Origin of the sequence: Vibrio maritimus, from assembly GCF_021441885.1 — a bacterium.
Lineage (GTDB): Bacteria > Pseudomonadota > Gammaproteobacteria > Enterobacterales > Vibrionaceae > Vibrio > Vibrio maritimus_B.
In genome coordinates, this window is record NZ_CP090438.1 from 1,844,416 (window position 1) to 2,075,101 (window position 230,686).

Sequence of the window (230,686 nt, forward strand, 5' to 3'; positions counted from 1 at the left end):
TAAATTCACGATCTAACAAAGCCCTGGCCATTTCATCAAAAGTTACTTCAAAAAGAACAGAAATGCTCTTTTGGTCTAAGTCGTACTTAGTTGAAATTCTTGAGATTAATTCAGTTTTGTTCATTGTGGCTTACCTCATTCACATAAGAATAACTACAATACCACACCGTCATAACTTAATGCGCATTATCGAAATTATGTTACGGGCTAACCTTGTAAAACGATTCTCCCTCCTAGCATGCACGGCCTTGACAGACCGACATTGAGCAAGTCTATCGCCCACTTTTTACTGCTGTTAGGCAAAGCAAACCCTCAACATAATTCCATGCAGATAATACGCACTAAAGGCATTAAATGTTAATAGTCAAAGAGCTAGATTTGAAACCGCCAAATCTGCAACCCACCAGACAAAAAAAGCCAGCAACATCATGGCTGGCTTGTTCCTTCAATTTCAGCGGTTTTGTTATTCGGCTTTCATGAACAAATCTTTTGAATAGATTCGTCCTTCAACGTTATTCATTGGAAAGCCTCCAACAGTTGGCCTCACTAAACGCGCTTGCATGTAATAATAAATCGGTGCGATTGGCATATCTTCTGCCAACAAAGTTTCAGCTTGGTCATAGAACTTGGCGCGCTCCTCGTCACTGGTTGCTCCAAGCGCATTCACGATGATTTTATCGTACGCGTCGCTCTTGTAGAACGCTCGGTTGCCGGCGTTGTCTGATGTCATTAGGCTCAAGAATGTTGATGCTTCATTATAGTCACCACACCATGATGTTCTTAACACATCAAAGTTGCCTTCACGACGCGCGACCAAATACGATTTCCATTCTTGATTCTCCAACTCGACTTTCGCTCCTAAGTTCTTACCAAGCATTGACGCTATTGCCACCGCAATAGCCTTATTGCTTTCACTAGTGTTATACAGCAGTTTAATATCTAATGGATTCTCTTCGCTGTAGCCGGCCTCAGAGAGTAACTTTTTAGCTTCCTCATCACGTTGTTTCTGACTCATCGCACTGTAATTTGGTTGGCTTGCTTCAAACCCTGCAACGTATTTGTGTGCAAAAGTATATGCAGGTAGATTACCTACCTGAGTAACACCGTTTGTAATAACATCCCGCATTATCGTATAAGACACCGCCTTGCGAACACGCGGATCGTTAAATGGTGCCTTTGTCGTATTAAATGCATAGTAATACGTGCACAGTAATGGAACTACGGTGTAAGACTCTGGTCGTTCTTTCTTTAGCTTCGGTGCCATCGCTGTCGGCACATCGGAAGTAATATCCACTTCGCCCGTTGCAAAACGGTTCATTGCAGCCGTTTGGCTTTCAAAAGGAATGTAAGTGACTTGGTTTAATACGGTATTATCGTTATCCCAATATTGCTGGTTTCTAATAAGCTCAATCCGCTCATTAATAACCCAATTTTCTAATGTAAACGCGCCGTTTGATACCATATTGCCTGGTCGAGTCCACTTGTCTCCATATTCCGCTAGGGCCTCTTTATGAACAGGCATCATAGATGAATGAGCAGTCATCGCAACAAAGTACGGAACCTGACTCTCTAGTTCATACTGTAAAGTATGATCATCAAGTGCCCTAACCCCAAGTGAATCTAGAGAAGCCTTCCCATCTATAATAGATTGAATATTTTTAATTTTGGTGAGTTTCAAATACCAACCGTTCGCTGATGCAAAATTAGGATCGGCAGCTCTTTTTAGACTGTAGACGAAATCATTAGCGGTAACCGGGTCTCCATTTGACCATTTCGCATCCTCTCTTAAATAGAACGTAAAAGTTTTGTTGTCTTCTGTACTCCAAGATTTTGCAACGCCTGGTATCACATTGCCGTCTTTGTCTTGGATAACTAATCCTTCAAACAAATCCCTGAGCACGTGCATCTCTGGGAGACCTTCTGCATTTGCTGGATCCAAGGTTGCTACTTCTGCATCGTTACCGCGTACCAGTTTCTGAACCTCAGCTAAACGTGCATCTTCTGGTACCACTGCAGCTGATACAGAGAACGCCGCAGAGACCATCGCTGTAAGTAGCGAGACTTTCCATGAAATATGTTGCTTCATCCTAAACCGCCTGATTGGTATAAAGTAATAAATGCCCTACTGTATTCTTAACAAGCAAACACTCTTCAAGAATACGAGAGCTGTTAGATATTAATACTGTTTTAGTTATGGCATATATGCATCTAGAATGCCGTGAGGAAAGACAAGAAGTTGAGAGTGAGCTATGAATAATGCTAATCAAAACAGGCCTATATTGCGTCCAAGACCCGAAAGAGCAGAGTTTCAACAAACACCCTTCACTTACGGGCATTCGGTCTTAGGTGCACCTCTACTCTACTTTGAAGGTTGTTCACCCAGGAAAAAGCGTGGCCTTATCCTCGCTGGAACGCATGGAGACGAAACAGCATCGATCGTCGCTTTATCTTGTGCGCTACGTTCGCTTCCTTCCGAGTATCTTAAACACGATGTCATACTTTCCATGAACCCTGACGCTAACCAACTGGGAACTCGTGCCAATGCCAACCAAGTCGATCTTAATCGAGCGTTTCCGACTCAAACTTGGACCGATAAAGAGACTGTGTATAGATGGAGTTCTTCTGCGCGTGAGCGAGATGTAAAAGTAAAAACGGGAAACGCAGGTTCTTTGGAACCGGAGGTTGCTGCTCTAATTGAACTAATCGAAACCCGAAAGCCACGCTTTATTGTGTCACTGCATGAACCCCTAGCCTGCGTCGACGACCCGGAGGACTCAAAACTTGGGAACTGGCTATCACAACAATTTTCGCTGCCGCTAGTGAAACAGATCGGTTATGAAACACCCGGTTCATTTGGGAGTTGGTGTAACGAGAAGGAGTTAATTTGCATCACTCTTGAACTTCCCGCGATTTCTGCTGATGCCGCCATTGATAAATACCTCGGTGCGCTCATCGATTTATTAAGGCTAGACTACAACAACACAATATATTAACACCACTTATTAGATTTTAGATAAATATTGACTATCAATCTAGATCAGAGAATTTAATAAAAGCAACATAATGCATTCACACGAATTCTCGATAGGAATAATACGCTACGTAACAGTTACCAAACTTGAAAGCACTACCGCTACAATTATTAAGAGCTCAACACAAAAGCATTCAGCGAAATCAACTACAGCCTCACGTTGCATTGGTGCATTGTATGTCATGTAATTATCCATATCCTTGAACTTAGTTGTCACCCATACGCGCATCATTTTTCAACCAAATAACTTCCACAAAACCAATAAGCAAAAAGCCAGCCTGAGCGATATAAATCACACCCATAAATTCACAATAAAAATACTAAATTACTTTTATAAATTTTTATTGTGTTTATTTCATTTTTAACTTTACACGATAAAGAAAATATTCAATCCTTATCCCAACGCAAAGACACGATGTCTTTTAATTAAATACTAATTAAGCTTGTAGAAAAGGAGATTTCTATGACTCTACCAATTGAATGGTTCAAAAATAGCTACGTACGTGTGCAGAAGTGGGATGCGGAAGGACTTTCATTAATTGAAGCAGAATCAGCACTGGAGACCTACTTAACGGATAACAACCCTATTTCCCTAGAAATGGCTGATTACATTGCTGAGAATTGGACATGTCGTCGTATTCAAATGCTAGACTCAGAATCCCGTAGGACACTAATGAAGATTTGGGATGAGCGGGAAATTGCCGCTAAAGCATAGTCATTTTTTGATCACGCCTGCTTTAGTTATAGTGCATTAGATAATCTAAAAAAAAAAGGGCATAAATGCCCTTTCTTTTTCTATGCTAACGGCTCTTTTTTCGACCTTTAGATTTGAAGCTTTGGTGAGGGAATATGTTTCTAATTCTTTGCTGTATGTTCTTGGAAATCGTTTTACTGAACTTGAGTTTCATCCCGCTTCGAGTCTGGTATACCTTCAACTCTCCGCTTGTTTTATCTCTTTCTACGATCTCTTTTAAATTGTGCTTAAACGTTGGCGGTAAGTGCCCTTTCGTATGGGTGATCTCACCTTGGTCCATCTTTACGACTAAAGATGGTCTATCTATGGCAACAAGCCAAAAGACTAATATGGCACCAACTAAAACGACATACAGCATCCTTAACCCCTATTTTAATCACCGAGTAACTTACTCAAGTCCTCTTTCAAACTACTAACCTTTTGCGTCGCCTTTTCACTTCTAGATGCTTCGCTCAGCAAGTATTCGATCGCTTCTGATAGTGTACATCCCAGATCATTGGCACGATGAGAAAGCTTTTCCCATACACGAAAATCCAAATCGATGGATTTCTTTTTGGTATGTACTTGTTCGGCATTGTAGTGACGCTTTCGCTTCGCCCGAATAGCTTGCTTTAGCTTGTTATCTAACTCAACCGACATGTGTTCATTGATCCAATCAAGGACCAGAGTAGGTTCATGCTCAAGTTGCTTAAGCTTCGATACTGCGTGTTCAATTTCGCTTGTATCTACATAACGAGTGATGTTCTCACCTTCACGCCACTTTTTTGTTAAATACTGCCACTTCCAACCACATTCTAAGTTTTCAAGTTGTTGGTATTTCATTGGTTTGCATCCCTACTCTGTTTACAGTGACAGCGTAACCCAAGTTACTAAACTTCTCAATAATAAAGGTTGTTTTATGAGATTTTGCTCGCTTTACGTCGGCTCGAAAAACTAACGTTACAGCCCTATTCATTGTATACTTCGTGCAAATCTAAATTAAGTAAAGACATAATGAATCAAGTCTCTTGGCAAGAAGTTTGCCCCCTGTACAACGATTTTAGCGATCTCCTAGACACTGCTTCCACTCTCCCTCCGATTGAGCCTATTGAGTTACAACCGCGTCTCAAAGCTGCGCTGTCCTACTTCGTTTCAGACAATTGCCCTTCGAAAGTGCTAGTGATTAAAGATGGAGATAGCTTAGCTTATCGACAACTGGTTAGCGATTCGATCGAAAAGCTTGGTCACAGTACAATTATTGGCGTTGAAGCGAACCCAGACCTACTTTTGGACCGCTATAAAAATGTGCAAGGTGAAAACCAAATTTCTAGGGGCCTTGTCTCGCAAGCTAATAAAGGTGTTTTAGTATGTTCCGCTCAGAGCGCACTGGCAAACCTTGGTGTATGGACCAATCTAAAGTCTCTGTTGCAAGGTGCTAAGCTTGAGTGCCTAGCAGTGGACTCAGAGAATGTGTCGGTACAACCACCAACATTTAGCTCAGATTTCAAGCTGGTGATTATCGGTGATCGTGAACAACTTTCAGATTTAGACCTGATAGATAGCGATTACCGTTCTGGATTTATGCAGTACACCGAAGTCGAAAGCGATTTAAAAGTCACCCAAACGAGCGCAGAGCAATACCTGTCGTTCGTAAACTATGTGGTTCGCACTTGTCTCGGGGAAAAGCAACTCGACCGTTCAGCTTATCTCAAACTCCTGCAAGCCGGTGCGCGTGAGACCGAGGATAAGCAATACTGGCCACTGTCACTTGATTGGCACAAAGCGTTGTTATGCGAAGCATCATCCTATAGTCACACTTCTGTGATATCTTGCGAGCATATCGAGTCAGCAATCGATGCAAAGCGAAATCGTGAGTCGTATTTACCTGAGCGTGCTATCGATGACATTTTAGAAGGTCAAGTCGTTATCGAAACCCAAGGAAAGCAAGTGGGTCAAGTCAATGGATTGACCGTCATTGATATCCCAGGCCACCCTATTTCTTATGGTGAGCCGGCACGTATTTCATGTGTCGTTCACTTTGGCGATGGTGACATTTCGGACGTAGAACGCAAAGTAGACCTTGGTGGCAATATCCATGCAAAAGGCATGATGATCATGCAAGCATTTGTCTCATCTGAGCTCGACTTGGATGCACCTCTGCCTTATTCAGCTTCAATTGTATTTGAGCAATCATATTGTGAAGTTGACGGAGACAGCGCCTCACTTGCTGAGCTTTGCTCTTTAGTTAGTGCCTTGTCAGGTTATCCTATCGACCAGCAAATCGCTGTAACCGGAGCAGTCGATCAGTTTGGTCGCGTCCAAGCCGTAGGTGGCCTCAATGAGAAAGTCGAAGGCTTTTACAATGTGTGTAAGCACCAAGGCCTTACTGGCAAACAAGGTGTCATCTTGCCCAAGACAAATGTACAGCACTTGGCATTGAACAAAGAGCTTGTTGAAAGCATCAAGAACGGAGAATTTCACATCTGGTCAGCGACACACGTTGATGAAGTCATCCCACTTTTACTTGGTAAACCTTTCAATAGTGAAAGTGAAGAAAGTGTGATTGGCAAGATTGCTGAACGTATTGAAAACTTTGAAAAACATGAGATGCCAGAATCAATTGTGACAAGGATTAAAAACTGGTTTGTCTAGTCGTGGTCGGACTTGTCTAGCGTACACCTGTTCACTAAGATGGCCTAACGAAAATTTGGAGTAATTATATAATGCAAAACAGACGTGATTCTTATAGCCGTGAAGACCTTCTAGCCTCTAGCCGTGGAGAACTATTCGGCGAGGGCTACCCTCAACTACCAGCACCTAACATGCTGATGATGGACCGTGTGACAAAAATGTCGGAAACTGAAGGTGACTTTGGCAAAGGTCTGATCGTTGCGGAACTCGATATTACTCCTGACCTATGGTTCTTCGATTGTCACTTCATCGGTGATCCAGTAATGCCAGGATGTCTTGGCCTTGATGCAATGTGGCAACTTGTTGGCTTCTACCTAGGTTGGATTGGCGGTGAAGGCAAAGGTCGTGCACTAGGTGTTGGTGAGCTTAAGTTTACTGGTCAAGTACTACCCACTGCTAAGAAAGTAACGTACGAACTGCACATGAAGCGTGTGGTAAATCGTAAGCTGGTTATGGGTATTGCTGACGGTCGAGTACTTGTTGATGGTAAAGAAATCTACGTAGCAAAAGATTTGAAAGTCGGTCTGTTTAAAGACACTTCTGCTTTCTGAGATAGAATTTCAATAAGCGACTCTTCGGAGTCGTTTATTTTTAGTTAAAATTATTAGTTATAGTGCGTTAGAGGCTTCATTAAAAGGCCTCTTTTGAGGCCCTTTGTTACTTCAATTTCGCTCCCGACTACTTGAAGAGTCCTGATTGTTTATCATCTCTCGCGTCACGCCAACCGCCAAGCCAATATGACTTTGCATCCATTTGTTGATAGGGACAGGCTTCCATCGATCGCCCATTCAATCCAGCTTTGTAACCCTGTGATTGAGCTCGTTCTAGACGATCACGCTTTTGTCTCTTCATAGTACGGTCCTCGCTATACAAAATCGGTTTCCCGACTTTCTATCATTAAAGATTTGTGGAGCTTTTGTGACTCCTCTTTAATAATTACGCATTTTTCCGCTGATCTCAAGATACAAAAAATCCCAGATTCAGAACTGTGAACCTGGGATTTTCGTCACTTGTGACTACTTGTTACGACGTAACCCGAAGAATCCAAGAAGAATCAATGCCATCCAACCCAGGCTTCCGCCACTACGTGTAACTGGTGGAGCTTCAATACCGCGAGTCTGAATTGAACGATCTGCCTCATTTGCGATCGGGATCAACTTAACAGCAACAACGCGTTCTTTCTTCTGGCCATTACCACAATATGAGTTGTGACCAGTGGTGTCGTAGCCCCCCTCACATTTCAATGCAGTGGCTGCAATAACACCATCATCATTGATATCAGCAGCGTCGATAATGCGATACTGGTTATTTTGGCTATTGTATGTACCACCGTTAGTAAGGTCATCGAGTAGCCAAGGTTTACCTTGGAAGATATTTATTCGATCCAGGTTAGAACCAGTCGTATTGTAAGGATAGATAAAGCCACGACGACGGCGTTGCTTACCAAAATATTCCGTTGACTGCTCCGCATCAACCGTTCCAACAATTTCGTTGAAATTGTTAATCGCACCTGGCTCACCGCCTACACCACGGAAAAAGATCCCAGTATTATTATTCAACTCGTCGAAGTACTGAGCTCTTGAGATTGAATAGGTTCCGTCTGTGTTGTTATTGAGCGTGATTTGACCCAAAAACATTCGATTCGCAGCCGCACCATTTTCACGTTTGTCACCACGACGCTTAGATGCTCCTAAGAAAACTAAGTTACTATTGATGTCAGATGCGTAGGTGTTGCTATAAATAAAGTCATCACCTGACTTTATCCTAGCGTTCTCCACTGTAATTGGTGACCACTGTGGCGTAGTGTTAATAGCGTCAACATCAAATGTCGTATTCGGTACAAAAACGGTTGCCTGCAAAAAGCTATTTGAACCGTCGCCAGTTGTATTTAACCCGACAAGGAAAGGCAGCGTACTTCTTGGGTTATCAGATACACTTGCCGCTAACTCGGAAGACATTATTGAAGCGCCTCTAGCGCTACCTTGAGAAGCCTTTTTATCATTATTGGTAGGAACATTATTTTGCCAAGCCGAAACTACACTGGCTCCTCTCTCCCAATCGTTGGAATCCCAAACTGCAGTTTGAGTGGCGAAGGCAAAGTTCTGGCAATCCGATCTTGACGCTGGATCATCTATCAAGCAATTGTTTAGGTCGCCGTTCCAGTTTTTGTTATCGTCATTGTAGTCAAACGGAGCAACAGCAGCGCTACCTACGATAAACTCTCTATCCCCGTAAAAAAAGCTACTCCAACCCATGGTTCTACCCATATTGTTGGTGATTTTTTGATCCTGGTTACTGCCTTCGGTAAGCACGGGTAGCAACATGTTCGTCTCATTATCTGCAGTTTGAACATAACCTCTATGTCGGTATGCTGTAGCTAGGTTACCAACCGCCGAACCACCAGAAGTATTGATTCTGTAATATCCAGAACTCGTGTTACCGATAGCATAACCATTCTTAGAAGTTAGGCTATTAATAACTACGTTTTCAGAGTTAGTTTCTGGTGACTGTACGCCTCCAGGTTTGTAGTCTGAGGTTGGTTGAACTTGCACCCTGTTAGCTAGGGACTTCTCATCTGGATTTGATGCTGGAGTAGCTTCACTAAACGCAAGAGCATTAGAAAAGTAGTCATCCTCACCCGGTCGGCTGTTCGCGCCGATTTGGGACGAGTTCAAGAAAGCGTCACGCTCTCTTCTTAGACCACCAACTTCGCTAAAACTGTACCACATTTTATCGGTCCAACCTGGATCACAAGTTTGGTAGCCTAACTCATTTCGACAGTAATCTTTGTTCCGGACCCAGTCTGTATAAAAGAATGACATGTCCCAGTTGAAAGGAATCTCTTGACGGTATGAGTGTCCTTCTGACCCGTTTCGAGAATCACCGAACAGTTGATACTCTGCGCAATTGGCACCTTCAGCAAAACACCCTAAAGGGTCAACCGTACCAGATGTTTTTTGGATTGCAGAACCGTAAAACTCGGTGACGTTATCGACATAAATACCTGTCGAAGTAATACTGTCAGTAGGATCAACTTCCACTACTTTATACAAAGCAGCGTGCCCTGAAGTCGCAGCAAGTACACTTGCTGCAATCAATGAAATTTTAAAATTATTACGACTCATCAAAACTAACTTTCCTGTTGCATTGCTTCTAGCTCTTCCCATCGCTCAAAAGCAACGTCTAGCTCCTGCTCTTTTGCAGACAAACTATCTAAAATGGGTTGTGTCTCATCCACAGGTTTGGCGAAAAACGCCGGGTCATTGACCGTTTCCTGTAGTTGTTCAATCTCTTGCTCCAGCTGTTCCAACAACGCTGGTAACGCCTCTAACTCCCTTTGTAGCTTATAGGACAGCTTCTTAGGCTTAGAGTTCACAGTAGTTGCTTTCTTATCTTGTTCAACTGGCTGTTTTTTATTCTCTTTTACTGGTTCATAGGCTTTACGTGCATCGAGCACCTGTTGCCTTTGCTGCTGAGCATCATGATACCCACCAACGAACTCTTCGATAACCCCATTTCCTTCAAAAATCCAGCTAGCCGTCACAGTATTATCAACAAACTGGCGGTCGTGACTCACTAGAAGCAAAGTTCCTTGGTAGTTGCCTAAAAGTTCTTCTAATAATTCTAGCGTTTCAATATCAAGATCGTTAGTTGGTTCATCGAGAACCAACAAGTTGTTTGGCTTAAGGAAGATTCGCGCTAACAACAAACGGTTCTTTTCACCACCAGATAGAGCTTTCACTGGTGTACGAGCGCGTTTGGGAGCAAATAAGAAATCTTGTAGATAGCTAAGTGCGTGACGCTCTCGGCCGCCAACCATGACTTCTTGCTTACCGTCAGCCAAGTTATCAATAACACTTTTCTCTGGGTCCAAAGCTTCACGGTATTGGTCGAAATACGCTACCTCTAGCTTAGTACCACACTTTAGCTTACCTGAGCTTGGTGTTAGTTGGTCTAGCAACAACTTGATGAGCGTACTCTTACCGCAACCATTAGGACCGATAAGCGCAATGCGATCTCCACGCTGAATGTTGAACGAGAAGTTATTGATGATGGTCTTTCCTTCAATCTGATAACTGAGATCGGTAGCTTCAAACACTATCTTTCCAGAGCGGCTTGTATCATCAAGTTTAAGGTTCACTTTGCCTTGTACTTCACGGCGCCCTTTACGTTCTTCTCTCAATTTCTTGAGTGCGCGAACGCGACCTTCGTTACGAGTACGGCGAGCTTTGATGCCCTGTCTAATCCAGACTTCTTCTTGGGCAAGCTTTTTGTCGAATTCCGCATTTTGCATCTCTTCAACACGTAATGCTTCTTCTTTCTCAACTAAATACTTCTCATAGTCACCCGGGAATGACACTAACTGGCCACGATCAAGATCTACGATACGTGTTGCCATTGAACGAATGAAAGCACGGTCGTGTGAAATAAAGATGATAGAACCGCGGAAATCCTTTAAGAACGTTTCCAACCATTCGATAGTGGTCACATCTAAATGGTTAGTTGGCTCATCGAGCAACAAGACATCAGGGTCACACACGAGTGCACGAGCTAACGCAGCTTTGCGTTGCCACCCACCAGAAAGGTCAGTTAACAATGTGTTTCCATCAAGCTTGAGTGCGCCGAGAATGTTCTTTATACGATCCTCAAAACGCCATGCACCCGACACCTCAAGGCTCTCTTGTACTTTTGCTAGACGATTAATATGGGATTCACTTGGGTCTTGTGCCACCAGCTCAAGTAACGAGTGATACTGCTTAAGTTGCTCTCCGACTTCAGCAAGACCTTCGGCAACATAGTCAGCAACCGTACCTGCTTGATCACGCGGTGGATCTTGCTCCAAACGCGAAACAACCACATCTTGAGTAATTTGCAGCTTGCCGTCATCCATGATGATGTCGCCAGCGAGCACCTTCATTAAGGTCGATTTGCCTGCACCGTTGCGTCCGACAAGACACACACGTTCATTTTCTTGCAAAGCAAAGTCGGTTTTATCGAGTAGCGGGTGATCGCCAAACGCTAGTTGCCCATTATGGATGGTAAGTAATGCCATTGACTGTTAACCATTGTTGAAGTTGAGAGAGATCGAAGGGCCAGTTGATTTCTGATTGATCAACTTTAATGACGGGAATAGTGACACCGTAACGAGAAAACAAAGCATCGTCGAAAGCGATATCAACGATACTAACCTTTTCTTCCAGCCCAACCTGTTGTAGGAGTTCAAGAGCCATCTCGCAGAGATGGCATCCTTCTGTGCTATATAAAATCAGTTCCTTTGCCATAGTCCATCTTTAGCTTTTGTGAGAGATAACCCAGCAGTTGTGAATATGCTTATTACGCGAGAAGTCTAACGGTAGCGTTTTATCTGAGATGTTCTTAGCCGTTAATCCGATTTCTTCTAGCGCCGCCATATCCATCTTGAAATGGCGTTTGTTATTAGAGAATACGATTGTGCCATCGGCACTCAATAGTCGTTTTAGATCGCGCATTAACGTGACGTGGTCACGTTGAACATCGAAGGACTGCTCCATTCTCTTAGAGTTAGAGAACGTCGGTGGATCAATAAAGATAAGGTCGTAGCTACCCGTTGCTTTAGCCAACCACTGAAGACAATCCGCTTGAATATATTGATGCTGACGACCCACTTGGCCGTTAAGCTTCATATTATCTTTTGCCCACTCTAGGTAAGTGTTCGACATGTCTACAGTCGTCGTAGATTTGGCACCACCAAGCGCCGCGTGCACTGTCGCCGAACCTGTATAAGCAAATAGGTTTAAGAAGTCTCTACCCTGTGCCATCTCGCCTAACTTTCGACGAGTAATTTTATGATCTAGGAATAAACCAGTATCTAGGTAGTCATGGAGGTTTACGATTAACTGTGCACCATACTCATTTACCGTCATAGTCGATGACTTTTGAGCAAGCTTATTGTACTGAGATGACCCTTTCTTCCTCTCGCGCACTTTAAGGACGACATTATTCGTATCGACGCCTGTTACTTTAATCGACGCACGAATAATATCCGTTAGACGTCGTTTGGCAGTCTCTTCCGGAATGCTCTTCGGTGCAGCGTACTCTTGAATAACCAATGAGTCTTGGTAAACGTCTACTGCAACGTTGTACTCCGGAAGGTCGGCATCATAGATACGGTAGCAATCAAGGCCTTCTTTCTTGGCCCATTTACCGATCTTAGCAATGTTCTTTTTCAATCGATTTGAGAAATCTGGCGCGATAACTTGCAGATCATTGTTACCAGAAATCTGTTCCGCACTACGTTGAGAAATCGAATAATTTTTCTGGTGACACTGTAACGCACCATTATTCAATTTGAATTGTTTGTCTGCACGCATGCGTAGACAGCTAAGTAAATCGTCAGAACTTGAGAAAATAGATGCTTGGCAACCGCCAAATTCTGTTTTTAGCTGATTACCAAACTCAGTGTATAAAGCAATAAGCCCAGGCTCGGTACCCAATCGTTCACCGTAAGGTGGGTTACATACGATAACACCTTCCCCAAACTCTACCGGTTTAGTTACTTTACTCGCATCACCTAACTCAAACGTAATCAGGTCATCGACACCCGCTCGTTTCGCATTTTCTCTTGCTGTGCGAAGAACTTTAGGGTCATTATCAAAGCCCCAAAACCTGCTGTCAGTCTTTTTGACACCGCGTCGAGCTTGTACGTTCGCTTCTGATTTCACTTCAGCCCAAACTTCAGGTTCAAAGTCTTCAAGCGCTTCAAAGCACCAAGATTTACGTTTAACACCCGGCGCCATATTCGCAGCAAGCATAGCCGCTTCAATCAGTAATGTGCCTGAGCCACACATAGGGTCGAGCATGTTCTTACCTTGCTCCCACCCACTACGAGAAACGATAGCTGCAGCCAATGTTTCACGCAAAGGCGCACGTCCCGACTCCGTACGATAACCACGTTGATGAAGGCCTGAGCCAACCATATCAAGGCCAATTAACGCTTTATCTCTGTGCAGCCTAACGTGAACTCGCACATCGGCACGATCTTTACTGATATTTGGTCGAGGCAAGCTCTTCTTAGTAAAGACGTCTACAACAGCGTCCTTCACTTTCATTGCGCCATATTGGCTATTGCGGATTTCTCGGTTAGTACCATTAAAATCAACAATGAACTTCTTCGAACTGTGGAAGTGGTTCACCCAATTGATAGATGAAGCAGCCAGATAGAGATCCATATCATCTTGGCAAGTGAACTCCGACAGTACTTTCACAAAGCGAGAAGCGTATCGGCTCCATAAACAAGCGCGATAAATCTGCTCGTTGCTCGCTTTAAATTTAACTCCTGCTTGAACTGGCTTTACAGAAGTTAAACCCATTTGCTCAAGCTCTTGAGCAAGAAGGTTTTCAAGACCGTTGGAAGTGACGGCAAGATATTGGTTCATAGTGTTCATCTAGCTGTGAAAAATGGTGTTGATTATACCTGACAATCCCTGTTGTCACTAAATAAACCTGCACAATCTTCGTCTCCACTTGTTTGTTCGAACAAGGTTTAACCGTCATAAACCTTCTACATCTTTCCAATCAATACATAAGCAGTAGCTAATTTAAATAACCTAAACTTGGGCACTATAGCGATAGTGAATACTTATTCGCTACAGTTTTGGTATATACCAACGCACATTTTCATTTGTAATTTATTTACAAAATGCAGTGAAAGGAGGAATTTTGGAGTGAATACCCCCTTAATTTGGGGAACAAATACGTCACTTTCTGGTGATAAAAAAAGCAAATTATTTGCACTGCAACAGAGATGTAGTAGCAAACATGTCAGTTAATGGGGTGACTATTGAGGATTGGGTTTGGCTATTTGGGATATTTGAGACAAAAAAAATCGGCCACAAGGACCGATAAATTCTACGAGAAATGGAAGTAAGAACTTCTTATTGTAATTGCTAAGCTGCCACTGCTTTTTCTTATAAGGCGCGTTATCGCGCTCTATGCCACGCTCTTAACCAACTAGAGCAATAGGCTGGTTTAATGCCATAAATTGATGTGCGCAGGCCATCCTGTCGTGCATAACCTTAATACTTTGACCAAACACCACTTCTTTGTTTGAAGACAAACTGAATGACTCTAGGTCTACCAACGCACACAAACTCGCACTTTCCCCTACTTCCAACACGATAAAGAAACCCTCAGAGTGTTGGTTGATTAAGCGAACTAAGTCACCCTCTTGAGGCTGGTACGTGCCATCTTGATGGTCGAAGAACCAGCTCTTAGGCTGGACAGGCTTGTGGAAACGTTTTGCGGCTACACAATAGAGCGTAAGCTCTGCTTGTCTTGGTTCAGAAAGCCCCAATAGGCTTATTTGGTCTTTAAAGGTTTGAAACGCGGATGCGTCATCGACTGTGAAGTTGTTCTGACCCATCGCGCATTCAACAAGGAGTTTTCGGGAAAGATTGGTTTTGAAAACCATATCATCTCCCAAATCCAGCATAAGAGAGTTCTCACTCTCGTCCATATACCAGATCCATGTATCGCTGGGTTTAAGCATCGTTCCGTCTCTATATTTGAAGAATAATCAGACTGTTAGGTAAAACGCTTAATTACCTTTTTGGTCAGTTGTTACTAATTCTACAAACGAATAAACAAAAAAAAAGGGGAAAACTATTTCCCCCTTTCATGATTCAAACCTAGTCACTTTGACAGAATTTGCTTAAAGATTTTTGACGATGTCTTTTACAAGTTTAGGACCGTGATAAATGAAGCCAGAGTATACTTGAACCAGAGAAGCGCCAGCCATGAGTTTCTCTTTTGCAGAAACAAAAGAGTCGATCCCACCTACGCCAATGATTGGAAGCTTACCATCAAGGTTTTTAGCAAGTAAACGAACAACTTCAGTACTACGGGACTGTACAGGTCGGCCGCTTAGGCCACCAGCTTCGTTTGCATGCTTCATACCTTCAACAATAGAACGATCCAGCGTCGTATTCGTCGCGATCACACCGTCGATCTTATTCTTGATCAATGAGTCACAAATCTGGCCTATCTCATCATCACTCAGATCCGGAGCGATCTTCAGTGCTAATGGCACATATTTACCATGTTTTTCAGCAAGTTCTGCTTGTTTCGCCTTCAGTTCAGAAAGAAGTTCATCCAGTGCTTCTCCGTACTGGAGTGAACGTAACCCTGGAGTGTTTGGCGAAGAGATATTTACAGCGATATATCCCGCATGCTCATACACCTTCTCCATACAGATAATGTAATCTTCAGCACCCTTTTCAATCGGCGTATCTTTGTTCTTACCTATGTTGATACCGATAATGCCGTCAAAGTTCGCTTTCTTTACATTTTCAACGAGATTATCTACACCGAGGTTGTTAAAGCCCATTCGGTTGATGATGCCCTCTGCTTCCACTAGACGGAATAGACGTGGTTTGTCGTTCCCTGGTTGAGGACGAGGTGTTACCGTACCAACTTCTACAAAACCGAAGCCCATCGCACCGAATGCTTCAATACACTCACCATTTTTATCAAGGCCAGCAGCCAAGCCAACAGGGTTCTTGAAGGTTAAACCCATACATTCTACAGGTCGATTAGGTAGTTGTTGGCGATAAGCGAGATCAAATGGTGTGCCGGTGAAGCGTTTGAAGTTTTGAATAGCGAGATCGTGAGCCTTTTCGGCATCAAGTTGGAAAAAGCCAGTTCTGGCAAGACGGTAAAGCATTGTGCCTCCGATAGAAAACCCGTGTAAACGGGGTGGTATTATTTACTGATTCCCCCAAACATGCAACGAAGATTTTCGTTTATCTAACAAAACGCAAACGTTTTGCAGAATAATGCACCGATTTAGTGTTACACCGTCACTAAAGCAGTCTTTTAAGATTAAAAAAGCGCTCCGAAGAGCGCTTAACTGTTAACATTGTGCGGTAACAATCTAAAGATTATTTGCACAGTTCAGATTAAGTAGACTTAGCTCGCGAAGTGCAACTGAGAACTTAGCAAACTCATGGACATTACCCACCTTAAACTCGTTAAGAATATTTTCCCAACGTTGGAGGCTGTTTTCATTTGTCGCCATCCAGTTATCAAGTGACAGGATCACGTCTTCACTGTCTCCCCCACAACCACATTTCAGTACTTGTGCCGTCAACAAACGCTGCTGCCAATCAAGATCTTCACGGAACGCCGCTCTCGCAAGTGCTTGCCAGTTGTTGTCTACCGCTTGACCGTTAATTTGGTTCAAGAACCAATGAAGTGATAAGCGATCACCTAAGTGGAAGTAAAGTTTGGATGCTCTCTCGACATCAAAGCTTGCTTCGGTTGCAATCTCAGAGATGTCGACAGCAGAAAGTAGGCTTGATAGACGAGCAACGTAATTCGCCAAATCACTTTCAACACCTTGCCCTACCCAGATATCGGCTTGAGCGTTGTGTTCGGATACCTCTTCAGCAACTAGACACTTCTCAAGCGTTTGCTCTACCTTGATTACGTCATCACGATAGCGAGCAACTAACTGTTCTACCGATTGTTTGCCAGGACGATTACGAAGAATCCAACGAGCTAGTCTACGAAGTGTTCGGCGAACAATGAACAACAACTCATACTGAGCTTCTGAGCTCGCCACATTATCAAGCTTTCTGATTTGCTCAAATGTGTAAGCAAAACCGTAAATCTCACGAGATGCCGCATAAGCATTAGCAATATCAACCACAGTTGCGCCGGTTTCTTCTTGCAAACGAGTCACAAAGTTACAACCCATCTCGTTAACCATCTGATTTGCAAGCATAGTAGAGATAATTTCTGCTCGCAGTGGATGGTTTGGCATACTTTCCATATAGTTACGGCGTAACTCAGATGGGAAGTATTGGGTGAGTTGTTGCTGATGATAAGGGTCATTCGCGATCTCATCAGTCACTAACTCTTCTTTTAGTACCATCTTACCGTAAGCAACTAATACCGAGAGCTCTGGACGTGTCATTCCGATGCCCTGCTTTTCACGCTCAAGTAGATCTTCATCCGAAGGAATGTACTCTAGAGCGCGATCAAGGTGACCTGCTTTCTCTAAGGTGTGAATAAAGCGAATCTGTTCTTTGACCAAAGAGACACCCTGGAATTCGGTCACTGAAATTGACTCAGACTGACAGTAAGCGTCGTCCAATACAATCTCACCCACTTCGTCTTCCATAGACTCTAGGATCTGGTTGCGCTGTTTTACCGTCAGATCGCCATTAGATACTAGACCATTAAGGAAGATCTTAATGTTTACTTCGTTATCAGAGCAATCTACACCACCTACGTTATCAACAAAGTCGGTATTTACCCGTCCACCAGCGAGCGCGTATTCAATACGACCAAGCTGAGTCATACCCAGGTTGCCGCCTTCACCAACAACTTTGGCTTTTAACTCGCTACCATTGATTCGCAACACATCATTGGCTCGGTCTCCAACATCTGTGTGTGTTTCAGAGCTCGATTTCACATACGTACCGATACCACCATTCCAAAGGAGATCGACTTCCATCGACAAAATCATCTTAATAAGATCATTTGGCGCCATTGATGCTTTTTTAGTGCCAAGCATCTTTTGGATCTCTGGAGTCAATGTGATCGATTTTGCTCGGCGTGCAAACACACCACCGCCTTTAGAGATCAACTTAGGATCGTAATCCTCCCAACTTGAACGCGGAAGATCGAATAGGCGTTTACGTTCCTCCCAGCTTTTCGCTGATGACTCTGGATTTGGATCAATAAAGATGTGCATATGGTTAAACGCAGCTTGGAGCCTAATATGCTTAGAAAGTAGCATACCGTTACCAAATACATCCCCTGCCATGTCACCTACACCGATAGCGGTGAAGTCTTCGTTTTGACAATCTATCCCCATCTCACGGAAGTGACGTTTAACTGACTCCCAGCCACCTTTGGCTGTAATACCCATAGCCTTATGGTCATAACCATTGGAGCCACCCGATGCAAATGCATCACCAAGCCAGAAGTTGTATTCGTCAGACACTGAGTTTGCTAAGTCAGAAAACGTTGCCGTCCCCTTATCTGCAGCAACCACCAAGTATGGATCATCTTCGTCATGTCTCACGACACTTTTCGGCGGAATAACTTCCCCTTCGATGATGTTGTCAGAGACATCTAATAGCGCACGGATAAATTGCTTATAGCAACGTTGGCCCTCTGCAAAGATCTCATCACGACTCGATAGCTGAGGTTGACGCTTACAGACAAATCCACCCTTTGCTCCCACAGGAACGATAACGGTGTTTTTAACCTGCTGCGCTTTTACCAAACCTAAGATCTCGGTTCGGAAATCCTCTTGTCGATCCGACCAACGCAAACCACCACGCGCGACTTTACCGCCTCGTAGGTGAACACCCTCAATGTCCGGAGCATAGACAAAAATCTCAAACGCTGGAACAGGAGCTGGGATCTCTGGAATATTCTTAGGTTCAAGCTTTAATGATAGCCATGGCTTATTGTCTCCGGCTTTATCTTTCTGATAATAGTTAGTACGAAGCGTCGCAGAGATCATTTCCACGTAACGGCGAATGATACGGTCATCATCCAGGCTATCCACTTTATCCAGCTGCTTGTGAATCTTTTCAATGACGCGTTGCTGTCCCTTCTTACTGCCTTTAAGAGACGGCATAAAGCGCTGAGTAAACAACTCAACCAAGTCTTTAGCAAGGTCTGGGTAGTGATTAAGCGTGTCTTCAATATAGTGTTGGCTGAACGGGAAGCCGACTTGGCGCATATAGCGTGCATAAGCACGAAGGATGGAGACCTCACGCCCTGTCAAACCTGAACCCAGTACCAGTCTGTTAAAGCCGTCGCTTTCTAGATCACCTGACCAAATCGCAGCGAACGCTTGTTGGAATCGATCGCGTGCCTCACGAAGATCCACAACCGTTTCACTCTTATGCAGCATAGCAAAATCAAGGATCCAGTAGGTGCCGCCATCACTTTTAACGATCTCGTATGGTGACTCACCAATAACTCTAAGACCTAGGTTTTCCAACATAGGCATTACGTCAGATAAGTGAATAGGCTCATCACGATGATAGAGCTTTAGTTTCACCTCTTTGGAATCTGCAGCCGCTTCTTGAGGACGATAGAACAGCATTCCAAGCTTGTTGTCTTCATCCAATGCTTCAAGACGCTCAATGTCAGCAACCGCAGAAGTCGGCATCATGTCTTCTTTATAAGAACGTGGGAATACTCTCGAGTAGACTTTAGACAGTGGAAGACCTTTACTTTCACCAAAGTTAGCCACTATGGCTTCAGACAGGCGGTCATCCCACGATGCTGATACTTCCATTAGATTACGTTCAATCGCCTTCACATCTACATCCATGTTGTTATTGTCTACCCTCACAATGTAGTGAGTTCGTGCTAATGGGCTTTCTGAGAAATAGGTTGTGAATTCAACCTCTTGGTCAATGCCGAAGTAATTTTGAAGAATCCGTTGGGTATCTTTTCTAAGCTGAGTGTTATAACGATCTTTACTTACGTACACCATACAACTGAAGAAACGGCCGAACGGATCTTTGCGAATGAATAAACGGATCAAATCACGATCTTGCATTTGAACCACACCCATACCTACTTCAAGCAGTTCTTCTTCTTTCGCTTGAAGCAGTTCATCACGTGGGTAGTTTTCAAGAATGTTTCTTAACGCTTTATAAGAATATGAACCATCACGATAACCGCTCGATGCCAATATACGTTCAACTTTCTCGCGGATCAGAGGAATCGTTGATACGCTTTGGTTGTACACAGCCGATGTGTACAGACCGGTAAAGCGGTGCTCGCCGATCACCTTACCCTTAGAGTCAAATTTCTTAATTCCAACATAGTCGGTATAAGCTGGGCGGTGAATTCGGCTCGCCTTGTTGCCTTTAGTCAGAATCAGTAGGAAAGGTTTCTTTGCTTCGAGACGAGCAGAGTCTGAGAATTCAGAGATTTTTACTGAGCGAACTCTTTCTTCTTTTGAGAACAGACCAAGTCCAGGCTCTTTGGTTGGTTTGAGAACCGAATCCCCTTCTTCACTGATTAGATCAAACTCTTTATATCCCATGAAGGTAAAGTTGTGATCACCCAACCACTCAAGATAAGCAATAGTCTCATCAAAGCGATCGTCTTCCATTGGAAGCTTAGCTTTGTTTTTTACTAAATCTTTCGTGATCTTTTTGAGCTTGTCGGACATTGCCTCCCACTCATTGACCACTAAACCCGTATCTTCGAAGATGGTAACAAGCTCATTTTTAAGCTCGTTCATCTCTTCTTTCGCGCTCAGTCTGTCTACCTCAATATGGAAAACAGATTGAAGATGCCCTTTGCCTTCGTTAACAGAAGTAATTTGCCCTTGCTCGTTTCTTTCGAACTGAGTTGGGCCATGAAGCATAATATGGCAAGTAAGATCGATTCGATTCAACGCCATTTTGACTGAATCAACTAAGAACGGGGAATCAGGAACAGCAATCTCGACGATAGTATGTGTCGACTGCCAACCATGACGGCTCACCGTCGGGTTGAACACTCGGACCGAAATTTCATCGTATCTCTTCTCATTTAAATGATGCCATAAGCTAACAACAGCACCATACAGGTCGGATTCATTTCTTTGCAGCAAATCGTCGGGGGAAACGTTGCTTAAAATATGTTTGGCAAGTTTAGTCACTAGAGGCTGATTGGCTCCTTCTACTTTGGATTCAATCAACTTATAAACTTTCTCCAGTAGAACCGGAACAACAGGTTCGCGCGTGGTCATAGTAACGCTCCACTTTTTTGTTTTTATGAGGGATGTAGGCTTGTCTTTATTGTAAAAGTTTTATTGAAAAAGGGTTAATGAAAATTGGAGGAAGTTTCAGGGAAATGTTTGATTGTGTGACTAATGCACTTATTCATATCACTAGATATGGGCCAAGTTACAGTGATTCTAACCGTAAAAACTTGTTGTTTTGGTCAGTTGTTAATCGATAGCGCCCTTTTAAGCCTAATTGTGTTAAAAATGGGCGAAATCGTGTCGCAGGTAGCTGAATTCTTAGTCCCTGTTCGGTACACACCAAAATACTGGATGCATGACCAGTATAGTGCGTAAGGTAATCGTTATAACTGATATTCAGAGAGAAATAGTACTGTTTCATTGAGTGATTGGTGTGTTTGTGTCCAGTAATTGAAAGAGTGAATTGTGGTAAGAAGAAAACCACTACTGTATAAATAAACAGTAGTGGTTTTAACATTAAGACTCTAGTGCTTTAGTCACCTTTTCAAACAGGTCTTTGGCCAAGTTATCTAATGCTTTTAGCTTCTCAAGTTCATGTTTGATAAGCGATTGACGCTCGCTATCGTATTTTTTCAGTTTCAACAACGGATCGATTAAACGAGACGCAACCTGAGGGTTTGACTCATTAAGCTGAGTAAGAATTTCACCCGCAAACTCATAGCCTTTGCCTGATTTATCATGGAATCGGCGCGGGTTCATGTTGAGGAATGAACCAATCAAACTTCTTGTTCGGTTTGGGTTACTCAAGCTAAATGCTTTATGCGACATACACGCTTTCACATTCTCTAGTGCGTTCACTGACGGGTTACTACCTTGTAGCGCGAACCATTTGTCCATGACCAAACCATCATGGCTCCATTTTTCACTGTAATCAGCCATAATCTCTTCACGAACAGTAAGAGATGCACTGTTTGCTGCACTCATTGCTGCCATTGTATCGGTCATGTTGTTCGCTGATTCATACTGCTCTTTTACAAGATGCGCATGAGCTTCAACATTGGCTAGGTATTGCAGACACAAGTTTCTTAATGAACGTTTACCAATAGCATCATGCTCAATCGTATATTCTACTTGTGCTAATGTATGGTAAAGCGCCGACAGTTCATCTTGCAAAGCATCAGCAAGTCCAAGTTTGATCCCTTTCAGCACATCACATACGGCGTCTACATCTACGGTTTCATACCAACCAGCTACTTCATTAAAGCTTGGCAATGACAGTGCTTCGGCAATGAATGCAGGCTCAAGCTCATTGTTTAACAGCACACCGCGGAAAGCATCAACAACCAAATCAGGTAGCGCAACCTTCAAACCCTTTTGTACCGCTTCTACATTCGACTTGATGTATTTCGCAAGAAGCATTTGTCCTGCATCCCACTTGGCAAAATCATTACGCGCCTGGACCATCAAAAATGCCAGCTGCTCATCACTGTATTCGAAGTTCAAACGAACAGGTGCAGAGAACTCGCGAAGCATGGACGGAACTGGCTTGCTTTCAACATTTTCAAACACAAAGCTCTGCTCAGATTCCGTTACATTCAATACATTTGAAGACGGCATGCCGTTACGGCGTAACTCGACAACTTTTCCTTGCTCGTCATACAGTTCCACGTCAAATGGAATGTGTAACGCCTGCTTTTCAGTTTGATCTTGAGTCGATGGTGTGTGTTGTTTGACCGTCAGCGTGTATGTCTTATTGACTTCGTCATAAGTGTCGGTAACTGTCAGACTTGGTGTGCCGGACTGGCTGTACCAAAGTCGGAACTGTTTAAGATCAATACCAGAAGCATCTTCCATTGCTGCGACAAAATCTTCACACGTCGCAGCGGTACCATCGTGACGCTCAAAGTATAACTTCATGCCCGCTTGGAACTTATCTTCGCCAAGTAGCGTGTGCATCATGCGGATGACTTCGCTGCCCTTTTCGTACACTGTGAGCGTGTAGAAGTTATTCATTTCAATAACTTTCTCTGGGCGAATCGGGTGAGACATAGGGCTTGCATCTTCAGCAAACTGAGGACCACGGATAATTCGCACGTTGTTAATACGATTAACTGAACGTGAACCTAAATCAGACGAGAACTCTTGATCACGGAAAACCGTCAAGCCTTCTTTCAAACTTAACTGGAACCAGTCGCGACAAGTCACGCGGTTACCGGTCCAGTTATGAAAATATTCGTGTCCAATTACCGCTTCAATGCCAAGATAATCGGTGTCGGTTGCAGTTTGATCATTCGCGAGAACAAACTTAGAGTTAAAGACGTTCAGCCCTTTGTTCTCCATCGCACCCATGTTAAAGAAATCAACGGCCACGATCATGTAGATATCGAGGTCGTACTCCAAACCAAAGCGCTCTTCGTCCCACTTCATTGAGTTAATCAAAGAAACCATCGCATGGTTCGCGCGATCTAGATTGCCTTTGTCGACAAAAATCTCCAGTGCGACATCACGTCCAGAGCGCGTAATGTAACTATCGCGAAGCACATCAAAATCACCAGCAACAAGAGCAAACAAATAGGATGGTTTTGGATGTGGATCTTCCCAAGACACAAAATGCTTACCGCCTTCTAACTCTCCTTCGTCAACTTTATTACCGTTACTTAGTAAAAACGGAAAGCTCGCTTTGTCGGCAATAACTTTGGTCGTGTACTTTGCCAGAACATCAGGTCGGTCCAGGAAGTACGTGATACGACGAAAACCTTCTGCTTCACATTGTGTGCAGTACGCGCCATCTGAAATATACAGACCTTCCAATGCCGTGTTCGTTGAAGGGGAAATAATATTTTCGATTTTCAGTTCACATTCTGATGGAAGGTTGTGAATCTCGAGACCGGTTTCGGTCTGTGTATAGTCCGTCCAACCTTCTCCATTGATTGTAATCTGAACGAGCTCAATGCCTTCACCATCCAAAGAGATAGTGGTTACACTGCCTTGTTGTTTAACCTGAGAAATGGCAGTAACAAGAGTCTTCGTCTCATGAAGATCGAAAGTGAGGTTTACATCTGTAATAGTGTGCGAAGGTGATTGATAATCACTTCGGTATTTGGCTTTAGGTGCTGACTCCGTCATCCTTTAGTCCTTGTCTTTATTATTGTTAGCAGAATATACCTGCAACTATAGTCGGGTATACGCTTAATCGGAAATGATTATAACCTTATGGGACAAAGGATTGCAGAGAATGACATAAAAAAAGCGCCAACTTGGGTTGGCGCTCAAAGCTTTGATGGATGATTTGCTTAGCGGATTCGGTTTAGTACCGCGAACATGTCGCCATCTTCGACCTCTAGAGTCAGTTCATCTTTATCAAGCGTGTATGTCGCATCATGTTCACCATCTTGATAGAGCAATACGATATGATCGTCTTCGGTGTAGTAAACACCGCTGTGGATCGCTTCTTCACCTTCACTGGAGCTCACGCGAAAAGTGAACACAAAGTCTGGTTGGAGAATTAAATCCATTCGCGCAATTTCTTGGGCATGTTTGTCATCTCCAGATACACTCACTGACGACCAAATCCCAGCGAGCGCATTGGGCAACGCTTTGGTAAACACGACACCATTGAGATTGAGCATATTGTGGTTTCCACTATATGCATAAACCTGGGGTTCGTCTGAGTTCAAACCGAGGATGATGGTATCGTCATTAGCAGTAAACAAACCCTCCCAATGCTCGATACTGTAGTCCTGTTTCTGTATGTCGATACTAAAAGAATAGTTAGATTGCAGCGTCAGTTTTATCGCGAGAAAAGCGTCCGGAGCTTCACCTGGACTTGGGTTGACTAAGTACCAATCACCAAGCAGAAACGGCTGATCAAACTGGGTTAAATCATTATTGTCTTTGCGCGTTTCCGACATCACTCCAAACGAAAAAACACATAGAATTAGCGTTATCCATCTCATATGTATCCCCCTCACAATTAATTAAAGCTTAGGTGGGTTAATACGAGATTGCGAAATATTTTGATCTAAATCACGGTTTTTAATTTTAAGTATCAGAATTGAGGCAGGTTTCATCAGAATGAAAAAAACGAGCGTTACCGCTCGTTTTTTGTTAGTTGCATCGAAAAATATTAACCTTTCGAGTTGACCATATCCACTGTGATGGCAACCGCTTCATCTAAGTAAGCGTCCGGCACTTCATAGTCTTTCGGGATATCATCCAAAGCCTCAAATGGTTCTTCGCCCGCCGCCTTTTGACGCTGATTCACGCGATCAAGTCGACGAGTATCATTATCATCACTTTCCTGCTTACGAGCAGCTTCGCTCAGTGATAATGTCTTATCGTCTTTTTCAGCTTTGTACTTGGCGATGTCTTCAGCAATGAAGCCGAATTCCATATCCGTCGCAATGCGTTTTTCATGTGCTTCTGTCAACTTGGCAATGAGCTCATCGTTACGTTGTAACACAGAGTACTTCGCTTTATCGATGCTATCCCATGGCAACGCGTTGTCTTCAACACTCTCACCTGTTTCAGCAGGATCGACCGCCGTTGGGAATGCAATATCAGGTACTACACCCTTGTTCTGCGTACTACCACCGTCAATTCGGTAGAACTTCTGAATCGTATATTGAACGTAGCCCAACTCTTTATCAAACAAGTCATAGATATGATTCAAAGAGCGGTGCTGCTGAACGGTACCTTTACCAAATGAGTTTTCACCAAGAACAATGGCACGACCATAATCTTGCATCGCTGCGGCAAAAATCTCAGAGGCAGACGCACTGTATCGGTTAACCAACACAGTCAATGGACCTTGATAGCTGATCTTACCGTCAGTATCACTGTTCACATTAACTCGACCATAGCTGTCACGAACCTGTACAACGGGTCCGCTTTCAATAAAGAGGCCAGACATAGCGGTTGCTTCTGTTAATGCACCACCACCATTGTTGCGAAGATCGACGATAATACCATCAACGCCTTTCTCTTTTAGCTCAGTAATGAGTTTATCCGTATCCTTAGAAAGACCGACATAGAAACTTGGTACCTCAAGTACACCAATCTTCTTACCGTCTTTTTCAAAGACTTCAGATTTCACAGCACGATCTTCGAGTCTGATCTTATCGCGAACAATCTCAACCACTGTGGCTTTCGCATCTTTACCGTCCGGCAAGATTTGAAGCTTAACTTTGGTACCTTTTGGCCCTTTTATAAGCTGGACAACATCATCAAGGCGCCAACCAATAACGTCGACAATATCTTCGCCATCTTGACCAACACCGATGATCTTATCGCCTTCGCCAAGCTGTTTGCTCTTAGATGCCGGTCCGCCAGCAACTAATGAACGAATAACGGTATAGTCGTCAGTCAATTGCAGCACAGCACCGATTCCCTCTAGCGAGAGGTTCATTTCTGATTGGAATTGTTCTGCTGATCGAGGTGATAAATAGCTGGTATGTGGATCCACTTCTCGAGCGAAAGCGTTCATGTAAATTTGAAACGCGTCTTCGTTGTGAGACTGGGTGAGCCGTTTGATAGCGTTGTTGTAACGCTTGCCAAGTGTCTCTTTAATTTCATCCCAGTCTTTACCCGTAAGCTTTAGGTTCAAAGCATCGTATTTAACGCGTTTGCGCCAAAGCTCATCGAGCTCCGCCTCGTCTTTCGGCCATGCAGCTTCAGAACGATCAAGCGTGATAGCCTCATCCACATCGAATTTCATCTCTTTGTCTAACAACGACAGCGCATAAGCAAAACGGTCGTAACGCTTTTGCATAGAGAGGTTGTAAACATCAAATGCGATTTGGTTGTTGCCCGCTTTTAGTTGGTCATCGAGTTTTGTTGACCAAGCTTCGAACTTATCAATGTCTGCTTGCGTGAAAATATTGCGATTGTAGTCGAGCATCTCCAAGTAGCGCGTGAATATCGCTTTTGAAAACTCATCGTCTAGGGTGAAATGTTTATAGTGAGAACGAGTGAATCGAGAGGTCACACGCTTGCTGGCAGTCTCATGCTGGACTTCAGGAGCCAAAGTAGGAATTTCTGACTTTTCATACTTTGCTTCGAGGGCGTGAGCCGAAGAAGCTGCTAGCCAGAGGCTAGCAGCAATTACAGATACTTTTGAACGGCACTTCATGCGTAGGAATTTCTCCTTTATGCGCGCAGGTGCTCCGCTTTAACAACCATTTGTAGGCCATTTACTAGCTGAACGCGCACATCTTCCTTATTGATTTCAACAATGGTCGCAGCCATGTTCCCTTTGCCCATGTTTACGTTTACTTGCTTACCGATGATCATTTCATCTGCATTCAAAGCGCGCGTCTCAACTGGCTTATTTACTTTCGTTGTTTTCTTTGTAGTCTGTGGCTTACGTGCACCTTGAGGCTTCTTAGCCTTAGGTTTCGCTTTGCCCTCTTCACGAGCTTTTTGAGCTTGTTCTTTACGGCGCTCAGCAACTTTTGCTTTGCTTTCTGCCAGTGTCGCTTTTGCGTGTTCTACGTGTTCTTCTTCTAGTACACCACAATCGTTGCCATCTAGGTCAACACGTACTGCACCAGGTTTAACGCCGTGTAGGTAACGCCAAGAAGAAGTGTATTGTCTTAACGCTGCACGTAGCTGAGTCTTGCTAACTTTCTCGTCATCTTTTAGACGTTCAGCAAGATCTTGAAAGATACCAATTTTAAGTGGTTTCGCTTCACCTTCTACAGTAAAGCATTTAGGGAAACATTCAGCAATATACGCGATAATTTCTTTGCTGTTCTTCAACTTCTCAGTGTTTTCCATGTGGGTTCCTGGTTAATGCGGTTATCCGCGAAGCATTAAGAAAAATATTCTTGGTATTATAGTGACCTGCAATAGAAAAACCACAGGCAAATGTGATTTTAGACCACGTTTGTATGGGAATTGAGCAGCTTTTCCACGGATTCCATGAACTTTGTTAGGCCAGTTTCATCAATTTCGCTGAAACGACCGACACTTGGACTATCGATGTCTAAAACACCAGCAATCTCACCATTAATGGAAAAAGGAATCACAATCTCAGAATTGCTCGCAGCATCGCACGCAATATGACCTTCAAAGGCATGAACATCGTATACACGTTGTACCGTATTCGTCGCAGCAGCAGTGCCACAAACACCGCGACCTACTGGGATACGCACACAAGCTGGTTTACCTTGAAATGGACCAAGAACTAACTCGCCTTGTTTCATCAAGTAAAAACCAGCCCAATTGAGGTCTTGTAACTCCATGAAAAGAAGTGCACTAATATTAGATAGGTTAGCGATCAAATCTGTTTCGGATTCAATGAGTGCGACAGCTTGCTTGGTTAAGCGCTCATAGTTCTCTAAATTCATGATATTTCCATTAATAACTTTAAAATTCTAACGATACACGTACAATGCCAGCCAATCGTAATAGGAATTATTCTCACAAGCATGACGTATAGTAAAGACACTATTAGCCGTTCCTGGTTGATAACACAAGTAAAAAATCACAAGTCTCGGTTGATCGTTGCCAATATCATCGCAATCATCGCAACACTCATTAGCGTCCCTATCCCACTATTAATGCCGGTGATGGTAGATGAAGTGTTGCTAAACCAACCCGCTGGTGGTCTCGAAGCAATGAACACCATCATGTTTGACAGTTGGCAAACACCGATTGGTTATATCGCGATGACTCTGCTTCTGGTTGTCCTGATGAGAACCTTTAGCCAAGGGCTTAATATCCTGCAAGGGCGACAGTTTACCCTCGTCTCTAAAACGATTACCTATCAAATTCGATGCAAAATGATCGACAAGCTTGGTCGTATCAGTATCCAGCAGTATGAAACTCGCGGTAGTGGAGGAATCAATGCCCACCTAATTACCGACATTGAAACCATTGATCAGTTTGTGGGTTCTACGCTTAGCAAGTTCATTATCAGCTTTCTTACCGTTTTGGGGACTGCCGTCGTTTTACTATGGATCGACTGGCGTTTGGGGCTATTCATTTTGTTGGTCAACCCCATCGTCGTCTACTTCTCCAAAAAGCTTGGCGGCATGGTCAAACACCTAAAGAAAAGAGAAAACCAAGCCTTTGAAAAGTTCCAAAACCGATTGGTCGAGACTCTAGATGGCATTTATCAGCTTCGCGCCGCTAACCGCGAAAGAGATTTTCTGGCACAACTTAAAGAGCAAGCCAATGAAGTGCGAACCAATGCTGACAAGTACGCTTGGCAGTCCGAAGCTGCAGGACGCCTCTCCTTCTTACTTTTTCTAATCGGGTTTGAACTCTTTCGTGCCATCGCAATGGTGATGGTTTTATTCAGTGATCTCACCATTGGACAGATATTCGCAGTGTTTGGTTACCTTTGGTTCATGCTCGGTCCAGTTCAAGAGCTTCTGAGCATTCAGTTTTCTTGGTACAGTGCCAAAGCAGCCCTAGGACGCATCAACACCCTACTCGATTTAGAGGAAGAGCCTCAGGTCGTGAGCAAAACCAACCCGTTTAGCATCAACAAGCAAGTTGATGTCTCTATTGAAGATGTCGGTTTCTCCTATGACTCTGACAAAGATGTATTGAACAAACTGAACCTAGAAATACCCGCTGGTAAGAAGGTTGCGCTCGTAGGCGCTAGCGGTGGCGGCAAGTCGACACTGATTCAATTGCTTATCGGCGTGTATAAACAACGTGATGGCATTATCAAATTCAATGGAGTTGACACTAATGACATAGGTTTTGACATTATTAGAGATAAAATTGCCGTTGTTTTACAGCAACCTATACTCTTTAATGACAGCTTAAGGCATAATTTGACCCTTGGAAAAGAGTACGATGACTTCTCTATTTGGAATGCACTGAAAGTCGCTCAGCTACAAGATGTGACTGACAAGCTCGTTGACGGTCTAGAAACGCAAATCGGTAAGAACGGCATTCGGTTGTCTGGCGGCCAAAGGCAGCGCCTCGCAATCGCTCGTATGATTCTAAGCGATCCACAGTTCGTGATCCTAGATGAAGCGACCTCGGCATTAGATACAGCAACTGAGGCTGCGCTGCACACCGCACTGGGTGAGTTTCTTAAAGGCAGAACCACGCTCATCGTCGCGCATCGCCTTTCTGCGGTGAAACAAGCTGACCTTATCTACGTGCTCGAAGATGGACAAGTAACACAATCAGGAACCCATATTGAACTGGTCGAGAAAGAAGGACTGTACCAAACGCTTTACGGTACGGTGCAATCTGCAAGTTAGTTTTGTGACAATATCACTGAGTACCGAGAGGTCTCAGTGATGAAGGCTTGCGCTCATTCTTCGCCATCATCGCTAGTTCGTCTTTGTGAAAACTGCGAACTGCCCGTCGATCGTGTTAAGTTACTACCTGGTCAGACAGCAAATTGCCCTCGCTGCGGCACGACTCTTTACCGCAGCGATAATGCATCCCTTAATGGCAACCTCGCTCTCGCGATTACCTGCTTGCTGCTCTTTATTCCTTCCCACTATTTTGACTTCATTACCATTCGCCTGGTTGGAGTCATGATCGAAGGTACTCTCATTGAAGGCGTACAAGCCCTAATAAAAGAGGGGTATCCCGGACTCGCATTGCTAACACTGTTTTGCCACACCGTAGCGCCGCTCGCAATGTGTATCGCCATTCTCACCGCTCACCTCTCGGTGAAGCACAGATGGTTCTATCCTCTCAAAGGATCGCTTTGGATACTGGAACATAGCAAGCACTGGGTGATGTTGGACGTATTCCTTATCAGTGTTGCAATATCTTGCTTCAAGCTACAAGACTACTCGGATATTTTTGTTGGTAACGCGCTATACAGCCTTGTGATTCTGCAAGTTATCACTATTTTGCTTATCAGTCGCGTGAGCACTCGACGCTATTGGGAGCTTTGGCGCCCAGAAAACAGCCTTTCTATTACTGACAAACACATACACTGCCACAGTTGTCATCTATCACAACAAGAAGCCGCTCAGTGCATTCGCTGCGAAAGTCCTCTGCATCATAGGAAGCCCAACTCGATGCAAAAAACCTGGGCGCTACTCATTGCAGCAACCATCGCTATCTTCCCAGCGAACTTAATTCCAATTTCGATATTGATAACCAATGGTCAGTTGCTAGAAGACACCATATTTTCCGGGGTTGCGTCGCTGATTAACAACGACATGCTCGGTATCGCTATTATTATATTTGTTGCCAGTATCGTTGTCCCTGTGGCAAAGATACTGGGATTAGCCTATCTACTAATCTGCATTCAATTCAACATGGTAAGAAACCATCGTCATGCTTTAATGATATATCGAGCCATTAAGTGGATAGGAAAATGGTCAATGACCGACTTGTTTGTTATTTCAATCATGTTGACTTTAGTTGACCGTGGCCAGATCTTGAACTTTACACCAGGATTTGGCGCCGTAGCATTTGGCATTGTCGTGGTATTAACCATGTTAGCTGCCGAATCAATCGATCCGAGGTTGTTGTGGGATAAGCACGCATCACTACAACAAGCAGAATCAGCAAAACCAGTGAGTAGTAGCATTAATGAGTAATGACAATCAGCCACAACCCTCTTATGCACCAGAGATTAAAAAATCCAGGCGTATCTCTCCGCTCTGGATCCTGCCTATATTAACCATCGCACTTGCTGGTTGGTTGCTCGCAAAGGCTGTTCATGATGCTGGACAGCGTGTTCAAATTTACTTCTCTGATGCTCAGGGCCTTATCGCTGGCAGAACGACAATCAGATATCAAGGACTCGAAGTTGGTATGGTTCGAGATATCAACTTGTCTGACGACCTGTCTAATATCTACGTCGACGCAGATATCTACCCAGAAGCGGCAAAACTGCTCGGCGAAGACACCAAGTTCTGGTTAGTTAAACCCTCTGCCTCTCTGTCTGGAATTTCGGGTCTTGATGCACTGGTCTCGGGTAACTATATCGCCATTCATCCAGCCTCCAAGTCCAGCAGTTCTAGCACTAAGTTCAATGCGCTAGCCTCAGTTCCCACTGAACTTGCTATCAATGAAGGACTAACCGTCACCTTACGCGCAAAAGACCTTGGCGGTATTTCCGTTGGCTCTAAGATTGTTTACAAGAAAATCCCTATCGGTGAAGTCTATAACTTCAAATTGGATGAAGATGCAGAGACCGTCGTGATTCAAGCTTCGATTCAAGAAGAGTTTCGACACATCATTACCAATAAAAGCCGCTTTTGGAATGTGAGTGGCATTGGTGCTAGCGTTGGCTTCCAAGGCGTGGATATACGGCTTGAAAGTCTGGCTGCTATTTTAGCAGGCGCGATTGCTGTAGATTCCCCGGATGGTGGCGCACCCGTCGAAGATGGTTCGGATTTTACGCTCTACAAAGATCTCAAAACAGCAGGTCGAGGTATTCCCGTTAAGATCACCTTGCCTGATAACAGTAACCTAAAGGCCAACGGTTCCCCAATTGTTTATCGAGGCCTCGAAATTGGTCGAATCAACAACCTCGCGCTTAACGATGAACGAGATTCTATCGTCGCATCGGCTTCTATTGAACCGGCTTTTAGTGACATGCTCACTCAAGGTACGTTATTCCTATTGGAAGAAGCAAAGGTATCCCTCTCCGGTGTTGAAAACCTATCTAACCTGATTACAGGTAACTTTCTTACTTTAGTACCGGGTAATGGCCCACAGACTCGTGAATTTGTCGCTATCCAACAAGAAGAGCTAGACCGAGTTCAAGCAAAATCGGTCTCATTACGTCTATTAGCAAACAACTCATTTGGCTTAGAGCCCGGCGTCAACGTGCTTTATCGAGGGATCCCAGTGGGTAGCGTGTTAAGTGTTGAACTGGTTGACGATCAAGTCGCAATGGACATCGCTATTGACGTTGAATATAAAAACCTCATTCGTTCCCAAAACCGTTTCTTTGTGACCGGTAGTGCTACTGCAGAACTCACTGAAGCAGGCCTCAACGTCACTGTTCCACCGGCTAAACAGCTTTTAACGGGCTCAATTAGTTTTGTTAGTGAAGGTAAGGCGACGGAACGTGCTGAGTTCCCTCTTTTCCAAACAAAAGCACTGGCAGAGCTTGCGCAGCACAACCAGTCTGGCGCAATGACATTACGATTGTTCGCCAACGAACTTCCTCCTGTAAAAGAAGGTAGTCCACTGCTTTATCGAAACATGCAAGTCGGCAGTGTTTCTAATTACGAACTCACTGATGGCGGGGTTTACATCAATGTCACTATCGACAACAAATACAAATATCTCGTCACTAATCAGACTGTATTTTGGAACCGTTCTGGCGTAGAAGTGGAAGCGTCTCTTTCTGGCGTCAGTGTGAAGGCCGCACCGCTGAAAACCCTCATTGATGGTGGTATCGCCTTTGACAGTCTGCCTGGGATTGAAAACAAAACCGGTAAAAACTGGAAGCTATACGAAGACTTCGGCTCCGCCCGAAAATTCGGACAATCAATCACCCTTTATACAACGACAGCAGACCAAGAAGTTTCTAAAGGTATGCCAATCAAGTATCAGGGTGTGAAAGTTGGCGAAGTTATGCTGACACTGCCAGACTTCGACAAACAACGAGTTGAAATTGTTGCTCGAATTCTTCCTGAGTATGTCAAACAGTTGACGAATGACGGTGCCTACTTCTGGATTGTAAAGCCAAAAATTGGACTCAATGGTGTTAAAAACCTTAATGCTCTGGTCTCTCAATATATTGCCGTGGAGCCTGGTGTAGGTAAAGCTACCAAAGCGTTTGAGCTGCATGATTTTGCCAAGGTAGATAACGGTGTTGAGTTTATTCTACAAAGCGAAAACCGTGGCTCCATTAAGCCAGGCACACCGATTCTGTATCGTGATATTGAAGTCGGCAGTGTCACTATGGTCGAACTGGGTCCTTTTGCAGATCGCGTTATCTCTACTATCGAAATCGATCCTGATTATGCCTATCTTGTCAGAGCAAACAGTGTGTTCTGGAATGTTTCTGGTGTTAACGTGCAGTTTGGCCTTTCAGGGGCGAACATCAAAGCGGGCACAGTCGATAGCTTAATTCGAGGTGGAATCACCTTCTCTACACCAGAAGGATCACAGCTGCAACCTAAGGCAGAAGAGGGACAAACCTTTTACCTTAATAAAGAAGCAGATGCTAGTTGGACGCAGTGGCGAACCGCAATCCCAGCGCCCTAGCCTGTTATTTAGAACGCTTTCTAATAGCCCGCTTAGCGGGCTATTTTTTATGGCAACACCTAAGCAGCTTTGTTTCATTACCAATGAGGTACGTATATAATTCAACGCAATCCACAAACGCATAAATAGGCTTCACTTTGCATTCTAACGTCTACCTTCCTGAAGATTTCCTTAGCCACGTCGAAACTTTTCTTCCTGAGAATCTGTCAATGACACATTTTGTCGAAGCTTGTCGTAAGCCACTACGCAAAAGCATTCGTGTCAACACACTAAAGACGACCGTTGATGCCTTTAAAATCAATGCGCAAAAGAAAGGCTGGACACTTAATCCAATTCCTTGGTGCCAAGAAGGATTCTGGATCGAGGCTGATGAATCCGAGGTACCGCTAGGTAACACCGCAGAACACATGGCGGGTTTATTTTATATTCAAGAAGCGAGTTCTATGTTGCCACCGAGCGCACTCTACGCAGGTGAAGATAATGATTATGAAGCTGTGTTAGATATGGCCGCAGCACCTGGCTCTAAGACCACTCAATTAGCAGCGCTAATGGAGAACTCAGGTGTTTTGGTGGCAAACGAATTTGCCGCAAGCCGAGTGAAAGTGTTACACGCTAATATTGAACGTTGCGGCGTTCGAAACGCAGCCCTTAGTAATTACGACGCTCGTGTTTTTGGCGGCTGGCTACCTGAACAGTTTGATGCGATTTTGCTTGATGCACCATGCTCAGGTGAAGGTACGGTTAGGAAAGATCCTGATGCGATGAAGAACTGGAGTCTCAACTCGACCGCTGAAATCGCCGCTACCCAAAAAGACCTCATTGAGAGCGCCTTCCACGCACTAAAAGTTGGTGGCAACCTTGTTTATTCAACCTGCGCGTTGAGCCCAGAGGAGAATCAGCAGGTCGCGGAGTATCTACTAGAGACATTTGGTGATGCCGTACAAGTACAAAGCTTACAGACCCTTTTTGAAGGTGCGGAGAAAGCAACGACTCCAGAAGGCTATTTACACGTTTTCCCCCAAACTTATGATAGCGAAGGCTTTTTCATTGCCAAGTTTACAAAGCTCGCTCCAGTGACCGCACCTACTGTTAAGAAAAAGCTCGGTAAATTTCCTTTTAGTAGACTCACCAACAAGGAGTCAAGTGACGTTGTCACTGCCCTTGAGCAATCATTTTCGATCGAACTCCCCTCAGACGGCGTGTTATGGAAGCGTGATAATGATATTTGGCTGTTCCCTAGCGCCTTAGAGCCAATGCTTGGTGAGTTTCGTTTCTCTCGCATGGGCATCAAAATCGCTGAGCAACATAAGAAAGGCTACAAATGGCAACATCAAGTGGCGACAACACTCGCCAACCGCAATGCGGACACCATAGCACTTGAAACTGTAGATGCTCGAGAATGGTTTATGGGACGCGATGTGAGACCAGAGGGTCTATCTGGCAAGGGAGAAGTGCTCGTCAGCTACAACGGGTTTATTATTGGGCTGGGTAAATGGGTAGGAAACCGAGTGAAAAATGGCCTGCCAAGAGAGCTTGTACGCGACAAAAACCTGTTTTAACCCAAATGGATAGCGAATTGGGCTAGTAAAAACCGCACCCAACATCGCTTTTTTGCTGTTCTGTACTACACTTTATAGGTTATCGAGACATAGGCAATTCAGCAATATCCGTTTAAATGGCGAACACCAATGGCTGTTCGCAAAAGGTGTGAAGCTTGATTTTCTCCAACAAGCTTGTTTAAAACAGTTAGCGTAGGCTCTCCATGAGCCATTCCCCTAGGCCCAAATCAGGATCAGTTTTGGGCCTCTTTTTGTACCTGACATTTATGTCTGAGTTTTCTGTGTCACAACTTTTCTCTAACTAGGGAACGTCTTTTGACTAAGAGAAAACTTTTATTCGGATTTTAGGTGAATACCGTCTTTCTCGATGGAGATCTTGCCTTGCTTGTAAAGACCACCAATGCTCTTCTTGAACGTACCTTTGCTGGTTTTGAAAGCGGCAAAAATCGCTTCAGGCGTAGACTTGTCGCTCAACGGTAAAAAGCCCCCTTTCTTCTCAAGCAGGCTTAAGATTTTTTCACTCAAATCATCCATCTTAGCAACGCCTACTTTTTGCAATGACAAATCAATCTTGCCATCTTCACGAATCTGTTTGATGAACCCTTTGAGCTTTTTACCTACGAATAGCTTGCCGATGACATCTGATGGGAAAATCATGCCCCAGTGCTGACCATTTACAATAGCCTTGTAACCTAGGTCACTGCGCTCTGCAATAAGCAGGTCTACCTGCTCATTTCTTTGATAGCGAGCTGGCTTTTTATCAAGCAGCTTGTTGAATTTTGTCGTACCAACGATTCGACCAGAGGCTTTATCTGTGTAGACATACACTAAAATTGTCTTGCCTTCAGATAGACGACCACGCTGCTCACTAAACGGAATAAGCAGGTCTTTTTCTTTAATACCCCAATTGGCAAAGGCGCCGACACTGTTAATGCCTTCCACCTTCATCAAACCCCACTCGCCTACTTGTGCAATAGGAGTATCGGTCGTGGCCACAACCTGGTTATCAGCATCGAAATAAATAAACACATCAACCTTGTCACCAATCGCCACACCTTCAGGCGCATGCTTTTTGGAAAGTAAGATAGAGCCATAGTCCTCTCCGTCCAAGAACCAGCCAAAGTCTGCTTCTTTAATTACTTCCAATTGGTTAGTACGACCTATGTTAATCATGTTTTTTATCTCTAATGTAGTAGTTGGCGCGATTATACCTAACTCCCTTTAAGATGCTAGTTTACCTTGGTTCTGATATGCTTAGAGCAATCTCAGCACACGGAGAGAGTTGGTTGATCACCGTAGACAAACAAGATGCCATTACCTTAAAAATAGCGCATGTAATGGCCAATACTAAAAAACTCGACTTGGACGTATTCTTATTTATTCCTAATGAACTAGGAATGAAGTCTCATCTCATTTCCGAGTCAGATTTCTATCACGAGTCTATTTCGCAAAAGCGCGCTTACTATAGTAACGAAACACTACTTCCATTGGTCCACTCTCGTCTCGCCAAACGAGGCAGGCTCTCAAATACTCAGTATCGAGTCAGCTTAAGTCTTTTCGCGTATCAATATGTGATAGCACTAGACAAAGCAGTAGCAACATTCAAAGAAACAGCGCAAGACGAAATCACCGCTGATGAGGTCGACGAGGTTATAGAACTCGCGCTAGATATACTTCGTAAGATGCGCCGCTCGGTACCTTACGACGACAGCCTTAAGCGTCACTATGCAAATATCGATAACTATCTTTCTTGGTACACAGGACAGAAGCTTCTCGAATTGGTTGTGTATATTCCGAATAGCAAAGCATACACGCCTCTTAAAGAACGTTTGATTACCATTGTGGAAAAGGAGCAAGCACATCGTAATCTAAACAATTACAACTCCGATAAGGTTAAGAGTGACCCGACGCGACTGGCGAACAAGATGCGACTTTTGCGCCGCTTGATTGAACACCCTATTGTACTTCAATCAAAATCTACCAGTATGGGTAACAACACAAAACGGATGATCAAAGGATCCGCAACGGGCTTAGTTATGCTATTCGTTACCTCAGCCGTAATTCTCGCTCGTGACTATCTTGGCGAAATCACCGCGTCGTTTATCCTCGTGTTATCTGTCATTTATGCACTGAGAGAGGTTTTTAAAGACGACCTACGTGACATCATGTGGCGCTGGATACAAAGGGGAAAGCCTAAATGGCGTCGCCGATTTATCGATGCCACGACCAAAAAAGAGGTCGGCAAGAAAATTGAGTGGCTTGACTACAGCTCATTTGACCAACTGCCAGACCGCATTAAGAGCATCCGTAAAAAACGATCTGTCCAGCGCGAAGAAGAAGTATTGCACTATCGTGCACATACCGAGATGGCGACATCTCGATTTACCAGTGGATACGAGCAAACACGCGAAATACTGAACATTAATTTTCGTGCTTTGACTCGATTGATGGATAAATCCAGCAACCGAATCTATAAGCTTCAAGAGGGACAAGTCGTTAAAGAATCACTCGAAAAACGACACCTTTTGAACCTAATTGTTAAAGAAAACAATCAGGGTGAAGAGCCGACCTACTATCGATGGAAGATAGTCCTCAATCGCTCCAAGATAGTCGATATTGAAAGAATACCAGTCTAGCACTATCTAGCTTTTAACGATAACACGAGCGAGAACTCAGCCATGGGTTCATCGCCGTGTAAACTTGGACACGTAGCAATAATGCGGACAGGTTGGTTGACTCGCTCACCTGAACGCAGCGTTTCATCCAGCATGTCATCAATCAATTGGCCATCTTTGCAGATAAAATGGACGTCCGCTTCTGGGCGTTTAAGAAACTTCCCTTCCACCTCTTTGAAAGCAAGAGAAACACGCTTGCCGCGTTGCTGTGCTTTACTCATGGCCATAAATCCACCCGCTACATCAGCACCCACCGCTAAAACGCCAAAGTACATACTGTTAAGGTGGTTCTTAGTTCTGCGTTTCAATGGAATTCTGAGCTCTACTTCATTTTCATCCAGCTTGAGTAGTTTTGGACGGCAGAGCCAAATCAAAGGCACCTTAAAAAAACCAAACGTTCCTAGATAAAAATTCGCCTTTTGTAATGCGCTAAACATGTGAGATTCCTTTAAAAAACTCCTCTGACCAGTAGGCCAAAAATCATTCCACTTGTCAAAATAATGTTACTAAAACGTATCTTTATTTGATCAAAGCCACAAACTATACGGTGAGGTCTCTATTGTTAGAACGCTTTAAATAGAAATGAAAAGGCCTGCTCATTAAAAGTGAGCAGGCCGTGGTTACAGCGTCACATTAAATTCTATTTTAACTAACCGGAAAAACCGTCACGCCACTCTCATCTTGAAGTAGCTCAGCAAGTAGAGGCAATTCTGCCAAGTTATCCAGCAGCACTGCAGCTGGCTTGTTTACATCTTTACATGCGTTTACGGCTTGCTTTACTAGCGCTAACACAGCTTCATTTTGTGGGTCATACAAATGCGCCAGCTCTTCGTGCATGAGATCTACGCCCAAAGTTAGCTGAGTTAAGCTCTCAAGCTTGATCACAAGTCCATCAAAGTAATGAAGTAAACGCTCTGAAAGCAGCACGGCTGAAGGTGTATCACATGCAAACATCACTTTGAGTCCATTCAGGCCACGTGGTAGTCCGCGCTCAGCTAAACGATCAATGATTTTAGCAGCGTCACTCAGTGCTCGAACACATGGGACTACAATCTCAACGTTGTAGCCTTCGCTGCGCAGCGCCTTAATGACTTCACACTCCAACGCAAAGCTCGCTTGATAAGCTTCGGAAGTAAGACGCGAGACACCTCTTAATCCCAGTTGAGGATTAATTTCATCACTCTCAACCTTGCCACCAAGTAATGCACTCATTTCGTAACTGGTCGCGTCATTTAACTCAACGGAAATAACCTTGTGTTCCGGAGTAACCGCTGCTTTGATTTCATTGACTAAAGTAGAGACAAAGAATTCGTCGCTCGATTGCTCACCTAGCAATGCTTGAATCGCATCTTTTTCAACAGCGTCAAGCTCTTGCTCAGACGCTGGAAACCCTGGGTGAAAAAACACCTTCTCCATGATGAGTTCTGAAATACACACATAAAGTGATGACGACGATGCTTGTTCTGAAAAACTAGGCAACACATTTCCGACATTCAGGCCCGATACGGCTTTCGTTTGATCTGATTGTTGTTGATGACTCATTGCTGCTCCGTGCTCTAATAATTGCTTCTTCAGGCAAAATACCGACTCCCTACATGGAATACAAGAGCATCAGAGCATTTTCTGATTATTCCGCTTGCTTCAGTAGTTTACCATCGACAAATGATGCAATTTTAGTCAGTAATCTGGTGTTCAAATAAGTGAAATGGCAAATGATTGCGTTGCGGCTATATTAGTGGTTTATTCTACTGGCTATTTCCGTTATCTTAACCGCTTCGAAATTATTTGCAGGCTGCACCATCATGCCATTAAAGACCGATGAACTAAGAACACAGGCATTAGGTCCAATGCCGACTCCATCAGAACTGAGTGCTAATCACCCTATTACTGATGACGTAGCAGAGCGCATTGCTCATTCTCGCCGACAAATCGAAAGCATTCTTACGGGAGACGATGACCGTCTACTGTGTATCGTAGGACCATGCTCGGTACACGACACCGACGCAGCGCTGGACTACGCAAAACGTCTTGCAGACATTCAAGAGCAGTATAAAGATCAGCTGTTTATCGTAATGCGCACTTACTTTGAAAAGCCACGTACGGTCGTAGGTTGGAAAGGTCTCATTACCGACCCTAACCTAGACGGTTCGTACGCGTTAGAGGCTGGACTAAACAAAGCACGTGGTCTGCTCCTTGACATCAACAAGCTTGGTCTTGCGACAGCAACTGAGTTTCTCGATATGATCACTGGTCAATACATTGCTGACCTGATTACTTGGGGCGCGATTGGTGCGCGTACTACTGAGTCTCAGATTCACCGTGAAATGGCTTCAGCGCTGTCATGCCCTGTCGGCTTTAAAAACGGTACCAACGGTAGCGTGAAAATTGCTATTGATGCAGTTCGCGCGTCGCAAGCTTCTCACTACTTTTACTCGCCGGATAAGCACGGCCGTATGACGGTTTATCGCACTAGTGGTAACCCTTATGGTCACGTAATCCTTCGAGGTGGTGATACTGGGCCTAACTTCGATGAAGCTTCTATTGATGCAGCATGCGAGCAACTAGCTTCATTCGACCTACCAACAAGATTGGTCGTCGATTTTAGCCACGCTAACTGCCAAAAACAGCATCGTAAGCAGATTGATGTAGCAAAAGAGATCGCTCGTCAAATTATCGCTGGTTCACACAAAGTGTCAGGCATCATGGCAGAAAGTTTTATCGAAGAAGGTAATCAGAGCATGGAGGATATCCATAACCTGACCTACGGTAAATCGATCACGGACCCTTGTTTGAGCTGGAATGATACGGTTCACATGCTCGACATTCTTGCTGACGCTGTTAAACAACGCAACGAAAAGGAAAGCTAACATGCCATCATTTGATATCGTTTCTGAAATCGATACGGTTGAACTTCGCAATGCCGTAGACAACGCTAACCGTGAAATCTCAACACGTTTCGACTTCCGCAATGTTGAGGCTACTTTCACACTAAACGATGAGACTGTGAAGCTATCGTGCGAAGGTGACTTCCAGCTTAAGCAAATGCGTGACATTCTGCGCGGCAATTTGACTAAACGCGGTGTTGATGTGAATGCGATGGAATCTCAAACTCCAGAGCAATCTGGCAAGCTTTGGAACCAAACGGTTTTGTTTAAGCAAGGCATTGAAACACCCATTGCCAAGAAAATCGTTAAGCTCGTCAAAGACTCTAAGATCAAAGTTCAAGTTTCTATCCAGGGTGACAAAGTTCGCGTAACTGGCAAGAAACGCGACGACCTACAAGCGACAATGCAACTGGTTAAGAATGGCGAACTTGGTCAGCCATTCCAGTTCAACAACTTCAGAGATTAACCTCTCAAGTTTGGAGCAAAATAAAAGGGCGATTCGCCCTTTTATTTTATCTTAGCTAACTCAATCACTTCGTCGCCTTCTTTCAAAAGCTTGTAGGAAGAAGATTCCGGCTCCACAAATACAACGATTCGTTGTCGATCTGCTTTGCGAGCCATGATATCGGATGAAACATCTGCTACATCATCATACGCGATTCGCTCTGCATCTCTTCGCACAAGATCAACAAACCCAAATGGACAGTTCTTGTCATAAAAAACAATCTCTGCTTCCTGCATAATCCGCATTGCTTTAATCGGCAGTAATTCTGGATCCGTTCCATACTCTATCCATGTACACGAATCTGTAAACTCTGAATCATCATTAATCAATGTTTGATATGCCCTTTCAAGCTCTTGATTATCTTTACAATTAATCACCATAGGCTGTTTAAAAAAGAGCTCCCAAAACTTTCTTCTTTCATCAACGGAAGAAAAGTGACGCTTAATATCAGAGCGCTTACTTGCTGCAAAATCTGCAAGTTGGGCGGTATTCATCGGAAGCACTGATTCGAGCTTTTCACGAATTCCGCGAATAAGAACCGGTGAAGAACCACCACTTGAAATCGCTATCTGAACGCGACCTCTATTAATTATCGATGGGGTAATGAAGTCACAATATGGCGTATCGTCAACAACATTGACTAAAATACCTTTATTTTTTGCATCTTTATGCACCTGATGATTCAGGTCTGGGTTGTCTGTTGTCGCCCAAACTTGGACAAAGTCCTTGGTCATTAACTCTTTTTCATAGAAGCGTGGCACCCAAGTACATTTTCCGCTCTCGCTTAACTCGCTAAGATAAGGCTCTACTTTAGGTGACACCACTGTTACGCGAGCACCTGCTCGTACCAGTGTCTCTACTTTACGACAAGCAACTTCTCCGCCGCCAACAACTAAAACAGGTCTTTCTAGCAGGTCCATAAACAGTGGAAAGTAACGCATAATTTTCCTTATTTAAACGATATAACTATTCATTCATAATCACCATATTGGTGCAAAATTGTCACCGAGACATTGATCACAAAACTATTTATTACCAAATTTCTACATTTCTTAAGAGAAATATGCTGCATAAATTTCCGTCGACAACGATTTGTTTCGAGTTAACGAATATTTAACATACCACTCTCTAATTCCCTTTTTTAGTGCTTAGTTGCACTATTTACAAAGTCATCACACTTGGCCATTCTAACAATTGTTTAGCGTCGCGTGGCAACTCAAAAAACCATTTAAATTAATAATTTGAGAAATCACGGTTCATTATCTACGCTTTAAACGGCTGTGACAACTTGCACCAAATCGGTTCAAAAACAACAGCTCAGAATGCAACACAACAACAATTAGCACATTGTATTCAGGCAGGACCTGACTTACACGGATCTAACAGGAAGGATACACAATGGCAAAGAAACTCACTCTTATCGCTTCTTTAGTGGCGGCATCTGCTGCGATGATGAGCACATCAGCGTCTGCTGCTGACTCTACACTAGACAAGGTCACTAAAGCAGGTGTTTTATCATGTGGCGTTAGTACTGGTCTACCAGGTTTCTCTAACCCTAACTCAAAAGGTGAGTGGGAAGGTATTGACGTAGAATACTGTCAAGCTCTTGCTGCTGCGGTACTTGGCGATAAATCTAAAGTTAAATACGTTCCATTAACGGCGAAAGAACGTTTTACTGCGCTTCAATCTGGTGAGATTGACGTACTTTCTCGAAACACAACTTGGACTCTACACCGAGATTCAGCTCTGGGTCTTAACTTCGTAGGTGTTAACTACTACGACGGTCAAGGCTTCATGGTTAAGAAAGAGCTTGGTCTAACAAGCGCGAAAGAGCTTGATGGCGCTTCTGTTTGCGTTCAGTCAGGTACAACAACTGAGCTTAACCTTGCAGACTACTTCCGTAACAACGGTATGGAATACAAGCCAGTTGTATTCGATACAGCAGCACAAACCTCAAAAGGTTTCGATTCTGGTCGCTGTGACGTACTGACTACTGACCAATCTGGTCTATACGCACTAAGACTAAACCTAGCAGACCCTAAATCAGCTGAAGTACTACCAGAGATCATCTCTAAAGAGCCTCTAGGCCCTGTAGTTCGTCAAGGTGATGACCAGTGGTTTAACATCGCTAAATGGACTCTAGCTGCAATGGTGAATGCTGAAGAGTACGGTATCACATCGAAAAATGCAGACGAAATGCTTAAGTCTACCGATCCAAACATCAAGCGTATCCTAGGTGTTGATGGTCCTAAAGGTAAAGGTCTAGGCATTGCTGATGACTGGGGCTACCAAGTTATCAAACAAGTAGGTAACTACGGCGAAAGCTTCGAGCGTACTGTAGGTGAAGGTTCTCCTCTACAAATCTCTCGTGGTGTTAACGCACTTTGGAATGCAGGTGGCTTCATGTACGCGCCACCAATTCGCTAATCGCGATTTCATGCTCCAACAAGGGCGGTTTTACCGCCCTTTTTCAAAGGATTTGAGGTTATAGCTGTATGAAACCTACTACGACTCAAGTCGCGTCGCAGGAAAAACCTGCGAAAAGCGCAAATCTACTATACAACCCCACCTTCCGCTCCGTTGTATTTCAGGCACTTGCCCTACTGGCTCTTGGACTATTCTTCTACACCATAGTCGACAACGCACTTAATAACCTAGCTGCACGCGGTATAGCCACAGGTTTTGACTTCCTGAATCAAGAAGCAGGATTCGGCATCGGTCTCACATTGATCGAGTACGATGAAACCTTCTCTTATGGACGCACCTTTTATGTGGGGCTTTTAAACACGGCTCTGGTATCAGTACTAGGCATTGTGTTTGCTACCATTCTTGGTTTCGCTATGGGTATCGCAAGACTGTCATCAAACTGGCTGGTTAGCCGTTTTGCCGCAGTCTATATTGAGATATTCCGAAACGTTCCCCTCTTGCTACAAATTTTCTTCTGGTACTTTGCCGTCCTTCAAGCGCTCCCATCCGCTCGTCAGAGTATAAGTTTAGGTGAAGCGATTTTCTTGAACGTTCGAGGCCTCTACTTACCTGCTCCTGTATTTGGGGAAGGCAGTAGCGTCGTCGTTGGCGCACTCATTGTTGGTGTTATTGCGACTATTGTTGTTAATATTTGGGCAAACAATCGTCAGAAGCTAACTGGTCAACAGACTCCGATGTTCCGCATCGCCGCAGGTCTTATTGTCGGTTTGCCGCTCGTTGCGTACTTCATCATGGGCATGCCTATCTCTGCAGAATACCCAGTACTAAAAGGGTTTAACTTCCGCGGCGGTATCACCATTATCCCAGAACTAGCAGCGCTTACACTTGCGCTGAGTATCTACACGGCGTCGTTCATTGCTGAAATCGTTCGCTCGGGTATTAACGCGGTGAACCATGGTCAGACAGAAGCGGCAATGTCATTAGGCCTGCCTAGGTCCAGAACGCTCAAACTTGTCGTTATTCCGCAGGCACTGCGAATCATCATCCCGCCATTAACAAGTCAATACTTAAACTTGACTAAGAACTCCTCTCTCGCAATGGCGATTGGTTACCCAGACTTGGTATCAGTGTTCGCCGGAACCACTCTAAACCAGGTGGGGCAAGCGATCGAGATTATTGCAATGACGATGGGCGTTTACCTGACACTGAGCCTTCTCACGTCAGCGTTGATGAACATATACAACAAGAAAGTAGCTTTGGTGGAGAGGTAATATGGAACAGCATCAATTTCAACCAGACCTTCCACCTCCAGCAAATACCGTTGGTGTTGTTGGCTGGCTGCGAAAAAACTTGTTTAACGGCCCTGTTAACTCTGTCGTTACTCTTGTACTGGGTTATTTCGCAATTTCACTAATCTGGTACGTGTTTGATTGGGCAATTTTGAAGGCCGACTGGGTTGGTACGACTCGCGAAGCATGTACACGTGAAGGTGCTTGTTGGGTCTTCATCAGTGTTCGTTGGGAACAGTTCATGTACGGGTTCTACCCACAAGCTGAACTATGGCGTCCTCGCCTGTTCTATGCAACGCTAGCGATTTTCGTGGCACTTCTTGCATACGAACGCACACCAAAGCGTCTTTGGATCTGGCTATTCTTCGTGAATATCTATCCTTTCATTGCAGCGGCGCTACTTTACGGTGGTGTGTTTGGTCTTGAAGTCGTCGAGACTCACCGTTGGGGTGGACTACTTGTTACCCTGATTATCGCACTAGTAGGTATCATCGTATCACTTCCAATCGGCGTAGCACTGGCTCTAGGTCGCCGTTCTGAGATGCCAATCATCAGAAGTATCTGTACGGTTTACATTGAAGTGTGGCGTGGTGTTCCACTAATTACCGTCCTATTTATGGCTTCTGTTATGCTTCCTCTCTTCTTCTCAGAGGGTGTGGAGACTGATAAGCTAATTCGTGCGCTTATTGGTGTTGTCATGTTTAGTGCAGCCTATATGGCAGAGGTAATTCGTGGTGGTTTACAAGCGATCCCTAAGGGTCAATATGAAGCCGCAGACGCACTTGGACTGAGTTATTGGAAAAAGATGGGATTAATCGTGCTTCCACAGGCACTAAAAATCACTATCCCATCGATTGTTAACACCTTTATCGGTCTATTTAAAGATACCAGTCTGGTACTCATCATCGGTATGTTCGATGTATTGGGTATTGGTCAAGCTGCGAACACTGACCCCGAGTGGTTAGGTTTTGCTACGGAAAGTTATGTATTTGTCGCGTTAGTGTTCTGGGTGTTCTGTTTTGGCATGTCGAGATACTCGATCTGGCTAGAGAACAAACTGCATACCGGTCACAAACGATAAACGGAAATTCGAGGACGTATTATGACGCAACAAGAAGATTACATGATCCAACTTAAGGACATGAATAAATGGTACGGCGAGTTTCACGTACTTAAGAATATCAACCTAGACGTTAAGAAAGGCGAAAAAATCGTAATCTGTGGCCCATCTGGCTCTGGTAAATCAACGATGATTCGCTGTATTAACCGTCTTGAAGAACACCAAGCGGGACATATCTTTGTCTCTGGTACAGAGCTTACCGAAGATCTAAAGAATATCGAGGCTGTACGACGTGAAGTCGGCATGTGCTTCCAGCACTTTAACCTCTTCCCTCACCTAACGGTTCTGGAGAACTGTACGCTTGCTCCTATCTGGGTAAAGAAAATGCCTAAAGAGGAAGCGGAAGCCATCGCTATGAAGTATCTAGAGCGCGTTAAGATCCCAGATCAAGCCGACAAGTATCCAGGTCAGCTATCTGGTGGTCAGCAACAACGTGTAGCGATTGCTCGTTCACTGTGTATGAACCCACAAGTCATGCTGTTTGATGAACCTACATCAGCGCTCGATCCAGAAATGGTTCGCGAAGTACTGGACGTAATGGTAGAGCTTGCAGAAGAAGGTATGACCATGCTGTGTGTAACGCACGAGATGGGCTTCGCTAAGGAAGTTGCAGATAGAGTTATCTTTATGGATGCTGGTGAAATTATTGAAGAAAACAACCCTGTCGATTTCTTCGAGAATCCGCAGTCTGACCGTACTCAGAACTTCCTGAGTCAGATTTTGCATCACTAATGACATCAAATGTAACAAAGGCGACGATTATGTCGCCTTTTTCTTTGTAGGTATCTGATGTACACTGGAAATATTGTGTTACATCTTGATATACCCTTAACCAGTTATTTTTATTATGATTTTGTTCAATGACTTTTATAACGGGACTTGATCTTTTGAACATTCAACCCCATAAATAGTCATATAAATAAGTAAATCATCTATGAGGAAGATTATGAACGATCCTATGGTATCTCGCAGTTCTGCTCAAGCGAGTGTACTGCAAACAAACAAAGTATTGCGAAATACTTACGCGCTGCTATCTATGACGCTACTTTGGTCTGCGGTCGTTGCAGCATTCTCAATGGCAATGAACCTACCTCGTCCAGGTCTTATCCTGATGTTGGTTGGTTTCTACGGCCTATTGTTCCTTACAGAGAAAAACCGTAACAACAGCATGGGTCTCGTATTCACATTCTTGTTCACTGGTTTCCTTGGTTATACAACAGGTCCAATCCTAAACGCCTATGTTGGCGCGGGTATGGGCGATGTTATCGTTACTGCTCTTGGTGGTACTGCCCTAGCCTTCTTAGGCGCATCGGCGTACGCTCTAACAACTAAGCGTGACCTATCATTCCTAGGTGGCGTACTAATGGCTGGTTTCGTTGTCCTACTTATCGGTATGGTAGCGAACATCTTCCTGCAGATGCCAATGATTCACCTAGCGATGAGCGGCATGTTTGTTCTGTTCTCTACTGGTGTGATTCTGTTGACGACTCAACAAATCGTGCGCGGTGGTGAAACAAACTACATCTCTGCAACAGTTAGCCTATATGTGTCTATCTACAACCTGTTCATCAGCCTACTTTCTATCCTAGGTATCATGAACAACGACTAATAGGTCGAGTTGTTAAACGAATAGGTAAAGCCCGAGACAACGTCTCGGGCTTTTTGCATTTAAATCAGCAAGAGAGCCTTGAAAGTTAGGACGGACCTGAGCTAACCTTCTGACGATTATCCGCCATAAGAATGACTATGATGTTTAAATACAACGGAAAAACCATCGAAACCGATGCTGAAGGATACCTTCTCAATCACCAAGATTGGGAACAAGGAATGATCGAAGTACTCGCCGCTGAAGAAGGTATAGAGCTGACGGACGCTCATATTGAAGTCGTGATGTTTGTGAGAGACTTCTACGAAGAATTTAACACTTCCCCTGCCGTACGCATGCTTGTGAAAGCGATGGAAAAGGCGCACGGCCCAGAGAAAGGCAACAGCAAGTATTTATTTAAGCTGTTTAAGAAAGGCCCTGCTAAGCAGGCAACTAAGCTCGCGGGTCTTCCAAAACCAGCTAAGTGCTTGTAGGCCTCTAAAGGATCTTGAAACCTGAATAAACGTTTGTTTGTTCGCAAGGCTCCCTGACTACCGACTCTACCGATGCAGTTCTGGGACCTTGCAAAAGCCAATCACACAGTGCTTCGACTCTCGCCTCATCACCACATGCGACGACCTCTACCGACCCATCATACAAATTTTTTGCATAACCGGTTAGACCCAGCTTTAGTCCTTCATGACATGTGTGGTAGCGAAAACCCACGCCTTGTACGTGTCCAGTTACGATCACTTTCTGGCAATATTGACTCATCATTCAACTCCTAACCAACAACGTCTGCATAGCTGATTCTAGCTTAGTTCGTGTTGATTTCGCTCCAATGCTCATGCTCAATTTGCATTTGTTTGAAACTTCACACAAAATACCCCACCTTTTCTTTCCAAAACTTCGTAAGGCATACCATGGCAGCAGCTATTCACCTTGTTAAAGGCCGCGACAAATCACTTAGACGTAAACACCCTTGGGTTTTTTCAAGAGGTATCTCTCGTGTCGATGGGACGCCTGAGCTTGGTGAAACCGTCGATGTATATGCTCACAACGGCGAATGGTTGGCGAAAGCGGCTTACTCACCTAACTCTCAAATTCGCGCTCGCGTGTGGAGCTTTAAAAAGCAAGACATTGATGTTGAGTTTTTCATCCAACAAATCCAGCAAGCACAACTTCTTCGCGAAGATATTATCGAACGAGACGGCTTAACTGGCTATCGTTTAATCGCGGCTGAGTCAGATGGACTACCAGGGGTGACCATTGACCGCTACGGCAATTTCTTGGTGTGTCAGCTCTTAAGTGCCGGTGCAGAATACCAAAAAGAAGCACTGGTACAGGCTCTTATCCATTGCTTCCCCGAATGCTCTATCTACGAGCGCTCAGATGTATCGGTACGTAAAAAAGAAGGCTTAGAAGAGCGCACAGGCGTAATTCACGGTGAATCTCCTGACAAGCCAGTCGTAATCGAAGAAAACGGCGTCAAAATCAGCGTCGATATTATCAACGGTCACAAAACTGGTTTTTATCTCGACCAACGCGATAGCCGCTTCCAAGCACAAAAATATGTGAAAGATAAAGAAGTGCTTAACTGCTTTAGCTACACGGGTGGCTTTGGACTTTACGCACTTAAAGGCGGTGCTAAGCGCGTTATCAACGCGGACGTTTCACAACTCGCACTCGATACAGCAAAACACAATGCCGAGCTCAACGGCTTCACAGAGAAGAAAAAAGCCGTGTTCCTGAACGCTGACGTGTTCAAACTGTTACGTGAGTATCGCGATCAAGGGACGAAGTTTGACGTCGTCATTATGGATCCGCCAAAATTTGCTGAATCAAAAGCACAGCTAAATGGCGCTTGCCGTGGCTATAAAGACATCAACATGCTTGCGATGCAGATTCTAAAACCAGGCGGCACACTGCTAACCTACTCTTGTTCAGGATTAATGGACGGCAATCTGTTCCAGAAAATCATCGCAGACGCTGCGGTCGATGCTAACCGCTCGGTTAAGTTTGTTGAGCGTTTTGAACAAGCAGCAGACCACCCAACCGACACAGCTTACCCAGAAGGGTTCTATTTGAAGGGTTTTGCCTGTAAGGTCCTATAACTATTAGGTTTACCTCTCGAAGCTTCATTATCAAGCCAACTTGACGACTGTTAGGTTGGCTTTTTTACATCTGCTGTCTCAAAAATAAGATTCTATTTCACTCCATTCATTGATTTCATAGTTTTCTCTACTATTTTCAATAGTATGTACAAATTCGTTGCTAACCTATAAATGTAAATGTAGCGAGTCTTAAATCAGATACATAATCAAGACAAATCCAGATTGAAAAGAGACTTATGCTCGCTATATTTAAAGCTACAGTTATTAACTTTTTGACTTGGTTAGTCTTATTGAAACCAAGTCAGTGGAGGCTATTATGCCGTTTCACAAACCTGAGCGAAGGGAGCGCACGTGTCATGCACGCCGCTCGCTCATTACAGGACCAAGGAGAAAGACTTTGAATAAGCTCACCCTGACCACCACAGCTTGTTTTATGGCTCTTAGCCTTCCTGTTAACAGCCAAACCCTTGAACAAGCCGTTGCTTTCACACTCAAAACCAACCCAGACATTAAAGCTGCTTATAATGAGTACGTGAGTAAACGTTACGATGCTGACGCAGCAGTCGGTGCATACCGTCCTAAAATCGATTTAGATGGCGGTATCGGTTACGAAAGAACCGACTACGACCGTGAAAACATTATTAACAGCAGAAATGAGAGCCTGACAAGAAAGGAAATCGGGATAACGCTGACTCAGCTAATTTGGGACGGTAACGAAACACTGAACGATATCGACAGAACGGCTGCCGATGCCGAATCGGTTCGATATCAACTCCTTGCTGACGCTTCCGATATCGCTTTAGAAGTTGCTCAGATCTATCTTGACGCCACCAAGGCTTATGAAGTTCTCGCCCTATCTGAGGCCAATCTAGAAGTTCACAAGAAAATCTATTCTGATATCAAAAAACGTGTTGATTCCGGTATCGGCTCCACCGCAGATTTGTCACAGGTTGAAGCGCGTATCGCAAAAGCACATGGTAATCTTCTGGCGGCTCAAAATAACCTTTTTGATACACACACTCAGTTTAAACGCCTTGTCGGACAAGCTCCTCTAGGGCTTAAATATCCGCGAGCGGATGAAGTGGCCATCCCGTTAACTGTCGATGACGCTCTTCAAATGGCGATAGAGACTCACCCAGTGATTAAAATTTCGCAAGTAGACGTTGATTCGGCTCGATTCCAATATCAACAGACCAAAGGCGTAAACTACCCGACGTTTTACATTGATGCTGGCCACAATTGGCGAGATGACGCAAGCGGCAACATTGGTACAGACAACGAAACGCGTGCCATGCTGCGTATGCGCTATAACCTCTACAACGGCGGTTCCGATTCAGATCGTACAGAGTCAGCAGCCTATCAGCTCAATAAAGCAAAAGACTTCCGAGACCGTACCTATCGAATGGTTGAAGAAGGGTTGAAGTTATCATGGACGGGCCTCGAGTATACGGTACAACAGAAAGATTTCTTGTCAGACCATGTTGACTCAGCATCAGACACCGTTGTTGCCTATCAAAAGCAATACAAAATCGGTAAACGTACCCTACTCGATGTACTTAACACTGAAAATGAGCTGTTTGAGGCACGTAAAGGTTACTTGGATGCAAAATATGCTGAGCAGTTCGCGCGCTACAGGGTGATGAACGCGACTGGCGGTCTATTAGATGCGCTTCGTGTGGATACACCTGAAGAATGGAACGAGAGAGTGGAGTATTAATCATGAAACTACAGAGTAAACTGATAATCTGTGGCCTGATGGTTGCGCCACTGGTCGCGGTTGCAACGACACCGGAAGAAGACAAGTACGACTATCGCCCTACTCCGGTCGCAGATCAAAAAGCCGACCTGCTCGATGACGATGGAGATGGTGTTATTAATGCGCGAGATCTGTGTATTACAACGCCTCAGGGAGCGGAGCTGGATAACGACGGCTGTGAGCAATATATCGATGTGTCGAACTCATTAGCATTGCGTATCCTGTTCGACAATAACTCAACCTTCATTAAGCCCGTGTTTCAAAACCAGATCTCCGAAATGGCAGCGTTTCTTAACGAGTATCCAGAGACAAGCATCGAGATACAAGGTTTTGCGAGTATTGTAGGCGACGAAGATAAAAACATGGTGCTTTCTCAAAACCGCGCAGAAGTCGTTAGACAAGCCATTATAAGCAATGGCGTAGACGCTAACCGTCTTACCATTATTGGTTTTGGCGAAACCAAGCCCGAGGAACTCGGTAATACTGAGTTTGCTCACGCCATGAACCGTAAAGTGGTCGCATCCGTTGTCGGATACAAAGGCGAAGTGGATATGGAGTGGACTATTTTCACTAAAATTGGAAAATAGATTATTTAAGCATCATCCACATCTAAAGCGCTCTGAATGAGCGCTTTTTTGTTGCGATTTCATTTAGATATTAGCTATCTCATGCTAGTCTTGTAAGCAGTTCTTACTGCGAGTATAAAACAATGAGTAAATTAACGTCTGATATCGAACAGAACCTAAAGCTGTTTATTGAAGAAACAAGCAAAACCCAACTTGTTTGGGGTCTTCGCAACGACGAAGGTTGGTTGGCGGTTGACTCGACTGAGTTCGAAAACAGCGAAGTAATGCCTTTTTGGTCATCTGAAGAAGATGCTAAAACGCATAATGTAGAAGAATGGGCTGACTTCGAAGTGCTGCACATTCCACTCGATATCTTTGTTGAAGACTGGTTGCTAACACTGGATGAAGATGGCGTACTAATCGGAACTAACTGGAACGATAAATTAGAAGGTAAAGAAATGGAGCCTTCTGACGTTGCTAAGCTTTATCTAAAAGCAGATTAATAAAGAAAGAGGCGCTTAAAGCGCCTCTTTTTAGTTGGACTTGTCTTCTAAGGACTTCATTACCGTTTCTTTATTGTCTAGGTACTGATTCAGTCCATTGGCTCTTAGCTCACATGATGGGCAGTCGCCACAACCATCACCAATCACACCGTTATAACAAGTCAGCGTCTCGTTTCTAACTAGCTCAAGTGCATCGTATTTGTCTGCTAACGCCCACGTTTCCGCTTTGTCTAGCCACATTAGTGGCGTCACAATATCGAGCTCTCTGTCCATGCCTTGCACCAAAGCGCTGTTCATCGCTTTGATGAAGTCATTACGGCAGTCTGGGTAACCAGAAAAATCGGTTTCACAAACACCAGTAATCACTGCTTGTGCACCAATCTGATACGCATAGATACCAGCAAGCGTCAGAAAGAGAATATTACGACCAGGCACAAAAGAATTCGGCAAACCGTTCTCTTGCAGCTCATGGGAAACAGGAATATCGTCTCGAGTCAGCGAGCTGATAGCGAGTTCGTTAAGAAGACCCACGTCCATCACTTTATGAGCTTTCACGCCTAGCTTTTTCGCTACCGCTTCTGCTACTTCAATTTCCAGCTTGTGTCGTTGTCCATAATCAAACGTGATCGCATGGACTTCATCGTACTGCTCCAGAGCCTGCACCAAACAGGTTGTGGAATCTTGACCACCACTGAAAACAACTACTGCCTTTTTCATTACTTTCTCCATTTGCGGAATTCTGCGCTATCCAACTAAGCAATATTCAAATATTTGTGGGTCTGAACCGACAAGCGCCAGTTACGAGCAATACAGGTCGACATACACAATTCTGTCGCTCGTGGTTTTTGACTGATCGGTTGAAGTGCGATTACTACGTCATCTTTAAGTACAACGCCATCTAGCAGTTCATCTAGCTGTTCGATGTTTTTATCTGTCGCTACTGGATGTTTAATCTCGTTCGCACGCTCTAACGCCGATTCTAATACTTCACGTTTACCTTTCATTGCGACTTTAGGTGACACTGTCACCCATGTAGCATCGGTAACTTTGACTTCAGACGTACCGCTGGTCTCAATTTGACATCGAGCACCTATTGCCTCAAATGCTTCACAAAGCGGCGTCAGATCGTACTCACACGGCTCCCCACCCGTGATAACAATATGCTTAGCATTAAAACCCTGCGCGTTATACATATCAACGATGTCTTGAGCACTTACATCGCTCCACGTTGGACTATCGCCTTGCTTCGTGATGATTTCTCCAAACGCTCGCTCATCCTCTGCTTTTGCTTCCCAAGTTTGCTTGGTATCACACCATGCACAACCAACGTTGCAAATCTGAAGCCGGACGAACACCGCGGGAACGCCTGTAAATACGCCTTCACCTTGGATGGTTTCGAACATTTCGTTGATCTTGAATTGTTTACCGCTCATTGAATATTGCCAATTATATAAGATGAGCAGACCTTAAAGGATGCGCATTAGAAATTCAATACAAACCCACCGACAAAATTGCTGGTAGTTCACGACACTTTTCCCTATTCTGGAATCGTTTTGTTTTATTTCTTTTTTTAGGTAAGTCACGTGTACAAACTCATAGCTATCGATATGGATGGCACCCTACTCACATCCGAAAAAACCATCTCTCAAAGAACCAAAGAAGCGATTGCCGCGGCCAAAGCGAAAGGCGTCACTGTGGTTCTAGCATCGGGCCGTCCACTTAACGGCATGAAGGATGCGCTTGCTGAGCTTGAACTAATACAGCAAGACGATTTCGTCATTCACTTTAACGGTACCTATGTGGAGAAAGTAGCGAGCGGTGAACGTTTGCACGAGCAAACACTAACAGGTAAAGATGCCAAAGAGGTTGCGCGTCTGGCTCAAAAGCTCGGTCTCGACTGCCACGCCTTCAGTACTGAAATTGGGTTGATTACACCAAGAGCCAACGCATATACCGATCACGAAGCTGAAATCAATAAGCTCGATATCAATATTTATGATTTTGAAAAGCTAGAAGATGATCATCAGATTATTAAAGCTATGATCGTAGGCGAACCTTCCAAGTTAACCGAGCAGATCGCCAACATCGATGCTGATTACCATAGCCGCTACACCGTTGTGCAAAGCGCACCTTTCTTTTTAGAGTTCCTTAACCCTCTAAGTAACAAAGGTGAAGGGGTCAAGGTCATTGCAGACCATTTAGGTATCCCATACGAGCAAACCATGTGCTTTGGCGATGCTGAAAACGACCATCATATGATCAAATTTGCAGGTAAAGGTGTCGCCATGGCGAATGCGATGGAAGAGACCAAAACCATTGCCGATTACATTACCGACAGCAACAACGAAGATGGCGTTGCGAAAGCTATTGAAAAGTTTGTGCTATAGTTTCAGCTAACTCTCTGTTTTAAGGAAGAAACATGACTACTCGCCTACTACTTAATGGAAAGAAAGCGTCACAAGAAGATATTCGTGAGGCGGTCTATCAACTTAGGGAACAGGGGCACGAGCTGGAAGTTCGTGTCACTTGGGAAGGCGGAGACTTTGAGAGACTAGTAAAAGAAGCCGGAGAGCAAGGTGTCACTCGCCTGATTGCTGGTGGTGGAGACGGAACGGTGAACGAAGTCGTTGATGCCTTAATCAGGTATCAACTGCAGCACATTGAGTTAGCCGTTCTACCTTTAGGCACGGCTAACGACTTCGCTACGGCCTCCGCGATCCCCACAACGTCATCCTACGACGCCCTTCTTCTCGCATTGACCGGCGACGCTACACCTATCGATGCAGCGTCAGCGAATGAACGACATTTCATCAATATTGCAACCGCAGGCTTTGGCGCGCAAGTGACGGCTAATACGCCCGTAGCTCTCAAGAACTTTCTGGGCGGCGGCGCCTACACGCTTGCAGGTGTTGTTCAAGCAATCAACTTTCAACCATTTAGCGGCACTGTACTGTTTGATGGCGAGGTGGTCGAAAGTAACGTCGTCGTAGGGGCGGTATGCAATGGCAGAATGGCAGGTGGTGGTCAGCCGCTATCTCCTAACGCTCTGCTGAATGACGGCTTATTAAATGTCGTGTCTCTAGAAGAGTTCTCGCCTACCGATATTCCTGCGGTTGTAGACGAGTTGCTTCAGGATTCTGATTTCAGTGGTAAATATGTCAAACGTAACCAAGTCAAAACGCTTGAGTGGGTCTCGGACAGTATCATGCCCGTAAACTTAGATGGTGAGCCGCTGATGGCAAAACATATAAAGTTCAGCGTCTTGCCCAACGAAATCAAACTTGTGCTACCTTCATGTTCGCCCGTGCTCGTCAACGGCTCAAACGGTGGTCAGGGTTAAACGCAAGTTTAACTACCTCTAGCTCCTCTAAGTTGAAAGCTGCGTGTTGTAAGTTGAGTAAACAATTAAACTCTCTAGGCACTATTGTCGAAGGGATTTTTAAGCACAAGCTCATCTCGCTCTCAAGCCACTCATCACCAATCTGAGCAGTGGAAGATGGCGCAGGGTCTTCTTGCCAATCGTCTGGTAGATAGCCCTGGTCGAGTTCTATGATCAAAGCTTCATCGATATCTATGCGATAAAGATCGTAGTCGTTAAGTAATTCGGTATCATTCAAATGAACCAGGACTTCGAGAATCGCAAGTGATTCTGAGGTAGCGAGATAAACACAACGGTTACCCGCTGAATTCCAGCGCCCACCGTATCGCCTCGCTCCTTCACCATCGAATACTTGCTCGATATTAGTAGCAAATTTCTTTTTGACGATACGATATAAGAACATCAGTTGAATACACCGTGTTCAAGGCGACCGATTACGCTCAATACCTCTTCGGTCTCAGCACTGGTTTTCAACATATCGCTTGGCGCAACGTACCCGAGAGCTTTAACTGGATTGTGCATCCATTGAAACGCTTTCAACTTATCATCTTCAAATAGTCGCAAAGACGCGTTATACACTTCAGCGTAGCGATAAAGTCTATCACTCTCTTCAGAAGAGAACTTACCGTCCTTCGCTCGTCGACTCAGAGTCGCACTTTTAATGTTGGTGATACGTGCTAGCTCTTTTTTCTCAATGCCTGTAACGTTGGCGAGTTTTTGATAGGTCGCATAATCAAAGCCAGCCTCGATCGCCTCATGCAGTTTGCGACCTCTTGGTGGCACACCAATTTGCGACCAAAATCCGGCAGTCGATTGAGAAGGAACAAATTTTGTTGAGGCAGTCATAAAACCTCCATTTGATAGCCTTTAAACATATCAAATGATATACCAGTTTGATCGTTTTCTCAAAACAGACTCCAGAAACAACAAAGGCGACCACTGCGGTCGCCTTTAACAAATTCAAGCGTCTTATTTGATGTTCAAGAATGCTGCACCACGAACACCACCTGAATCACCGTGCTTCGCTTTAACAATCTTAGGACACTTAGCCACAGACATTAGGTATTTAGGCACGCGCTTTGGCATCTCTTCGTAGATAAGCTCAAAGTTTGACAGACCACCACCTAGCGTAACGACATGTGGGTCGTTCGCGGTGAAGATATTTGCAAAGCAGATTGCCAATAGCTCCATGAACATATCAACAAATTCAATCGCATCCGCATCGCCTGCTTCGCGAGCTTTAATGATGTCGATCGCTTTTTTGCTCTCGCCGTAGTAGTTAGCGTAAAGCAACTCGAAACCGCGACCTGAAAGGTAGTTATCTAGACAGCCTTTTTTGCCACAGCCACAATCAAGCAACGGTGCTTTGTCACCAAGGTGGAACCATGCATCGATAGGTAGACGCATGTGGCCCAACTCACCCGCAACGTTGTTGCGACCAGAGAACACTTTACCTTCGTAAATTAGACCGCCACCAAAGCCAGTGCCTAGAATTAGACCCATAACTGATGGGGCATCTTGTAGCTCATCATCCCACGCTTCAGAAAGCGCGAAGCAGTTTGCATCGTTCTCTAGCTTAACTTCGCGACCGATCTTTGCTTCTAGATCGCGACGAAGCGGTTTACCCTTTGCACAACCAATGTTAACGGTCAGTACCGTGCCATCGTCTGCATCTTCCATACCCGGAAGACCAAGACCAACCTTACCCTCTGTACCCAACTCTGCATCGTACTTTGCTACTAGACCAGCAAGTGTATCTAGTAGTACTTGGTAATCATCAACAGGTGTTGGAACGCGCTCAGTTGCCACACGTTCTAGTTTTTCGTTGAAAGCACCAAACTCAATTTTTGTGCCACCGACGTCAAAGCCGTAATACATGAAACTCTCCTTGAAACCTCAAACCGAGGCAAAAAAATAGATAATTGATGGCATTATCCATATCCCTACCCCCTCAAACTGTGATGGAGCCCCAATTTATACCTTTGCTTGCACTGCTTGGCTAACAAGTCGTCACCTAACTGAACACAATTAGAGTCAGGTCTCGTTTTTTATTAGACCTATGAAATTATTCAGTGCTGGACGAGACATATCGGAAGAAAAGCGTGTCTTGCTCAACATATAACTTTCACGGAAAACCGCAAACCACTCAGACAAAATCATCGCGTTTCTTGAAGCGCCAAATTGCTCAAACACCAAACTCGCGACTTCGGCAGTCGCTAGGTGGTCTTCTTTCTCTGATTTTCGCATCATGTAGTTAGATACAGCTTCTGGTTTGATCGAGCAGACTGGAAAACCATCTAAGTATGGAGACTTGCGAAACATTCGTCTCGCCTCGCGCCAACTGCCATCAAGCAAAATGAATAGCGGCTTTTTACCTTCCAATGAAACTAATTTCGTCTCAGACAACACGCGCTTTTTGTCGTCTACATACTCTTCTGGAAAGACAATGATAGGTTGTAGGGTCTCATCTTTGAGCAGTGCCAACATCTCAGAATTAGGCACAGTACGATGCCAAGGAAACGCATAGCCCTGTTCCACCGTATCAAGTATCAAGCGACCTGTGTTACTCGGCTTTAGGATTTCAGCATCAGAGACAAGAAGCATCACCGCAACATCTGAGCTCGGCTCTGGCTGGTGCTCACAGATACAATATTGCTGTGCAATTTGGCATGTTTTACAGCGCACCACTTTTGCTCCGCGAGCATTAAATGGTTTGGTTGCAGCGGCAAGGCGCTCGTCGTACATTGTATGGAAGGCGTGGCGTCTCATGTTGGTGTTGCTCTGATAAAAGGTGGCGGGATTCTACTTCGCCCGTCACAGATAGTAAAAGGAAACTCATCATTAATGGAAAACAGTGACTCAATTCGATTAGCGATTTTTCTGTCCGTACTAATAATCTGTGCAGTATGGGAATGGTGTGCGCCTCGAAAAAACCGCACTCGCAGTCGCTGGCTGCGTTGGACGAATAATCTGGGCTTGGTTGGTTTTAACTCACTGACACTGGCCTTGGTGATGCCTTTACTCGCCATAGAGTCTGCAATGATCGCCGCCGAGAACAATATTGGTTTATTCCATTGGCTTGAGCTTCCTTTATGGCTCACTATACCTTTATCGGTCGTACTCCTGGATGCCGCTATCTACTTTCAGCACCTCGTTTTTCACCGAGTTCCTCTATTGTGGCGTTTACACCGCATGCACCATGCGGATCGCGACATCGATGTCACCACCGGAGCTCGATTCCACCCTATCGAAATAGTACTCTCAATGTGGATAAAAGTGGCTATCGTTATGCTATTGGGCGCACCGGCCCTAGGCGTCTTGGTATTTGAGGTCGTATTAAATGCCAGTGCTATGTTTAACCACAGCAATGCTAAGCTCCCGCTTGGGGTTGATAGATGGCTAAGAAGGGTCGTAGTCACTCCAGATTTTCATCGTGTTCACCACTCTGTCATTCCAAAGGAAACTCATTCCAACTTCGGCTTCTTCTTATCAGTTTGGGATCGTTGGTTTGGTACCTACCGCGCGCAACCTGAACTCGGTCACGATAAAGTGGAGATCGGCATACCTGAGTTCTCAGCGCCAAACGAACAAAGGCTGGATAAACTACTTACCCAGCCTTTTAGAAACGATTCAAGCCTTGATTAGATTCGGTTCAGTTCGTATTTGTGCAACATTGCTTGCTGGTGCCCGGCAATCTCAGCGACCTGTTCGGCGCTTTCAACCATAGATTCAAGCTGCATGTTTGAATGCTGACCCTGGTCTGTTACGTGAACAATAGCGCGCCCTACTTCAGCGGTTGCTCTTTCTTGCTCTTCTGTCGCCACAGAGACCTGCTCAGCGCGTTCACGAATGTGGTTCACCGATAAGGCGATATCGGCAAACGATGCTTTAACTCGTTCACTTGATTCTAGTGCGTGATTCATTTCACCTCGTGACTCAGTCACAGATTGTCGAGAATCTTGAGCGGCATGCATTAAATCTGACATCATTTGACGGATGTTCGTGGTTTGCTCCGAGGTATCGCTTGCAAGCTTGCGAACTTCGTCAGCAACAACCGCAAAGCCACGCCCCATCTCACCCGCTCTTGCAGCCTCTATCGCAGCATTAAGCGCAAGTAAGTTGGTGTTATCGGCAATGCCACTGATCATATCGACCATCTCTTGGATCTGTTTTACTTTACCGTCCAACTCGTTCATCGACGCTTCGTTGTTGCCAAGCGTTGTCTCAAGAGAATGCAATCGCTCTTGGTTGTCTTCCACGGCTTTAAGACCCAGCGCAGCGAACTCTTCAGCTTCTTTAGAGTCGGCAAATGACGCCGTTGTCACCGTGGCGATCTCTTTAATCGAAGCTTCTAATTGAGTCACAGTTGCCACCATGCTGTCTAGCGACTCATTTTGAGCAAGTAGGCTATTGCGAGTCTCTTCAGCAGCACCATGGCTAATTTCTGCTGTTTGATACAGGGTCTCGCAGTTCCTTGTCACCACTTCAATAGAGTCATGAGTCGAAGCGATGACTTGGTTGAGTTTGCGTGCAATATCGCGCATCTCCGATGGACCGGACATGACCACATCCCCCGTCAAGTCATGCTCTACTAGTCGCTTCAACTGGCGAGTAATATTCTTGAGAGCGCGATTTACCCAGCGTCGCAACCCAAAGAATACTGAAAGCACAACAACGACGAGAATCGTTGTCGTGATGACAAGAGTGACAATATTGGTTTGAATCGTGTCATTAACCACTGACTGGCTCTCATCAATCAGAATCGCTGCCGTATCAGATATGTCGGAGAGAAGTTGAGTTGTTTCATTCGCCAACACTGCTGCATTCGCTAACTCCTCTCTCTGAGTCGTCACAAGCTCTAAACGTTCAATGATCTGGCGTACCACACCTGTTGGCTTGAAGCCTTCTGTAACCATCTCATAAGGTGCTGTAAAGCTTGGGAACTCGCTAATCTCTGGGTGCCACTCTTCAAACTGATCGTAGGCTAAGTTGATGCTCGCATAGCGATTTCGCATTTGACGATACTCAGCATTCGCTTTCTTAAGGTCGGTTTGCATCATTAGCATGAGGAACGCACTTTCCATGGAACTTGCCGCTGTGACAACTCGCGTCGCAGCATCCGCTGAGGATGGATTATTCTGAGTAAACAGCAAACTAATGCGGTTCATTTCTTGCCCGAGTGTGCTAATTGCATAACGAAAGCCTGACACCTCTTTATCGATGTTGGCATCCATCGCCAAGATGTCTGACTGGTAAGCAAGAATCGCTTGAGTTGCCTCTTGGAGTTCGAGAATTTTATGAGCTAATAGATCGCGTTGTTCTGGCGTTACCGCGTTGCCCATTTCAGCAGCGATGGAGAAAAGATTTTGGACTTTGCTATCACTTTGCTCGACAAGTTCGATAATGCGCAATCTGGTTTCTTCTAACTCTTGTGTTGAGTCAAGCTGTGTACCGTAATTGAGAAGCTTGACCTGCTCTAATACATCTTGCGTCAACGCGGCATTATTTAACGAAAGCGGTAGAGCGTTCTCTGACAAATTATCAAATTGCTGCTTTACTTGATTTAGACCGTTAGTACTTAGCAAACTAACGCCAATAAATGTGAGGATAATAGTTAGGAAAATGGCACTTAAAGCGTGCACGAGCGAAATGGAGCGTGTTCCCTTGTCTGGGGGTGTCATAATCAGTCCGTTGTCTTGATCAATTAAACTGTAACCAAATCGGTCACTCATTCGTACAAGTTAATGATTTGGTATAGAATTATCGGAAATACTAGAGAGCCTTAATGACGTTTTTATTACATTTAAATGTAAGCAGTGTGACAAATGAAAGTTGTTAAATTATTGATTTCATACAGTATGGTAGCTTTATTGGCAGCGTGTTCTAGCCAACCGCAGCGCGCGCAACACACTCAGCAAAGCTACAACACTCAAGAAAATGCCGCTTTCTTAGCGGAATATAAAAAGTGGCAAGGTGTGCCCTACCGACTCGGTGGAACTAATTATTCTGGCGTAGATTGCTCGGCTTTTGTGCAGGCGGTATATAAAGATGCTTATGCGTTGTCATTACCAAGAACCACAGCGCAACAAGTAAAAGTTGGCGAGAAAGTCTCTTACAATAATGCACAAAGCGGTGATTTAGTCTTTTTCAAAACGGGAAGAAAGACTCGGCATGTCGGTATTTATTTGGGGGGAAATACCTTCATGCATGCATCAACATCGAAAGGTGTGGTGCTTTCTAGATTAGATAACCCATACTGGGCGTCTACTTTTTGGCATTTTAGAAGTGTGCAATAACCTTTCTCCTATCACCATTATCGACAAGAGAAAGGTCAATATCATTTAATCGTACTTTGCGACAGCGGTATCAAATAAATTTTTAACCAACGCAATGTATTCATCTAGAAAAGCGATTTGCTCGTTCGTCGCTTTTTTATTCCAGACTCCCGCCAATACCTCTTCCAGGTCTTGAATAACCAAGTCGACTTCTTTTAGCAACTTGAAGCGTACGCTTGAGTGAAGCTCTGGATTCTGCTCAAAGACAGCCATGATATTAGATGCCACCATATCGGTTGATACATCCTCAATCGTTTCTTCGCCGGTATCCCCGACTTCTGAGGTGAACACACTTAAATTGAGTGCAAGGTGTTCGATGAGTGCTTGATAGCCGTCAGTATCTACAACCACGACTGCTCTCCTAGCAATTACTTAAATATGACAAGGTGTTAACCATAGCAAACCTAGGTCACGTTTGTAAGAACACAAGTGGAAATTCGGGTGGCATGTCAATGAATCTGTGCGCTGACAGTATGTTATGTAAGCAATATTGTTCTACACTAGCGATAGTGTTGGCAGGCGGGGGTAATCTATGTGGCAAGCAATTTCAGATCAGCTTTCGGAAACGCTCATGTTCGAGTTCAATATTACCGAGCGAATAAAAATGAGCGGCGGAGACATTAATCAGTGCTACATGATTAGTGATGGCGACCAACGCTACTTTGTTAAACTCAACGACAAAGACTTCATAGCGAAATTCGAAATCGAAGCCGACAACCTCACAGCGTTGCGTGAGACCAATACTGTGCACGTCCCTGAGTTGGTATTGATCGGCAAAACCAAAGAATCTGCATTCATCATCCTTAACTATATCCCCGTTAAGCCTCTTGATACCGGTCCGGCAAGCTACCAGTTTGGAGAAGAACTTGCCAAGCTCCACAAATGGGGCGAACAGAAAGAATTTGGATTCGACCAAGACAATTACATTGGTGCAACGCTCCAACCTAATCAATGGCATAAGAAATGGTCACGCTTTTTCTCAGAGCAGCGCATTGGTTGGCAACTGCAACTACTTAAAGAAAAGCAAATCACCTTTACCGACATTGATGACTTCGTTGAGTTGGTCAACGAGCAACTCTCGGGACACAACCCAAAACCTTCTCTGTTACACGGTGATTTATGGTACGGAAATGCCGCCAATACGGCATTTGGTCCAATTTGCTATGATCCTGCTAGCTACTGGGGAGACAGAGAATGCGACCTAGCCATGACTGAATTGTTTGGTGGGTTTAGACAAGAGTTCTATGACGGGTATGAGAGTATTCTCGCGATAGAGCCAATGTACGAATACAGAAAGCACATTTACAACCTTTATCATGTTCTCAACCACTGTAACCTGTTTGGTGGTGAATACTTAGACCAAGCAGAAAAGCTTATCACCACCATCCAATCATCTTAACGGCTTGTTACAACAATCAATCGGCTTTGCTCAGCTTGGAGAATATCCTCTAGTCTAGCAAAGCCGTTTTCATTGTTGCCCTCATCAGACAAACCACTAGGATTAAACCAGTTTGCTCTTAATCCAGCCCGCAATGCGGGTTCAATGTCCCTTTGAGTTTGGTCACCCGTCATCACCAATCGCTCTGGTGAGACGTTTAGCCTACTCGCGATAGTTGGGAAGAATTCGGCGTCATCTTTCGTCACGCCCAGATTGCTATAACAAAAATATCCAGATAAATACTGAGCTAACCCAACTCGCTCAAACGCTTTATGAATATCTCTTTCAGTCGAATCCTTTGCATTAGTGGCAACGTAAACCGGACAAAGAGCGGATAGACCTTTTAATAAATCAGCCGCACCCTCAACCGCCCGAACTTCAGTCCAATCGCACATTTTTCCTTGTTGCGAAGGGTCGTCAAACATCAAGGTATCTCCCCAGTCGAAAAGATAAATGTGGTTTTGCAGACGCCATTGCACTTCTAGTACCTTCCATTCCTCGCGTAGCACACCATACTTAACCGAATCGTAGTACTCTCCTCGGTAGTACCGAACTTTACGAAGACGCGCCTCTTGTTGCATCCCCAGTTTTTCTGCGCAGCGCATCATACGAGGATTTCCAGACCAGGTCGTTAACCCTACACGTGCAATGTCTAGCGTATTGAATAGATGGCTTACCCAGGACACTAACGCTTTCTTGCCGATACTTCTGCCCCACAAAGTAGAGTCATAGACTAATACACCGACTTCAAGCCACCGAGTTGCCTTATCTTCCCAATAATAACTGACGGTACCAATCGCTCGTCCCAAATACTCGATGACCAATGCATCTTGACCTTGTTTCAGTCGCGAAAAGTAGTTGTCCGCAAACTGCGCTTGGGTCGGCCTTTCATAACCAAAGTAAGGTCCGTTGAGTTGAGTCCAGTTTTCATCACCCGTCATAAGATCGTAGATTGCCGGTAGGTCTGCATCGATTGCTTGGCGAAGAATGACATCTTGAAAGCTTAACTTAATCATACCTTTCTTACCTCGCACTCATCGAGTGTCTGCCAAGAATCTGCACCATCAAAGTATCGAACATGCAAATTGGCCAAGTTGTCCGCAAGTCTGAAATTAATCGCTGTTCGCGAACTGTCGGCTTTGCTACTAGAGGTATAATGAGTAACGCATCCACAAATAGAGCAATGTTGGAAATCGATGTAACCATCTCCCCATCGATACGCTTTGGTCTCAATTTTTTTGGTTGTCACCAACACATCTTCTGGTGAAAAGTACCCCCAAAGCGCTGCATAACGTCGACAGATAGAACAATTGCAGCTAGTGACGGACTCTGGCATGGACTCAAAGGAGAGTTGAACATTTCCGCAGTGACAACTTAGTGTGTGCTTTTCTTGATGAGTAGCTTTATGCATGATGATTCCCCTATTTACCGCCTGATACATCAATAAAAGTGCCGGTGACAAAAGACGCATCATCGGAAAGAAGCCATGCGATAGCTTGAGCGACTTCCTCTGCCTCACCACCTCGTCCTAATGGGATCTGAACAGCAAGACGATTAACTCGCTCTGGCTCTCCACCATCGGCATGCATCTCTGTGTGAATCAGTCCTGGCCTTACTCCGTTTACACGGATATTGCGCGAAGCGAGTTCCAACGATAGCCCCTTGGTTATCGTATCCAAAGCACCTTTACTAGCCGCATAATCGACATACTCAAATGGCGAGCCGGTAACTGCCGCACGTGAGGATACGTTAACGATACTTCCTCTATCTGAACTCATGTATTTCACTGCCTCGCGACAGCAAATTAGCGCACCTGTCACGTTGGTCATCAAAATCTTGTTGATTCTCTCACTTGTCAGAGCCTCTAAAGTGCACTGCTTACTCAATATGCCGGCATTGTTGACCAGTCCGTCTATCTCGCCGTGCTTTTTATAAACCTGACTAAACATGGTGACAACTTCATCTTCATTCGCAATATCAGCTTGATAACACCAAGCTTGACCACCTTCTTTTCTAATAGACTCAACTGTCTCTTCTGCTCGTGTCTTATTCGCTAGGTAGTTCACGATTACGCGGTGTCCCTGCTCTGCCAATAACTTTGCCGTCTCACTGCCAATCCCTCGGCTACCGCCTGTAACAACAATTAAGCGCCCCATAAGTACTCCTAAAATCCAATCAGTGAAATGGCAATTGCCAACATAATGCAGCCGACAAGGGCTTCAAGGATCTTCCATGAAATCGGTTTATGAAAAATGGGTGTAAGTAGCCGAGCACCGTAGCCTAAAGAGAAGAAAAACACGAATGATGCCGTCACAGCGCCCAAACCAAAAGAAAGTTGCTCTGGCGCATATTGAGTCGATATCGATCCTAAAAGAACGACAGTATCGAGGTAAACATGAGGGTTAAGCCAAGTTAGCGCTAAGCAGGTAAGCACGGTTTTCATTAGGCTAGAGTTCGCATCTCCTTCTGGATCAAGTTGATGTGAGCTGGAAATAGCCGACCGAAAACTCTGGAAGCTATAGACAAAAAGAAAAGCAGCACCCGCGTAACGGGCGACCTGTTCAACTTTAGGGTATTTTTCAATCACCACACCGAAGCCACTGACTCCAGCGGTAATCAAAGCGGCGTCAGATATTGCACAAACTGCACACACAACAAAGACGTAATGGCGTTTGAGCCCCTGCTTAAGGACAAATGCGTTTTGAGCCCCAATGGCGAGAATCAAAGAAAGACCGAGCGAAAAACCAGTAAAAAAGACGGCGATATCCAAACTAACTCCAGTTTACATCCATATAACAAGCTAGTTTGTAACGTGTAATTAGTTGAATTTCAATCTAAACATCATTTTCATGGCACACGGTAACAAAGACATCATCACTATCTAGAGTCACTTCGAACAAAATAGGACGGCAGCAAACATAGCAATCTTCTATGTATTCCTGACTATCGACCGTGCAATCGATAGAGGTCTCGAAAGCCTCTCCACAGTAAGGACAATTTACTCGCCACGCTCTGATTGCTTCCATGTTCAATCCCTTTTGCTTTTTTCATAAGTTTAGAATTGCTATAAGGCATTAACAAATGTTGCGTCGTATTCCACATACGGAGCTTTAAAAAGCTCCTGTAGATACTCTAGACTGAAGGATCAGATTCAATTGTCACGAAGTTACAGAGTTTTCGTCATAAACGTACTATTGGGGTCGAGCACATAATCAGCAAACGGCTCGCATTCAACGAAGCCATGACTCAAATAAAGAGCTCTTGCTGCGGTAAAATAGTCTTCTGTGCCAGTTTCTAGGCTTAAACGAGCGTAACCGTGCTGCTCAGCCTCCTTTTCCAAGTGGGCTAACAACGACTTCGCAACACCCTTGCCCCTAGCTTGATGCGATGTACGCATTGATTTTATTTCAGCATGTTTGGCATCTAGTGCTTTAAGCGCGATACAGCCTAATAGGTCCTCGCCACGCCAAGCCGTCCAAAACTCAATATTTGACTGACGTAACGCCTCTATATCGAGAGCATGAACACTCTCTGCTGGAGATGTGGCATACATATCGTCCAAGTGCTCTTGAAGAAGAGCCTTAATCTGAGAACCCTTTAAGTCATCCTTGATAATATCCAATTCTTTTTCCTCGATTTAATTTGTTGAGTTTTTGGCAGACTCTATACTCTATTGCACTTTCCCTCGCAGCGCTTTGGTTTGACTCTTGCGCTTCTTGTTATCCACCCGTCGTTTCTGAGATGCTCTTGTAGGCTTGGTCGCCCTGCGTGCTTTTTGAACGACGGTCGCAGAGAGTATGATCTGCTTGAGCCTCTCTAGGGCGTCTTCACGATTTTGCTCCTGAGTCCGGAACTGTTGAGCTTTTATGATGATGACGCCTTCTTTGGTGATTCTTGAGTCAGTTAAAGCTAGGAGTCGCTCTTTGCAGAAATCGGGTAATGTGGAGCGCTTGATATCAAAACGCAAGTGAATAGCTGAGCTCGTCTTATTGACTTTCTGACCACCAGCTCCCATCGAGCGAATAGCGGTCAGTTCTATTTCCCAATCGGCGAGCGTTACTGTATTTGAGATCTTTAACATAGCTATCTAGAGCGAATAATCAAAGACGACAATGTCTTCTAGAATTGGACGAAACACTGCCTTTAATGCGTCATGCTCTGGATGCGGAAGGTAATTTTGGCGCCCGGTTTCGTCACGGAAGGTCATCAACACAGTATGTGTATAGTGTTTATTCTTACCTTCAGGGCTATCGTTTACGCCCCACTCTACAGCGTCTACTCCTTCCACTTTCGAAGGCATAGCCTCAAACAGTGCCTTTAGCTCACTGATGTTTTGTTCCGTTGCGGTTGGTTTAAACTGAATGAGGAGTATATGGCGTATCATGCTCATCACCTTCTGCGTGCTGTTGGCGCGTTAACTTATTGAATTTAAGTGATGGTACAGAATATATCGTCAAGACTCTAGCATGTTGAGACTAAGTTCAAACTAAATGAACAGGGAAAGATGCTCCTTGCTCTGTCCATTAAAATATTACGAGTTATCAGATGCGGCGTCTTTTACCATATGCAAATGCACATCTTGTTGTGGGAATGGGATCGAGATGCCCTCGCGATCAAATCTAAGTTTGACCTCTTTAGTGATGTCCCAATACACATCCCAATAGTCATCTGTTTTAACCCAAGGTCTGACGATAAAATCGACCGACGAAGTATTCAAGGTATGTACTTTAATATTGGGCTCTGGGGATTTCAGAACGGCTGGATGAGCATGAACGATATCAGTTAAGACCTGCTCTGCTTTAAGTAAGTCATCGCCGTAGCCAATACCAAATATCATGTCTACGCGTCGAGTACGTTCGTGTGTGACATTCTTGATGACGTCACCCCAAATCTTGCTATTTGGAACGATGATAATCTGGTTGTCGAAGGTTCGTATAGTCGTGTTTACTAGACTCATATGGCTCACCTTGCCATCTACGCCACCCGCAAATACAAAATCCCCCACATCGAAAGGACGGTAAATTAGAAGCATCATACCAGCTGCAAAGTTCGACAACGTGTCTTGGAGTGCGAAACCAATAATGACACCCGCAATACCGAAACCGGTTAGGATTGGTGCAAGATTCAGACCGATCTGCGACAGCCCCACCATAATACCGATAACCCAAACGATGTTACCTGACATCGAAACAAAGAAGTTTTGCATCAGATGGGACAGTTTGAGGTTTTTATTGATTACCGCCTTCGAGACAACTTTTCGTACAAGCCTTACTATCGCTCGGGTTACGAACAAGATGAGTAGAAAGATAAGTACCTGGAACAACTGCTGTGGAGCATTATCTGCGAGCCAATCAACAGCTTGACTCCACCAATGGCTTAATAGGGAAAACAATACTTTGGCATCGAGGATATCTTGTGTAATGTTGCCAGTAATGGAGAAAACCTGACGCTTATACTCAGACGTATCTAGTCCAACTTCATCACCCAACACAATGAGGTTTCTTAAGCTTTTTGTCTCGATGCTTAGGCGCTGTTTAAGAATCAGCTGGCTCGTTTGCAGCCCTGCTTTATCACCTTCTGGAGCTGATGCTATTTGCGTGCTGATTGCACTTGCTTGCTGTCCAAAATACTCAATAGACGCTGACGTTAAACGAAGGTTTTTACCAATAAGGACTTCAAACTCCGCTTCTGCTTCCTTGTCTTGTACATCCAGCTTTTCGAGCCATACTAGGTTTTGCCAGCTAGCGTCATAGGCTGAGTTCAAGTATTCCTGTAGCTCACTATAAGTGTTGAGAATGGACAACTTGCTCTCGTCTTTAGCAGCGTTAAACTGCTCTGTCACCTCTTCAATCTTCTTCTCGAGGTAAACTTTTGCTCCCGTCGTATATTTCTGTTGGACTCGAACCTGTTCGATCAGCATGTCTTTCGGCAATGAATCAGCGTCAATGGCATTACCAATCACTTCTCGAAGTTCATTGTTCTTGTTGAATAAGCGAAACTGAATCGCGTCTTTTTGATCACCACTCGTCACTTTTAAAGATTCGGATAAATCACGAATTTCGCCATTCACACGTGCCAACGCAGCTTCCGCTTTAGAGGTTGCAGGCGATGCTGTTTGAGCAGGTTCACTTTCTGCGTATAACAATCCGCTGAAACAAGTCAATGACAGTGAAAAAAGTAGCGCAGCCCATATACGTCGGGATGGAAAAGAAGAAGGAACACTCATTCAAAACTCCTTGAAGGTGCTAGTTTTTTTATTAGTTACCTAATAATAGAACACTATTGCTCACTGCCTACCATCTCTAAATTGAGATTGTCTATATGATCACCGTCTATCACCAATAGCCTACCTTTAAAAATCTAACCATCGACTATGCTTAAGAAGATTCTCACTTCAAAGGAGTTACACATGGGCATTATCTCATGGATTGTTCTAGGACTGATTGCAGGCGCCTTAGCAAAATGGTTGATGCCGGGGAATGATGGTGGTGGCTGGATTGCGACTATGCTTCTCGGAATTGCTGGCGCTTTTGTTGGTGGTTTTATCGGTGGTTTCTTAGGTTTTGGCGGAGCTAGCGGAGTGAATATTGGCAGTATCATCACAGCAACGCTTGGTGCTTTCATACTGCTGTTCGTATATAACCGCTTCCTTAAGAACTGAGCAACGAGAACTTTTATTGGATGCTAACAAGAGAGCCAACGCTAGCGTTGGCTCTCTTTTACATGTTGGTTAAAGCTTCTTGGTGTTCTTAGGACACGTAGTAAGATTAGTGGTTATTACCTGTCCAGATTCCAACTGACAAATTGTGCCAGGTGCTCCACCATTTTCCGCTAAGCTGGAAAATGTTACCAACATCAGACCTACAGCGATAAGTAGTGACTTCATTCTTCCTCTCCTTGATTAACAGAATGAATTACGGAAACACCGCTTTATTAGATCCCGCTTACATAAACTAGGAAATGGATTGTCACTATCAAACATTTTTATCAATGAGAGGAATGCTCTTTGATGTATGCATACATCCGGTGAATGCATGAGTTCCCATAGATACAGTCTGGTTCTTTTGTAAAATCTATATATTCGGGGATAACGGAGCCTAATTGAGTACTCGATGAAAACACTCAAGGGGCTGATATCACATTAAATATCCAAATTTGCGGAAGAGTTAAACGAATACATCTTCACTTCCTGACGCACCTCCCACCCCATAGACTTATAAAACATCTGAGCCTGTTCATTCTCAGTATTCACGAATAGATGGGTTTTACTGATCCCAATGTGGGCGAAGGCGTTGGTTACTTTTTCAACCAAGGATTTTCCGATGCGTTTGCCACGATAATCTGCCCCAACCGCAAGATGCTGAAGGTATCCACGCCGACCATCAGTACCCGCAAGCACTGCACCCACAATCTTGCCATGGACAATGGCGACAAAACTCATGTTCGGGTTTTTATCGAGATACGAGGTGACGTTTTCTCGACTGTCAGCCTCACGAATCAACATATGTTCAGTCTCTTGCCACAGCGCCATCACAGCATCATAGTCGGCGACTTGCATTTCACGATACGACACGTTCACTTGAGTAACTCCTTTTTACCTCAACGACTTCAACGGTGTAATTTACATACCACTTATCTTTACCTAAGTGCTGAGCCTTTCTATGTAATGGGTCATCACGCCATCGCGCGATATCTTGCTCACTAACCCAGTAAGATATGGCTAACTCTTGATTACCCTCACTGCTGCTGACAAAGTCTATACATCCGTATTTTGACATGGCGAGATCACGCAGTTGATTGGCGTAAAGAGAATACTCCTTATCCAGAGTTCGAATAGTAGCTTTAAAGATGACGGCAAACAAATCTAGCTCCTTGCTCTGTTTGTCGATATTAGACGGGGTTCAGTATTGAGCTGTATCAGGTGCAGTCGTACCTAGCTTCCATGTCTGATACCACTTTCATGAGAAGATCCTCTAGTGCTGAACGATCAATTTTTTCCAAATTCGTGATGTAAAGGCATGACTTAGCAGTTTTTACTTTGCCCAACGCGGCTAACTCTTTCTGAAATTTTTCAAAGCCTTGCATTATATAGATAGTCGTGTTGCTCTTTCTCGGAGAGAAACCCGTCATCAACCAAGAATACGTTCCGCGCGTGTTAGTGTATCGGTATTCTCCAAATCCGATAATACTCTCTCCCCACATAACTGGCTTGCGGCCTGTGATTTGAGTGAACATTGTGAGTAATGTCTCAGCATCCGCACGGCGCTGCTTATGTTCTACACTTTGGATAAATTCGACAGGGCTTGCGTCTGACGGTCGAGTTTTTAGCGATGACATACATGACTCCCAATTAGCTCACCTCATCAAAGCTTAAACGTTTTTGTATCTATGGTCATAGAAATTGAAGATATGTTTAAGAGTCCAATCTCGGTAACGGTCAGCCTCAATTAGAATATCATGGCGTGCATGAGGAACAGTTAACATTCGAGAGCTTACACAGCGCTCATTAAACAGATCCTGTGCTTGGTTAGCTACAACGTTGTCAGCTTCTGGCTGGATGATGAGTATTGGCGTCGTGATAGACTTTGCATAGTGCAAACACTGCTTCCCCGCCGCCATCGCTTCAGTAATCCATTTTGGACTGACTCCGCCAAGTCGCAAATGAGGATTTTGGATTAACAGATCACTGTACGCTTGAAATCGCGCCTTACTAGTCGTGTGATCATTGTTTTCAAACGACTTAGCGACAAATGCCGTTTGTGTCGGTGCGTAGTGAGGCGTTTTCTGTAGCTGACTGATGACTTTAATGGTTGCTGAGTGAAGTCCGCCCACAACTTTAGGCAGTTTTAAACCAAACATGGGACTAGTAAGTACACATGATTTTACCTTATTACGCTTGGTTGCTAGATATTGTGTAGCTACAGCTCCGCCCATTGAATGCGCCAACATTTCGATGTCACCATGACCACCTTGCTCGTGAACAACGGTCTCGATAAAAGTCGCCAAGTCTTCCACATAACGGCTAAAATCATCGATATGCCCTAGCTCTGACTCCTCAGCCAGGCGTTCAGACTCCCCTTGACCTCGGTGATCGTAAGTGTAAATACTAAAATACTGACTGAGCTCATGAATCAGCTCTTGATACTTCCAAAACGTTTCATTTCGTCCTTGCACCAACACTATCGCTCTCTGAAGGTGGTTGGGATTAACGTTGATCCACTCAATGTTCACGCCAGCTTCACCCACAAACTGTCCACTCGTGCGAGATGCCCACGTAGTCTCTATCTGTTCACCATGAAATGTCTTTGAAGAAAACTCCGAGGTTTGTATCTTGTAGCGCTTATAAGGCTTATACGGAATGTCGAGTTTTCTTCCCACACTCTCAACGAAAAGACGTCCCAGGCGCACACCATGCATATAGTCAGAGTCCAATTGTTTCTTAGTGCTACCTATAACAGACGAGTGCAATGTTCTGTCGGGAGAAATCTCGTAGATTTCGACATCGTCTGGTGGTGAAGCTAGAAAACGTTGTGTCTGGCGATAGCTCTCTTCATGCTTAATCAACATGGTCGACAGCTCTGTTAGCGCTTTCGATGGCGCGCGTTTCAGAAATGCTTCAAGCATCGGATGGTGCTCTTCAAAATCTATTGGCATAGTTCTGATGACGACAATATGTTTATAGCCTCGTCGGTAAGCCTCTTCCACGGGAATGGGCGCAGCGATACCGCCATCAAACCAACGGGTGTCATCAAATACTACCGGGCGTTTATGAAGTGCTGGGATCGCACAAGAAGCGCTTAGTACATGCTTCCAGTTCTCCCGAGTGACATCAAAACAAGTGCTGGTCAACTCGGTGCCATGGGTTGCCACTGCAACAACCTGCTTGGTCTTCAAAAAGTCTGCACCTTTGTCCCAATTAAGTGGAATTCTCGACTCGGCACTATTAACAAGAAAATCCAGGTCTAGCCCTTCACCACTTAGCAGATACTTCGCCAAGGTGAAGAACTCCGGATGACGAGTCGCTTCTGCAATCACCTTGTAGGCATGACCTTGGTGACCACAGATATAGGAAGCGAGATTGAGTGAGCCGGCCGATGTGCCAATGAGTAGATCGAAAGGATTAAACTCCGCACGTAAAAAAGCATCAAGTACGCCAGCGGTGAATATCCCTCGCTGCCCACCACCTTCTGTCACCAGAGCGATCTTTTCAACGTGACGTTGCTCTAGCATGAAGTTGTCATGGTGCTTATTGCTTATTACGTATCGCTTACCCATTCTTTTTCCACTTTATTGATTTCATCGAGCTAAGACGCTTTCCCCATAAGTCTAAGGATAATATGGGGATAGTCGGGAAATAAATTCAAGAAAATTTAGGGCGCGTTAATTAACGTAAAACACTCACGTGATCGCAGCCACAGCTACCTTCTTACCAAGACGGCTACTTTCCATAGCAAGCTCAATCAATCGAATAACTTGCAGCGCTTCTTCTGGTTTTACGGGAGGTTCAAGACCATCCTGAATCGACGTAGCGAGTTGCTTAAAGTAGTCCTGATAAGCCCCAAGTTCAGTTTTTACTGCCTCTGAACCACCCTCTTGGTACAACGTGCCGTAGCTCTCATGTGTCTCTTCTGACCAATTTAGCGTATTGGGAAGCACGCCAGAGATTAGCTGCGCTTCTTGGGGATCAAAGCCACACTTCTCATAGTTTCCTAGCGTTCCTTTGACGGTGAAACGCCGATTAGGTCCAGCATCAAACATATCACCATGCAAAATCGCCAGATGCTCTGGATAATGTAGAATCACATGAAAATAATCGACATTAGTCGAGTTTTCGCGTCGCATTTTGCACTCAGCGCTGACATAGTCCGGGACACCAAACAGCTCAACCGCTTGGTCAATAAGATGGGAACCGAGATCGAATAAGATCCCACCACCATCGGTCGTTTGCTCGCGCCAGCGTTGACGAACTTGTGGTCGGAAACGGTCATAGTGGGATTCAAAATGTTTGATATCCCCAAGCTTCTCTTCTTCAATCAACTTTTTGACTGTAAGAAAGTCACCATCCCAACGCCGGTTATGATAGATGCTCAAAACTCGATTCTGCTTTTTCGCGATTTCAATTAAGGCTTCTCCGTCTTCAATACGGGTCACAAACGGTTTCTCAATCACCACATGTTTACCACTTTCCAGCGCTAGCTTCGCCAACTCAAAATGAACATGGTTAGGGGCGGTAATGATGACTAACTCTGCATCCGTATCCTCGATCATCGAGATTGCGCTGGCGTAATGTGTAACATCTGAAAATGCACTATTGACTTCATCCGCTTGACTGGTGCTGATGGCAGTCAGTTCAAATTCAGGCAAGGTGGTGATGAATGGGATCTGGAACGTTTTGGCCGAAAATCCATATCCGATGATGGCTGTTTTAATTCTATTTTGTGTCATTGAACACTCTCTTTATTGATTAGTGACTGCGGCATCATCAGCATTTCACTTAAGCGAAAGCCTTCATTTTTCAATTAAAGTAACTTAAAAAATGCAAATTAACTTACAAAACCGCATAAACACGAACCATATTGCACATTAACTTACGTAATTTCAAGTTCAATCACGAACAAAGTGCTAGTTCGGGCTTTTAACAACGAGTTAGCAAGTCAAGATAAGTGGTTTTACGCACATATAAGTATTTATTGATATTCACTTACGCTACAATGACAAGCAGATACAGCAAAGGATCAGACAATGACTCAAGAAGAACGATTGATAGCGATCGAAGAGCAGATAAAAAACCACGGAAAAGTCACCATCGAAGAGATCTGCCAAACCTATGAAATCTCTTACGATTCAGCTCGGAGAGATTTGGTAAAACTTTCAGAGCGCCCGGGAGTATTGAGAATCCGAGGTGGCGCAATCTTAGATGAGAAAACCGTTAGTCTCTCATTTCATCAAAGGTCTGGTACGGATCCAATCAAGCTGCAGCTTGCCAAGTTTGCCGCTTCCCTCGTAGAAGAGGACGATATTGTTTTCCTCGACGCAGGCACGACGTGTACTGCCCTCGCTCAAAACCTCACAGTCAAATCAACAGTCATTACCAACTCAATTGAGAGCTTGAGTGCATTGAGTCATAAGCCCAATATTCGAAAAAGTGTGCTTGGTGGCGCATTCGATGACTTCTCACACGCCATCTTGGGCGATATGACCATTGAGCAGATAAAAAAATATCAGGCAAGCAAGGCGTTTATAGGCATTGGTGCGATATCAGAATCTGGCATCACTACCGATTTAGAGACCGATGCCAACCTGAAACTGGCGATGGCAAAGCAGTCTAAACAAGTAATTTGTGTGGTGGATAGTACTAAGTTCAACACGCAACTGATGTACCAGTCTTGCACATGGGCGGATATTGATATTGTCGTCACGAATCAACGACCACCAGAGAACATCGTAAAGCAGATCGAGCTTCATGGCGTGGAGTTAATTGAGGTCTTTTCTGAGTAAGTTATGACAGATTTTTCCTACATATGATTACCATTTGGTACAAGGCGTTACAAAAATAACGCTCACATAATAACCATAAATGTAATCTTAGTTTTCATAATGCTGACAAATGTATCATTTACCCCTGACTCTGTGCAGGGGTTTTTTGTGTGTAATTCGCTCGTCCTCAAGGGGGATTAACAAGACATTTTAATGCAAATGAGATTTGCACCCGCCCAAGGGTTTAGCAAGGACGCATCTTTTTTTATTTAAAGTTGTTAGACAGGGTTAAGAAAAATGAAAAAGAGTTTAACTGCAGTATCCGTAGCTGCATTAATGGCAACAAGCGTACAAGCGGCAGATAATAGCGGCACGGTTGAAGCGTACGTAGACCAAGATTCTAATGCAGGTCTTTACTCTGCAGTAGATGTGACAGAAGACGCTTATGTAGAAGCAGAGGTAGCCAAGACGGGCTACGGCTACATTGGTGCAGGTTACATGTTTACTGCAGACACGGGGGTAGCAGCAGGTTACGCAACAGAAGGTGACAACGACGAAGCACGTATTCAAGCCTTTACAGGTCATAGTTTCGGTAACTTCACACTACGCGGTGGTGCCGAATACCGTCACGGCTTCAAGGGCTTTGTATCTGGCGGTAACGTAACTGGTGATGGTTTCGGTAGCGGTAGCGATGTTAACGGTGACTTTGGTCATGGTGGACTGCCTACGCCATACAAAAACTCTGACGTTACACTACCTGCACCACACAACCACGATGGTATATTGCCTTTACCTGTACCTGATAGCCAGAACGGTAATTACACGCTAGACGTTCACCGTGACAATAGCCGTATTGTGAAACTTAACGTAGGCGCAGACTACAACATTGCTGACCAAGTAACGCTTTCTTATGACTACGATTATTACAAGCAACTAGGCGATTTCTACACAGCAGACGATGCACAGGCTCATACCTTTAAAGCTACCTACACTGGCTTTGATGCTGCACAGCCATACGTTAAACACGCAATTGACGGCGACTTTGACAACAACTTTACAACGGTTGGTATTGCGATTCCATTCTAAGCCAATGGACCAGTTTAAGTTTGAGAGGGTTTACCGCCCTCTCATCTAAATGCTTCACAACGTCTATTAGGAGAGACAATGACAACATCATACGCCGTTCAATCACAACGAAGGCGTCCAACATGAACTCAATCATGAGCGCTCTATACGAGCAAATTAAGGTATTACGAGAGACCAACTCTCCCTACAACTTAATTCGAGCCAGTGAGCTCACCGATATGGTAAAAAGGCTGCGAAGCGGCAAGTATTGTGTTTACCAACTTCAAGAAAGTTTAAGGACAGGAAAACAAACAATACATATATCAAGTTTGAGTCGAGACAGTGTTCGAGCGCAATATCATCATGAGCTAGACGCTGCGAAAGAAGAGATAAAGAAGCTCAATAAAACAACCGATAAGGAGTACTGGATTTACGATTGGGGAGCTCACGAAAAGTTCGAAGTTTACGAAATTGTCCCAACAGGAGGAGACATCCTAATCAGGACCGTAGAGCTAGTAGAACGCCCCTTAAATTAAACTTAAAAACGCTTTAAAGGCTAGTCGCCATTAACATCCCATAACTATTTCAAGACTAGCACGACAATCCCGTTCCAAAGAATCCATTAGCAGTGGTTTCTTCTCACAAAGACCCGCAACGTCATTCAACGCTGCAGGTAGATTCTTCGCGCTGTCACTCTGAGCTATCGCTCACCCAACACTTCAAACTCATCATAAGTCAAACGAGATAATCCATCTTCTTGTATCTCCCACAACTCTTTGTGTACCACACCGAACGCTTTGTTCATGGTCCAATCGGCACTTAAAATGTAGCCAGTGTCATTCTCTTTTACCCACTTCACATTTGTGTAGTCAACGTCGGCAAATCCCTGGTCCAAAATTCCTTGCCAAAACGCTTCAATGGCCTCACGCCCCTCAAAAGTACCAAATGGTTTAGCGACCATTACCGCATCCTCAGCGTATCGTGCTGCACAGCCTGCTGCGTCTTGGCTATTGAACGCCGATTGCCAACCTGAAATACCTGCTTTTGACTGTTCTAAAACGGATTCACTCATTACTATTTCCTACTGTTCCCGTTGTTGATAAGCCAATATTAGGCGTACAATTAACAAAGAAAAACAAAGTAATCAGAAATAACTATTCTGTAAAACAGAACAATAATGAATGAGTTAACGAAGGTACTTATGAATAAGCTACGTTTGATGTCGGTATTTGTTCAGGTAGTCGAAAGCGGTTCTATTACCAAAGCGGCAGATAAACTGGATGTGTCCAAGTCAGTAGTCAGTACTGCTCTCAAACAACTTGAGGAGGAACTGGATACCACACTACTTAAACGCACGACCAGAAAACAGACCCTCACCTCCGCAGGCGAACGCTTCTATGCAAAGTGCGCACAGATGAGCGCAATTGCCGAAAGTGCTTGGATTGAGGCCTCCGCCTCTCTTCAAGAGCCCAAAGGTAGGCTGACCGTTACCGCGCCCCACGCACTAATGAAATCGATTGTCTTGCCAAGCCTCACTGCCAAATTCAAAGATCATCCACAAGTAAGCTTAAACCTGATCGCTGACGACAAACATGTTGATCTTATTCAAGACGACATCGATCTTGCCATTCGTATAGGAAGCTCAAAAAATTCCAATCTAAAGCAACGTAAACTCGGAGAGTTCGTCGACCGGCTTTGTACTGCTAACACCAACAGTATCGATGTTCTAGCATCACCATACATCGCGCAGCATTGGCAGTCGGAGCCAATTAAGCATGAGTTAGAAGTCAATGGGCAAAGTGAGACTATTCGCTTCCCTATCTCACATAGAGCCAATACGGTTTTTGATGTAGTTAGTTTGATAGAAACAGGGTTAGGTATTGGATTGGTTCCCGACTTTATTCTTAAAGAACACAAGAGCCTAAGCGCTATCTCAGACGCGCGACCAACTAAAGTGAATCCGATTTATGTACTGCATCCGTATCAAGCACATGTGCCGCTGGTGGTTACCATGGCCATCGAAGCCATTGAAAAAACCATCGATGACAGGTTCTCAAGGAGCTAACTTAAGTCTCACAATGTTATGTTTTACTGCTAGGTTAAAAGCGACACTTTTGCAAAATTTCCAAAGACAATATTTGCTGCCAGTATTAAAAAAACGGCATGGAGAAAAATCTACACGCCGTCAAATCATTGAAGAACTGTCGCCAGACCAATAATTGGCAGTTTCAGAACTTCACTTTAGCAACGTCGAAACCGCATTTTGGTGATGCATCTCTTTAGGCGCGATCTCATGCTCTTGATGTCTACCTTCAATGAGCATACAGCCTAAAAGTGCTAAAGCCATTAAGAATATCCAAACCATCAATTTCATAGCTTTTCCGTATTCAAACACAGACATCAAAACCCGTTCCTTTGAGTCTGCGTATGCTTTTAATTGATAGATTGGACAATGGCTCTTGCCATAGACTCTTCTTGGTCTTGACCATCACCGGTAGAGAACCAAGCCACTACTGTATTTGTCGAAGGCGAAACATACAGTCCTTGACCACCTACGCCCGATTTGTACATATCACCTTCTGAAGTTACTGCATCCCACTGGTAGCGATTGCTTATTTTGCCAGCATCATCAGCAAAGGAAGTGGTAAACTTCTCGCCAATAAAACCATCTGGGTACTGATTGATGTATTCACGGTCATGGAGTGTGTTCATGATGTTTTTTGATAATATAGCTTCACCCGCGAGCTGTTCTGCGCTCGGTGTAAAGACCATGCCAAATCTTGCAAGATCTCGAAGTGTTGAGTTGACGCCCATAAATCCAAGCGTGTTTCCAGATGGACTCGTTAGGTAGTAAGCATCATGCTCCATGCCCAATTTACTCCAAATGCGCTCGGCAAATACTTGATAGAGAGGTTGACCTGTTACACGCTCTACAATGCGATTTACAACAAAGGTATTAATCGAGTTGTATTCAAACTTTTGGTGACCTGGTTTCGTTCTTTCCATAGCTCGAAGTACAGCGTCCCAACTTTCATTACGTTCGCGAACATCTGCTACAAGACCGACTTCTTGAGTTGCAGCCCAGCGATACCAGATTTGATCTGGGTTAGTTCTAGCATCTGGATTTGGCTCGTCATGTTCGGTACCGTTCAATCCTGTGGCCATGTCCAACGCTTCTTCGACTTTAACCGTATCCCAAACCGATCCTTTTAGCTCTTCTAGGTAGTGACTCACTGGTTTCTTAACGTCAACTTTACCCTCTTGTTCAAGCAGTGCCATAACCGTTGAACCGGTTACTTTGGAGACAGACATCCACAAGTGTTTGTCCTCAGGGCGCATTGTTTTGTAGCGCTCGAACACAATGCTTCCATCCTGCACTACTACCATGGCATCAATAGGTTTGGTTTCAAAGTGTTGGTCGACAGTGATTTCTTTACCATCACGGTTGTTAAGATACTTAACGCCGCTAATGCCTTTGTTAATCGCATAAGGTAACGTCGAAACCTGACCACTACGAGGTACTTGTACACTTGGGTAGAACTTAGACATATTTACCCATGCAAACTCTGTTTTGTCAGAAGGAAACTGTATTTTCACCTTATTCTCTGGCTGATTAAAGAAACGACTAATCTCTTTCATCTCATCGATGGAAATAGAGGTACTCAACTCACTTTGATTCGCTAAAGTTGGTCCCTGGGTGTTGAGTTCTTGATTTGCAAATGCGACACCAGACATTGATAACGCGCTATTAATAGCTATTGTTGCAGCTAAAGATTTCTTTTTAAGATCTTTCATTGTAATTACCAAATTAGAATTAAATTAGATTAAATTAAAAAATTATCTCGTTAAAAATCATATTCCATCGCGAGTATCAAACGATGATTATCGCGACTTTCTGAATAGGAACGTTCATAGGTTGTATAGTTATATTCCAATCCGAGAACAAGATTCTCTCTTGCTGTCCACTTTAGGTTCGCAAGCCCCATTTCCGTAGACGTGAATGTGTCACCTTGACCATCGTATGGATCCGCTTGCCAGCGACCATAACCGAAGGTGGATTTCAAAGTATCAGTCCATGAATGTCCGATTGCCGTCCATAAAGACTGAGAATCTCGGATATGAAATTGACCATTTTGTTCATCATAGATAGGACCGGTTTGACCAATTCCTAAAACGTAACGATCGTTCCCTCGACTATTGAAATACGCCATTTGAAAGTGGTCTTTATCACTCAGCTTAATACCACCGGACAGGTGTGCTGCCCAACCCGTATCTGAGTATGTCTCGCTTTGCCCCAAGTCGGTCGTTGTAACACGATTGACAACACCTGCTGCACGAAACCAATATCCGTCAGTGTTTGTCTGCAAACCGATGACCAAATCCGGATAGGTTGAAGAGTTATCAATACTCACATCAGGATCTTCAACTTGAACTCGGTTAGAACCACTTTCTAGCGCAATGTCATAACGGAAAGAACCAAAATTCTGCGACCATCGAACCATCGGCTGACGAGTAAACACGACACCGCTTATCGTTGGCTCCAACACCGAATCAGGCAGTCGATTAATGTCCATTAATGTAGACCAAGTCTGACCGACTAACAGCGAACTGTTTCCCATTCGCCAGTCGACATAAGCTTCACGCAAACGAAGATCCATCTTATTATTGTTAGAGTTATTGAAGTCGACAGAAATAAACGAGTTCAATAATTCATCGTTGTCTAGTTCAGTCTGTGTACCGAAGTTAATTTTTGTCAGTGTTGTATCAATGGCAATACTTGGCTCTTCATTTTTACCGTAAAAGGCATTTGCCAAGTTATTTGAACCGATACCTGAAACATTACTATCAGCAATAACCGCACCAACTACTTTCCCTGAAACTTCCATTTTTGTTTTATCTGTCAACTCAATGGCGTTGCTCGTTGAAGGTAATAGTGCAGCTAGGAAGGCTAAGTAAGGTGGCATCACTTTACTCATGTTAGATACTATCTTATATTTCATCATATTTATTTTAGAAGTAGAATTTGTAGTTAGCCCAAACAACGGTGTCGTTCATTGACTCATCAATACTGGAGTAGCTTATCTTTGTATTTGTATTGGTAACCTTAATTTGTCCCCAACGAGTTCTATCTTGACTAAATGGCGTTGACATAACAAAGTTAGTATTCAAAACGGAAACATCAACATCACCTGATAGATAGTTATACTCAGGGAAAAAACCAAAATACGTGCCGTCTTTTCCGGCGGTATAGAAAATATATAGCGCTGCAGAACCGCCATAGGCAAAGTCATCGTTGGAGTTTGAAACCGATTTAAGATCGTCTGATAGCTTGCCTGCTAATGCCCCTGCTCTAGGAAATATGTTGAGTCCCTTAACACCTGAATCTATGGCTAAAGTCACACCTGGTGAGACTGAAGTAAATAGCGCGTTGTCAATTACATCAAGAGATGCCGCATACCTTGGGAGGATCTTGCTATCATTGGGAATAACATGGAAATATTGAAATCGACTATCCGAATACTTTCCATCACGATCCATAGCAGCCTCAAGTGTAAACATACCGGTTTGACCGTTTTCGAAACTCATATCTCCAGAGATCGACCCTTTGAATCCACCTTTATTGTTAAGTGCTACGTATGCGGATCGGTTCGTGGCTGTTAAATCAGCGGGGTCCGGTGTTTTTTCTTCTGCTATAGAAGGTGCAGTGAAGGCTATGGCCAGTAATGAGGTCATAGACTTTGTATTAAATTTCATCATTGCGTCTCTTTTCTATGATGTTATATAACAAAATCCATTTCTAATTCAGTGGCTATTTATAAAATAAAAACTAAACATCCCTCCGTGTCAGTAATTATATATTAGCTATTATCATCTATTAATCACAGGTCACTTAAGGACATTTAACAGGTCAATTAAGGACATTGCAGAAAAAGGCTATTGGCTTACGTTCTAAATAGAATGCAAGCTAATAGCCATCAATAGTTTATTTATTTTATTCGGGAAGTGATAGAAAAATCGACTTACAAAGTTATTTTCGTTCTAATTTGTGCCGGAGTAAATCCAGTCATTGATTTAATAGCTCTATTAAAATTGGATACATCTCTGTACCCCATTCTATAACTGATATCACTCACGGTATCTTCGGTAGCATGAAGGAGGTGTTGTGCTTTTTTAAGTAGTGCGCGTTTTTTAATGGTATTAAAGGTCGTATTGTGATCTTTAAAGTACCGATAAAGGGTTTTAGTTGTCACTCCGAATAAAGAGGCAAGCCAGTCCAATGTGAAATGTGGTAGATGACAGTAACTATCCGATAGCATCTCAATTTCTTTAATATCCCGAGAAGTAAGGGGCTTGTTTACTACAGGTTGTAAACCCTCAACACCACTCAACTCCAATTTCATGAAGCCCTTTCCATAATGAACATTCATCTCCGGGAACAAAATGTCTGCGTACTTTTTTCCTTGATGCTCATCTGTCATTACGTTCAGTGACGACGGAACCCAATCATCACCCAACCAGTGGCGACATATATAAGTGAGCATAGCGACTCTGAACCATTCATAAGCAACGCTACCGGGGAAAGAAGGTTTCATTTCACTGCGATTACACCAACACCATTGCCCGTCTATCTCTACCAACCAGTAGGTGCTTTGGCGAGTAAATGAATGAGCATGTCGCATCATAGACTCAATCACTTCTCGAAACTTCGCTCCCTTTTCCACGACGTCCCAATGACCTTGTATAAAACGTTGCGCTGCTCTCTGTCCTACCCAAATAGGGAGATCGTCATCGCAGTACTTTGACATCGCGTTAAGAAATAAAGAAAAACTCTTCGCTGGAATCCAATCTTCCGAACTAGAGTAATCAATCGGTAAATCGAATTCCTTGGCAGTGGCCTGCCACTCAATCCCCTTGGCTTCAAAATAGGGAGTGAAAAAGTGCATTGATTCAGAAGAGGTAAGTAGCAAAGGAATTGGAGACTTTCTCATAACTTTATTCAACCTTAAAAGATTAACACCGATAACATATGCAAGGTATCAAGGATTACTGATGGAACGCGTCATAAAAAGGCACTCCTTAGAGTGCCTAAATAAGGTTTAAAACTTCGCCATATACGACTTATCAAGCGGCATTCTGAAATCCTTACCCATCATGTCGTAAACGTTGAATTGAACCGTATTCCAGTTTTCATCGAAGTTGTACTCGAATACCGTGTCACCTGTTTCAAGGCTCTGCGTGATGGTGTATTCCGTTGCATACCCTGACATACCGTGACCAAAATCTTTGTATGGCGCATCAACTGGGACTCTGAACGGAACCGTTGACAACTTCATCATGCCATTAGTGACGCTTGTAGGTTGCTCTAGGTGACTCATAAAGTAGTTTGCATGCAAAAAACGACTGTGAGAATTACCGTTGCCGATAGAACCATAGTCGGTATCACGCGTTGCGTCTTTAAAGCGCGGTTCCACTTCTTTAAGTTGCTCAAGTTGAATCTTCATCGACGGATCATTGGTCATAACCATAGCGTCTTTACCTCGGTAGGTATTGATACCGTCTTCATCCATTTCGATGACAAGTCGGTCGCCACTCTTATCGGTTACCGACCAATGCAGTTTCATTTCAACCGGCATACCTTCCATATCAATGGATGCGAACTCAATGCTTGGTAGAGCTTTCACGACTTCTTCAACTGACGCATAGCTCGCCAATAGATACTCTGCCACCGTAAACTGAGTCACCTCAGAGCCTTTCGTTGCTTTCTTCATAGTCATGTCAGGGTAGAAAAGCGCGTTTACCTGCAGACCTTCGCTATTGACGCCATCCGCGACAAGTTCGCCGTAAGCAAGCACGGCAACCATGTCATACTTGACCGTATATTTGTTACCCAAGCCGTTGCCTTGGATGGCGCGGACATCACCTTTATTGATATTACCCAAGACTGGTTTGGTCGATTCCATCCAATCCATTGTTCTTGAAGTAAAGGTGCCAAGATCAGTATTCCAAGCTACTGATGTACATGCGTCAGCCATGCCCGAAGCCATAGTGCCAGCGAGAAGTGCGATAGTTATTGCTTTTAATTTCATGTTAACTCCAAATCACGTTAAGGAACGATATGAAGTGTAAAATGGCAATCGAAAATCAGTAACTCTGCAGGGGAGGATTGACTCCTCACCTAAGCTTTAATCGAAAACACTTTTGAGTAAAACTCAATGAGTAACAATGACATAAATAGCATCACGATCATATTGAGCGGCCCTTGAATGTTGAACGAAGGAACCAGTTCAACAGCACTAGCCGGTATGTTCACAAGAATGTTCCCAGCTAGAGCTTTGAGTGGGCTCATTTTAAGAATGTCGCACAAGCGCCAAAGCAACACAGCATTACAAAAATAGAGCGTCAAAATCTGCCATGCTTCCGTAAGCGAAGGCATGATAAAGGTGTATTGCAGCAACAAAAACGACGCCACAATCGTGTAAAACAACATGATGTATTTCACCGCCTTGCCCGGAATCGTCAATATGTTCGCAGCCAAAACACCTGCCAATGTTGGAAACAGCACACCATTAGGCACTGGCATGTAGATCCACAAAGCAAAAGCCGTGACAGTCACACAAGCTGCAATGTTGGCAAAAAATATCCGTTTCTCCTTAGGGAGAGACATTTTCGGCAACGCAGACAAACTTCTTTTATTAATGTGATCCAGTGGAACATCGCCTTTACTTTCAAGAAAACCTCTGACTTTTTCGGTCAATTCATCAAGAACTTGCAGATCGAGTTCAGATACATTCGCCATCTCTCTTGAGCTCGCTTGCTCAACGATCTTGCTTGCGTTGTCGACAGCCGTACTTAGCTCCACCAGCCTCTCTCGATGACGAGATAAAAAGTCACTATCTTCTACCGGAAGAGAAAGCAGTTCTCTCAATCCGTTCGAGGTCTTCTTCACACTTGCACTCAGCTTACTGATTTCTTCAAAGTCAGGTTTGTCAGTCTTAAGCAAGGTTGAAAGCAGTTTCAGGTCGCTCAATCCAACGTCAGCTTGTTTGATGTAAGCCTCATCCGTTGACGTTGGCCAAACTAATCGATACACCAACGAAAAGACCACCACACCGAGCACCGTATCCTGCATTCTCAATATCGCAGTATTGATAACCGAGGCACTGTCCGCCGAGACGGAGCTAGAAATGATTAAGCAGACAGTAATCGCGATATTGAACATGTAGCCCAACGAGCGGTGCGACTGGTAATACACACAGACCCACAAAAAAGCGGTGAGTGACGCGATAAACATCACACGATCTTGTGCAAACAACCCAATTATCAGAAACGCAACAGCAGTACCTATCACCGTGCCGTAGAGACGATTGCGGCTTTTTTGCGCCCAATAGCCATATATCTCTAAGGTTGCGAGTACAGTTACCGTAAGCATCGACCACGATGTTTTTGACCACCCTAGCGACATAGAACAAAACATCGCGAGAATTAACGCGAGCCCGTACTTAATGGCCGCTTTCATAGACGGATTTAACATAGCTCACCTCAATCAGACAAGATCTGCACAGAAGCTGTGGTTCCAACACGCAGCTGAAGGTCATCCGGGACACGGTCAAGCTTCACTTTCACAGGTAAGCGCTGTGCTAGCCTTATCCATTGGAAGTTAGGGTTCACGTTTGGTAGAAGTGCATTTCCCGTGCTTCCATCCGCTTTTGAGATGCCTAAGCCGATGCTTTCTATTTTGCCTTCTAAGACCTGTTTGCTATCAGACAGCAAGGTCACACGTGCATTTTGGTCTAACTTCACGTCGCTCAAATCTGTTTCTTTGAAGAATCCTTCAATCCAGAAACTGTTCTCATCGATCAATGCGACGACAGGCGCGTTAGCAACCACTTGAGAACCTACTCGATAATTAAGGTTGGTAATGTATCCATCGACGGGGGCTTTGACCTCGGTGTATTCAAGTAACAGCGCTGCCTCTTGGGTGTTCGCTTTCGCGGCGGCCACATTGGCCTCTGCAGTCTCTACCGCACTTTCATAGTTGTTCAATGCCAATGTCGACACCGAACCTTGTACCTTATGCTCTAAGGCTTCCGCTCGATGCTGCTCATTTTGTGCTTTTCTAAGCAGTGCTTTTGCTTGTTGCTCAGCCGCTTTAGCACTTGCTAACCCCGCCTTGTACTGGCTGTCATCAACTTTAAACAAGACATCGCCCGCTTTGACCTCTTGGTTATCGGTCACATGGAAGGCAACAACCTGCCCAGTCACACGTGGTGTTACCTGAACAATGTGTGCACGTACCTGCCCATCACGCGTCCATGGGTTTTGAACGTTATGTGTGTAGTACGCGTAAATGCCAGCTCCTGCTGCTATAGCAAGAATCGCGGTGGTAATGGTTTTGTGAAACATAAGTCACCTCATACAAAAGGAATGAGCAGACCAATGATCAGACTCATTAAAATAAATAAACTGATATCTGCGATGGCTGGGTAAGCTAAATGTTTATAAACGTTAAACTTAGCGAACATCGCAGTGACAAAATGCGTAGCTATGTAGGAGAGCGAAATCACCAATAGAAAGGGTGGAATGTAAATTTCGCCAATGGTTATTTCATGTGGCATATCGAATCCTCGTCAAGTGAGAATGCATTACACCTCACTAAAGAAAACACGCACACTCTGCAGCAGAGGACTCAAACCTCACCCTCTTCTTTAGGATTAAATTGCTCTTAGAAAGAATGGCTTAGAAACAAACACCACTATTTGATATGAGAATATGAAAGCGACCGTTTTAAACATGGCGAACCGTATGTTATAACATAACATTAACTTCACACCGTTCAGGAGTAGAATTCCATGTTACGCGACTCAATTGCCCCACTCACCTCGCCGACTGGTAGCGAACTAACGCCCACTGACCAACAAATCGTTGAGCGATTAAGCAGATCCGGTGAACACCCAACCGTGTTAACAGATATCTATAAAGAATCTGTCAACATCGCCATCTGGAAACGAGAACTCAGCGAAGATTTACAGCGCTCAACCAACGATTTTCTGGCCGCTAACCCGAGCTTTCAAAAATCACTCTCGGTATCTCCGAGTGAAGCATTTGCTGCATTGGAATACGCCACCGATGGTTCTGCCCCGAAGGCGCTGCTTCAAAATATTGCTGAACTGGTCGATATGTTTTGTTGTCTGTTTGAGCTTGATTACGCAGGGCTTCGACTTGCCATATTAGAAAGTGCCATGTGCCCCCGTTTCCATACGGATAAAGTACCTTGCCGCTTGGTGACAACGTACAGCGGTGTCGCCACTGATTGGCTAGAGCACGATGCTGTGGATCGCTCTAAACTTGGGCTCGGCAGTAATGGTCTTCCAGATTCAGAATCGGGCTTGTATCAAAATAAGGCGGATGTACAACGTCTAACTTGTGGCGATGTTGCACTTCTCAAAGGCGAGAAATGGATCGGCAATGAAGGTGGTGGTCTGGTTCATCGTTCACCTAACGTTGCGGATGGAGAGAACAGGTTACTACTGACGTTGGACTTTGGTTAGGAGCAACAACGGTTGCTCCTCAGACTTAGAGCGTTTTCTGCCAGTATCCAACATCTAGCCAGCGGTCAAACTTGAAGCCAATTTGTTTGAAGTGCCCTACTTGCTCCATGCCCATTTTATGGTGGAATCTGGTGCTTTGATCGTTAGGTAGTGTGATGACGCTCATGACGTTCTTGATACCATCGTCACGTAATCGGCTAAACAATTGCTCGTAGAGTCTACTGCCTACCCCTTTGATCGGGCACTCAGGTGAAAGATAAACAGAGGACTCCGCCGTAAACCGATAAGCACTTCTCGCGTTCCATTGTTTGGCATAACAGTAACCTATCACTTGTCCTTGGTGCTCATACACAAGCCAAGGCATCTGCGAGTCAATCAACGTCTCAATACGCTGGGCCATTTGCTGCGCGGACACAATTTCTTCTTCAAACGTGCACGTTGAATGGACTATGTAGTGGTTATAAATCGTTGCGATAGCGTCCGCATCCGCTGCGGTGACATTACGAATCAAAGGGCACTCCTTGTGACATTAACCGCGGTGAAAGATGTGGTCATCATAGGTCTGACCGCCAATTTGATAGGCGTCTTTATCTACCTTAGTCAGCACAAAGCCGCATTTCTCTAGTACACGCTCTGAGCCTCTGTTTCCTTTTGTCACAATCGCGGAAAACTTGTTGAGATCGAGATCGCGCTCCGCCCATTTTATTAAGGCTTCTAGCGACTCCGTACCGATTCCACGGCCATGAAATTCAGGCAGAAGCAAATAACCCACTTCTGCACAACCATCACAGACTTTAAAGCCGGTCACTCCAACGGCCTCACGAGTTTGCTTTAGTGAGATAACCAAACAGAGCCACTGTTCTGACCCTTTGCTCCATGTCGGTAGACGCTCATCAAATCGCGCTTGTATCTCTTCATCACTAGGTTTATCGAAACAAAGCTCAATAACCTTGGGCTCCGTCTGTAAGCACTTGAACAAGTCAAAATCAGCTTGGGTGATTTGCGCCATAGAAAGACGTTCAGTTTGGACAGCAATACTTTTCATTTAGTTTGGATACACCTTTTTAAAACGCTCAAGCACTAATTCACTTTCGGGCGAAAACTCAACACCGATTTCGTTAGCGTACCAATCGAAAAACTTAATATGAGCCTCTTTCCACCAAGTGTAAGTCCGATCACCCTCGCCCTCTGCATAAGCGAACTCTTCGCTCACTTGATTGAACGGACACACTTCAACAGACGTCAATTGAATCACGCATACCGGATTTTGCTGCCAATCTAGGACAAGCGAATAACTGCCAACTTGAGGCAATGGTTCGTCTTCGACATCCCAACCCGCTTTTAATCCGCATGATGCAGTTTTGATTCCTTCGTTAATTAATCTAGCGCACTCGTTGGCGTTGTATTCATCGGCGCAGTAGTGCTCAGCAATGACGTTGTCGATATCGACGCTTTCAGGGTTCGGCAGAGTATCGAGAAACTGTTGGAAAAACTCTCGTTGAATCGGTGTCATGCTATAACTCCTTGACCATGACTATCACCTCACAGCCTTTATTATTAGTTTGATGAAGTTTTTTCCATCCGAGTTCTGCGTATAAACCGCCGGACAAATCTTCCGTTTGCAGATAGAGCTTCTCAACCCCAAGGGCTTTGGCTTTTTCGATCACGCTATTGACCATGACTTTCGCAACGCCTTGGCCTCGATAATCGGAGTCCACGTATACACCGCCAAGCCAATTCTCATAGTCAACGTAACTGGGTATTTCATGTTTACGAATATGCGCAGTCGCAATCAGTCGCTCGTCATCACAAATAACTAAATGCGCTGGAATGGAGCCGTCTTGTAAAAAGGCCTCTAGCTTCTGGGTATAGCTTTCCAACGTGTTATTCGGATCTCGCATGCCCCAAGCATTAAAATACCAATCGATCACTGTCGGCTTGTGCTGAGGCACATCAGTCAACAATACGCTACGCCATTGTTTGTTATTGGGGCGGTTTAAACTAGGCATAGGATTCGATTCCCTTTTTCTGCATTAGGAACTCCGGCTTTTGAATCGATTGGAATCCAAATTGTTGGTAAAGAGAATGCGCATCGACCGTGCCAAGCATGGTTCTTCTCAAGCCCTGCAGATCAGGATGCTGTTCAATGGTGCTTAGTATCAATTTAGCGATACCTAGCCCTTGCTTATCATCGACAACAAAGACATCACTCAGATAAGCAAACGTCGCACAATCTGTAATAACGCGCGCAAACCCCACTTGGCTGCCATCGCTATCATAGGCGCCAAAACACAAAGAGTGTTCAATAGACTTTTCAACCACAGACAAAGGGACACCTTTCGCCCAATAACTGTTGGAGAGATAGCGGTGTATGAGTGTGATATCGAGATGGTTTTTATCAGTAGATACCGAATACGGCATGGTGGCTTATCTCCTTCATCCTTGAACTTGTTATAGAGATAAACAATTTAAGCTTTAATATCAATGGCGTATTTGAATAGATGCAAGCTATTTGCGGGAATTTCGGCGCATAGTAATAATCATGAAGCCAGCTAACATCATTGCAAAGGCAACGGGCATCCCCCACAAGAGGATATTTTTACCAGACATAGAGGGTTGATACAGTACATGTTCACCGTAACGGTCAACCATATACGCTTTAACTTGTTGATTGCTTTGTCCTGATTTCACCAACTCAAATACTCGCAATCGAATATCCTTTGCCACTGGAGAATTGGACTCGATAAGGTTTTGATTTTGGCACATCGGGCATCGAAGTGTTTTCGCCAAGTCAATTGCTTGCTTTTGCTGTTTGGGCGTATCGAACTCAAACAGATCGACAGAGTGCGCTTGTGTGGCAAATACATCACTGGCGCTTAGTAAGACTGCAACAAACAATACGACAGTAGAAATAGCTATCCGGAGTTTATCCAACATTTACAGCCTCCCTTGAAGTAGAACGTCTTGAAACTAAGGCTGTCTTAGACTTTCTAAGCAATGCGATACATGCCGATAGACACACCAATAGCGCACCAAACCAAATCCAACGAACAAAGGCCTTAAATTGAATGCGAACGGCGTAATCCGTTGCATCCACCTTGTCACCCAAAGAGATATAAATGTCACCATGCCAAAGTGGCGTCATTGAAGGCTCCGTCATGGTCATGACACGTACTGAGTAATGACGCTTCTCAGGGGTGGCGACCATAGCACGTTGGTGGTTTTCCTTATCAGCGATCTCAATAATGGCTTGTTCAGCGGTAAAATTTCGTCCTAGGTACAAATTGGTATCAACATAGGTAACTTGGTAATCTCCAAAGTCGGCTTGACTGCCAGGACCGAGCCTCTTCGTGATTTCGTATGAATACTCGGCATTCATAACACATCCGAACGCGGCTATCGCAATACCAATATGGGCAACCAGTGCCGACAGCGATGTTTTGCCTACCTTAGCGATCGCTGAAACGATATGTGAGATTAGCACCCAAAGGCTCGCCCAGACAGTAAAAAGCGCCCAGTTCGACCACTCAGCACCCACTGGTTCGTAATGCATGGTGCTGTAGGTAACGATAGCAAAAGCCAATAGCAGTGAAACAAGCAGCAGGATTACAGGCTTCCCAATGCTTGGCTTCTCGTTTGTAGTGGACCAACCGAGAAATGGCACAGCCCCCATAACGAATAAACTCACTATCGCTATGGGCCCAAAGAGCAAATTAAAGTACGGAGCGCCAACGGAAATATTCCCAAGTCCTGCAAGCTCGTAAACCATGGGATAAAAGGTGCCAAATACGACGACTGCAGTCGACAGTACAAACAAATTTGCTGAGATCAGCACTAAGAATGGTTTGGTCACCACACTAGTAATACTTGACGACTTGATAGCATCAGCCCTGTAAATAAGAGCAACAAAAGCGAGGACAAAGACCAATGTTAAGATCGCTAGTAGGCTAAAGCCTTTTGTAGGATCAACCGCAAACGCATGAACGGATGTAAGCACGCCAGAGCGAACAATAAAGGTACCAAGAATACTCAAGCAGAACGTGATGAACGCTAGCGAATAGGTCCAGAAAATGAGCTGCTTACTACGAGCGACCATCATGGTGTGCAGTAGCGCAGTTGACGTGAGCCAAGGAAGCAAAGAAGCATTTTCAACGGGATCCCAAAACCACCAGCCTCCCCAACCTAGCTCGTAGTATGCCCACCAAGAACCTACGGCGATGCCTGCCGTCAAAAACAGCCATGCAATTAAGGTGTAGGTTCGCGCTCTAGGAATCCAATCAATGTCAACGTGATTTGTTAGCAGTGCCCCCAACGCCATCGCGAGAACCGACGCAAAGCCCACATAACCGATATAGAGCAAAGGCGGATGTATGATAAGTCCGACGTCTTGAAGCATCGGATTTAAGTCACGTCCTTGTAGCGGTATGACCGCATTCAACTCGAACGGGTTGGATGCCGCCAGTGTAAACCAAGCAAAGATGGCTACGATGAACTGCATGACCCAACTTGCGTGATTCTTCGCACTGTTGCGCTGCTTTGACCAAGCGATGACGACACCCCAAAGTGACAATGTCACTACCCAGAATAGCATCGAGCCTTGGTGTCCGCCCCATGTGGCAGCGAGTTTGTAGCCCAGGTGGAGTTGGTGATTGGAGTTATCCGAAACATATCGAATAGAGAAATCATCAGTTGCAAACGCGTAAGCCAACACGAGGATGGCGCCAAACGAGAACACAAATGATATCGCGCTGAAGAATCGGCTTAGGTCGTTTTCACTCGCAGCGAAGCGCTGAGGCTTAGCGTAAGAAACCAGTCCATACAAAACTGCGCAGGAACTCGTTAATGCTGCTGCGATTAATGTGAATAGCCCTATGTAGCCGATCATAACACCTCAAACGGGACGGCTCACCATCCCAAAAAACTAAACTCTTTGAAAACACGCGATATCAACACTCAAATAGACATAACATGCTTTCAAAGATCCCCCGCTCAATACGAGGGAACTTAATCAACGACCAGTTCTAAACCACCGTCATCTGCCCCGCATACAACACAAACGTACGCAGCATCAACACCCCAATCAAACTCAGGGTCGTTACCACGAGAATAAAGCCGTGATTCAACTTCACTTCACCTGGGCTGAAGTAGTTTAGTCCCAATGGCAACAGCATCCCGATACCAATCACGCCATACCAGAACCAGCTAGACCAGAAGCCGCCTCCAATCGCATTCCATGCTGCTACTTCGTTCTGACCACCACTAAAAATAAGGCCAGTAAAGAAAGTGACAATCACAAACAACTCAAACAGCACAACTGGACGCTCAAAGCTGTGAACCCACTTAACGCTCGGGCTATGTGAATCTTCTTTAAAGACCAAAATGCCGAAAAGTAAACTTGCCGCAGCGCCCGAGGACAAGCTCGAGAACAAGAACAAGATTGGCAATACTGGGTTATTTAGCATCGGATAGGTTTTAAGTGCGGATAATAGAAAACCCGTATACGCCGCTAAAACGATAGCTAGGAAACCTAAAAACAGCTCTAATCCGTTTTCAATTTTCTCCAGCTTCAGCAAAATAGTCTCGACAAAATCGAACTTACTACCCAACACATCCATGATCGGTTTTCTGAAGATCATACCAATCCAAACAAACAACACCGCCATGTAGACTTGGAACAGGATGACACCCATCGACATCACCGAGGATGGGTTGTAGTAAATCATGATTTTCCAGAACTCAAGCGGCTTAGTAAGGTGGAATACCAAGATAAGCAAACCAACAATAATGCCGAATGGCGCGAGCCAAGCCATCGCCTTCATGATGCCATTTTGCGCTGGGTCGCCTTCGATAACCTTACGCTTGAGGTAAATGGCAATTAGAGCGGAGCCTGCTGACATCCCTGCTAAGAAGAGATAGATCGCGATGATCCAGTCCCAAACAAGGGAGTCGAAATGAAAGGCTGTTTCCCACGTACTCATACTACACCTCCCCCTTGTGGAATGCGGCTTTGAACAGCTTAGGTTTGGTACCCAGGTGTTCCTTATCGCGATAGATCACTTTAATACTCAGCATTTTGTTGATGTCGCTATTGGGATCGTTCAAATCACCGAACACCAGAGCTTTGGTTGGACAACTCTCTACACATGCTGGCAGTTTGCCTTGCGCCAAATTGGTATCGCGGCAGAAATTACATTTGTCCGCTGAGTGATTCTCAGGATGGAAAAAGCGCACTTGATATGGACAAGCTGCCAAACAGTAACCACAACCGACACACTTTTCTTTGTGCACGTCGATAATGCCTGTCTTCTCATCTTTGTATGCTGCGCCTGTTGGACACACATAAACACAAGGTGGGTTCTCACAATGCTGACAGGACTCTCGAGTGAATCGATATTCGACATCAGGGTACTCACCAATAGGCTCTGAGCGATGTATCTCCAGCCTAGATACGCCTTCGGGTACTTTATTCACTTCACGACACGCATCGGTACAGGCCGTACAGCCAATACAAGCATTCTCATCGTGAAGCATGCCGTAACGCACTGCTTTTTCGGTGTCATCACTTGCAACTGAATTACGTGCCGTTAGCACTGAGGTCGTTGCCACACCTGTGGTAAATATTACAGCCCCAGTACCGGCAAGGAAGTTTCGTCTTGAACAACTCATATTACTTGCCCTCCTCTTCACGTTTTTCATTGAAGTCTTTATGGCAATCGACACACATCTTGATTTTGGCTTTGTGGTCGTAAGAGAGCACTTTCGCTTTTTCTGCGTGGACCGAGTGACAATTGGTACACGTTAGATTCTTCGCGTGCACATCATGAGTCCAGCTGTCCTCACGCAAGTATTGCGGCTGGTGACAGTCAGTGCATCGACTGTTTGCTTTGAGAATGGCTTCGGGATCTAGCCATGTTTTATCTGTGCCCGGCTGTGACTGAGCAGCATGATATTTAACAACGGTTGAGGCGCCATCACGATGATCAGGTCCGATATTACTGTGACAGTCCGTACAGCTTGGTGCCGCACCTCTGATCTCAACGACATTCTCGCCGTGCGAGCCTGCCAGAGTCTGTTTGGAGTCTTTGTGACATTGAATACATTTGTAATCCTTATCACGTATCAACTCCACCTTATGCCTTGTAGAGTCCCCTTCTTTAATGAGGGCTGCATCGTCGGCTAAGGCATTGAGTGAGTAACCACAGAGAATGAATGCTAGGAGGGTCTGAAGCATCATCACCATGGTCAATTTAACATTGCCCATTGTATCCTTTCCTTAAACCCAATATTGCGAACTTATACATTCACCTATCAGGTTAATAACCAATGACTTTTCCTTTCAATAAACAAACCAATCACCGCCAGCCTGTTATTTACACAGAAATGAAATCAATTCTTATTTAGGATGAGCCACAACGCTTCACAAATAAATAGTAGTACGACACCGCTTAATCCCCTAGCATTCAACGTTCAATTAGTGAGCAATATCACCAATATTTGTGTGTGAATTTTTACATAAACCATTGTTTTTAATGAGAATGAATTTCACCTAAAAAACCCAACCACTACCCCTTTAGGGTTAGTTAAAAATAGATGTGAACTCAATCACTTAGATAAATTGATCTAAAACAGTAAATGGCGCGAGTTGTAATCAAATATTACTAACTATGAGTTAATATAAACACGTCTATATAAGTTAGACATCTCCAAGTCTTGTTTAGGAAATTCGCCCCACAACGCATTTCAAAAATTAGAATATGGAGATACCATCGTGAACAAGCACTGGATTATTAGTTCCGTTGCTGCATTAGCTATATTAGGCGCCGCAAGTGTGCCCGCTTTTGCTGCCTCTGAAAAAGAGTTAATGGACCCGAGAAATCAGGCCTACGAACAAGACCACCCTGACCAATACCACTCTTGGAAGCAAACCAGTGAGAGTGTCGAAATCGAAGACGCACTCGCTCATGACCCGAACATGGTAATCCTGTGGGCAGGTTACGGTTTCGCGAAAGACTACAACAAAGCTCGCGGGCACTTCTACGCCCTTGACGACGTGCGCCAAACCTTAAGAACTGGCGGTCCCACAGATCCTAAATCTGGCCCAATGCCTATGGCATGTTGGAGCTGTAAAAGCCCTGACGTCGCTCGCGTCATCGATGAGCGTGGCGAGGACGGTTATTTTGAAGGCAAATGGGCACGCTTAGGTGCAGAAATTTCCAACCCTATCGGTTGTGCCGATTGTCACGACACTCGCAGTGACAAATTCAAAAACGGTGAGCCAGAGCTTGCGCTAACGCGCCCATACGTTGAGCGTGCCTTTGAAGCTATTGGTAAGAAGTTTGATGAGCAATCTCGCCTAGATAAACAAGCATCGGTTTGTGCTCAGTGTCACGTAGAGTACTACTTCACAGGCCCAACGAAAGCAGTGAAGTTCCCATGGGATATGGGCACCACAGTAACAGAAATGGAGCAATACTACGACGCGCTTAACTTTAAAGACTGGCAACATGCCGTTTCTAAAGCGCCAATGCTAAAAGCACAGCACCCAGGCTATGAAACATGGCGTGACGGTATCCATGGCAAAAACGGTGTCGTTTGTGTTGATTGTCACATGCCGAAAGTAACGAAAGAAGATGGTACGGTTTACACAGACCATAAAGTAGGCAACCCATTTGACCGCTTCGAAGATACTTGTGCAAACTGCCATACTCAAAGTAAAGATCAGCTACAAGGCATCGTATCAACTCGCAAAGCGCAAGTGCTCAACATGAAACTGACTGCCGAGAAACAAATCGTTGCTGCGCACTTCGAAGCCGGTGCAGCGTGGGATGCCGGTGCGACAGAAGAAGAGATGAAACCAATATTAATGGATATTCGTCATGCTCAATGGCGTTGGGACTATGCAATCGCTTCTCATGGTGTTCACATGCACGCCCCGGAAGTTGCACTTGAAGTACTCGGTACCTCAGTAGACAAAGCAGCAGATGCTCGTGCGAAACTGATCCGTTTGCTTGCTAAGAAAGGCATTACTGACCCTATCGAAATTCCTGACATCTCTACTAAAGAGAAAGCGCAACAAGCTCTTGGAATGGATATGGACAAGATGAACGCTGAGAAGAAACACTTCCTTGAAACCGTGGTACCAGAATGGGACAAAGAAGCAGCGGTTCGCGAGGCTAATTACTAACGTTGTTAGCTATCTAGTCGCTTTGTTAAAGAATGAATGTGTGATCCATTCGAGATAACTGTAAGCCCCAACCCATTGGTTGGGGCTTTTTGCTAGAATGTTTAGTACGTAAGTATCTGAAACCGCTTTGTGTTTCGAAAGGCATGAGTCAACCATACTCAAAAGGAACCCCATGAAAAAACGTCTTTTGATCAGTTTATGTTTAGCCTCATCGTTTTCTTTTGCGGGCACCTACAACAGTGTCTCTGTCGGGACGACGAGCGAAGGTGGTTTTGGCGTCGGTTTGTATTACGACAGAAACCTAAGTTACGGTTTCTACGCCAACCTCGCCGGTGGCACTGGCCCGAATAATGACGACTTTGGTCTCAACGTGGGTCTTGTTAAGTCTCTGAGCGACAACTTTGTGGGCTACGCGGGTATCGGGGTTGCCAATCGAAGTGAAGAGAAAATTTCAGACCTGCCTTTCAAAACCTATGAATCAGACCTACGCTTCAACGGCAACATAGGTCTGTTAATTAAAACGGGTGTCACAGGCTTTACGGCAGATGTTGGTTACAATACAGGTCTAGAGGCGGCCTACTTTGGGCTTGGCTACACCTACTAGTATTACCAATAGTTCTCACTAGAGAAGTGCCCTGGCTTTTTACGCAGATGTTTGTTTAAGCCAAGCTCTGTTAACGCGGAGCTCGTGTCTTTGACCATCGCCGGATTACCACACATAAACACGAAGCTATCTGGTGTTTGTAAACTCATCCCTACTTTTTTCTGGAGCTCGCCGCTCAACATAAGCTCTGGTATTCGCCCTGACAAACTCGGCTCGTGATGCTCACGGGATACAATCGAAACAAACTTAAATTTACTACCCAACCTAGATAAGGCATCCTTAATGGTGTCAGCATAAACCAATTCGTCTGCAGTTCTGACTGCATGAGCCAGCACCACATTATCAAACCGGCTTGTTAGTGTTTCGTCATCTAGCATAGACAGAAAAGGACCGATCGCCGTACCTGTAGAGAGCATCCACAAATCTCGCGCGTAGTCAGGTACTTCTTCAATAGTCATAAACCCCGAAGGCTGTTTTCCTACAAAGACTGGATCACCAGAATCAAGCTGATTAAGTTTTGGCGACAATTGTCCATCGCTATCGGCAATAATTAAGAATTCCAGATGTTGGTAGCCATATTCATGGTTAGGGTGATTTACCATAGAGTAGGCTCGGCGCACCCACTCGCCCTCTTCGTTACGCAGACCCAGTTTTGTAAACTGACCTGCTACGTACTGTTCTATGGGCGCTGAAACTTCAAGACTGAACAAATTGTGAGTCCACTGCTTTTTCGCAAGTACTCGTCCTTCGACTAAACCGTTGGGAATGTCTGTCATATCTCATCTCCGATACAGGAACGCATAAAGCTCTTTCATCATAGAAGTAAACTCAGTAAAAATTAACTACATTATGTTTAAGGACTTATTTAACGATTAGGCAAAAACTTTGCGATTTTAAGGAAAGAAATCGAGCGGACTCCGGTCTACGTATAGTGTGTGTTGTAAAAAGGATTTTGAGAGTGCCCATGAAGCCATGTTTTCCATCTGTCCCATTTGAAGGTGTAAGTGAGAGCCCTGTGAAGTACTGGCTCCATGAATATCGTGATACGAGGCTAGAGTTCACGGATTCTCAGAAAACCGCCCTTTCACGTCTTCTTCCCTTACTAGTCTGTGGTGAACAAAGTTCACAGTGGGTGTTCTATAACGAATCTCAGCGTGAACTGCCTGAATCACTTGCCTCTGCTCGTGACGACTTTGAGCGAATTGTTGCCGATGAACAGTATCATGAGGATGCGCTTGAGTTGGTGCAGTCACAGCTAGAGTTACCCGAAGACGTTGTTGCGATAAAGCGACGCAGCCAACGCTTTTTCGCGTCGCTCGGTTCAAGGAAGACATTTGAAGAACATTTCGCGCAGATCGCCTGTCTTGATGCGCTGGTCTGTAAAATAATGTTGTACTTGGAAAAAGGTCGATTAGATCCACACCATCCGTTTGTGCTCTTGTGTCGTTCTATTAAGCAAGATGAAGCACGACACGTCACCGCTGCCAGACAACATGCTTTAGCGCTAGGCTACGACCGCTCAGAATGGAAAGCCCTCAACACACTCATTTCCGAGAAGTTATACAAACTACTGAATAGCGAGCGAGAAGCCTTCGAAGAGCTAGGTATTACTATCGAGCACATCTTTGATTCTAGGGAGAGTTAATCAATGAGCGCGACTTTCTTACCGGGCAGTGTGTCACTGCTCGCAGCAAACCATTTGTTTCCAGATCAGTACCTTACCAACGCAAAATTGCTTGATGCACTCGAACGTCTATCAGGCAAAAGATACGCCAAAGTTGCAGCTCGTATCGCACCATTTTTAGGAATTGAAGGGCGCCACTTTTCACGCAGTATTTATTCCCACACCAGCGTCCCTATGCCAAGTAACTCCGATCTTGTAGTGAGTGTAATAGATACTCTAATTGATCGATCCAATACCAGTTTGGACGCTATCGATTACCTGATTGGACACACTACCACCCCGGACACACAACTCCCGCCTAGCATCGCTTGGGTAGCGGAGAAGCTTCGCTATCATGGCCCATTTATGGAATTGAGGCAGGCGTGCACCGGCTTCTCCAGCGGGTTGCAAATCGCCATCCCACGTCTCGCTATGCTCCAAAAACCAGTAATGATCGTTGGCAGTGAAACAGGGTCAGTCTACTTCGACTATAACGAAGACTTTCTCGACCAGTCACAGCTCGTTAATTACATGCAAATGGGCGATGGTGCTGGCGGTGTTATTATTGCTCCGGAAAGTGAGCAAGGAATGGGTAAGATTTCTGACTGTTTCACTGGACAGATTGGTGTTGAGCAGTCACCCGGTTTATCTCTCGATGGTGGCTCTATGTCGGTGTATACCCAAGAGGGCAAAGCGCGCTTTCATCACAATGCCACTAATGTGAGAAAAAGTGGCGAAGCGCTATTTCAAGCCAGTATTTTGGCATTAAGAAGTCGAGGCTACGAGCTGAATGACTTTGACTATATTATTCCCCACCAAGCCAGTGGACGAATAGACATCATGCTAGCCGAGGCACTAGACATCGATCCTAATAAGATCATCAATGATGCCAAACATTGGGGTAACCTCGGCTCAGCCGCGATTTGGTGCAGTTTCTCTAAACTCGTGAACAGTGGGAAGCTATCCCAAGGAAGCAAAGTGGTTATCTTAGGGGCAGAAGCCACTAAGTATATGTATGGCGGGTTTGTCTACACCCACGGCTAAAACTTGCTAGACACGGTAGTCACCTCCCCTATGGTGGCTACCGCATTCCCTTGGCTTGATTGATCTTCTCGATGATTGCAGCCCTATCGATACCCACTCTGTTCGAATCTAAAATCTGAGTCCACACACGAATCGCCTCATCGTAATCCGCATTCAAAAAGTAATCCGACGCGATAAGTTGCAACGCTGTGTCGTTGTCACTATCTAGCTCTAGTGCCTTATCGAGGTAACGCTGAATATCCGGTGTAATAGACTGAGAAGACTGGTAATACAGCGCGGTTGCTAACGCCGCATATTGACCAGCATAAGGCATACTAGAGAGGCGAATGGAATAATTGAAACAGGTAGCCGCTGAATCAAACTCCAAGCTTTGCATATATAGCTGACCTAGCTTAAACCAGGATTCCGAATCATTAGGAGACTCGGTTAGTGAGTTTTGAAGGTCAATCATGGCACTTTGATGGTTGGGACGCTCTTGTTGCATTTCTTGCTGCGGCAGCGGCATTCGCCATTGGCTCCAAATCAAAAAAGACAAACCGACAATCGCGAAGCTTGAGAGGATTGAATAACCAATCCGACTTTTAAAGCTCGTTATTTTAGTCAGACATAGATAGGCGACAACAGAGACGACAACGCCGCTCAACAACACAAAACTCAACATGTTAACGCTATATTCTTAATTGGATTAATCTGAGTACATTGTATCGGTTAGCGAAGAACAGCGCTGTGATTTGCAGCTCTGTTCTTCACTCACTAAAAGTACAAAAAAGAGTCCCTCTGGTACTAGTTAATGGCTAACTATTTGAAGGGAAAGTTTTAAAGATAGGTATATCTGACGGAAGCACCGCCCAGTTGGGTGCTGATGCAGTGAAAATCGCCATCTTGGGCGCGAGATGCGCAGAAGAATCGAATGATGGGCCATTGATTGTGAACAGGTTACCGGCCGTTATATCTGCACATACTGTTACACCACAATCTGGGCAAAAATGATTGTGAACATCAGCTCCAGTGCTTCCTTTGCGAGTGTAGATTTTTGTTTCCGCACCTGTAAACTTGAAGTTGTCGTGTGAGTACCAAACACCGAACCACTTATCACCACCTGTTCGCTCTTGGCAGTCAGAGCAGTAGCAGAACATCTGATTCATCGGCTCGCCTTTAACTTCATATCGAACTTTGCCACACTGGCAGCCACCTGTTAGCACCATAATCATCTCGCATCATTTAAGTTGAAGTATGATTTTCAGAATAGCACTAGGACCTGGGGTTCGCTTCGGACGACTGAGTCACCACCGTAGCGACCGAATAAATACAGATTTGGGATTGGATTAGAACACTCTTCGTTTCAACCCAGCGCGTTCAAGTACGCGAGTCGAGATCTCTTCGACTGACAGCGACGTGGTGTTGATATAAGGAATAGCTTCGCGCCTAAACAAAGCTTCGACACTCGCTAGCTCCTGTAAACACTGCTCTGTGCTCGCATACTCGCTACCCGCCAATCGATTTTCGCGGATTTCGGTCAAGCGCTCAGGGTTGATGGTTAAACCAAACAATTTGTGCCTATGGATCTCAAACTCAGGCATTAGACGCAGTCGCTTGATGTCGTCGTCGATAAATGGGTAGTTAACGACTCGAAGACCAAACTGCATCGCTAGATAGAGACTTGTTGGCGTTTTGCCACTACGCGATACACCCAGAAGTATTAAATCTGCCTGCTCTAGGTTTTTCAGCGAAACACCATCATCGTGCGCTAAGGTGTATTCGACAGCGGCAATGCGGTCGAAATACTTAGCGGAATCTTTCCCTACGCTATGTGAACGCTGCAATTTTGGCTTTGGTTCCAGTTGTAAATCACTTTTAACTTGAGCCACCAAACTTTCTAACACATCGTAACAAAACGCTTGCGAAGCAAGTAATCCTGCGCGAATTTCAGGCACTACAATCGAGAAAAACACTAAAGGTTTCACACCGTTACGTTCATAAGATTGATTAATTTCTCTAATGAGTTCATCGAGCTTATGCGTGCTCTCTACGAAGGGGAATGTCTTTTCTTTGGCTTTGAACGGAAATTGACCTAGGACTACGTGTCCCAATGTCTCACAAGTAATCGCTGTACCGTCAGAAACGTAGAATACGTCACGACTTTGACTATCATTTTTCATTTTTTATTTAATTTTTCAAATTAATTTAAGTAGGATGCATTACATAATATCGATAACAAACCCTAGCATTCAATAACGTTCCCCCACAGTTTGTAAAAATAGTTAACTATTTTTTCACTGAATACGTAATCGTTTGCTATATCCTACAGCTGCAATGTTTCTGGAGAAAGACATGCAAAACAACACCCTTTGGTTCAATGGTCTGTCCATGGACGATGTCGATAAGGTCGGCGGCAAAAATGCTTCGCTTGGCGAGATGGTATCTAATCTTGCTAATGCCGGTGTTTCAGTGCCAAATGGCTTTGCGACTACATCCTATGCCTTCAACCAATTCCTCGATTTCGAAGGATTGGATGAGCGCATTCACGGACTATTAGACGAACTTGATGTTGATGATGTTGACGCACTGCGTAAGACAGGCGCGACCATCCGTCAATGGGTATTAGAAGCCCCCTTCCCTGCTGACCTAGAGCAGGATATTCGAACTAACTATCAAGAACTCATCGAAGGCAATGAAGAGCTTTCTGTCGCAGTGCGCTCCTCCGCTACTGCTGAAGACCTTCCTGATGCCTCCTTTGCGGGTCAACAAGAAACCTTTTTGAACGTAAAAGGCATCGATGCAGTACTTGAAGCCACCAAGCATGTCTACGCGTCTCTGTTTAATGACAGAGCGATTTCCTATCGTGTACACCAAGGGTTTGACCATCGTGGTATCTCGCTATCTGCGGGCATCCAACGTATGGTTCGATCAGACAAAGCGTCTTCGGGCGTTATGTTTACGTTGGACACTGAATCTGGCTTCGACCAAGTGGTATTTATCACTTCGGCTTGGGGTCTAGGTGAGATGGTAGTACAAGGTGCTGTGAACCCTGACGAATTCTACGTTCACAAACCACTACTCGAGCAAGGTCAAGCGCCTATCGTTAAGAAGACGTTTGGTTCCAAACTCATCAAGATGGTTTACTCTGACAACCAAGAGATTGGCAAACAGGTAGATATCATCGATACGTCTGATGAAGAACGTAACCAGTTCTCTCTAAACGACGAGGAGATCAAAGAGCTAGCGAAACAAGCGATGATCATCGAGAAGCACTATGAGCGTCCAATGGACATTGAATGGGCGAAAGATGGCATCGACGGCAAGCTATACATCGTACAGGCTCGTCCTGAAACGGTATGTTCTCAAAGCGAGCAAAACGTGATTGAACGCTTCCAGCTAAACAACAAAGCAGATGTGTTGGTTGAAGGTCGTGCGATTGGTCAACGTATCGGTACGGGTACCGTTCGTCTGGTTGATTCACTTGACCAGATGTCGCTTGTTCAAGAAGGCGATGTTCTGGTTACAGACATGACTGACCCGGACTGGGAGCCAGTGATGAAGAAAGCGGCAGCGATTGTGACCAACCGCGGCGGCCGTACTTGTCACGCAGCGATTATCGCTCGTGAGCTAGGCATTCCAGCTATTGTTGGTTGTGGCAACGCTACCGACAGTCTAGAAGATGGCGCTGTGGTTACTGTGTCGTGTTCTGAAGGTGAAACGGGCTACGTGTATCAAGGTGAATTGGACTTTGAGATCCGCCGCTCTGCTGTTGACGAGCTGCCACTGCTACCAACTAAAGTGATGATGAACGTGGGGAACCCAGACCGTGCGTTCGACTTCGCTCAAATCCCTAACGAAGGTGTGGGCCTTGCGCGTCTTGAGTTCATCATTAACAAGATGATTGGTATTCACCCGAAAGCGCTACTGAACTTTGACCAGCAATCTCCTGAGCTGCAGGCTGAGATCACTCAGCGTATTCGCGGTTATAAAGATCCGATCGATTTCTATGTCAGCAAGCTGACTGAGGGCATTTCAACGATCGCAGCCGCGTTCTGGCCTAAGCGTGTCATCGTTCGTATGTCTGACTTTAAGTCAAACGAGTACAGCAACCTTGTGGGCGGTAAAGAGTTTGAACCACACGAGGAAAACCCAATGCTTGGTTTCCGTGGTGCTTCTCGTTATATCTCACCAGTGTTTGAAGACTGCTTTGAGCTTGAAACCCAAGCGATCAAACGCGTTCGTAATGAGATGGGACTGAAGAACGTTGAAATCATGATCCCATTTGTTCGCACGCCTAGCGAAGCTGCTCAAGTTATCGACCTACTTGCGAAGTTTGAGCTTCGTCGTGGTGAACAAGGCTTGAAAGTCATCATGATGTGCGAGCTACCATCAAATGCGGTTCTTGCCGAAGAGTTCTTGAAGTACTTCGATGGCTTCTCAATTGGCTCAAACGACATGACTCAGCTAACGCTCGGTCTTGACCGTGACTCTGGCGACGTGGCGCATCTATTTGATGAGCGCAACCCAGCGGTAAAAGCGATGCTGAAGATGGCTATCGATGCTGCCACTAAAGCAGGCAAATACGTTGGTATTTGTGGCCAAGGTCCATCGGATCACGATGACCTTGCAGAGTGGCTAATGGAGCAAGGTATTAGCTCTGTATCACTAAACCCAGATACGGTGATTGATACTTGGTTGAAACTGGGCAACGTAGCGAAATAATCAGACTGAGTAGCTCCACTATTTAAGCTGATTACAAACTAACGATAAACCAAATGCCAGGGTGTAAACTCTGGCATTTTTTCATTTACCACTTGTTCATCAAGCGAACGCGCGCATCGTTTTACATCAACATCGCTTGCAGGGTACGATCCTACATAGGCGAGTTAGGCGTCACTCGCATCTCTTCTAAAATACCGGCTTCTATTTCCAACCTTAAGAAGCCAACTATGTGGAACAAGCTAAACAAATCCATGATGGTCTGCCAGATGCTATTTGGCCTATCGTTCTATGGCGTTTTGGTCAGCCTGACGCGATTCTTTCTAGAAGACCTTAACTACAGTGAAGCCGATACCATGATGGTAGTTGGCGCTTTCGCCGCTATTGGTCCCCTATTCGCCATCGCTGGCGGGTTTATTGCCGATAAGTTACTAGGCGCCTACCGCTCGCTCACCATCAGCTATGCTGCATTTACACTAGGTTATCTACTTTTGGTCTTGGGTGCTACGACGCTTCATGTTCCTATGGCGATGGCAGGTATCGCGCTGGCAAGTTACGGACGTGGCTTGATGTCTCCGTCTTACCCTAGCCTCTATAAGCGCACATTTGCCACTCAAAAAGAGTTTGAGCATGGCTTTCCGATTAACTACTCGGTCAACAATATCGGTGCGTTCTTAGGACAATACCTGTTCCCAATGATCACACTCTATATTGGATTTAGCGGCGGATTTGCGCTATCTGCTCTGATGGCTGTTGTTGCTTTGTTTGTGCTGATAACACTGAACAAAAAGTTCAAACCACTTGGAAAGCCAATTGATACCGAACACGTATCGCTCAGAGCTTGGGGGGCCTTTTTTGCTCTATCGGCCGCTATGATTGCATTGGTGTTCTTTATGTTCTCCAACATGGATGTCGGCCAGAACATTGTGTATGCCATTGGAGTCGCTGCCATTGGATACTTTGTGTTTTTGATGTTTAAGGTGACGCGCTCTGAGCGACTAAAAATGGGCACCATCCTCATTATGACGTTTCTGACGACATGCTTTTTCGTCTATTACGGTCAAATGATGACATCGATGAACATTGTTGCCATGAACACACTTAAGGGTGAGTTGTTTGGTTTTATTCCACTCGAGCCAGAAGCGGCAATGGCAATGAACCCGCTGTGGTGTATGGTGGGTGGCCCGATTATCGCGACTCTATTTAGCCGTCTAGAAAAAAATAACATCCATTTATCGACGTCGACCAAGATCGCCGCAGCGTTTGTCTTTACTGCGATTGCATTTGGTATCTTAACCTACTTTATCTCAACCGTTGGCGAAGACGTTGCCATCAGACCTGAGGTTTTCCTCGCGGTTCACTTCTTCCAAGCAATGGCTGAAGTTGTAGTTGGTTCTATGGTTGTGGCCTTTATCTTGTCGGTTGCACCACATCACATCGAGAACTTCTCTGTGAGTTTGTTTTCTGTCGCGATCGCCTTAAGTGGTATTGTTGGAGCAGCGCTATCAACCAATATCGCACTAGAAAAGGGGCAACAACTTACCCAAGATATCGCTCAAACTGTGTACGGTGAATACTTTCAGCTGCTAACTGTTATGGCGGTTGTCATGATTGGTGTAGCGCTCGCTGCATCGAAAGTCATCCATAACATGTTGAAAGTCGCAGTAGACGCTGAACTGGGCGCTGGAGAGCTAGTGAAGCAGTAAAAGTGCAGAAACTAGAGCGGCAATCCGATGGTTATTGCCGCTCACAAATAGATTAACCTTGATGCGTGATCAACCATGCCTCTTCTGCAAAGCGGGTCAATCCTTGCTGAATACGACGGTGATTACTATCTGCTTCATCACGTTCTAGAAGTGTCACTTCAAACTCATCGCCAAAGTGCTGCGCCACTTCTGAACTTGGTACGCTGTAAGGAGGGCCTGCCATTTCACTTTGAACATAATCAAGCGTGATAAGGAGAATACGACCACCCGGTTTCAGAGACTGTTTTAGTTTCTCAACGTACTGTACGCGCAACTCTTCCGGCATTGCGATGAGAGCAGCCCGGTCGTAGATAAGCTCTACAGGTTGAAGCGGTGCTGTAAAGTAGTCGCCGACATAGATGTTAAGCTCATCAAACTGGTACAACTCAAACTGACCGCTTATCGGCGTCACCATCGGTGTGTAGAAATGTTCAGCGAAGAACGAACGTACTGCGATTTGGCTAAGTTCAACACCTTGAATGTCTTCGTGGCGTTGGGCAAGCCAGACAAGATCCTCAGACTTACCACAAAGTGGGACGAAAACCTTGTCTTCGCGTTTTGGGGATAGTCGGTCCCAGTACTTAATGAGTAATGGGTTTACATCTTCTAAGTGGAAGCCAATTTTATTGGTCGCCCATTTGTCGTGCCAAAGTTCAAAATCGTTCATTTATGGTTCATGTTCGCTGTAGATAATGGTTAACGTAGAGTTTACAGAGTGCAGACAAAATGTCACACCTAATCGCGTAGATTTTAATTAGCGATAGGCATCACAGTTTACAAACTCTGTTACACAGTTTGTATTGGGTTTTCGGTATTGAACCCCATATTATTGTTAGCAAGACTCCTGAGCGTTAACGCCCTTTTTGTTCCCGTTTTTGTAACGTAACTAGGAGAGAGAATGAGCACGTTTCTTCGTACTGCAGCACTAATGCTATTGGTACTCAGCCGCGCACCTGCATTTGCGGCTACGCTTAATCAATCCGATTCCACCCCAACAAAAGGAAAGCAAGAGCAAAACGAAGTTTGTCCATCTGTATTCAAACACAGTCTTAGTGGCTTGTACGGCATCGATGCTGTTCAAGGCGCTGCCTTCCAACCCCATAACGATTTTGACATCTTGTACAGCAAAGCCCACCAAGCTCAACATGAACTAGAAGCGCTTTGTAAAACTACCGCCCTACTGACTGACACCGACGCGTACTTCGCAGGCGTAAAATCTGCTGAGCGTGCAAAGGTGAAGATCGATACTGAGCTTAATGGGCAGGTAAACCAAATCACAGACCTAGCTCGTGGCACTATCGTCGCTAAAGACGTGGAGAGCCTTGTAGGCGCCTATGAAGCGCTTAGCCGTGAAGCCCAAGTCGTGCGTGTAAAAAACCGCTTTAAAAACCCTGCAGCGTCCGGATACCGTGACTTGAATATGTTGGTGAAACTACCTAAGACTGGGATTATTGCTGAAGTCCAACTTCACCTTAAAGACATCGCCGACGTGAAAAGTGGCCCTGAACACGATCTATATGAAATCGTCCAAGGTATTGAACGACGAGCAGCTGCTGAAAAACGCGAGCTCAACGAGTTTGAAACCGCGCAGATTGCCAGCCTAAGACGTCAATCGATGGAGCTGTATCAGAACGCGTGGCAGCCATACATCACAACGAATATTCGGGCGGCCTAATAAACTCAACATCAACCAATAGAAATACAAAAAGACCACACTAGGTGGTCTTTTTGTTTAACAGTAGGACATTAATCTACTTTGATGTTCTCGACTCGAGCCTTCAATTTCTGACCCGGACGGAATGTCACTACGCGTCGAGCGGAAATGGGAATGTCTTCACCAGTTTTAGGATTTCGACCTGGACGCTCATTTTTATCGCGCAAATCAAAATTACCAAAACCCGACAGTTTTACCTGTTCGCCACTTTCGAGTGATTTTCTAATCTCTTCGAAAAACACTTCTACCGTTTCCTTGGCATCCCTTTTACTGAATCCGAGTTTCTCAAATAGGTTCTCAGCCAGATCGGCTTTTGTGAGCGCCATAAAACTCCCCTCAAAGCTAATTCATACCTTGTTATCATAGTGATAACGCTAAAGATTTCGTTCGACCAATCAACAACATAACGGCCTAACTTTGAAAAGTGTAAGCCAACCTTCTGATTTTCGCCAACTTTTTTATTTCAGCGTAATGTCAGGATTTTGCGTTAACTTTTAGCAAGTTATCGTAAAAGTAGCATATTATGGATGCATAATTTACTACAAAACCCTCAAGCAATAGATATCACTACAATACAGCAAAAATACAGATGAAAATAAATTACAAACAAAGTACAAAATAGTGATATTGATACAGTATGGGAGAAAATTATTCCTTAAAAACAGTGAGTTGCGATGAATATAGAATATGAAACCAGTTTGTTTTATCGGCTAATACTGGATAGAAAAAAAGCGAGTTACTTTTCAGTAACCCGCTTTTCTAGGTAATTCGCGTTGACACGCTAACTGCGATTAGTCACGCAGCGTTGCACCAAATTTCTCAGAAATATGAGCAACAATTGCGTCTACTGCACCAGCAATATCAGCATCTTCAAGCGTACGCTCTAGAGACTGTAGAGTAAGCGCAATTGCTAAACTCTTCTTACCTTCTTCAACGCCCTTACCAACGTAAACGTCAAACAGTTTCGCGTCTTTCAGGAACTCGCCGCCTTGTTCCAGACAAGCTGCAACGATGTCGCCAGAAGCTACTGCTTCATCAACAACAACAGCGATGTCGCGACGGTTACCTGGGAACTTAGAAAGCCCTGCTGCTTCTGGAATCACTTTCGTGTTGATCGCTGACCATTCTACTTCGAATACGATAGTGCGACCGTTTAGACCGAACTTACGCTCAAGCTCTGGGTGAACCGTACCAATCACACCCACTTCTTTGCCATCTACAACGATTGCTGCAGATTGACCTGGGTGAAGTGCTGGATGTTTCGCTGCAGCAAATGAGTAGGCTTTCTCGTTTGCAGACAGTTCTAGAATCGCTTCTAGGTCACCTTTTAGGTCAAAGAAATCAACCGTGTTGGTTTCAATGTCCCAATGCTCTTCACTGCGTGTACCTGCAATCACACCTGCAAGCATAGGCTCTTGGCGCATACCGTTTTCAGCGTTCTCACAAGGGATGAAACGTAGGCCGTATTCGAATAGACGAACACGTGGCTGCTGACGCTTCTGGTTGTGAACAACGGTATTTAGAAGACCTTGGATAAGACCAAGACGCATTGCTGACATTTCCGCAGAGATTGGGAAAGGCAGAATCAATGGCTCAACGTCTGGCACAACAAGTTTTTGTTGCTCTGGCTCAACAAAGCTGTAAGTAATCGCTTCATGGTAGCCACGATCAACAAGCAGATCGCGTACACGTTTAAGTGGAAGATCCGCTTCAACGTGGTTGTGCATCTTAAGTGTTGCAGCAGGGTGTTGATTTGGAATGTTATCGTAACCGTAGATACGACCCACTTCTTCAATCAGGTCTTGTTCGATTGCGATATCAAAACGCCATGTTGGCGCAACGCCCGTCCAACCTGTATCAGTTGTCGTTACTGTTAGACCTAGACGCTCTAGGATCTCAACAACTTCAGCGTCAGCGATGTGGTGACCAAGAAGTGAATCTAGCTTAGTACGGCGCAGTTCAACCGTGTTTGGCTTAGGCAGATCTGCGTCAGACTCAACAGCAACCACAGGTGCTACTTCACCGCCACAGATTTCAACTAGAAGCTCAGTTGCACGCTCCATCGCGCTGACTTGTAGTGCATAGTCAACACCACGCTCGAAACGCATTGAAGAATCCGTGTGTAGACCGTAGCTACGTGCGCGACCACGGATGTGGTCTGGTGCGAAGAACGCACACTCAAGAAGCACATCTTTCGTTTCTGTTGTTACACCAGACTCTTCACCACCAAAGATACCTGCAATAGCGAGTGCTTTATTGTGGTCAGCAACAACAAGTGTGTCTGCGTTTAGTTCAGCTTCAGTGCCATCTAGAAGAGTCAGTTTCTCGCCCTGCTCTGCCATACGAACAACGATGCCACCTTCAATCTTGGCAAGATCGAACGCGTGCATTGGCTGGCCTTGCTCTAGAAGCACATAGTTAGTGATGTCTACAACAGGGTCGATTGAGCGAATACCACAACGACGCAGTTTCTCTTGCATCCATAGTGGTGTTTCTGCTTGAACGTTCACGTTCTTAACGATACGACCTAGGTAACGAGGACACGCTTCCGTTGCTTTAACTTCGATCGAAGCCACGTCAGCAATAGATGCTTCAACAGGGTTAACCGCTGGTGCAGTTACGTCAGCACGGTTTAGAACGCCTACTTCACGAGCAAGACCACGGATGCTGAAACAGTCAGCGCGGTTTGCTGTTAGGTCAACGTCAACAGTCACGTCATCAAGGCCTAGGAAGTCACGGAAATCAGTACCGATAACTGCGTCTTCAGCCAGTTCCATGATACCGTCAGATTCAACATCGATACCTAGCTCGGTAAACGAGCACAGCATACCGTGTGAAGGTTGACCACGTAGTTTTGCTTTCTTGATTTTGAAATCGCCTGGAAGAACAGCACCAACTGTTGCTACTGCTACTTTCAGACCTTCACGACAGTTAGGCGCGCCACAAACGATGTCTAGCAGTTCTTCTGCGCCAACATCAACTTTAGTTACGCGTAGTTTGTCTGCGTCTGGGTGCTGACCGCACTCAACCACTTTACCTACTTTAACGCCAGTGAAAGAGCCCGCTACAGGCAGTACGTCGTCTACCTCTAGGCCAGCCATTGTAATTTGGTGCGTAAGCTCGTCAGTAGAAACTGAAGGGTTTACCCACTCACGAAGCCATGATTCGCTGAATTTCATTGTGATGAACCCTCTGGATTACTTGAACTGTTTTAGGAAACGTAGATCGTTCTCGAAGAACGAACGTAGGTCATTTACGCCATAGCGAAGCATCGCTAGACGCTCGATACCGATACCGAATGCAAAACCAGAGTATTTTTCAGGGTCGATGCCTACGCTGCGAAGTACATTTGGGTGCACCATGCCACAGCCTAAGATTTCTAGCCATTTGCCATCTTTGCGCTTAACGTCCACTTCCATTGAAGGTTCAGTGAATGGGAAATATGACGGACGGTAACGAACTTCAAGATCTTCTTCGAAGAAGTTAGTTAGGAAATCGTGCAGGATACCTTTCAGCTGTGCGAAGTTAACATTTTCGTCAACCAGCATGCCTTCCACTTGGTGGAACATTGGCGTGTGTGTTTGGTCGTAGTCGTTACGGTAAACACGGCCCGGTGCGATGAAGCGGAATGGTGGTTTGCCATTTTCCATCGTACGGATCTGTACGCCAGACGTGTGTGTACGTAGCATCAGATCAGGATTGAAGAAGAAGGTATCGTGGTCAGTACGAGCTGGGTGATCTTCTGCAATGTTCAGTGCATCAAAGTTGTGGAATGCATCTTCAATTTCAGGACCAGACTCAGTGCTAAAGCCTAACTCACCAAAGAACTTTTCAATACGCTCTACAGTACGAGTAACTGGGTGTAGACCGCCGTTCTCGATACGACGACCTGGTAGGGTTACGTCGATAGTTTCTGCCGCTAGCTTCGCTTCAAGCTCTGCACGTTGTAGTGCGTCTTTGCGTGCTGCGATCGCTTGCTGAACCACGCCTTTTGCTTTGTTGATCTCTTGACCAGCACTGCGACGCTCTTCTGGTGGTAGTTTACCTAGGCTTTGAAGTTGAGCCGTCAGCTCACCTTTTTTGCCTAGATACTGAACACGCACTTCGTCAAGTGCGACTAGCGAGTCTGCAGCTTCAATCGCTGTGCCCGCATTAGCAATGATCTCTTCTAGATGTTGCATCGTTTCCTCGTCTACCGTCCGGTAGTATCCATAAGGGTGTTTTTTGATAGCTGTACATACTAATAAAACCCGCCGCCAATGCCAAATTGATTTGTAAATTGAACGGGTTATTGGGCAAAAAAAACACGTTTTTTGCCCTTTTGATGAAAATCTAGCAGGAAACGATGACTATTTAATGTTAACTCAAGAGAATTAATTGGCTTTAGCGCGGATAAAGATGAAGTTTGGTCGGCGCGACAATCTTTCGAATGTTTCAGGTGACTCGGTTTTCATCTCGGGATCTGGTTTACCCTCTGAAAACTTGTCCAACACGAATCCCCCTTCGGAAAGACTCTCAAACAGATTAGTAAATGAACGTCGATAAAAAGAGACCTCAACCGGCTCACCAATGGTATTCCACTCTTCGGTCAAAAGCTCAACATTAAAGTAGTTATTAAACGCGTTCTCTTCAAAGTCAACGAGAGGATGATGGGTCGAGAAAACAAACAATCCACCCGATTTAAGCACACGGTGAACTTCTTTGAACAGCGGGACGAGATCTTGTAAATAATGCAGCATCAACGGGCACACGACGATATCAAAGGCATCGTCTCGCTCTTTAGGTAGTCCGTTAGCCAGATTTTGCGCATAACATGTGACATTGTCACCTAAGCGTTCTCTTGTAATTGCCACCATTTCTTCAGCTAGGTCGATTGCCGTCACCTGTGCACCAGCCTTAACAAAATGCTCGGCATAAGCGCCAGGACCACAACCTAGATCAAGTACCTTCTTATTTGTCACATCACCAATTAACGCTAGTGTTGAAGGACGCTCGTAAAGTGCATTGTATGCATTGTTCTCAATGGCATCTGCGTACTTTTTCGCGTGCTTGGTATACATCTCACCCATAAAAAACCTCCAACTATCAGACTATTAATTCACCGTTTTCGGGAGAGGGAATCTACCGTTCAACTAAGCATGCGTCAATCCAAATATGCGCTTAGAAGGACCACATCCTTCAAAGTGGAGTTTGGCGTTCCAATGATCGCGCCTAATATCCGCACACTACCGCAGTCTCACGATTTGAGACACTCATGATAACCAACAGCAAGTCACCATTATGTCTGACATTACCTTGAACAGCGTACAATCCTTGCTTCTTGCCCTTTTGATACTCTGGGTTGGCGCAAGACTGTTAAGCAACATTAAAACTCTCAGTAAATACCACATTCCCTCCCCTATCATAGGTGGTATTTTGATGTCATTGATCACGATGGCGCTGCACTATTCTGATATCAACATCACGTTTGATTTGCCACTCAAAGACACCTTGATGCTCATGTTCTTCGCCAGTGTCGGCTTGTCTGCGGATCTTCGACTTCTTAAACACGGTGGCAGTGCCCTAGTCAGTTTTCTGTTTTGTGCAGCGCTTTTTATTGTGTTTCAAGACATTCTAGGCGTCACGCTTTCTAGTTTGCTCAACCTCGATCCTCTGCTGGGATTGATGGCGGGTTCTATTACTCTGTCTGGTGGGCATGGTACAGGTGCGGCTTGGGCATCCGTCTACAATGAACAGCTTCATATTCCCGACGCTCTCGAGATAGCGATGGCATGTGCGACGTTTGGCTTGGTAGCGGGAGGCGTCTTCGGCGGCCCCTTAGGAACTCGACTAGTGGAGCGCTATCGACTGACACCTTCAATAAAACAAAACCCTCATGTACATACAACAGATGTAATTCATAAGTCATACGCAGGACTAAGTAACATTTCCAGCTACCTCATTGCTGTTGTCGTGTTACTGCTCTGTGCGGTTTTAAGTGGCCATATACACCAAGCGATACAGTCATCTGGTATTCACGCGCTTACATTAGTACCAAACTTCGTCTATGCGATTGTACTTGGCATCATTATCGGGCACGTACCAATGGTACGACACAAGCTAGATACGATTCGATTTGAAGTAGACAAGAGCGCAAACCTTTCACTAGGTCTGTTCCTAGCAATGGCGTTGATGGACTTAAAACTGTGGAACCTGTTCGACCTAGCACTGCCTCTGCTAATAATTTTAGTTGCGCAACTTATGCTAACTATCGGGTTTGTTTACTGGATTACTTTCCGCATCATGGGTAAGTCTTACGATGCTGCCGTTCTTGCCGCGGGACATGTGGGCTTTGGGATGGGAGCGACACCGACAGCAATGATGAACCTAAAAGCAATCACCGGCTCTTATGGCCCCTCGCCACAGGCTTATTTTATCGTACCTCTCGTAGGTGCCTTCTTTATCGACATAATCAATCTGATCGTCATCCAAGGTTATATCGCATTTTTAACCTAGCGACATGCTCACACTAACTATTGGTCTTTGCTGCGCCATATCAGGCGCAGCATGTCTTTGTGTTGAATACCGTGCTCGAATATAGGCTCATCGTAGTTATCTAGAAAGAAGTTCTTCACAACTGAATCAACCCTAAAACCATGTTTCTGATAGAAAGAAAGCTGATAGCCAAATGTCCCTGTCCCAAGTTCGACCGTGTTGATACCTTTTTGCGAAAGCAAAGCTAAGGTCTCACTGAGCAAAACACCACCAAATCCCTTTCCTTGGAACTCATCATAAATGGCGATATTGAATAGCTCTGCAGAGCGCTGCTCGCCATCAACCTCCACCAGCAATGCACCCACCAATGCTCCCTGCATATAGACAGCAAAACCGATGCATCGCTCGCGATAAGCATTAATCGCCGCTTCTTCTGGGTCAGCAATCAGTAATATATCGAGCGGTAACTCAGTCTGCTTTACTTCACGGACATCAAACATACTAGAGCTCATTATCAAGTGACCTTTCCATTAAAAAATTATTGAGCACGACGCCTCGTATTTCCGCTTCGTTAGGGCGCACGACCGTAAAACCGAAGTGTAGATAAAAAGGTTTAGCTGTGATACTCACAAAGGAATACAACCTCTCGAGCTTAGCTTGCTTTGCTTTGTCGAGAATAGTGTTCATCAACAAAGACCCCACTCCTCTCCGCTGAGCTCGATGATGGCAATAAAAATGATCAATTAATCCATCGGGTTGTAGGTCGCTATAACCTAGGATCTCATCGCCCTCTACGACGACAAACGGGCTGCATCTTGAAATATAGCCCTCAAATATCTCTTTAGTAAGATCTAGAGGGGCCCATGCATCAATCTGCATCTTATTGTAATCATTACAATTTACAGTGCGAATCGTTTGCCGATAAAGCTCTAGCAATTGCTCTGAATCTTGTTCTTTTGCGGGTCTTACTGATAACGACACTGAAAATACTCCTTATGATTCAGCAATTTGAAAACAGAGTTAATATTATCACTTAATGAAAAAACACTGAAAGTTGTATAGGTCACTAGATGGTAACCAATTGAAAAATATCTTTTTGTGTACTAGATATTAAGACTCATAGACAAAGCTATCCGGAAGCGATTATGCCCGAAAATAACAATAAAGTTCTTGTGCTCTATGCACACCCTTCTCAGCGGCGCTCCGAAGTCAATGCGCCCATGTTCCGAGATGCCGCCTCCATCAAAGGCGTTACAGCAGTTGACCTATATTATGAGTATCCGACCTACAACATCAATATCGACCAAGAGCAGCAACGCCTAATCGATCATGATGTGATCATTTTTCAGTTTCCTCTTTATTGGTACTCAACACCATCGATTCTCAAAGAGTGGCAGGACCTCGTTTTGGAGTATGGGTTTGCTTATGGTCAAGATGGCACCGCATTGCACGGGAAAACGTTCTTGTGTGCAATTTCTGCAGGAGGAAAGGCGGAGGCATACCAAACTGATGGCTACAACCACTTTACGATCCGAGAACTCTTGCAGCCTTTGGAACAAACCGCAACGCTAACTGGTATGACTTACTTGCCACCGTTTTGCTTATTCGGTTCGCGCACTGCGCAAGAGGAGCATCGTATTCCCGAACACCGAGAACGGTGGAGAGAGTTGCTCAGTCTATTGGCCAGCGGCGATTTTGACATAGAGCGAGCAAAACCTATGGACAAACTCAATCACTACTGGCCATCGGAACAAGTAGTTCAATCGGATGAGGGAACATCATGACAGGCTATTTTCTTCAAGCATTCATATACTTAGTTGCTGCCGTTATCGCCGTGCCGATTGCCAAACGACTTGGACTTGGCTCTGTTCTTGGCTACTTAATCGCAGGTGTTGTCATTGGACCAATCATCGGTCTCGTCGGTGAAGAGACCACGACTATTCAGCACTTTGCTGAGTTTGGTGTAGTGATGATGCTATTTTTGGTTGGTCTCGAGCTAGAACCAAAAATGCTATGGAACATGCGTCACAAGCTGATTGGCTTGGGGGGCATTCAAGTAGGTGGTACAGCGGCAGCGGTGATGGGGATTGCCCTTATTTTCGGCCAGACATGGAGCATCGCGCTTACCATTGGTTTGATTTTTGCCCTATCGTCGACCGCTATCGTCCTGCAAACCTTTCATGAAAAAGGCCTCGCCAAGACAGAGGGCGGGCAGAGTTCGTTCTCAGTGCTCTTATTCCAAGATATTGCCGTCATCCCTATGTTGGCATTTATCCCGCTATTGGCCATACCTGAGTTAGTTGAACAGGCTCAAAATGCTGTTGAACATGCCGCCGACCACCATGAAGAATTAAGCTTGGTCGCAGGTTTACCTGGATGGGCTTACGGTTTGGTGATCACAGCCTCTATTGCAGTTGTTGTCGTCGGCGGACATTATTTGAGTCGGCCATTATTCAGGTTCGTTGCATCGTCCGGTCTTCGCGAAATATTCACTGCCACCGCATTAATGTTGGTTATCGGTATCGCGGCCTTGATGAGTCTAGTAGGTCTCTCCCCTGCTCTCGGTACGTTCTTGGCAGGCGTTGTATTGGCGAACAGTGAGTTTAGACATGAGCTCGAATCTAACATCGACCCATTTAAAGGGCTGCTACTTGGCCTGTTCTTTATTACGGTCGGTGCTGGTATTAACTTTGGCATCTTGTTCAATGATTTCTTCGTCATCATTGGTTTGACTCTAGGTGTCATGCTCTTGAAAGCAGCGGTGCTTTACGGACTTGCCATCATCTTTAAGATTCGAGACAGCGCAAGATGGCTATTCACGCTCAGCCTGGCTCAAGCCGGTGAATTTGGCTTCGTTCTTCTCAGTTTCTCGGTTCAAAATCATGTGCTACCGAACGATATCGCCCAAACGTTATCACTTGTTGTCGCGTTATCTATGTTCCTGACCCCCGGCCTATTTATCTTGTTTGATAAGGTCATCTTGCCGCGTTATGAGAAACAGAGTAACGATCGAGAAGCAGACACGGTAGATGAGCGTGGCACCGTGATGATCGCTGGTATGGGACGATTTGGACAAATTGTTAATCGCCTATTAGTTGCTAACGAAGTGAAAACAGTGGCGCTTGATGTACGAGCGGACCAAGTCGATAACATGCGTCAAATTGGTACCAAAGCCTTCTTTGGTGATGCATCTAAACCTGACATACTGCACACCGCAGGTATTGAGGAAACTAAGCTGTTAGTCGTGGCTATTGATAATCAAGAAGCCAGTATCGAGCTTGTAAAATACGTCAAACATACGTACCCTCACGTCAAAATTCTTACCAGAGCATTTGACCGCGGTCATGGTTACCAATTGAGGCAGGCTGGTGCAGACTATATTGAATCTGAGACCTATCACTCTGCTCTTGAGCTAGGTGCGAAAACGATGAACTGCCTGGGCTTCCATCCTTTCTTTGTCGAACAGCAGAAAGCCACCTACAAGTCGATTGAGGACAAACAGTCTGATCGTTTGTACGAAGGCTGGAAAGGAGGCGCTGAAGGTGAACGCTTCGACAACAACTACCGAGACCTGTTTATTGAATTAGAGGGGCTCATCCGCGACGCCATGCAAATCGACCGCAATGATAAGCACTCGCGCGAACGCGGCTGGACACCGCCACCAAAAGGCTATGCAGACAAGTTCGAAGAATAGCCTCTTAGGTTTGGTCACGTGCTAAGGAATAGCCGTAAATCAATCAAGGACGGGCTCGCTGCCCGTCCTTCCTATTTTTTAGCCATCGTTCGTGACGACAAGTCGGAACAAAAAACAAGAGAACAACGTGGATAAAGATTCTAAACAGTTAGCCAAGCAATTGTTCAACATGACCTTACCTATGGTACTAGGTGTGCTTTCGCTAATGAGTTTCCAATTGGTCGACAGTGCCTTCATTGGTCAACTCGGCGTACTGCCTTTGGCAGCGCAAGGATTTACCTTGCCAATGCAGATGGTGATCATCGGGATTCAAGTAGGCCTAGGCATCGCTACGACAGCCATTATTTCTCGTGCACTCGGTGCCAACAACGAAGAGTATGCCAAGCAGCTCGGCGGATTAATTCTCGTGTTCGGTAGTTTAGGCGTCGCCATCATTGGTGTGGTGATTTGGTTTATCCGGCACCCTATCCTAGCAATGCTGAGCGCTCCAGAATCCGTTTACCCTGTCATTGATAGCTACTGGCCTTATTGGTTGTTGAGCTCTTGGGTAGGGGCTGTACTCTATTTCTACTACAGTGTGTGCAGAGCTAACGGTAATACTGTTCTACCCGGCATGATGATGGTTATCACTAGCATTATTAACCTTGCCCTAGACCCACTGTTTATCTTTACCTTTGATATGGGGATTAATGGTGCCGCTATCGCGACGGTAGTAGCGTTTGGTATTGGTATTTTGGTTGTTGCGCCTAAAGTTGTCTCTAAAAACTGGGCGTCATTCAATTGGTCCAACGTGGATATTGCAGAGAGCTTAAGATCGATATGGAAGATCATGGCACCCGCTATGGTGAGCCAGTTATTACCGCCCCTCTCCTCTATGCTAGCGACAAAACTGCTGGCGACATTTGGCACGGCTGCGGTTGCGGCTTGGGCTCTTGGCTCTCGTTATGAGTTCTTTGCTATCGTAACCGTGCTTGCACTGACCATGTCGATGCCACCTATGGTGGGTAAACTTTTGGGTGCGAAGAATCTAGTCGATATTAAGAAGCTCGTGAACATCGCCGTTGCCTATATTTTGGGCTTTCAGTTTGTTGTGGCACTCATCACGCTGCTGTTTGCTAACCAGCTCTCTGCGCTGATGACCAGTGAAGATAACGTATATCAGATATTGAACTACCACCTTATTTTGGTGCCGTTCAGCCTAGGTCCTCTCGGTGTCTGTATGTTGATGGTGTCAATATCTAACGCACTAGGTAAAGCTAAGACGGCATTGACCATCTCTACACTACGCTTGTTTGCCTTCTTTTTACCTTGTTTGTGGGTTGGCGCACAACTTGGAGGTATCCAAGGGCTGTTCTACGGAGCACTAATCGGGAACGTCCTTGCCGGAGTAAGCGCTTGGTTCACATACAGTTATTCTGTGAAGCAGCTTGAAAAAGCGCTTTTAAACTAACCTTATGAAATAAAAAGAAAAGCCTTCTTATTTTTGTCAAACGCCCTCTCCTTTGCTACGTTTAAAATACGTAGTGAAAGGAAAGGTGCAATTAATGAAAATAAACATTCAGACCCATCACGTATCTATCGGTGACGACTCAAGAGAAGAGATAGAAAGCAAGTTTGAGAAAATTGCGGCTCATTTCCCGCAACTAATTAGCAGCGACATCATCATTAGAAAAGAGCACGACCAACACGAAGTCGAAATATTCACTAACTACGAAGGTGTACGAGTCTCTGCTAAAGCGACCCATGACATCATGTACCCAGCGATCGCAGCATCGCTTAAGAAACTCGAAGCAGGTCTTCGCAGCCGTAAAGGACATCTCAAATCCGGCGCCCATTAATAAGAATGCTGACCACTGTATAGTTTCAGCGGTCCATGCCCTCACTAGATTTCAAAGTCGACACTCTGTCGGCTTTTTTAGTGCTCTACTTTTCCCTACAAAACAATACTGAAATATTTTCTTACCGTGATATTGAACAATCAAATAGCTGCTTTATCGCGCCCTATATCGCTCATCATTCGCCTCTCAGATAGTCTCATCGGCTTTTCAACGCCTGTGGCACAAAATGGCAACTTTACAATTTTTATCCCGCTACTATGTGCTCCAGATAAAGAGGAGCAGACACGATGACCTATAGAGAATTTCAACATACCGACGCCTACAAACTGATGGTAGGCACTGGCGACCTTATCACTTCCATCGCCAATTTCACGTTCACGGTAATCAAAGCAGTGGCCAAAGCTGGCTACTGGATTACACGCAAAACGTACTTGTGGATCGCCCAGCGATAACCCTGAATCCAACTAACTTTTGAGAAAGCGAATGAAAAGCAAATTAGCACTTGTTTTAGCATTGGCAATTGGAACTGCCTCTCCCATTACAACTTTGGCTTCGGACAGCGTATCCTCAACCGACAACCCTTTATTAACGCAGTCAGAGGCATTGATTCTAGATGTTGAACGCCTCAGCGCGAGCGCTGAGCTCAACCGTTTTGAAGAGAGCATTATCGATCGTAAGAATGACGCATTACGACAATCACTGTCCGAGCGTTTAACCAGCAATAAAGATGCAGAAATCAACAAGCAGATTGTCGAGAGTCAACTAAGGTTGATGCAGGACCTTCTCGCCGCTAATGAGCAAGATCTCAAACGCTTATCAAAAGAGTCAAAACAAGCCAACGATGCAGCGAAAGACGAAGTTCAATTCGCTATGCAAAAACGCATCACCACAATGGATGAATACTATTCAGATCTCTCTACGACGCTAGTATGGGCGTCAGATCTAGGCATAGACACTACAAAGGCACGCACCATTCTAGAACGTGACCTTAAGGAACGTGCAGATTTTCTCTATAACTCAGTTTTATATCTCGATAGCCAACTGAATGATGTCAATGACAGACTCGCTTACTTACCTGAAGAAGAGAAAGCTGCACTACAAGAAGATGCCATTAGGATCACCGGTCAGATAAATCTGTTGATCTTAAGTCTCGAATCAAGCATTACCCTGCTTGAAAAATATGGTGTCGACACGACCGAATACAAACAGCTGCTGTTTACGATCACAGGTGATATTAGCACCGACGTCCTCGATGTGAGTGTCATGATGGGGCTGCTCACCGAATGGCTAGGCGCTTTCAAAGACTGGGCAATGGAACACACACCATCGCTTATCGTTAAGATCTTTGTCTTTGGTATCATTCTTTGGTTATCGCGCTCATTTGCAAAAATTGTTGGTAAAGCGGTACGCAAGAGTGTCAGTCACTCAACCATGAAATTCAGTGTATTGATGCAAGATTTCTTTGTCTCAATGGCTCAGAAAGGGGTTACCGCTCTCGGTCTGTTGATCGCATTATCACAATTAGGGATCGAGCTTGGTCCACTGCTTACTGGTTTCGGTGTTGCGGGTGTTATCATCGGTTTTGCATTGCAAGATACCCTGTCAAACTTTGCATCGGGCATGATGATTCTAATCTATCGTCCATTTGATGTTGGGGACCTAGTAAAAGTGGCTGGAATATCGGGTACCGTTAGCCACATGAGCCTTGTCTCTACGACAATACGAACCGTAGATAACCAGCGCCTCGTTATTCCAAACAATAAGATCTGGGGCGACACCATAAACAACATCACAGCAGAGAAAACTCGTCGAGTAGATATGACGTTTGGTATTGGCTACGGTGATGATATAGATAAAGCAAAACAGGTATTTGCAGACATTCTTGCAGCACACCCGAAAGTACTAAAGTCACCTGAACCGATGATTTATGTCCATACCTTGAACGAAAGTTCAGTGGATTTCATCGTCAGACCTTGGGTGAAAACGGAAGACTACTGGGATGTTTACTGGGAAGTCACCGAAGAAGTGAAGAAACAACTTGATCGCAATGGCATCAGTATTCCATTCCCACAACGTGATGTTCACGTGTACCAGCATGCAGCAGCGACAGAAGTCGACTTGCTAACGGTCGCTCAAGCTGGGGCAAAATAACCAAATGCGAGCATTCTCACCTTGAATGCTCGCATTATTTTTTCTAATCAATAACTGAAATTTTTATCGTGATTAATATCACGCTTTGTTATTGATGAAAGTCCAAACTGACTCTAATATCTGCGCCCTAATACTGACAGGGCTATTCCTAGGCAGGTTTAATCACTTCCAATTGTTTAAGAGATATTTGAGAAATGTCATCCAAGTTTCCATTAGCTAAGCTGACCTTTTTAATCGCTATTTTGACCGCGGTCGGTCAAATGACCCAGACGATGTACGTGCCTTCAATTGGTCAGATGGCAAAAGAGTTCCACGTTAATCCTGCTATGCTGCAAGCTGTTATGGCGTGTTACTTGATTCCCTATGGTCTTTCACAATTTATATACGGACCATTGTCGGACAAGCTTGGGCGCAAACCTATCATTATCTCGGGACTTGCGATTTACCTAGTTGGTGCGCTAATCAGCTTATTTGCTCATTCATTCGAACTGTTTTTGCTAGGAAGTTTTGTCCAAGGCGCAGGTATCGGCAGCGGTGGTGCAATGTCTCGCACCCTATCTCGCGATTGTTTCTCTGGTGAAGAACTGCATCGTGCAAACAGCATCATTAGTATGTGTGTGATCTTTTCGCCTCTGCTGGCACCAGTACTTGGTGGCCTGCTTACAGAGACTTTAGGCTGGCGTTCAAGCTACTTATTTTTGACGCTCTTTGCTGTTGCAGTGGTCATCGTAATGTCATCGAAGTTGGTCGAAACACTGCCTGAAGAACGTCGCACAAAAAGCTCGGCAGTGGACAACTATCGATTTGTTCTGTCCGATCGCCGCTTCCAAGGTTACGTGATTTGTCTTGTAGCGACGTTTGCTGGAGTCGCAGTGTTTGAAGCAGCAGCTGGTGTGCTATTTGGCGGTGTATTGAAGCTTTCTGCGCTTACGGTAAGTATTTTGTTTGTCATGCCAATCCCAGGGTATTTACTCGGGGCAGGATTTTCGTCGCTCATCGCAAAACGATTTGGTAATGCAGCGGCGTTTAAGTTCGGTCTAATTGCTATTATTGTTGGCTCTGTGATCGTCCTTATACCAGGTTTAGAGGGCAGCACAGATGCATGGACACTCACCATTGGTTCAACGGTTTATTTCTTGGGTGCTGGCATACTCTTTCCAGCTGCAACCACTGGTGCGCTGACCCCGTTTCCGAATCATGCTGGTACTGGTGGTGCAGTTCTCGGTGGGATGCAGAACCTCGGTGCGGGTCTTGCTACGCTCGCTGCATCAGTCATACCAGCGAGCAGTCAACTACCGCTTGGCGTCATAATGTTAGTCATGGCTCTTCTTGCTATGTGGGGACTGCATATTGCTAAGCGCGATCGTGGTCGTGATAACACTGGTGGTGCGGTTGCAGTGTAAAGCACTTGGTTATGCATTCACTTATGCATTCACTTATGCAGCGCGTCTTGAAGACGAAGACGCGCTGCTTGATAAAGATCATGGAAGTCCCCTTCTCCACAATAAACTCAGGCACAAGTTTGATTTTGCGCTGACATTTCTCTAAGATGCGCCACCTTGAGCAATTGAGTAATCACTCAAATCTGTTGCTAAACCGCTTTGGTTGTTATGACTACCATCCAAACTAAGTGGTCTTCAAGTAACTCGTCTCGATGAGGATCGGACTCTCATCACGCTCACATCATTTAGAGGGGAATGACCCTCGACTCTTTGAGAAGCCTGCCAATTATGGCGCTCTCTATTCAGGCTCGGTGACCGGCTTTGTTTGCCCGAACCTCACTGACCAAATACACAATGTGACTGAGTAGCAATTTGGCTACTTCTGCTCGCCTAGCGAGCAATAAACTATTATAACGATAGGAGTTTTTATGCCTAACGGATTGATGCTGTCCGATCTAGCGATCGCTGGCGGACTGCTGCTTTTAGGGAAAGTACTTCGAGTACACCTCACTGTTTTCCAAAGAATGTACTTGCCCTCGGCTGTTATTGCCGGGCTTCTCGGTTTGGCGCTCGGCCCTGCAGGCGCTGACATTTTGCCGTGGACGGATACCTTTGCAAGCAACGCTGGCCTTTTAACTGCTGCACTTTTCTCAGCGCTTGGTCTTGCAACCGATGTTCCGTCACCTTCAGTCGTGGCAAAACGCGCAGGTAGTATGTGGGCGTTCAACCAAGTAGCCTCCGTATCTCAGTGGTTGTTTGCTGCGATGTTTGGTCTGTTTTTAGCGTCTTTTGTATTCTCTGACCTAACACCAGCGTTCGGGATCCCAATGGCGGCAGGCTTTATGGGCGGTCACGGCACCTCGGCGGTTGTCGGTGATATCTTCACGAACCTTGGCTGGGAAGACGCATTTACGCTAAGCCTTACATTTGCCACCGCAGGTATTTTTATCTCTATCTCTGTTGGCATGATCATTTTGCAAGTTGCCCTCAAGCTTGGCTTAATCAAGCGCTTTAACAGCTTTCACAAGATGAATGATCACGAGCGTAAAGGTCTTATTGAAGAAGATGAACAACGCTGGGCGATGAAATCTACCATGTCGTCGTTGTCCGTTGACTCTTTTGCGATCCATGCTGCTTTGGTGGTTGTCGTGACCGCTTTTTCTTATGTGGCAGCGGATTTTTTATCTTCTTTTCATGACAAAGTTCAAATCCCAACCTTTGTAACGGGTTTTCTAGGCGGAATGTTCGTGCGTATGGTGGCTCAGCGTACCGGCGCATCTCAATACCTTTGTGATGGTGCCTTCAATCATGCCTCAGGTATTAGTACTGACTACCTCATCGTGTTTGGTATTTCAGCCATCAAAATTACAGTACTCGTGCAGTATCTGCTACCAATGACTCTACTTGCCATCGGCGGTATTTGTTTCACTCTGTTCCTTATTTTCTGGGTGGCACCCCGTATACTTGGCGATAACTGGTTTGAGAAAGGCATCTTTTCTTGGGGATGGCTAACGGGTACGGTCGCAATGGGTATTGCGCTACTTCGCATCGTCGATCCAAATATGAAAAGCAAAGTATTGGACGACTATGCTATTGCTTATGTTCCAGGGTCCATCACCGATATATTTATTATTTCTCTGATGCCAATTGCTATGTATTCCGGTTACCACTGGGAAGCGTTAGCCGTTGGTCTTAGCTACATCGCGTTTGTTCTTTTTGTTTGGCGCTTTGTATTCCAAAAGTCAGGACAACTCGTGACAGAATAGACCCACAAGGCGGCAACATTTGCCGCCTTTTTTCTACCAAACCTGCCGACATAACCGACACAACAATGCTCACCCTTACCAAACCACGACTTTTATTTTGATTTCAGTCAGTTAACATTGCATTATGGTTAATAGAGACTAGAATAAAAAACGTGTCTCGCCCCCAAGCCATGGAAGGAGTAGTTGGAGTTGAGAATTCGCTGTATACATAACATGTTTGTATTTCTTGTCTCTGCTGCATTTCTTTTCTCTGGAGCGACTTCTAACGCGCTTGCGGACACGCCAGACAATAAGACGTACTACATCTCTGCTCATGAACGTGACTTCTTAGCGCGATTTATTTTCTCGACGATAGAGAAAGAAGCGAATATTGCATTTGAATATGTAGACTACCCCGATTTCAGTGAGCGACTTAATGCGATAGAAAGTGGTCAATTGGACTTTATTGCCAACATTACTTTCACCAAAGCGCGTGCGCAGCGATTTATCTTCTCGCCACCCATCAATATTGAACCGACTTACTTGTTCACCGAAACAGACAAGAGTTTTGATGATATCCATGTGGTAGGTACTACGATGGGAACAGCGTTTAACGATATTATTCAGCGCTATTATCCAGAGAAACGTGTATTGGGCTTTCTCGACAATGAGGTGGCCTTTGAGAGTATACGAAGTGGTGATATCGACGGTTACATCGGTACATTCTTGCAACTCGAATGGTTCTTGAGTGCAGGTTTTAAAGCGACACTCATCAACGATAAAGTGTCTATACCACCAGTTTCGATCATTACTAATAAATCGGAAAATGCGCCACTTCTTGCAAAGTTCAGTCGCATCATCGCTCAGGAATCAGTACAGAAACAGATCCGCAGCTATATTGAAAGCTACATTACTGAGATAGCGATTAAACAGCTCAAGAATGATATTGAGTCTTCTGGCCTAAACTTGGAAGACCCTATCGATGTCTACCTTAACCCTCGTAAGCCGTATGTTTTTGCCGATAAAAACGGTATCGTGACAGGAGTCGCGGTAGATCTAGTCAATGAGATCTGCCGTCTTAGTTCTCTTGAATGCCGATTGGTATTCCAGCCTGATGAACCGTGGGCAGCGTCTTTGCAGAAACTCATGCTCGGCGAACATGAGATCATGACTCCGATTGCTGATCTTAATCACCGTAAAGAGCGCCTTATTTTCAGCGACCCATACGCATCTATTGATGGCGTTATCGCTAAAAGAGTCGGATACAAAGAAGAGGTATATCGCCATATCTCGGAGCTGTTTGCTGAGCGTGTCGGTGTGGTCGAGAACGGTGTCTTTGCGACTGTTACTCGTCGCCTCCTTCCCAACAAAGAACTGGTCTACTTCAAAGATACTGAAGCTTTGGTGCGCGGGCTAATAGGTAAAACCATCGACTATGCAGTGACCAACCGAGTCACTCTCAATACGTTGCTTTATGAACAGTCACTGTCTGAGATTACCGAGGATCGTTATTTTAAGCCTTTCTATCGATCTCAGCTGACGTTTGGTTTTCCAAAAACAGAACGTGGCGCAACACTATCGAAACTCTTTAATCGAACGCTCGACTTTGTAGACACCGAAACGATTCATCATCGCTATCAACCTCCAGCGAATTGGCGAGAATTGAACGAGAAAGAGCTCGATAAACAGCGACTGAACGTCATCAATATTTTGCTTGGTCTATTTATTTTAGTGACGATCACCTTTGGTTATTTGACTAATCACCGAGCTAATCATGACGTTTTGACCAGGTTAAAAAACCGCTATGCTCTAAACCGTATTCGCAAGCAACCCTTGGGTAAAGGTAACGGCCTAATTTTTATTGACTTAAATGGTTTTAAACAAATTAATGACACCTACGGCCACGCCGTTGGTGATCAGGTACTACGCTGTTACGCTAAATTACTTCGCCAGACTGTTAAAGGGACGAGCTACCGAATCGGTGGCGACGAGTTTGTTGTTATCGCACCCATGAATAATGAGCTACTTCGAGAACTCTTGCCCAAGTTAGAGAGTTTTCAGTTCGGTGTTCGTGGACATGATCTGACCTTGGACCTAAACGCGGCAATTGGTGTATTCCTTCCTGACAGTAGTGATTTGAGTATCAGGCAGTTACTAATCTATACCGATTTTGCTATGTATGAAGCCAAGCGCAATAAAGGCCTAGGGAGCGTGATTGTCGACAAAGCTAAGCTAAAAGAGTTAATAGCAAAAAACAACGTAGCCAATCCCGTCGATTAAATAAGAAAAGGGAGAGACCAGTTATAGCCTCTCCCTTTTATGAAGCCATCTTTTACAGCGACTACCCTACACTTCGAAACGACCAACCAATTGATCTAGCCTTGATATCGAGTTTTGCATTAGTGCGGTTCGACGTGCTAATTGCTTTGATTGATACTGCAAAGAGCCCGTCGAATCGGCTGCTAATTCTGCCGTTTGAGAGTTAGTGTTACTCATGCTTGCCAAGCCAGTGATGGCATCAAAAAGCGAGTTCACCGATTCCTGTAATCGAGCGTTTTGTTTCGAGTTATCTGCAAGATAGGCATTACTTTCTACGTTATCAATACCAGCTCTCATCGTCGTCACCGCTTTTTCAGACTGGTGACGAAGCTGCTCCATCAAGTCACCAATATCTTTAGCTGCTGCCGCCGTTCTATCGGCAAGCGTTCTCACCTCATCGGCAACCACAGAGAACCCACGTCCATGCTCTCCCGCTCTCGCGGCCTCTATGGCTGCATTAAGTGCAAGCAAGTTCGTTTGTGCAGTGATATCCGTAATCAGTGTGACAATGTCACTAATCTTTTCCATCTCACTATTCACATCATTCACACTCGCTGACGAAGATTGGACGATCGCCTTGATTGTCTCGGCACTGTTACGCGCCGTCTCATACTCGTTTCTCGCTTGTTCGACAGACTCTGTCATCAGTACGTGCATTTCACGTGCGTTGTCATTGGCTGAGCTGATTTCGCCAACCTGCTTTTGAGAAAGGTCGATCAGCTGTGAGATGGATTCCGAGGTGCTTTCACTCGATTTAGAAAGTCGCTGACTGCATCGAAACATCGATTCCGATACGTTGTTCACTTCTCGACTGGCGAAGACTAACTCGGAAACCACGGTTTCGAGGTTATCGATAAAGCTATTGGTCCAACGGCCTAGATCGCCGGTTTCATCAGCCTTAAACTTCGATGAGTCAAGTCGCTGTTTAAGGTTTCCATCCCCCTCTGCCAATACCTTCATCACACCAGTCATCTGTTCGAGGCTGCGCGACAAAGGCTTGGCTGTTCTCGCTCGGAACAACACAGTAAGTAAGCATGCAAATAAGAAAGACAAACCAGCGCTTGTGTATGCGTCTAGGCTTAGAAAGTGTTGTAGCATCACCGGTAGCAAAGTCACTGCCATAGCGGATGCCATAAAACGTCTCGTTAAGCGGCCAACCAAAGAGCGATGTCGATGTACTTCCTCTAGATCGGATTCACACATCATACCCCAGGTATCAATTGAGCCAGGCAGTCTGAACGTGACGCCTTTGCCTATTACCGGAATATGGCGGTAGTCTGAGTAACCTGGATAATCGACATACAAATTGCTGCCATTTTTAATGGTCTCTCGAACACCCGGGTGAAGTTGATTGGTCGCGGGATCATTAAACACAACCTCAAACTCAGTATGCTTTTGGATCTTCACGGTTCCCCAATCTGTTTGCACACCTTGTTTTAGGTTCTCTCCGTGCGAAAAAGTATTGTCCTCAAAACGCGAACGAGATAACGCAACACCCTGCGCTATTGACGGGTCAAAGTTGGACTCAACCATAAACAGATAGTTGTCACCCGATTCACTGTAAATATGCCCTGCTTCTCGCTGAATCAAATCCCCCAGTACGTCATTTGGTACACGTCCACAGAGGATCGGTGCATCAGCATCATCAATATTGAGGGGCTGGTAGAACATCAAGGTCACAGCATCATGAAACTTGGAGGATGACGGACCTATATCTAAAGTCTTTTTATCGACATACGGGCCATGCAGAAACGGCTTGTTCCTCGCAAGGTCAAGAGCTTTCTTCGATGCGCTCTGATGACCAATATATTCTCTACTGGTCGAACTTAAGACGGATCCATGTTCATTAACCAAAAACAGCTCAGTAAAATCCTTACCTCTGCGTAGTAATAGATCAAGCGCCTCCGCACGCTCATCTTCCGCCTTTGAGGAGAGGTAAAACGCGGCATCTTCTAGAAAACGCCACTGGTTTTGAGTCCATGCTTCCAGCAGTTTGACCCTAGTTTGTGCAATGCTCTCGAACGTTTGCTCTAGTTCGGTGATTCTATCTCGATTGGAGAAACACGCCTTCCGCATGGCGATTTTTCCGGTACTACCCAGCCAAGGTAACCAACGTTTTTCTTCAGAAGTTAAGTTCATTTCCATTCCTTTGAATCTACTTTATTGATTACATTGCAATTTATATACCCGTACTTTGTGTGGTTTAACCCTCTTCTGTAACAAGAAGGCTGTTCAAACAAAGAGCCAAAAATGGCAATGCGCATCAAAATAGTCACCATCTTAGTGCGTTCAATGCACCAATATAGTGACTCGAGCATTACACTTTCTAACACTATGTTGATCTAGGTAACAGTCTGATTTACTGAACAAATTCGCGATCCGTTTATTTGCTAGTACAATAAGGAAGACCCCAACAATAATTCCTCTTAGGAGACTCTATGACTGAGAATCGTAACGCCAGCCAAATCGTTTCCATTATTTCCACTATTCTTGTTATCGGACTCGCGATTTACCTGGGTACCTTGGTGAAATCTGTCGATACCATTGAAGAGAAACTGAGCCATCAGGCACAGCAAATTGAACGCGTAACAATCGCATCAAACGGCAGTGACGCCACCAGCGCCTATGTACCGGCCTATTCACATATCTACACCGATGGTGGTAAAGCCGTGCTGCTTGAAACAACGCTAGTGGTGAGAAATACCGACCCGAAGAACAGCATTAATATCCATAGCATTGACTACTTCGATACCAACGGTAACTTGGTCAGACAGTTTTTGGAGGAAGGTTACGAACTCAGTCCATTATCAAGCTCTGAGTACTTAGTAGAGAAAAGAGAAACCAGTGGCGGTGTTGGGGCAAACTTCATCGTAAACTGGTCAAATCCGAATCAAGCATCGAAACCTATTTTTGAAGCGGTGATGATTGGTGCTGGTCAAGGTAAGGATATCTCGTTTACTAGCCGCGCTCCTCAATAACACGCCATCAAACACCAAAACGACTCCCATTAAAAAAGCCCTGCGCAGAGACGCAGGGCTTTCTCGTTTAATCATTAGCCTATTGAGCTTGCTCATTCAGATATGCCTGCAGAGAAATGTTCGTCCACTCGCGCATTTTAGTTAGATAATTGGCTTGAGAGTCCAAGATCTCTTTTGCCAGTTCATCGTTTGAAGCCTGCGCTTTCAATAGCTCGCCATTGGCTTGTTTCAGTGCATTAATGACTTCAGGCGGGAAGCTGCGGACCTTGATGTCTGGGTACTCTGAGCTCATCTTAGACCAGCTGTCGGCATTCTCATGTAACGCTTGAGTATACATATCAAACGCGGCAACGCGGAAAGAGGTTTCAAGGATTATCTTAAGATCGTCAGGCAGTTTCTCCCACACCTTTTTGTTAACTAGGAACTGTGTCTCGGAACCAGGCTCATGCCACGCTGTGTAGTAATAAGGCGCGATTTTCTGAAAGCCCATTCGAAGGTCGAAAGCAGGACCTACCCACTCAAGCGCATCAATGGTTCCACGCTCAAGAGATGTGTAAAGCTCACCAGGAGCAATATTGGTTGGTTTCGCCCCTACTTGCGCCAAGACTTCACCTGCAAAGCCTGGGATGCGCATTTTCAGACCTTTTAGGTCCTCAACAGAGTTAATCTCTTTCTTAAACCAGCCCCCCATTTGGATGTCAGAGTTTCCGCCAGGGAAAGAAAGCAGGTTATGTGGAGAATAGACTTTTTGCATCAACTCAAGACCACCACCATGATAGAACCACGAATACTGCTCCATCGTTGTCATGCCAAAGGGCATCGAGGAGAAATAAAGTGTGTTTGGCACTTTACCTTTCCAGTAATAGGAGCTTGAGTGTCCGAGATCGTATTGTCCCGATTTCACCATATCAAACACACCTAACGGCGCTTTATGCTTATTAGCAGAGTCAATACGAATGATTAGGCGTCCGTTAGACATTTCTTTCGCAAGCTTAGCCATGTTCTTGCTCGCATCCCCCAAGATAGGCGTATTGGGGCCCCATGTCTCAGCAAGTTTTAGTCGATAAACTTTATCTTCTGCATGAGCATTGACTGCGACAAAGGTAGTAAAGGAGGCGACGATGAGGGTACTAACTCGGCGAATGGTTTTTGTGAAGTCCATTTCTTTGATTCCTGTGTACGTTGTTGGATTGCATCCTCACAATGAATGTAAACACCCTGTATGTCAAAGTGTTAAAAATAGGTATTTCAAATCTTAGGCAGTGTAATTGACCAGCATTTAATCAGCCATCAATACACCATGCTTTAAACCAACGACCTGCTTTATTTAACTCCATCCGAGTGCATAAGATAAACATTCCATTCTGTTTAACAAACTGATAGTTCTGTCACGAAATGTCTGCTATTAATACGAAATCGTTCAATATTCTAAAAACAGTAACTATGGACTGGGCAACACTTTCACTATTCATCCCCACCTTCTTTTTCGTCTCGATCACGCCAGGGATGTGCATGACACTTGCTCTCACTATGGGAATGAGTATCGGCTACAAACGAACCCTTTGGATGATGGTTGGAGAGTTGTTAGGCGTCGCTCTTGTTGCCTTAGCTGCCATTCTTGGCATCGCTGCGGTTATGCTCAAATACCCAGATATCTTTTTTGCCTTTAAAGCTATAGGCGCAACGTATCTGTTCTATCTCGGCATTCAGATGTGGCGTTCTAAAGGCAAGCTCGCTATCTCATCAGATATGGAACATCAACCTAAGCACAATGATTGGGATTTGGTCGCCCAAGGTTTTATTACCGCGATCGCCAATCCTAAGGGTTGGGCATTTATGATCTCTCTGCTCCCTCCTTTCATTGATCAGTCGAAACCAATGACGCTTCAAGTCTCAATAATGTTGGGAATTATTTTACTCAGTGAATTTATTTGTATGACTATTTATGCGACGGGTGGTAAGGGCCTGAAACGCACACTGGGTCAGGCTCAGAACGTCAAAACCATGAATCGCATTGCAGGCACATTAATGTGTGGCGTCGGTATCTGGCTGTTTATTGGCTAATTCTATCAATATAGAGTGATTTATCACTATCATTCCCTGCCATTAACATTTATTCATAATTAGATCACCCGAGGTGGTCTAAACTTTCAATTTCGTAATTCAATTGCTTTTGTATTACAAAACAGAAAGTGCACAGCAAGAACCATTTACATAACCCACCACAACTAGTAAACATTTTGCTACCAAACATTTACGCATCATTGTATTTTCCGATAGGTTTTGTAGAAAAATATAGTGATGTACGATATCTACCCACCTCATCTACCCCTTTAGGATAGTTTAATTCTGTAATTGATTTACATCATGTTTTAATTTTCTTTCACATTTAACAATGCGCGTAGATTCGATAATAACCCTTAGGTATTAATAATGAGCAAGATGAAGCTTGTCGTAGTAGGAAACGGCATGGTTGGTCATCGCTATCTCGAGGACCTCGTCGAGAAAGCGGATATGGCGAACTATGAAGTCACTGTTTTCTGCGAAGAACCCCGCGTTGCGTACGACCGTGTGCACCTTTCTTCTTACTTTTCGCACCACACTGCTGACGAACTTTCACTCGTCAAAGAAGGCTTTTACGAAAAACACGGCATCAAGGTATTGATTGGCGAACGCGCTATCAACATCAACCGTGAAAACCACATCGTATATTCCAGCACTGGTCGTGAAATCAAATACGACAAACTCATCCTAGCGACTGGCTCTTTCCCATTTGTACCGCCTATCAAAGGCAACGAAAGCAAAGACTGTTTTGTTTACCGTACTATCGAAGATCTAAAAGCTATCGAAGCAACCGCTAAGAAGAGCAAGAGCGGCGTAGTTATCGGTGGTGGTCTGCTAGGCCTTGAGGCTGCTGGTGCACTGAAAGCACTGGGTGTAGAAACTCACGTGGTAGAGTTCGCTCCAAAGCTAATGGCAGAGCAGCTAGACCAAGCTGGCGGCAATCAGCTTCGTTCAAAAATTGAGAGCATGGGTGTGAACGTTCACACCAGCAAGAACACGCTAGAAATCGCTCCTGAAGGCAAAACAGCACGTAACGTGATGCGCTTTGCTGACGGTACTGAGCTAGAAACTGACTTCATCGTGTTCTCTGCAGGCATCCGTCCTCAAGACAAACTTGCTCGCGAAATGAAGCTCGATATCGCACCTCGTGGCGGTATTGCTATCAACGACTTCTGCCAAACGTCTGATGAAAACATCTACGCGATTGGTGAGTGTGCGTCTTGGAACGAAATGTTCTACGGCCTAGTAGCGCCTGGCTACAAGATGGCAACGGTTGCGGTTGACCACATCGTTGGTAACGACAGCAAATTCGAAGGTGCCGACATGTCTGCGAAGCTTAAGCTTCTTGGCGTGAAGGTAGGCTCAATTGGGGACGCTAACGGTCGTACTCCTGGCTGTAAGAGCTACGTTTACCAAAACGAAGAGCAAGAAGTGTACAAGCGTCTTATCGTTTCTGAGGACAATAAGAAGCTTCTTGGTGCGGTAATGGTTGGGGATACTTCTGACTACGGCGACCTACTTCAGCTAATGCTGAACGAAATCGACCTACCAGAGCACCCAGATGCACTTATTCTTCCAGCACACGCCGGTGCTGAAAAGCCGACGCTAGGTGCAGACTCACTTCCTGAGTCAGCGGTTATCTGTTCTTGTTTCGACGTAACAAAAGGCAAGATTGCAGAGGCAGTTGCTCAAGGTCACCACACTATTGGCGACATTAAAGCGGTGACTGGTGCAGGCACTGGCTGTGGTGGTTGTATCCCTCTTGTGACTTCAGTTCTTAATGCAGAGCTTGCTAAGTCTGGTATCGAAGTTAAGAACGATGTGTGTGAGCACTTTGCTTACTCTCGTCAAGAGCTATTCCACCTAGTACGCATTGGCGAAATCAAGACGTTCGAAGAACTACTTGAGAAACACGGTACAGGCTACGGCTGTGAAGTCTGTAAGCCACTGGCAGGCTCTATTCTAGCCTCTTGCTGGGGTGACCACATCCTTAAGCCTGAGCTAGTGAAGCTGCACGATACCAACGATAACTTCCTAGGTAACATCCAAAAAGACGGTACTTACTCTGTTATCCCACGTATGGCTGGCGGTGAAGTCACACCACAAGCGCTAAAAGTACTGGCTGAAGTAGCTGCAGAGTACAACCTTTACACTAAGGTGACGGGTGCACAACGTATCGGTCTATTTGGTGCGCAAAAAGACGACCTTCCAGCAATCTGGAAGAAGCTGATTGAAGCGGGTTACGAAACAGGTCAAGCGTATGCGAAAGCACTGCGTATGGCGAAAACGTGTGTGGGCTCTACTTGGTGTCGTTACGGCGTTCAGGACTCTGTTGGTCTGGGCTCTCGCATCGAGAACCGTTACAAAGGCATCCGTACTCCTCATAAGATGAAGTTTGGTGTGTCTGGTTGTACTCGTGAGTGTGCAGAAGCACAAGGTAAAGACCTTGGCATCATCGCAACTGACGCAGGTTGGAACATGTACGTGTGTGGTAACGGCGGTATGAAACCTCGTCACGCAGACCTACTGGCTTCTGATCTAGACGAAGCAACGCTGATTCAATACATCGACCGCTTCATGATGTTCTACATCCGCACAGCTGCGCCACTACAACGCACCTCTGTATGGATGGAAAACATGGAAGGTGGTGTGGACTACCTACGTGAAGTTATCGTTGAAGACAAACTTGGCATCAACGAGCAGCTTGAAGCTGACGTTCAACGTCTAGTGGGCGATTACAGCTGTGAGTGGAAGAACACGATTGAAGACGAGTCTCAGCTTACACGCTTTGCTCACTTCATTAACAGTGACCTACGCGACGACAATGTGGTTTTCGTTCAAGAGCGTGACCAACACCGTCCAGCAACATTCACTGAGAAGCACCCTGAAGCGAAAGGCGACATCCTACACGTTGAGCTGGAGAAGTAATCATGGCATTTCAAAAAGTATGTGACATCCAAGATATCGTCCCAGGCACAGGTGTTTGTGCATTGATTGACGGTCAGCAGGTAGCGGTTTTCCGCCCAAGTGCAGCAGAAGAAGTCCGCGCTATCAGCAACATGGACCCGTTCTATCAATCTAACGTGCTATCACGTGGTTTGATTGTTGAACACCAAGGTGAACTTTGGGTTGCAAGCCCGCTTAAGAAGCAGCGCTTTAACCTAACTACTGGTGCATGTATGGAAGATGAGCGCTTTAGCGTGAAGGCTTATAAAGCGCGCGTGACCAAAGGTGCGGTAGAGATTTCTGCATAAGCCTACTCTAGAGCGAGCAAGAACTAGAGAATGAATAGCCTATAGGGGTTAGCCACCCTAGCCCCTATCACTATTCAATCTTAACTTTTATATTTAAACTTTGTTGGAGAGACATGATGTCTACTGATTTTAAACCAGCACAATTCGTGCAAACTATGATCGACGTTGGTGAAGCGAAAACCAAAACCAGCACTCGCGATCTACTACTACGCGGAACGATGGCAGGTGTGATTCTGTCACTGGCGGTTGTGGTAGCTATCACGACTATCGTACAAACAGGTATGGGTGTTGTTGGCGCACTCGTGTTCCCTGTTGGTTTCGTTATTCTGAGTGTGATGGGTTATGACCTAGTAACGGGTGTTTTCGGTCTTGCTCCACTAGCAAAATTTGAAAACCGTCCTGGTATCACTTGGGGTCGTATCTTCCGCTGCTGGGGTCTAGTTGGCCTTGGTAACCTTATCGGTTCTCTAATTGTTGCTTACCTAGTGGCTGTATCACTAACTGGTAACTTCTCTCTTGAGCTAAACGCGGTAGCGCAGAAATTCATTGCCGTATCTACCGCTCGTAGCCTTGGCTTTGAGAACATGGGTATGGACGGATGGATCACCTGTTTCGTTCGCGGCATCTTCTGTAACCTAATGGTTTGTTTAGGTGTAATCGGCAACATGACAGCGCGCACAGTTGCTGGTCGTGTGGCTATGATGTGGTTCCCAATCTTCATCTTCTTCGCTCTAGTATTCGAGCACACAGTCGTAAACATGTTCCTATTCCCACTAGGTATGATTCTAGGTGCGGACTTCGGTGTAATGACATGGTTGAACTTCAACCTTATCCCTACCATCCTAGGTAACATCGTTGGCGGTCTAATCATGACTTGTATCCCGCTTTACCTAACTCACGCTAAAACTGCACCTTCAATCTCTGCTGAAACAGAAGAACAAGTGCAAGCTGAACCAGCTCTAAGCGCGAAGTAATATTAGTAAGACCTTACCTTTAAGGTGAGGTCTTATGCCTCTTTGGCTATAAAAAGTCGTACTGTCGAGTGCTACTCTTTATATCCAAATTTTGATTTGATAGGCGTAGCTTATGACCACTAATCACACATCTTTAAATGCCGGCTTTGTTTCATTAGTCGGTGCGGGGCCTGGAGACCCTGATCTTTTGACAGTGAAAGGATATCGCGTGATTCAGTCTGCGGATGTAGTCGTTTTCGATAGACTCGTATCCAAAGATATCCTTTCGCTGGCAAAACCTGATGCAGAGATGATCTATGTGGGTAAGAAGCTCGACTATCACTGCGTTCCACAAGATCAGATCAACCAGATCTTGGTAGAGAAAGCCAAAGAAGGCCATAAAGTGGTTCGCCTTAAGGGTGGCGATTCTTTTATCTTTGGCCGTGGTGGCGAAGAGCTAGAAACACTGGCAGAAAACGGTATCAACTTTGAGGTAGTTCCGGGCATCACTGCAGCTGCCGGCGCAACAGCGTATGCAGGAATTCCCCTGACGCACCGTGACCACGCGCAAAGCGTGCAGTTTATTACTGGTCACGTGCAAAAAGATGGTCGTGAGATTGAGTGGAGCTCACTAGCTCAGTCAAACAACACGCTCGTGTTCTACATGGGTTTGAAACAAAGCGGTCGCATTACTGACAAGCTGATTACCCATGGTCTTGATGAAAACACGCCGTGTGCGGTCATCGAGAATGGAACGCGTAAAGAACAACGTGTATTCCAGGGAGCACTTAATACACTACCGCAGATGGCCAGTGAAGCAGAAAGCCCCGCGTTAATTGTTGTCGGTAGCGTGACTCAGCTGCATGACAAGCTTAAGTGGTTTTAACTGAATCAACCCTCACGTAAGACTAAAATCACTCAGTTCACATACTAAAGCGGGAACACAATGTGTTCCCGCTTTGCTAACTCGATAGTTCAACCTCTACAGAATTGGCGTAATGTCCTGCTCTGTAAACTCGCCTTCCTTAACCTCAACAGGCACATAGTGTTGATAGATCAAGAAGCCATCTTCTGCAGTTTCTTCTGTTTCTGGTTGGTCAATATAAGCGGTACAGGTGTAGCCGATTGAATAGCTACCTGGACCAACGTAACCAAACTCGTACTCATAGACTGTATTGTTGTCTTGGTCGACACTTTCGTTAACGTTTGCGACTGATACAGGTGCTACACGCTCGCTGTCCGAACCTACATCTCCCATAGTAGTACGATCCATCTCACCCGCATACAGGTAAACCGCGTGGACGGGCTCAGCGCCACCGATCGCGTTATAGGATGCACTATCCGCTTCACACGCTTGATACTGCATAGTATCCACTTTGCCGCGTATGTGTCCTGATTCTGAAGCATTGACGAGTGCTACACCATTTCGGTTCATCAACATATGCTCTTTACCCGTAGGGTCAGTCAGCGCTTTTCGCAAATCAAACTCAACAATATAACTATTAAAGCCAGCCATGATTTCAATAGATTCACTTGGCTTTGCGAAAACTAACGTGCCCTGGTCTTTATCATCTGGCTTATAGCCTAAACAACTGCCTTTGTTTGGAACCACCAGTCCCTTTAGATTGCCATCAGTCTTTCGCACATAAGAGGTCGTGTCATCAGCCGTTAAGCCGTCTTTTGCATACAGGCACAGGGCGTAATGACCCGTCGGGATTTCATAATCTCTGACGATAGTCTCCGCATTGCTACCTTGATACTCCATCAAGTCAATCTGGCGAAGCTCTTCATCTTCACCGCTCACGTCCAGCGCAATTGGGTCACCTATTTTCACACCACTTTGTGGGTCAATCGGTACAAGTACCACATCTTTGAAACCCAAAACTACTTCCATCGCATCATCAACTGGTGCGTCAGATACACCTAGGTTTAGTTTGCCAGTGGTCGCTGCAGGTGGTGTTGTCTCTTCAGATCCACAACCGACCAATAACGTTGAAGTAAGCACAGCAAGCGCTGTTAGACGTGTTTTCATTTTTTTTCCTGTGATTCTGCCAGTGATTTTCTTACTGACGAATTTAACGATTAATTCAGAGTAGCTATGTCAAAGCAGAGTGATGGAAATTTAAATTATTAGTTTTAACGTCATAGTTGCTTACTCGCTTCCAAATATGCTCACTAAAATATGTAACCACAGTCATAACAACACGTGATGGGTACAAAGAAAGTGTCTCATTTGTGGTATTCGACAATTGGCGATGACGCATCTTCCGAGCAGTTAATTAGTTCGCAACTAAACTAAAGGATGACAACTGCAATGATGCTTTTACTAACGACAGGTAGGTTCGAATGAAAACACTTCTTCCCTTATCACTTGCCCTTTTGTTTTCACTTCCCATGGCTCACGCTGACGTCACCATTAAAGGCGATCGAATGGAGATCAGCGAGGATTGCCGAAAGATAGAGGGGGAAGTAATGACACTGCGCTCTGAGGATTGCGAGTCTGATTCAAAAGGCTCTCACAAAAACAAAGGCAAAGGTGAAAACCGTAGTGTGCACGGTGATGACAACCCAGGCAAAGGACACGACAAGAAAAACAAAGACAAAGACAAAGACGACGACTAACCTCAATGGAATTTTTCATTGAATAGCTAAGGACTAAAGTTATGAAGACCTTACAAATTAGTGCAATTGCTGGCTTGGTATCGCTGGCTCTTGCCAGCTGCGGTGGCGATTCAGGATCTGGCACCGCTACTGCACCTTTGACGTTGAGCGTCACAGATGCCCCCGTCGACGACGTTAAAGAAGTCGTCGTCACCTTCGGAAAAGTAGCCCTACTCTCTCAAGGTGGTGACGCGCCGCGAGTATTCGATGTTTATCTCACCGATGACGAAGGCAATCCTGTTGACGAGGAAGGCAACCCTATCCCCGATGGGGAAGATCCCGTGCCGATTAGCGTCAATCTTCTCGATTATCAAGGAGACAACGTCATGCCTCTCTTAGAGGATGAAATTGTCAACGTAGGCGAGTATCAAATGTGTGTATTTGCCAACGACGGTGACCATCCGACGCACCCTTCATACGTGATAAAAGATGATCCAGACAGCGATGATGACCTAACGTTAGAATTAACTGTGAAAGGCGAAGGTACCTGTCCTCAGGGAGTCGGGAGAGAGCCAAACGCTGGTGTCCTATTTTTTAATAAGTCCTTTACTATCAACCAGCAAACTAACAATTATGCCATTGAGTTCGATTTGCGTAGAGGTCTAAAAAACCAATCTACTTTCCCAAATTACACCATCCAGAGAACATCCATCACCCTAATCAACACCGCTGAAACCGGCAACATTAAAGGGACGATCACAGCCGACAAGTTTACTAGCTGTAATGACCCTGTATCAGATGCAGCAGTTCAATCGGTGTATCTATATGAGAGTGGAACAACCCTAGAAAACATGGCGCCAATTGGCGGCACTGACTTAGTCAAACCTATTACCTCAGCATCCGTTGGTGATAAGAACGCTCAGGATGTCTATGAGTTCGCGTTTGGTTTCCTTGATGCTGGTAACTACAACTTAGGCTATACCTGTACTGCGCAGCATGATGATGGTGAGGAGGATTCTGACCCCGTTGCGGCTGGCTTTACAATTTACGATGCAATAACCGATGTATCCGTTGTGGTAAACGAAGATACCAACGTTGAATTCTGAGTTGCATGTAACGATTAAAAGAGAGTGGTGACCACTCTCTTTTTTGATCATTCTCCAGACAAAGAAAAAGCGGCCAAGCATCCTTACTCAGCCGCTTGTATCGTCGCGAGTAAGACCTAGTTACTTGTGACGATAACTTCCTTAACACGAACCTCTGCTAAAGCTCGATCCAAGTTGTCATTGGCCAACTTGTAGTATGATGGTTTTGCATCAATTGCTTGCTGAAAGTACGGAATTGAACGCTCTGGTTTGCCTTTCAGCATCAAGAAGTATCCTACATTGTTGAGTGCTTCATGCCTCTCCATATGTCGGTCGAACATGTTGAGCGCTTGGTTCTCCTGTCCTTGAGCGAGATAAATCAGGGCCATATTATTTTGCGCCTTTTCGTTGTTTGGCTCCCTTTTCAGTGCTTTTTGTGTGTATCTAGCTGCTGTGGTGTTGTCTCCAGACATGTAATAGGAGTATCCCATATTAATGAGTGCTTTCGTTGAGTTTGGGGCCGCAGTCAGCGCCTTGTCATAAAGTACCCGAGCAATATCGTAGCGGTTTTCAACATCTGCTAATATGCCCAGTCCCATGTAAGAAATAGCTGGAGACTGCGAGTCTACCTGCAGTGACTCAACACTTGCCACAGTTAAACTGTTGTAATCTATCATCGCCTTCGAACCCAATCGGATTTGGTCAGCATTCACAGAGCGCAAAAAGTAGCTTTCACCCTCGTCAGTGCGTCCCAACTGTGTATACAGATTTCCCAACTGCTGAAGTGCAGCGGCATTATTAGGGTTCTCATCGACAGACATTAAGAACGCGCTTTCGGCCAGGTCATTGTTCCCTCGCGAAAGGTGTATTTGCCCTATTGTATACAGCGTCTTATCTTTATAGTTTGCCGGACTAAACGACAAGGATCGAATGTACTCATATAACGCCAGATCTACATTACTTGCATTGAGCGCGGCATCACCGCGTTGGATAGCTTCCACCTCAGATTCTGGAGGTGGTCCCTGAGTCAAAGTGTCGATCGGTCGACCTTGATACAGTGACGTATCGTATGTCGGCTCCTTCGTCGTGGTACAAGCTTGAATACCCAATAACATCAAGCCGATAATGACTAGTTTGAATCCCTTCATTGCAAACTCCTTACTCAAAGTTTTTGAGTATAATTAGAACCGATGGTCCAATTGCCACGATAAAGAAACATGGCCATATGAATAGGAACATCGGGAACATCATTTTCGTTGGTATTTTGGCAGCTATCTCTTCTGCAGCCTGGTTACGCTTATCACGGTAATCTTCTGTGTACTCTCGCAGCGTATCGGAAATAGAACCACCAATACGCGAGGCATGAGATAGCATACTCACTAGGCCCGCAAGCTCGGTCAACCCAGTCCTGACTATCATTTCCTCAAACGCTTTAGGTATCTCTACCCCGGCTTTTACCTTGACGCAAATTGTTTCAAGCTCATCACCTAGCTCTGGGTGTGAGATGTATATCTCGTCGGCAACTCTTCTTAATGCAGATAGAAAACCCAAACCGGACTCTGTACACACCACCAATAAGTCTAGTGCATCGGGGATACCGCGTCTGATCTTGTTTTGTCGAGCCTTCGCTTTTTTTCTAAGAATAATGTTGGGTAAGAACAAGCCCACAAACAAAACACTTGCCATGTAAAAGTTGACCATCGCTGAGTTATCTACTGTCAGGTAGATCACACCAGCAATCACCGCCCCCACTACAAAACAAAACAACTTGATGGCATAAAAGTTTGCTATCGCACTTTTGTGGTGCATACCTGCATGCATCAACTGATGTCTGATATTTTCCCGCTCTTTCCCGCTCTTTGGCATGTAGATCGGCGAAATAGACTCTAGGGTGTCTCTTACTTTACTGCTCTGTCTCTTTTGTTCAGGGTTGCTTAACTCATCGACCCGACGATTTATGTTTGAACGCAAACCGCTGAACACAAACCCTAAACAAAACACGGATAAGGTGACCGCAACGAGAACACCAAGCAACATAAGTTGTCCCCGTGATGCACTAAAGTCAGTTAGTCCAGTAACGCTATTGAGTAGTTCTTCCATGACCTACACCTCCACATTCACCACTTTACGAATCCAGAACGCTCCCAACACCAGACTTATCATTCCTAGTCCAATGATTTTGAGTCCTCGCGGATCCGTGTATAAGGGGTCGACATATTCTGGATTTACTATTGTTAAGCCGCCAAACAATACAAACGGAGCTAAAACCAATATCCAAGCAGACAATCGACTCTCTGCTGACAGTGTCTTTATCTTCCTAGCCAGCTTAAAGCGCGCTCTCAGTACTTCCGACACCTTGTGCAAGTTCTCAGAAAGGTTACCACCAGTATCTTTCTGCAGCAGAACAGCTGATGAGAAGGCAAGCATTGACACTGTTGGAACGCGATCTGCCATATTCAAAATAGCGACCTTAGTGTCATAGCCAAAGTTAAGTAAGTTAAAGGTGTTCTTGAATTCCTCTCCTGCTGGATTAGGTAGTTCATCGCCAACTTCTTTGAAAGCTTGCGTAAGTGGCTGACCTGCTTGCAACATACGACGGATAATGTCTAATGCCTCTGGTAGCTGTTCTTCGAACTTTGCCAGCCGCCTTGATATCTTCCAGTTGACGACATAGGCCACTGCCATCAGTAGCAAAGCACAGCCGATAACAATAAAATACCAAGGCACAGAGAAAAACAGTCCGAGAACCACCAAGACTAAACAACCGATTAGGCTTCTTCCGATAATATCCCCGAGCCCCATATTGATACCGGCAAGTTCAAGCATTTTCTTCAAATTGGCGAAATAAGGCATCTCTACCAGTTTTCGATCGAGTGGTGACAGAGATTTGTTGTAATGCTCTTTCAACAAATTGACACTTTCGCTATCGATGTTCGATTTAGTTTTCTTGAGGCGTTTTGCAAGCTCTTGGTGCTTTGCCCTTTGACCTGCAGCAGGCAAAATTAACGCCTGTGAGATCAGAAATATCGAGACAAACAGGAGGATGAAGAAAAGGGTCGCATCAACGTTCATAATTGCTCCTTAACCCTCTTTGAGCTCATTGAACAGCTCAAATGGAAGGTCAATTCCACGCTTGACCAAGCCAGCATGACATTCAGGTACAACGCCAGTCGCCGAATAGGCACCAATCACGTTACCCTGTTTGTCCATTCCTTGACGCTCAAACCTAAAAATCTCAGACATGGTAATGACTTCGCCTTCCATGCCATTGATCTCTTGGATACTGACCATGCGTCTCTTACCGTCTTCTTGTCGCTCCATTTGCACCACAAGATGAATAGCGGAGGCTATCTGTGAACGCAGGTTCTTAGTAGAAATATTCCAACCTGCCATAGAGAACATGTTCTCTACTCGACTCAACGCGTCTCGCGGTGTGTTGGCGTGAATCGTCGCAAGAGAGCCATCATGACCTGTATTCATTGCGGAAAGCATATCGACGGCTTCACTACCACGAACCTCACCAACAACAATTCGATCGGGTCGCATACGAAGTGAATTTTTCACGAGCTCTCTCTGGGTTATTTCGCCCTTACCCTCTAAGTTGGAAGGTCGCGTTTCAAGACGAATAACATGCGGCTGTTGTAATTGAAGTTCGGCTGAATCTTCTATGGTGATAATGCGTTGGTCTTCAGGAATGAACCCAGAAAATATATTCAGCGTGGTCGTCTTACCGGAACCGGTACCACCGGATATAAGGATGTTCATTTCACCGCGGACAGCACCTTGGATAAATTTCGCCATTTGCGGTGACAACGAGTTCAGCTCCAGTAAGTTATCCATGGTAAGTCTGTCTACAGCAAATCGACGGATTGACACTGAAGGACCATCAATGGCCAAAGGAGGAATAATAGCATTGACACGAGAGCCGTCTTGCAGACGCGCATCTACCATAGGGGAGGCTTCATCAATACGACGCCCTACCAGGCTAACAATTCTATCGATGATGTTTCTCAGGTGGCGATCATCTAGGAAGGTATAGGGTGTTTTCTCAAGTTTACCTCGGCGCTCCACGTACACATTCTTGCTGCCGTTAACCAAAATATCGGACACAGATGTATCTTTTAGCAATGGCTCAAGAGGCCCTAATCCGAACACCTCGTCTTCAATTTGACCAAGAACACGCTTGCGCCCTTCATGACTTAAAGGGTGCTCATTATCGTCATTCATTAAGGTTTGGACGGCGAGATGCAGTTCTTTTTTGGCGGTATCTTCGTCAAGGCTAGACAATAAGCCAAGATCCAACGTCTCGAGGAGCTTTTTGTGGAAGTAGTGTTTTACTTCTAAGTCTTGTTCGAGCTGTTTTCGCGCTTCCGCTACCGCTCGCTGTTTGACAACTTGCTCTTCCATGACCAGGTCATCATTGGTCTCAACGATTTGTTCATCTTGCTCAACAGGCTCGACATCAAAGTTAGTTTGATCTGACGTGTTGGCACGTTTTTCAAAATCTGGATTAATGTTTTTTCTACGAAATAGCATGGTCTACCCTTCCTTAGGTTCCCTATTTAAATAGCTTAGACAACCACCCTTTTTTACTCTCATCTTCCGGTTGCAACGAGCCAGAAAACTTTTGAAGCGCTTTACTGATCGCACTGCGTTTTTTGAAGTTGATCACCGGTTTACCTAAGTTGGCGCTTTCGTTTGCAACCTTGTAGTCATTCGGAATCATCTGAATGTCTACTTTAGGAATCGTATTCTCGATGTCTTTGACAGTTATCGATTGGCTCTTCTCGTAACGGTTCACGATGAGCTCTATTGATTCTTCACTATGACCAAACTCGAACTTAAGAGATTTAACCAAATTGTTGGCGTTCTTGAGTGACATGTAGTTCTGTTGAAGCACCAAAAAGATTCGTGTCGCTGGTGTCACCAAATTAGCAAAAGTTGGCTCAATCCCACGTGAATAATCGATAATGATGTATTTATAGAATTGTCGGAACATTGGGACAATTTTCTGTATTTGGTCAATCTTGCTCATTGCAGCTTCACCTTGGCCATTGGCAAAGCCTATAGTATGAAGTTTCCCGTCATAAACCGTCACAAGGCTATTCAATGAAGACTCATCGAGTTCTGAAAGAATATCGATAGCGTCTAACATTCCGTACTTCGGAGCTAGATCTAGATACTCTGACATCAGGCCGAACTGGGTGTCGATATCAATGAGGAGCACGTCTCCTGGGTTGTTCTCTGCGAGCTCAATCGCCACATTCATAGCAATTGTCGAAGCTCCGTTGCCCCCTTTTGCATTGACAAACAGGAACAACTCTCCCATCTGACGGCTTACTATTTTTTGATCGGCCATTTGCTTGAGCAAAGGTAGCAAATCGCTCATGGTGCATCGTTCACTGAGATAGTCAGATGCGCCCACTCTGAGCGCTGTCCTCAATGCGCTGCTATCTTGCTCATCACCAAATGCAATAAGCGAGGTATCAATCTCACCAAATGGTAGGCTGTAATTCTGAATCTCTGCGACTTTTGCTGCCCAACCCTGTTTAGCCTCTACAAAAATAACATCCGGGGCATGCAAAGGACTCAAAGACTCCTCACTGACTAGATTTAAACTCATGGTCTCGACGACAGTATTAATACTTTTACTTAACTCGTTTGTAATGTGACGTCGAAATTCATCGGTAACATTAAATATCCATACGTGCAGGTTAGTACGAAGTGAGTACTGTACGCTTTCTAGATTATCGCGATTGATTGGTACTGGTTCACCCATTTTGCTCTCCCTAGCAGTCTTCAATGGTTCCATTCACAGATCCGGCATTTGGTCTAACTATCCCCAAGCTTTCTATTGGTAATATCGTCGGGAAGCTCGGCGTGTTAATCGCCCCTGCATTACCAATAAAAGACAATAATGGGAAAAACTGAAACTGGTAATTAGTGATTTCTGCCCTAACGAATCGAACTTGAGACAAAATAAAGTTTTGATCATCTTCTGATAGGGTTGAAAAGTTGTCGACGTTAACGGTTGCACCGGTATTGTCGACGTACTCTATCGATAAATTACTGGCCACAAATCCTACAGGGCGGTTCTCTGTTACCTCAGGAAGATCAGCGATATCATCTCTGTCAGATATCGAACAGACCACAGCCAAACGTGCTGCTTTCCGAGACATTTCGTTTAGCATCTGCATCGAAAAGATGTACCGTCCAAACTCAAATGCCGCAAACATCATGATAAGAGCACCGAGCAAAATCATAGTAAACTCTATGATTGTGATACCTTTCTGGCCATTTTTGGATAGCTTCTTCATAGTCCCGTCTCCATAACAGCAGAGGCCGAGAAGTTCACACTCATATCGACGCCAACAAATGGGAGCGTTGCGAAATAAGGTTGGTAGTTGTAATTTGCCGTAACCGTCACAACGTCACTAACATGACTTACCGTCACACTGTCTACCGCTAGACCAGGAAGCAGAGCATTACCGACTGCTGGATTGCGACCATACACAACCATATTTTGGATCTCGGCCACAGGGGCTATTTGCTGAGTTGTCGCCGTGCCATAGATACTAGTCACGGCGTAGCGCGCACCATTGCGAACGGCCTTATTGAGCGTTTGATAGTCAATAAACATGCTACCGACCTCGATATAGAGGGCCATAAACACGATAATCAGCGGAGAAATAAGGGCAAATTCTACTGCAGCCAACCCTTTCTGCTGCTTTCTTGACTTGTTCATATTAAGACTCCCCACTCAAAGGATCTCTATAGAGTTGGATCTTGAACACGCCCTCGGTACTCGGGTTTACTCCAGTTGTGCCATTCGTAATGGTGCAATCTTCAATAAACTCGCCATACACACCATCTTTGGCACCATTGTTATCAGGGGCTTTTTGTAGAAGGAAAAAACATCCCACAGCTGTCAATGGTAGTTCGGTCGTACCTCCAGATGCACCATCACAGTCCACCATTGGAACCGGCAATATGCGTCGACCACCCTCACCGGACGTACAGTCGCCACTGGCGGTGCCGGTACACGCTACTGATTCCGTCTCATAGTCTGCATAGTTCCATGAATTATCGTAAACAACATTTCCCTCGCCATCAGATGATGCCAACGTGGTTGGTTCTTTTACATAAATGTCAGGTGGATACTCCGAAGAAGAGACCCCACCACCAGAGTAGTCTCCAAAGCGTGTATTAAGTCCTTGACCAACCGGGCCGATACTTGCTCCGGGTTTTGTTGTCACCGTACTGGTGATATCCACACAACCTGCGAACCCACCTGCAAGATATTGCCTCACATCAGCACCACCGGTACCAAAATCTAGCAACTGGAAGTTGCCTGGTCCCATTTCAGTCGCATTTTTATCAGCTACTTTGAGTTCATATACAGTTTGAAACTCGTAACCGAGAAAGTCATTTGCTCCACTAGTGGTATCTGCACAGACTGCCATCGGAACGACGTTACAGGCATATATAATTGTTGAACTTGGTCCAGCTACCGCAGACGCTGCTCCAGCCTTGTCAAAACCAAAATATCCAAGGAAGTAAGAGTTAAGCGGGACATTTGACACAGAAACCCGCACATAGGTGTCCAAGGCTTCGTTGTAAGAGCCGCTGAAGTCTTGAGGGTCATTTGAAAACTGCACATTGATTGAACCGCTTGGGACTGATATCTCTGTATTACCAGATGCCGTGTACATCGTGCTGATCGTCTGGATTGCCGTCGCTTGGGCAGTCGCATCAGTTTCACCAGCGCTAACCTTTACTGCTGCTGCCAATGCCGCTGCATCTACACCGTTTTGCAGCCGAGTCTTACTGAGGAGCGCATGGTTAACATCTACGGCAAATGCAGCGAAGACCAAAAACACTACTAATACCATTGTGATTAGTATCAGTGTTAGTCCTTTCTGTTTCCCCATTGATCTTTGGCTTTTACGTTGTTTAACCATGCTACACCTCCCCACTAACAATCGTTAATCGTTAGAAGTACGTCTTTCTTGAACTAGCTCTTTACCAAGAACTTTCTCAGCTTCGCCATCGTAGGCAGATTGATCAACATAAGCATCATAGGCAACCTGCATACGAGCCCCTGTGCCTGTTGGAAGCACGTTTTTGTTGCGCTCTGTCGCGCCAAGATCATAGGTTTGCGCGTGTCTAACTTTCGCCACTGAATAGCCCAGTGGCGCGTTATTGGCGCATCCAACCATCACCAAACCACAGCACAGTAATGTAAGTAGTCTCATGTTCTTCTCCCATTCCCTTATAGATCGTGTCCAAATGTTCCTTCTGAACCACCTTGAGTAGAAGGTACTTCTTGAGGTGTTGCTGGCTGGTAAGCAGTACTAGCAGGGTCCATTTCTGCAATGTAAGACCCTTGGCCTAGCAGATAGTATTCCCAGTCATTAGGCTTGACGAACGCGTCTGTTGGCAACACCACTTGGCTTCGATCAATCGGACGAGCCAAACGAGGGGTAACAAGAATAACAAGCTCAGTCTCACCAGAGATAAACTCTTGGCTATTGAATAGTTGTCCTAAGACCGGAATATCACCCACGCCAGGTAGTTTTGAGGAGACATCTCTAACGTTCTCGCTGAGTAACCCGGCAATACCAATAGTCTGACCATCAGCAAGTTCAAGAGTCGAAGCTGCGGTTCGCTTGGTAATTGGTGGTATAACGTAAGTCGCATTCGTTTCTATTGGATCCAGCGTAAGTGAACCAGAGTTTGCGATTTCACTGACATCAACAGACAACACCAAATTGATCTTCTGGTCGGTAAGGATAGTGGGCACAAATTTGAGACCAACACCGTACTCTTTGTACTCTACGGTAATACCGTCTCTATTTGGCACCGGAATTGGAAACTCTCCCCCCGCCAAAAATTCCGCTTTGGAGCCACTAAGTGCGGTCAAGTTCGGCTCTGCAAGGACCTTCGCGACACCATTCTCTTTCGCTATATCAAGCGCTAGAGTAAACAGGGTATTGCCGTCTAGGAAGGTGGCCAGCAGCCCTGTTTCATCGATGGCAGGCGTACCGAAAATTGGACCTATGCCGCCGCCAACGTCATCGATAATTGCACCTCCACTAGTCGCTCCCCAACCAAAGTTGCCGTTCTGGTTAAAAAAGTGGAAGTCAGAATCGAACCTTCTAACCAGGCTACGTTGTACCTCTGCCACGGTCACTTCCAACATGACTTGTTGAGCACCACCAATTGACATTAGGTTGATAACATTAGTTTTATCTACAACCTCGTCAGAAGAAGAAGTCCCAGCGTCTGCTGCTTCACCAGCTGTGAATGTCTCCGCGACCTTAACAGCACGATTCATCACTTCCTGACTGCTGACTTGACCACTAAGGATTAACTTCTCTTGCGAGCTGTGTACCTCTATCGTTTCGTTCGGTAGGAACTCGTACAACTTGGATTTCACACCATTGAGATCATGTGTCACTTCTACGTCAATAGATTCAATCAATCTACCTCGACTATCCCATGCCATAAGGTTGGTCGAGCCAAGTTTTTTACCAATAAGGAATACCTCGTTGGAACGAAGCATAACAATATCTAAAACTTCTGGGTCCCCCAGAGATACTCGCTTAGCCTTACCTGCGAGAATGACATTTTTAGATTTGTGGTGCGGAACCTTGACGTATTTACCACTCTGGGTAGCCGCTTGAAGGTTCAAAGCCATTGCAATGGCCGCGAGGAGGAGGAAAATCCTTTTCATAATATCTCCTTAGTCTCTAACTCTTATATTTGAAGACTGCGTCCCTTTAATAATAGTGACACTAGGAGGGGCGACATAACGCGTCTTAGCTACAGGTTTATCTTTTTGTTGTGGATTGCGAAGTGCGAGCTGGATCTCTCCGCTACTTTTCGCAGTGAGTAACTTTTCGGCTTCTTTAGGTGTCACTTCGAGGGTTACAGCACGAACAATGACGGGCTTGTTATCATTGGTTCTTGCCGTCTGGTCTACTGCGAGAACCTTGATATTTTTGAGAACAGTCGTCGTGCTGGCTCTAGTCTTGCCCCGCTTTACCGTATTCATGACATCAACTTTGTTGCCCGGCAATAGAAAGCCCGCCACACCGATGACATCATTAACGCGAATTGTGATTGCTCTCTTGTCTTCTGAAATCACCGACGCCAAGGTAGAGCCTTCTCCGGGTAAAGCGATCCTATAGTTGTGTAGAATTTCACCCTGATACAAAGGTGAGTTGGCAACCTTGCCTGTCACGTCTTCGAGAGCGACAAAATGATGTTCGTCATTCTTCCAGTCTTTCTCTAACAACTTAATTGATAGGTGTTTGGCTTCGATGATAGTTCCTGCAGGTATGTCCTGTTCGACAAACACAACAGGCTCGCGCTCAACGACCTCGGTCACGACTTCCGGTTGAACCTGATCATCCATCCATTTTTTAGCAAAGAAAACTGCAGCGAGCCCCAATGCCAACGAAAACATCATTAAGAAAAATACTTGCGTACGACTCATTTTATATTCCCTCCAATCCATCGGAAGTAAAGTATAGTCTCCAAGAAGCCTCTAAGACGTTTGCTGTGACTTCAGAGTCTCTCCCTTCAAACTTGATAATGTCCTTACATATCCCGACGATGTCCTTGGGAATGCAAGGATAAAAAGGCACTTTGAACTGCCTGTGAAGCAATAAAAGATGTTCAGTGGTGAGTGAACTCATCGATAACTCGTAATTTTCTATAAGAGAAGCGAAGAGCTCTAGATAGGTATCCTCAATCAGAGGTTGAAACTCGATTTTATAACCCAGGCGTCTGAGGAAAGCGGGATCCGCTATCTCGAGTGGACTGAGGTTGGTAGAGAAAGCAAGTGTAAGTACAAATGGTATGGAGAACTGTTGCCCGTTAGGAAGTACCAAATAATCCACGTTATATTCCATCGGTACGATCCAACGATTAAGCAAAGTATCAACCGGAATAGTTTGCCTACCCAAATCATCAATGATCAACAAGCCATTGTTCGCTAGCATCTGCAATGGCGCCATCCATACTCGGTTACTCTCAGAATGGTTAATTTCGAGCATGTCCATTGTGAGCTCACCGCCAACTTGAATGTTGGGGCGTTCACAAAGGGCCCAACGTCGATCATATTGCTCACTAAAACTGATTGTTTGTGCGCTAGAGTTATTGTCCAATCTCGTATGATGGAGCTCAGAAAATACCTTGATGACACTACCTGATGCATACACTGAATAAGGAATGTAGACAGAGGTATCAAACGCATTTAACAGCTGTGCGGCGACATAGCTCTTACCGGTACCTGAGTTACCGTATAGAAGCAAAGCACGGCCAGAGTTAAGTGCAGGCCCTAGTACAGGCACCATATACTCCGAACCGTAAACACCACTTAACGCATGCACCACATTGTTGTATGAGATATTGTTTCGCCGAATATCCTGCATTGTTACTACGTGGTTATAGTCTGATAGAGAAACTGGTGCAGGGCCTATGTAGGCATCTTTGAGAAAGGCGAGTTCGGCTTCTTGTAAACCTTGTCCCGACAGGCCATATAAGATATGGCTAGTGGATAGCTTTTCTGCCTGTGCGTACCCTTCTGTGTGAGGTTGATATACTTCTATCAGCGACCGTTTTCTAAGAATATTGAGCAACTCTTGCACGAGCTGTGTGCTCATCCCCATGAGTTGCGACAGACCAAGCAAGTCCACCTTGGTTTCATGAGAGAGGTGTTTCAACAATAGATTTTCTAACACAACTTGTGGAATACCCAACTCACCTAACGACGTAGGAACTGAGGGCGGATCCATTTGGGGACTCAGCTGAGGTTTGTTTTCTGCAGACGTAATGGCATTCATTATTTTATCCCCTAGCTCATGATCGGATACAAGGCGACCGCAGCAACAATTGCCGGAGCAAACGGAATTCGCATCTCAATAGCATCCACTGGCGCTTTGGTTAATCTTCCATAGATGTTGTGTGTGACGTATTGGCGCATGTGTTGCCCAAGACTTACTTGTGACATAGCAAGTTTCTGCGCCAAATAGAATGTGCTTTGGATTCCACCTATTACGATGACGGCGGCACCGTACGGGAGTAAATCATCAAGACCAATTAATAGGCTTATAGACCCTATAAGCTTGACGTCGCCAGCGCCTACGAGGCCACCCAGATAGAGTGCAAAACACACTGAGAATCCTACTAAACCCCCAATTAAATGGTCAGGAGGAATGCTTAGGACGCTTCCATAGAAGCTGTATAGGTGAGCAATAATCACGACCGTTAGGAGACCGACGAGTTTGTTTGGGATCCTGTTTTCCCTGGCATCAAAGACGACAATAATAAAAAGAACAGTCCATATTCCAATATACATTGCCTACCCTCCATGTGGTAAGGGTGGGGCCAAGCCCCACCTAACGTATACAAATAATTACCAACCGTTGAGGTAATCATTGTAGTTTTAACAGTTGCCCTTTAAGATGAGCCGCCCGATTCTGCGTCCGCAACAACATTGTCTATCGCAGTTTTTAATGTGGCCCAAGGAGACGCTGCTGCCATCGCTAAAATGATTAACGCTGCTCCTAGCAAATACTCGATTAGAGTAAGTCCCTCTTCATCTTGAACAAAGTTCTTGACGAAACTAATGAGTGACGACATGGTTACCTCCCTATATCCTCGTCGCTATTACATAGCTTAATTAACTAGGCGTAGATTCTATTGCGGTTATGAAGAACCACCAGACTCTGCATCAGCAATAACGTTATCAAGTGCTGTTTTCAACGCAGTCCATGGCGATGCGGCTGCGAAAGCCAAGATAATAAGCGCGGCACCTAATAAATATTCGATGAGCGTTAGCCCTTCCTCGTCTGACATAAAGTCCTTAAATAAGTTTTTTAATGATGACATGATACTCTCCTTTACATATGTCTTTGCTTAACGCCCTTTCAAATTAGATGATGAGATAATTAAATGTTAGGAGTATTTTGCTTTATTTATGTAAAGTTTTAACATGCAATCCAATTAAAATAATCACATTTTATCTACGATAGTTTAACCGCATCTAAACTTTAGGATTAGCTATGTACACATTTTACTCGGTTTAGGCTTAGTAATAATGTCTTTCTCATAATAATAAGTAGGATATTTTTGATGTGCTAACAAACTAACCGTATTCCAACTGTTCTTAAAAACAAGTATGAAAGCTCAATGAATCAACTAGTTGCCTATAGATACATGTATTAGTAATGAGACAGTTTTAAGTTTAGATGTCATTTTTATGATGTTTTGTGGCAAAAAAGAGCTGTGCAACTAGACTAATCATATAGTTTACAGGTGTTGTCGCAGTTTTGAGAGTGGAAAATGGCGTATTGGATAGGGAAACCAACAATTTTGCTTCCCAAGGTTATACGGGATTATCTTAGTGATAAGTTTAATCTCATAGAAGTGAACAGAGATGTTTCAGTCATCACAGAACCTTCTCAGACTTTTTGTTTCTATTTTTCAGAGCGTTATGATAATGACGAAACACTACTAATGCTCCTCAAAATCTGCAGAAACCTCTCCAAGTCGCTAATACTGTTTCATGATGCAAGCGTGCCTGACGCGTTTCTAAGCAGTGAGCTTGTGTATGCACATGTTGATATCAACTCACCGCAGGCCCTAAAAAAGACATCGCTCGCGGTGGAGCAACTGACCGGGGATTCAAAAAGCAACGCTGGTGATTTGCGAGATAAAGTGGAGCCTCATCAACGCAGAGAAAGCGTCGATAGATCCTTGCCTACCGAATCAAATGTAATTACAACTGCGTTAGATTATATCGAAAAGCATTTTACCAAAAACATCAAAGAATCTGATGTCGCTGGGCACTGTCATCTATCCACACAGTATTTCTCTAGAATATTCCATAGAGAAGTCGGCTGCAGTTTCAGAGACCATCTAGGCAACAAGCGACTTGAATATGCAAAGAGCTTGCTGTTGAGCGACGATAATAAGCAAATATCCTCCATAGCTTATGAAAGTGGCTTTAATGATGTTTCATATTTCTCGCGTGTTTTCAAAAGAAAAGTCGGTATGAGCCCTGGAACTTTTCGAAACTTCAAGGGCGTCTTGAAAATAAACTAATTCGAAAAGGTAGTATTTATTTAACTATTCTCATTATTGAGGCAACCAAGTAAAAGAATACGATATAAGGTTTATATACTCTGTAAGAAAAATGGAATTTCGAGGATGGAACGTATCCCAAGCAGAGAAGCTAAGCCTAATCTCCACCTAAACGTTATAATAATCGTCGTTTGGGTAGTGGTTTTTTGTACGGCGTTTATCTACAGCTTCCCAAGCATATTAAACGGTGATCTTGGTGACAATGACAATTACATGAGATTGCATCAAGTCAGTACGTTTATCCAGTCGCCCTCTCTATACCAACTTCCATTTGAAAGATTCAACCCTGAAGACGGGCGAGTGATGCACTGGTCAAGAATCGTTGACGTGCCCGTCGCTTTGGTAATTTGGCTCACAGGTTACGTTGTATCGGAACCCCTAGCCGTTGCACTGTCTCTATTCTTTGTCCCTACCCTGTACTTTCTCGGCCTCTTGTATTTAGTGGCACGACTTACCAGTAAAATATTTGGTCTCTATCCTGCTGTTATCGTGGCCATATTTGCTCCATTTTCAATCGTTTATGCTAAATTTGCACCGGGGTATATTGACCATCACAACTTACAACTACTACTGTTCATCTTGTTTTTGAATCTAGTGCCCTTTTCTGAGAATAAGCAGGTGTCAGCGATATATAGAGGTGTCGCAAGCGGCAGCGTTTTGGCGGTATCCTTGCTCATCGGCTTAGAAGCGATACCCGCTTATTTCTGTACTCTACTAACGGGTATGTGCTTCCTTACTAAGCAACGTGGTCTCGACTACTCGTGGGTTTACTTGGGTTACACAGGTATCGCCTGTGCTCTAGTCGGACTATTGGGTTTGACTATTTTTGAGCCTATGGAAGTCATTCTTGAACCCGTTTTCGATGTCGCAACGTATCCATTGTTTTTGCTTAGTTTAGTTGTGGGAATAACGTTCATCGTAAGCTCTCGGAAAGGTTCCGTTTTTTTTACTCTGACGCTCATACTCGCATGTATTGTCGGAAGTTTGTTTTTATATCCTGATATGTTGGCGAGCCCATATCAAAACTACCCTAGATTGCTTTCTTACTTTTGGTTAGATCACGTCTCTGAAGCTAAACCGCTTATCTCCTATATGCTGTCCGGAGGACAACTGACGGTTGTACTTATTGCTGTCTGTTACATCGTTATCACCACAGCATCAATAGTCACCACCACCAGCACTCACCAAAAATGGCTTTGGATGATAGCTTTTTTGTTATTACTGCCACTTCTTTTTTGGCAACTGAGGTTACTTCCTTTTTATGTTTTGGTCAGCCTGCCTCTCCAAGCTAACCTTATCTACGCGTTGTATAGCAAGATTACGACTCGCTTTATACGCTTGACCCCATTTATGTTGGCGATGCCAACAATAGTAGTACCCATTATGTATAACTCGGCGGTCGGGTCAGAGCCAAGCCAAGCGCCCGTGAGCCGTTTGTGGCGCTTAGATGCCGTCGAAGTTCTGAACAAAAACCAGCTTCGTGAACACAAGATACTCACCTCATTAGAGACTGCATCACCTATATTAGCGCTCACTGAAAACTCGGTTATTTCCGGCCCGTACCATAGAAACGTTAACGGAAACACAAAAGCAATTGAAGCCTTCAGTACTCACACATCTGCCGTTCTTGCCAACTCGCTTAAACAACAGAACATTAGCCTCATCATAGTGGACAAACGAGACCCACAACTATCAATGATTGCTAAAGCGACGCCCCCCACTAGCTTGGTCAATATGTTGCTCTCGGGACAAGTTCCCGAATGGCTAAGCTATGTCGATGGCAACGAACAAGGACTGGCCGTTTATCAGCTCAAAGGATTGAACAATGATGAATAACGAACCTAACGTAGCCGTCGTTATCCCTTGTTACAACGAAGAGGGAGCGATAGGACTTACTATCGATGCTTTTAAACAAGCTTTACCATCGGCCACCATTTACGTTTACGACAACAACTCGACGGATAACTCGGTAAGAGAGGCAAGCGCACACGGAGCTACTGTGATGAAGGAGCCCCGCCAAGGCAAAGGTGAAGTTGTGCGAAGAATGTTCGCGGATGTTGAGGCTGATATTTATGTAATGACGGATGGCGACAACACCTATGATGCGAATGCTGCTCCTGTAATGATAGAGACTCTGCGCAATGAGCACCTTGATATGGTAACAGGCACTAGGAGCTACGTTGAGACAGCTTTCCCGCCAGGGCATATATTGGGAAACCATGCCTTTTCCACTCTCGTCAATACGTTCTTTGGCGCCAAGCTAACCGACGTATTTTCTGGGTATCGTGTGATGACACGTCGCTTTGTGAAATCACTTCCTATTATCAGCCTTGGTTTCGAGATCGAAACCGAGATTACTGTGCACGCGCTTCAAGCGAGAGTTGCTTGGAAAGAAGTGCCTACCTCATACTCTACTCGGCCAGAGGGAACAAGCAGCAAGCTCCGCACCTTCAAAGATGGCTTTAGAATTTTAGGTTTCATTTTGTTTCTGCTAAGAGATGTGAAACCCTTGCTCTTTTTCAGCGGCTTATCATTGGTCATGGCTTTTTTGAGCTTGGTACTGGGAATACCGGTAATCAACGAGTTTTTTGAGACGGGTTTGGTTCCGAAATTTCCAACGGCTATTTTGGCGAGTGCTATAGCAGTCATCTCTGTCATGTGTTTATTTGTCGGCTTTATATTGGATAATGTTAGCCGCGGCCGCCTTGAAGCCAAACAACTTCACTTTTTGAGTACTCGGCGTACGACCCATCAGTAATCATAATACTGAGACTAGTCTCCTTTCAAAACATACAAGTGATAAACCGAATACTTGTAGCGATGGGATGAGACAAACTGGTAACGGTCGATAATGGATTTTAAGGGAGGACTTTGCTCTAAGGTCTGCAGCACCAGTTTATGCTTCGGTTTTCTATCTGCGTCGTATTCTTCTTTTATAAGCACATTTGGTTTCATTTTTTCAAAGTCTGCGATTACTGCTTTTTGAATCCACGCAATATGTTTCTTCTGTTCAGGTTCATCTTTGCGCTCAATAGCGTTCGGAAGTAGCCAAAAGTTTGGCATTCGAGATGACCAGTCTAATGAGTTATGTAATGGTATCGAGTGCTGTAAATACATACCTTTCGATGCTAAGAACACAATACCATCACCCGGCGTAGAGACCTCTCTTATAGCATCAGAAAAATCAAGCAAATCCTTATCGATAATCATATCTTTATGAAGTTCTTGGGATTCGCTCATCAGTCTGGACACAGAGCTGTTTAAACTGAACTGAGGCACTTTCATAAAATACGGCCACTGCCATATTACTAGCGGGCCCAGAACCGTAATAACAAGGATTTGTTTTAGCTCAAAGCGCGTGAGCATTGATCGTACACCTACAATTAGCGAAAGGTTTACGAGTAGATAACTAAATGCGGACGCGGGAATTAGATGGTAAGAAAAAGCAGTTCTGCCCGACACGAACGCCACCAAGGCACCAATCAGGAAGACCGCGCCTAGTTCCAAGCATCTATGGTCGTATTTCAACGTGCGTAAGTATAAGTATGATGGAACTGTGGTTACAAGCAACAATACGGCAACGCCGACGACATCGCTAAAATCTTTAAAATATGATGAGTAGTACTCTCGCGCCCAAGGAACGATTATTGACAGGTAATCTTCATTAAACCAATACACACTTGCTACATAAAGTGCACCAAAAGAGACAACTGCAATATAAAACAAGCGTTTGTTTGCATTACCATACCTAAACCATAAATAGGCTTCGACTAACAAAAACACTGTCCCATATTGAGGTTTTAGACTTAACGATAGAGCTAGAAAGAATGCCGTAACGACTTTCAGGCCAGCGCTATGAGCTGTATAGAAACAAGCATAACTGAACGCAAAGTACACCATTAATCCAGCGGCAATAAACTGTTCACGTTGAGAGAACATTAAGGGATTGATAATCAAAAGGCTGAGTGCAATTGCAAGTATCAGGGGTTCTCTTTGCTCCTTAGTAAGGTGGCTTAGCACCTTGGCACACACCCATACACTTCCCAAAAGATAGATAGAAGTGCCAAGCCTTATCGAAGAGATATCACTGAGAAAACCCAGGTGGTAAGGAACTAGGAACAGCTTGTACAGATAGACGATCAGCGGAGGGTTGACCTCATAAAACTGCTGGTAGAAGTTAGATAACGCCGTGTTTTTGGCCATGTGAACCAAGAAAGCAACATCACCATTGATAGGCGTCATCGTAACTAACAACAAAGTGAAGGCGGCAATAACCATTACTGCTATTGAAAGTGCTGTCGATTTTCTCGATTCCATTTCGTGTGTCTCGATATCCATATCAAAGCTTAATCACATGGACGAGTATAGCTCATTGTTATTACGAATAATTCGGTGATTGACTTTAAACACACATACTTAAAACACAAAAAAGCCCTCTCTCGAGGGCTTTTTTAGCGTAAGGGACGAATCCTAAGCGATCTAATATCCACTAATTCATACTTACCATACAGATAAAGCGATTGGTTTCGAACGTTTTGTCAAAAACGTCTTTCTTCTGTGAAGAGTACACTCGTCCCTCGTCCGTCCAATAGTCACCCGGCTTAAGATCAGCGTACAACTCCAAATACTTGTATGCGGCCTTTGTTGGAAGCTTCGAGGACAACTTCTGTTCGCAGTATTGTGTCGCGTCTGAGCGGCTAAGGAATACTTCTGCAGATTTGTTATTGCCACGGTACACTGGGTAAAGATAAGTGAATACCTCATCTTTATAAACAACCGTATTTGAAAACGTGCCTACTTCTTTGTTCGAACCCTTTGCGTTCTTAGGTGCCTCTAAAACCTTTTTGGTTATTTGAGCCGCTTCATTAGTCTTGGCACTTTTTGTCACACTCATAGGTTTTGTCTGTGTTTTAGATTGTGCTTTTTGAGTTTTCTTAGCAAATGGGAAAAAGTAGTCACTGTCGTTTTTCAGGTTTAGGCGTAATGACTGTGTCTTGCCCTTATTAACCGCACGAACATTGTATACACCCACATAATTACCAGACAGCTCAATCGTATCGCCGCTGCCTACTTTTTCTTCGTTTATGTAGTATTCGGTGTCCGCAGAGTTAGAGCGGAAGACAAATCGGATCTTATCTAGATTTAATGCTTTGCGAATCTCGCCATCTAAGTTTGAATTGAACGCATTCTTATATTCCGCAGACACGGTATAAGTTAGGTCACCATTCAGTTTTTGTGTGGCATCAACAACTTTATAAGACGTAAGTTTGATTCGCTCGGACCCACCTTTCTCTAGTGCAAACGCATTCTTCATGTAAGGTAGGTTTCTATTTACACAGGCTGATAGGCTTTCTGTAACCTTACATTCTAGCTTACCTGAATAGTTCTCACGATGAACAACATTAGCCTCTTTCAGGTGGCGATCTTTGATTTCTCTATACAACGCAAGCAGTTGTTCATTTTTGTCACGCTCCATCTGCGTCACACTTGACTGACTCGCAGCAATCGTTTTATTGAGTTCGATTAACTTAGCTTCGGACTCTGCAAGCTCTTGATTAAGTTTACTAATTGACGATGAAACGCCACGAAGTGCCACAGCGATACCTTCATCGTATTCACCAAGAACTAGCTTCTCTTGGAATACTTTGGAGTCGGCTTTGACAATATCGATATTGTTAAGCAGTTTGATCTTATTAGCATCGATACTTGATGAGGTTTTGTTATAAAACGCAATAGTGTCATCTAAACCTACTTCGCTATAACGAGAAGAATACTCGCTGTTAATCGTTTCTAGCTGTGCTTGCTCACTGCCATTAACCAGATCAGAAGCCCAAGCGCTCGACATAACGGTCACGCTTGCAAGCGTTATCCATGTTTTCGCTTTCAAGTGTGGTAATACTTTTTCTAGATTCACAACAACCTCATAATCCTTCTTAAATGCCAACGCATTTCCATGTGCGGCTTTTTCTTATAGCGAAGGTTTCATTCTGAAATAAGTGTCCATTCTATCAAAGCCCCAGTGCAGTGTCGCTACAATGGAGCATATTTGTGTGATCTTATTCATCAATTAAGAGGGAGTTCAAGTAATGTAGCCCTACGACCTAGTTACCTGTCACAACCATAATTTCAGCGCGGCGATTAATTGCTCGATTCTTGCTTGAGTTATTTGGCTCAAGAGGTTGAGTTTCACCTAATGTACGAACCGTAATATTTTGCTTATCGACACCTTGATAACGTAATAGGTCATATACTGACAGCGCTCGTTTTAAACCAAGCTCTTGGTTATAACCGGCACTTCCCATGCTATCAGTGTGTCCTTCGACTAATATTTGAGTACCATTTTCACCGATAGATCGAGCTAAAGTGTGTAGAGAGTCTCTCGCCATAGGAGTCAATGAAGATTGGTCAAAACCAAACTGCACCCGTGCTAAACTAGTTTGATTCTCAATATCAGAGCTAATGTAGCTATGGCAGCCTCGTCTTGGGGGGAGCATAACCTCCTCAGACAAAACATTAGCTAACTGCTCGTCTTTTAACTTTAGCTCTCTCTGCAACGAACCGTTCCTGTGTTGTTCTAACAGTACCCCATGTTCTAAACGTACCTCACGCTTAATTTCAATTTCAGAGTTAGTACAGTAGTAACTTTGAGCATATGTGCCAGGGCTAATTAACCCGATAAGCATAGCGATTGTAGTAATTTGTATTTTCATTATTGCCCTAGTACAACTTTGTAAATCCACTTGATTTTGAACCATTCTTGATCAGCTCTTCGATTTTCTCTATGAGCTCGTTGAGGTTTCCTACGTTAATAATGTCCGTTGTTTCATCATTAACGCATTGTCTAAATGCAGGTATGTTTTCAGCATCAAAATCAACACCGATGAAGCCGATGTATAGGCCGGGGATATATTGTCTCGCGGTATCACACATCTTAGCAGAAACTAAATTCTTAAGAATTTTCGGATCAGGTGATTCCTCTCCGTCACTAAAAATTAACAACATTTTGATTTTTGAATCGTAAGCTTCTTGTTCTTCACTATCTGACGAGTTAGGGTTCCCTTGGGAAAGAAGCTGTACACCGGTTAATATCCCTTGATACGCTGCTGTCGCCCCACTTGCCTCCATTTTATTAATTTTATTAATTTCAGTGAGTTGGGATGTTAAAGGCACATTGAAGAATTGGTCGTTACTCTTTGAACCAAACCCACCATACAAATTAGTACTCTTAACCTGATAGTTTGATGATTGACCGGGAAATTTGTCATTCAGCATATCACTCACAGTTTTCTGATAGTCTATATAATTTGGCTCATCTAAGTATTTGCTTCCATAGTAGTTCGACTTCCACTTATAAATACCTAAAACATCGACGATACGTTTTGCTTGCTTCTGAAGAGACAACGACTTGCCATCACATTTTTTATGATTATTGGAGCAAAGGTGCACGTACTTGAAGTTTTTAGTACGCCACCAATTCCAATCAACTTCATCATAAGTCAGACTAGGCTCCCCAATTTTGACGTCTTTTCGATACCGTAGTTGGCTAACAGCATAAGCCGTATTTTGTGAGTCCCGTTCTCTTGTTCGTGTGTTGAATGGAGCAAGGGCGATGCGATTATCAAGTTTGTTTGCCATCTTGTCCTGATCGCTATCAAGACAAACCTCGACTAACTTCCCTCCAACTTCTTTGTAACCAATGTTTCCGCAAAGTATTTTGGCGGATACTTGATTTATAGCCAATTTAAGGTCTTTAATTTTGCTATTACTGCTACCACTCCAGCTATAGGTCATAGAACCAGAAAAGTCCGCAACAAAAACGATATCAATATTGTTATCCGCTAGCGTGGATAAGTACTTTTTTGCAACTGCACTGCTGTGCAAGTCTACGGTTTCATTGAAAGAGGGAATAAACGTACTTGAAAACCAAGAACTGTGCGACGTCACCGCACTCACGCTGTATTGAATGGACTCATCCGACGCATCCGTTTGCTCTTGATGCTGTCTTACCGATGTGACAGCAATTGAATCAATGTCTCTTACATAGCTGCGTATATAACTCTCAGCTAGGTTCTGAGCAGATGCAGTATCATCTTGAATCGTGAGCGCCATCGCTGCGGCTTCATTAGCATCACCTAGACGGTTGTGTTCTTGGACATAACGCGTCCCCTCTATCGCCCAAAAGGTGAATCCCATGATTGGCACTAATGTCATGCCTAACCAAATACCTGCGACACCACGTTGATTCTTGATAGAGGAATAACGATTACCTAAACGACGTTTCATCGGCTACCTCCCGGGCATCACTGATGATGAAGTCACTGCAATATCTTCTGTGCTTCCACCAACGAATGGGTCAAACCAAGAGTCATGTTCTTCACAAACGCTGACTCGGTACAAGGGATAAATAGTCCCACTCTCGGTCGGTGCCAGTCCGGCTTCAGAAGAGATGGAGCCGACGCTGCAGCCCAAACTATCAAATTTTGCACTAGTAAATGTCGTCGTGAACTGGGCATCAACAAGAGATTCAATTTTGATGGCTACCTCATCTTCTGTAGTGTTAAGTAACCTTGCCGCAACCTTGCGCATTTCAAGAAGCTCTGTTTCTGTCACATCAAGATTAAGTTTATTGACGACACTGCCATCGAAATAGCGGTATCTTTCTTTGAGTATGTTCACCAAAGCAAAGCTGGTGCGATCAAGCTTTGCTCGAACCAATAATTTGTGACTGATATCGGTAGCGAATAAAAATATCGCGCAAAGTGCGAATAGGATAAATCCTAACTCAATCGCAAAGACACCTTTTTGCTTTTTCATTTTATTCATCGTCACCCCACCCTTGGTGCTCCAAATTCAACACCATAGTTCGAGATATTTTTACTGTGTCGGAACTAACAAGCTCTATCATCGGCTCATACTCGTACTCCACAGTGATCTCAGCTAAGTCGTAATAGAAACCAACCCCTTGAGAGGTGTGCCCTACACCAGCAACAAAGTCGTCATAAGATTGGTAGTACTTGCCTTCTATCGTGAACTTATCGCCGTCCATCAAGAAGTGCCAAATCTTGTTGTTGTCCATGATGAGTTGACGAAAGTACGTTTCGTAGTGCTCATTAAGTTTTTCAGGCGTGTCGTCAATGCCCTGGTCTACCTTGGTATTACGAATAGTTTCTCGAAGCGCAAACTCCGTCATGTTCACAACATAAATTTGGTAACAGGACTCAAAAATGGCGAAAGTAGCAAACATGAGGGTTAAGCCCGCCAAAGCGAACTCTACGGAAGTTGACCCCATCTGCTTTTTCCACTTCGTCATCAGCGCCATTATTGAGACACCCCACTTTGGATCTGTTGCGAGACAAGCACTAGCTCTCGAGAGCTAAAATCATCTTTCAGCAAAGATTTTGCACTTGTCATGTCACCAGTTCTCAAAAGAGCAATGGCAAGATTCGAACGTACCTTTTTGTTTTCTGGCACCTCTTCTAACAAAGCCGTTAACACAGAAATTGCTTTTTGATTATTGCCTTGGGCTATATAGATAACCGCAAGGTTGTTCTTCACCGTAAGCTCATCGAACCCTCTAAGTCGTGCCGTGTTGAATGCATCGATCGCTTCAGAAAACTGATTCAACTTGCTGTATTCGACTCCAAGCGCATTAAACACGTCTCCACTGTTATTCCCTGAAGCAATGGATTGGTTAAAGAACTCTATCGCGTTTGCCGGTTCTTCATCCGATGCATAGATTTTACCTCTTACAAAAAGTAACTCCTGAGACTCATAACCATGTTCCAGTAGGTAGTCTGAATAAAACTCCGCAGATTCAAGGTCATTCTTCTTGAAGTACGCCAGAGCAATTTGCTCATAGGATGCGAGGTCGTCGGAGTTTTGCTCGACTTTCTTTTGGTAGTAATCGATCAGCCCATCGAAGTTATTAACCTTGTGCATATTCTCAACAGGGTCAGACTTGGTGGTTGGCGTGGTCGCGCAACCGTTCACTAGAAAAAGGCTAATAAGTAAACTTGTCCAAAGGTTAGCTTTCATCAGTTTATCCGCCCATATTCGCCGACATCTGAACGATTGCCGGACCTAAAATTAATACTACGATAGGGAACATGATAAATAGAATGAGTGGGATCCCCATTTTTGAGGACAACTGCCCAACCTTCTCTTCGATGGTAAGCAGTTGAATTTTTCGCATGTCCTCTGCTAAGTTGCTCAATACTTGTGCGATAGACGTGCCGTATTGCAGGTTCTGTATAACCGTCAACACAAAGCTTCGAACTTCTGGAGTGGGAAGTCTGTCGCTGAGGTCATTCAGTGCTTTTTCTAATCCCTTTATCTTTGCCGATTCTGCGGTACGCCGGACTTGATAACACAAGTCCCTGTCAAAGCTATCTAACTCTTGTCCCAGATAGTCGAATGTCGCCTCAACGGTCATCCCTGTTTGCACACATACTGACATCATATCGAGAAGGTATGGAAGCTTTGATGACGTGGTTGAAATGAGCGACTTGCGCTTAAAGTCCAAGATCATATCTGGCACAACAATGATGCCGACTAGCCCGAAAAGCATGATCAACATTTTGTTATCCCATTCCAAATCTGTCAGCATAGTGAAGGTAACTAAAGCCACCACAGCCAGAAGCTTTAGAGGAAAATAGAACTTGGCCAGTTCTTTGTTGTAAAAGCCCGCTTCAAGGAATCGGTTTTCTAGTGCCTTCCTGTGTTTGGTTCCAAATTTAAGTAGGAACATACTGATCTTAGAGGGCGCGTTATAATCATCCTCTTTCAAAAAGTGCTCTATTCTTGACGTTCTATTCTGCTTATTAAAAGAATCAACAATAAAAAATACAGATGCGAATACAAATATAAGCACAGCCAATAGAGTAAACATCAGCGCACCCCCTTCATAAGCAGCCAGATCACCGCCAAACCAAGAAGCTCACTGCCTACTACGTAGTAAAGAATGCCCCTACCATCAGGGTCATAGAGAATAAAATCCAGCTTATCCGGACTAATAGATGACAGTAATACACAAAAGCCTACTGGAATGAGTGCAACTATCTTTGCAGACATTCTTGCTTCCGAAGTCATAGCCAGCTTCTTTTTTTCCATTGTCCGAGAGTCAACGAGTACCCGAATCAATTTCGCTAAAACCCCTTTCAATTGGCCGCCGCGACTAATATTGGCTTTTAAGGTCAAAGTGAAAAACACGAATTCTGGATAGGGGTATATTTTACACGCTCGCTGCAACACAACTTCTGGTGTTTCACCCATTTTTAAGCGGTTGCCCATATACTTAAAATCTCGGCCAATACTATTGCCCATGGTGTCACCCACGTATGTAATCGCCTGCATTAAGCTATCACCAGCCGTTACCGCACTCATCATTATGTTCAGCGCATCAGGAAAGGATTTTTCAAATTCTTTGCGACGCCTGTCTTTCAAGTAGCGATAGCCGACAAACAGTAGGCCCAGCGTAGAGATAACGACCAACCAAGGATTGTTAAAGGTAAAAACACGATTAAACAGATACCACGAGCCAAACAATGAGCCGATAGAAAACATAGCAACGTAAAACACAGAGCGCGGCCCCAATATTGAGATGTTGCCGCTGACCGTCTCCATGGTCTTTTGCCATCCCTTTTTAGCCGTCAACTCTTTAATATTGATCGCATCAAACGACTCACTCTCCGCCTCTTCTAGCTGAAAGTAATGATCGACATTTTTCTTCCTATCATTGGGCATAAGAAGTAATGCGATGGCAAACAGAATGAGCGACAGCCAAATCATGATTACATGCCTCTAAATGAGTTCATTAAGTCATCGTATAAGCCAAAGAATTGCGCTTTTTTGACCAACTCTGAGCGCTGCATAATCCCGCTGGTTACGTAAGAACCCTTTACGGCCTCTCCGTACTGAGTATCGTCATACTGGAAACGGAAAATCTCGTCCATCACAACGTTTTCACCCTCAAGGCCCACCACCTCTGAAATGCTAGTGACCTTACGCGACCCATCACGCAGACGGTTGATCTGAACAATAAGCTGAACAGCGCTGACTATCGTTCTGCGAATTGCATCAAGTGGCTGATTCAGGTTTGCCATCATGACCATGGATTCGACGCGAGCAATGGCATCGCGAGGCGTATTCGCGTGGAGGGTCGACATAGAACCGTCGTGTCCCGTGTTCATAGCTTGCAGCATTTCGAAGGCTTCTGAGCCACGACACTCACCAAGAATAATGCGATCAGGACGCATACGCAGAGCATTGATCACCAAGTCACGCTGAGTCACTTTGCCCGTTTGCTCGATACTTGCGGTTCTTGTTTCTAGGCGCACTAAGTTAGGCTGCCCTAATTGGAGTTCCGCTGCATCCTCTATCGTGACAACGCGTTCGTCTTCAGCAATATAGTTAGACATAGCGTTGAGTAGCGTCGTTTTACCAGAGCCCGTACCACCTGAAATCAGAACGTTCATTCGACAGCGAGCCGCGATCATTAAGACTCTCGCCATATCTGGCGACATAGAGCCAAACCCGACCAGATCTTCAAACGCAATTTTCTGCTCGCGGAATTTACGAATTGAAATCGAGGTACCATCAAGAGCAATAGGCGGAATCACAATGTTGACACGACTGCCGTCCTCTAGACGCGCATCCACGGTAGGTGAAAGCTCATCGACTCGTCGACCAACACGCGAAGCGATGCGCTTTGCAATAGAAAGCAACTGCTCTTCATTAACAAAGGTTAAATCTGATTTTTGAACCTTACCATGGCGCTCAAAGAAGATATTGCTCGGTCCATTTACCATGATATCGGTGATAGACTGATCTTCCACTAGCGGTTGTAAAGGGCCGAGTCCAAATAGCTCATCAACTAAACTCTTAACCAGCCCAGTTTTCATCATTGCCGTTATAGGACGACGATAGTTACTCGCCAAAAGGTCAACAGCACTGTGTATCTGACCTTCAAGATCCTTACGATCCATTTTTTGGACCGCTTCAGCATCAAGTGCTTCAAAAATTTGGGTGCGAAAAGCGAGATACAGCTCTTTATTCGAACTCATTTATTCTTCCTAGTTTTGAACCACGATTTAAGGCTCTTGTCTTCGATCGTTTGCCCGTTAATCAGCTTGATTAACTGACCAAAACAGCGATTAATATGTCTATCGTGCTTGTGGGCGCTCTTGCCATCAATGATGATGTGCTCAAGATGTTTGCTGTATGGCATGTCCATATCAACTGGTGAGCCTAGATACTTGGAAATCTCGCCCTTTTGAATGACAAACGAGGGTGCCGGCCTATGATAGTTAACCACAGTAATCACGCGAGTCTTGGTCGACAGCGTCAATTGAATGTTACGCAAACGTTCTAGCAGTCGCTTGGCACTGCGCATGGACGATACTGATGGGTCAACGACTAAAACCACCACATCAAAGTTGTCCACTAACATTTGTGGTTCTAGCTTGAAATTTACGCTGCCAGAGAAGTCTTCGACGATAAAGTTAGTATTACGAGACAAGAGCTCACAAAGTGTCTGGCTATAAACCAGGATGTTGTCTTGACTCATATCTCCATCAAGAGCGAGCAAACGAAAGTTCTTGCGCACCGAGTGCAGGTAACTTAGCGCCCCTTCTTCATCCATTTCATGTAGTGGTGCAGAAAACTCGTCAATAACACGTGGCTTAAATGACTTAAGCGCCAGAAGCACGTCGACATTTGAGTTGTCGTATTGATGATCGACAAGAAGACCGTCAGTCCCCTGGGCAGCCAGCATTGAGGTCAACTCTGAGGCGATAAATGACGTGCCCACCCCACCTTTCGAACCGACGATAGCGACTCGTTTGGCCTTACGCTTTTGGCTGACCCCTGAAAACGTTTGAAGGTTTTTGTTTACGTGAGTCAGGAAGTCGGCGAACTCTGTTTTGTTTACCGGCCAAAAGACATAATAGAAACCCATCTCCTTCAATGCACGAAGCGTGGATATCGCGTCTTCTTTGCCAATAACAACCACACCTTTATGCGTAGGCAGTCGACTAGCGAACTCTTTTGCATCTCGAACAACATCATCCGATTCATTCAGTTCTAGGACGATTATATGGCTGCTTTGCTCTGTCGTGAGTTTGGTGACTCTGTGGTTGAACTTGACACAGTCGGGATCATTCCACCCCTCAAAACGAAAGATTTCGCGAACTAGTTCCAAACATTCTGTCGACTGATAGTACAGCGTGCAGCCTGCCACACCCGTTGCATTTTGCTGCTGTACGACTTTGCTTTTATTACTCAGCGCTTTGGTTAGATCAAACATAACTACTCTCCAACCACTTTCGATTTGTTCACGACTTGCTGCATTCTTGAAGACTCAACAAAGCAGTTTCTCTGATAAGACTCGACAAGCACCTGGGAAGGTGCACATCGCTCGGTTTTAACTTTATGAAGTGTCACTTTCACTAACGCATCGCTGCGTAATTGACTTTCCTGCTGATACGAAACACGGTGATTTTTAAGTGTTAGTTCAGGAAATGCCATCAAAGTCTGCTCAAATAGCGCCTTAGTTTTCGCTTGGCGATAAACAAACGTATAACGCGCATCGGCATTTTGCTTTTCAATGCTTTCAATGAGCTGGGTAAGATAGGCTTTGCTCGCTGATTTATTCTTAATATTCAGCTCTACGGTGTGGTTCTCTTGATACACAAGTGCTTCAACGCCATCGCCAATGAAATACCGTTCCGTTGTGCAGCCAAACATCAGAAGACTGAGGCAGATACATAAAACTCGAGTTCTCATTGAATGAATCCTCCATCAGATAGAAGTCTCATCGTCGCATCCGATGCGGGCGCTTGATACTCGTCCCCTTCTAGGTTTAACCAACGCACCATAGTCGGTGTTTTCCTCATATAAGGCAGTTGAATATCCGTCGAGCGAGTTGGTTTAACGAGATTAACCGTTGCAACAATGATCAGCTCAGTACGCTTTCTCTCTGTAATAGATTTTCTAAATGCTGCCCCTAGAACTGGGATATCACCAACCACTGGTATCTTTTGCAGCTCTTCGTAGTCCGCGCTGCTCATTAGTCCACCGAGAATAAAACTCTCACCATCACCCAGCTCCACTGTCGTCATCGCGCGGCGTGAGGCGAGCTGAGGCACTTCTATGCCTGCGGCTTTCACATAGCTTTCTATTTCACTTACTTCAGGAAAAAGCTGCATTTTAATCTTGTCTTCGCTCAAAACTTTCGCGGTTAGATCCAGCTTTACACCAAACTCTTTGTAGGTGATGTTGACGTTGTTGGCCGTGGTAATAATGACCGGGACTTCGCCACCTACTAAGAAGCTCGCTGACTCACCTGATAGAACCGTCAAATTTGGCTCTGCGAGAACTTGAGCCACACTGTCATTACCAAGCGCGGAGATAATCGTAGTCAGGTTTTCAGCTTTAAATTGGTCGAACACGAACTGCCCAACACTGCTTCCCACCGTTTGCCAATCAACACCAATGGTTTCGCCGAAGTTCTCAGTAACTTGAGCAACTGAAATTTTGACGTTTACCTGTTGCGTGGTGGCAACTTCCAAACGCTCAATAATGCCTTCCCAGGTCATATTGCGCGCGAAAACCATGCTTTCTGGCTCTTCGAGTTCCATATTGGGAAGCTTGAACTCCAGTTTTTCTGCTTTATGCCAACGCTCTGTTTTTTCACGACCAAGTAGTGTTGCTACCATGCGATAGATGGCATCTCGCTCTTCCTCAGAGTTCACTACCCCGCTGACCGCAACTTGTGAGCCTATTGATTGGACCTTGATATCGAGGTCAGGAAAATGAAAAGCAAGCTGACGTCTAACTTGTGATAAATCGAGATCCACAATGATCTTGTCTGACAGCAGAACATCTTGCTCAGTGCCATAAACAATCAGGCGTGCTTGCCCTAAGCTAGAGGCAAATACGACGATGGTATTTTCATCAATGACTTTATAGTCGGCGATTTGAGGGTTACTAATAAACACCTTACCAATCGTATTTGGCAGGTTAATGTGCGTGCCCCCATTGAGCGTAATGTACCTGTCCGCAGCATTACTCATTGAAGTGAAGAGCAAACTCGCTACCAACAAAACAACATGCGGAATGAATAAACGTAAAGACGACATCAGAAGCCCTCTGCTGACATAGTGAGTTTTCCTTGGCCTCGAAGCTCTTCGACACCCGTAAAGTTGTCGATAATGTTTCGCACTTCCACTTGAGTTCGATGTTGGTATGTTTGACTGCGGTAGACTTCGATATGCATAGTGCGCTGTGCCAGCGCTAGACGAGGAATTTGGTCTGGATCGACTTCGATAATGATGGTCGCCATATCATCGGTACTGTTTGAGGTTGTTGCTCTGATATTGTCTTTACCACGAGCGGCACCTTCTAAGTTCAGAACCTTCACTTTCGTTAGGAACATGTCGGCTTTAACGCCATTAAAAAACTGCGGTTTATCTGAGGAAGACGCGAGATTAATCGTAGGAGAACTTACGGTTAAAATATCAACATAAGTACCTGGGCGGATGTAGTCATTAACCATGTTGCTCGCGTTAACGCGCAATGGGTATAAAGTCATGCCTTCGGTGATCAAAAGGTCAACGTACCCTGGCTGCCCCTGTTTCGTCTGATACTCAGGCAAAACGAGTTCACCGCTTTTGAGTTCGCGGTTGAGCAGTGTCGAAGGGTTAAAATCGATATTCACGTCGGATTTGATGCCATAGTGACGAGCTTCACTGAGAGGTAACTGCTCTTTTTTCACATCGCTTGTCGTAATCTCTCGACCTTTCGCTAAGTCATCAAGGGTACGCCACACTGAGACATATCTTTCTTCAACAACGGGTTCTGCTTGTTGAGTGACCACCGTTTTATCGTCGGGATTATCTAATAGACCCAAGAAGCCTACTACGCCGACAAACAGTGCTAGCAAAGCAATGACAAAAACTATCCTTTGTCTCATGGTGTACATCCACTCTTGTTATTTTATAAGGTTGTTAAGTAGTGGTTTAGTATCGGAAAATAGAAGCCTAAACTGATTGCAATTCCGTAAGGAAGCCCTGGAGCTGTAACCGGAATACCTTGCAACTGACGAACTTTAAACCAAGCGAAATAAATTACGGCAAGAAATCCGCCAGACAGTGCTGTCAATACAAGTGCGGGTATCAACCATTGAGTAGGTAATGTGAGCGCAAGTACTGCAGCGTACTTAATATCGCCAGCCCCCATCACTCTCAGGCCAAATATGACTAACCCTGAAAGCAATACGACCAAAAAGCTTGTGACATAGATTTGGTCAAGATAGATACCGAGAAGCTGAATGACAAGCAGTATGCCAATAAGCCTGTTAGGCAACCTATTCTGTTTAAAATCATAGAATGAAAGTAATAGGCAAACCGAAACAAGTAACAGAATGTATATTTTCATCAGCACTGCTAGTAGCTGAGCCCCGATATAAAGAGCTCAGCTCGATAATTATAGGCTGCTGGCAATACCGCTAAATAGACCTTTGAGCGCGCTGATAAAGGTGCTCGAATCTCCAAATATAACAGTTAGAGCAGCTGCCATTGCTGCTGCAATCAAACCATATTCGATGGCTGTAACACCACGCTCGTCGTTTTTAAAGTCGTTTAAAAAAGCTACTGCTTTAGTTTGTAATTTAGCCATCATGATTTAGTCCTTTCAATGTTATTCAACAATAGGCAGTTCGTATTTTATGTTAACCGTACGGCGCTGAGAAAATAGCAGCTATTGATTTTATCGATAGCCAGAATGATGTTTAAAGCTTGTAACTTTGACAATAACGTACAACAAACGAGTTTAATTCATTTATTTCAATTACTTAACCAACAACGCACACCATACCAAAAGGGACATTTCCAATTGGAGTCATTATTCTTGCGTGGCACAGATCACACTTTACAGCAACACAACACATGTTTTCGGAATGGCATTCACACTTTATAATCGACAGAGGCGTTTATTAAGACCATCTTGGTTTATTGAATTGGCTCGACTTTATATAGGTAACAGAATGTAAAGTAACGGGTTGTCATCGACCAAACGGCAGGTTACTGTATGTCAGCGTAGTGCAAATTATAAAAGTATAACTAGGCACATCCTATTAGGTTGGTTCATTAATGAAACTGCAGTTTGAAAATATTATATCGTTTGTTGCTGTTGTAGAGTCTGGATCTTTTAGCTCTGCAGCACGAAAAATGGGTAAATCTCAATCTACCGTCAGCACCGCGGTGCAAAATTTAGAGTCTGATTTAGGCTTTATTCTATTTATCAGAGAAAGTGGCAAAGTAACGTTAACCGATAAAGGAAAACGTTTTTATCACCTATCGACTCCCATCGTATCTAAGTATCGTGACTTGCTCTCCGTTGCTGGGCAAATGAGTAAGGCTGAAAATATCGTATTTCGAATCGGCGTTGACCCATTGGTTTTTACCGAAAGTGTCAAGAAAACACTGTTTGATTTCTCAGAAGCATTTCCAAATATCGATCTTGTGGTCGTTACCAAGCCAAGTTTCGTTCTGAGTAACTACATCAATGAAGGTAGAATTGATCTTGCTTTAGGTAACCCTTATCACAAAACAAATAACGAGTTTAATACCGATGAGCTGTTTCAAGTTAACTGTTGGTGGGTAGGACATCCCGATCTCATACAATTTTCTGAAAGCAGTTCTTGGCGCGTGCTGCTGATGGATGGTGTGGACGATCTACTCAACTTGTCGGATTTTGCTGCTCGTGGTTCTTGGCGTTTTGATGACATCAGCACCATTGTCGAACTTTGTAACGAAAGAAAAGGCATCGCCTTCTTACCTGAGCATGTTATCGCTCCTCTCAGTGACAGCAATCAATTGGCAACAATCACTAACAACACCGAGTTCTTTGGTAGAAAAGTCGTCGCTTCACTGTTTTGGCCGGTGCACTCAGAGTTTGGTTTATATAACCAGTGGATCAAAAATAAGCTTAAAACCACAGTTGGGGTGCAACGTTCGTTTGTTGCAGACCTAGCCAATTAGATGCTTTTTGTGACGCACACAGGGTAACGAAGACCTTTCGTTACCCAAAACGTGCCCAAGATCTCTCACCCCTTTATCTCATCCTAAATGATTTCATTTAAGGATGATTTATAAGCAATCATTCCGTTAAATAATCCAAGATGCTCTACTTATAATCATAAAAAGGACATCTTGTGACATTCGTTAAATCCCTTATTTCTATTTCTGTCGGAGCCGCTATGCTGTGGGGCTGCTCTGGCGAATCGACATCACCTGCTGACCAAGGTGGCACAACAAGTTATGCGTGTAGTGCTGACGTTGCAACAGCCTCTGACGATCTTCGCATCTATCAAGTCATGGTTGAAAGTTTCGTTGATGGTGACCCTGCTGTAGGGCATGGCACAGGTTACGGCACCAGTCATCACATGGGTGATATCCAAGGCATTATTGACTCTCTCGATTACATTCAAGATTTAGGTATGAACGCCGTCTGGCTAACACCAATCTTTGATTCTGTGCCCGTCGATGGACAAGACCACTGGGCTGATCGTCTTGATGCAACAGGATACTTCGCGACTAACTACTTTGCTATCGACCCGCGATTTGGAACCATGGACGATGCTAAAAAGCTAGTAGAGGAAGCGCACAAGCGTGGCTTATATGTCTTCTTTGACGGCGTATTCGGACATCACAAGGACAATGTAGTCGCCTCCCCTTCTGGTAATCTACCAGTAGGCAGTAGTAACCCTGTCAGTTATCCAGAGAGCCTTCCTTTCTATAAAGAAGTAGCAGAGTACTGGATTAAAGAACTCAAAATTGACGGCTGGCGCTTAGACCAGGCGTATCAAGTTCCTACCGATGCATGGGCCGAAATCCGTAAAGCGGTGGATGAAACCTCTAAAACCGTCACCTATACAAATTCTGACGGCGATTTAGTTAACCCGCTTGGCTACATGGTTGCTGAAATTTGGGATGGTGAAAGCAATATCGCCAAAAACGGTTACGGCTCAGCGGAGAGTCCGGCCCTTTGCTCTGCGTTTGATTTCCCGATGCGCTATCGCTTGGTGCAAACCTTCGCAGTTGAAGAGTCCGGTTATGGCTCAAACCAAGGCGGTATCAAGCTAGCAGAGGGTATGCAAACCCATAGCGCGTACCCTTCACATGCTAAACCTAACCTAATGCTAGGTAACCACGACTTAGTACGCTTCGGGGATCTTATCCAACGCGGAAACCTAGCAGAGCCAACTGATGCTGGCTATTGGCAGCGACACAAAGCCGCCATTTCGTTTTTAGCTGCCTATACGGGTCCAATTACGCTTTATTATGGTGAAGAGATCGGTGATGAACTGCCGGGCTTTGCGGATAGAGTAACGACTGATTGTGCGATTAACGGCGTTTGTGATGATCACGTCGCTCGAATGAGCGGAATCATCGAGGGTGTAACTGGCGACAATATCCTCACCGCTAACCAAACGGATTTGAAAGACTATGTGAAAGAGCTAATGACACTGAGATCTCAACACTCATCACTTTCACAAGGTGAACGTACTAACGTTGTCGCAACCACATCGGCTTACGCCGATCTGAAAACGACTTCGGATGAGTCTGTACTTTATGTGGTCAACACCACTGACAGCAATCAGACGGTTGCGGTTACAGAGGGCAGTATTAGCTTTAGCGGCGAACTCAAAGACTTACAGTCCAATGAAACCGTAGCGTTAACTTCTGGGCACTTCAATATTGACCTAGCGCCTTTTGAAGCTCGCTTCTTAATGTTAAGCCAATAATCACTGGTATACGCCCATTAAAAAAGCCGCCTTCGAAATACAAGGCGGCTTTTCAATTTGTTTAACTGAGATTAAGCAAGTGCTGGGTAAGTCTTATACTTCACACCCATCATCTGCTCCATACAGTGCACAACTTGGCAACTGTAACCAAATTCGTTGTCGTACCAAATATAAAGTACGCAGCGGTTATCTTGAGCAATCGTTGCTTCACCATCGACGATTCCTGGGTGGCGCGCGCCAACCAAATCAGTCGAGACAATCTCCGTTGAGTCTGTGTAGTCGATTTGAGCCGACAATGATGACGTCAATGAAACTTCACGAAGATAAGCGTTCAGCTCTTCTTTTGTCGTATTGTTTTCAAGGTTTAGATTCGCAACCGCCATAGATACATTTGGGGTAGGAACACGAATCGCGTTACCACTTAGTTTGCCAGCAAGTTCTGGAAGCGCTTTAGCCACCGCTTTTGCCGCGCCTGTCGACGTCAGTACCATATTCAACGATGCTGAACGACCACGACGGTCACCTTTGTGGTAGTTGTCGATTAGGTTTTGATCGTTAGTGTAAGAGTGAACAGTCTCAATGTGACCAGAGATGATGCCATACTTATCGTTCACTGCTTTTAGTGTTGGGGTAATAGCGTTCGTTGTACAGCTGGCTGCTGAAACAATAGTATCGCCTGCCAAAATCGTATCGTGGTTAACACCAAACACGATGTTCTTGATATCGCCTTTACCAGGTGCCGTAAGCAGTACTTTTGAAGCGCCGTTACATGCTACATGCTGACCTAAACCTTCAGCATCACGCCATACACCCGTGTTATCAACAACAAGCGCGTTGTTAATGCCGTACTGAGTGTAATCGACGTCTTGTGGGCTGTTTGCATAGATGATTTGAATGTAGTTGCCGTTAACGATCAACGCTTTATTCTCTTCATCAACAAGAATACTGCCATTGAACTGACCGTGTACCGAGTCACGGCGCAGTAAGCTCGCACGTTTTTGAAGGTCGCCATCACGGCCTCCACGAACAACAATTGCGCGCAGTCGTAGCGGGTAACCAGGGCCACTCTTTTCTACCAAGATACGGGTCAACAAACGGCCGATTCGACCAAAGCCGTAAAGCACAACATCACGGGCTTCCACAGACTCAGAGCTATCGATGCTCTCAGTAAGCGCCGTCATCAAAAAATCACCAATGTTATGGTGAGTTTCATTCGTCGCCCAATATTGGCTCGCAAGTTGGCCAACATCGATACAGCATGGCGACAGCTCTAGCTCGATCAGTTTCTCGATGATTGGGGCAGTTTGAGTAATGTTGACAGTGGTTGTGCTGTGGTGACGTGATAGTCGGTGAGTTTTGATGATGTCGATTGTGGTGGCGTTGACGAGTGTCTTACCAAACAGAAGAACTTCGACGCCCTTCTCTCTGTACAATCGGCCAAGAAGCGGCATGATTGACTCAGCGAGTGTTTGATTTAATTGCCATTGATTTTGGTGGATTTCAGTTTGCGAGATGTTGCTATTACTCATAGTAACCTGGGGGCCTCTCTAGATTAAAGGCTCGCTATTTCTCGTATGTAGGGTACAAGATATATTGAGCAGAACGGGGATGTAATCGTGTTGTTATTTTTTATGCGACGCAGTGTAACAAACAGGTACTTAATCTGCTAGTAAAAATAAATCAGAGGAAATGAATAAAAAAATGTGACTTGGATAGAATATTTAGCGGTGAGAGACTCGACCTTAGTCGTAAAAAATAGTGACCAAGGCCGAGGTTATTTTATGAAACCAATCAAGAAATAGCAGCAGTTAATTGGCAAACCATATTCACTAATAATGGTTAAGCGGATTCAAACTCGTCATTATCTTGTTTTTTGATGGCTTTATGACCATCTTCAGATACACCACGTTTCCAGTAGCTGCTGATGTAGATATCTTGACGCGGGATCTCTTTTTCATTTCTGAAATATTGACGCAATGCGCGCATCTCGTCGAACTCGCTGGCACACCAAACAAAAGGTTCGCCCTCAAGCCAAGATAGAGTTTTGGCTTTATCCGACAGCGACCCTGTTGTCCAAATGACATCGATTCCCTTTGGCACCTCGATATCCTGCTTGTCCGCCATATCTTCAAGCTGAACGACCGCATAACCTTTCGCACTGGACGGTAACAGAGAGAGTTTTACTATTAAGGCTGGCAAAGCCGTCATATCGGCATTAAAGAAGAACCAATCTTTTTCAGTATCGACTTCTTGCAATGTACCCGGACCGACAATGGAAATCGTGTCACCAACTTGAGCTGCCATTGCCCAACGTGCACCAAATCCACAAAGCTTGTCTTCCGTCACGTGAGTTACAAAGTCTACATCTACTTCACCCGCTTGCTGATCAAGACGACGAATAGTGTAGGTGCGCATCTTAGGACGGTTATCCATCGATAAACCTGCCACGTCAGTACCACCTTCTTCATTAAATAGCAGCTTAATATACCCCCCAATGCTTTCACTTGGGAACGCGGTAAACGCATCAGACTGTAATGTGATACGAAGCATGTTAGGTGTCAGTGTTTCGACACGAGACACTGAGGCAGTTTTCGGCGACGGCTTTTTCATGTTGTTCTCTTAATGATTATTGTTTTCATTAAGTCTAACACATACTCAAGGAGCAAGAGTTATGATTTTGAGTAGTTTAGTCCTGAATTTACAGACTTTTACCTTTGTCAGTCTGGGTAAAACGTACCTTTTATGGCACCTATATTGGGGTGCTAACTTTGTAACACGCAGATTCCGCATACCACTCTTAAGTTTATTTTTCTACAAAGCATTGTTCATAATTTGACCAGCATCAGATTAACTCCTATGTTTGATAAACCGCTCACAACAATGGAGGTAAAACATGAAAAAAATGAGCAAGGCGTATCGCATGCAAATCATCAAAGAAGTTGCTGAGAGAAAACGTCGAGATCAGTTCGACGACCCGATGGCGGTGTACATCAATCATCTATTAGATGAACGTCCACAAGCCGATAATGTCGTAGAGTACAAACAAGAATTTAGCGGAAGCTACTTTGATGAAAGTATTGGGGGATGGATCAGCAAGACTTGGCAGAGCAAATAACAATTACAGATTATATGACCACCTATAAGACACCCGTCTAGATAACTGGGAAAGAGCTACGAGCTCACGATAAGGCGCCGAATTTAAGGCGCCCCCATAACAAACACTACCCTCTTACTGCTATCACCTCTATCTCAACTTTTGCATCCATCGGCAGCCTCGCTACTTCAACACAAGAGCGCGCAGGAAATGACGACTCGTTATCAATAAAGAACTGCTCGTAGGCTTGATTGACTCGACCAAAATCATTGAGATCTTTTACAAACACTGTTGTTTTAACAATACTACTTGCTAATAGACCATCAGCTTTAAGAATAGCCAACGCGTTATTCAAAGACTGTGTCGCTTGCTCGGCAACATCATCCGGCATCGCTTTCGTTTCTGGGTTAATGGGTAGCTGTCCGGACGTAATAACCATGTTTCCGAAAGTGACACCTTGTACATAAGGTCCAATAGCCAGTGGAGCATTTTCAGTAGAAATGGATTTCATTGCATTATTCCTAATAAATCGTTTTTATCCTGATATTCGAGATGCTGACTGCGCACTAAAAGCGCGAGTCAGCGGTATGTTTTTGATGATTATTGAGTGAGGTCTATCCTGAAAAACTTGGCAACATGCCCATCATTGAAAGGACATGGAAGATAGCGGTAAGCACACCAAAGCCAATCACAATCATGATCATGGCGTTACCGCCAGGTGCTTTGAACCCGTCGCCACCTGCATGTACAACACGCGTTTTACGCGCTAGAAGCGCTGGAATAATACATGCCCATACAGTGGCAGCCGCACCGGCATAACCAATGGCAATAACGAACCCAAATGGGAACAGTAATGACAATATTAGTGGTGGGAAGAAGGTCACTAACCACGTTTTGGTGCGTCCCGCTTTATCGTCGCCGAACTTAAAAAAGTCCGCTAAGAAATCAAAAACGCCTAACCCTACGCCGATAAAAGAAGAAAGAATGGCGGCCATAGAGAACGTATTAATTGCATTCGCGACCTGCTCTGACTCAATCACAGAGCCTAGTGCTTTTAAAAGTGCATCCACATTACCGCCCTGCTCTATCACAGGTCCGAAGTTGGCACGTGGTAAGTTTCCGAAGATGCTAAACAACCAAAGAAAATACAGGCTAAGGGCGATCACTGTACCGCCAAGAATGGCATACTTGGCTTTAGTTTCATCGCCGTAATAAGCTCGCATCGATGATACTGAGTGGTGATAACCAAAAGAGGTAAGCGCAACAGGCAGCATCGCCATGGCATACGGTGCGTACGCGTTCTCTTCACTAATGGTATCAAATAGTACTGCCATATCGACCTTGACCGCCAAACCTGAAACCCCAAAGACAAAGCTGAGGATCATAAAGGCGATTAGCACCACTGAAATTCGGTCAACCGCACGAGTCGAGTGCCAAACAAAGGCAGAAAAGACCAATACGAACAGCGCTGAAGCGATCTTCGCATTCAATCCCAACACATCTTGTAAAATAAGACCTGAAGAAGTGATATAGGCGTAAAGTAAAATTCCGCCGACGAAATAGACAGTAATATTGTTCAACAGGTTTACCTTACTGCCTAGAAGATCTTTGGTCACCGTATCGAACGATACTTTTAGTTCATAATGTTTGAATGCCTCAAGTAGCATCCATCCTGATATAGTCATCACAACCATGGTAATCGCGATTGCCAACATAGACCAAACTGTCCATGCTCCTGCGCCCGCACTGGGTAGTCCAAGCATCCCTGCGCCCACACAGACGCTGGCGATGATGCATGCGCCACCAATTAGCGACGGATTCTTTTTCATCATACTGCTCTCTTTGATTCACGTTATTGGATTAGGGTGATGCACCCTTAACTATTATTTTTATTGTTTTAAAGGAAAAGAACGCAACCAAATGGCTGCGTTCCTAAGAGGCGATTATGCTTCTTCGAGCACTTTAGCTTCTGCTTTTGGGGTAACGACTTCGACTTCTTTTAGTCTTGCCGTAAAGTGACGAAGCACTTCTGGTTCATAGGTGAAATCGAGACCTTTCACTTTATGCGCGTTCTCTTTCACTTTTTCGAACGCTTCAATAACGTAGTCCATATGCGTTTGCGTATAAGTCGCACGAGGAATCGTTAAACGAAGCAGTTCAGCTGGACAAGGATGCTGTTTACCCGTTGCTGGATCGCGACCCAATAGCAAAGAGCCAATCTCTACTGTACGGATACCGGCCACTTTATACAGCTCACAAGCTAAGGCATGCGCTGGGAACTGGTCTGCTGGAATGTGTGGAAGCAGTTTACCTGCATCAACAAACGCAGCGTGTCCACCAGCCTGCTGACAAACCACACCAATCGCTTCTAAGCCATCTACCAAGTATTGAACTTGCTTGATGCGGTACTCTAGCCAATCTTGGCGCATACCATCATAAAGACCGACAGCCAAACGCTCCATAGCGCCGCCTTCAAGACCACCGTAGGTTGGGAAGCCTTCCTGGACAACACATAGAGTGCGGCACTCAGTATAAACATCCATCATGGACTCATCTTTAAAGCAAAGCAGGCCGCCCATTTGTACCATGGCATCTTTCTTCGCAGACATGGCAAGGCCATCAGCATACTTGTAAGATTCGCGAGTGATTTGCTCAATGGTCCAATCTTGATAACCAGGTTCACGCTGTTGGACGAAATACGCGTTCTCTGCGTAGCGAGCTGAGTCCATAATCACAGGGATGTCGTATTTCTGCGCAATCTCATATACCGCTTTTAGGTTCGCGATAGAAACCGGCTGACCACCGGCTGAGTTACAGGTAATCGTGCTCACGATGTAAGGAACGTTTGCAGGGCCCGCTTCAATAATTGCAGCTTCGAGCTTCTCGAGGTCGAAGTTACCTTTGAAATCTGCATTTACTGCGGTATCAAACGCGTCCTTGGTGTAGACGTTTTTCGCAACACAACAGTTAACTTGAGTGTGGCCTTGAGTGGTATCGAAGAAGTAGTTAGACAACGCCACCATCTTGGTGCGGTCTAGCCCCTTCTCTTTCTCACGCTTTTTAATCAGCACAGGAATATAAATCTGCTCTGCGCCACGACCTTGGTGAGTTGGGATTGTCAGTTCATAACCGAAGATGTCTTTTACGGCATTAGACAGAGCGTAATAACTGCGACTGCCACTGTATGCTTCATCACCACGAAGCATCGCTGCTTGCATCTCTTGCGTGATAGAGCCGGTACCACTGTCGGTTAGAAGATCAATAAATACATCTTCACTGTCCAACAAGAATGGGTTCATACCCGCTTTAATGATAGCTTGCTCACGGTATTCACGAGTCGTACGTTTTACTGGCTCAACAACACGAATGCGGAATGGTTCTGGTAGATGCTTGAAGTTTTCCATTTTAATTCACCTAATATTTAATTCACCTTGCCAAGCGTTATTAATTATTAATCGACAAGATAAATTTTATTTACAGATAACCCTATCTAGAAATATATCCAGATACGATTTGATTTTTTATTTTGAGTTGTACTGAAATGCCGAGTTCGAAAACTCCTAAAACTAGGATTGCAACAGGTAAAGCATACGCTTTGATTGCAAGCTAGAGTCAAAACAGGGTTGTCGACGGTAGCAGTTCAGCTAGACGCACTGGATTGTGCGAGAGAGAGGGTTATCTCGAAGGAAAGAAGAAAGCGATTTTGTAGTCTAGTGTGAACCAGCTACTGATTGAGTTGAACTTATTCATAGTTTTACCTACTTACAATATTCGAAGCTTTGATATTAAGCTTTTCGAAGTAACTGTGTGTATTATCTATAACTTACCGTACAAGTCATTACTATAGGATATAATTTGAGAAGTCGCTAACAAAAAAGTTGATTATCTCGAATGGACTTAATATAAACCAATAAATACTTTGAAGCAGATCAATATAGCGTACTAGTTAATAAGCGCAGCGATAACACCTAACACTTTAATTATTAAATGGAGCTCAGATTTTGACTCCTGCAATCTATTGCAGGAATGTCTGAACTAAAAATGACACTACTATTTTACTACCCCATCATTTTGCATAAATTTAATCACTCTCGACATCATAGCGTCGAAGTAAGGGTTCCAACTCAGACGCGCACTTACCTTGTCCTGTTCAAATAACCCCCACGCAGTGTAGGTGAGTGTTGGCATTCCAACGCAATCAACGGTGTAAACCTCCCCTTCTACCTCTCCACCACACTGCCGCATTAGGCCTCGCTCACCATAGAGAGGATTATCGGCTCTGTAGAGAACTGAAATGTGTGAGCCACTTTCTATGTTCTGTTCTGGCAGTTTCATTGAGCTTTGAATCACACGTGCATCTGGGTAGGACTTTTCCCCATACCACACCAATCGGCTATTGGGGTGCACGAACTCCGTCCGAAACAGTGAATAAACAGACTCGGTGTCGATGAGCTCGTCGTTTTCGGACACCATTAGCAGTGCGGGTATGGTCAGTTGATTAGACTCCAGTGTCTCTTTTACTTCTTTTGTAGTTTGGTAGTAAAGCGACGCACCATGCATCGCCAGAGAGTCGTATCGAGTGTAGTTTTGCTCTTTTGCAATATTGACCCAGTCTACAAACATGCTGGCGGCACCAGCAAATCTGACAATAAAATCATCCGGACTATAGGCAGGAGAAAACAACACAAGACCTTCAATAGCATCTGGGTTGTTTGCCGCATAGGTGGTCACTAAGTTAGTGCCGGTAGAGAATCCACCTAACCAAACTGTGTCGACGTCGTTTTGAAGTATGGCGATCTGATTCGCAACCGACTTTCGCCAATCTTCCAGCGTTGGTGACATGAGATCAGCGGGTCTAGAACCATGCCCAGGAAGCAGCATCACGTGTACTAGATAACCTTCTTCAGCCAATACTGGTGCAATATCAATGAAAGAGTAAGGAGAGTCCCCTAACCCATGTACCAGCAAGATACCTTTACCATTGGGGCTTTCAGGCTTGAGGCGATAAGGGCTCACCGCCGCCATTTCTGCGTCATATCCAGCGCCATGAAAGACACGAGTTTTATCGAGCCATTGAAAAGTATCATCGACATAGGCGTCGAATGTAGATTGTGAGTAAGGGGCAATCGAGCCAGAAACGGTGTACATTTCTGGCTCTTGCTTGATGATGGGATTGGTACAGCCGGCGAGTGCTAAAACTAAAGTTCCTAAAAGGACTTTACTCCAACTCGTTGCTTCTAAGCTTTTATTCAGGTTAGCCACCAGCACCGGTCATTTGATGATCTCGGAAATACTCTTCAGCATCCATCACTTTGCCGTCTGGTAACGCACACTCTTTGGTGTCCGGCATATAGCCGCCACCCATTGCCTCACAAAAACGAGCTGAGCTATCGGGGCCTTCTTTATGATGCTCACGAAAGTACTCCCAAGCATCCACTTCTTCGCCCGAAGAGAGTTTACACATCCCTGTATCTAGGTTGTACATACCATGCTTTTCACAGTAGACCGCCGCAGGGTTTGCCATACCAACAGGCTCTGATTTTGGTTCAGATTTTGCGCAGCCAATCAGCATTGCAGGTCCTATTGCTAGCACACCGATACAACGAATTAGTGTACGACTTTTCATAGTTGTTCTCCTTGTTCGCCCTACATTCATAAACTTAGAAGAACTTAGGCAAACTTCAACCACGTTTATGATTGCGCCTCCACTAATAGCTTAAAAGCTGTTCAAGTTCGAATTCCGAATCGAAGCAGGTAACACATGTTCGATTGTGAGAGGGTAACGCGGAGTATGTTACTTGTATCTTTGGGCGGATACTTGAAAATTCATGAGTAAATTATTAGTAAAAAGGTCGCAGATATGAACGGTGTTCGTTTATGGCATTTCGCTCAAGCTTCACTTGGTATCGTACAATGGGTTGGAATCGCCATCCTTATCAACCCAATCATAATTGAAAGAACCGCAAGTGGCGCACTGCTTGGGCAAGTGATGGCGCTCATTGGAGGCGCAGGTTTGCTCGCCCCTCTTATTGGCGGTATCGCGGACAAGTATTCTTGTCACCGAATGATGCAGCGCATGGCTCTTTTTACTCACTATATCGCCCTGCTTATTCTCTATTTTGCTGAAACCTCAACCACTATTTACTGGATCGTTGGCACCCTAATCGGTGTTGGCAGTGTTGCTCTACTGGTACTCAATCCAACCTTCGTCATTGCATCAAGCAAAAATCAGCAAGAGGAAGGACGCGGACTCGCCAATCTTTATCAATGCCAATTTTTCGGGATTGTTGTGACGGGGCTATTGGTCGCTCTAGCTGACTATCTGTCTGTCAGCACTGATAACCAACTGCTGATCCTTATGGGTCTCGTGCTAGTTGTATTAACCATGGTGACAATTACCCCTCCACCTAAAGTAGAGGTTGCTTCAGGTTCAGAGCACGCGAGCAGCGAGCTGGAGCAAAAGTCAACATCAGCAAAGAAAGCCCTACCGTGGTTTTTGTTTCTGCTTGCGGTTTTCTTCTCTATGTTCCTGTCATCCAACCTCATGGAGCTCGGTCCCCTTCTTATCAAAGAAGTGTATAAAGTTGAAATTGGTAACTCGGCACTAGGCATGGCTGTCTCAGCCGTTATCAGCATATTCATGCTTGAATCCGCTGGTCGCTGGATGCAGAAAAGTGGTCCATTCAAGGTCTGGTACGCAGCACAGGCTGCCTACCTTGTTGTAGGTTCTCTATTCTGGGTGACATCAGGCCACGATGTTGGCGCGGTATTACCCATCGCTCTGCTGGTTGTTTTGATGCAGGCGATGTCTTGGAATGACATGATCATTCCAGCGATTGCTGGACGTTTAAGCCCGAACTCACCAGCGCTTACTCAAGGCCTATTGATGCTTTGTATGGCGGGTGGTTTCGGTGTAGGCGCTATGTTGGCTGGACTATCCATCGACAAATTTGGCTATGCGTCGGTATTTACCTTATCGCTTGTTGGTATCTTGATTGCACTCACTTGTGTTGCTGGTTTGGTTATGGTGTCTAGACCAAAAACAACCAGCGTTGCTTCTGCCTAACATTACGAGACTAGACGATGGAGCATCACCGCGGCTATATAAGACCGCTGCTTTATCGTCTTGCATTCGCGAAGAAAAAAGCAGCATTTGTAGCCGTATATGATACCTCTCTCCAATCAATCTATTAAATTTCCGTCAGTTATGTCATTTTTCTTACTGGATGGACCATTCAACTCATTTCCTAATATATAATCCCGAACAATTGAGTTAAATCTAAGAGTATTATGTTTTTAGCGCCATACGTATCAAGTAACAACGAACAGTTTGAATTCACTCGCCAACAAGCAAGCCATTTTGCAAAAAAAGTCGCGGGCGACTTCAACCCAATCCATGATGAAGACAACAAGCGCTTCTGTGTGCCTGGCGATCTGCTTTTCGCAGTGCTGCTTCAAAAAGAAGGCATCAGCCAAAAAATGCGTTTTGACTTCTCTGGCATGGTTGGTGACGGTGTTGCGCTTAATGTTGTTGAGAAAGGCGAGCATGAGAGTGCGGTTGTCGATGCGTCTGGCAAAGAATACCTTCAAATGACTCACACAGGTGAAGTAAGCCAAAACCAAGAGTTTATTGAGCATGTCGTAACGAACTACGTTCAGTTTTCTGGCATGAACTTCCCTCACATCATGGTTCCTCTTATGCAGGAGCAACAAATGATGATCAACTGCCAACGTCCTCTAGTGATATACGAGAGCATGGAAGTAGAATTCGATCGTCTCGACCTATCCCACCCTGAAGTTGAGTTTACAGGCGCAACATTTGACGTTGATGGTAAACGTGGCGTCGTTACTCTTAACTTCGCATTCAAAGAAGACGGTGCGGTTGTTGGTAAAGGCATTAAGCGTATGGTAGCGAGTGGTTTAAAGCCTTATGACAATGACGCGGTAGACGATCTTGTCGCGCGCTTCAATGAGCGTAAAACTCAGTTTCTAGAGCTACTCAATAACGCAGCATAATTTAAAAAGCCCTGTCATCTGACGGGGCTTTTACTTTGAATATCAATTAAATCCAGCGTCGCACCTTAACCTTATAGGTACGGTAGTCTTCTCCAAACATAGCTTCTAGCGCTCGCTCCTCAGGGCGTATCTGAAAACGATTCATATACGGCACAAACAGGCAAGCCAATGCGATTGCCAGTCCATCCTCAAGCCAAAATCCCCAACTAAGCAATAACGCAAACAGCGCCACGTACATTGGATTGCGAGTTTTAGAGAAGATCCCGCTATCGACGATACAACTCGCTTTATCTGGCTTGGTAGGATCGACGGTTGTCTTGGATCGTTTAAATTCTAGAACTCCCGAAATACCCACATAACCGCTGAGAGAGAATAACCCCAACACCCAAATGCTTTTTAGTGGGATATGCATATAGAGCCAACCATTGTCGAACTTAGCAAGTAGGTACATGGCAGCAGCTAAAATAAGAAAAACCAAGACAGGTGGAACCTTTAGCTCTAGCGCTTTCACTATTAACTCCTTTATCAAAATCAAAAAAAGCGCCCGGTGGGCGCTCTTTGATGTTACTGACTCAGTAATTGCAGTACCGCTTGCAACGGGTGCTTGGTAGCGGTTTGTTCAAATCGTTTTACCTGGCTTCGGCATGAATAACCTGTCACCAAGCAGCGCTCTTTTGGCAGTTGGTCTAATTTCGGTGCCCAGCTCAAGCCGTAGATATCTTTTGACATCTGTAACTTATCCGACTCGTGACCAAAGGTGCCCGCCATGCCACAGCAGCCAACGGGTACTGTCGTCAAACGGCCGCCAAAGTGACTAAATATGGCGCCCCACTCTTTCTCTGCGTTTGGCATCTTGGTTTTCTCTGTACAGTGCGCAAACAGATACCATTCTTCTACATCAGCTATGGCTTTTGGCTCTGATTCGGCGAGAAGTGGAATCATCCACTCGTGTACGGTTAGTACATCGAAATCGCCACGTTCTGAGCCGAGGATTTCGTCATATTCGTCGCGATAACAAAGAACCAACGCAGGATCGACGCCGACAAGAGGCATGCCCAAAGCCGCAACTTGCTCTAAGAACTCTGCTGTGCTCTTCGCTGATTTGGCAAACTTCGCCAAGAAACCTTTGATGTGTGTTGCCTTACCGTTCGGCTTAAACGGCAACATCACAGGCTTTTTGCCAAGCTTGAGAATCAATTTAGCGAAATCTTCCACCACCTGCGCATCATAAAAGCTGGTAAACGGATCTTGTACAATACACACGTAGTCTTGACGTTGCCCTTGCGGAATGGCTTGTAGCTGTTCCAAGTTAAACTCAGAAATTGGCTGCTGCTTAATACGAGATTTCAGTGTTGGTACCGATAATAACGGCGCATCCACATAACCGACCGTTTTTGCTGTTAAGCTTTGTACAAGATTTTGCTTGAGAGCAAAGTTGACCACTTTTGGCACCTTTGCCATATACGGCAACATAGTCTCTATATTGGCAACCAAATAGTCTTTCGCCGGGCGCTGATAGCGCGTGTAATACAAGTTGAGGAACCGCGCTCTAAAGCTTGGTACATCGACTTTTATAGGACATTGGCTCGCACACGCTTTACACGCTAGGCAGCCATTCATCGCTTCGTAGACCTCGTGTGAGAAGTCATACTCATGACGCTTATTGAAGGTATTACGCCACTTTTCTATCAGGCCTTTAGCACTAGAGTTTTGCTTGGTCTCATTTTCTAAATCCAGAACATCAAAGCCTTGCTCAGATAACTGTCTCAACCATTCACGAACTAGGCCTGCACGTCCTTTCGGTGAGTGTCGGCGATCAGCGGTCACTTTCATCGACGGGCACATAGGCGACGCGGTGTCATAGTTAAAGCACAGACCGTTGCCATTGCATTCCATCGCCTGCGAAAAGCTGTCACGAATTTGAACCGGGATTTGACGGTCATAAGTGCCGCGCTTAACATCCGACACCTTCACGAGCTCATCTTCACTCTCAAGCGGTGTACAAATCTTACCGGGGTTCATCTTATTGAGAGGGTCACATGCGGACTTGATACGACGAAGCTCACCAAACAACTCTTCACCGAAAAACTCTGGTCCATATTCAGAGCGAAAACCTTTACCGTGTTCGCCCCACATTAAGCCGCCATACTTAGCGACTAATGCCACCACCTCGTCTGAGATTTGGTGCATCAAAGATTCTTGTTCAGGGTCGCACATGTCCAGTGCCGGACGCACATGCAGTACACCTGCATCCACGTGCCCAAACATGCCGTAATTGAGTTTGTGACCATCAAGCAATGTGCGGAACTCAGCGATAAAATCAGCAAGGTTTTCTGGTGGAACACAGGTATCTTCTGCAAAGGCAATTGGCTTCGCACTACCTTTCACTGCGCCTAGCAAGCCTACCGCTTTCTTGCGCATGTTGTAGATACGACCGATACTGCCAACATCATTGGTCACCTGATAGCCGATGATTCCGTCTTGTTCTGTTTTAAGCTTTTCATCAAGACTGTCAGTCAAAGCTTTAACCGCTTGCGCGACTTCTTCTTCATCTTGTCCAGCGTATTCCACCATGTTAAGACCAAGCATCTCTTTGCCTGGGACATCACTGATCAGGTCACTAACGGTATGCCAAACGATGTCTTGCTTCGCAAAATTTAACACGCGCGAGTCAACCGTTTCCACAGATAGCGCGTTCGCCTCGACCATAAACGGGGCATTACGCAGCGCAGAGTCGAAGCTGTTGTATTTCACATTGATAAGCGTTCGAGCTTTTGGAATTGGAGTAAGGTTGAGTTTAGCCTCAGTAATGAATGCTAAAGAGCCCTCAGCGCCACACAGAATGCGCGTGAAGTCGAACGAATCGTCGTCCGCTTGGTAGGCATTTTTTAGATCGTAGCCGGTTAGAAAGCGGTTTAATGGTGGAAACTTTTCGTTAATAAGTGCTTGTTGCGAAGTACAGACCTGTTTTGCAATTTCAACCGCCTGCTTGGCAAACGTGCCTTCATTCAACACATCAACAGATTCACTACTTTCAAGCAGTGAGCCATCGGCAAAAACCGCTTGAAGGGACAAAACGTGATCTGAGGTTTTACCGTATTTAAGCGAGCCTTGTCCGGATGCATCGGTATTGACCATGCCACCTAACGTTGCGCGATTACTGGTTGATAGATCTGGCGAAAAGAAATAACCAAACGGGCGCACGGCATCGTTTAGGGCATCTTTAACGATACCAGTTTGCACTCTCACCCAACCTTCATCTTCGTTGATTTCAAGCACTTTGTTCATATGGCGTGACAAGTCAACGACCACACCAGATGTCAGCGATTGGCCGTTAGTACCTGTACCACCTCCACGAGGGGAAAATGTGACGTTGCTAAACTTATCTTGGTTCGCAAGCTGACCAATCAACTGAACATCGTGCGTTGTTTTCGGATGGACAACGGCTTGTGGCAGCTTTTGGTAGACACTGTTATCAGTCGCGACCGCTAATCGGCTTGAATATTGAGTTTCGATATCACCGGTAAAGCCATTGGCTTCAAGTTGCTGTAAAAAGACCAGCACAGTGGGGTGTATATCAGATTGTGAGTGTAATCTTGGTAACATTAGCTTCCTGCCCCTTAAGTCTGCCGATCCACTCGGCAAAGGAGTAAATTGTGAGAATTGCCCTGCGTCGCAGACGTCTTAGAATTGCATACCCAAGTGCTGAAAATCCCGCATCTTGAATTCACTTGATTATATACGTCGCTGAAAGCACATCGATTTTACTTATCCCGTCACTTTACAACAATTAAAAATGTGATCAAATCGGAAACTCACAGTCATTACCTATGTTTTATGCCTTTTCAACACCAGAGCTTCGTGACACACTCCTAAGACTAAGGAAGACACCATAAGATCAAGCGGTCCGCAATGAAGAAAACAAAAGTAATCACTACAGAAGATATTCTATTAAAACTTTGCCAATCGGTTTCCACCGTCCTGACTTCTGCAACAGAATCCAGCGTCACCTATTCGGCCATGGTTCAGAAGATAACAAAAACGACACTTAAGCCGGACTACGGTTGCTTTGTTTTATTCGATGGCGGATTTTCGGGATTGGTGGTGATTAACTTTACGTCCAAAGCCGCCCTTGAGCTTTATACCAACTACATGCGTAACATGGGCATGCCTGAAGAAGAGCTAGCCATTCACCACAACTCTGACGAAGTAGGCGATGTACTTGGTGAATTGATGAACCAATTGGTTGGCGACTTTACGAATAAAGTGCGTAAAGAGCTGCAAACCAACATTACTCAAAACCAGCCAAAGATGCTGTCTATCAACAAGCAAGTCGTGCTCTCTGTCGACACCAACTTGGAACGCCCTCAAGCAAGACGCGTTACCTTCTCGACAGAAAACAACAATATCTTCTATCTTGAGTTTGCGATGGATAAGACGGAATTTATTCAAATGGAAGAGTTTGAAGTTCAGCCAGACGAGTGTCCAGACGCTATTATTGAGAAAGCGCGAACGGCTCAATCTGAGAAAGCCAAACCCAAAGCGGAAGCAGTCGACGACAACCAAGATCTCCTCGATCAACTCGGGCTGTAAAACGCACCTTCTTTGAATTTCTGTATGGCTGTGTGAAGTTTCATAGCCATACACACCTATTGTGACACCCTTCCACTTTTGCATAAAAGTCGCTAAAATATCCCCCCTTTTTCTTCCACGGTTGAGAAACTTCAGGTTGTCGATGGATAAACAAAAAGCCCTCAAAAAGATCGCTAAATGTCTAGAGCTAGGCAACTCAGCGAACGTCAATGAAGCCGCAAACGCCATCAAGATGGCGCATAGGCTTATGTTGAAATATGGTCTCGATAAAGATGATATCGAGTTCATCAAGATGGGTAAGACGCAATCCACTCACCTGCTTCCGACCAACATCAGCTCAACCTTGCTGCGTGTTATTCGTGGTATCAACACCAAGTTTGGTGTTGAAGCTGTCCTGCTCAATCATAAAGGGCTAAAACGCGTCGAGTTCATTGGTGAAGCGGATCGCGCTATCTTTGCTGCTTTTGCATTTGACATCATTTACCGCGAGATGAACGAGCAGACAGGTCAGTTTAGAAATAGTTTTGCGGGCTCTGGCACGTCTACGACCGAAGTGACGCGCCGTGTGAACTCTTTTGTTTCTGGTTGGATTGAAGGTGCGCTTGAAAAGCTGCCAGTCATCACACCTGATGACGAGTCAGCAAACAAGATCAACAACTACATAGATAAAGAGTTTAAAAACATTGACCGTGAAACCTTCAAACAGCAACTAAAAGAAGCCATGAAGAACATCACTGCAGACTATGAAGTCGGTCTCAAAAAAGGTCGAAAGGTGGCAGTCAACCGCCCTATTGACGGTGCACAGGCTCCAAAACTACTTAAATAGAAACCTATCTAACTTGCAAACGGAGCGCAGAATAGATGTTTAAAAGCTTGGCGACTCACCCACGTAGCATGCTGCTTTTACTCGTATTATTCTGCCTTCCCTCCTCCGCCCAGGCGTCTACCGAGGCGCTAGAAAAACAAGCTTTACTTAACAATGCCGATGCCCAATACCAGCTAGGTCTCGCCTACGAGACGGGTGAAGGTGTTAAACGTGACCTTACAAAAGCGGCACACTGGTATCAACAAGCCAGTGAGAATGAACATCCCGCCGCCACGTTTAACTACGCTCAAGCGCTAGAGTTTGGTCGAGGTGTTCAAGCCAATCCATCAAAAGCCGCGCTACTCTATACTAAGCTCGCGGTTCAAGGTGACGTCTCTGCACTCGGAAAAGTCGCAAAACTCTATCAACAAGCAGCGGTAGACATTCCTAACGAAGACCAAGCGGTTTTGTGGTACTCCCTTGCGAAAGATGCTTCGCCTAGCTATCAAGAAGCTTATGACGCCGCACTTCAAGCACAGTTCAATGCTCAGCAGTTGCGCCAGATAGAGGCACTGAAACAGCAAGAGCAAGCAAACGCACCTCAAGCGGTTACTCACATACCCTCGCCGGAGGCGACCTCTTCAGATTGGCGTTGGTTAATCCACGCGAGCTACCTTGTCTTGATCGGAGCAATCATTGCTACTGGAGTCTATCTACAGAGACAAACAATGCGTGCGTCCAATGATCATGAATTGAACCTCGGACAGCTAAAACAAAACCTCGCTAAACAACAACAGATCATCAAAACATTGCAAAAACAACTTAAATCGGCAACCGAACAACTGCGCAGTCGCTCGACTGATTCCCAAAACTCGAGTTCCCAAAGCCCACATTCAGCGGTAAGAGATGCCTACCTTCGCTTCGGGCTCAACATGAATGAACAACCTACAGCAAAGCAGATCAAGGCGCGCTACAAGCAGTTGAGCCGCATTTATCACCCAGATGCCCAAGGTAGTGAAGAAGAGATGAAGCAGCTTAACCTTGCGCTGAACACGCTTACCAACCATCTAAAGAGTCGATAATCGCTATTTAAACTGGCGGTTTTATAACCAAATCTGCACAATACCACTTTTTTGAAACATATATTTAACATTCCTATTGGTTTTGTGTCATAATACTCCGCGAAAATAACACCCAGACAGATAAGGGTGGGGAGTAATAATGTACGTATTCACTAAAGAAGGTATCTGTGACTGGTGCCACACACCAAGTTATGTCACTAAACATGAGTATATTGACGGCAAGTGCCATCACTCTTGCGAGCAATGTTTAAGTTTTGCCGTTATGGATGTCAGGCAGTTTAATCTCGCAGAAATCGAGCTTCGCAACAAAATGACCGCTCAACCGTAAATGAAATGCAATGCGCCTCTGTTAACAGAGGCGTTTTAGTCTCTAGTCCCTCAAACTCCCTACACCCCGCTCAACTCATTGCTTACCAACAGACGTACTATACAGTGGTTATACAGTACTTTTACTCCAAACTACTGTTGTTACATCATCTCACCCTAAAAACTCACGATAACCTAAAATTTAAATTCATTAAAATTCAGACACTTAAGTTTAACTGAGTTTTTAATGAACAAAAAATGCTTGATCTTTCCCCTGCAAAAAACTACTGTATAACCATACAGCATGTATAAAGGAACAGGGTTATGTTACTCAACAATCAAATTCGCTCTCAATACAATGTTTCACGTACTTACAACGCATTCGGTAGCAGTATTGCACCACAAGGAATTCAGGATGAAGTTCTTGAAAAGTTATCGAGGCTAACGTCTAGACCACAGTGGATTTTGATGACAGCTGAATGCCCTCGCCCTTCTGCAGGACAAGCACTTCATTTTCATAAGTTGGGTAAGCATATGGTTCAAATGAAACCTTCTGCTAGCTTGACGCAATATCAAGTTGTCGAAAAAGCAATCCGCTCTGGAAACGCATGCGCCATTATCGCCAACGGTCAGTTTAGTACCCAAGAGCAAGCAACGCTGAACGCACTCGCTTTAAGCCAGCAGTGTGAAGTCGTTTTTTTATCTGGCGAACGTTATCTACATTAATAGGCCTCTTTTCAGACTCGAGGCAGCGAACCTGCCTAGAGTCGTACCTACATTCCCGCTCACACAACCACCCTTTACACGAACCTAAAGCCGTCTTTTTAAACAATTGACTCTATAACATAAACAAATTGCGCAAACGTTTGCTTTTTCTCTGGCAGGATCAACCAGTTCTGGTATGATGCGTGGCAATAATGAGTGTTACCACTCTTCCACTTGTTGTCGCTGTTGTCGCGACCTTACATTAGATAGGAATGTCTCCATGAGTCTTGCTGATCAAGTTCTTGCCGTAAACGACGATCTCCCAATTCGCACTAACAAACCGGTTCATAGCGGTAAAGTGCGTTCTGTATATTGGCTGACTGAAGAAGATAGCCGCCGCCTTATCAAAGAGAAAGGCTACGACGTAGCAGAAGACGCACCACTTGCGATTATGGTTATCAGTGACCGAATTTCAGCATTTGATTGTATTTGGCACGGCGAAGGTGATCTTCGAGGTGTTCCTGGTAAAGGCGCAGCACTTAATGCGATTTCAAATCACTGGTTCCAACTTTTCAAAGATAACGGTTTAGCGGATAGCCATATCCTGGACATCCCTCACCCATTTGTTTGGATCGTTCAAAAAGCTAAACCAGTCATGATTGAAGCTATTTGTCGTCAATACATCACTGGCTCAATGTGGCGTGCCTATGAGAAAGGCGAGCGAGAGTTTTGCGGTATTACGCTACCAGAGGGTCTAGAGAAAGACTCGAAGCTGGAAGATATTCTTATTACACCGTCCACAAAAGGTATCTTGCGCGGTATTCCTGGTGTTCCTGAAGCAGATGATGTCAACATCACTCGCCAGAACATTGTCGACAACTTCGAAGCATTCAACTTTAGCAATGCAGCTGACATTGATGGCTATGAGAAGTTGCTTAAAGAAGGCTTTGGCGTTATCAGTAATGCACTTGAAGTGATTGACCAAACGTTTGTTGATACCAAGTTTGAATTCGGCTACGTAACGGATTCAAAGGGCAAAGAAAAGCTAATCTATATGGATGAAGTGGGCACACCTGACTCATCACGTATCTGGGATACGAAAGCCTACGAAACAGGAAGCATCGTTGAAAACTCAAAGGAAGGCTTCCGTCAGTTCCTGCTAAACCACTTCCCAGATCCTGATATCCTTCTAAATAAAGAGCGCATGCCAGAGCGCGAGGCACTTGCGAAAGATAATGCATTGCCGCTAGAAGCACTAATGGACGTATCACGCACTTATACTGGTATCGCAGAAAAGATTACGGGTCGTGAGATCAAGCTAAGCGAAAATCCAAAACAAGAGATCATCGATATCTTGCGTGCCGAATACGACTTGATTGCAGACTAATTCTGGCCAGCTTTGAAGACATTCAGTACCAAAAAGGGGGAGCATGGCGCTCCCCCTTTTCATTGGTTCGAACATTGTTAACTATACGAATATTGGGGTATCTGCATGGCTAACTAAGTCTCAATTTAGCATCGACTAAGCTAATGCTAAGCATGGATCACTGCGATCAGTACGTCTTCATCGGGCACCGCAGTAATACTCGCATTCCCTTTGGCTTGTATCGTTTCGATTTGATCGGCATCGAGTGAATAAGGCATTATCACTTGTAGGCAATCAATATGCTCATCTCGAGCAAGTCGAATTAACGACACTAGGTTGGATTCATCACTACGACTGGTTGATAAAGACTGAAGCGCCATCTCCCACAAGCGGCTGTCTGGGTCACTGTCTTGTTTGGTGGTCTCTTTCCAAGCCTCACCAAACACTGGAGCCACAGAAGCTAACGCCTCTAGGAAAGTCCATTTTTTACTGCACGATTCGCCGAGAAAACTGGTGTAATCAAACTCCACTGGCGATTTTTTATCATCACACATCTTCACTCCCGATTGCAGAATGCTACTTGATTACTATCATTCAAGCTTGCTTATATAGCAATAGGATATATAAAAACGGTCTTTTATAGCCCTTTTACGATGTGAAAAGTGATATAAAAACCCAATACGCAACATCTTCTGAACATTCGCTCAGCAATAGGCAAATTGTTGTGTAACCTGCCTTGACACCTCGCTAACGGACACTACCTCAAGTCTAGCACTCTGCTAGCTTTTCGGTACTTCACTCGCCATCCCGACCAAGCAGGCAGCTCTTTGCGTTTAGGGTCATCTTTTCTTGATCCCGAATGATGACTGACTTCGACTAGTTTACCTTTACCGAAGTACTCAACCGTCAGTGTCAAACCACTCAATTGAATAACAAGTGGATACTTAGCAGCGAAGTCGGCATACTCCCATTCAGGAATGCCTTCAAACTCAAAGTCATTCGCATCGATAAGTTCAAGATCGTCGAAGCTTTCAACACCAAGTTCGGCAAGCCTACTTTGTAACCATAGAGACAGTTCTCCAGTCTCATAGCTCTGCCCTTGCCCCAATCCTAGTTCAAGATACAGTTTCCAATGCGCCATTTTTGTTGATAATTCTTGTGCTAACCCCGGCAATAGCTGACCACTCATTATCGCATTAGCAATAACTGCAAGTGCGGCTTCTCCCTGCGGTTCACTTTCTCGTTTGGCAATTGTTCTTCCTGCATAAACTAAGGTTTCAGTGGTAACGAGGCCGGCTTCCGTCTCAACGGCCTCTCCAGCAACCCACTCACCTATCGAAAGCTCACGCAGCAAGGAGAGTTCAACCGGAACTAGCAAGGTTCCCAAGGTCATCGTCTGTTTCACACCGCGCCCTGGTAGGGAGTGCGTTGATAACACCAACGCAGATTCTGCATTACTCTTGAGTCGACAAGAGCGACCCAACAAGACCTCAATCAACCCATTACCAAGCGCCTCGCGTCTTCTCTCTCGACGCACAAACAACAACGTTGGATTGGCATTGATCATCTGCTTAACCCACTCGTTTCGATCGTATCGCGATGCGACTTCTAGACTTGGCAGCTCAAATACCGAACGCATTTGCTCGGACAAACCTTGCGCTTCGCGCAGAGCATCTTGATCTGCGCTGACGCCAGAGAAGCTCTCGCCACGCAGTAAACCAACCATGATTTGCGCATCGCATCCAAACGGCTCTTCGATATCCAAGCGTTCAAGTGCTTCTTCGTTAGATGTCAGTTGATAAAGCTTGCCCGTAGTACAGATTGCTGCGGTCAAATCAATCATGACCTCTTTCAGCGCCTTGGTTGGCATCTTCGTGACAAGATCGGCATAGATAGCATCAACTGGCAGTGGAGCAAGATTTCGCCCATGCTCGGTAATGCCATTATCATCAATCGCCCCTAACTCTTTGAGCTGCATTTTTGCCGAGGCTAATGACTTATCCGGTATAGTGTCGATAAAACTGAGGGTCTCTAACTCGTGCCCACAAACCGCGGAAGCCAGCATTGGCTCCACGATAGACTCGCGTTGCAACTCCGGTGGTGTTACCGACTCTAATGCTGCATGCTCTCCATACAAACGTACACAAATACCATTCATCACGCGCCCTGCGCGGCCCGATCGCTGCGACGCGCTCGCTTTTGAAATGTGAGTGAGCATGAGCGTCGTTTGACCATTTCGCTGGACATTACGGCGCTCTAACCCTGAATCAATCACTAGCCCGATATTGGGAATGGTCAGCGACGTCTCAGCAACATTAGTAGCCAGTACCACTTTGCGCTTGTCTTGTATGGTCATGGCTAAGCTCCGCTCATGATCCGTCACTGAGGCATGCAGCGGCGCAACAAGAATGTCGTCAGTGTCACAAAGAGGAGCCAATGCAGTTCTAACTTGTTGTATCTCTTTTCTGCCAGGTAGAAACACCAAGATATCACCCGATGTTTCACCAAGTTGCTCTATCACTTCTTGCTTAATTCGCGTTTCTAGATGACGACTATCAGGTAGCTGTCGACTGTCATCGCGTCGATGTTGAATATCCACGTCATAAACACGACCACTTGCCACCAGCCGCTCGGCATTGAAGTAACGCGCTAACTTCTCACCCTCGATTGTCGCAGAGGTAATAATGGTTCGGTGTGACTGCTTCTGTTTGAGTAATGCCACCAATAAATCGGTATCCCAGCGACGCTCATGAAACTCATCCACGATAACAACCGAATATTCAGCTAACTCGTTCTCCGCGTACCAACGTAGTGCCACCCCAGGCGTTACGAATACTACCTGAGATTCCGCGGTAAAACGGTTTTCTAGCTTGATGGCGTACCCTATTTTTTCTCCGACTTTCTCTCCTAGAGATCCAGCTAAAAATTCGGCAAGAGAGGTGCAAGCGATTCGACGCGGCTCAACGACGAGGACTTTACCCTGCTCCATTGCCCAAAGCGGAAGTCTTGTAGACTTGCCCGATCCTGTATCTGCTTCAACAATAAGGTGGGAATGTGCCAGCGTTTGCTTCACATCTTGTTCAATAGAATCAATAGGTAAGGTCATTGTACTTTCTGAAATCTCGGTCGGATGTCGAGAGTATACCTGTTGCTGTCGCAAGGTGCAGTACAACCTCAGTCAGCGATAGGATTTTTATGTGATATTTTCTACAATTAGTTAACATTTGCACTTCGCTTAATCTCTTAATTTGTGTTAAATTAGCGCGCTAATTGTTCCTATTTCCCGAATGACTGTTCCCATATCAGGTAACCTAATGAACAACAACAAACGACCGCTTTACATCCCTTACGCAGGTCCTGCGCTTCTTAGTACTCCATTACTCAATAAAGGCAGTGCTTTCACTTCAGAAGAGAGAATGTCTTTTAACCTAGAAGGTCTTCTTCCAGAAACGACAGAGACCATTCAAGAGCAAGTAGACCGTGCTTACAAGCAGTACACTAGCTTTGAAAATGACATGGATAAGCACATCTATCTGCGCAATATCCAAGATACGAACGAAACCCTTTTCTACCGTTTAGTTCAGAATCACATCTCGGAAATGATGCCGATCATTTACACCCCAACTGTAGGTGCAGCATGTGAGAACTTCTCGAACATTTATCGTCGTGGTCGTGGTCTGTTCATCTCTTATCCAAATCGTGATCGCATCGATGACCTACTCAACAACGCACGTAACCACAATGTTAAAGTCATTGTTGTAACCGACGGTGAACGTATCCTCGGTCTTGGTGACCAAGGTATCGGTGGTATGGGGATTCCAATTGGTAAGTTGGCACTGTACACCGCATGTGGTGGTATCAGCCCAGCTTATACACTGCCAATCGTACTTGATGTGGGTACGAACAACCCGCAACGCTTAGCAGACCCAATGTACATGGGCTGGCGTCATCCTCGTATCACGGGTGATGAATATCGCGCGTTCGTTGAAGATTTCATCCAAGCTGTACAGCGTCGCTGGCCTGATGCACTGGTTCAATTCGAAGACTTTGCTCAGAAAAATGCAATGCCACTTCTTGAGCGCTACAAAAATCGAATCTGCTGCTTTAACGATGACATTCAAGGTACCGCTGCCGTCACTGTTGGCTCGCTATTAGCAGCTTGTAAGGCGGCTGGCAGCAAACTGTCAGAGCAACGTGTAACTTTCCTAGGTGCAGGTTCGGCTGGTTGCGGTATTGCAGAAGCAATCGTGGCTCAAATGGTATCTGAAGGCATTAGTGACGAGCAAGCTCGCTCACAGGTCTTCATGGTTGACCGCTGGGGTCTACTACAAGAAGGCATGCCAAACCTGTTGGACTTCCAGCAGCGCCTGGTACAAAAACATGAGCACACGCAAAACTGGGAATCAGAGAACTCTGGTTTCTCGCTTCATGACGTAATCAAAAATGCTAAGCCAACTGTGCTTATCGGTGTATCAGGTGCACCCGGCCTATTTAGCAAAGAGATCATTCAAGAGATGCATCAGCATTGTGAGCGTCCGATTGTGTTCCCACTTTCGAACCCAACAAGCCGTGTTGAAGCGACGCCGAACGACATCCTTCGTTGGACGAACGGCCAAGCACTTGTAGCAACAGGTAGCCCATTTGACCCTGTTGTCGTTGAAGGTAAAACCTACCCAATCGCACAGTGCAACAACAGCTACATTTTCCCTGGTATTGGCTTAGGTGTCCTTGCTGCTCAAGCATCTCGCGTAACCGACGAAATGCTAATGGAGTCTAGCCGTGCATTGGCCGAGTGCTCTCCGCTGGCACAAAAAGGCTCTGGTCAGTTACTTCCGCCTCTAGAAGAGATTCATCTGGTCTCTAAGCGCATCGCTTTCGCTGTCGCTAAAAAAGCTATCGAACAAGGTGTGGCGAAAGAGTGTTCAGATGAAACCTTACTCAAAGCCATCGAAGAAAACTTCTGGCAGCCTGTTTATCGCAAATATAAGCGTTCAGCGTTCTAACCTGAATCAATGTCACACGAAGGCTCTTGTTATCAAGAGCCTTTTTTTTGTTTAATGAGCCGCTAATTATGAAAAAGGAACCCTTCAATGTTGGATCTATTCGCTCCAGGTGGCAAGTTACTCTCTCCTTACCTTCTTGAAATCTCTACCGCGCTAGTAGCCTGTGCGCTGGTTGTCCTCGGTGCTGACATTAATCGTTTGATGCGTAACGTATTACGTGATACTAATTTCGTTATTCGAACAGGCTGTTTTATACTTCTTAACGCGTTTGGTTATGGATTGATCATCATAAAAGCCACGCCAGTATTAAAGAGTACTCTCAATAATATCGAACCCGGTTTGATGTTTTCCATCGTGGTTCTAAGCTTTGTAGGTATCGGCATTTGGGCTCAAAGGAATCGACAGATTTAGTGACCTTAAGATTTAACAAGGAATCTTGGCAATTAGGCAATGTTCTCCCGTTTTTGAAACGGTGCGTTCGCGTGCTTGCCATCACCTTGGTGTTATTTGTTGTTTTGGTTGTCACAGTCGATCGTTGGGTGAGCTGGCAAGCCGAAGATCACTTGGTGACATCTATTGAAGAAGTGGACAACGTGCAAGTCGCTGTCGTGCTTGGGACCAGTAAATACTTAGGCCGCACACTCAACGAATACTACTCACATAGGATAGATGCCGCCATCAATCTGTATAACGAAGGCAAGGTGTCCCACTTTTTGTTGAGTGGCGATAACGCCCATCGCTCTTACAATGAGCCATGGACCATGAAGAGAGACCTCCTTAGAGCAAATGTGCCAGAGCCTGCAATTCACCTAGACTACGCCGGTTTCAGAACCCTAGACTCTATTGTTCGTGCCAAAAAAATCTTCGACACCGATAACTTTCTTATCATTACTCAAAAATTTCACTGTGAGCGTGCATTGGTGATTGCGCAGCACTATGACATTAATGCCAAGTGTTTAGCGGTCTCAGGTCCTGTTTCGAAAACAGGCTACTCAGTACGACTTCGCGAGGTATTTGCGCGCACGAAGGCGATGCTTGATCTGTATGTCATGAACACTCAGCCTAAGTTTCTTGGTCCCAAAGAGCCTATCGTTACGAGCGATGAGTTTATTGGACCGCTGCTTCCTGGTGAGCAAAACGAAGCCAACTAGTTTCTATACCCCGTTGATATAAGGATTTTTTAGCTTGAATTTGCTAGCATGACAGTACAATCAAAATAAAGAGTAATGTCATGTCACTACTAGCTTCAGGGACGCTGTCTAAAATGCGCGCTTCCCTAGAATCCACTGTTCAATACCGACTTCCGGTTGGTGATGAAGAGGTTGACCTTTCACCATTGATCGGTAAGACCATCACCCTAAACCACACAGGCAATATCTTTTGCGCCTCTTGCGGCAAAAAAACCAAAAAGAGTTATTCACAAGGGCATTGTTTTGTCTGTATGAAGAAGCTGGCGAGCTGCGACATGTGCATCATGAAGCCAGAAACCTGTCACTATGATGAAGGGACTTGTCGTGAACCTGAATGGGGCGAAGCCAATTGCATGGTTGACCATTTTGTATACCTTTCAAACACGTCGAGTCTTAAGGTTGGTATTACACGTCACACTCAAATCCCAACGCGTTGGATTGATCAAGGGGCGACACAAGGTCTACCTATCCTAAAGGTCAAAACGCGCCAAATCTCTGGCTTAATTGAAGTAGAACTGGCGAAGCACATCGCAGACAAAACAAACTGGCGTACACTGCTTAAACAAGATGGTGAGCCATTAGAGTTAGTTGACCAAGCGAAAGCACTTTTGCCACTTGTTGCGGATAAAATTGAAGAGATTCGTGCAAAATATGGTGAAGACGCTGTAGTTGTGCTCGATGAGAACATTACTCCGCTGAGCTATCCGGTAAACACCTATCCGACCAAAATTACATCGCATAACTTTGATAAGCAGCCGTTAGTGACGGGCTTGCTACAAGGCATCAAGGGGCAGTACCTGATCCTTGATACCGGTGTGATTAACATTCGTAAATTCACGTCTTACGAAGTAGAAGTCAGCGCTGAGTAACACTTATCACTCGTAACGCTAAAAAACAGCCCGCGTAATGCGGGCTGTTTTTTTAATTAAAGACTTTCAAGCGTATCGAAGAACAGGTCTACTTCTTCCAGCGTGTTGTAGTGCATAAATCCAACACGAAGTACGCCACCTTTATCTTCCAGTCCTAACTGTCTCACCAAACCCAGAGCATAGAAATGCCCATTCCACACGCAGAGGTTATGCTCACCTAGTGCTTTGGCAAGCAGCTCCGGTGAGTGTTTAGAAGAGCGCAGAGCAAAGGTTGGGGTGCGCTTAATATGATCGCAGTTTTCTGTTCCATAGAGCGAGAGTGATTCAACCTTTGATAATCGCTGTAGGAAATAGCGGCTTATCTGCTCTTCATGAGCGCCAATATCCTTCATAGCGCTAGCTAGCTTCTTTCGAAGTGAATCCCCTTCCCCCCAAGATGCCAGATAGTCCACAGCGGCAATAAATCCAGCGAGTGCTTCAAAGTTCTGAGTACCCGTTTCAAACCTTCCCGGACCAATATCTGTCGCTGGTTCAACCTTGTATGGACGAAGAGATTGCAACCAATCAGAGGCTACGAACGCCACGCCCAAGTGGGGACCAAAGAACTTGTATGCCGAGCAAACAAGAAAGTCGCAACCTAGTGCCTCGACATCCACAAGACCATGCGGTGTATAGTGAACGGCATCAACATAAACCGCAGCGCCATAGCGCTTTGCCATCTCAACGACGCGACGAATATCCGTGATAGTGCCTGTTGTGTTTGAGGCATAAGTAATGGCAATCAAGCGCGTCTTTTCATTGAGTAGTGATTCAAGGTGAGCTAAGTCCACTGAGCAGTCTTTTGGATCCACTTTCGCTTGCTTAACTGTTGCCCCTCTATCTTCTGCAGCTTGTTCCCAACTCGACACATTAGAGTAGTGATCAAGTGCGGTTACGATCACTTCATCTCCAGCTTGCCAATCACGAGCAATAGCACGGCTCAACTGGAATGTTAGTGACGTCATATTGGCGCCGAACACAATATTGTCAGCCGTCGGTGCATTGAGAAGCGCACGAGCCTGTTCTCTTGCATCAGCAACCAATTCAACGGTACGTTTGCTCGAAAAGTAATGACCACCGAGGTTCGAATTATAGAACCCTAAGTACTCGTTCATGGCCGTCAGCACGCTTTGAGGAACCTGCGAGCCTCCTGGACCATCGAGAAAAACCACAGGCTTATTGTTATGAGTTTGACTCAGAGCGGTAAACTGAGCGCGAGCAGTATTAGGAGTGAAGCGCATTTTTCGGACCTTTTGCAGTAAGAACGAAGACATCCATGTAGCCTTCATGTTGCTCATCAACACAGCGAATTGGCGTCGCGTTATGCCATAAACGAGAATCATCCAAAATAGCGACTTCACCAGCGGCCAGCACTTTCTTAAAGAATGGCGCTTCCTTGTGACTGCTATAAAGCATGATGTCGCCACCTACAATGTTTTGGCGCCCGACTCCAACTAAAGCAATATGGTCAAAACCGTCTTGGTGCACGCCCTCTGGCGCTACCTCTGTTTCGTCATAAACCGCTGCGATTCGAATCTGATGGATTTCAATTTCCTGCCCATTCGGCAGGTCATTAGTGCGCACAAATAGAGACACAAGCTCCTTCATCGCATCGCTTTGCAATGTCGATGCTAGAACTGGCTCAAACTGCCTGACGACATCGCCTTGAAAGTGATTGTAGTGCTCTGATTGCACAAAGCTGCTATCTCCCGTATCTAGGATCTCACCATCGCGGTAGTTAATCACAGAGTATCGACGCAAGCGATATTGACCATCTGCATGTTGAGTATTAGGTAAGGTTGCAAAAGTCGGTGCTAACTGTTCGATTGCTCGACCACTAAGACTAGTGAGATGTAAGGTACTTTCGCTTGAGTGCAGCATCATTAACTCCATTTAATGTTATGTTGAATTTCGATATTTCACATTTCATTTACATATCATTAAATATCACTAATCCTGCGAGATCAACTTTTGACAGCACCAAATTCCACTACAATCCACATTTAAGATGATATAGCCGATATATGCGCCATATACAGGATTAACCTCCAATTACAGTTCTGGCTGCACTCAGAATCTAGAACAGTTCACTAGCATAATAACCACATATATTTTATCGGGTTATTCAAAACCCAACGCAAAATAGCGTCAAGATCACAAAACCAGCAACAACCACTACATCTTCACTATATGGTAGTGATTACGACTTTTGCTATTGGATTATTGAACAACAGAAATGAATCAACTGTGGCAGCTCTGCTTTGGTTTGTGACCAATCGACCAAAATATCACCGTTCATTGCAAATCTAGTATTGATTCTTAACCCTCAACCCCAATATATTAGGTAGCAAAGCCTCACCCACCCGTGGTGTTGATAAGAATAGAGAAAGTGAGAAAAACTATGGCTGACACAAAACACTGTAAATTGCTGATCTTAGGATCTGGTCCTGCGGGTTATACAGCCGCTGTCTACGCAGCGCGAGCGAATCTAGAACCTGTACTAGTGACTGGTATGCAGCAAGGTGGCCAGCTAACCACCACCACGGAAGTTGAGAACTGGCCAGGCGATGCCGAAGGTCTAACCGGTCCACTGTTGATGGAGCGCATGCAAGCTCACGCAGAAAAGTTCGAAACAGAGATCATTTTTGATCACATTAATGAAGTCGATTTTAGCGAGCGTCCATTTAAGTTAACTGGCGATAGCCAGAGTTATACTGCGGATGCTGTCATTATCTCAACAGGCGCGTCTGCAAAGTACCTTGGTCTTGACTCAGAAGAAGCATTTAAAGGTCGTGGTGTTTCAGCATGTGCTACTTGTGACGGCTTCTTCTACCGAAACCAAAAAGTAGCGGTTGTGGGTGGTGGTAACACTGCTGTTGAAGAGGCACTGTACCTTTCAAATATCGCCTCTGAAGTACACCTTGTTCACCGCCGCGATAGTTTCCGTGCTGAAAAGATCCTAATTAAGCGTCTAATGGACAAAGTCGAGAACGGCAATATTGTCTTACACACGGATCGCACTCTAGAAGAAGTGGTCGGCGACGATATGGGTGTTTCTGGTATTCGCATTAAAGACACACAATCCGATCTCATTGAGCAAGTCGACGTAATGGGTGCCTTCATTGCGATTGGCCACCAGCCAAACACCTCTCTATTTGAAGGTCAGCTAGAGATGAACAACGGTTATATCGTTGTACAATCGGGCTTAGAAGGCAATGCAACCCAAACTAGCATTCCTGGTGTTTATGCCGCTGGTGATGTTATGGATCACAACTATCGTCAAGCCATCACCTCAGCAGGTACTGGTTGTATGGCAGCGCTGGATGCAGAACGCTTCCTTGACGCCCAAGACTCTTAAGAGACTTGCTCTTTTCACCAGCAGCTCATCAATATTGAAAATTGAAAACCCATAGGTATAACCTCTGGGTTTTCTTTTGTATAATTGCTGGTTCTATTAATAATAATACTCATTAAGCCTTCTACATGGATAAGAAAAAACAACGGAGCTTGAATAAGTGGCTCAAAGAGCAAAGTAAGCTAGCAAAGCGCTGGCTTATGATTGCGATAGGGCTCGGCGTTCTTTCAAGTCTGTTCCTTCTCGCGCAAGCCGCGCTTATCGCCACCATTCTTCATCAACTTATTATCGAACATGTCGATAAACATGAACTGATCTCCCACTTTGCTGGACTTGTTGTCGCCGTCGCAGGACGTGCTGCCTGCGCTTGGGGTCGTGAGATTGCGGGCTTCAAATGCGGCGAACAAGTTCGTATTTACATAAGGCAGCTAATACTCGACAAGCTTAGAGAACTCGGTCCAACATACATCAAGGGCAAACCTGCCGGTACTTGGGCGACTCTAGTACTTGAGCAAGTCGAAGAGATGCAAGAGTTCTTCTCCAAGTATCTTCCTCAAATGTCACTTGCTGTTGCCGTTCCTATTATTATTTTGGTCGTTGTATTTCCAATTAACTGGGCAGCGGGTCTTATCTTCCTTGTGACGGCTCCTCTAGTTCCTATCTTTATGGCTTTGGTGGGCATGAAGGCGGCTGATGCCAACCGCAAGAACTTCAAAGCGCTACAGCGCCTTTCTGGTCACTTTTATGACCGATTGCAATCTATGACGACAATTCGTCTTTTCAATCGCACCAACGCAGAAACGGAAGTGCTGCATGGTGCATCTGAAGTATTTCGTAAGCGTACCATGGATGTCCTGAGACTGGCGTTCTTATCTTCCGCTGTGCTTGAGTTTTTCACCTCTATCTCGATTGCAGTCACCGCTGTTTACTTCGGCTTTAGTTACATTGGCGAACTTAACTTCGGTCACTACGGCGTCGGCGTTACCCTCTTCGCTGGTCTATTTATTCTTATTTTGGCACCAGAGTTCTATCAACCACTGAGAGACTTGGGAACCTTCTATCATGCCAAGGCACAAGCGGTAGGTGCTGCGGAGAGTATTGTAGAGTTTCTTGATCTTGAAGTTGCAGACCTACCCAATGGTCAAAAGCCATTAAGTAAGGATGCAATAACTATCAGTGCAGATAACCTCGAAGTCTACAGTCCTGATGGAACGAAGCTCGTAGGTCCTGTGAGCTTTAACCTTGATGCCAACAAATCCACGGCGTTGGTCGGTCCTAGCGGTGCTGGCAAAACCAGTTTAATCAACGCTATTCTCGGCTTCATGCCATACGAAGGCTCGCTCAAGATAAATGGTGTTGAGCTCAAATCTTTAGACCAGCATTCATGGCGTCAAGCTATCAGCTGGGTGGGACAGAACCCATTGCTTCTGCACGGCACCATTTTGGATAACGTTACGCTTGGCAATCCTGACGTCAGCGAAGCCCGCGTTAATGACGCCCTGCTCGCTTCGTTTTCAGCTGAGTTTGTCGAAAAGCATGGCCTCAACTATCAAATTACCGACCGCTCTGGTGGTTTGTCTGTTGGCCAAGCTCAGCGCCTGGCACTGGCTCGAGCTATGGTCCAAAACGGCCAATTCTGGTTACTCGATGAACCGACGGCGAGTTTAGATGCTAAGAGTGAACGCTTGGTTACTCAAGGATTACACACCTCGACAGCGGGTAAAACGACCTTAATGGTGACGCACCAGCTTTCACAGCTTAAAGAGGTCGACAATATCCTTGTGATGAACAAAGGCCAAATTGAGCAGCATGGTGACTACACCTTGTTAGCCTCAAATGATGGTCTCTTCAGAACCATGCTTTCCGCACAACAATCTGCAAAAGCCCAAGATAAGGGGAACCTAGATGCGTGAACTTCTCCCTTACCTGAAACTGTATAAGAAGCATTGGTTTGGTCTCTCTCTCGGTATGGTACTCGCGTTCTGTACCCTGTTTGCTTCTATTGGTTTGCTGACGCTTTCCGGTTGGTTCATCTCGGCTTCGGCTGTCGCTGGTCTGACGATTGCTCGCGAAACGTTTAACTACATGCTGCCAGGTGCAGGTGTGCGCGGTGCCGCTATGGCGAGAACCGCTGGACGCTGGGGTGAGCGTGTTGTCAGCCACAATGCGACATTCAAACTACTGACTGACCTGCGCATTTTCTTCTTCAGAAAGCTGGCACCACTGATTCCGGGTAAAGCGGTTAACATTCGCGATGCAGATATGCTTAACCGACTGGTTGCCGACGTCGATGCCATGGACCATGTCTATCTAAGACTAGTGAGTCCTATCATCGTTGGTGCTTTTGGCATCCTGTGTTTGACGGCCGTACTTTGTTGGTTTGATATGACACTGGGCTTAACACTGGGCGCTATCTTGATGCTGCTTCTCGTGCTTTGGCCAGTTATCTTCTACCGCCTTGGTAAAAACAATGGTGAAGCACTGACTCTGAACAAAGCCGATCTTAGAATCAAAACGCTTGACTGGTTGCAAGGTTATAGCGAGTTAACTCTGTTTGGCGCTGAGTCGCGCTATCGTCAATCCATCATAGAGGCTCAAAACAAGCTGTTATCGAACCAGTTTGTGCACGCTAAGATTTCTGGTATGGCTCAAGGTCTATTGATTCTGGCAAACGGCTGGTTACTGATTCTTATGCTGTGGCTAGCAGCTGATGGGGTCGGCGGTAATCAACCTGATCCACTTATTGCGCTTATGGCATTTGCCACCATGGCGAGCTTTGAACTGCTCATGCCTATCGCAGGCGCATTCCAATACCTAGGCCAAACGCTGACGTCAGCGAAGCGTCTGAACGAAGTTATTTTGGCTGAGCCTGATGTCACCTTCCCTGCAGAGTCTGTCTCTCACGATAATGCGTTCTCAATTAAGGTGAACAACGCAACATTTCGCTATCCAGATGCGAATCAACCCGCACTAAGAGAGTTGAATCTTGATATTCCTGCTGGTAACAAGCTTGCTGTCGTTGGTCAAACGGGCTCTGGTAAATCGACATTACTGCAGCTTATTACCCGCTACTGGGACGTTAATGAGGGTTCTGTCGAGCTCGCAGGTCACGATATTCGCACATGGAGTGAAGCTCAGCTTCGTCAATCCACCAGCATTGTGAGCCAGAAAGTCGATATCTTGAACGGAACACTACGCGATAACTTGTCGATGGCGAAACCTGATGCATCCGATGAGGAGCTCGCACAAGTGCTTGCTCAAGTTGGCTTAGCGCACCTCAACCAAGACTCAGGCTTAGATGCATGGCTTGGCGAAGGTGGTCGACAGCTTTCCGGAGGCGAGAAGCGTCGAGTTGGGATTGCCCGAGCGCTGCTTCATGATGCACCGATATTGCTTCTTGATGAACCTACTGAAGGCTTAGATAAGAAGACAGAGCAGCAAATCATGTCGTTGTTTGAATCGAAGTTTGCAGGTAAAACGGTGATCTTCATTACGCACCGTCTAGTGAACCTCGATACCTTTGATAAGGTCTGCCTGTTAGAAGATGGCGAGGTGCTCGAGCTTGGTCATCATGACGAGCTCATAGCTGCGCAAGGACGCTACTTCGAGCTGCATCAAACGCTATAGCGTACTTACCTTCACTACCAATAAAAATCCCCGTTCAAATTGCGGGGATTTTTATTTTCGCTAGACCGACCATTAGTGATCGTTTGCTTGCTCAATCACTACTTCATGTACCCTAACCTGTGTAATCCGATTGTTCTTTACAGTAACAACCTCGAAAACAAATCGCTGGTAGTAAATAGCCTCACCCTCTTCGGGCAAACGACCTGATAGCCAAGTAAGGAAGCCATTTAAGGTTTGAAAACCTTCCGTTTCTTCCCCTTCAAGGACGTCTATATTGAGCTTGGTTTTGAATACTGAAATAGGAATCAGACCATCAAATTGCCAACTGCCGTCTTTCCCTTTTCGTGCCGACATATGTTGTGTGGTCATGGCTAACTCACCCGCTATCGACGTTAACAGGTCATAGTGAGTAACCAGACCTTGAATGTCACCATACTCATCGACCAAAAACGTCATCTCACTACTGGTCTGCTGCATATAGCTAAGTAGAGACAGCCCTTTCATCGATTCAGGAACAAACCTTGGCTTACGCAATAGCTTCACTAAGCGCTCAATGGATAGCTCGCTATATTCATCCAGTAATACCTTAGAGGAGATGGTACCGATAAGGTTATCTAACCCGCCACGACAAACCGGCCACACCGAGTGTTTAGTTTGACGAAGGTTTTTCAGTATCTCGGCTAATGGCTGCTCTATATCTAGATATTGGATCTCACATCTTGGTGTCATCAAGGACGTCGCCATTCTATCGTTGAGCTGCAATAAGTTGGCGATCATCTCTTGCTCTTGAAGTTCAATAACCCCAGTTTCTGAGCCTTCCTTTACCAAGGCGACGATGTCTTCTTCAGTGACAGCGTCACCATTAGTATCCTTTTGTCCCAACAGTTTCAACATAAGATTGGTGGAGAATGTCAGTAGCAGAACAAAAGGCTTAGTGGCGATTGAGAGCCAATAGATCGGATACGCAACCACCACCGCAATGCGCTCAGCATTGTTCTGAGCGATTCGTTTCGGTACTAACTCGCCCACCACTATCGCAAAATAGGTGATCACCAAAACCACCCCTGTCGTTGCTAACACCGTTGCCAACTCGCGTTCCATGCCCATGCTAACAAGCCATTGCAGAATTGGCGCTGACAGAACCGCTTCACCCCAAATACCACTTAAGATACCAATAGCGGTAATGCCAATTTGAATCGTTGAAAGAAACAAGGTGGGGTCGTCTTTCAGTTTCAGTGCAGTCTGCGCAGAACCAAACTGTTCTGCGAGTTTTCTGAGTCGACCACCTTTGGCCGCCACCAGCGCAATCTCAGACATTGCAAACAAGCCGTTAAGAGCAATCAAACCAAATAAAATCAATATGTCCATAATGCCATCCGATCATCAACACACTCTCAGCATATCGAGGAATGCGAGAGAAGAGTGTGAATAATCGCATGTTCACCAGATTCTTTGATATCGAGTTTACTATGGTGACGATAAGCTTTGATTATTCAGACAAAAAAAAGCCGCGAATAATCGCGGCTTCGATAAAAATCTAAAATTGAGTTTACGCGTACTCTGCTTCAAATTCTTTCATGAAGGAAACAAGTGCTTGAACGCCCTCTACTGGCATCGCATTGTAAATTGATGCGCGCATACCACCGACAGCACGGTGACCTTTCAACGCGCGAAGACCGCGTTCATCCGCAAGCTCTAAGAACTTAGCATCAAGCTCTGGCTTCGCTAGCTGGAATGGTACATTCATAAGAGAACGGTTGTCTGCATGAACATTGTTGTTGTAGAAAGGCGACGCATCAATATAGTCGTAAAGGATAGCTGCCTTCTCGCGGTTGATACGCTCAATCGCTTGTACGCCACCAAGCTCTTTTAGCCATTTGAATACCAAGCCAGAGAGATACCAAGCAAACGTTGGTGGCGTGTTGTACATCGACTCTTTTTCGGCCAACACTTTGTAGTTTAGAAACGTTGGTAGTACATCGCTTGCAAGCTCCAGTAAGTCGTCACGTACAATCGCGATACAGATACCTGCAGGACCGATATTCTTCTGAGCACCAGCGTAGATCACGCCGTATTTCGACACATCGATTTGACGAGAAAGAATGGTCGAAGACATATCTGCGACGATTGGCAAATCCGTGTCTGGAAGCTCATTAATTTCGATACCGTCAATTGTCTCATTCGGGCAGAAATGCACGTAAGCAGAGTCAGGATCAATGAACCATTCACTTGCCGGTTGTACTGCTACTTTACCTTCGATTTCAGTCTTTGCTTGATAGACAACTGGCGTACAGTATTTTTCCGCTTCATCGACTGCGCTTTGTGCCCAGTAACCAGCATCAATGTAAGTCGCTTTGTCTTTACCGCCAAGTAGGTTTAATGGCACCGCTGAGAACTGAGCTCGCGCGCCACCCTGGCAAAATAGGACCTTGTAATTTGAAGGGATGTTCAGAAGATCTCTTAGATCTTGTTCAGCCTCGTCCGCAACCTGAATGAACTGCTTGCTTCGATGACTGATCTCCATAACCGACGTACCCAAGTCATTCCAATCGAGTAGCTCGGATTGTGCTTTTTTTAGCACATCTCTTGGCAACCCAGCTGGACCTGCACTGAAATTAAATACGTTATCTGACATCGGCTCCATGACCCTACTACTCCTAACAAAATACTTAAAGAAGCCATCAGTAATATCACGTTTTCAAAGAGATAAAAAGCAAGAAAAGAGGCTGGGAGCCTCTTTTCTATTGGGGGATGTAAATTTGATCAATCTAGGCGCTATTGCCCCATTGATTGTCCCATCAGTAACGGGAGAAACAACGCAATCAAAGGGATTTGTTGACCGTTTTCAAATACCAATTGTCCGCCCTCAATATTGGCATCCAACTCGTACCCAGCATCTTTCTCTTTGATCATATCCATCACAACCAGCTCATCGACACCCTGCGCAAGCATTGGGTGGGCAAGCGCCATACCCTGAGACATATACGCATTCATGTTTCCTTGCAGCGCCGGCAATACAACACTTGGATCACGAGATACGTTTTCGGTACCTTCCGGCACTTCGACTAGCCACTTTGACTTGAATTCTTCTTCAGCAATTTTGAAGTGCATGTCATTCATCGACACTTGGAAGCCACGAGCAAACAAGTTTTCGATAAGCGGTGCAATCTCGTTGATATCGGCATGCGCTAAAGATGGATTAGAGCGGTACAGAGAGACTAAACCCTCAAACGCCGAACGGTCGAGTGAGTTCATCGCAAAATCAACGTTTAGGTCGCTCAACTGAGCGCCCTCTGGATAAGTCAGTTGAGTCATATCGAAGATATGTTGAGTATCGATACGATCACTCTCAGCATTCAGAGACGACTTGAAGGTATATCCAATCGTGTCGATATCAAACAAACTATCATGGTTTTGATCAAGGATACTGAACTGCTTCATCGATGCGCTCTGTTCACCGAGCCAGAAACCATTTTCTTGTTTACCTTCGCCTTTAGCAGAGACTTGGTTAATCACTAATTGCTCGCCATTCTCGAAATCGAGCTGAACAGAAGGCACGTTTAGTTGGAATGATACCTGACCAAGCACGGTTGCTGTGCCGGTCGCGACCGACGGCGAAATCGACATACTCACGGTTTGGTCATCACTGCCTTGATAGCTCCAGCTATCCAATGACAACTCAAACTCTGTGTTGCCATTTAGTTGAGTGACGGTTTTCAGAAGTAACGGAAAGTCCGGGAAGTTCTTTAGAACCGAGTTCGCGGTCAAACTCATCAAACCGTGGCTGATATCGCTTTTCACAACTAACTCAGTTGGCAAACCATCGACTTCAAGCTGCTCTTTAAGGATTGGGTCTTGGACTTGATAGCGGGTTTCTACTACCGATGAGAGATAGCTGCGATCATAAGAAACAATTTCTGCCGTCACGCCTTCATTGTTGAGCTGCGCCACGCCATCTTCAATAACTTTCTGACCAATGTGGCCAACCGCTAGGGGCCAACACAGCACAAGAGCGACTGCGCCACCAATTGCGCCATACTTCTTAAGTTGATTCATAGAGATAATTAAAACGTTTTGTGAGGTGTATTTCATTCAGTCTAACTCAAGTCGTTAGGATCTCCAATCTCATACCTACTTCTCATAACCCTCTGCTTTTTATTGATATATTAAATTCACGTACGTCACGAGAGACTCATGTATCAATGACCCCAAATAACCGTTATGCCGTGCTCTGTTTAGATAGTGATTTAGCAAGCTTAGATAAGCTCGATACTGAGCTTTCTTTGTACCAATCGCATTTCGATATTCATTTGGCGACTTCCATTCTCGAAGGGCATGAGTTGATTCAACAGATCGGTCGACAAGGACAACATCTCGCACTAGTGATCGCGAGACATAGCAGACTGTTTGATGGTGGAGAGTTCTTAGTTCAGCTTGAGCAAATGGCTCACGCTCAATCCGCTAGAAAAGTGCTCATCAGTAAAACAGATGCCCATGACATCACTGCGATTCTCAATGCGGTAAATGAAGGACGACTTGACCACTGCCTGACCTACCCAATAGAACAAAGTAGCCTGCATAAAACAGTTGTGAAAGAGCTCACGCAATATGTGGTGCAACATGAAACAGAACATCTACTGCATTTTGGAAAAGTACTCGATCAACAAAAGATACTCAGAGCACATATAGAAAACAAAATGCATTCCTATCGTGCGAGCTTTATTCATGATTTTCATGAAATTTCAGACAATCAACTCGCGGTACAAGTCATTGAAGCCTTGCTCGCCTTCTTTGCAGAAAAAGACGAGACTCGAGCCGTTCGTGCCTACTCTGCAGAGCACCTACTCACGGCCGAAGGGCAGCCTAATCAGTTCCTATGGTTTATCGTCGAGGGGCATGTAGCACTTTATAAGAAAGATGACATTGGCCAACAGCGAGAAGTAGTAAGACATGGCAGGGGCGGCATTGTTGGTGGTATGTCTTTCGTGACGGGCGAGCAGTCGTTCTCCACAGCAATGACCCTAACCCCGACTCAGGTCATCAAGCTTGATCGAACGGTATTTACTCAGGTGATGCATTCGAACACAGACTTACTTCCACTGTTTACCAACCTATTGCTCCGTCACTTTAACCGGCGATTACAGCGAAGCATCAATACCAAGCTCGAACTACAGAAAACCCTCGAATCACTCGAGTCCGCGCATCAGCAGTTAATCGAGCAAGAGAAAATGGCCATGCTAGGTCAACTCGTGGCTGGCGTCGCCCATGAACTTAATAATCCCGTTTCTGCCATTTTACGTGGTTCAGAAACCGTTTCTGACAAGATTGACTCGATTTTAAATGCTAATCATGACGCTAACACCTTTCAATTGGGTTTAGATGTTCTGCAAAAGTCTCGACTCTCTTCGCCACTCTCAACCTCAGAGCTGAGAGAGCGCACCAAGCAGCTTCAAGAAAGAATCAAAGACCGCCGATTGTCTAAGCGTTTGGTGAGCCTGGATCTTCATAATCACTCCACATTAGTCGAGCAAGCCTTAAAACAGCCAGAGCAACTTGCCGACACGCTCTCGAAACTCGAGAGCTTCCAAGTGACGGGGGCAACACTGCGCTCGATTCAGGTTTGCGCCCAGCGCATTGCGGACATGGTGAAAAGTCTCAAAGGTTATTCGAGACAAGATAATGAATCTTATGAGCTCGTTGACCTTCATGAAGGCATTGAAGACACCTTGGTGATATTTGAAAATCGCTTAAAGCGACATAAGCTCATCAAGGAATACGGCGCCCTTCCCGCTATTTTCTGCAAACCTATCGCCCTGCAGCAAGTTTGGACTAACCTCGTGTCCAACGCTTTAGACGCCTTGCCTGAAAAAGGCACCCTAACGATTCGAAGCAGCCAAGTTAATCGAGATGGCGACATTTACAACCTATATGAGTTTATCGACAACGGTTGTGGTATACCTGCTGAACAATTAGAGAGTATTTTTGAGCTTAACTACACCACCAAAAAAGAAGGCAATTTTGGCCTAGGCATTGGCTTGTCGATTTGCCAACAGATACTGGCTCAGCACAAGGGCTGGATTGAAGCCCATTCTGAGTGTGGACAGTACACCAATATGGCAGTGTTTATTCCTGTCACCCAAGAAGAACTGATAAAGGAGCACAACCATGACTGAATATCTAATTTTGTGTGTGGATGACGAAAGAGAAGTCCTTGATAGTGTCTTGCAAGATTTGGATGATTTCGAGGAGCACTTTATCGTAGAAGGTGCGGAGTCGGTTGATGAGGCTCGCTCTGTGATTGCTGACCACGCTCGAGAAGGGGCAAAGCTGGCGCTCATTCTCTGTGACCATATTATGCCAGAGCAAACTGGCGTGAGCTTTCTTATCGAACTCAGCGAAGACGAAGAACTAAAGGCATGTAGGAAGGTTCTGCTTACTGGGCAAGCGGGTCATGAAGACACTATCGAGGCGGTTAATCACGCCTGTTTGGATTTCTATATTAGTAAGCCTTGGAAAGGCGATGAGCTTCGTTCCATCGTTAAGCAACAGCTCACTGATTACATGATAAACAATGTCAAAGATTTAATGCCCTGGGGACGAGTGCTTGATACTGAACGCATCTTCAACGCCATTGCCGACAATAGAATAAACTTTGGTGACTAGTGAATTATGTGTCTTAACGCCTATTCCTGACAACTTGGCTTAGAAAACTCACACTTCCTAGGGCGTTAGTGTGCTACATCTCTCACTTTTGATTACGATTTTCTTACACAAAGCGTCCATATTGCTTGAATTATGTATGGCATTGTAAATTTTTGGGAATTTGCACCCGATAAAGGCACTTTTTGTTGGAGAACCAAGGACAAATTGATTTATGATAGCGAGATACTTTAAGTCACCATAAGCATCTTGCTACGCGCACTCTTATGGTCAAGGAATTGAGTTCAAACAAAAAGGTTTAGAGACACTATGCGCAAAACTCTATTAGCTGCTCTGATGGTTATCACTTCGCAGCAGGCATTTGCCAACCAGGACGAGCAACGAGCGACGATGAGTAACTTCAATTACGATTATGCTGAAGCTCGTATTGGTGCAAGCCCAATGACCTTCGGTGCTGCTATCAGCAAATCAATCCACCCAAATGCTCACATCGTAGGTAGCATCGACTCTAAATTTGAGGGTGACTACGACTTCTCTGGTGGTGTTGGCTTCCACGCACCAGTGAACAACTGGGCGGATTTCACTGGTGAAATGCTAGCTCACATTACCGACAGTGGCGATCACCACAAAACTGACACTGGTATGGAAGTAAACCTAGGTGTGCGTCAATGGCTTGGTCCACAACTTGAGATTGGTGGTAAAGCGGGTTACCTAAACGTTGGTGATAAAGACCGCTGGATGGGTTCTGTATATGGTCGCTTCCACTCAACAGAGCTTTTCTCTCTGGGCCTTGAAGGTCGTATCAACCATATCTACGGTGACCAGTTGATGTTCACTGCTCGCTTTGCATTCTAATCTAACACCTATTTGTAGATTACGCTGATTAGCAAACGAATGAAAACACAAAGACCGTGCTAAGCACGGTCTTTTTCAATTCTGATCTACTGTTTTAAGTTCGAATCTACTGCTCTATCTTCGAGCAATGCTCCAAAAGTCTCTGTTTCATTGGATCTTGAATCAGTTTCCAATGCACGCCATCAACGGCACCCGCAAACTTCCATAACAGCTTAAGGTCAACATCGTTGCCGTACGTGCGTTTCACTCTATTGAAAACACGTGGCGCGCCTAACTCTAAGAACGTTTTAACATCTTGAATCCCCGACTTTTTCACCATGCGCTCTAATGTGAGCTGCATGTTAGGCAAGTCCCTCAATCGCCTATTCTCGACTGAATTCTTACTACAGTGCTGATCGACTGAGTTTTCGATGGACTGTCTAACCAAATCTTTGAGCACAGGAGCTTGCTGGTTGTACAGATTCGTTATGTCGTAATAGTTTACCGTTGCTGTTGATTGTTTTTTTACATGACGAAATTTCTCGCATTGCAGCTCGTGCAACTGAGCATCCAGTCCTTTTCCACCGCGGATGAACACTTTGTCGTTACTAATCAGTGCATACATGGCGCCTTCCTTGAAGAGCCCAGTGCCACCAAACATCGAACGTTTTTGCGATTCGCCAAATTGAGTCGTGTAGTCGTAAAAAGATTGCTCTATCATTTCCTTTGATCCTTAATCTTTACCCCGATTAATCGATCACCAGAAATAGCAGCTAAAAAAATAAAAAATGTTATTAGCAGGGTCAATTTATAGCAGTATAAAATGCCTCGCTTTTTTATATGTTTTTATAATAGTTCACTATGCAAATTAAGTCTGGCTCAATGTCACAGTTGTGCGAGTTGGTCACAATTCATTTGCGAGTCACTTCACAATAACGGCCATACACAACCAGTTTCAAATCTAGTTACAATTGAATGATGTTCTAAACGCCATTTAGGCGACATTCGCCAATTAAAATCACTAATGTTATTGTCAATGACTGACCCACAAAGGTACACTTGCGCAATCGCTTCACCTGTCGAATGTTTATGAATCACTTATCATTTTATTGGCTTCCAGAGAATCAACAGCTCTTCATCAAAAGCCTCGAAACGGAATTTGCAGACTTAGTCGAGCAATCAATCAACACCGGAAAGATTTCCCTTCCTCCTATTTCTGAAGTTGTACTAAAAATACAAGCCTTATGTAATGATGAAGCTACAGGCATCTCCGACATCGCGGACTGTCTATTGGAAGACCCAGGTCTTGCTGCTACCGTCCTTAAAGTCGCAAACTCTGTGATATTCAATCGCAGAAATATTACATGTAACGATCTGAACACCGCGGTCTCTCGTCTTGGTATTTTCCGTGTTCGCGACATAGTCACAGCTCAATCCATCGAGCTGCTCAAACACTCAGTTAATTTATCGAAAGAGTGCCATGAAGTACTAGTAAACAGTGCCACAGTATCTCGAGAGCTGGCTGCTGTTATGGTCATGGTTACCCGCAGTTTCCAAGATCTGTCTGTTGATGATTACACCCATCTCGAACAAGAAAAGTCGCTTTTGGTTGGCTTTCTAGCGGATATCGGTCTTTTCTGTTTGGTCAACGAGTACCACCTTTATTTAGAGAAAGGAAACTACCTAGACCCTGATCTGGCGATGCAAATATTCCAGTCTCGCTGCGCACTCACCAGTGAGCAAGTTCTAAATACTTGGGGATTCGATAAAGATTTTATCGAAGTCGCATCAAACCAAGTTAAACAGATTGAGCGACCTGAGGTTTCTTACCTAGACATTGCCCGTATTGCTAACCACATACTTCTTTTCCGAAAGCAAGATCATGACGCACTTGAAGAACACGAAGTGGAAATCAACGTTGATGGTGCAGAGGTCATGTATCAACTTACCTCACTGAGCGAATTTGAATTCCAGGAAAAAATCAAAGACGTTCTTCGCTCTGCTGGCATGTAATTAGCCGCTCATTGCTCAAATAATACTTTTACGAGGCACACGGAAATGTTTTCAGGGATGTTGTTCATTTTTACTCCGCTGGTTATCGGGTATCTATTCCCAGTTTCCAACGCGGCGTACCTCAACACCATTAACCGAGCAACCTCCTGGTTAATATACGTCATCCTGTTCTTGATGGGTTTAAGTTTGGCGGCTCTCGACAATTTCGGGAGTCACCTCAAGACCATTATTACAATGACCGCAACGTTTTTTGTCGTCATTGGTGGATGCAACCTATTGTGCCTTCCGATGATTGATAAACTGATGCCTCTTCAAACAGAGCAGCTCAAGAACCAATTGCCGTTATCGTCGATGGCGCTTGAATCACTCAAGCTCATCGGTGTTGTAGGCTCTGGTCTCATCTTGGGCTTAATGCTGCCAATCGGTCTTGGCTGGGTTGAAGCAGCCAGCGAATGGATTCTGTTTGCCCTCCTCTTCTTTATTGGTATCCAACTGAGAAACAGTGGACTGACACTCAAGCAAATACTGGTCAACAAACAAGGCATGACCATAGCGACTGTCATTGTGGCAAGTTCTCTGATTGGCGGCATCATCGCAGCACTTATTCTCGACATCTCTATTTATAAGGGACTGGCCATCGCTTCGGGTTTTGGTTGGTATTCATTAGCAGGTATTTTGATAGGTGATGCGTTCGGACCCGTTTTCGGCGGTACCTCCTTTATGATAGAGCTACTAAGAGAGCTTGTTGCTTTGGTCATCATACCGATGCTCATTGCCAAACGACCATGCACCGCAATCGGTTATGCCGGCGCGACTGCAATGGACTTTACGCTGCCAATAATTCAAAGCAGCGGCGGTGTTAGATGTGTACCCGTAGCGATAGTTAGTGGCTTTATCCTGAGCTTGCTGGTACCGGTTTTAATGCTGTTTTTTGTTTCTCTTGCTGCGTAGATCTCAGGAATGATTTTCTCATTCCTGTATTCTTGCCCCTCAAACATTACAATAAAGAAAAACGCTCGTTAGCCCACGAAAGGATACAATAATGAAAAAATGGCTCGCCGCTGCGGCAATTTTAAGCACCTCTTTTTCCGCAATGTCTGCAGACTCTACTCAATGTTTCGAGAACAAGTACGATGCGTACATTGATGCGTCTATTCAGTGGTATGAAGATTTGGTTCAAATGACGACCAGCGAATACCCAGAATTGAACGAGGTCAGTAACTGGTTTTTAGAAGGCCGTAAGCACCACTTCGAACTAAACCGTGAAGCCGTTCGCTATTACTTGAAAAATGAACCGCAGAAAGTAGCGACTGAGCAATCTATCGAGACCTGGTTACAGCTTGAGCAACAAGACGTAAAAGCCTTGGCTCAAAGAGACGATGAGCTTGGACAAATCGCTGCAAAAAGCTTTGCTGATCGTCAAGCTAAGCCGCACCCTCAAAACTACGAACTACGCAGCGCGTTTGCCGATCTATTGAGTCACCCTAAGAAAATCGAGACGGCATTAAATAGATACAATGAATCAATTCAGGAAGTTGAGGCAACCACTTGTAATTAGTGTATAGACTCTTCTCGTTCCGAAAGACGGACAACTCTTAGACAAAAGCTGGCTTATACGCCAGCTTTTGCATTTTTAGTAACCAAATACGGTAACAATACGTTGTGGCACGGCAAAAAATCGGCGCTGTGCTACATTTTTGCGAGACATTCGGACTCAATTGGTTTAGATTGTGCCGCTTGCAGTAACGGAATAATAGTAGATAACGATATGGTATCTGAGCAAAAAATTGCTGATGTCAGCTTTGAGAGCCTCCTTCGAATATTCACTATCCCTGAAGGACCTGACTCGACACTAACGCAAATTGAAGAGAGTTTATCCAAAAACTTGAACCAGTTTTTGCGAGAGCATATTGTTGCGGAAGAAAAACCACTTCACGAAATCGAAAAAGACTTCTCTAGTGCAGCAATTCCAGAGCAGCCTGAGTTCGTCTCTGCTCATACAGAACATCTGTTAGATACTTTAGTTTCGCACTCCGTTCACACCTCATCGCCAAGCTTTATTGGTCATATGACATCGGCACTTCCCTACTTTTTAATGCCTCTGTCTAAGATCATGATCGCTCTTAACCAAAATTTGGTGAAGATTGAGACTTCAAAGGCATTCACACCACTAGAACGCCAAGTTCTAGGCATGCTTCATAAACTGATTTATACCGAGCAAGACAGCTTCTACCAAAAATGGATGCACAGCGCAGAGCATTCTTTGGGCGCGTTTTGCTCTGGTGGCACCATTGCCAACATTACCGCTTTATGGGTCGCAAGAAACCGTGCGTTGAAAGCGCAAGGCGATTTTCTTGGTGTAGAAAAGGAAGGACTTTTCAAAGCGATGAAGCACTATGGCTACGAAGGTTTAGCTATATTGGTATCTGAGCGAGGTCACTACTCACTTAAGAAAGCCGCTGATTTGCTAGGCATTGGTCAACAAGGTCTTGTCGCTGTTAAGACAGATGAAAACAATCGAATCTGCCCTCTAGATCTTGAACGAAAGTTCAAAGAGCTGAAGCAGCAAAAAATCCACCCATTCGCGGTTATTGGTGTTGCTGGTACCACGGAAACCGGTAACGTTGACCCTCTTCGCGAGATTGCTGCTATCTGTGAGCGAGAAGCCTGCCATTTCCACGTTGATGCAGCGTGGGGCGGCGCGACATTGATGTCCGACAAGTATCGAGCCATCCTTGATGGTATTGAGCTTGCTGACTCTGTCACGATTGATGCTCACAAACAGCTCTACATCCCTATGGGTGCGGGCATGGTACTATTTAAAGATCCCGATGCTATGAAAAGCATCAAACATCATGCTCAATATATTCTTCGCAAAGGCTCAAAAGACTTGGGCCGCCACACGTTAGAAGGCTCTCGCTCAGGGATGGCCATGCTTGTGTATGCGGCAATGCATATCATCAGCCGACCAGGGTATGAGCTACTGATTAACCAAAGTATTGAGAAAGCCCGTTACTTCGCTGATCTTATTGAACAGCAAAATGATTTCGAGCTGGTCAGTAAACCTGAGCTTTGTCTGCTTACGTATCGCTACGTACCAGAGAATGTGAAACTAGCACTAGAGCTTGCATCTGAAAGCCAGAAGGATGAACTGCATGAGTTGCTCAATCAATTGACCAAGCTCATCCAGAAGAAACAGCGTGAGACTGGTTTGTCATTTGTATCTCGTACCCAACTTAATCCGACAATTTGGTCTGGTCGTGATACGATTGTTTTTCGCGTAGTGCTAGCAAATCCACTGACTTCAACTGAAGTATTAAGCAATGTGCTAGAGGAACAGCGACAAATAGCAAACGCTTCACCTGAAATACTGACCAAACTAAACAGCTTGGCAGACCAAATTCAGGCGTAACGATACCTCATTATTCGAGAATGAAATCAATTTCACTTCCTCAGTTATGAAACTTTCTTTCTGTTTTGTGGGAGTGATACGGTAAAACTGCGCTAGAAAGAAGCAAAAAGCGAGCAATTTTCGCTCTATTGTTTTTTTCTTCCAGTTTTTTGTTTGATGCCTGTCATATTCTAAAGATTTCATGTGAGCTTTTGTTACAGATGACAAGAAGCATCGTTTATACTGAGGTTATGGAGTTGGCGTTAATCGACCTATTATAAAAACTCGACATCACGGCCTCCGATTATAACAAACCTTTTTTTACTATCGTGTTGGTTATTTGTCGGACCTGATTAACTACGCCAGCAAGTTGTTCTCTTTACCCTGTGAACACTATGAATACACTAGAGAAAGTCCAAAAAAATTTAGAGAACTTCAGTAAGTCTGAACGTAAGGTTGCTGAAGTTATTATGGCGTCCCCCCAAACCGCCATTCATTCCAGTATTGCTACGCTAGCTAAAATGGCTGACGTTAGCGAACCGACTGTGAATCGCTTCTGCCGCAGACTCGACACCAAAGGCTTCCCTGACTTTAAACTGCACTTAGCGCAAAGTCTTGCTAACGGGACACCTTATGTGAACCGCAACGTTGAAGAAGACGATGGTCCTGATGCTTACACCCATAAGATTTTCGAATCAACGATGGCGTGTTTAGACGTGGCGAAAAACAGCTTAGACTCAATGCAGATCAACCGTGCCGTTGACTTGTTGACTCAGGCGAAGCGTATCTCATTCTTCGGTTTGGGTGCCTCTTCGTCAGTTGCTCGCGATGCTCAAAACAAGTTTATCCGATTTAACATCCCTATCTCTTGCTACGAAGACGTCGTAATGCAACGAATGAGCTGTATTAACTGCTCAGATAACGATGTTATCGTGCTTATCTCTCATACTGGTCGTACTAAGAGCCAAGTAGAGGTCGCTCACCTTGCTCGTGAAAACGGCGCAACGGTTATCGCCATTACTGCAAAAGACTCGCCACTTGATAAAGCAAGTTCACTGTCTATTACTGTCGACGTTCCAGAAGACACTGACGTTTACATGCCAATGGCAAGTCGTGTAGTGCAGATGACTATCATCGACGTACTAGCAACAGGCTTTACTCTGCGTCGTGGAAGCGGCTTCCGCGATAACCTTAAGCGTGTGAAAGAAGCACTTAAGGACTCTCGCTACAACAAAGTGCCGAATTACTAGTCGAGTAAACTGGATAGCGCTAGACATTAAAAGGAGGTCAATATTGACCTCCTTTTTGATTTTTACAAACTCTCTCAATAAGATACTAGTCAGTCTCGATAGGATTGTTGCGATATTCTACCTGCATACTGTCATCCCTGTTTTCCGCGCTGCCATCGCAGTTACACTGACAGACTTGGTTGAGGATGTAGATGAGGCGGTCCTCGGTTAGTGGAATTGGATTGCCTTTTATTGCCATTGACTTCATCGCATCGGCAGCGACTTGCTCAAACGACGTTCCGCACACACCAAATTCCGACAGTTGCGGAAGCGCTAAGCGCTCTAAAATCATGTTCACCCATTGAATGCTGTCTTCGATAGACGCATCATTCCGCCCAGTCAATATCTGAGCCATGGTTCGATAACGGTTTAGTACGTCACTGCGGCCTGCCCTTTTCGCAGCTTTTATATTTTCCATCATTACATGTGGAGCCAGCCTTGCTGTGATCACACTATGAGGCGCGGAGATCTTACCGCCAAGCGCAGAGGCTAAGCCGTGGGCTGCACCCAATTTAGCATTGGTAATCGCCATACCACCGAGCATAGCGGCAAAAGACAAGTCTGCACGAGACTTAGGGTTGTCTTGTTTGCAGCCAGGAATAATGGAGTAACTCAGTCGTCTTAGCCCTTCTTCGCACACCATATCAGTCAATGGGTTGGGTTCACCACAAACGTACGCTTCCATAAGGTGAGTGAAAGCATCCATAGCACCACGCCCAGAAGTGTAAACGTCGGTACCGTAAGTTAAGACGGGATCGACAATGGCAACATCAGGAAGCATATCAGGGTTACGAAGACTGACTTTTACCTTATCCTGCCCTGATTTAAGTACCGCGTTCTTGGTAACCTCTGCTCCCGTACTGGCGGTGGTTGGAATGGCAATCATTGGAATGGGTTTGGTTTTTAACGGAACATTTCGGCCAACAACTTCTACGTAATCATAGACATCGCCTTGATTTGGAATGATAGCGGCAAGTGCCTTGCCCATATCCAACACACTGCCACCGCCAATCGCCACTACCATATCGGGTTTAAAGCGACGCCCCATGATGGCAGTTTCTTCCACCATGGTAATGTTTGGCTCGCCACGTATCGCTACGTGCTGATAACGCATTTTTTGGTTATGGAGATAGTGAATGACGGGCTCTGCTCGTTGTCGATCTTGCCCGGTTACTAAGAGAACGCTGTAACCAAATTGATTGATGATAGAAAGAGAAGACTGAAGCGCCCCCTCACCAAAGATAATGCGACTCGACGTCATAAACTGAAACATACCAGATTCCTTTAGGTATACCGTAAACTCACCAGTCGAAACATTGCCAAGACCGCCAGCAATACGAAAAACAAACCATCAGTGAGTGTTATCGGTAGAGCAAACATACAAAGCTGTACTCAGCATGCTATCTCAAAGGACGACAGTTTTTGATTTAAGCCAAGCAATTAGCGCATGTCGCCCGTTTAAATTCGTAACTTTTGCACATCATCACACACTAGATAGGGTCATTGTTACGACGATTTGCCCAACTTCTGCGCTGATAGGTTTTACCTATCGCACCAAGAGACAAATGACACTTTATTTCCTCTTCATCTTAAGGCATAGTGGATTTCAACAAGATGAAAGAACCACAACCATTATTACTCGTGGTTCAAAGAAAAGTTTAGTCTTCAAGGAGAAATTGAATGTTCGTTGTTATTTTTGGTCGCCCTGGTTGTCCTTATTGTGTTCGTGCAAAAGAGCATGCTGAAACGCTAAAAGCAAAACGCGACGATTTTAACTATCGTTACGTTGACATCCATGCAGAAGGCATTTCAAAAGCTGACCTAGAAAAAACCGTTGGTAAGCCTGTTGAAACTGTTCCTCAGATCTTCATCGACCAAGAGCACGTTGGCGGCTGTACCGAGTTTGAAGCCTACGCGAAAGAGAACCTAGGTCTATTCGACTAATTAGCCTCTGCAATCAACTCAAGTATAGTTGACGATAGAATTGAATAAGCCAGCGTTTTACGCTGGCTTTGTTTTTTGCGAGGTAACCCACCTTCGGTACATACTTTCACCAACGGCATAAATAACCCTCTGTTTTTCCTAAGCTAAGGCACTCAAGCTGAACTAATGCAAAAAGGGAAAAAAATTCACTTATCTTTTTGAAAATTTCCGCTACAATCGCCACACTTTATTTATTCTCCACTACTGTCTGTTTGAGTCGTACTAGTGAACATCGACGTCGTCAATTTGCTTGACCAAAACCCTATTCTCCTTATCTTTGTCGTTCTCGCGATCGGCCTCGCCTTTGGCAAAATTCGCTTCGGAAATCTGCAATTAGGTAATTCAATTGGTGTGCTGATCACCTCATTGATCATGGGTCACCTCGGCTTCACATTTAATGCTGAAGCGCTAACTATCGGGTTCATGCTGTTTATCTACTGTGTAGGTATCGAAGCAGGTCCTAACTTCTTTGGTATTTTCTTCAGAGACGGTAAGCACTATCTAATACTCAGCCTCACAGTGCTGGTCACCGCTTTGATGGTGACCTATTTCGCCAGTCACTATCTTGGGTTGGACTACGGCTTATCGGCTGGTGTCATGGCAGGTGCTCTAACCGCTACACCCGTACTCGTTGGCGCGCAAGATGCACTGAACTCAGGACTGGCCACCATACCGCGTGGTATGGATTTCTCATTAGTTATCGAGAACCTGTCCGTCGGTTACGCGATGGCTTACCTCATTGGTCTCATCAGTATGATTATGCTCGCTAAGCTACTACCTAAGCTTCAAAAGCAAAATCTACACGACTCCGCGCAGCAGATAGCACAAGAGCGTGGATTGGGTGGCAGTGGTCAGCGTAAGGTCTATCTGCCCATTATTCGTGCCTATCGTGTCGGACAGGAACTTATAGACTGGACTGATGGTAAAAACCTGCGTGAGCTAGGTATCTACCGACAAACCGGCTGCTACATTGAACGTATTCGACGCAACGGCATTCTAGCCCACCCTGATGGTGACGCTATCTTGCAAGAAGGTGATGAAATTGCACTAGTGGGTTTCCCTGATAGCCACGCTCGACTCGATCCAAGCTTTCGTAACGGTAAAGAGGTGTTCGACCGTAACCTTCTTGACCTTCGAATCGTTGAAGAAGAGATCGTTGTTAAGAGTGACAATATCGCCGGAAAAAGCCTGTCCGATTTAAACTTGTCTGAATATGGCTGTTTCTTGAACCGCGTGGTTCGAGCTCAAATTGAGATGCCAATGGACGCCAACATCGTACTCGCTAAAGGTGATATCTTGCAGGTCAGTGGCGAAAAGAGTCGCGTTCATGGTCTTGCTGAAAAAATCGGTTTCATCTCGATTCACAGTCAAATGGCAGACCTGCTGGCTTTCTGCAGCTTCTTTATTCTGGGCATCATGTTCGGTCTGATTACCATGTCATTCGGTCAAGTCTCATTCGGTCTTGGTAATGCGGTAGGCTTACTTTTGTCAGGTATCACGCTTGGCTTCCTGCGTGCTAACCACCCTACGTTTGGCTATGTGCCTCAAGGTGCGCTGAATATGGTCAAAGACCTAGGGCTGATGTTCTTCATGGTAGGTATTGGGCTGAGTGCCGGTGGCAAAATGTTCGAGCACCTAACCCAAGTTGGTCCTCAAGTTATATTGATTGCCTTTTTGGTCAGTGTACTGCCTGTGGTGCTGGCTTACTTAGTTGGCAACTATGTATTAAAGATGAACCGAGCACTCCTTATCGGTGCAATCGTCGGCGCTAGAACTTGTGCACCTGCGATGGATGTTATCAACGAACATGCACGCTCAACTATCCCTGCTCTGGGGTATGCGGGCACCTATGCGATAGCCAATATATTGATGACGTTGGCAGGTACGATTCTGATTATCCTCTCTTAACAGACGAGGTTAAACGCAGACAAAAAAAGGGGCGCTTACATAGCGCCCCTTTACTTTGTTACTCAGTTTTTTTTTACTCAAATAGTTAGTAACTAAAAGACTGTATCGATTTATAGGTCGATAACGTCAAACTCAACTAGTGGGGAAACATCCGCTTCGTAGTCCACGCCTTCAACACCAAAGCCAAATAGCTTCAAGAACTCTTCTTTGTACTCAACGTAGTCAGTCAGTTCTTTTAGGTTTTCAGTCGTGATTTGTGGCCATAGCTCAGCACAGTGCTTCTGGATATCGTCTCGAAGCTCCCAGTCATCAAGACGTAGACGATTCTTATCATCGACTTCCGCAGCACTGCCGTCTGCTTTGTATAGACGTTGAGAGAACATGCGGAAGATCTGCTCCATACAGCCTTCGTGAATGCCTTCTTCACGCATCTTTTTAAATACCATTGCAATATACAGTGGCATTACTGGGATTGCTGAGCTCGCCTGTGTCACTACAGACTTAAGTACTGCAACGTTTGCGCTACCACCAGTTTCTGACAGTTTAGCGTTTAGCTCAGTTGCTGCGCGGTCTAGGTCCATTTTCGCTTTACCTAGTGCACCTTCCCAGTAGATTGGCCACGTTAGCTCTGTACCGATGTACGAGTAAGCAACAGTCTTACAGCCATCAGCAAGCACGCCAGCTTCAGCTAGCGCGTTGATCCACAGTTCCCAATCTTGACCGCCCATAACAGTCACTGTATCTGCAATTTCTTCTTCAGTCGCAGGCTCTACGCTTGCTTCAATGATCTTGTCAGAG

The 230,686-nt window shown here is 44.9% G+C and carries 217 protein-coding genes and 3 pseudogenes (2 of these 220 running past the window's edge); 88 read left to right on the forward strand and 132 right to left on the reverse strand.

Features of this window, described 5'->3' with window-relative positions:
* Both LY387_RS08445 and LY387_RS08450 read right to left on the reverse strand, forming a co-directional pair.
* On the reverse strand, positions 1-124 hold the 5' portion of the coding sequence (locus tag LY387_RS08445) for an HU family DNA-binding protein (RefSeq protein WP_234493737.1). It extends 125 nt beyond the left edge of the window; the window shows 124 of its 249 coding nt (coding positions 1-124); it begins with the start codon at positions 122-124; its stop codon lies beyond the left edge, outside the window.
* Between the two features lie 339 nt (positions 125-463).
* Positions 464-2,086, reverse strand: coding sequence for an ABC transporter substrate-binding protein (locus tag LY387_RS08450; RefSeq protein ID WP_234493738.1), 1,623 nt, complete (start codon positions 2,084-2,086; stop codon positions 464-466).
* Positions 2,087-2,249: 163 nt separating this feature from the next.
* Here LY387_RS08450 and mpaA point away from each other — a divergent pair, with 163 nt between their 5' ends.
* Positions 2,250-2,993 (forward strand): murein tripeptide amidase MpaA, encoded by a 744-nt coding sequence (gene mpaA / locus LY387_RS08455; RefSeq protein ID WP_234493739.1) that lies wholly within the window; start codon positions 2,250-2,252, stop codon positions 2,991-2,993.
* Between the two features lie 501 nt (positions 2,994-3,494).
* Entirely contained in the window at positions 3,495-3,746 is a 252-nt protein-coding gene (locus LY387_RS08460; protein ID WP_042475725.1) for a hypothetical protein, read from the forward strand.
* Positions 3,747-3,831: 85 nt separating this feature from the next.
* On the opposite strand, the gene LY387_RS08465 is transcribed toward LY387_RS08460, so the two are convergent.
* Both LY387_RS08465 and matP read right to left on the reverse strand, forming a co-directional pair.
* Positions 3,832-4,143, reverse strand: coding sequence for a DUF3634 family protein (locus LY387_RS08465; RefSeq protein WP_042475722.1), 312 nt, complete (start codon positions 4,141-4,143; stop codon positions 3,832-3,834).
* 14 nt (positions 4,144-4,157) lie between these two features.
* Positions 4,158-4,607, reverse strand: a complete 450-nt coding sequence (gene matP / locus LY387_RS08470) for a macrodomain Ter protein MatP (protein WP_128650539.1) — start codon at positions 4,605-4,607, stop codon at positions 4,158-4,160.
* A 171-nt stretch (positions 4,608-4,778) separates the two neighbouring features.
* Here matP and LY387_RS08475 point away from each other — a divergent pair, with 171 nt between their 5' ends.
* On the forward strand, positions 4,779-6,416 hold the full coding sequence (locus LY387_RS08475) for a S16 family serine protease (protein ID WP_234493740.1): 1,638 nt from the start codon (positions 4,779-4,781) through the stop codon (positions 6,414-6,416).
* Between the two features lie 71 nt (positions 6,417-6,487).
* The gene (gene fabA / locus LY387_RS08480) at positions 6,488-7,006 is read left to right on the forward strand and encodes a bifunctional 3-hydroxydecanoyl-ACP dehydratase/trans-2-decenoyl-ACP isomerase (protein WP_128650537.1); all 519 of its coding nucleotides are present in this window, start codon (positions 6,488-6,490) and stop codon (positions 7,004-7,006) included.
* A 127-nt stretch (positions 7,007-7,133) separates the two neighbouring features.
* On the opposite strand, the gene rmf is transcribed toward fabA, so the two are convergent.
* From rmf to LY387_RS08550, 14 genes are all read right to left on the reverse strand, one after another.
* Complete coding sequence (gene rmf, locus LY387_RS08485) at positions 7,134-7,307, reverse strand: ribosome modulation factor (RefSeq protein ID WP_042475718.1); 174 nt, start codon at positions 7,305-7,307, stop codon at positions 7,134-7,136.
* Positions 7,308-7,471: 164 nt separating this feature from the next.
* Entirely contained in the window at positions 7,472-9,580 is a 2,109-nt protein-coding gene (locus LY387_RS08490) for a DUF3466 family protein (protein ID WP_234493741.1), read from the reverse strand.
* Positions 9,581-9,585: 5 nt separating this feature from the next.
* Positions 9,586-11,508 (reverse strand): ABC transporter ATP-binding protein, encoded by a 1,923-nt coding sequence (locus LY387_RS08495; protein ID WP_234493742.1) that lies wholly within the window; start codon positions 11,506-11,508, stop codon positions 9,586-9,588.
* Positions 11,486-11,737, reverse strand: a complete 252-nt coding sequence (locus tag LY387_RS08500) for a glutaredoxin family protein (protein WP_234493743.1) — start codon at positions 11,735-11,737, stop codon at positions 11,486-11,488. The genes LY387_RS08495 and LY387_RS08500 overlap by 23 nt, the downstream gene beginning before the upstream one ends.
* A gap of 9 nt (positions 11,738-11,746) precedes the next feature.
* On the reverse strand, positions 11,747-13,870 hold the full coding sequence (gene rlmKL / locus LY387_RS08505) for a bifunctional 23S rRNA (guanine(2069)-N(7))-methyltransferase RlmK/23S rRNA (guanine(2445)-N(2))-methyltransferase RlmL (RefSeq protein WP_234493744.1): 2,124 nt from the start codon (positions 13,868-13,870) through the stop codon (positions 11,747-11,749).
* 566 nt (positions 13,871-14,436) lie between these two features.
* Complete coding sequence (locus LY387_RS08510; protein WP_042475706.1) at positions 14,437-14,982, reverse strand: cell division protein ZapC; 546 nt, start codon at positions 14,980-14,982, stop codon at positions 14,437-14,439.
* Positions 14,983-15,144: 162 nt separating this feature from the next.
* Entirely contained in the window at positions 15,145-16,155 is a 1,011-nt protein-coding gene (pyrD, locus tag LY387_RS08515) for a quinone-dependent dihydroorotate dehydrogenase (protein ID WP_234493745.1), read from the reverse strand.
* Positions 16,156-16,365: 210 nt separating this feature from the next.
* Positions 16,366-21,210: an NAD-glutamate dehydrogenase gene (locus LY387_RS08520; protein ID WP_234493746.1), complete on the reverse strand. Its 4,845-nt coding sequence runs from the start codon at positions 21,208-21,210 to the stop codon at positions 16,366-16,368.
* A 157-nt stretch (positions 21,211-21,367) separates the two neighbouring features.
* Positions 21,368-21,586: a DUF2835 domain-containing protein gene (locus LY387_RS08525; RefSeq protein WP_234496078.1), complete on the reverse strand. Its 219-nt coding sequence runs from the start codon at positions 21,584-21,586 to the stop codon at positions 21,368-21,370.
* A 95-nt stretch (positions 21,587-21,681) separates the two neighbouring features.
* Positions 21,682-24,291: an aminopeptidase N gene (gene pepN / locus LY387_RS08530; RefSeq protein ID WP_234493747.1), complete on the reverse strand. Its 2,610-nt coding sequence runs from the start codon at positions 24,289-24,291 to the stop codon at positions 21,682-21,684.
* A 167-nt stretch (positions 24,292-24,458) separates the two neighbouring features.
* The gene (locus LY387_RS08535; RefSeq protein WP_042475699.1) at positions 24,459-25,121 is read right to left on the reverse strand and encodes a hypothetical protein; all 663 of its coding nucleotides are present in this window, start codon (positions 25,119-25,121) and stop codon (positions 24,459-24,461) included.
* Between the two features lie 170 nt (positions 25,122-25,291).
* Positions 25,292-27,295 carry a carboxy terminal-processing peptidase gene (gene prc, locus LY387_RS08540; protein ID WP_234493748.1) on the reverse strand — a complete coding sequence of 668 codons (2,004 nt, stop codon included), beginning with the start codon at positions 27,293-27,295 and terminating at the stop codon, positions 25,292-25,294.
* Positions 27,296-27,312: 17 nt separating this feature from the next.
* The gene (proQ, locus tag LY387_RS08545; RefSeq protein WP_042475696.1) at positions 27,313-27,942 is read right to left on the reverse strand and encodes an RNA chaperone ProQ; all 630 of its coding nucleotides are present in this window, start codon (positions 27,940-27,942) and stop codon (positions 27,313-27,315) included.
* 98 nt (positions 27,943-28,040) lie between these two features.
* Positions 28,041-28,514 (reverse strand): GAF domain-containing protein, encoded by a 474-nt coding sequence (locus LY387_RS08550; protein ID WP_234493749.1) that lies wholly within the window; start codon positions 28,512-28,514, stop codon positions 28,041-28,043.
* 81 nt (positions 28,515-28,595) lie between these two features.
* Here LY387_RS08550 and LY387_RS08555 point away from each other — a divergent pair, with 81 nt between their 5' ends.
* From LY387_RS08555 to rsmF, 4 genes are all read left to right on the forward strand, one after another.
* A complete protein-coding gene (locus tag LY387_RS08555; RefSeq protein ID WP_234493750.1) occupies positions 28,596-30,392 on the forward strand; it encodes an ABC transporter ATP-binding protein in 1,797 nt (598 codons plus the stop codon).
* A gap of 39 nt (positions 30,393-30,431) precedes the next feature.
* Entirely contained in the window at positions 30,432-31,697 is a 1,266-nt protein-coding gene (locus tag LY387_RS08560; RefSeq protein ID WP_234493751.1) for a paraquat-inducible protein A, read from the forward strand.
* The gene (locus LY387_RS08565; protein ID WP_234493752.1) at positions 31,690-34,326 is read left to right on the forward strand and encodes a PqiB family protein; all 2,637 of its coding nucleotides are present in this window, start codon (positions 31,690-31,692) and stop codon (positions 34,324-34,326) included. The genes LY387_RS08560 and LY387_RS08565 overlap by 8 nt, the downstream gene beginning before the upstream one ends.
* A 137-nt stretch (positions 34,327-34,463) precedes the next feature.
* Positions 34,464-35,885, forward strand: a complete 1,422-nt coding sequence (rsmF, locus tag LY387_RS08570) for a 16S rRNA (cytosine(1407)-C(5))-methyltransferase RsmF (RefSeq protein WP_234493753.1) — start codon at positions 34,464-34,466, stop codon at positions 35,883-35,885.
* A gap of 333 nt (positions 35,886-36,218) precedes the next feature.
* On the opposite strand, the gene LY387_RS08575 is transcribed toward rsmF, so the two are convergent.
* Positions 36,219-37,058 carry a S1 RNA-binding domain-containing protein gene (locus tag LY387_RS08575; RefSeq protein ID WP_234493754.1) on the reverse strand — a complete coding sequence of 280 codons (840 nt, stop codon included), beginning with the start codon at positions 37,056-37,058 and terminating at the stop codon, positions 36,219-36,221.
* A 113-nt stretch (positions 37,059-37,171) separates the two neighbouring features.
* Here LY387_RS08575 and LY387_RS08580 point away from each other — a divergent pair, with 113 nt between their 5' ends.
* Positions 37,172-38,521, forward strand: coding sequence for a hypothetical protein (locus tag LY387_RS08580; protein ID WP_234496079.1), 1,350 nt, complete (start codon positions 37,172-37,174; stop codon positions 38,519-38,521).
* A gap of 2 nt (positions 38,522-38,523) precedes the next feature.
* Here LY387_RS08580 and LY387_RS08585 read toward each other — a convergent pair whose 3' ends face one another.
* Together LY387_RS08585 and LY387_RS08590 are read right to left on the reverse strand one after the other, a co-directional pair.
* Entirely contained in the window at positions 38,524-38,997 is a 474-nt protein-coding gene (locus tag LY387_RS08585; protein WP_042475684.1) for a PaaI family thioesterase, read from the reverse strand.
* Positions 38,998-39,205: 208 nt separating this feature from the next.
* Positions 39,206-40,102 (reverse strand): putative PEP-binding protein, encoded by an 897-nt coding sequence (locus tag LY387_RS08590; protein WP_234493755.1) that lies wholly within the window; start codon positions 40,100-40,102, stop codon positions 39,206-39,208.
* Between the two features lie 260 nt (positions 40,103-40,362).
* Here LY387_RS08590 and LY387_RS08595 point away from each other — a divergent pair, with 260 nt between their 5' ends.
* Together LY387_RS08595 and LY387_RS08600 are read left to right on the forward strand one after the other, a co-directional pair.
* A complete protein-coding gene (locus LY387_RS08595; RefSeq protein ID WP_234493756.1) occupies positions 40,363-41,427 on the forward strand; it encodes a 3-deoxy-7-phosphoheptulonate synthase in 1,065 nt (354 codons plus the stop codon).
* A 1-nt stretch (position 41,428) separates the two neighbouring features.
* Positions 41,429-41,911 carry a YajQ family cyclic di-GMP-binding protein gene (locus LY387_RS08600; RefSeq protein ID WP_042475681.1) on the forward strand — a complete coding sequence of 161 codons (483 nt, stop codon included), beginning with the start codon at positions 41,429-41,431 and terminating at the stop codon, positions 41,909-41,911.
* 41 nt (positions 41,912-41,952) lie between these two features.
* On the opposite strand, the gene LY387_RS08605 is transcribed toward LY387_RS08600, so the two are convergent.
* Complete coding sequence (locus LY387_RS08605) at positions 41,953-42,891, reverse strand: precorrin-2 dehydrogenase/sirohydrochlorin ferrochelatase family protein (RefSeq protein ID WP_234493757.1); 939 nt, start codon at positions 42,889-42,891, stop codon at positions 41,953-41,955.
* A 457-nt stretch (positions 42,892-43,348) separates the two neighbouring features.
* Here LY387_RS08605 and LY387_RS08610 point away from each other — a divergent pair, with 457 nt between their 5' ends.
* From LY387_RS08610 to LY387_RS08635, 6 genes are all read left to right on the forward strand, one after another.
* Complete coding sequence (locus LY387_RS08610) at positions 43,349-44,377, forward strand: amino acid ABC transporter substrate-binding protein (protein WP_042475678.1); 1,029 nt, start codon at positions 43,349-43,351, stop codon at positions 44,375-44,377.
* 68 nt (positions 44,378-44,445) lie between these two features.
* A complete protein-coding gene (locus LY387_RS08615) occupies positions 44,446-45,648 on the forward strand; it encodes an amino acid ABC transporter permease (RefSeq protein ID WP_234493758.1) in 1,203 nt (400 codons plus the stop codon).
* A gap of 1 nt (position 45,649) precedes the next feature.
* Positions 45,650-46,747, forward strand: a complete 1,098-nt coding sequence (locus tag LY387_RS08620; RefSeq protein ID WP_128648632.1) for an amino acid ABC transporter permease — start codon at positions 45,650-45,652, stop codon at positions 46,745-46,747.
* Between the two features lie 21 nt (positions 46,748-46,768).
* Positions 46,769-47,518 (forward strand): amino acid ABC transporter ATP-binding protein, encoded by a 750-nt coding sequence (locus LY387_RS08625; RefSeq protein WP_042475673.1) that lies wholly within the window; start codon positions 46,769-46,771, stop codon positions 47,516-47,518.
* A gap of 214 nt (positions 47,519-47,732) precedes the next feature.
* Complete coding sequence (locus LY387_RS08630; protein WP_112461762.1) at positions 47,733-48,395, forward strand: Bax inhibitor-1/YccA family protein; 663 nt, start codon at positions 47,733-47,735, stop codon at positions 48,393-48,395.
* 140 nt (positions 48,396-48,535) lie between these two features.
* On the forward strand, positions 48,536-48,865 hold the full coding sequence (locus LY387_RS08635) for a TusE/DsrC/DsvC family sulfur relay protein (RefSeq protein ID WP_234496080.1): 330 nt from the start codon (positions 48,536-48,538) through the stop codon (positions 48,863-48,865).
* Positions 48,866-48,869: 4 nt separating this feature from the next.
* Here LY387_RS08635 and yccX read toward each other — a convergent pair whose 3' ends face one another.
* Entirely contained in the window at positions 48,870-49,145 is a 276-nt protein-coding gene (yccX, locus tag LY387_RS08640) for an acylphosphatase (RefSeq protein WP_042475671.1), read from the reverse strand.
* A 149-nt stretch (positions 49,146-49,294) separates the two neighbouring features.
* Between yccX and LY387_RS08645 the strand changes: the two genes are divergently transcribed.
* The 4 genes from LY387_RS08645 to LY387_RS08660 all read left to right on the forward strand — a co-directional run bounded on the left by LY387_RS08645 (position 49,295) and on the right by LY387_RS08660 (position 53,310).
* Positions 49,295-50,485 (forward strand): class I SAM-dependent methyltransferase, encoded by a 1,191-nt coding sequence (locus tag LY387_RS08645; RefSeq protein WP_234493759.1) that lies wholly within the window; start codon positions 49,295-49,297, stop codon positions 50,483-50,485.
* A gap of 433 nt (positions 50,486-50,918) precedes the next feature.
* On the forward strand, positions 50,919-52,202 hold the full coding sequence (locus LY387_RS08650; protein WP_234496081.1) for a TolC family outer membrane protein: 1,284 nt from the start codon (positions 50,919-50,921) through the stop codon (positions 52,200-52,202).
* Between the two features lie 2 nt (positions 52,203-52,204).
* Positions 52,205-52,828, forward strand: a complete 624-nt coding sequence (locus tag LY387_RS08655) for an OmpA family protein (RefSeq protein WP_234493760.1) — start codon at positions 52,205-52,207, stop codon at positions 52,826-52,828.
* Between the two features lie 122 nt (positions 52,829-52,950).
* Positions 52,951-53,310, forward strand: coding sequence for a DUF2750 domain-containing protein (locus LY387_RS08660; RefSeq protein WP_042475668.1), 360 nt, complete (start codon positions 52,951-52,953; stop codon positions 53,308-53,310).
* A gap of 30 nt (positions 53,311-53,340) precedes the next feature.
* Here the strand turns inward: LY387_RS08660 and queC are convergent, their stop codons facing one another.
* Positions 53,341-54,027, reverse strand: a complete 687-nt coding sequence (queC, locus tag LY387_RS08665; protein ID WP_042475666.1) for a 7-cyano-7-deazaguanine synthase QueC — start codon at positions 54,025-54,027, stop codon at positions 53,341-53,343.
* Positions 54,028-54,062: 35 nt separating this feature from the next.
* Positions 54,063-54,743 carry a 7-carboxy-7-deazaguanine synthase QueE gene (queE, locus tag LY387_RS08670; protein ID WP_234493761.1) on the reverse strand — a complete coding sequence of 227 codons (681 nt, stop codon included), beginning with the start codon at positions 54,741-54,743 and terminating at the stop codon, positions 54,063-54,065.
* A 150-nt stretch (positions 54,744-54,893) separates the two neighbouring features.
* Here queE and LY387_RS08675 point away from each other — a divergent pair, with 150 nt between their 5' ends.
* Both LY387_RS08675 and yegS read left to right on the forward strand, forming a co-directional pair.
* The gene (locus LY387_RS08675; RefSeq protein WP_234493762.1) at positions 54,894-55,697 is read left to right on the forward strand and encodes a Cof-type HAD-IIB family hydrolase; all 804 of its coding nucleotides are present in this window, start codon (positions 54,894-54,896) and stop codon (positions 55,695-55,697) included.
* 32 nt (positions 55,698-55,729) lie between these two features.
* Positions 55,730-56,650 (forward strand): lipid kinase YegS, encoded by a 921-nt coding sequence (gene yegS / locus LY387_RS08680; protein ID WP_234493763.1) that lies wholly within the window; start codon positions 55,730-55,732, stop codon positions 56,648-56,650.
* Here the strand turns inward: yegS and LY387_RS08685 are convergent.
* From LY387_RS08685 to LY387_RS08700, 4 genes are all read right to left on the reverse strand, one after another.
* Positions 56,622-57,092: an RES family NAD+ phosphorylase gene (locus LY387_RS08685; protein WP_234493764.1), complete on the reverse strand. Its 471-nt coding sequence runs from the start codon at positions 57,090-57,092 to the stop codon at positions 56,622-56,624. The genes yegS and LY387_RS08685 overlap by 29 nt on opposite strands.
* On the reverse strand, positions 57,092-57,535 hold the full coding sequence (locus LY387_RS08690; RefSeq protein WP_234493765.1) for an antitoxin Xre-like helix-turn-helix domain-containing protein: 444 nt from the start codon (positions 57,533-57,535) through the stop codon (positions 57,092-57,094). The genes LY387_RS08685 and LY387_RS08690 overlap by 1 nt, the downstream gene beginning before the upstream one ends.
* Before the next feature lie 123 nt (positions 57,536-57,658).
* Positions 57,659-58,567, reverse strand: coding sequence for an N-acetylglucosamine kinase (gene nagK / locus LY387_RS08695; RefSeq protein ID WP_234493766.1), 909 nt, complete (start codon positions 58,565-58,567; stop codon positions 57,659-57,661).
* A 156-nt stretch (positions 58,568-58,723) separates the two neighbouring features.
* Positions 58,724-59,458, reverse strand: coding sequence for a tRNA-uridine aminocarboxypropyltransferase (locus tag LY387_RS08700; protein ID WP_234493767.1), 735 nt, complete (start codon positions 59,456-59,458; stop codon positions 58,724-58,726).
* A gap of 75 nt (positions 59,459-59,533) precedes the next feature.
* Here LY387_RS08700 and LY387_RS08705 point away from each other — a divergent pair, with 75 nt between their 5' ends.
* Positions 59,534-60,334, forward strand: coding sequence for a sterol desaturase family protein (locus LY387_RS08705; RefSeq protein ID WP_234493768.1), 801 nt, complete (start codon positions 59,534-59,536; stop codon positions 60,332-60,334).
* Here the strand turns inward: LY387_RS08705 and LY387_RS08710 are convergent.
* A complete protein-coding gene (locus tag LY387_RS08710) occupies positions 60,331-62,370 on the reverse strand; it encodes a methyl-accepting chemotaxis protein (protein ID WP_234493769.1) in 2,040 nt (679 codons plus the stop codon). The two genes, LY387_RS08705 and LY387_RS08710, sit on opposite strands and share 4 nt — an antisense overlap.
* 144 nt (positions 62,371-62,514) lie before the next feature.
* Between LY387_RS08710 and LY387_RS08715 the strand changes: the two genes are divergently transcribed.
* Entirely contained in the window at positions 62,515-62,985 is a 471-nt protein-coding gene (locus tag LY387_RS08715; RefSeq protein ID WP_128648639.1) for a C40 family peptidase, read from the forward strand.
* Between the two features lie 45 nt (positions 62,986-63,030).
* Here LY387_RS08715 and LY387_RS08720 read toward each other — a convergent pair whose 3' ends face one another.
* Positions 63,031-63,375, reverse strand: coding sequence for a DUF3802 family protein (locus LY387_RS08720; RefSeq protein ID WP_042475645.1), 345 nt, complete (start codon positions 63,373-63,375; stop codon positions 63,031-63,033).
* Between the two features lie 181 nt (positions 63,376-63,556).
* Here LY387_RS08720 and LY387_RS08725 point away from each other — a divergent pair, with 181 nt between their 5' ends.
* Positions 63,557-64,423: a fructosamine kinase family protein gene (locus LY387_RS08725; protein WP_234493770.1), complete on the forward strand. Its 867-nt coding sequence runs from the start codon at positions 63,557-63,559 to the stop codon at positions 64,421-64,423.
* On the opposite strand, the gene LY387_RS08730 is transcribed toward LY387_RS08725, so the two are convergent.
* From LY387_RS08730 to LY387_RS08775, 10 genes and pseudogenes are all read right to left on the reverse strand, one after another.
* A complete protein-coding gene (locus LY387_RS08730; RefSeq protein WP_326492004.1) occupies positions 64,420-64,887 on the reverse strand; it encodes an HAD family hydrolase in 468 nt (155 codons plus the stop codon). The two genes, LY387_RS08725 and LY387_RS08730, sit on opposite strands and share 4 nt — an antisense overlap.
* Before the next feature lie 54 nt (positions 64,888-64,941).
* A pseudogene (locus LY387_RS08735) lies at positions 64,942-65,478 on the reverse strand (GNAT family N-acetyltransferase); the annotation flags it as partial.
* Entirely contained in the window at positions 65,475-65,873 is a 399-nt protein-coding gene (locus LY387_RS08740) for a GFA family protein (protein ID WP_234493771.1), read from the reverse strand. The pseudogene LY387_RS08735 and the gene LY387_RS08740, both read right to left, overlap by 4 nt.
* A 10-nt stretch (positions 65,874-65,883) precedes the next feature.
* Positions 65,884-66,618, reverse strand: a complete 735-nt coding sequence (locus tag LY387_RS08745) for a glucose 1-dehydrogenase (protein WP_234493772.1) — start codon at positions 66,616-66,618, stop codon at positions 65,884-65,886.
* A gap of 8 nt (positions 66,619-66,626) precedes the next feature.
* Positions 66,627-67,226 (reverse strand): LysE/ArgO family amino acid transporter, encoded by a 600-nt coding sequence (locus tag LY387_RS08750; RefSeq protein WP_234496083.1) that lies wholly within the window; start codon positions 67,224-67,226, stop codon positions 66,627-66,629.
* Between the two features lie 70 nt (positions 67,227-67,296).
* Positions 67,297-67,488 carry a CPXCG motif-containing cysteine-rich protein gene (locus tag LY387_RS08755; protein WP_234493773.1) on the reverse strand — a complete coding sequence of 64 codons (192 nt, stop codon included), beginning with the start codon at positions 67,486-67,488 and terminating at the stop codon, positions 67,297-67,299.
* 140 nt (positions 67,489-67,628) lie between these two features.
* The gene (locus LY387_RS08760; protein WP_234493774.1) at positions 67,629-68,084 is read right to left on the reverse strand and encodes a GNAT family N-acetyltransferase; all 456 of its coding nucleotides are present in this window, start codon (positions 68,082-68,084) and stop codon (positions 67,629-67,631) included.
* Between the two features lie 48 nt (positions 68,085-68,132).
* Positions 68,133-68,543: an alternative ribosome rescue aminoacyl-tRNA hydrolase ArfB gene (gene arfB, locus LY387_RS08765; protein WP_234493775.1), complete on the reverse strand. Its 411-nt coding sequence runs from the start codon at positions 68,541-68,543 to the stop codon at positions 68,133-68,135.
* A 6-nt stretch (positions 68,544-68,549) separates the two neighbouring features.
* On the reverse strand, positions 68,550-68,846 hold the full coding sequence (locus tag LY387_RS08770) for a Dabb family protein (RefSeq protein WP_234493776.1): 297 nt from the start codon (positions 68,844-68,846) through the stop codon (positions 68,550-68,552).
* Positions 68,847-68,993: 147 nt separating this feature from the next.
* On the reverse strand, positions 68,994-70,688 hold the full coding sequence (locus LY387_RS08775) for a mechanosensitive ion channel family protein (protein WP_234493777.1): 1,695 nt from the start codon (positions 70,686-70,688) through the stop codon (positions 68,994-68,996).
* A 183-nt stretch (positions 70,689-70,871) separates the two neighbouring features.
* Between LY387_RS08775 and LY387_RS08780 the strand changes: the two genes are divergently transcribed.
* Complete coding sequence (locus LY387_RS08780; protein WP_234493778.1) at positions 70,872-71,123, forward strand: GlsB/YeaQ/YmgE family stress response membrane protein; 252 nt, start codon at positions 70,872-70,874, stop codon at positions 71,121-71,123.
* Positions 71,124-71,192: 69 nt separating this feature from the next.
* On the opposite strand, the gene LY387_RS08785 is transcribed toward LY387_RS08780, so the two are convergent.
* From LY387_RS08785 to LY387_RS08810, 6 genes are all read right to left on the reverse strand, one after another.
* Entirely contained in the window at positions 71,193-71,348 is a 156-nt protein-coding gene (locus tag LY387_RS08785; protein ID WP_197058792.1) for a hypothetical protein, read from the reverse strand.
* 255 nt (positions 71,349-71,603) lie between these two features.
* Positions 71,604-72,020, reverse strand: coding sequence for a GNAT family N-acetyltransferase (locus LY387_RS08790; protein WP_234496084.1), 417 nt, complete (start codon positions 72,018-72,020; stop codon positions 71,604-71,606).
* Position 72,021: 1 nt separating this feature from the next.
* Complete coding sequence (locus LY387_RS08795; RefSeq protein ID WP_234493779.1) at positions 72,022-72,324, reverse strand: antibiotic biosynthesis monooxygenase family protein; 303 nt, start codon at positions 72,322-72,324, stop codon at positions 72,022-72,024.
* A 55-nt stretch (positions 72,325-72,379) separates the two neighbouring features.
* Positions 72,380-72,799 (reverse strand): DUF1801 domain-containing protein, encoded by a 420-nt coding sequence (locus tag LY387_RS08800; RefSeq protein ID WP_234493780.1) that lies wholly within the window; start codon positions 72,797-72,799, stop codon positions 72,380-72,382.
* A gap of 33 nt (positions 72,800-72,832) precedes the next feature.
* Complete coding sequence (locus LY387_RS08805; RefSeq protein ID WP_234493781.1) at positions 72,833-74,737, reverse strand: alpha/beta fold hydrolase; 1,905 nt, start codon at positions 74,735-74,737, stop codon at positions 72,833-72,835.
* A gap of 123 nt (positions 74,738-74,860) precedes the next feature.
* Positions 74,861-75,907, reverse strand: coding sequence for an oxidoreductase (locus LY387_RS08810; RefSeq protein WP_234493782.1), 1,047 nt, complete (start codon positions 75,905-75,907; stop codon positions 74,861-74,863).
* Between the two features lie 297 nt (positions 75,908-76,204).
* On the opposite strand from LY387_RS08810, the gene LY387_RS08815 reads away from it, so the two are divergent.
* The 3 genes from LY387_RS08815 to LY387_RS08825 all read left to right on the forward strand — a co-directional run bounded on the left by LY387_RS08815 (position 76,205) and on the right by LY387_RS08825 (position 78,540).
* A complete protein-coding gene (locus LY387_RS08815; protein WP_234493783.1) occupies positions 76,205-76,960 on the forward strand; it encodes a DeoR/GlpR family DNA-binding transcription regulator in 756 nt (251 codons plus the stop codon).
* Positions 76,961-77,236: 276 nt separating this feature from the next.
* A complete protein-coding gene (locus LY387_RS08820; protein ID WP_234493784.1) occupies positions 77,237-78,025 on the forward strand; it encodes a hypothetical protein in 789 nt (262 codons plus the stop codon).
* 122 nt (positions 78,026-78,147) lie between these two features.
* Positions 78,148-78,540, forward strand: coding sequence for a hypothetical protein (locus tag LY387_RS08825; RefSeq protein ID WP_128648648.1), 393 nt, complete (start codon positions 78,148-78,150; stop codon positions 78,538-78,540).
* Positions 78,541-78,704: 164 nt separating this feature from the next.
* Here LY387_RS08825 and LY387_RS08830 read toward each other — a convergent pair whose 3' ends face one another.
* Positions 78,705-79,076 carry a YybH family protein gene (locus LY387_RS08830; protein WP_234493785.1) on the reverse strand — a complete coding sequence of 124 codons (372 nt, stop codon included), beginning with the start codon at positions 79,074-79,076 and terminating at the stop codon, positions 78,705-78,707.
* A gap of 129 nt (positions 79,077-79,205) precedes the next feature.
* Between LY387_RS08830 and LY387_RS08835 the strand changes: the two genes are divergently transcribed.
* Positions 79,206-80,069 (forward strand): LysR family transcriptional regulator, encoded by an 864-nt coding sequence (locus LY387_RS08835; protein WP_234493786.1) that lies wholly within the window; start codon positions 79,206-79,208, stop codon positions 80,067-80,069.
* 171 nt (positions 80,070-80,240) lie between these two features.
* Here the strand turns inward: LY387_RS08835 and LY387_RS08840 are convergent, their stop codons facing one another.
* From LY387_RS08840 to LY387_RS27250, 9 genes are all read right to left on the reverse strand, one after another.
* Complete coding sequence (locus LY387_RS08840) at positions 80,241-80,405, reverse strand: hypothetical protein (protein WP_234493787.1); 165 nt, start codon at positions 80,403-80,405, stop codon at positions 80,241-80,243.
* Positions 80,406-80,437: 32 nt separating this feature from the next.
* Positions 80,438-81,799, reverse strand: a complete 1,362-nt coding sequence (locus tag LY387_RS08845) for a serine hydrolase domain-containing protein (protein ID WP_234493788.1) — start codon at positions 81,797-81,799, stop codon at positions 80,438-80,440.
* A gap of 50 nt (positions 81,800-81,849) precedes the next feature.
* On the reverse strand, positions 81,850-82,980 hold the full coding sequence (locus LY387_RS08850; RefSeq protein WP_234493789.1) for a DcaP family trimeric outer membrane transporter: 1,131 nt from the start codon (positions 82,978-82,980) through the stop codon (positions 81,850-81,852).
* Positions 82,981-83,014: 34 nt separating this feature from the next.
* Positions 83,015-83,761, reverse strand: coding sequence for a hypothetical protein (locus LY387_RS08855; protein ID WP_234493790.1), 747 nt, complete (start codon positions 83,759-83,761; stop codon positions 83,015-83,017).
* Between the two features lie 263 nt (positions 83,762-84,024).
* A complete protein-coding gene (locus tag LY387_RS08860) occupies positions 84,025-84,993 on the reverse strand; it encodes a helix-turn-helix domain-containing protein (protein ID WP_234493791.1) in 969 nt (322 codons plus the stop codon).
* Between the two features lie 108 nt (positions 84,994-85,101).
* Entirely contained in the window at positions 85,102-86,091 is a 990-nt protein-coding gene (locus tag LY387_RS08865; RefSeq protein ID WP_234493792.1) for a linear amide C-N hydrolase, read from the reverse strand.
* A gap of 89 nt (positions 86,092-86,180) precedes the next feature.
* Entirely contained in the window at positions 86,181-87,536 is a 1,356-nt protein-coding gene (locus LY387_RS08870; RefSeq protein WP_234493793.1) for an FUSC family protein, read from the reverse strand.
* 8 nt (positions 87,537-87,544) lie between these two features.
* Positions 87,545-88,408: an HlyD family secretion protein gene (locus LY387_RS08875; protein WP_234493794.1), complete on the reverse strand. Its 864-nt coding sequence runs from the start codon at positions 88,406-88,408 to the stop codon at positions 87,545-87,547.
* Positions 88,409-88,416: 8 nt separating this feature from the next.
* Entirely contained in the window at positions 88,417-88,620 is a 204-nt protein-coding gene (locus tag LY387_RS27250; protein ID WP_042475600.1) for a DUF1656 domain-containing protein, read from the reverse strand.
* Between the two features lie 234 nt (positions 88,621-88,854).
* On the opposite strand from LY387_RS27250, the gene LY387_RS08880 reads away from it, so the two are divergent.
* Complete coding sequence (locus LY387_RS08880) at positions 88,855-89,553, forward strand: DUF1826 domain-containing protein (protein WP_234493795.1); 699 nt, start codon at positions 88,855-88,857, stop codon at positions 89,551-89,553.
* Between the two features lie 25 nt (positions 89,554-89,578).
* Here LY387_RS08880 and LY387_RS08885 read toward each other — a convergent pair whose 3' ends face one another.
* From LY387_RS08885 to nrfB, 10 genes are all read right to left on the reverse strand, one after another.
* Entirely contained in the window at positions 89,579-90,064 is a 486-nt protein-coding gene (locus tag LY387_RS08885; RefSeq protein ID WP_234493796.1) for a GNAT family N-acetyltransferase, read from the reverse strand.
* Positions 90,065-90,082: 18 nt separating this feature from the next.
* A complete protein-coding gene (locus LY387_RS08890; RefSeq protein WP_234493797.1) occupies positions 90,083-90,598 on the reverse strand; it encodes a GNAT family N-acetyltransferase in 516 nt (171 codons plus the stop codon).
* The gene (locus LY387_RS08895) at positions 90,599-91,066 is read right to left on the reverse strand and encodes an ASCH domain-containing protein (RefSeq protein WP_234493798.1); all 468 of its coding nucleotides are present in this window, start codon (positions 91,064-91,066) and stop codon (positions 90,599-90,601) included.
* Between the two features lies 1 nt (position 91,067).
* The gene (locus tag LY387_RS08900; protein ID WP_234493799.1) at positions 91,068-91,562 is read right to left on the reverse strand and encodes a GNAT family N-acetyltransferase; all 495 of its coding nucleotides are present in this window, start codon (positions 91,560-91,562) and stop codon (positions 91,068-91,070) included.
* Entirely contained in the window at positions 91,555-91,974 is a 420-nt protein-coding gene (locus LY387_RS08905) for a GNAT family N-acetyltransferase (protein WP_234493800.1), read from the reverse strand. Before LY387_RS08905 ends, LY387_RS08900 begins: the two co-directional genes overlap by 8 nt.
* An 87-nt stretch (positions 91,975-92,061) precedes the next feature.
* A complete protein-coding gene (locus LY387_RS08910) occupies positions 92,062-92,490 on the reverse strand; it encodes a cytochrome c-type biogenesis protein (RefSeq protein WP_234493801.1) in 429 nt (142 codons plus the stop codon).
* Entirely contained in the window at positions 92,480-94,438 is a 1,959-nt protein-coding gene (locus LY387_RS08915; RefSeq protein WP_234493802.1) for a heme lyase CcmF/NrfE family subunit, read from the reverse strand. The genes LY387_RS08910 and LY387_RS08915 overlap by 11 nt, the downstream gene beginning before the upstream one ends.
* Positions 94,439-94,574: 136 nt before the next feature.
* Positions 94,575-95,531: a cytochrome c nitrite reductase subunit NrfD gene (nrfD, locus tag LY387_RS08920; RefSeq protein WP_234493803.1), complete on the reverse strand. Its 957-nt coding sequence runs from the start codon at positions 95,529-95,531 to the stop codon at positions 94,575-94,577.
* Between the two features lies 1 nt (position 95,532).
* Positions 95,533-96,219, reverse strand: a complete 687-nt coding sequence (gene nrfC, locus LY387_RS08925; protein WP_234493804.1) for a cytochrome c nitrite reductase Fe-S protein — start codon at positions 96,217-96,219, stop codon at positions 95,533-95,535.
* A gap of 1 nt (position 96,220) precedes the next feature.
* Positions 96,221-96,814, reverse strand: a complete 594-nt coding sequence (gene nrfB, locus LY387_RS08930) for a cytochrome c nitrite reductase pentaheme subunit (RefSeq protein WP_234493805.1) — start codon at positions 96,812-96,814, stop codon at positions 96,221-96,223.
* Positions 96,815-97,318: 504 nt separating this feature from the next.
* Between nrfB and nrfA the strand changes: the two genes are divergently transcribed.
* Positions 97,319-98,737, forward strand: a complete 1,419-nt coding sequence (nrfA, locus tag LY387_RS08935) for an ammonia-forming nitrite reductase cytochrome c552 subunit (protein WP_234496085.1) — start codon at positions 97,319-97,321, stop codon at positions 98,735-98,737.
* Between the two features lie 172 nt (positions 98,738-98,909).
* Positions 98,910-99,341, forward strand: a complete 432-nt coding sequence (locus LY387_RS08940; protein ID WP_234493806.1) for a hypothetical protein — start codon at positions 98,910-98,912, stop codon at positions 99,339-99,341.
* A gap of 2 nt (positions 99,342-99,343) precedes the next feature.
* Here the strand turns inward: LY387_RS08940 and LY387_RS08945 are convergent, their stop codons facing one another.
* On the reverse strand, positions 99,344-100,117 hold the full coding sequence (locus tag LY387_RS08945; RefSeq protein ID WP_234493807.1) for a ferredoxin--NADP reductase: 774 nt from the start codon (positions 100,115-100,117) through the stop codon (positions 99,344-99,346).
* A 188-nt stretch (positions 100,118-100,305) separates the two neighbouring features.
* Between LY387_RS08945 and LY387_RS08950 the strand changes: the two genes are divergently transcribed.
* Complete coding sequence (locus tag LY387_RS08950; RefSeq protein WP_234493808.1) at positions 100,306-100,986, forward strand: hypothetical protein; 681 nt, start codon at positions 100,306-100,308, stop codon at positions 100,984-100,986.
* Positions 100,987-100,989: 3 nt separating this feature from the next.
* Complete coding sequence (locus LY387_RS08955; RefSeq protein WP_234493809.1) at positions 100,990-102,048, forward strand: 3-oxoacyl-ACP synthase III family protein; 1,059 nt, start codon at positions 100,990-100,992, stop codon at positions 102,046-102,048.
* A 37-nt stretch (positions 102,049-102,085) separates the two neighbouring features.
* On the opposite strand, the gene LY387_RS08960 is transcribed toward LY387_RS08955, so the two are convergent.
* The 3 genes from LY387_RS08960 to LY387_RS08970 form a co-directional block, all read right to left on the reverse strand.
* Positions 102,086-102,709, reverse strand: a complete 624-nt coding sequence (locus LY387_RS08960) for a hypothetical protein (RefSeq protein ID WP_234493810.1) — start codon at positions 102,707-102,709, stop codon at positions 102,086-102,088.
* 133 nt (positions 102,710-102,842) lie between these two features.
* Positions 102,843-103,259 carry a GFA family protein gene (locus LY387_RS08965; protein ID WP_234493811.1) on the reverse strand — a complete coding sequence of 139 codons (417 nt, stop codon included), beginning with the start codon at positions 103,257-103,259 and terminating at the stop codon, positions 102,843-102,845.
* A 114-nt stretch (positions 103,260-103,373) separates the two neighbouring features.
* Positions 103,374-104,207, reverse strand: a complete 834-nt coding sequence (locus LY387_RS08970; RefSeq protein ID WP_234493812.1) for a pyruvate, water dikinase regulatory protein — start codon at positions 104,205-104,207, stop codon at positions 103,374-103,376.
* 154 nt (positions 104,208-104,361) lie between these two features.
* On the opposite strand from LY387_RS08970, the gene ppsA reads away from it, so the two are divergent.
* A complete protein-coding gene (ppsA, locus tag LY387_RS08975) occupies positions 104,362-106,749 on the forward strand; it encodes a phosphoenolpyruvate synthase (RefSeq protein ID WP_234493813.1) in 2,388 nt (795 codons plus the stop codon).
* Positions 106,750-106,976: 227 nt separating this feature from the next.
* On the forward strand, positions 106,977-108,452 hold the full coding sequence (locus LY387_RS08980) for a peptide MFS transporter (RefSeq protein ID WP_234493814.1): 1,476 nt from the start codon (positions 106,977-106,979) through the stop codon (positions 108,450-108,452).
* 52 nt (positions 108,453-108,504) lie between these two features.
* On the opposite strand, the gene LY387_RS08985 is transcribed toward LY387_RS08980, so the two are convergent.
* Entirely contained in the window at positions 108,505-109,158 is a 654-nt protein-coding gene (locus LY387_RS08985) for a thiopurine S-methyltransferase (protein ID WP_234493815.1), read from the reverse strand.
* 231 nt (positions 109,159-109,389) lie between these two features.
* Here LY387_RS08985 and LY387_RS08990 point away from each other — a divergent pair, with 231 nt between their 5' ends.
* Complete coding sequence (locus tag LY387_RS08990; protein ID WP_042475561.1) at positions 109,390-110,166, forward strand: RelA/SpoT domain-containing protein; 777 nt, start codon at positions 109,390-109,392, stop codon at positions 110,164-110,166.
* A 71-nt stretch (positions 110,167-110,237) separates the two neighbouring features.
* Here the strand turns inward: LY387_RS08990 and ihfA are convergent, their stop codons facing one another.
* The 4 genes from ihfA to LY387_RS09010 form a co-directional block, all read right to left on the reverse strand.
* Positions 110,238-110,531, reverse strand: a complete 294-nt coding sequence (gene ihfA / locus LY387_RS08995) for an integration host factor subunit alpha (protein WP_006074250.1) — start codon at positions 110,529-110,531, stop codon at positions 110,238-110,240.
* Positions 110,532-110,996: 465 nt separating this feature from the next.
* Positions 110,997-113,384: a phenylalanine--tRNA ligase subunit beta gene (gene pheT, locus LY387_RS09000; RefSeq protein WP_234493816.1), complete on the reverse strand. Its 2,388-nt coding sequence runs from the start codon at positions 113,382-113,384 to the stop codon at positions 110,997-110,999.
* 18 nt (positions 113,385-113,402) lie between these two features.
* The gene (gene pheS / locus LY387_RS09005; RefSeq protein ID WP_234493817.1) at positions 113,403-114,386 is read right to left on the reverse strand and encodes a phenylalanine--tRNA ligase subunit alpha; all 984 of its coding nucleotides are present in this window, start codon (positions 114,384-114,386) and stop codon (positions 113,403-113,405) included.
* Between the two features lie 192 nt (positions 114,387-114,578).
* The gene (locus tag LY387_RS09010; protein ID WP_234493818.1) at positions 114,579-115,274 is read right to left on the reverse strand and encodes a class I SAM-dependent methyltransferase; all 696 of its coding nucleotides are present in this window, start codon (positions 115,272-115,274) and stop codon (positions 114,579-114,581) included.
* 211 nt (positions 115,275-115,485) lie between these two features.
* Here LY387_RS09010 and gltS point away from each other — a divergent pair, with 211 nt between their 5' ends.
* Complete coding sequence (gltS, locus tag LY387_RS09015; protein ID WP_234493819.1) at positions 115,486-116,700, forward strand: sodium/glutamate symporter; 1,215 nt, start codon at positions 115,486-115,488, stop codon at positions 116,698-116,700.
* A gap of 17 nt (positions 116,701-116,717) precedes the next feature.
* Here gltS and LY387_RS09020 read toward each other — a convergent pair whose 3' ends face one another.
* Together LY387_RS09020 and LY387_RS09025 are read right to left on the reverse strand one after the other, a co-directional pair.
* A complete protein-coding gene (locus LY387_RS09020) occupies positions 116,718-117,191 on the reverse strand; it encodes a GNAT family N-acetyltransferase (protein WP_234493820.1) in 474 nt (157 codons plus the stop codon).
* On the reverse strand, positions 117,181-117,660 hold the full coding sequence (locus LY387_RS09025) for a GNAT family N-acetyltransferase (protein WP_234493821.1): 480 nt from the start codon (positions 117,658-117,660) through the stop codon (positions 117,181-117,183). The genes LY387_RS09020 and LY387_RS09025 overlap by 11 nt, the downstream gene beginning before the upstream one ends.
* Before the next feature lie 164 nt (positions 117,661-117,824).
* Here LY387_RS09025 and LY387_RS09030 point away from each other — a divergent pair, with 164 nt between their 5' ends.
* The 9 genes and pseudogenes from LY387_RS09030 (at position 117,825) to LY387_RS09070 (ending at position 129,829) form a co-directional block, all read left to right on the forward strand.
* Positions 117,825-118,463 carry an NAD(P)H-dependent oxidoreductase gene (locus tag LY387_RS09030; protein WP_234493822.1) on the forward strand — a complete coding sequence of 213 codons (639 nt, stop codon included), beginning with the start codon at positions 117,825-117,827 and terminating at the stop codon, positions 118,461-118,463.
* A complete protein-coding gene (locus LY387_RS09035) occupies positions 118,460-120,373 on the forward strand; it encodes a monovalent cation:proton antiporter-2 (CPA2) family protein (RefSeq protein ID WP_234493823.1) in 1,914 nt (637 codons plus the stop codon). The genes LY387_RS09030 and LY387_RS09035 overlap by 4 nt, the downstream gene beginning before the upstream one ends.
* A 169-nt stretch (positions 120,374-120,542) precedes the next feature.
* Positions 120,543-121,823, forward strand: coding sequence for an MATE family efflux transporter (locus LY387_RS09040; RefSeq protein WP_234496086.1), 1,281 nt, complete (start codon positions 120,543-120,545; stop codon positions 121,821-121,823).
* 94 nt (positions 121,824-121,917) lie between these two features.
* A pseudogene (gene hpf / locus LY387_RS09045) lies at positions 121,918-122,208 on the forward strand (ribosome hibernation-promoting factor, HPF/YfiA family); the annotation flags it as partial.
* A gap of 290 nt (positions 122,209-122,498) precedes the next feature.
* On the forward strand, positions 122,499-122,663 hold the full coding sequence (locus LY387_RS09050) for a hypothetical protein (protein WP_156111054.1): 165 nt from the start codon (positions 122,499-122,501) through the stop codon (positions 122,661-122,663).
* Between the two features lie 31 nt (positions 122,664-122,694).
* Positions 122,695-124,362, forward strand: coding sequence for a mechanosensitive ion channel family protein (locus LY387_RS09055; RefSeq protein ID WP_234493824.1), 1,668 nt, complete (start codon positions 122,695-122,697; stop codon positions 124,360-124,362).
* A 194-nt stretch (positions 124,363-124,556) separates the two neighbouring features.
* The gene (emrD, locus tag LY387_RS09060; protein WP_234493825.1) at positions 124,557-125,765 is read left to right on the forward strand and encodes a multidrug efflux MFS transporter EmrD; all 1,209 of its coding nucleotides are present in this window, start codon (positions 124,557-124,559) and stop codon (positions 125,763-125,765) included.
* 467 nt (positions 125,766-126,232) lie between these two features.
* Entirely contained in the window at positions 126,233-127,570 is a 1,338-nt protein-coding gene (locus tag LY387_RS09065; protein ID WP_234493826.1) for a sodium/glutamate symporter, read from the forward strand.
* A gap of 213 nt (positions 127,571-127,783) precedes the next feature.
* Complete coding sequence (locus LY387_RS09070; RefSeq protein WP_234493827.1) at positions 127,784-129,829, forward strand: GGDEF domain-containing protein; 2,046 nt, start codon at positions 127,784-127,786, stop codon at positions 129,827-129,829.
* Positions 129,830-129,895: 66 nt separating this feature from the next.
* Here LY387_RS09070 and LY387_RS09075 read toward each other — a convergent pair whose 3' ends face one another.
* The gene (locus LY387_RS09075; RefSeq protein ID WP_234493828.1) at positions 129,896-132,007 is read right to left on the reverse strand and encodes a methyl-accepting chemotaxis protein; all 2,112 of its coding nucleotides are present in this window, start codon (positions 132,005-132,007) and stop codon (positions 129,896-129,898) included.
* A 299-nt stretch (positions 132,008-132,306) separates the two neighbouring features.
* Between LY387_RS09075 and LY387_RS09080 the strand changes: the two genes are divergently transcribed.
* A complete protein-coding gene (locus LY387_RS09080; RefSeq protein WP_052412961.1) occupies positions 132,307-132,846 on the forward strand; it encodes a DUF3124 domain-containing protein in 540 nt (179 codons plus the stop codon).
* 79 nt (positions 132,847-132,925) lie between these two features.
* On the opposite strand, the gene LY387_RS09085 is transcribed toward LY387_RS09080, so the two are convergent.
* Positions 132,926-134,008, reverse strand: coding sequence for a TRAP transporter substrate-binding protein (locus LY387_RS09085; RefSeq protein ID WP_234493829.1), 1,083 nt, complete (start codon positions 134,006-134,008; stop codon positions 132,926-132,928).
* Positions 134,009-134,289: 281 nt separating this feature from the next.
* Between LY387_RS09085 and LY387_RS09090 the strand changes: the two genes are divergently transcribed.
* The 5 genes from LY387_RS09090 (at position 134,290) to cobA (ending at position 140,003) form a co-directional block, all read left to right on the forward strand.
* Positions 134,290-134,910, forward strand: coding sequence for a LysE family translocator (locus tag LY387_RS09090; protein WP_234496087.1), 621 nt, complete (start codon positions 134,290-134,292; stop codon positions 134,908-134,910).
* A 369-nt stretch (positions 134,911-135,279) separates the two neighbouring features.
* Positions 135,280-137,838, forward strand: coding sequence for a nitrite reductase large subunit NirB (gene nirB / locus LY387_RS09095; protein WP_128649855.1), 2,559 nt, complete (start codon positions 135,280-135,282; stop codon positions 137,836-137,838).
* A gap of 2 nt (positions 137,839-137,840) precedes the next feature.
* Positions 137,841-138,164 (forward strand): nitrite reductase small subunit NirD, encoded by a 324-nt coding sequence (nirD, locus tag LY387_RS09100; protein ID WP_112479870.1) that lies wholly within the window; start codon positions 137,841-137,843, stop codon positions 138,162-138,164.
* A 116-nt stretch (positions 138,165-138,280) separates the two neighbouring features.
* Positions 138,281-139,138, forward strand: a complete 858-nt coding sequence (locus LY387_RS09105; protein ID WP_234496088.1) for a formate/nitrite transporter family protein — start codon at positions 138,281-138,283, stop codon at positions 139,136-139,138.
* Positions 139,139-139,250: 112 nt separating this feature from the next.
* The gene (gene cobA, locus LY387_RS09110) at positions 139,251-140,003 is read left to right on the forward strand and encodes a uroporphyrinogen-III C-methyltransferase (RefSeq protein ID WP_234493830.1); all 753 of its coding nucleotides are present in this window, start codon (positions 139,251-139,253) and stop codon (positions 140,001-140,003) included.
* Between the two features lie 96 nt (positions 140,004-140,099).
* Here the strand turns inward: cobA and LY387_RS09115 are convergent, their stop codons facing one another.
* Positions 140,100-141,149: a DUF4382 domain-containing protein gene (locus tag LY387_RS09115; protein WP_234493831.1), complete on the reverse strand. Its 1,050-nt coding sequence runs from the start codon at positions 141,147-141,149 to the stop codon at positions 140,100-140,102.
* Positions 141,150-141,463: 314 nt separating this feature from the next.
* Here LY387_RS09115 and LY387_RS09120 point away from each other — a divergent pair, with 314 nt between their 5' ends.
* A complete protein-coding gene (locus LY387_RS09120) occupies positions 141,464-141,739 on the forward strand; it encodes a CG2 omega domain protein (protein ID WP_234493832.1) in 276 nt (91 codons plus the stop codon).
* Positions 141,740-141,780: 41 nt separating this feature from the next.
* Positions 141,781-142,824, forward strand: a complete 1,044-nt coding sequence (locus LY387_RS09125) for a DUF4382 domain-containing protein (RefSeq protein ID WP_234493833.1) — start codon at positions 141,781-141,783, stop codon at positions 142,822-142,824.
* 116 nt (positions 142,825-142,940) lie between these two features.
* Here LY387_RS09125 and LY387_RS09130 read toward each other — a convergent pair whose 3' ends face one another.
* The 15 genes and pseudogenes from LY387_RS09130 to LY387_RS09200 all read right to left on the reverse strand — a co-directional run bounded on the left by LY387_RS09130 (position 142,941) and on the right by LY387_RS09200 (position 155,703).
* Positions 142,941-143,951 (reverse strand): tetratricopeptide repeat protein, encoded by a 1,011-nt coding sequence (locus LY387_RS09130; protein ID WP_234493834.1) that lies wholly within the window; start codon positions 143,949-143,951, stop codon positions 142,941-142,943.
* Positions 143,952-143,961: 10 nt separating this feature from the next.
* Positions 143,962-144,903, reverse strand: coding sequence for a type II secretion system F family protein (locus LY387_RS09135; RefSeq protein ID WP_234493835.1), 942 nt, complete (start codon positions 144,901-144,903; stop codon positions 143,962-143,964).
* Positions 144,904-144,906: 3 nt separating this feature from the next.
* The gene (locus LY387_RS09140) at positions 144,907-145,875 is read right to left on the reverse strand and encodes a type II secretion system F family protein (protein WP_234493836.1); all 969 of its coding nucleotides are present in this window, start codon (positions 145,873-145,875) and stop codon (positions 144,907-144,909) included.
* Between the two features lie 9 nt (positions 145,876-145,884).
* A pseudogene (locus tag LY387_RS09145) lies at positions 145,885-147,183 on the reverse strand (CpaF family protein); the annotation flags it as partial.
* A 178-nt stretch (positions 147,184-147,361) separates the two neighbouring features.
* On the reverse strand, positions 147,362-148,582 hold the full coding sequence (locus LY387_RS09150) for an AAA family ATPase (RefSeq protein ID WP_234493838.1): 1,221 nt from the start codon (positions 148,580-148,582) through the stop codon (positions 147,362-147,364).
* A 10-nt stretch (positions 148,583-148,592) separates the two neighbouring features.
* Positions 148,593-149,120, reverse strand: a complete 528-nt coding sequence (locus tag LY387_RS09155; RefSeq protein WP_234493839.1) for a TadE/TadG family type IV pilus assembly protein — start codon at positions 149,118-149,120, stop codon at positions 148,593-148,595.
* Complete coding sequence (locus LY387_RS09160) at positions 149,117-149,548, reverse strand: TadE/TadG family type IV pilus assembly protein (protein ID WP_234493840.1); 432 nt, start codon at positions 149,546-149,548, stop codon at positions 149,117-149,119. Before LY387_RS09160 ends, LY387_RS09155 begins: the two co-directional genes overlap by 4 nt.
* A gap of 1 nt (position 149,549) precedes the next feature.
* Positions 149,550-150,764 (reverse strand): pilus assembly protein TadG-related protein, encoded by a 1,215-nt coding sequence (locus tag LY387_RS09165; protein WP_234493841.1) that lies wholly within the window; start codon positions 150,762-150,764, stop codon positions 149,550-149,552.
* Positions 150,765-150,788: 24 nt separating this feature from the next.
* Positions 150,789-151,058: a hypothetical protein gene (locus tag LY387_RS09170; protein WP_234493842.1), complete on the reverse strand. Its 270-nt coding sequence runs from the start codon at positions 151,056-151,058 to the stop codon at positions 150,789-150,791.
* A 17-nt stretch (positions 151,059-151,075) separates the two neighbouring features.
* On the reverse strand, positions 151,076-152,539 hold the full coding sequence (locus LY387_RS09175; RefSeq protein ID WP_394152181.1) for a type II and III secretion system protein family protein: 1,464 nt from the start codon (positions 152,537-152,539) through the stop codon (positions 151,076-151,078).
* Between the two features lie 9 nt (positions 152,540-152,548).
* The gene (cpaB, locus tag LY387_RS09180) at positions 152,549-153,304 is read right to left on the reverse strand and encodes a Flp pilus assembly protein CpaB (protein ID WP_234493843.1); all 756 of its coding nucleotides are present in this window, start codon (positions 153,302-153,304) and stop codon (positions 152,549-152,551) included.
* Position 153,305: 1 nt separating this feature from the next.
* Positions 153,306-154,655, reverse strand: a complete 1,350-nt coding sequence (locus LY387_RS09185; RefSeq protein ID WP_234493844.1) for an AAA family ATPase — start codon at positions 154,653-154,655, stop codon at positions 153,306-153,308.
* A gap of 11 nt (positions 154,656-154,666) precedes the next feature.
* Positions 154,667-155,170 (reverse strand): A24 family peptidase, encoded by a 504-nt coding sequence (locus tag LY387_RS09190; RefSeq protein WP_234493845.1) that lies wholly within the window; start codon positions 155,168-155,170, stop codon positions 154,667-154,669.
* Between the two features lie 101 nt (positions 155,171-155,271).
* Positions 155,272-155,454, reverse strand: coding sequence for a hypothetical protein (locus tag LY387_RS09195; RefSeq protein WP_234493846.1), 183 nt, complete (start codon positions 155,452-155,454; stop codon positions 155,272-155,274).
* Positions 155,455-155,520: 66 nt separating this feature from the next.
* Positions 155,521-155,703, reverse strand: a complete 183-nt coding sequence (locus LY387_RS09200) for a Flp family type IVb pilin (RefSeq protein ID WP_234493847.1) — start codon at positions 155,701-155,703, stop codon at positions 155,521-155,523.
* A gap of 453 nt (positions 155,704-156,156) precedes the next feature.
* Here LY387_RS09200 and LY387_RS09205 point away from each other — a divergent pair, with 453 nt between their 5' ends.
* The 3 genes from LY387_RS09205 (at position 156,157) to LY387_RS09215 (ending at position 159,715) form a co-directional block, all read left to right on the forward strand.
* Positions 156,157-156,918, forward strand: coding sequence for a helix-turn-helix domain-containing protein (locus LY387_RS09205; RefSeq protein ID WP_234493848.1), 762 nt, complete (start codon positions 156,157-156,159; stop codon positions 156,916-156,918).
* 105 nt (positions 156,919-157,023) lie between these two features.
* Positions 157,024-158,793, forward strand: a complete 1,770-nt coding sequence (locus tag LY387_RS09210) for a hypothetical protein (protein WP_234493849.1) — start codon at positions 157,024-157,026, stop codon at positions 158,791-158,793.
* Positions 158,786-159,715 carry a glycosyltransferase family 2 protein gene (locus LY387_RS09215; protein ID WP_234496090.1) on the forward strand — a complete coding sequence of 310 codons (930 nt, stop codon included), beginning with the start codon at positions 158,786-158,788 and terminating at the stop codon, positions 159,713-159,715. The genes LY387_RS09210 and LY387_RS09215 overlap by 8 nt, the downstream gene beginning before the upstream one ends.
* A gap of 14 nt (positions 159,716-159,729) precedes the next feature.
* Here the strand turns inward: LY387_RS09215 and LY387_RS09220 are convergent, their stop codons facing one another.
* The 16 genes from LY387_RS09220 to LY387_RS09295 form a co-directional block, all read right to left on the reverse strand.
* Complete coding sequence (locus LY387_RS09220) at positions 159,730-161,295, reverse strand: hypothetical protein (protein ID WP_234493850.1); 1,566 nt, start codon at positions 161,293-161,295, stop codon at positions 159,730-159,732.
* A gap of 151 nt (positions 161,296-161,446) precedes the next feature.
* On the reverse strand, positions 161,447-162,901 hold the full coding sequence (locus tag LY387_RS09225) for a hypothetical protein (RefSeq protein ID WP_234493851.1): 1,455 nt from the start codon (positions 162,899-162,901) through the stop codon (positions 161,447-161,449).
* Between the two features lie 157 nt (positions 162,902-163,058).
* Positions 163,059-163,667 carry an OmpA family protein gene (locus LY387_RS09230; protein WP_234493852.1) on the reverse strand — a complete coding sequence of 203 codons (609 nt, stop codon included), beginning with the start codon at positions 163,665-163,667 and terminating at the stop codon, positions 163,059-163,061.
* Positions 163,668-163,674: 7 nt separating this feature from the next.
* Entirely contained in the window at positions 163,675-165,240 is a 1,566-nt protein-coding gene (locus tag LY387_RS09235) for a TadE/TadG family type IV pilus assembly protein (RefSeq protein ID WP_234493853.1), read from the reverse strand.
* A 3-nt stretch (positions 165,241-165,243) separates the two neighbouring features.
* On the reverse strand, positions 165,244-165,780 hold the full coding sequence (tadF, locus tag LY387_RS09240; RefSeq protein WP_234493854.1) for a tight adherence pilus pseudopilin TadF: 537 nt from the start codon (positions 165,778-165,780) through the stop codon (positions 165,244-165,246).
* Entirely contained in the window at positions 165,773-166,267 is a 495-nt protein-coding gene (locus LY387_RS09245) for a TadE family protein (RefSeq protein ID WP_234496091.1), read from the reverse strand. Before LY387_RS09245 ends, tadF begins: the two co-directional genes overlap by 8 nt.
* 8 nt (positions 166,268-166,275) lie before the next feature.
* Positions 166,276-166,992, reverse strand: a complete 717-nt coding sequence (locus LY387_RS09250; RefSeq protein WP_234493855.1) for a tetratricopeptide repeat protein — start codon at positions 166,990-166,992, stop codon at positions 166,276-166,278.
* A 4-nt stretch (positions 166,993-166,996) separates the two neighbouring features.
* Positions 166,997-167,845, reverse strand: coding sequence for a type II secretion system F family protein (locus LY387_RS09255; RefSeq protein ID WP_234493856.1), 849 nt, complete (start codon positions 167,843-167,845; stop codon positions 166,997-166,999).
* Positions 167,845-168,744, reverse strand: coding sequence for a type II secretion system F family protein (locus tag LY387_RS09260; protein ID WP_234493857.1), 900 nt, complete (start codon positions 168,742-168,744; stop codon positions 167,845-167,847). The genes LY387_RS09255 and LY387_RS09260 overlap by 1 nt, the downstream gene beginning before the upstream one ends.
* A gap of 2 nt (positions 168,745-168,746) precedes the next feature.
* The gene (locus tag LY387_RS09265) at positions 168,747-170,018 is read right to left on the reverse strand and encodes a CpaF family protein (protein ID WP_042475508.1); all 1,272 of its coding nucleotides are present in this window, start codon (positions 170,016-170,018) and stop codon (positions 168,747-168,749) included.
* Complete coding sequence (locus LY387_RS09270) at positions 170,015-171,259, reverse strand: AAA family ATPase (protein WP_234493858.1); 1,245 nt, start codon at positions 171,257-171,259, stop codon at positions 170,015-170,017. Before LY387_RS09270 ends, LY387_RS09265 begins: the two co-directional genes overlap by 4 nt.
* Positions 171,260-171,261: 2 nt before the next feature.
* Positions 171,262-171,738, reverse strand: a complete 477-nt coding sequence (locus tag LY387_RS09275) for a hypothetical protein (RefSeq protein ID WP_234493859.1) — start codon at positions 171,736-171,738, stop codon at positions 171,262-171,264.
* Positions 171,735-173,093 carry a type II and III secretion system protein family protein gene (locus tag LY387_RS09280; protein WP_234493860.1) on the reverse strand — a complete coding sequence of 453 codons (1,359 nt, stop codon included), beginning with the start codon at positions 173,091-173,093 and terminating at the stop codon, positions 171,735-171,737. The genes LY387_RS09275 and LY387_RS09280 overlap by 4 nt, the downstream gene beginning before the upstream one ends.
* Positions 173,093-173,926, reverse strand: coding sequence for a Flp pilus assembly protein CpaB (gene cpaB, locus LY387_RS09285; protein WP_234493861.1), 834 nt, complete (start codon positions 173,924-173,926; stop codon positions 173,093-173,095). Before cpaB (LY387_RS09285) ends, LY387_RS09280 begins: the two co-directional genes overlap by 1 nt.
* Before the next feature lie 23 nt (positions 173,927-173,949).
* The gene (locus LY387_RS09290) at positions 173,950-174,390 is read right to left on the reverse strand and encodes an A24 family peptidase (protein ID WP_234493862.1); all 441 of its coding nucleotides are present in this window, start codon (positions 174,388-174,390) and stop codon (positions 173,950-173,952) included.
* A 48-nt stretch (positions 174,391-174,438) separates the two neighbouring features.
* Positions 174,439-174,633: a Flp family type IVb pilin gene (locus tag LY387_RS09295; protein WP_234493863.1), complete on the reverse strand. Its 195-nt coding sequence runs from the start codon at positions 174,631-174,633 to the stop codon at positions 174,439-174,441.
* A 470-nt stretch (positions 174,634-175,103) separates the two neighbouring features.
* Here LY387_RS09295 and LY387_RS09300 point away from each other — a divergent pair, with 470 nt between their 5' ends.
* Together LY387_RS09300 and LY387_RS09305 are read left to right on the forward strand one after the other, a co-directional pair.
* Positions 175,104-175,994, forward strand: a complete 891-nt coding sequence (locus LY387_RS09300) for a LysR family transcriptional regulator (RefSeq protein WP_234493864.1) — start codon at positions 175,104-175,106, stop codon at positions 175,992-175,994.
* Positions 175,995-176,212: 218 nt separating this feature from the next.
* On the forward strand, positions 176,213-177,760 hold the full coding sequence (locus LY387_RS09305) for an alpha-amylase family protein (protein WP_234496092.1): 1,548 nt from the start codon (positions 176,213-176,215) through the stop codon (positions 177,758-177,760).
* Positions 177,761-177,831: 71 nt separating this feature from the next.
* Here the strand turns inward: LY387_RS09305 and LY387_RS09310 are convergent, their stop codons facing one another.
* Together LY387_RS09310 and LY387_RS09315 are read right to left on the reverse strand one after the other, a co-directional pair.
* Positions 177,832-179,289: a glyceraldehyde-3-phosphate dehydrogenase gene (locus LY387_RS09310; protein WP_234493865.1), complete on the reverse strand. Its 1,458-nt coding sequence runs from the start codon at positions 179,287-179,289 to the stop codon at positions 177,832-177,834.
* A gap of 310 nt (positions 179,290-179,599) precedes the next feature.
* Positions 179,600-180,370, reverse strand: coding sequence for a siderophore-interacting protein (locus LY387_RS09315; protein WP_234493866.1), 771 nt, complete (start codon positions 180,368-180,370; stop codon positions 179,600-179,602).
* Between the two features lie 283 nt (positions 180,371-180,653).
* On the opposite strand from LY387_RS09315, the gene LY387_RS09320 reads away from it, so the two are divergent.
* A complete protein-coding gene (locus LY387_RS09320; RefSeq protein ID WP_128649681.1) occupies positions 180,654-180,875 on the forward strand; it encodes a hypothetical protein in 222 nt (73 codons plus the stop codon).
* A 106-nt stretch (positions 180,876-180,981) separates the two neighbouring features.
* Here the strand turns inward: LY387_RS09320 and LY387_RS09325 are convergent, their stop codons facing one another.
* From LY387_RS09325 to LY387_RS09345, 6 genes are all read right to left on the reverse strand, one after another.
* A complete protein-coding gene (locus LY387_RS09325) occupies positions 180,982-181,365 on the reverse strand; it encodes a Rid family detoxifying hydrolase (protein ID WP_234493867.1) in 384 nt (127 codons plus the stop codon).
* Between the two features lie 103 nt (positions 181,366-181,468).
* Positions 181,469-182,683, reverse strand: a complete 1,215-nt coding sequence (locus tag LY387_RS09330; RefSeq protein WP_234496093.1) for an aromatic amino acid transporter — start codon at positions 182,681-182,683, stop codon at positions 181,469-181,471.
* A 114-nt stretch (positions 182,684-182,797) separates the two neighbouring features.
* Positions 182,798-184,258, reverse strand: coding sequence for a tryptophanase (gene tnaA / locus LY387_RS09335; RefSeq protein WP_234493868.1), 1,461 nt, complete (start codon positions 184,256-184,258; stop codon positions 182,798-182,800).
* Between the two features lie 271 nt (positions 184,259-184,529).
* Positions 184,530-184,604 carry a tryptophanase leader peptide gene (gene tnaC / locus LY387_RS27255; protein ID WP_081936086.1) on the reverse strand — a complete coding sequence of 25 codons (75 nt, stop codon included), beginning with the start codon at positions 184,602-184,604 and terminating at the stop codon, positions 184,530-184,532.
* Positions 184,605-184,904: 300 nt separating this feature from the next.
* Positions 184,905-186,116, reverse strand: a complete 1,212-nt coding sequence (locus tag LY387_RS09340) for an alpha/beta hydrolase (RefSeq protein WP_234493869.1) — start codon at positions 186,114-186,116, stop codon at positions 184,905-184,907.
* Positions 186,109-186,480 (reverse strand): DUF333 domain-containing protein, encoded by a 372-nt coding sequence (locus tag LY387_RS09345; protein WP_234493870.1) that lies wholly within the window; start codon positions 186,478-186,480, stop codon positions 186,109-186,111. Before LY387_RS09345 ends, LY387_RS09340 begins: the two co-directional genes overlap by 8 nt.
* Positions 186,481-186,714: 234 nt before the next feature.
* Between LY387_RS09345 and LY387_RS09350 the strand changes: the two genes are divergently transcribed.
* Together LY387_RS09350 and LY387_RS09355 are read left to right on the forward strand one after the other, a co-directional pair.
* Positions 186,715-187,920, forward strand: a complete 1,206-nt coding sequence (locus tag LY387_RS09350; RefSeq protein WP_234493871.1) for an MFS transporter — start codon at positions 186,715-186,717, stop codon at positions 187,918-187,920.
* Between the two features lie 224 nt (positions 187,921-188,144).
* Complete coding sequence (locus LY387_RS09355; protein WP_234493872.1) at positions 188,145-188,870, forward strand: DUF3581 domain-containing protein; 726 nt, start codon at positions 188,145-188,147, stop codon at positions 188,868-188,870.
* A gap of 46 nt (positions 188,871-188,916) precedes the next feature.
* On the opposite strand, the gene LY387_RS09360 is transcribed toward LY387_RS09355, so the two are convergent.
* Both LY387_RS09360 and LY387_RS09365 read right to left on the reverse strand, forming a co-directional pair.
* Positions 188,917-189,381, reverse strand: coding sequence for a methyltransferase family protein (locus LY387_RS09360; protein ID WP_234493873.1), 465 nt, complete (start codon positions 189,379-189,381; stop codon positions 188,917-188,919).
* A gap of 53 nt (positions 189,382-189,434) precedes the next feature.
* Complete coding sequence (locus LY387_RS09365) at positions 189,435-192,476, reverse strand: FAD-binding and (Fe-S)-binding domain-containing protein (protein WP_234493874.1); 3,042 nt, start codon at positions 192,474-192,476, stop codon at positions 189,435-189,437.
* 306 nt (positions 192,477-192,782) lie between these two features.
* On the opposite strand from LY387_RS09365, the gene LY387_RS09370 reads away from it, so the two are divergent.
* The 6 genes from LY387_RS09370 (at position 192,783) to LY387_RS09395 (ending at position 197,748) form a co-directional block, all read left to right on the forward strand.
* Positions 192,783-193,463, forward strand: coding sequence for a DUF3334 family protein (locus LY387_RS09370; protein WP_042475468.1), 681 nt, complete (start codon positions 192,783-192,785; stop codon positions 193,461-193,463).
* A gap of 142 nt (positions 193,464-193,605) precedes the next feature.
* Positions 193,606-194,289, forward strand: coding sequence for a DUF2786 domain-containing protein (locus LY387_RS09375; RefSeq protein ID WP_234493875.1), 684 nt, complete (start codon positions 193,606-193,608; stop codon positions 194,287-194,289).
* Between the two features lie 35 nt (positions 194,290-194,324).
* Complete coding sequence (locus tag LY387_RS09380; protein ID WP_234493876.1) at positions 194,325-195,350, forward strand: J domain-containing protein; 1,026 nt, start codon at positions 194,325-194,327, stop codon at positions 195,348-195,350.
* Between the two features lie 139 nt (positions 195,351-195,489).
* Positions 195,490-195,678 (forward strand): hypothetical protein, encoded by a 189-nt coding sequence (locus LY387_RS09385; RefSeq protein ID WP_234493877.1) that lies wholly within the window; start codon positions 195,490-195,492, stop codon positions 195,676-195,678.
* A gap of 302 nt (positions 195,679-195,980) precedes the next feature.
* A complete protein-coding gene (locus LY387_RS09390; protein WP_234493878.1) occupies positions 195,981-196,382 on the forward strand; it encodes a hypothetical protein in 402 nt (133 codons plus the stop codon).
* Between the two features lie 259 nt (positions 196,383-196,641).
* On the forward strand, positions 196,642-197,748 hold the full coding sequence (locus tag LY387_RS09395; RefSeq protein WP_234493879.1) for a phosphoribosylaminoimidazolesuccinocarboxamide synthase: 1,107 nt from the start codon (positions 196,642-196,644) through the stop codon (positions 197,746-197,748).
* Positions 197,749-197,894: 146 nt separating this feature from the next.
* On the opposite strand, the gene LY387_RS09400 is transcribed toward LY387_RS09395, so the two are convergent.
* Complete coding sequence (locus tag LY387_RS09400; RefSeq protein WP_042475461.1) at positions 197,895-198,281, reverse strand: hypothetical protein; 387 nt, start codon at positions 198,279-198,281, stop codon at positions 197,895-197,897.
* 203 nt (positions 198,282-198,484) lie between these two features.
* Positions 198,485-200,833, reverse strand: coding sequence for a helicase-related protein (locus tag LY387_RS09405; RefSeq protein ID WP_234493880.1), 2,349 nt, complete (start codon positions 200,831-200,833; stop codon positions 198,485-198,487).
* Between the two features lie 208 nt (positions 200,834-201,041).
* Here LY387_RS09405 and LY387_RS09410 point away from each other — a divergent pair, with 208 nt between their 5' ends.
* The 4 genes from LY387_RS09410 to LY387_RS09425 all read left to right on the forward strand — a co-directional run bounded on the left by LY387_RS09410 (position 201,042) and on the right by LY387_RS09425 (position 204,789).
* Positions 201,042-202,730 carry an NAD-dependent malic enzyme gene (locus LY387_RS09410; protein WP_234493881.1) on the forward strand — a complete coding sequence of 563 codons (1,689 nt, stop codon included), beginning with the start codon at positions 201,042-201,044 and terminating at the stop codon, positions 202,728-202,730.
* Between the two features lie 87 nt (positions 202,731-202,817).
* Positions 202,818-203,141, forward strand: a complete 324-nt coding sequence (locus LY387_RS09415; RefSeq protein ID WP_042475457.1) for a DUF3392 domain-containing protein — start codon at positions 202,818-202,820, stop codon at positions 203,139-203,141.
* 71 nt (positions 203,142-203,212) lie between these two features.
* Positions 203,213-203,881, forward strand: a complete 669-nt coding sequence (locus tag LY387_RS09420; RefSeq protein WP_234493882.1) for a SanA/YdcF family protein — start codon at positions 203,213-203,215, stop codon at positions 203,879-203,881.
* Positions 203,882-203,961: 80 nt separating this feature from the next.
* A complete protein-coding gene (locus LY387_RS09425) occupies positions 203,962-204,789 on the forward strand; it encodes a DUF2797 domain-containing protein (protein WP_234493883.1) in 828 nt (275 codons plus the stop codon).
* Between the two features lie 56 nt (positions 204,790-204,845).
* On the opposite strand, the gene LY387_RS09430 is transcribed toward LY387_RS09425, so the two are convergent.
* Positions 204,846-206,069 carry a cysteine desulfurase-like protein gene (locus LY387_RS09430; protein WP_234493884.1) on the reverse strand — a complete coding sequence of 408 codons (1,224 nt, stop codon included), beginning with the start codon at positions 206,067-206,069 and terminating at the stop codon, positions 204,846-204,848.
* The gene (locus LY387_RS09435; protein WP_234496094.1) at positions 206,053-206,709 is read right to left on the reverse strand and encodes a 2OG-Fe dioxygenase family protein; all 657 of its coding nucleotides are present in this window, start codon (positions 206,707-206,709) and stop codon (positions 206,053-206,055) included. The genes LY387_RS09430 and LY387_RS09435 overlap by 17 nt, the downstream gene beginning before the upstream one ends.
* Before the next feature lie 520 nt (positions 206,710-207,229).
* On the opposite strand from LY387_RS09435, the gene trxB reads away from it, so the two are divergent.
* The 3 genes from trxB (at position 207,230) to cydC (ending at position 211,810) form a co-directional block, all read left to right on the forward strand.
* Positions 207,230-208,186, forward strand: a complete 957-nt coding sequence (gene trxB, locus LY387_RS09440) for a thioredoxin-disulfide reductase (RefSeq protein ID WP_234493885.1) — start codon at positions 207,230-207,232, stop codon at positions 208,184-208,186.
* Positions 208,187-208,311: 125 nt separating this feature from the next.
* A complete protein-coding gene (gene cydD / locus LY387_RS09445) occupies positions 208,312-210,096 on the forward strand; it encodes a heme ABC transporter permease/ATP-binding protein CydD (protein ID WP_234493886.1) in 1,785 nt (594 codons plus the stop codon).
* Positions 210,089-211,810, forward strand: coding sequence for a heme ABC transporter ATP-binding protein/permease CydC (cydC, locus tag LY387_RS09450; RefSeq protein WP_234493887.1), 1,722 nt, complete (start codon positions 210,089-210,091; stop codon positions 211,808-211,810). Before cydD ends, cydC begins: the two co-directional genes overlap by 8 nt.
* Positions 211,811-211,882: 72 nt before the next feature.
* Here cydC and LY387_RS09455 read toward each other — a convergent pair whose 3' ends face one another.
* The 3 genes from LY387_RS09455 to LY387_RS09465 all read right to left on the reverse strand — a co-directional run bounded on the left by LY387_RS09455 (position 211,883) and on the right by LY387_RS09465 (position 215,902).
* Complete coding sequence (locus LY387_RS09455; RefSeq protein WP_234493888.1) at positions 211,883-213,178, reverse strand: hemolysin family protein; 1,296 nt, start codon at positions 213,176-213,178, stop codon at positions 211,883-211,885.
* A gap of 181 nt (positions 213,179-213,359) precedes the next feature.
* Positions 213,360-214,454: a 3-phosphoserine/phosphohydroxythreonine transaminase gene (gene serC / locus LY387_RS09460; protein WP_234493889.1), complete on the reverse strand. Its 1,095-nt coding sequence runs from the start codon at positions 214,452-214,454 to the stop codon at positions 213,360-213,362.
* Positions 214,455-214,585: 131 nt separating this feature from the next.
* Positions 214,586-215,902: a DUF945 family protein gene (locus LY387_RS09465; RefSeq protein ID WP_234493890.1), complete on the reverse strand. Its 1,317-nt coding sequence runs from the start codon at positions 215,900-215,902 to the stop codon at positions 214,586-214,588.
* Between the two features lie 110 nt (positions 215,903-216,012).
* Between LY387_RS09465 and LY387_RS09470 the strand changes: the two genes are divergently transcribed.
* The 3 genes from LY387_RS09470 (at position 216,013) to LY387_RS09480 (ending at position 219,325) form a co-directional block, all read left to right on the forward strand.
* Positions 216,013-217,983, forward strand: a complete 1,971-nt coding sequence (locus tag LY387_RS09470; RefSeq protein ID WP_234493891.1) for an ATP-binding protein — start codon at positions 216,013-216,015, stop codon at positions 217,981-217,983.
* On the forward strand, positions 217,976-218,473 hold the full coding sequence (locus LY387_RS09475) for a response regulator (RefSeq protein WP_234493892.1): 498 nt from the start codon (positions 217,976-217,978) through the stop codon (positions 218,471-218,473). Before LY387_RS09470 ends, LY387_RS09475 begins: the two co-directional genes overlap by 8 nt.
* A gap of 306 nt (positions 218,474-218,779) precedes the next feature.
* The gene (locus LY387_RS09480) at positions 218,780-219,325 is read left to right on the forward strand and encodes a hypothetical protein (protein WP_234493893.1); all 546 of its coding nucleotides are present in this window, start codon (positions 218,780-218,782) and stop codon (positions 219,323-219,325) included.
* A gap of 106 nt (positions 219,326-219,431) precedes the next feature.
* On the opposite strand, the gene LY387_RS09485 is transcribed toward LY387_RS09480, so the two are convergent.
* The gene (locus tag LY387_RS09485) at positions 219,432-220,025 is read right to left on the reverse strand and encodes a TfoX/Sxy family DNA transformation protein (protein WP_128649940.1); all 594 of its coding nucleotides are present in this window, start codon (positions 220,023-220,025) and stop codon (positions 219,432-219,434) included.
* 368 nt (positions 220,026-220,393) lie between these two features.
* Between LY387_RS09485 and LY387_RS09490 the strand changes: the two genes are divergently transcribed.
* The 5 genes from LY387_RS09490 to LY387_RS09510 all read left to right on the forward strand — a co-directional run bounded on the left by LY387_RS09490 (position 220,394) and on the right by LY387_RS09510 (position 225,958).
* Positions 220,394-221,317, forward strand: coding sequence for an HDOD domain-containing protein (locus LY387_RS09490; protein ID WP_234493894.1), 924 nt, complete (start codon positions 220,394-220,396; stop codon positions 221,315-221,317).
* Positions 221,318-221,362: 45 nt separating this feature from the next.
* Positions 221,363-222,268, forward strand: coding sequence for a lysine exporter LysO family protein (locus tag LY387_RS09495; protein WP_234493895.1), 906 nt, complete (start codon positions 221,363-221,365; stop codon positions 222,266-222,268).
* A gap of 91 nt (positions 222,269-222,359) precedes the next feature.
* Positions 222,360-222,875 (forward strand): hypothetical protein, encoded by a 516-nt coding sequence (locus LY387_RS09500; RefSeq protein WP_234493896.1) that lies wholly within the window; start codon positions 222,360-222,362, stop codon positions 222,873-222,875.
* A gap of 210 nt (positions 222,876-223,085) precedes the next feature.
* Positions 223,086-224,729 (forward strand): pyridoxal-dependent aspartate 1-decarboxylase PanP, encoded by a 1,644-nt coding sequence (gene panP / locus LY387_RS09505; protein ID WP_234493897.1) that lies wholly within the window; start codon positions 223,086-223,088, stop codon positions 224,727-224,729.
* A gap of 374 nt (positions 224,730-225,103) precedes the next feature.
* Entirely contained in the window at positions 225,104-225,958 is an 855-nt protein-coding gene (locus LY387_RS09510) for a MurR/RpiR family transcriptional regulator (protein ID WP_042475430.1), read from the forward strand.
* Positions 225,959-226,043: 85 nt separating this feature from the next.
* Here LY387_RS09510 and LY387_RS09515 read toward each other — a convergent pair whose 3' ends face one another.
* Positions 226,044-227,270 carry an iron-containing alcohol dehydrogenase gene (locus tag LY387_RS09515; RefSeq protein WP_234493898.1) on the reverse strand — a complete coding sequence of 409 codons (1,227 nt, stop codon included), beginning with the start codon at positions 227,268-227,270 and terminating at the stop codon, positions 226,044-226,046.
* 407 nt (positions 227,271-227,677) lie between these two features.
* On the opposite strand from LY387_RS09515, the gene LY387_RS09520 reads away from it, so the two are divergent.
* Both LY387_RS09520 and LY387_RS09525 read left to right on the forward strand, forming a co-directional pair.
* The gene (locus LY387_RS09520; protein ID WP_234493899.1) at positions 227,678-227,941 is read left to right on the forward strand and encodes a GrxA family glutaredoxin; all 264 of its coding nucleotides are present in this window, start codon (positions 227,678-227,680) and stop codon (positions 227,939-227,941) included.
* 264 nt (positions 227,942-228,205) lie between these two features.
* Positions 228,206-229,888, forward strand: coding sequence for an aspartate:alanine antiporter (locus LY387_RS09525; protein WP_234493900.1), 1,683 nt, complete (start codon positions 228,206-228,208; stop codon positions 229,886-229,888).
* 110 nt (positions 229,889-229,998) lie between these two features.
* On the opposite strand, the gene fabV is transcribed toward LY387_RS09525, so the two are convergent.
* A protein-coding gene (gene fabV, locus LY387_RS09530) for an enoyl-ACP reductase FabV (RefSeq protein WP_234493901.1) crosses the window boundary here: on the reverse strand, positions 229,999-230,686 show its 3' portion. 515 nt of this gene lie beyond the right edge of the window; only the last 688 of its 1,203 coding nucleotides appear in the window; the start codon falls outside the window, past its right edge; the stop codon is at positions 229,999-230,001.

Excerpts from the sequence above, each read along its gene's own strand:
- LY387_RS08990 (WP_042475561.1), top strand. The coding sequence starts at position 109,390 with ATGAGCACGTTTCTTCGTACTGCAGCACTAATGCTATTGGTACTCAGC.
- LY387_RS09155 (WP_234493839.1), bottom strand. The coding sequence starts at position 149,120 with ATGAAGAAGCTATCCAAAAATGGCCAGAAAGGTATCACAATCATAGAG.
- LY387_RS08785 (WP_197058792.1), bottom strand. The coding sequence starts at position 71,348 with ATGAAGTCACTACTTATCGCTGTAGGTCTGATGTTGGTAACATTTTCC.
- LY387_RS08650 (WP_234496081.1), top strand. The coding sequence starts at position 50,919 with ATGGCTCTTAGCCTTCCTGTTAACAGCCAAACCCTTGAACAAGCCGTT.
- LY387_RS08780 (WP_234493778.1), top strand. The coding sequence starts at position 70,872 with ATGGGCATTATCTCATGGATTGTTCTAGGACTGATTGCAGGCGCCTTA.
- LY387_RS08820 (WP_234493784.1), top strand. The coding sequence starts at position 77,237 with ATGAAAAAGAGTTTAACTGCAGTATCCGTAGCTGCATTAATGGCAACA.
- LY387_RS08955 (WP_234493809.1), top strand. The coding sequence starts at position 100,990 with ATGAGCGCGACTTTCTTACCGGGCAGTGTGTCACTGCTCGCAGCAAAC.
- LY387_RS09430 (WP_234493884.1), bottom strand. The coding sequence starts at position 206,069 with ATGCGCTTCACTCCTAATACTGCTCGCGCTCAGTTTACCGCTCTGAGT.
- panP (WP_234493897.1), top strand. The coding sequence starts at position 223,086 with ATGGTATCTGAGCAAAAAATTGCTGATGTCAGCTTTGAGAGCCTCCTT.
- gltS (WP_234493819.1), top strand. The coding sequence starts at position 115,486 with ATGTCTGACATTACCTTGAACAGCGTACAATCCTTGCTTCTTGCCCTT.
- LY387_RS08840 (WP_234493787.1), bottom strand. The coding sequence starts at position 80,405 with ATGTCTGTGTTTGAATACGGAAAAGCTATGAAATTGATGGTTTGGATA.
- LY387_RS09080 (WP_052412961.1), top strand. The coding sequence starts at position 132,307 with ATGACTGAGAATCGTAACGCCAGCCAAATCGTTTCCATTATTTCCACT.
- LY387_RS08945 (WP_234493807.1), bottom strand. The coding sequence starts at position 100,117 with ATGACAGACATTCCCAACGGTTTAGTCGAAGGACGAGTACTTGCGAAA.
- LY387_RS08615 (WP_234493758.1), top strand. The coding sequence starts at position 44,446 with ATGAAACCTACTACGACTCAAGTCGCGTCGCAGGAAAAACCTGCGAAA.
- LY387_RS09515 (WP_234493898.1), bottom strand. The coding sequence starts at position 227,270 with ATGTTTCAGTTTATGACGTCGAGTCGCATTATCTTTGGTGAGGGGGCG.
- LY387_RS08490 (WP_234493741.1), bottom strand. The coding sequence starts at position 9,580 with ATGAGTCGTAATAATTTTAAAATTTCATTGATTGCAGCAAGTGTACTT.
- pheT (WP_234493816.1), bottom strand. The coding sequence starts at position 113,384 with ATGAAATTCAGCGAATCATGGCTTCGTGAGTGGGTAAACCCTTCAGTT.
- LY387_RS09295 (WP_234493863.1), bottom strand. The coding sequence starts at position 174,633 with ATGATGGCTAAATTACAAACTAAAGCAGTAGCTTTTTTAAACGACTTT.
- LY387_RS08800 (WP_234493780.1), bottom strand. The coding sequence starts at position 72,799 with ATGTCATCGCTAAAAACTCGACCGTCAGACGCAAGCCCTGTCGAATTT.
- LY387_RS08705 (WP_234493768.1), top strand. The coding sequence starts at position 59,534 with ATGGAAAACAGTGACTCAATTCGATTAGCGATTTTTCTGTCCGTACTA.
- LY387_RS08805 (WP_234493781.1), bottom strand. The coding sequence starts at position 74,737 with ATGGGTAAGCGATACGTAATAAGCAATAAGCACCATGACAACTTCATG.
- LY387_RS08595 (WP_234493756.1), top strand. The coding sequence starts at position 40,363 with ATGCCATTAAAGACCGATGAACTAAGAACACAGGCATTAGGTCCAATG.
- LY387_RS09345 (WP_234493870.1), bottom strand. The coding sequence starts at position 186,480 with ATGAAAAGTCGTACACTAATTCGTTGTATCGGTGTGCTAGCAATAGGA.
- LY387_RS27250 (WP_042475600.1), bottom strand. The coding sequence starts at position 88,620 with ATGCCACATGAAATAACCATTGGCGAAATTTACATTCCACCCTTTCTA.
- tnaA (WP_234493868.1), bottom strand. The coding sequence starts at position 184,258 with ATGGAAAACTTCAAGCATCTACCAGAACCATTCCGCATTCGTGTTGTT.
- LY387_RS08655 (WP_234493760.1), top strand. The coding sequence starts at position 52,205 with ATGAAACTACAGAGTAAACTGATAATCTGTGGCCTGATGGTTGCGCCA.
- nrfB (WP_234493805.1), bottom strand. The coding sequence starts at position 96,814 with ATGGGCAATGTTAAATTGACCATGGTGATGATGCTTCAGACCCTCCTA.
- LY387_RS08550 (WP_234493749.1), bottom strand. The coding sequence starts at position 28,514 with ATGAATTTAGAGAACTATGAGCGCTTAACCAAGCAAGCTGTCGCACTC.
- LY387_RS09210 (WP_234493849.1), top strand. The coding sequence starts at position 157,024 with ATGGAACGTATCCCAAGCAGAGAAGCTAAGCCTAATCTCCACCTAAAC.
- LY387_RS08715 (WP_128648639.1), top strand. The coding sequence starts at position 62,515 with ATGAAAGTTGTTAAATTATTGATTTCATACAGTATGGTAGCTTTATTG.
- nrfD (WP_234493803.1), bottom strand. The coding sequence starts at position 95,531 with ATGAGTACGTGGGAAACAGCCTTTCATTTCGACTCCCTTGTTTGGGAC.
- LY387_RS09070 (WP_234493827.1), top strand. The coding sequence starts at position 127,784 with ATGTTTGTATTTCTTGTCTCTGCTGCATTTCTTTTCTCTGGAGCGACT.
- queC (WP_042475666.1), bottom strand. The coding sequence starts at position 54,027 with ATGAAAAAGGCAGTAGTTGTTTTCAGTGGTGGTCAAGATTCCACAACC.
- LY387_RS08625 (WP_042475673.1), top strand. The coding sequence starts at position 46,769 with ATGACGCAACAAGAAGATTACATGATCCAACTTAAGGACATGAATAAA.
- LY387_RS08710 (WP_234493769.1), bottom strand. The coding sequence starts at position 62,370 with ATGACACCCCCAGACAAGGGAACACGCTCCATTTCGCTCGTGCACGCT.
- LY387_RS09260 (WP_234493857.1), bottom strand. The coding sequence starts at position 168,744 with ATGATTTGGCTGTCGCTCATTCTGTTTGCCATCGCATTACTTCTTATG.
- LY387_RS08510 (WP_042475706.1), bottom strand. The coding sequence starts at position 14,982 with ATGCTTAAACCCAGCGATACATGGATCTGGTATATGGACGAGAGTGAG.
- LY387_RS09265 (WP_042475508.1), bottom strand. The coding sequence starts at position 170,018 with ATGAGTTCGAATAAAGAGCTGTATCTCGCTTTTCGCACCCAAATTTTT.
- LY387_RS09220 (WP_234493850.1), bottom strand. The coding sequence starts at position 161,295 with ATGGATATCGAGACACACGAAATGGAATCGAGAAAATCGACAGCACTT.
- LY387_RS09115 (WP_234493831.1), bottom strand. The coding sequence starts at position 141,149 with ATGAAAACACGTCTAACAGCGCTTGCTGTGCTTACTTCAACGTTATTG.
- LY387_RS08830 (WP_234493785.1), bottom strand. The coding sequence starts at position 79,076 with ATGAGTGAATCCGTTTTAGAACAGTCAAAAGCAGGTATTTCAGGTTGG.
- LY387_RS08855 (WP_234493790.1), bottom strand. The coding sequence starts at position 83,761 with ATGATGAAATTTAATACAAAGTCTATGACCTCATTACTGGCCATAGCC.
- LY387_RS08560 (WP_234493751.1), top strand. The coding sequence starts at position 30,432 with ATGAAGGCTTGCGCTCATTCTTCGCCATCATCGCTAGTTCGTCTTTGT.
- LY387_RS09175 (WP_394152181.1), bottom strand. The coding sequence starts at position 152,539 with ATGAAAAGGATTTTCCTCCTCCTCGCGGCCATTGCAATGGCTTTGAAC.
- LY387_RS08810 (WP_234493782.1), bottom strand. The coding sequence starts at position 75,907 with ATGACACAAAATAGAATTAAAACAGCCATCATCGGATATGGATTTTCG.
- LY387_RS09380 (WP_234493876.1), top strand. The coding sequence starts at position 194,325 with ATGTTTAAAAGCTTGGCGACTCACCCACGTAGCATGCTGCTTTTACTC.
- LY387_RS09390 (WP_234493878.1), top strand. The coding sequence starts at position 195,981 with ATGTTACTCAACAATCAAATTCGCTCTCAATACAATGTTTCACGTACT.
- LY387_RS09480 (WP_234493893.1), top strand. The coding sequence starts at position 218,780 with ATGCGCAAAACTCTATTAGCTGCTCTGATGGTTATCACTTCGCAGCAG.
- LY387_RS08815 (WP_234493783.1), top strand. The coding sequence starts at position 76,205 with ATGACTCAAGAAGAACGATTGATAGCGATCGAAGAGCAGATAAAAAAC.
- LY387_RS08645 (WP_234493759.1), top strand. The coding sequence starts at position 49,295 with ATGGCAGCAGCTATTCACCTTGTTAAAGGCCGCGACAAATCACTTAGA.
- yegS (WP_234493763.1), top strand. The coding sequence starts at position 55,730 with ATGACTACTCGCCTACTACTTAATGGAAAGAAAGCGTCACAAGAAGAT.
- serC (WP_234493889.1), bottom strand. The coding sequence starts at position 214,454 with ATGGAGCCGATGTCAGATAACGTATTTAATTTCAGTGCAGGTCCAGCT.
- LY387_RS08590 (WP_234493755.1), bottom strand. The coding sequence starts at position 40,102 with ATGAGTCATCAACAACAATCAGATCAAACGAAAGCCGTATCGGGCCTG.
- LY387_RS08525 (WP_234496078.1), bottom strand. The coding sequence starts at position 21,586 with ATGAAACAGTACTATTTCTCTCTGAATATCAGTTATAACGATTACCTT.
- LY387_RS08940 (WP_234493806.1), top strand. The coding sequence starts at position 98,910 with ATGAAAAAACGTCTTTTGATCAGTTTATGTTTAGCCTCATCGTTTTCT.
- LY387_RS09350 (WP_234493871.1), top strand. The coding sequence starts at position 186,715 with ATGAACGGTGTTCGTTTATGGCATTTCGCTCAAGCTTCACTTGGTATC.
- arfB (WP_234493775.1), bottom strand. The coding sequence starts at position 68,543 with ATGTTAAAGATCTCAAATACAGTAACGCTCGCCGATTGGGAAATAGAA.
- fabA (WP_128650537.1), top strand. The coding sequence starts at position 6,488 with ATGCAAAACAGACGTGATTCTTATAGCCGTGAAGACCTTCTAGCCTCT.
- LY387_RS09290 (WP_234493862.1), bottom strand. The coding sequence starts at position 174,390 with ATGAAAATATACATTCTGTTACTTGTTTCGGTTTGCCTATTACTTTCA.
- LY387_RS08770 (WP_234493776.1), bottom strand. The coding sequence starts at position 68,846 with ATGATACGCCATATACTCCTCATTCAGTTTAAACCAACCGCAACGGAA.
- LY387_RS09165 (WP_234493841.1), bottom strand. The coding sequence starts at position 150,764 with ATGGTTAAACAACGTAAAAGCCAAAGATCAATGGGGAAACAGAAAGGA.
- LY387_RS09030 (WP_234493822.1), top strand. The coding sequence starts at position 117,825 with ATGCCCGAAAATAACAATAAAGTTCTTGTGCTCTATGCACACCCTTCT.
- LY387_RS08870 (WP_234493793.1), bottom strand. The coding sequence starts at position 87,536 with ATGTTAAATCCGTCTATGAAAGCGGCCATTAAGTACGGGCTCGCGTTA.
- LY387_RS09245 (WP_234496091.1), bottom strand. The coding sequence starts at position 166,267 with ATGACGAAGTGGAAAAAGCAGATGGGGTCAACTTCCGTAGAGTTCGCT.
- LY387_RS09105 (WP_234496088.1), top strand. The coding sequence starts at position 138,281 with ATGTCTACTGATTTTAAACCAGCACAATTCGTGCAAACTATGATCGAC.
- LY387_RS09410 (WP_234493881.1), top strand. The coding sequence starts at position 201,042 with ATGAACAACAACAAACGACCGCTTTACATCCCTTACGCAGGTCCTGCG.
- LY387_RS08915 (WP_234493802.1), bottom strand. The coding sequence starts at position 94,438 with ATGATCGGCTACATAGGGCTATTCACATTAATCGCAGCAGCATTAACG.
- LY387_RS08890 (WP_234493797.1), bottom strand. The coding sequence starts at position 90,598 with ATGAAAAGTATTGCTGTCCAAACTGAACGTCTTTCTATGGCGCAAATC.
- LY387_RS09085 (WP_234493829.1), bottom strand. The coding sequence starts at position 134,008 with ATGGACTTCACAAAAACCATTCGCCGAGTTAGTACCCTCATCGTCGCC.
- LY387_RS08685 (WP_234493764.1), bottom strand. The coding sequence starts at position 57,092 with ATGTTCTTATATCGTATCGTCAAAAAGAAATTTGCTACTAATATCGAG.
- ppsA (WP_234493813.1), top strand. The coding sequence starts at position 104,362 with ATGTTTCTGGAGAAAGACATGCAAAACAACACCCTTTGGTTCAATGGT.
- emrD (WP_234493825.1), top strand. The coding sequence starts at position 124,557 with ATGTCATCCAAGTTTCCATTAGCTAAGCTGACCTTTTTAATCGCTATT.
- LY387_RS09415 (WP_042475457.1), top strand. The coding sequence starts at position 202,818 with ATGTTGGATCTATTCGCTCCAGGTGGCAAGTTACTCTCTCCTTACCTT.
- LY387_RS09305 (WP_234496092.1), top strand. The coding sequence starts at position 176,213 with ATGCTGTGGGGCTGCTCTGGCGAATCGACATCACCTGCTGACCAAGGT.
- LY387_RS08465 (WP_042475722.1), bottom strand. The coding sequence starts at position 4,143 with ATGCTGTATGTCGTTTTAGTTGGTGCCATATTAGTCTTTTGGCTTGTT.
- nirD (WP_112479870.1), top strand. The coding sequence starts at position 137,841 with ATGGCATTTCAAAAAGTATGTGACATCCAAGATATCGTCCCAGGCACA.
- LY387_RS09355 (WP_234493872.1), top strand. The coding sequence starts at position 188,145 with ATGTTTTTAGCGCCATACGTATCAAGTAACAACGAACAGTTTGAATTC.
- LY387_RS09475 (WP_234493892.1), top strand. The coding sequence starts at position 217,976 with ATGACTGAATATCTAATTTTGTGTGTGGATGACGAAAGAGAAGTCCTT.
- LY387_RS09520 (WP_234493899.1), top strand. The coding sequence starts at position 227,678 with ATGTTCGTTGTTATTTTTGGTCGCCCTGGTTGTCCTTATTGTGTTCGT.
- LY387_RS09195 (WP_234493846.1), bottom strand. The coding sequence starts at position 155,454 with ATGTCGTCACTCATTAGTTTCGTCAAGAACTTTGTTCAAGATGAAGAG.
- LY387_RS09120 (WP_234493832.1), top strand. The coding sequence starts at position 141,464 with ATGAAAACACTTCTTCCCTTATCACTTGCCCTTTTGTTTTCACTTCCC.
- LY387_RS08980 (WP_234493814.1), top strand. The coding sequence starts at position 106,977 with ATGTGGAACAAGCTAAACAAATCCATGATGGTCTGCCAGATGCTATTT.
- LY387_RS09510 (WP_042475430.1), top strand. The coding sequence starts at position 225,104 with ATGAATACACTAGAGAAAGTCCAAAAAAATTTAGAGAACTTCAGTAAG.
- LY387_RS09050 (WP_156111054.1), top strand. The coding sequence starts at position 122,499 with ATGACCTATAGAGAATTTCAACATACCGACGCCTACAAACTGATGGTA.
- LY387_RS09270 (WP_234493858.1), bottom strand. The coding sequence starts at position 171,259 with ATGTTTGATCTAACCAAAGCGCTGAGTAATAAAAGCAAAGTCGTACAG.
- rlmKL (WP_234493744.1), bottom strand. The coding sequence starts at position 13,870 with ATGAACCAATATCTTGCCGTCACTTCCAACGGTCTTGAAAACCTTCTT.
- LY387_RS08555 (WP_234493750.1), top strand. The coding sequence starts at position 28,596 with ATGACGTATAGTAAAGACACTATTAGCCGTTCCTGGTTGATAACACAA.
- LY387_RS08700 (WP_234493767.1), bottom strand. The coding sequence starts at position 59,458 with ATGAGACGCCACGCCTTCCATACAATGTACGACGAGCGCCTTGCCGCT.
- LY387_RS09020 (WP_234493820.1), bottom strand. The coding sequence starts at position 117,191 with ATGAGCTCTAGTATGTTTGATGTCCGTGAAGTAAAGCAGACTGAGTTA.
- LY387_RS08460 (WP_042475725.1), top strand. The coding sequence starts at position 3,495 with ATGACTCTACCAATTGAATGGTTCAAAAATAGCTACGTACGTGTGCAG.
- LY387_RS08495 (WP_234493742.1), bottom strand. The coding sequence starts at position 11,508 with ATGGCATTACTTACCATCCATAATGGGCAACTAGCGTTTGGCGATCAC.
- LY387_RS08850 (WP_234493789.1), bottom strand. The coding sequence starts at position 82,980 with ATGAGTAAAGTGATGCCACCTTACTTAGCCTTCCTAGCTGCACTATTA.
- LY387_RS08520 (WP_234493746.1), bottom strand. The coding sequence starts at position 21,210 with ATGACCACGCGCGAACCTGTTGTTCCGGTTCTACTGGAGAAAGTTTAT.
- LY387_RS09320 (WP_128649681.1), top strand. The coding sequence starts at position 180,654 with ATGAAAAAAATGAGCAAGGCGTATCGCATGCAAATCATCAAAGAAGTT.
- LY387_RS08565 (WP_234493752.1), top strand. The coding sequence starts at position 31,690 with ATGAGTAATGACAATCAGCCACAACCCTCTTATGCACCAGAGATTAAA.
- LY387_RS08860 (WP_234493791.1), bottom strand. The coding sequence starts at position 84,993 with ATGAGAAAGTCTCCAATTCCTTTGCTACTTACCTCTTCTGAATCAATG.
- LY387_RS09455 (WP_234493888.1), bottom strand. The coding sequence starts at position 213,178 with ATGGACATATTGATTTTATTTGGTTTGATTGCTCTTAACGGCTTGTTT.
- LY387_RS09425 (WP_234493883.1), top strand. The coding sequence starts at position 203,962 with ATGTCACTACTAGCTTCAGGGACGCTGTCTAAAATGCGCGCTTCCCTA.
- LY387_RS09485 (WP_128649940.1), bottom strand. The coding sequence starts at position 220,025 with ATGATAGAGCAATCTTTTTACGACTACACGACTCAATTTGGCGAATCG.
- LY387_RS08835 (WP_234493786.1), top strand. The coding sequence starts at position 79,206 with ATGAATAAGCTACGTTTGATGTCGGTATTTGTTCAGGTAGTCGAAAGC.
- LY387_RS09315 (WP_234493866.1), bottom strand. The coding sequence starts at position 180,370 with ATGAAAAAGCCGTCGCCGAAAACTGCCTCAGTGTCTCGTGTCGAAACA.
- LY387_RS09055 (WP_234493824.1), top strand. The coding sequence starts at position 122,695 with ATGAAAAGCAAATTAGCACTTGTTTTAGCATTGGCAATTGGAACTGCC.
- LY387_RS08690 (WP_234493765.1), bottom strand. The coding sequence starts at position 57,535 with ATGACTGCCTCAACAAAATTTGTTCCTTCTCAATCGACTGCCGGATTT.
- LY387_RS09495 (WP_234493895.1), top strand. The coding sequence starts at position 221,363 with ATGTTTTCAGGGATGTTGTTCATTTTTACTCCGCTGGTTATCGGGTAT.
- LY387_RS09135 (WP_234493835.1), bottom strand. The coding sequence starts at position 144,903 with ATGGAAGAACTACTCAATAGCGTTACTGGACTAACTGACTTTAGTGCA.
- cpaB (WP_234493843.1), bottom strand. The coding sequence starts at position 153,304 with ATGAGTCGTACGCAAGTATTTTTCTTAATGATGTTTTCGTTGGCATTG.
- LY387_RS09490 (WP_234493894.1), top strand. The coding sequence starts at position 220,394 with ATGAATCACTTATCATTTTATTGGCTTCCAGAGAATCAACAGCTCTTC.
- queE (WP_234493761.1), bottom strand. The coding sequence starts at position 54,743 with ATGAGCGGTAAACAATTCAAGATCAACGAAATGTTCGAAACCATCCAA.
- LY387_RS09375 (WP_234493875.1), top strand. The coding sequence starts at position 193,606 with ATGGATAAACAAAAAGCCCTCAAAAAGATCGCTAAATGTCTAGAGCTA.
- LY387_RS08970 (WP_234493812.1), bottom strand. The coding sequence starts at position 104,207 with ATGAAAAATGATAGTCAAAGTCGTGACGTATTCTACGTTTCTGACGGT.
- LY387_RS09470 (WP_234493891.1), top strand. The coding sequence starts at position 216,013 with ATGACCCCAAATAACCGTTATGCCGTGCTCTGTTTAGATAGTGATTTA.
- LY387_RS08605 (WP_234493757.1), bottom strand. The coding sequence starts at position 42,891 with ATGCGTTACTTTCCACTGTTTATGGACCTGCTAGAAAGACCTGTTTTA.
- LY387_RS08790 (WP_234496084.1), bottom strand. The coding sequence starts at position 72,020 with ATGCAAGTCGCCGACTATGATGCTGTGATGGCGCTGTGGCAAGAGACT.
- LY387_RS08775 (WP_234493777.1), bottom strand. The coding sequence starts at position 70,688 with ATGAGTGTTCCTTCTTCTTTTCCATCCCGACGTATATGGGCTGCGCTA.
- matP (WP_128650539.1), bottom strand. The coding sequence starts at position 4,607 with ATGAAATACCAACAACTTGAAAACTTAGAATGTGGTTGGAAGTGGCAG.
- LY387_RS08620 (WP_128648632.1), top strand. The coding sequence starts at position 45,650 with ATGGAACAGCATCAATTTCAACCAGACCTTCCACCTCCAGCAAATACC.
- LY387_RS09040 (WP_234496086.1), top strand. The coding sequence starts at position 120,543 with ATGACCTTACCTATGGTACTAGGTGTGCTTTCGCTAATGAGTTTCCAA.
- mpaA (WP_234493739.1), top strand. The coding sequence starts at position 2,250 with ATGAATAATGCTAATCAAAACAGGCCTATATTGCGTCCAAGACCCGAA.
- LY387_RS09035 (WP_234493823.1), top strand. The coding sequence starts at position 118,460 with ATGACAGGCTATTTTCTTCAAGCATTCATATACTTAGTTGCTGCCGTT.
- cydD (WP_234493886.1), top strand. The coding sequence starts at position 208,312 with ATGGATAAGAAAAAACAACGGAGCTTGAATAAGTGGCTCAAAGAGCAA.
- LY387_RS08880 (WP_234493795.1), top strand. The coding sequence starts at position 88,855 with ATGTTACGCGACTCAATTGCCCCACTCACCTCGCCGACTGGTAGCGAA.
- trxB (WP_234493885.1), top strand. The coding sequence starts at position 207,230 with ATGGCTGACACAAAACACTGTAAATTGCTGATCTTAGGATCTGGTCCT.
- yccX (WP_042475671.1), bottom strand. The coding sequence starts at position 49,145 with ATGAGTCAATATTGCCAGAAAGTGATCGTAACTGGACACGTACAAGGC.
- LY387_RS08985 (WP_234493815.1), bottom strand. The coding sequence starts at position 109,158 with ATGAACGATTTTGAACTTTGGCACGACAAATGGGCGACCAATAAAATT.
- LY387_RS09330 (WP_234496093.1), bottom strand. The coding sequence starts at position 182,683 with ATGAAAAAGAATCCGTCGCTAATTGGTGGCGCATGCATCATCGCCAGC.
- LY387_RS09435 (WP_234496094.1), bottom strand. The coding sequence starts at position 206,709 with ATGCTGCACTCAAGCGAAAGTACCTTACATCTCACTAGTCTTAGTGGT.
- LY387_RS09465 (WP_234493890.1), bottom strand. The coding sequence starts at position 215,902 with ATGAAATACACCTCACAAAACGTTTTAATTATCTCTATGAATCAACTT.
- LY387_RS09200 (WP_234493847.1), bottom strand. The coding sequence starts at position 155,703 with ATGTCATCATTAAAAAACTTATTTAAGGACTTTATGTCAGACGAGGAA.
- nrfC (WP_234493804.1), bottom strand. The coding sequence starts at position 96,219 with ATGAGTTGTTCAAGACGAAACTTCCTTGCCGGTACTGGGGCTGTAATA.
- LY387_RS09250 (WP_234493855.1), bottom strand. The coding sequence starts at position 166,992 with ATGAAAGCTAACCTTTGGACAAGTTTACTTATTAGCCTTTTTCTAGTG.
- LY387_RS09140 (WP_234493836.1), bottom strand. The coding sequence starts at position 145,875 with ATGAACGTTGATGCGACCCTTTTCTTCATCCTCCTGTTTGTCTCGATA.
- cpaB (WP_234493861.1), bottom strand. The coding sequence starts at position 173,926 with ATGAGACAAAGGATAGTTTTTGTCATTGCTTTGCTAGCACTGTTTGTC.
- LY387_RS08635 (WP_234496080.1), top strand. The coding sequence starts at position 48,536 with ATGTTTAAATACAACGGAAAAACCATCGAAACCGATGCTGAAGGATAC.
- LY387_RS09150 (WP_234493838.1), bottom strand. The coding sequence starts at position 148,582 with ATGGGTGAACCAGTACCAATCAATCGCGATAATCTAGAAAGCGTACAG.
- pepN (WP_234493747.1), bottom strand. The coding sequence starts at position 24,291 with ATGACGGAGTCAGCACCTAAAGCCAAATACCGAAGTGATTATCAATCA.
- nagK (WP_234493766.1), bottom strand. The coding sequence starts at position 58,567 with ATGTATTACGGCTTTGACGTCGGTGGCACAAAAATTGAGTTTGGTGCT.
- LY387_RS08950 (WP_234493808.1), top strand. The coding sequence starts at position 100,306 with ATGAAGCCATGTTTTCCATCTGTCCCATTTGAAGGTGTAAGTGAGAGC.
- LY387_RS08910 (WP_234493801.1), bottom strand. The coding sequence starts at position 92,490 with ATGTTGGATAAACTCCGGATAGCTATTTCTACTGTCGTATTGTTTGTT.
- LY387_RS08965 (WP_234493811.1), bottom strand. The coding sequence starts at position 103,259 with ATGATTATGGTGCTAACAGGTGGCTGCCAGTGTGGCAAAGTTCGATAT.
- LY387_RS08610 (WP_042475678.1), top strand. The coding sequence starts at position 43,349 with ATGGCAAAGAAACTCACTCTTATCGCTTCTTTAGTGGCGGCATCTGCT.
- LY387_RS08660 (WP_042475668.1), top strand. The coding sequence starts at position 52,951 with ATGAGTAAATTAACGTCTGATATCGAACAGAACCTAAAGCTGTTTATT.
- LY387_RS08865 (WP_234493792.1), bottom strand. The coding sequence starts at position 86,091 with ATGAAATTAAAAGCAATAACTATCGCACTTCTCGCTGGCACTATGGCT.
- LY387_RS09395 (WP_234493879.1), top strand. The coding sequence starts at position 196,642 with ATGAGTCTTGCTGATCAAGTTCTTGCCGTAAACGACGATCTCCCAATT.
- LY387_RS09400 (WP_042475461.1), bottom strand. The coding sequence starts at position 198,281 with ATGTGTGATGATAAAAAATCGCCAGTGGAGTTTGATTACACCAGTTTT.
- LY387_RS09405 (WP_234493880.1), bottom strand. The coding sequence starts at position 200,833 with ATGACCTTACCTATTGATTCTATTGAACAAGATGTGAAGCAAACGCTG.
- LY387_RS09275 (WP_234493859.1), bottom strand. The coding sequence starts at position 171,738 with ATGAGAACTCGAGTTTTATGTATCTGCCTCAGTCTTCTGATGTTTGGC.
- LY387_RS09075 (WP_234493828.1), bottom strand. The coding sequence starts at position 132,007 with ATGAACTTAACTTCTGAAGAAAAACGTTGGTTACCTTGGCTGGGTAGT.
- LY387_RS09325 (WP_234493867.1), bottom strand. The coding sequence starts at position 181,365 with ATGAAATCCATTTCTACTGAAAATGCTCCACTGGCTATTGGACCTTAT.
- LY387_RS09010 (WP_234493818.1), bottom strand. The coding sequence starts at position 115,274 with ATGGGTGAGATGTATACCAAGCACGCGAAAAAGTACGCAGATGCCATT.
- LY387_RS08845 (WP_234493788.1), bottom strand. The coding sequence starts at position 81,799 with ATGAAAGATCTTAAAAAGAAATCTTTAGCTGCAACAATAGCTATTAAT.
- LY387_RS09065 (WP_234493826.1), top strand. The coding sequence starts at position 126,233 with ATGCCTAACGGATTGATGCTGTCCGATCTAGCGATCGCTGGCGGACTG.
- LY387_RS08730 (WP_326492004.1), bottom strand. The coding sequence starts at position 64,887 with ATGTTTGACGACCCTTCGCAACAAGGAAAAATGTGCGATTGGACTGAA.
- LY387_RS08900 (WP_234493799.1), bottom strand. The coding sequence starts at position 91,562 with ATGCCTAGTTTAAACCGCCCCAATAACAAACAATGGCGTAGCGTATTG.
- LY387_RS09190 (WP_234493845.1), bottom strand. The coding sequence starts at position 155,170 with ATGTATATTGGAATATGGACTGTTCTTTTTATTATTGTCGTCTTTGAT.
- LY387_RS08585 (WP_042475684.1), bottom strand. The coding sequence starts at position 38,997 with ATGTTTAGCGCATTACAAAAGGCGAATTTTTATCTAGGAACGTTTGGT.
- LY387_RS09280 (WP_234493860.1), bottom strand. The coding sequence starts at position 173,093 with ATGTCGTCTTTACGTTTATTCATTCCGCATGTTGTTTTGTTGGTAGCG.
- LY387_RS08755 (WP_234493773.1), bottom strand. The coding sequence starts at position 67,488 with ATGGAAGCAATCAGAGCGTGGCGAGTAAATTGTCCTTACTGTGGAGAG.
- LY387_RS08475 (WP_234493740.1), top strand. The coding sequence starts at position 4,779 with ATGAATCAAGTCTCTTGGCAAGAAGTTTGCCCCCTGTACAACGATTTT.
- LY387_RS09255 (WP_234493856.1), bottom strand. The coding sequence starts at position 167,845 with ATGTTTACTCTATTGGCTGTGCTTATATTTGTATTCGCATCTGTATTT.
- LY387_RS08895 (WP_234493798.1), bottom strand. The coding sequence starts at position 91,066 with ATGACACCGATTCAACGAGAGTTTTTCCAACAGTTTCTCGATACTCTG.
- LY387_RS08575 (WP_234493754.1), bottom strand. The coding sequence starts at position 37,058 with ATGATTAACATAGGTCGTACTAACCAATTGGAAGTAATTAAAGAAGCA.
- LY387_RS09185 (WP_234493844.1), bottom strand. The coding sequence starts at position 154,655 with ATGAATGCCATTACGTCTGCAGAAAACAAACCTCAGCTGAGTCCCCAA.
- LY387_RS09385 (WP_234493877.1), top strand. The coding sequence starts at position 195,490 with ATGTACGTATTCACTAAAGAAGGTATCTGTGACTGGTGCCACACACCA.
- LY387_RS08905 (WP_234493800.1), bottom strand. The coding sequence starts at position 91,974 with ATGCCGTATTCGGTATCTACTGATAAAAACCATCTCGATATCACACTC.
- LY387_RS08745 (WP_234493772.1), bottom strand. The coding sequence starts at position 66,618 with ATGGGGCGCTTAATTGTTGTTACAGGCGGTAGCCGAGGGATTGGCAGT.
- prc (WP_234493748.1), bottom strand. The coding sequence starts at position 27,295 with ATGAAGTGCCGTTCAAAAGTATCTGTAATTGCTGCTAGCCTCTGGCTA.
- LY387_RS08825 (WP_128648648.1), top strand. The coding sequence starts at position 78,148 with ATGAACTCAATCATGAGCGCTCTATACGAGCAAATTAAGGTATTACGA.
- cydC (WP_234493887.1), top strand. The coding sequence starts at position 210,089 with ATGCGTGAACTTCTCCCTTACCTGAAACTGTATAAGAAGCATTGGTTT.
- pheS (WP_234493817.1), bottom strand. The coding sequence starts at position 114,386 with ATGCAACATCTAGAAGAGATCATTGCTAATGCGGGCACAGCGATTGAA.
- pyrD (WP_234493745.1), bottom strand. The coding sequence starts at position 16,155 with ATGCTTTACCGTCTTGCCAGAACTGGCTTTTTCCAACTTGATGCCGAA.
- LY387_RS08740 (WP_234493771.1), bottom strand. The coding sequence starts at position 65,873 with ATGCATAAAGCTACTCATCAAGAAAAGCACACACTAAGTTGTCACTGC.
- LY387_RS08960 (WP_234493810.1), bottom strand. The coding sequence starts at position 102,709 with ATGTTGAGTTTTGTGTTGTTGAGCGGCGTTGTCGTCTCTGTTGTCGCC.
- ihfA (WP_006074250.1), bottom strand. The coding sequence starts at position 110,531 with ATGGCGCTCACAAAAGCCGATCTGGCTGAGAACCTATTTGAGAAACTC.
- LY387_RS09205 (WP_234493848.1), top strand. The coding sequence starts at position 156,157 with ATGGCGTATTGGATAGGGAAACCAACAATTTTGCTTCCCAAGGTTATA.
- rmf (WP_042475718.1), bottom strand. The coding sequence starts at position 7,307 with ATGAAGAGACAAAAGCGTGATCGTCTAGAACGAGCTCAATCACAGGGT.
- LY387_RS09160 (WP_234493840.1), bottom strand. The coding sequence starts at position 149,548 with ATGAACAAGTCAAGAAAGCAGCAGAAAGGGTTGGCTGCAGTAGAATTT.
- LY387_RS08630 (WP_112461762.1), top strand. The coding sequence starts at position 47,733 with ATGAACGATCCTATGGTATCTCGCAGTTCTGCTCAAGCGAGTGTACTG.
- LY387_RS08450 (WP_234493738.1), bottom strand. The coding sequence starts at position 2,086 with ATGAAGCAACATATTTCATGGAAAGTCTCGCTACTTACAGCGATGGTC.
- LY387_RS09370 (WP_042475468.1), top strand. The coding sequence starts at position 192,783 with ATGAAGAAAACAAAAGTAATCACTACAGAAGATATTCTATTAAAACTT.
- LY387_RS09170 (WP_234493842.1), bottom strand. The coding sequence starts at position 151,058 with ATGAGACTACTTACATTACTGTGCTGTGGTTTGGTGATGGTTGGATGC.
- LY387_RS09215 (WP_234496090.1), top strand. The coding sequence starts at position 158,786 with ATGAATAACGAACCTAACGTAGCCGTCGTTATCCCTTGTTACAACGAA.
- cobA (WP_234493830.1), top strand. The coding sequence starts at position 139,251 with ATGACCACTAATCACACATCTTTAAATGCCGGCTTTGTTTCATTAGTC.
- LY387_RS09310 (WP_234493865.1), bottom strand. The coding sequence starts at position 179,289 with ATGAGTAATAGCAACATCTCGCAAACTGAAATCCACCAAAATCAATGG.
- LY387_RS09130 (WP_234493834.1), bottom strand. The coding sequence starts at position 143,951 with ATGAAGGGATTCAAACTAGTCATTATCGGCTTGATGTTATTGGGTATT.
- LY387_RS09365 (WP_234493874.1), bottom strand. The coding sequence starts at position 192,476 with ATGTTACCAAGATTACACTCACAATCTGATATACACCCCACTGTGCTG.
- LY387_RS08875 (WP_234493794.1), bottom strand. The coding sequence starts at position 88,408 with ATGTTTCACAAAACCATTACCACCGCGATTCTTGCTATAGCAGCAGGA.
- LY387_RS08600 (WP_042475681.1), top strand. The coding sequence starts at position 41,429 with ATGCCATCATTTGATATCGTTTCTGAAATCGATACGGTTGAACTTCGC.
- LY387_RS09230 (WP_234493852.1), bottom strand. The coding sequence starts at position 163,667 with ATGAAAATACAAATTACTACAATCGCTATGCTTATCGGGTTAATTAGC.
- LY387_RS09300 (WP_234493864.1), top strand. The coding sequence starts at position 175,104 with ATGAAACTGCAGTTTGAAAATATTATATCGTTTGTTGCTGTTGTAGAG.
- proQ (WP_042475696.1), bottom strand. The coding sequence starts at position 27,942 with ATGGAAAACACTGAGAAGTTGAAGAACAGCAAAGAAATTATCGCGTAT.
- LY387_RS08725 (WP_234493770.1), top strand. The coding sequence starts at position 63,557 with ATGTGGCAAGCAATTTCAGATCAGCTTTCGGAAACGCTCATGTTCGAG.
- nirB (WP_128649855.1), top strand. The coding sequence starts at position 135,280 with ATGAGCAAGATGAAGCTTGTCGTAGTAGGAAACGGCATGGTTGGTCAT.
- LY387_RS08500 (WP_234493743.1), bottom strand. The coding sequence starts at position 11,737 with ATGGCAAAGGAACTGATTTTATATAGCACAGAAGGATGCCATCTCTGC.
- LY387_RS09500 (WP_234493896.1), top strand. The coding sequence starts at position 222,360 with ATGAAAAAATGGCTCGCCGCTGCGGCAATTTTAAGCACCTCTTTTTCC.
- LY387_RS09125 (WP_234493833.1), top strand. The coding sequence starts at position 141,781 with ATGAAGACCTTACAAATTAGTGCAATTGCTGGCTTGGTATCGCTGGCT.
- LY387_RS08535 (WP_042475699.1), bottom strand. The coding sequence starts at position 25,121 with ATGAGATGGATAACGCTAATTCTATGTGTTTTTTCGTTTGGAGTGATG.
- LY387_RS09090 (WP_234496087.1), top strand. The coding sequence starts at position 134,290 with ATGGACTGGGCAACACTTTCACTATTCATCCCCACCTTCTTTTTCGTC.
- LY387_RS09235 (WP_234493853.1), bottom strand. The coding sequence starts at position 165,240 with ATGAAACGTCGTTTAGGTAATCGTTATTCCTCTATCAAGAATCAACGT.
- tadF (WP_234493854.1), bottom strand. The coding sequence starts at position 165,780 with ATGAATAAAATGAAAAAGCAAAAAGGTGTCTTTGCGATTGAGTTAGGA.